This window comes from Mesorhizobium sp. LSHC412B00, from assembly GCF_000503035.1.
In the GTDB taxonomy this organism is placed as follows: Bacteria; Pseudomonadota; Alphaproteobacteria; order Rhizobiales; family Rhizobiaceae; genus Mesorhizobium.
Genome location: NZ_AYWB01000001.1, coordinates 57,672 through 288,357 on the forward strand (window position 1 = coordinate 57,672; position 230,686 = coordinate 288,357).

The following is a 230,686-nucleotide window of genomic DNA, read 5'->3' on the forward strand; positions in this document are numbered from 1 at the left end:
GCGAGGGCGGTCTGATCAAGAACCGCAAGCGCCGCGAAGGCAGCCGCGACGAAGCGCTCGGCAAGCTGTCGACCAGTCCCGAAAGGGGCGCGAGGCCGGAAAAGAGCTTTGGCGAACGCGGCCCGAGACCTGAGCGCAGCGAGTTTTCGGACAAGCCGCGCAGCGAGTTTCGCGAAAAGCCGCGCGGCGATTTTGGCGACAAGCCCCGTGGAGGCTTCGGCGACAAGCCGCGCGGCGCCTTTGGTGACAAACCGCGCGGCGGCAAGAAGCCCGAGCGCGAGCAGCGGCCGATCGATCCGCCGGGCCAGCGCAAGGCTAATGTCTGGATGGCGCCGGGCGCGCGTCCGATCGGCAAGGGCAGGGCGGAAGCCGATGCCGCCAAGGCGGCTGAGGCCAAGGCGCGCAAGGCGTCGTTCAAGCCGTCCTATGGCAAGCCGGGCGGAGCCAAGCCGTTCGGCAAGCCGGGTGGCGAGCGTCCGGATGGCGGTCGGGGCGGCGAGCGGCCACGCAACGGTCCCAAGGGCCCGAGGACCAGTTGATGCCGGGACTTAAATGAGATCCGGCCTTAAATGAGACCCGGGCATAAATGAGAATCGTCGGCGGCCAATTTCGCGGGCGTCCGCTGGCGACGCCGCGCGACCATGCCATCCGCCCGACGACCGACCGCGCCCGCGAGGCCGTCTTCAACGTGTTGGCGCACCGCTTTGCCGACAAGCTCGACGGCGCGCGTGTGCTCGACCTTTTCGCCGGCACCGGCGCTCTCGGCCTCGAAGCGCTGTCGCGCGGCGCTTCCTATGGCGTCTTTATCGAAGAATCGGCCGAAGGGCGCGGCCTGATCCGCACCAATGTCGAAGCTTTTGGCCTTACCGGCCGCACCAAGATCTTCCGCCGCGACGCGACCGCCCTGGGTGAGGCCGGTACGCTTGCGGCATTCGGCCTGGTCTTCGCCGATCCGCCCTATGGCAAGGGCCTTGGCGAGCGCGCCCTGCGCTCGGCCAGGGATGGCGGCTGGTTGCTGCCCGGCGCGCTCTGCGTGGTCGAGGAAGCCGCCTCGGCGCCCTTCGAGATTGGGCCGGAATTCTCGGTGGTTGATGAACGAAACTACGGCGAGACGGTGGTCCGGTTCATCGAGCTTGCGTAAGGGTGGGGCGATCGGCGCCTTCAAAATGACGCACAATTCACTTTGCCTCCGCGGCTAACCTTGCCTATCGTCGCGCGATAACAACCGGAGCCATCAATGACATTTCATACTGAATGGCTGCGGAGAGCCTTGCTCGCCACCGCGCTGACCATGGCCGGCCCGGCCCTGGCCGCGGATGATGGCAAGGTGGCCAACTTCCTGCTCGACAATGGCATGGAGGTGGTGGTCATTCCCGATCATCGCGCCCCCATCGTCACCCATATGGTGTGGTACAAGATCGGCAGCGCCGACGAGCCGCCAGGCAAGTCCGGCATAGCGCACTTCTTCGAACACCTGATGTTCAAGGCCACGACCAACCACGCCGCGGGCGAGTTCGACCGCGCCATATCGGCCATCGGCGGCTCCAACAACGCCTTCACCTCATATGACTACACTGCCTTCCACGAGACGGTGGCGCCCTCGGCACTTGGTGAGATGATGAGCTTCGAGGCCGATCGCATGCGCAACCTCATCTTGACCGACGAGGTCATCAAGACCGAGCGCGACGTGATCCTGGAAGAGCGCCGCTCGCGCATCGACAGCAATCCGCAGGCGGTGCTCGACGAAGAGGTCGACGCGACGCTCTGGCAGAACCAGCCCTACCGCATTCCGGTGATCGGCTGGATGCAGGAGATGGAGCAGTTGAACCGCACCGATGCGGTTGCCTTCTATGACAAATACTACCGCCCCAACAATGCGGTGCTGATCGTGGCCGGCGATGTCGAGCCGGAGGTCGTGAAGGCGCTGGCCGAAAAAACCTATGGCAAGGTCGCGCGCGGTCCCGACCTGCCCCCGCGCATCCGCCCGGTCGAGCCGGAGCAGAACACCAAGCGCACGGTAACGCTCACCGATGGGCGCGTTTCGGTGCCGAGCTTTTCGACGCAATGGGTGGTTCCGTCCTACCACACGGCAAAACCCGGCGAGGCCGAGGCGCTCGACCTGCTGGGAGAGATCCTTGGCGGCGGCAGCCGCAGCAGGCTCTACCAGCAACTCGTGGTCAAGCAAGGCATCGCATCGGCGACCGGCGCCTTCTTCCAGGGTACGATGCTCGACGCCACCAATTTCACCGTCTATGGCGCGCCGCGCGGCGACGCCAAGCTGAGCGACGTCGAGGCGGCCGTCGACGCCGAGATCGCCCGCATCGTCAAGGACGGCGTCACCGCCGATGAGCTGGAGAAGGCCAAGGCCCGCTATATCAGGGCCATGATCTTCGCCCGCGACAAGCAGGACGAGATGGCCAATCTCTACGGCGCCGAGCTCGCCACCGGCGGCAACGTCAGGGATATCGAGGAATGGCCGGACCGCATTCGCAAGGTCACCGCCGATGAGATCAAGGCGGTCGCCGCACGCTATCTGCTGCTCGATCGTACGACGACCGGCTATCTCTTGCCGCAGCAACAGGCGGGGAATTGATGATGACGAGATTGAGCGTTAGCGCTGCCCCTCACCTGCCTGCCGGCATCCTCTCCCCCTATAGTGACGGGGAGAGGGGCGCTGTCATCGTCGATTTCGCCAACCATCAGCGTCGTAAGAAGAGCGCCAGCGTCGCGGCGAGACCCCTTCTCCCCGTCACTATACGGGGAGAAGTGCCCGGCAGCGCGATGAGGGGCGGAGCTGACCTTGGCGATCAATGGCCTGATGCGATTGCTCATAGGCGCATCGCGGTTCTCCACGCCCTCGCCACACTGTTCCTCGGCATCTTCTTCCTCATCCTGCCGGCGCTTGCCGCGCACGCGATGGACATCCAACCGGTGACCTCGTCAAAGGGCGTCAATGCCTGGCTGGTCGAGGACCACTCCATTCCGATCATCGCCATCCGCTTCGTCTTCGATGGCGGCTCGACGCAGGATCCGGCGGGGCGGGAAGGGTTGGTCAATCTGATGACCGGCCTGTTCGACGAGGGCGCCGGCGACCTCGACAGCGAAGCCTTCCAGATCAAGCTTGACGATGCCGGCGCCGAAATGGGCTTCGAAGCGGCGCGCGACGGCACCTATGGCGCGATGCGGATGCTGGCCGAGCAGAAGGACGCGGCCTTCGACCTGCTCAGGCTGGCGGTCACCAGCCCGCGCTTCGACCAGGCGCCGATCGACCGCATCCGCGCCCAGATCCTGTCCGGCATCATCGCCAATGAGCGTGACCCCAACACCGTCGCGCAAACCAAATGGCTGCGCGCGATCTATGGCGAACATCCGTATTCCAGGCCCGACCAGGGCACCAAGGACAGCATCGCCACCATCACGGCGGCGGATCTGGCTGCCTTCCACAAGGCCAATTTCGCCCGCAGCGGCCTGCATGTTGCGGTGGTCGGCGACATAGATGCCGCGACGCTGAAACGGAAGCTCGATGAGGTCTTCGGCGACCTGCCGGAAAAGCAGGTGCTGCAACCGGTTGCCGATACCGAGCTGAAGCTCGGCCAGCAGCTCGAGGTCGACTACGACCTGCCGCAGACCTCGCTGCAGTTTGCCTATCCCGGTGTGAAGCGCGATGCGCCGGATTTCTTCCCTGCGGTGCTGATGAACCAGATTCTCGGCGGCGGCACCTTCACCTCGCGCCTCTATGACGAGGTGCGGGAAAAGCGCGGCCTGGCCTATTCCGTCGATTCCAACCTGGTCGATCACCAGCATTCCAACGCGCTGATCATCACCACCGCAACGCGTTCCGATCGCGCCGCCGAGACGCTCGGCATCGTCAAGGAGGTGGTCAAGAAGATGGCCGAGGAGGGGCCGACCGAGGCCGAACTGGACGCCACCAAGAAATACATGGTCGGCTCCTATGCTATCAGCAATCTGGATTCTTCCAGCGCCATTGCCGCGACCCTGGTGGAATTGCAACTCGACAATCTCGGCATCGATTACGTGCAGCGCCGCGCGGCGCTCATCAACGGCGTGACGCTCGATCAGGTCAAGGCAGCGGCGAAGAAGCTGCTGACGCCGGCGCCCGCGATCATGAGCATCGGGCCGAAGCTGGAGGGCAAATGACGAGCTCCACCTCGGGCCCCACCTTCGGTATCGCCTTTGGCGGCGGCGGCGCGCGCGGCCTCGCCCATATCCACATCGTCGAGGCGCTGGACGAGCTCGGCATCAAGCCGGTGGCCATTGCCGGCTCCTCGATCGGCGCCATCATGGGCGCCGGCATGGCCTCGGGCATGAGCGGCAGGGACATCGAGACCTATGCCCGCTCGATCCTCGGCCGCCGCGCCGAGGTGGCGGCGCGCATGTGGCGCTCGCGTCCCGGCACCATCGCCGAGGCGATGCAGGGCGGCATCCGCGTCAGCCAGTTCAACATAGAGCGCATCTTGAAGGCGTTCCTGCCGGAAGCCATCCCGGAAACCTTCGCCGAGCTGAAAATCCCGCTGAAGGTGACGGCGACGGACTATTTCGGTCACAAGCTGGCCGTCTTCGACGAGGGCGACCTGCATTCGGCGCTCGCCGCCTCGGCTGCCATTCCCGCCGTGTTCCGCCCGGTGACGCGCGACGACCGCGTGCTGATCGACGGCGGCATCTACAATCCGGTGCCGTTCGACCTGATCGAAGACGCCGCCGACATCATCATCGCGATCGACGTCGTCGGTGCGCCGAGCGAGGCCGAGCGCAAGCACCCGACCACGGTCGACCTGATGTACGGCGCCACGCAATTGATGATGCAGTCGATCATCGCCCACAAGCTGAACCAGCGCCCCCCCGACATACTGATCCGCCCGCCGGTGTCGAAATACCGCGTGCTCGATTTCATGAAGATCGACACGCTGCTTGCCGAGACGCAGGAGGTCAAGGACGAACTGAAGCGCGAGGTGGAAAGAGTGGTCGAGGCGCGTGCCAAGGGCAAGCGGGGGAAGAAAGTAGGGTGAGCTGCCGATCTCCCCCCTTGAGGGGGAGATGGCCGGCAGGCCAGAGGGGGTCGTCTCGCGTGAAGCTAGACCTCCTACTGTCGATAGGAGGTTGCGTCAGGACGGACCGACCGCCTCTGTCGCCTTCGGCGACATCTCCCCTCACGGGGAGATTACCCCACCAGCGTCTCACACCCTCCCAGCCGCATATTCCAGCGCCACCACGCCATTGCTGAACTGTACGGTCGAGATCGGCTCCAACGCCACCGGCATATCGGGCGGGAACAGCTTCTTGCCCTCCCCGACGGAGCCAGGGTAGCTCAGCAGCCTGACGCGATCGACCAGACCATGGCGCAGCAATTCCCGCGCGACGCTCAGGCTGCCATGCACATAGATGTTGCCGCCGCTGCCTTGCTTCAGCGCCCGAACCGCTTCCGGCAACACACCCTTCAGCAACTCGGCCGGTTTCCAGTCGAGTGCCTTCGGGCTCGTCGACGCGACATATTTCGGCAGCGCATTGAACCGGTCGGCGAAGTCTCCGGTTTCCTTGGGCCAAGAGCCGGCAAAAATCTCGTAGGTCGTGCGCCCCAGAAGCATGGCCCCGCTGTCGGCAAGCTCGTCCTCCTTGAACCTTTGCATCTCATCGTTCCAGGTCACGCTGGGCAGCTTCTCGACCTCGGCGATGCCATCGATGCTGATGAACTCGGTGATAATAAGGTTTCTCATGGCGCTCTCCTTCTTCTGTCAAAGGACGAACCGTGTGAGCCTTTTGCGACCGCTCTGCGAAAAAAAGCGCTTTGTTGAGCAGGCGTTGCTGTCGGGCGCTGGCCCATCGCGCTTAAAGGGGGGCGCTTCGGACACCATCGACAAACGCCAGAACGACCACACACGGAGCAACGCAGTAAACCAGTCTCGCTCTGCGGCCCGTCTTCGTCACAGCGTCGCTTGCGTCGAGATCGACGGTGATGTCCTCATAGCCCAGCACTTCGCGATCAAGCGGGTAGGCGGCCTTGTAGACAGCTTCCTTGGCGGCAAAAAGGATGCGACCGGCAAGACACGAGTCGGTTGCGTCGATCCGGTCAGCGGGGACTGCAACCAGCGCGAAGATGTCGTCGGGCAGGGGCAAAGCGGGCTCGATATCGATGCCGAGCGAGGCGACGTGGGAGAGCGGCGCGACGGCCGCCACGGCTATCTCGTCGTCGTGAGCCAGCGACCCCGTTACTCCATGAGGCCATACCGGTGCGCCGGAGGAGCCGCGGAGGATAGCGACGTCGTTCAAGCCCATATCCGCCAGCAACTCGTGCGCGATCCACCGCGCCGCGCCACTCGCCCGCCGCATCAGCGGCAGGCGTGACGGGATGGAGCGTGCTTCCTGCGGCAGCAAATGGTTCTCATCGCCTTCGCGGATCGTGCGGCATCCGATCCGAACGCCGGCCGGCGTCATGGCGGCCATCGCCGCCAGCAGATGCGCCGACAGGCTGGCACCGGCATCGGGCGGGCGCGTCATGGCTGTTCGCCCCGCAGAGCGAGGTCGGCGATCATTTCCCCGTCCTCGTCGGGCCCTTCTTCGACGAAACCGGCAGCGCGATAGAGGCGGCGTGCCGCTTCATTCCCAGGTTCGTAGCAGATCGAAACGTGGCTGATGTGGCCGAGCCGCATGATTTCATCCAGCACTTCGCGCAAAGCGGCCTTGCCGTAGCCTTGGCCCTGATGGACGCGACCGATCATGAAGCGGTAGATCCGCGCCTCGTCGTCGTCCTGCGGCGCCTCGTACATCAGGAAACCGACGACGCGATCCCCTGTCATGACGACGCGCGGCCGAGCGTCCCCGTCGGTTTCGGCTTCGTCCAGCGACTCCGCATTGCTGGCGACGAAATCCATCTGATCCGGGGCCAGCTCCAGGGCCGCGACCACAGCCCGGTTGGCCCCGGTCACCGAAACGAGGCGGATGTCTGCGCTCATCAAGCCGTTGCCTTGACGCCATCCTCTGGCACCGGCTCGACGAAGCGATGCAGCTTGGCCGGGTTGCCCCGCCAGATCGAGTTGGGCTCCAGCTCTTCGCCCTTCATCACGAAGGAGTCCGCGTCGACCGTCGAGCCTTTGCCCATCACCACGCCGTAGTGGACAAAGGCGGAAGGTCCGAGCGTGCAACCATCGCCGATGCGGATGAAATCGGACTTGAACGCGCCTTCTTCCAGCGAGTGGGCCTGAATGACGCAGCCCTCGTTGAGCGTGACGTCGTCGCCGATCTCGACCAGCGAGCGCTCGGTCAGGTTGCTGCCGCCATCATAGACCCGGCTGCCGACCTTGACGCCGAGCAGGCGCAGGATCATCGGCCGGAACGGCGTGCCGGCGAACAGGCGCACGATCGGCGAATCCGCCAGCTTCCAGTGGCGTTCGTGGCGCCAGAAGGCGACGTCGTAGATCGTCGTCATCTGCGGCTTTAACCGGCCAAAGCCAAGGCTTGCCCGCTCGACCAGAATGTAGAACGGAATGGTGATCGCCGAGGTCAAAAGCACGGCGGCGAACAGGGCGACCTCCGCCCATTCCGTATAGTAGTTTAGCGCCCGGTCCCAGATCGCCAGCGTGACGAACAGCATGACCCATTGCGTTGCCAGGAACAGAAGAATGGTCACCAGGTTGTGGCGGTTCTTGTGCGGGATGCGCCGGCGCCGGTCGGCCTCGTCGACGCCGGCGATAAGCTGCTTGTCGCGGTTCACCATGCGCGGGATTTCAAACGCAGGCGAACCGAGAAGGCCGACATTCTCGCGCACCGGCCCATCGATGGGGATCATCACCTTGGTGCCGAGCAGCACGTTGTCGCCGGTGCGGCCGTCCGGCGGATAATAGATGTTGTTGCCGAGATAGTTGCGTTCGCCGATGCGCGTCGGCTCGAGCCTGAAGGCCGAGGCGGATTTGTGCATGTTGATCATGAACAGCCCGTCCGAGACCATGGTCTCGGTGCCGATCTCGCACAGAAGCGGGTTTTCGTGCTGCTGGTTGGAGCCGAAATTGGAGCCGGTCTGCACCACTCTGTTGAGGTTCCAGCCGATGGCGCGCATGTAGTGCACGATTGCCGAGCTGTCGCCGGCCAGGAGCCCGAGCACGCGGGAATTGCTGGCGAATTCGGCGACGGTCTGCAGCCAGTAGCGGAAACCGTAAAGCGTGTAGGTGCGGCCCGGCTTCAAGATCAGGCTCGTCAGGCGCGGCACCAGCGTCGCTGCCAGGAAAGCCGCCGCGATATAGCCGAAAAGCGTGACCGTGGTGCCGATTGCGACAAGGCCGATCGTCTCCTGATAGTCGTCGCCGACATATTCCCAGTAGCTGTGGAACAGGAGCGGCAGCGGGGTGACAAGGCCAAACAGGCCGACCAACTGCAGCGCTTCATAGAGGAAGCGCCGGACCTGGTAAGGATTGACATTGCGCACCTTGCAATAGTCCGCCGTGGTCGGCACCGCCGGCGATCCATGCCAGTGCTCGCCGTCCGGGATGCTTTGCCCGCGATGCAGCGAGGACGAATGGCCGAGCTGGGCGCCGTTGCCGATCCTGGTGTCGATATCGAGCGTGGAGCCGACGCCGACGAAGGCATCGCGGCCGATGGTCAGCGGCCCGGTGTGGATATAACCGGAATGGGCCCTGAAGCCGAGGATCATCGATTCCTTGCGCAGGATGGTGTTGGCGCCGATGGAAATGAGATCCGTGCAGACGGGCACGGATTTGGATTCGATGACGGCGTTTTTCCCGAGTTTGGTGCCGAGCAGCTGCAGATAGAGGCTGTAGAGCGGGCTGCCGCGGAACAGCACCACGGGTGCGGTGCGGATCAACGTCTTGACCACCCAGAAGCGGAAGTAGCGCACGCCCCAGATGGGAAACGCTTCGGCCTTCCAGCGGCCGATGAGCACCCATTTGGCCAGGACGGCGAAGCCCGACATGCCGAAGAACACGGCGGCCGAGAGCGCCACGCACCGGATATAGAGCTGCAGCGGATCGTCGAGCGCGTCATACATCCAGTTGAGGCCGTCATTGATCGCCCAGAGCGCCACGTAGCTGTAGAGGCCGTAGAACGAAAGCTGCGCCGCGCCGCAGGTCCAGTAGGCGAAGTTCGAGGCTCGGCGGGTGAGGACCGGCTCGTTGGTTGCCGTCGTCATCTCCTCCGCTACGCCCAGATGCAGCGCCAGGCGCGCCACTGTAGGATAGAGATAGATGTCGCGCATCGACGTCGTCGCCCATTCCTTCCTGGTGCGCACGCGCGCGCAGAAATGCGCCATCAGCAAGGAGTTGGCGCCGAGGTCGTCGAAGAAGTGGTCCTCGACCGACACGGCGTCGAATTTCAGCGCCGTGGCCAGTGCCTCGGCCAGGAAGCGCTCGTCCTCATTGCCGGGCGGCACCATCGTGCGATCGGCCGAAAGCCGGACGCTCATCGGCTTCGGCAGCTGGCGCAGGTCTACCTTGTTGGAGACGGTCATCGGGATGGCAGGCAGTTCCTCCAGATAGGCGGGCACCATGTAGTCGGGCAGCCGCCGCTTCATCGTCTGGGCGAGATCCCCTCGGGAAATCGCCGCTACGCCGGTTTTAAGCGCGTAATAGGCGACGAGTTCGACGCGGCCGGGCTCGATCTCCCAGGTGGTGACGGCGGCCTGGGCGATCTCGGGCTGGCCGAGCAGCACCGCCTCGATCTCGCCGAGTTCGATGCGATATCCGCGAATCTTCACCTGCGTGTCGATGCGCCCGGCATACTCGATCTCGCCGCTATCGTTGATCCGGCCAAGATCGCCGGTGCGGTAGATGCGCTGCGACGGGTTGTTCGGCAGGCCGACGAAATCGGCGATGAATTTCTGGTCGGTCAGGTCCGGCCGGTTCAGATAACCGACGGCGAGCCCGATGCCGGCAATGCCGATTTCGCCCAGTTCGCCTGGCTCGGCAAGTTGCGGCAGCGAAGCGTCGAGAATGACGATCGAGTAGGTCGGCAACGGAACGCCGATGGTCACCGGACGGTCCGGCGTCAGCGCCCCCATCGTTGCGGTGACGGTCGCCTCGGTCGGCCCGTAGGTGTTGAGGATCTGCCGGCCCGGCTTCGACCAGCGCACCACCAGATTGTGCGGGCAGGCCTCGCCGCCCACCAGAAGCGTGCGCAGGCTGGGAACGTCCGATGTCATCGACGACAGCAAGGTCGGGCTGCAGGCCATGCAGGTGATGTCATGGAGGCGCAGGAAATCCGCCAGTTCCTCGCCCACCAGCGGCATCTGGCCAGGTGCCGGCACCACCGTCGCGCCGGCGACGAACGGCACCCAGATCTCTTCGGAGGAAAAGTCGAAGGCAATGGTCATGCCCTGATACACCCGGTCGCCCGGCCGGTAGCCGTAGGAGGCGGCCGCGACGTGTATGAAATTGACGAAGCTCTGGTGCGTGATGACCACGCCCTTGGGCTTGCCGGTGGTGCCCGAGGTATAGAGGATGTAGCAAATGTCGTCGGCCGCCTGCGGCTTCAGCGGCGCGGGCGACTGCGCGGAAATCTCGGCGGCGGCGCTGTCGATCAGCACATGCGGAACGGGCAGTTGACCGGCGCGCGACGCATAGGCGGCGATGGTGACGATCATGCTGACGGCGGCGTCTTCGATGATCAGCGCCATCCGCTCCTGCGGAAACGCGGTGGCCAGCGGCACGAAGGCAGCCCCCGCCTTCATCACCGCCAGCAACGCGACATAGGTTTCCGCCGATCGGTCGAGAATGAGCCCGACCCGGTGGCCCGGCCGCACGCCGTGCTTGATCAGCATGCGGGCGAACTGGTTGGCGCGGCTGTTCAGCTCCTGATAGGTCCACACGCGCCCTTCGGAGATCACCGCCGGCAGTGCGGCAAACGTTACGGCGAGCTGCTCGAACACCGTATCGAGCCGCTCACCCGGCTGCCGGGCAAAGTCGGCGCCCGTCAGGACCTGGCCGTTCCTTGTCGGGCCGCGAGCGATCCGTGCCAGCGCATCGATGCCTGGCAGGCCGCCGATCGGTGTTGCCGCGTCGCTGTCCAGTTCGGCGATATCGTAGTCCATGTCCATACTTTCTCGTCCTCGCCGGGCATCGCCCGGCTGTTCGTGCCGCCGCTGGAGGAGGCACTGCGCCGCCGCTGCGATTTTGTTGGTGGAGGGCTTCCAAAAAGGAAGTGCCCGGAATCCCGACGGGGAAGCTTATGCCACCCGATCTTTTCGCCGGTTTTTCCGAACTGTTGAATTTTGTTTCTGGAGTGTGTCTGGGCGGGAATTTGCCGGGCCTCGTCGACCCTTGCGGGGCAGGGGTTCAGCCTCAGTGGCGACCCGGAAAGAGACTATGAGCGAACCTCATGCGGACGGCGCCGGCGAGCTGTCTATAATGGAGCGCTACGGCGACCCAGCAGCAGAGCTATGCCCAACGCCGGAAGCGTCGCCGCCGCGACGGCGAAGAAGACGAATTGCAGCCCGGTCGACGCAGCGACCAGGCCGAGCGCCGGACTGCCGAAGCCGAGCGCCACGTCGAGGAAGACGGTGTAGAGTCCCATGGCCAGGCCGCGGCTGCGCGACGGAAGACGGCCTACGGCCTCGGCGCCGAGGCCGGGATAGACCAGCGAGTAGCCGAGGCCAGTCAGACCCGCTCCGATTGCGGCGACAACAGGCCCGGTCGCAAGCCAGATCAGCATCAGCCCTGCCGCCTCGACCACAACGAAGATCACGGCGACGCGTGCGCCTCCAAGCCTGTCGGGCAGGTGGCCGAAGCACAGCCTTGCCACAATCAGAGACGCAGCATAGGCCGTGAAAGGAAGCCATACCGGCTGCCAGCCCCGCTCGGCGAAGAGCAGGGCGCCGAAGCCCAGAATAGCACCATAGCCGAGGCTGCTGAAAGCAGCTCCGACGCCAGGAAGCCAGACCGCTTTCGCCACGCTCCTCCATGACTGCGGCACGCTGCCCGAGGCGGCGCTGGTGCCGCGCATCGGCAGGATGGCAAGCAGCGTCGCCAGCGGCAGGATGATCGTCGCGAGCGCGATCGCGGTTAAACCGCTCGCCGCATAAAGCGCAGATCCGACCGGCGCCCCCAGCGCGAGCGCCGCAAACATCGCCGTGCCCACCCAGGCTATGACTTTTCCGGAGTTCTGTCCGCCCGCAACGGAGAGGCCCCAGGCGACGCCGCCGGTGATGATGAAGCTCTCGGACGCGCCCAGCACCGCCCGTCCGGCGAACAGCGCCGATGCGGACGCTACCGGCCGGTCGAGCAATGCCAGCGAGCCGAGGTAAAATAGCCCGGCCAGGGCAGCGGCAATGAGGCCGACGACGACGGCCCGCTTGCCGCCGCGTCCATCGGCATAGTTGCCAGCGCCGATGCGCGACAGCATCGAGGCGACGAACTGGCTGCCCGTCACCAGTCCCACTGCGAAGGGGCCGAAGCCAAGCTGCTGGTGAAGATGCAGCGGCAGGACGGGTAGCGCCAGGCCGATCAGCAGGAAGCCGGCGAAGACGGCCGCCATGATCGGTACCAGCTCCGCCATGACGCCATTTCGGCCTGATATCCGCGCCATTTTGGTCAATCGGTAATCCAACTGTTCGGATCAGTAGCGTTCGTAGGTTACGCGCCAGCCTTCGGCCGGGTTGTCCGGCGTGAGGACCAGTTTATTGTCCGAGACCTCGAATTTGCGTTTCATGCTCTTGCCGACAAGGTTACGGACCAGGGAGGACTCGATGGTGATGACGAAGGTCTTGTCCTGGTCGTTGATGGCGACCGGCCCGTAATAGGCTTCGTAGCCATTCGCCGTGTAAGGCGTGTCCGGCGCCTTGGGGTCGGGGTTCTGCGCCTGCACCGAGAGGGTGCCGGCCTCGGTGAAGATGACCTGGCCGGAATAGGGCACGGGCTTCAGGTTTCCCTCGGCGCCGGCCTCCAGCGAAATCATGCGCCATGCGCCGATGATCGCGGATTCTTGCGAGAAAGCCGGCGTGGCGACCGAAAGCGCAAGCGCAAGGGCGGCAATCTTCAATCTCATCGTCATATGTTGTCCCTTTTCTGAGTTGTGGGTGCGCACAGGCCGTCCGCCCGATCTTTGCTCACACCGAAAGCATGACCTTGATGGCGCGACGCTCGTCCATGGCGCGGTAGCCTTCAGCGACCTCGGCCAGCGGCAGCTTGAGGTCGAAGACCTTGCCGGGCTTGATCCGACCTTGCAGCACACGGTCCATCAGGTCGGGCAGGAAACGGCGCACCGGCGCCGGGCCGCCCAGCATTCGTTTCTGGCCGAAGAATAGTTTTTGGCCGTCGAAGTTCACGCCATGCGGCACGCCGACATAGCCGATGGTGCCGCCGGGGCGGGAGCAGGCCAGCGCCTGGTCGAAGGATTCTCCCGTGCCGACGCATTCCAGCACGGAGTCCGCGCCGACGCCCTTGGTGAGTTCCTTGATGAGGGCCACGCCTTCCTCGCCGCGCTCAGCGACGATTTCGGTGGCGCCGAACTCACGGGCGAGCTTTTGGCGGCTGGCGTGCCGGCTCATGGCGATGATGCGCTCGGCGCCCATCTCCTTGGCCGCAAGCACGCCCATCAGGCCGACCGCACCATCGCCGACCACGACCACCGTCGATCCTTCGCGGACCTCGGCTGCGTCGGCCGCATACCAGCCGGTGCCGAGCACATCGGACACAGCCAGCAGGTCAGGGATGAGGTCGGCCGGCGGCACCTCGGCGGTGGCGACCAGTGTGCCATCGGCCAGCGGTACGCGGGCGTAAGGCGCCTGCGCGCCCGACATGAACTCGCGCTGCACACAAGACGACTGGAAGCCGAAGCGGCAATGCGGGCAGGTGTTGTCCGAGAGGCAGAACGACCCGACGACGAACTGGCCGGGGCGGACCGTGCGCACCTCTGCGCCGACCTCGACGACGATGCCGCAATATTCGTGGCCCATATGCATAGGCCCGGCGACCGGCTGCAGCCCGCGATAGGGCCACAAGTCCGAGCCGCAGATGCAGCTTGCCGACAGCTTGATGATGGCGTCCGTCGGCCGCATGATTTTCGGATCGGCGATTTCCTCGCAGCGTATGTCGCCCGGTTTGTGAAGAACGGTTGCAAGCATGTTGGTTCCTTTCGAGGGGAGAAGATCAGGCGCCGTAGTCGGCGTCGCTGACATGTTCCAGCCAGTCCACGACCTTGCCGTCCTTGACCTCCTGGAGGGCAATGTGAGTCATGGCGGTCCGAGGCGACGCGCCGTGCCAGTGCTTTTCGCCGGGAGCGAACCAGACGACATCGCCCGGACGGATTTCCTCGACCGGGCCATCCTCGCGCTGCACGCGGCCGAGGCCGGAGACGACGATCAGCGTCTGGCCGAGCGGATGCGTGTGCCAGGCGGTGCGGGCGCCGGGCTCGAAGGTCACCTGTGCGCCTTGAACCCGCTCGGCGTCGAAGGGATTGAAGAGCGGATCGATCCGCACCGTTCCGGTGAACCAGTCAGGCGGTCCCTTGCCGGAAGGCCTGGTGCCGGCGCGAACAATGTCCATGGTGATCTCCTTTGCGTCCTTAAATGCGTTCGATGCGAAGCGGGAATTTGCCGCGAATGTGCAGGGCCCGCTCGCCCTCGTCGAAGCGGCCAAGCCTGATCAGCCCGGGATGGCGGTAGTCGGCGTAGAACATGGCCAGGTTGCCCCAGGGCATGAAATAGCACAGGTCATAGGGCTGCTCGTCGGCGAACGGACCGCTTCCCTCCTGCGTCAGCTTGCGCGGCAGATAGGCGATCTTCTCGTTGTGGGCGTAGTCCTCGATCTCGAGGTCGAGCGGCAGCATGGAGAAGAAGTCGCGCGCCGAGGGATTGTCGTAGAGCGTGGCGGTCATGGTGCGGCCGTTGAAAACCATCCTGATCTTCATTTCGGTGGGCTCCTGGCTGACGGGAGATTGGCTTTCCTGGCCGGCGGCTGTGCGAGGCAGGGCCGCCGCCGCGAGCGCGGCGCCGAGCAATGTCCGGCGGCTGAGCGGCGCATGTTCGTTCGTCACGGCAAAGACCTCCGGGCCATATGCGCTGCGGCAAGGGCGGCGAGCGCCGACCCGCAGAGCAACACCGCGCCCAGAGTGAACGGTCCCCACCAGCCGACCGTATCGAACAGCGTGCCGCCGATCGCGGCGCCGCCGGTGATGGCGAACTGGATGACGGCTACCTGCAACCCGCCGCCGGCCTCCGCGTCGTTCGGCAACGTTCGGCTGAGCCACGTGCCCCAACCGACCGGCGCGGCCATGCCGAAGAAGCCCCAGGCAACGAGCAGCAGCGCTGTGGGACCCGGGAGTGCACCGAGGGCGATGAGCGCGGCGGCCAGCGCAGCCATGACCAGCGGGATGACGGTGAGGATGCTGAACAGACGCGTGCGCAAAAGCCGGCCGACGCACCATGTGCCGAGCACCCCGGCCAGCCCCATCGCCAGCAGGACCGCCGAGAGGGCGGCGATGTCGAGCCGGGTGACGTTCTCGAGGAAGGGCCGCAGATAGGTGAAGAGCGCGAACTGGCCCATGAACAGCATCATGATCGACGCCATGCCGGTGGCGACGGGAAGACGGCCGAGCAGCGCCAGCGGATTGCCGGCACGATTCCTGCGGCGCGGCGGCAGCGCCGGCAGGCTTGTCCACTGCCAGGCCAGCGCCAGGAGACCAAACGGCACCACGAGGAAGAAAGCGCCGCGCCAGCCGACATAGGCGCCAAGAAAACTGCCCAGCGGCGCGGCGATGGTGGCCGCAATGGCATTGCCGGCGTTCAGCATGGCGAGACCCTTCGGAACCATGTCTTGCGGCACGAGGCGCATGACGATCGCGGTCGACATCGACCAGAACCCGCCGATCGCGATGCCGAGCAGCGCCCGGCCGACCATGAGCAACGCGTAGTTCGGCGCGAAGGTGACAGCCAGACCGGACACGATGAGGAGGAGGGTGAAGCCGGTCACGACCAGTCGGCGGTCGATGTGGCGAGTGAGGCCGGCGACCAGCAGGCTGGTCACGACGGCGAAAGCGCCCGAAATCGAGATCGCCTGTCCCGCCCGGCCCTCGGTGATGCCGAGATCGGCCGCTAGCGGCGACAGCAGGCTGACCGGCATGAATTCCGACGCGATGAGCACGAAAACACACAGCGCCATCGACAACACCGCGCCCCATGCGGCGCGGTTTTCAACAAGCCTTGTGTCGTATGTGGTTTCCATGATTGGCATCCTGGCAAAGCGACCGGACGGATCAGCCGCCAATCCCCATCGCTGCCAGAAGATATTGCAGGGGAACCCATTTAAGTAGACTAAGCAATCCGCATGGACTTATCTGCTCATGATATGAATGTCCGATGGGAGGTGCCCTATGCAGCGCGATGGCATGAAGGATCTGCTCTGGTTCGTGGCGGTCGCCAGGGAGCGCAGTTTCACCAGGGCGGCGGCCAAGCTGGGAACCTCGCAGTCGACCCTGAGTTCGACAATCAAGGAGCTTGAAGCTCGCCTTGGCGTCCGCCTGCTGACGCGTACGACGCGGAGCGTCTCTCCGACCGAGGCCGGCGAGCGACTATTCCAATCTCTTGTTCCCCGCTTCGAGGAAATCGAATCCGACCTCGCAAGCCTGGTGGCCTTTCGCGACAAGCCCTCCGGAACGGTCCGCATCACCCTGTCCGACCATGCGCTCCAGACGACCGTCTGGCCGAAGCTCCAGCCCTTGCTCAACGACAATCCAGACGTGCGGGTCGAGCTCTACAGCGACAACGGCATGAAGAACATTGTGGAGGAGCGCTTCGATGCAGGCGTGCGGCTTGGCGAGAGCATCGACCGGGACATGATCGCAGTGCGCATCGGGCCGGATTGGAGGCTCGTGGCCGTGGCTTCGCCGGACTACTTTTCCCGCCATCCGGTTCCGACCGCGCCCCAGGACCTGGTCGATCACGACTGCATCAATATGCGGCAGGCGACGTTCGGTGGATTGTATGCCTGGGAATTCGCCAGGGATGGCCGCGACCTTCGTGTGCGGGTGGAAGGCCAACTCACCTTCAATTCGTCCATTCCCATGATCGAGGCTGCGACAAGCGGTTTTGGCATCGCCTATGTCCCGGAAAACCTCGTCAGCCACCACATCGCCGAGGGACGCCTCAGGCTCGTGCTTGACGACTGGAGCCCGCCATTTGCCGGCTATCACCTCTACTATCCAAGCAGGCGGCAGCTCTCCCCCGCGATGGCGGTGGTCATCGACGCGCTCCGCCATCGCATCTGACCCGAGACTGTTTGGATCATGAAGCTGAGCTCGGTAATGGCAGGTCCCTACCTGGGCATCGCCAGGCTGTTCATGCCGCCGCTGGAGCATGCACTGCGCCGCCGCTGCGATTTTGTTGGTGGAGGTCCAAAAAGGAAGAACCCGGAATCCCGACCGGAAAGCTTATGCCACCCGATCTTTTCACCGGTTTTTCCGAACTGTTGAATTTTGGTTCTGGAGTGTGTCTGGGTGCGCGTCTTAGCTTCCCGTTTGTTGAGGGAAAGGGAGCGAGCCTCATGCAGACGGCGCCGGTGAGGCCCCTTCGGCGCAGCCGATTCTATCGCTTGCGGCAGCGCCGGCCTTGGTGCTCATGGCGCTGCTGACCTGTAGTGTCAGCGGCGATGCGGCCATGATGGGATCAGCTCGGCGCTTGGCATAGTTAATCGCCAGCTGAAAAGCCGCCGTCCGCTAGGGTCGGCATGAAATGGCTGATATGGATACTACCCGAGATTAGATTTTGGGGGAGAATGTGTCAGTGCACACCGGAGTTCGACTGGCAGGTACTTTTGGTCCGGCAGACTGGAGTGCTCGCTCGCATCAGTTGCAGACGGCACCCCCACCGACCGGTCTATGGAAACAGACTGTTAAGGACTACCTAGTTCAGCGGATTGAGCCACGTTACTTGGCCCCGATAGCGGACCTGACGAAGCTCAATAGGCTGAGGGGCGAAGGGTTCTCTGTTGCCACAATCCAATGCGCTTTAATCGAGTTCCTTGCGGCACTAAGAGCCGGGGAGAATTACAAGTACAAAAATCCGGATATAAATAATTTCGAATACAAAAACAGTTCGAAGTTATTCACCGAGTTTCTTGCCAACCAAGCTCCGTTTTCAAATACCTTCACGGCAGCCGCCGCAGGTGACTTCTATCGTGATATCCGATGCGGCCTCCTGCACGAAGGCCAGAGCAAAAACGGTTGGCTTGTCAAAAAGGGAAGCCGGGCTGGCGTCGTCGTCGATTGGGGCAGCCCGTGCATTCTTTACTGGGAGAATTTGCAAGACGCTATCACTGCCTATCTTAAGCAATATTATCGGGATCTTGAAATCGACCAGAGCTTACAGTCGGCCTTCATTCGCAAGTATAACCACCTTTCCACAAACGCAATTTGACGCCACTCTCCCAATGTCTCACGCAAGTTAAACACTGAACAACGCGATCATATCGCTTGCGGGTTGTGCGGTTGCTCTTATCCTTGCGCCATGAACGAAAATTTTGTCGATCTCAGTCGTCAATTTCGGGTCGTCTCGCGTGAGGAGGCGAAGACGCCGGCGCTTCTATTCGATCCGCGTCTCAGTGGTCACTTGAGCTGGCCAGAACTTAAGAAGCGAAAGCGAGTCGTTCTTCTTGCTGAAGCCGGCAGTGGCAAAAGTTACGAGCTCAAAGCGCAGTGGCAATCAACGGTGAAGTCTGGCGAACCTGCCTGTTATGCCACGGTGCAGGATCTCGGCCGAAGCGGCCTCGAGGACGCTCTTGGCATCGATGATATTCGAAGGTTAGAAAGCTGGAAGGCAACAGATGGATCGGTTTGCTGGTTTTTCATCGACTCCATCGACGAAGCGAAAGATGAGGGTGTGCGGTTCGAGACTGCCCTGCGTAAGCTCTCCAGAGCTATTGCGGGATTAGAGGACCGCGCACGCGTGATCATTTCCGGCCGCTTTACGGACTGGGATTTCATCGCAGATCGGCATTCGATGGATGAGTGGCTTTCGATCCCGCGCATGCCGCCGCCACCCGAACCCAGTTATCAAGATGAAATTCGCGCGACTCTCCAACACAAAGCGCCGGAGAAGCCGCCCGAACAGGAAGACGACGTCTCGGTCGTCTTAATGACCGGGCTCGACGAGGCACGCATTCGGCTCTTTGCCAAAAGCGCCGGCATTAGCGACCTCGACGCCTTCATGACGGCGCTCGACGACGGCAACCTTTGGCATTTTGCGAGCCGTCCGCTCGATCTCGAATGGATGGTCGACTATTGGCACGATCATGGTCAGTTCGGGACACTTGCCGCGATGCTGGAGGCAAGCATCGATGCGCGGCTTGTGGACCCCAAGCCGGCGCGAAAACGACACGATGCGCTTAGCACGGCGACGGCGAAAAGGGCGCTCGAACGCATAGGGGCGGGTCTTCTTCTCTGCGGAAAGGATGCCTTACGTGTTCCTACGGAAAGCTTCAGCACAACTACTGCCGACCATACCCTGCCTCTCGATCGGCTTTTGCCGGATTGGCAATCCGACGCGATCATGCGGTTGTTGGGCAGACCCGTATTCGACCCTGCAACATTGGGGCGCGTGCGACTGCACAATGACAACGAAGGGACAGTTCGGAGCTATCTTACCGGGCGATGGCTTGCCGGCCGTCTTGCAGCAAACTGCCCTCCGCAGCAGATTGATGATCTGCTCTTCGCCGACCTCTACGGATATAAGCTCGCTCGTCCCGACATGCTCGCCACAGCAGCGTGGCTGTCAATCTGGAACCCCAGAGTAGCGGAGAAGCTCATTGCGAGAAACCCACTTGCCCTCCTGACACTCGGCGACCCTGGGGCGTTGCCAGCCGTCACGCGCATCAAGGCAATCGAAGGTGCTCTTCAAGATATTGAACATCTCGACCGGCGCAACGCGTGGTATGGGCAAGATTCGGTTCGCCGATTGGCGCACCCAGCGTTTGATCCTTTGATCCCTACCTGGTGGACGCAATATGGAGGTGTTCGCGACGCACGCCACCTTCTGCTCAGATTGATTTGGCTGGGCAAGCAAGCCGGCGGCTTGGATATTGCTCGCACGCAGGCTTTCGACACAGAGAGCGATACAACATCACAACTCTTGGCGGGTCGAGCGCTGCTTGCAGTGGGAACAACTACGGATGCCGTCACCTATGCCGACTACATCGTCGATCAGTCGGGGGCATTGGCGCGCACGGTAGTGCTTGGCGCTATTGATATTCTCTTTCCAAAGTGGCTTTCGGTCGAACGTTTCTTCCGTGTCATCGATGCGATCAGCGTCACTGACGAAGGGGGCACGCCGACGCTCTATCCGCTGGGGGAGAAGCTGGGCGAGGCGCTACTTGGCGAGACTGATCTGTCTGCATTCCTAGCGGCCGTTCTGCAACGCATGGGCCCGATTAACGATGAGCAAGAGGAATCTGCGTTTGTCGGCGCGTTCGCCTCGCCGGCTGTCGCAGTGGCAACGCGTCTGTTGCAGCTGCATCCTGATGGCGTACCGGATATCGTCGTCGATCTTGTCCTGCGACTACATCATGAACCACATCACGGGCGCGATCCGCAAGAACTAGAGTTGGGCCGGGGAATCTGCGGCACGCCCCGCCGGCGCCGTCAGTCATTTTGGCGGGCCGTACATATCCTTCGCGATCACCCCTGGGTCAGGCACAACGATATCGCGATCGGTCAGCTGAGCACGCTTGGGTGGCCAGGCCAATTGTCCCGAGACGACGTGAGTTGGTTGACTGAGGACGCAGCAGGAAGGGTAGATGATCGGGACCGGCGGTTGGCGTTCCAGGCCCTCTACACGATTTGGCGTGATCTGGGCAAAGATCCTTCGATAGCTGAAACTCTAAAGACAATAGGTGAACAGCATCCCAGCCTCGAAACACTCTTCGTCGCGTGGCAATCGCCACCACCCGAATCCCCCGAACACGTCGCTATGATGGAACGTTTCAGGGCAACGGATGAAAAGAACAGGATCGCGCGCGAAAAGCGTGAAGGAAGTTGGATAAAGTTTATCGACGAGTTGCGCGCGGATCCAACTATCCTGGATAGGCTTCATCCAACCACCGACACCACAGCTGACAGCCGCCTAGTCAACCTTTGGCAGTTCCTGTCCTCACGAGCCCGAGGCCGATCGCGTTACTCGATTGACGATCTCTCGGCGGTCGAGCCCATCTTGGGCTCCGACGTCACGGAAAAGTTTGCCACGGCATTAATCAATTTCGCCAATGCTTGGCGGCCGCTGCTGCCGAGCGAACGACCTGCTGATGAACGGCGGAAGACCTACAGTTTCGAAAGTATGGGCTTGGCAGGCATGGCGCTTGAAGCAGCCAGGTCACCAAATTGGGTGCTGTCAATTGATGACGATCATGCTGAAAAAGCTGCTCGCTATGCCATCTTGGAATTGAACGGATTCCCCGACTACCTAGTGCGACTCAGCGAGGTGAAACCAGCTATCGTACGTAAGGTGCTTGTCGCCGAGGTGAATTCACAACTTGCGACAGGCGATCATGCAGAACACGGGATTCTGGACCGCCTAGCCTATAGCGACGTCAAACTTGCCCGGTTGGTGGTGCCTGATCTTGAACAGGCGATGTCCAACGAGGCAACTTTTCCGTTGCATCTGCTGCCCAAGGTATCGGATGTCATCATCCGCGGCCTACCTGCCGACGCGGCTTCCCTCTCCGATCTAGTGCGCAGCCGGGCCATCGCCTCCCAAGATCCGAAGATAGTGGCGGACATGCTCTCGATTCTCGCGGCGATTGCTGCGGATCTGGCAATGGACGTACTACGTCAAAGATTTGATAATTTCGACGAACAAGCGCGCACGATGATGTGCTGTGTCTTGTTGCCTCGTCTGTACGGCGATCGTTACCACCATGATACGGAGGTTACCTACCATCTATCCTTCCTTAAACTCGAGGAGCTGGTTTTGCTCGCTTTTGAGGGTGTTCGTCCCGAGAACGACATCAGGAGACCAAGTGGCGAAGTTTTCACACCCGATTTACGCGACAACGCGCAGGATGCTCGAAATGCTGTCTTCAACCGTCTAGAGGCAACACCTGGCGAGGCCACGCATGTCGCGCTGATGCGCCTATCTCGCAAGAAGGACTTCGCGATTTCTCCGGATAGGCTGCACACGCTAGCGCGACGACACGCCGAAAATGACGCCATCCTAGCTGAATGGCGGCCTGAGGACGTGGTGATGTTCGAGACCGCCTTTGATCGCCCGCCTTCGACAACGGCGGACCTGCAGCTTCTCGCCCGCCGGCGCGCAGAGCGTATCGACCATGATCTTCGCCATGAAAGGTTCTCGCAAGCCGACACGGTCAGAGCGCTGCCGGACGAAAATGCTGTGCAACGGTGGTTTGCCGACCGGTTCGAAAACTTGCAGGGGAACTCCTATACCGTCGTGCGCGAAAGCCACGTCGCTGACGAAAAAGAACCGGACATCACACTGACGAGTCGCATCAATGGCGTCACGCTTCCGATCGAGATCAAGGTAATCGACGGCATGAGCGTTCCCGAGATGGAAGCTGCGCTCGAAACTCAGCTGTGCGGGCAATATCTGCGTCACAATGGGGCACGGTACGGAATCTTGCTCTTGGTGCATCAGAATCCAAAACCGAATGGATGGGTTATGGCAGGACAGGCCGGATTCGTACCGTCCTCTACAGTGTTGACCCATCTTGATGAAGCGGCGGCTGAGATACGGTCTCGATTGCCCGATGGGCCACAACCCATCGTCGTGTGTATCGATGTTTCGACTGTTTCGCAGGGACAGAAGAAAGTGAGAGTGAAACACGCAAAGCGGCTACCGGTGGACTAGTTGTAGCCCCAATCCCTTTCGCGCCCGGTCAGCCCAATCCCGCTTGCATTGCTCTTATTCCCATCCTAATCTCCGTCTGAGAAAACCTTTTCCCAAACCTCGCAGCATCCACCAAAGCACCCACATCGACACGCCGCAGCTCAGTAAGAGAAAACCTTTTCCCAACCCGAGGACCGACACCCGAAACATGGCCTCCGACACGTTGCCATCACCCGCCAAACAACCCGTCACCCTGCGTGAGGTGGCGGCGATGGCTGGCGTTAGTGTGGCCACGGCCTCGAAGGCGCTGAACGGGCAGGGGCGGATGACGGCCGAGACGCGGCAGCGCATTCGCGAGACGGCGCAGCGGCTCGGCTTTCGCCCCAACAGCCTGGCGCAGAGCCTGCTGCGGCGGCGCTCCTTTACCGTCGGGCTGTTGACCAACGATACCTATGGCCGCTTTTCGCTGCCGGTCATGTCGGGCATTTCCGATGCGCTGGTCGATGCCGGCGTCTCGGTGTTCATGTGCAATGTCGAGGACGATCCGCGGCTGGCGCAGCTGCATGTCGAGGCGATGCTGGACAAGCGCATCGACGGCATCATCGCCAGCGGCAAGCGCATCGACCGCCATCTGCCGGTCGACCTCGCCAATCTCGGCGTGCCCGTGATCTACGCCTTCAGCCAGCCCGATCCCGATGCCGTCGCCTTCGTCTCCGACGATGCCGGCGGAGCGCGGCTGGCGGTCGAGCATTTTTGCCGCCTCGGGCGGCGGCGCATCGCCCATGTCAGCGGTCCCGCCAGTTTTGCCGTGGTGAATGAGCGGGCGCAGGCTTTTCGCGATGTGCTGGCCGCACACGGCCTGCCGGTCACCGAGCCCTTGCTCGGCTCGTGGTCGGAAGCCTGGGGGCATGAAGCCGTCGGAAAGCTGTTCGACGGCCCAATGCTCTTCGACAAGAAGGGAGAGAAACCCGACGCCGTGTTCTGCGGCAACGACCAGATCGCGCGCGGCGTCATCGATGCGCTGCGCGAGCGCGGCTTGGGCGTGCCCGGCGATGTCGGCGTCATCGGCTTCGACAATTGGGAGATCGTGGCCGAGGCAACCCGCCCGCCGCTGACCTCGGTCGACATGAACCTGGCAGCGCTCGGCCGCGAGGCCGGCCTCACACTGCTTTCGCTCGTCGGCGGCCAACCGGCCGCGCCGGGCATTCGAAAACTGCCGTGCCGGCTGGTGGTGCGTCAGTCATGCGGCCGTCCATTGGGCGGCTGAGACCAATGCCTGTCGCCCAAAAGTGCGCAGCGGTTTGGGACAACGACATGCATCAAGCAAAGGCCGCGCTGGGAGCGCGGTTACAGGGAGGAGAACTGAACCATGAGGAGGAGAACCATGAAGACCATGATCGCCGGGCTCGCCTTTGCGAGCATTCTGGGCACGCTGGCAACAGCTTTTGCCGCCGACACCGCCAACATCTGGGTTCGCGCCGACGGCTCGAACTTCATGCCCCGCATCGTCGATGCCTTCAACAAGGGCCATGAGAACCAGGTCAAGCTGGACATCATTCCCAATGCCGAGATCATCCCGAAATATGGCGCCGCCGCCGCCGGCGGCACGGCGCCCGACGCGCTGTCGCTCGACCTGATCTACACGCCGTCCTTTGCCGCCGCCGGCCAGCTCGAAGACATTACCGACTGGGCGAAGTCGCTGCCCTATTTCGCCAGCCTGTCGCCGGCGCACGTCAAGACCGGCACCTACAAGGACCACATTTATGGGCTGCCGTTCTCGGCCGACGCCTCGGTGCTGATCTGGAACAAGAAATTGTTCAAGCAGGCGGGGCTCGATCCGGACAAGGGGCCGGCCAACTGGGCCGAGATCGAGGCCGATGCCGAAAAGGTCAACGCGCTCGGCGGCGACATCAAGGGCTTTTATTTCTCCGGCAATTGCGGCGGCTGCAACATCTTCACCTTCACGCCGCTGATCTGGGCCTCGGGCGGCGACATCCTCTCCGAGGACGGCTCGAAGGCGACGCTCGACAGCCCGCAGCTGCGCGGCGCCATCGACCTCTACCGCTCGATGGTCAAGAAGGACCTGGTGCCGGCCGGCGCGCAGACCGACACCGGCGCCAATTTCTTTGCCGCCTTCGCCACCGGCAATATCGGCATTTCGCCGTCCGGCGCCTTCGCCATCGGCGCGCTCAACACGCAATATCCGGATATCGACTATGGCGTCACCTTCCTGCCGGGCAAGGACAGCGGCTGGTCTTCGTTTGCCGGCGGCGACAATTTCGTCGTCACCAAGGGCACCAAGAAGCTCGCCGTGGTGAAGGAGTTTCTCGACTTCGCCTATTCGCTAGAAGGCCAGACCATCCTGGCCAAATACGGCAGCCTGCCGGTGCGCGGCGACATCGCCAAGGAGGCGCTGAAGGATCTCGATCCGCGCTACCAGATCGCCGCCGAAGCCATGGCCAAGGGCCGCACGCCCTATTCCGTGGTGTTCAACGACCTGATCAACTCGGCCAACGGTCCGTGGACGCAGATGATCAACGAGGTCGTCTTCGGCGACGACGTCGATGGCGCCATCGCCAATGCACAAGAGACCATGCAGTCGATCATCGACCAGGCGCAGAAATAAGGACTGGCCGGCGGCGAGGGCGGTGCAACGCCCCTGCCGTCGCGGGTCCTGATCCGGCCGCCCGGTCCGTCTCCCTGGACGGGCGGCCGGCGCTCCTTACCCTCCCCCTTGTGGGGAGGGTAAATGACCATCACCACCACCACCCCGCCACGCGCCAGAAAACTGGTCGGTGCCGGCCGCCGGCAGTGGATCGGCCTGCTCTATGTCGCGCCGGCCGTGGCGCTGGTCGTCGTCTTCTTCATCATTCCCCTCGGCATGACCGCCTGGATGTCGCTGCACAACTGGCCGCTGATGGGCGAGCATTTTTATATCGGCTTCGACAATTACCGGGCGATCCTGCGCGACAACCGTTTCTGGAACGCGCTGAGCTTCACCGCCTACTACACCGTGATCGTCACCATCGTGATCTTCGCCGTCGCCTTTCCGCTGGCGCTGTTCATCGAAAAGCCCAGGCGGCTGACCGGCTTTTACCGGACATCCTTCTTCATGCCGGCGGTCGTCGGTTTCGCCTCGGCCAGCCTGCTCTGGTCTTGGCTGCTCAATGTCGATTCCGGCCTGTTCAGCCCGGCCGCCTACGACCTCGGCCTGACCGGGAAAAAGTTCAACCTTCTGGCGACGTTCCAGCCGGCCTTCTGGTCGATCATCGCCATGGTCGTCTGGAAGGTGGCGGGCTTCACCATGATCATCCTGATGACCGGCCTGCAGTCGATCCCGACCGATCTGCAGGAAGCCGCGATGATCGACGGGGCAGGGCCGTTCGCACGCTTTCGCGCCATCACCCTGCCGCTGATGCGCCGCACGCTGGCGCTGGCGCTGATCCTGTCGATCGCCGGCTCGATCCTCGCCTTCGACCAGTTCTACATCATCCTGCGCGGCGGCCCGCGCAACCAGACGCTGACCGCCGTCTACTGGATTTTCAACCAGTCCTTCGTTTCGTTCAAGCTCGGCTATGGCGCGGCGCTGTCGATGATCCTGCTGGCCATACTGGTGGCGCTCAGCCTGGTTCAGCTGTGGCTGCTGCGCAAGCCGGAGGGCATCGACTGATGGCGCAGGCAAGAAGCCGCAGCAGCCGCCTCTGGCTCAGGATCGCCGAGCATTCGACCGGCATGATCGCCTCAGTGCTGTTCATCGCGCCGATCGTCTGGGCCGTGCTGTCGACCTTCAAGCCGGCGCAGGAGGCGCGCCAGCCGCCGCTGCCGCCATGGCCGACGACCGGCTTCTCGGTCGAGAACTACCGCACGCTCGACACCTTTGGCGACGGCCTCTGGCTGCCGGCGCAAAACAGCCTCTATGTCGCCTCGATGACGGTGATCCTGTCGGTGATCGTCAGCGTGCTCGCCGGCTACGGCTTTTCGCGCTTCCGCTTTCCCATGAAGGATGTGCTCTTCATCGTCATCCTGTCGACGATCATGATCCCGTTCCAGTCGATCCTGACGCCGATCTTCCTGGTGCTGACCAAGGTCGGCCTGCACAACACGCTGACCGGGCTGGTCCTGGTCTACACCACGCTGCAACTGCCGTTCTCGATCTTCATGATGCGCAACGCCTTCGACGCGGTGCCGCGCGAGATCGAGGAGGCCGCGCGCATGGACGGCGCCAACAACGTCACCATGCTGCTCAAGGTGATGCTGCCGCTGGTCTGGCCGGGCATCGTCACCATCGCGCTGTTTGCCTTCCTCGGCGCCTGGAACGAATTCCTGGCCGCCCTGGTGCTGATGACCGACCAGTCCAAATTCACGCTGCCGATCATGATGACCGCACTTCAGTCGGGCCGCTTCGGCGCCATCGACTGGGGCGCCGTGCAGGCGGGCGTCACAGTGATGATGGTGCCGTGCCTGGTGCTCTTCCTGTTGCTGCAGCGCTTCTACATCCGCGGCCTGATGGCCGGCGCGGTGAAATGACCCCCCGTGAAATGACCAATATCCAACGGAGTGACACGATGACCGTTCAACCATCCGCCAAGCCCGGCAAACTCGCCTTCCGCCCGCTGCCGGTGCCGCAGGTCGATGTCCGCGGCTTCTGGGGCGACCGTGTCGATGCCGTGGCGTCGCGCACCGCCGACATCCTCTACGAGCGCTGCGTCGAGGCGCGCATGCTGGAGCAGATCGACCCGGACCGGCCCTCGCCGGGCGTCGTCATTCCGTTCCATTCGCCGTCGCCCGACGAGGCTGCCAGCCCCGGCTTCACCGGCTCGACGGTGACGACGCAGATGTTCTGGGACTCCGATTGGGGCAAGACCATCGAGACCGCGGCCTATTCGCTCTACCGGCGCGAGAACGCGGCGCTCGAGAAGAAGATCGATGCCGTCATCGACCTCTACGGCAGACTGCAGCAGGAAGACGGTTATCTCTCCAGCTGGTACCAGCGTATCCAGCCAGGCAAGCGCTGGACCAATCTGCGCGATTGCCACGAGCTCTATTGCGCCGGCCATCTGATCGAAGGCGCGGTCGCCTACTACCAGGCCACCGGCAAGCGCAAGCTGCTGGATATCATGTGCCGCTACGTCGACCATATCGCCGACACCTTCGGTCCGGAGCCGGGCAAGAAGAAGGGCTATTGCGGCCATGAGGAGATCGAGCTGGCGCTGGTCAAGCTGGCGCGGGCGACCGGCGAGCAGAAATACATGGACCTGGCCAGGTATTTCATCGACCAGCGCGGGCAACAGCCGCATTATTTCGACGAGGAGGCGCGTGGGCGCGGCGCCGACCCGAAGGCCTATCATTTCAAGACCTATGAGTACAACCAGTCGCACAAGCCGGTGCGCGAGCAGGACAAGGTCGTCGGCCATGCGGTCAGGGCGATGTACCTCTATTCCGGCATGGCCGACATCGCCACCGAATATGGCGACGACACGCTCAGGGTAGCGCTCGACCGTCTGTGGAACGATCTCACCACCAAAAACCTCTATATCACCGGCGGACTCGGGCCATCGGCGCACAATGAGGGCTTTACCAGCGACTACGACCTGCCCAACGAAACCGCCTATGCCGAGACCTGTGCCTCGGTCGGCCTCGTGTTCTGGGCCAGTCGCATGCTCGGCATGGGTCCCAACGCCCGCTACGCCGACATGATGGAGCGGGCACTCTACAACGGCTCGATCTCCGGCCTGTCGCTCGACGGCTCGCTGTTCTTCTACGAGAACCCGTTGGAGAGCCGGGGCAGGCACAATCGCTGGAAATGGCATCGCTGCCCCTGTTGCCCGCCGAATATCGGCCGTATGGTCGCCTCCATCGGCAGCTATTTCTACAGCCTGTCGGACGACGCGCTGGCCGTTCATCTCTACGGCGACAGCACCGCGCGCTTCGACATATCGAACCGGGCGGTCAGTCTGATTCAGACCAGCAATTATCCTTGGGATGGCGCGGTCTCCATTCGGATCGAAGCCGACGCGCCGGTCGAGTTCACCTTGCACCTGCGCGTCCCCTCCTGGTGCGGCAAGGCGGCGCTCAAGATCAACGGCGCCGCGGTCGATCTGGACGGCATCACCAGCGACGGCTATGCCGCGATCCGGCGCGAGTGGCGCCAGGGCGACCGGGTCGAACTCGATCTCGAAATGTCGATCGCCCGTCTGTTCGCCAATCCGGAGGTGCGTCAGGACATCGGCCGCGTCGCACTTGCGCGCGGTCCGCTGATCTATTGCGTCGAGGAGACCGACAATGCCGGCCAGTTGCATCGGATCGCTCTGCCGCGAACGGCAAAAATCGAGGCGCATGCCGAGCCGAACCTGCTCGGCGGCATCGTCACGCTTTCGGCACTTGCCAGCAAGGAAGTCCAGGAAAACTGGGAAACCGGGCTCTATCGCACCGATCCGCCGGTGGTGAGCGAGACGAGAATCACCGCCGTTCCTTACTACGCCTGGGACAACCGCGAACCCGGTGAGATGCTGGTCTGGCTGCGGGACGGATGAGTTACAGGCTGACAAACGCCGTCAGCGGCAAATGATCCGACGCAACCCGCGACAGCGGCGTATCATGAGCTTCCACCGACGAGACCATGCCGTGCCGGTTGGCCATGATCCGGTCGAGCGCCAGTACCGGCAGGCCTGAGGGGAAAGTCGGCACCGCCGCCGGCGTGAAACCAAAGGTGGCGTGCAGCGTCTTGAGCGCCGAGCGGTTGCCCAGCCGCCATTCGTTGAGGTCGCCGAGCAGCAAGGTCGGCCTTTCATCCTGGTTGCTCATGATGTCGAGCACGACGCGGGCCTGCTCCGAACGCGAGCGTCGCAACAGGCCGAGATGCGCGGCGATGACGCGCAGAGTGCGCGTTTCGTCGAGGTCGATCTCGGCAACCAGCGCGCCGCGGGGCTCCAGTCCCGGAAGCTTGATCTGATGGACGTCGCGCACCGTGCCGCGCTTGAACAAAAGCACGTTGCCGCGCCAGCCATGGCCCTTGCCGCTTCCGGAAACCGGCACCGGTACCAGCCCGGTTTCGTGTTCGATCCGGGCAAGATCGAGCAGCCCGGCGCGGTCGCCGAAGCGGTTGTCGGCTTCCTGCAGCGCGATGACGTCGGGGCCGATCTCGCGGATGACGCGGGCGGTGCGTTCGGGGTCGAACCTGCGGTCGGTGCCGATGCATTTGTGGACGTTGTAGGAGGCGACCACCATCTGGGCGCCTTCAATGTGCTTGCGCGGCGTCGCGTTCGCCTTGCGCGCTTTCCTGCCGCGGATCGACAGGAGCACTGTTTCAGGAAGGCTGCGTCCGTTTATGTCCATAGGCCTGCTATTCGATGTCCTGATTCTTTGTTCTATGCATATCGTTCTTTCACAACCGGGACCACTTCGAGGCGGTATGCATTAGAGATAGGGCGATCCCAGCCATAACAACCGGTCAAAAACCCGGATGAGAAATGGCCGCGCTTTCAAGGTTGCGAGTGTGACGGGTTTGGCGGAAGCGATTGCCGCTCCGATGCGCCCTTCGATCTCGGCGGCAAAGCCGGTATCCAGCACCTCCAGGTCGATTTCGAAATTCAGCCGCAGCGACCGGGCGTCGAGGTTGGAAGAGCCGACATAGGCCCAGACGCCATCGACCGACAACAGCTTCGAATGGTCGAATGACCCTTCATGACGCCAGACGCGGCAATAGTGCTTCAGCACCTGGTCGTACTGCGCCGTCATGGCGCGGCCGACCAGGAAGAGATTGTTGACCGCAGGCACGACGATGTCGATCTCGACACCGCGCCGGGCCGCCGTGACCAGCGCGCTGACAAATTCCCGGTCCGGCAGGAAATAGGGCGACATGATGCGGATCGATTTGCGGGCGACGGAAAATGCCCCCATCAGCAATTTATGGTTGGTTTCGATGCTGGCGTCAGGCCCCGACGCCACCGCCCGCACCAGGATCGGTTGACCGGGAGGCGGCGAGGGCTTTTCCACGTGCCAGACCTCGTCCTTGAGGGCCTCGTTGCCGGCAAAACGCCAGTCTTCGGCGGCAACCGCGAACAGGTCGGCCACGACGGGCCCCGTGACCTGGAAATGCGTATCCGCCGAACTGGCGCTGCCGGCGAATTCGGCCGAGAATCCCTTGCGGATGTTCATGCCTCCCGTGAACGCCACCACACCGTCGACGATCAGGATTTTCCTGTGCGTCCTCAAATTCGCATAGGGAAGTCTCAGGCCCATGACGATGTTGCCGTTGAACAGATCGACGGTGACGCCGGCTTCCCGGAGTGTCCCAAGAATGCTGGGCACGGAATAGCGCACGCCCACCGCATCGATCAGCACGCGAACCGTCACACCGCGCCGGACCGCTCCGGCCAGCGATCCGACAAAACGTCGTCCGATCTCGTCATTGTCGAAGATGTAGGTCTCGAGCAGGATGCTGCGCCGTGCGCCGTCGATCGCCCCGCACATTGCCGCGTAGGCTTCGTCGCCGGTCCTCAGGATGGTGATTGCATTTCCCGAAAGCAGGCCGCGCCGCGCCACCCTGTCGCCTAGCGTCTTCAGGCCGGCAAAGCGCTGGCCGAATTCGGCTGAGATGAGTGTTTCGAGCGCAATGTCGTGGTCGTGTTTGGCTGTCTCGGCTTCACCGGCGACGGGCCGCATGGCGCTGATCGTGGCGCGGCGGATGCGGTTGATGCCGGCAATGGCATAGATGATCGCGCCAAGGAACGGCGACAAGATCATCACGCCGACCCAGCCGGTGGCGGCGCGCACGTCTTCCTTGGTCATGATTGCGTGGACGATGCCGATGGCGGCCATCAGCATCGGAATGATCACAAGGATCAGAGGCCAGTAGGTCACAAAGGTCTGCCACATCGGCAGGACTATCGAGCCAGCGGCCGCAGAAGGCAATGTGGGGGATTAGTACCGGGCAAGGGATTAACCAGGACGGAGGCGCTCGCGCCTCAGTCCTTCGCCCGCTCCACATAGGCCCCGTCAGCCGTCATCACCACCACGCGGGTACCCGGCGCGATGTGCGGCGGCACCAGCGTGCGCACGCCGTTGGAAAGCACGGCCGGCTTGTATGACGAGGACGCCGTCTGGCCTTTGGTCGTCGGCTCCGTCTCGACCACTTCGAAAGTAGCGCGCTGCGGCAGCACCAGGGCTATGGCGATGCCGTTGAACTGCGAAATCTGCACCGCCATGCCTTCGAGCAGGTAGGGCGCCATGTCGCCGACCACGCTTTCCGGCACCGCGACCTGGTCGTAGCTTTCCGGGTTCATGAAGTGATACCCCTCGGCGTCGGCGTAGAGGAAGGTGTGCTCGCGCTCCTCGACATAGGCGCGCTCGACCTGCTCGGTGGTGCGGTAGCGCTCCGAAACCTTCACCCCGTCGGAGATGCGGCGCATGTCGAGCTGGGTGACCGGCGTACCCTTGCCAGGGTGGATGTTTTCGGCAAAGAGGATCACGTAAAGCTTGCCGTCCTTGTCGACGACATTGCCTTTACGGAGCGAACTGGCGATGACCTTCACCACGGTTTTCAATCCTAGACTTCGTTGGCCTGAAACGATCGTTCGGCGCAAATCGGCTGCGAGAGCCGTCGCCGTAGCGCATCTTGGCCCGAACCGCCAGCCCTGTCAGCAATTCCGTTGCCCGGCAAACCCATGACTGGCGCTTCGCCCTGGTGGACGCCGGATGTTCACGCCGACCGCCGGCCGCGGCTGATGGCCCGCAACGCCATAGCTGCCGCAATGCGCGGCTGGTTTGGCGAGCGGGACTTCATCGAGGTCGAGACGGCGGCATTGCAGATTTCGCCCGGCAACGAGGCGCATCTCTCAGCCTTCGCCACCGAGGCGATCGGCGCCGACGGCGCGCGCCGGCCGCTTTATCTCCACACCTCGCCGGAGTTCGCCTGCAAGAAGCTGCTGGCCGCCGGTGAGCGGCGCATCTTCAGCCTGGGCGCCGTCTGGCGCAACCGCGAGCGCGGCCCCTTGCACCATCCCGAATTCACCATGCTGGAATGGTATCGGGTCGGCGAAACCTATGACAGCCTGATGGCCGATTGCGCCGAACTGCTGAAGCTGGCAGCCGAGCGGGCCGGCGCCAAAACCTTCCGCTTTCGCGGCCGCGAGGCCGATCCGTTCGCCGAGCCGGAACGCGTGAGCGTGGCGGAAGCTTTTGCGCGTTACGCCGGCATCGATCTTCTTGCCACCGTTTCTGCCGATGGCGTCACAGACCGCGCCGCACTCCATGATGCTCTGGTCAAGGCCGGCCTGCGCACGGCCGGCGATGACAACTGGGCCGATTTGTTCAGCCGGGTAATGGTCGAGAAGGTCGAACCGGTGCTGGGGCAGGGGCGGGCCACCATCTTGTACGGCTATCCGATCTCGGAAGCGGCGCTCGCCCGGCCGAGCGCGGAGGACCAGCGCGTGGCCGAGCGCTTCGAGCTCTATTGCTGCGGCGTCGAGCTCGCCAATGCTTTTGGCGAACTGACCGATCCGGCCGAGCAGCGCCGGCGCTTTGCCGCCGAGATGGACGAGAAGGAGCGCGTCTATGGCGAGCGCTATCCGCTGGATGAGGATTTTCTCGCCGCCCTCGCCATCATGCCGCAAGCCAGCGGCTCGGCGCTCGGCTTCGACCGGCTGGTGATGCTGGCAACGGGCGCGACGAGGATCGATGACGTGATCTGGACGCCGGCCGCCACTCCTTGACGGAAATCGGCCTCGGTTAAACTCACAAACCGGTCAAGCCGCGCGTCTCTGGCGGCCGCCGCCGCGGATAGCTTTCGCGCTCCGCTCGGGCGCTATGCCGCAGCGGGACAATTGTCCGTGCGCCATTGCACAAGCCGCATTGGGACAATAGATGGTGCAACAGCCGCTACCGCCCGGCGCGGCTTCAGCCAGGACCACGCGCATGACCGATACATCAGAGGCAGCGAAATTGACCGACCGCGTCGCGGCACTGGTCGAGGCTGCCAAGCGGGCCGGCGCCGACGCCGCCGACGCGGTTGCCGTGCGCGGCCGTTCGATCGGCGTGTCGGTGCGGCTGGGAAAGGTCGAGAACACCGAAGCGTCCGAGGGCGACGATGTCTCGCTGCGCGTCTTCGTCGGCAACCGGGTGGCGAGCGTCTCGGCGACGGCGGCATCGGACCCCAAGGCGCTGGCTGAGCGCGCCGTGGCCATGGCCAAAGTCTCGCCCGAGGACCCCTATCAGGGTCTCGCCGATCCGGCTTTGCTGGTTGGCAAGGTGCGCGACCTCGATCTGTTCGACGCCACCGAGGTTTCGGCCGATCAGTTGAAGGAAGCGGCCCTTGCCGCCGAGGAAGCGGCCCTTGCAGTCAAGGGTGTCACCAATTCGGCCGGCAGCGGCGCCAGCGCAGGCCTCGGCGGGCTGGTGCTTGCCACGTCGGACGGCTTCGTCGGCCACTATGTCGCGTCGCGCTTTTCGCGTTCGGCCAGCGTGATTGCGGGTGAGGGCACCGGCATGGAGCGCGACTACGAATACTCTTCGAACCAGCATTTTTCCGATCTGGACGCACCGGAATTGATCGGCCGCAAGGCCGGCGAGCGCGCCGTGCGCCGCCTCGGCGCCCGCAAGGCGGCAACCGGTCCGGTCAACGTGGTGTTCGATCCGCGCATCGCGCGCGGCATTGCCGGCCATCTCGCCGGCGCCATCAACGGCGCTTCGGTGGCGCGCAAGACCAGTTTTTTGCGCGAGATGATGGGCAAGCAGGTTGCGTCGGCTGCCATCACCGTCACCGACGAACCGCTGCGGCGTCGCGGCCAGGCCTCGCGCCCGTTCGACGGCGAAGGCGTCGAGGGCGAAAAGCTGTTGATGGTCGAGAACGGCGTGCTGAAGCACTGGTTCCTGTCGACGTCCGCCGCGCGGGAATTGGGGCTGACCACCAACGGACGCGGCGCGCGCAGCGGCTCGTCGGTATCGCCGTCTTCGACCAATCTCGCCATCGAGCCGGGCGACAGGACGCCGGAAGACCTAATCAGGTCGCTAAAATCCGGCTTTTATGTTACCGAAGTGTTCGGCCAAGGCGTCGATATGGTGACCGGCGAATACAGCCGTGGCGCATCCGGCTTCTGGATCGACAATGGCGAGCTTGCCTATCCGGTGGCCGAGGTGACCATCGCCTCCAATTTGAAGACGATGTTCCTCAACATGGTGCCGGCGAGCGACCTTGACCGCGATTTCGGCACCGCCGCACCGACGCTGCTGATCGAAGGAATGACCCTTGCCGGAGCGTGACCCGGTCATATCGGCCGGGGCCTCGGAAGACCTCGATCTGCTGCGCGACGCCGCCCGCGAGGCGGGCGCGATCGCCATGCGCTATTTCGGCAAGAACCCGCAAGTGTGGATGAAGGGCGGCACCTCGCCTGTCAGCGAAGCCGACCACGCGGCGGACGCCTATCTGCGCGATACCCTGCTGGCGGCCCGGCCGGACTATGGCTGGCTGTCGGAGGAAACGACTGACGATCCGGCGCGGCTTCTGGCGCGGCGCACCTTTGTCGTCGACCCCATAGACGGCACCCGCGGCTTCCTCGAAGGTCTGCGCTCGTGGTGCGTCAGCGTCGCGGTGGTCGAGAATGGCCGCACGCTCACCGGTGTGCTCGAATGTCCGGCCAAGGGCGAAACCTATTGGGCGCTGCCTGGCCATGGAGCTTTCCGCAACGGCAAGCCGATTGCCGTGCGCGGCCTGGGTAAGACGGTCGAGATCGGCGGGCTGAAGCAGTTGATCGACCTGATGCCGGCGCAATGGCAGGGCCGGGTGCGGCGGGCGGCGCACATTCCCTCTCTCGCCTACCGGCTGGCGATGGTCGCCAACGGCACGCTCGACGCAACCTTCGTCAAGCCCAACGCGCATGACTGGGATATCGCCGCCGCCGATCTCATCTTGCGCGAGGCTGGCGGCGCCGTGCTCGACGGCCATGGCCGCGCGCCGCTATATGCCGGGGAGATCATCCGTCACGGCGCGCTGGTCGCCGGCAGCGGGCAGTTGCTGACCGTGCTTGCCGGCGTCATTGCCGATACGGAAGCGTGATCGAAGGTTCCAAAGTCGGCAGCTTTGGGCTAGACCTGTCGCAAACTCACAATATGTGAAGGACCGAAATGGCCGCGGAAGACGGAAAGAAACAGCTTTTGCACCTGGTGTTCGGCGGCGAGCTGAAGAAGCTGGGAGGCACCGAGTTCCGCGATCTCGACGCGCTCGACATCGTTGGCGTTTATCCGGACTATCAAACCGCGCACACCGCGTGGAAGGCAAAGGCGCAAGCCAGCGTGGACAATGCCCATATGCGCTATTTCGTCGTCCATCTGCACCGGCTGCTCGACCCTGAAAGCAAGGCCGCCGGTTGACAGCGATGGAGTATGAAGCGGTGAAAGGGCAGCCCACCGGCGCCGCGGTCCGAAGAAGACGCGGCGGCAGTTCGAAGACATTCTGGCGCAAGATCCGCGAGCCGTTGGCGCAGTCGCGAATCGTCAAGAGCATGATCGTCAGCCTGCTCGCCCAGTTCGTCCGCCTGGTGCGCCTGACCAACCGCGTGGTCGAAGGCTCGGCTAAATTTTCAGGCGGCGACTACGCCGAATTCGAACCCGGCATCATCGCGCTCTGGCATGGCCAGCATCTGCTGACCCCAGCCTATTATCCCAAGGGACGGCCGCTGGTCGCCATGGTCTCGCGCAGCGCCGACGCCGAACTCAACGCGCTGATGATCGAAAAATTCGGCATCGAGGCGGTGCGCGGCTCCGGCGGGCGTGAAAGCACGAAGCATCTCGACAAGGGCGGCGCCAAGGCGCTCATCGCCCTGAAAAAGTCACTCGTGGCCGGCAAGAACGTCGCCATGATCGCCGACATTCCCCACGGCACGCCGCGCGACGCGGGGCTTGGTATCGTTCTGCTGGCACGCCTTTCCGGCCGGCCGATCATGCCTGCCGCCATCGCCACCAGCCGCCGCAAGGTGCTGGAAAGGAGCTGGGACAAGACCACCATCAACCTGCCGTTCGGCCGCTCCTCGATCGTCATCGGAACGCCGGTTTTCGTGCCGGCCAATGCCGACGAGGCCGAAATGGAGCGCAAGCGCCAGGAAGTCACGGCCGCGCTCAATGCCGCAACCGCCGAGGCCTATCGGCTCGTGGACGGCAGGCCATGAGCGTCGGCTGGGCGCGCGCCTTCCTGGCGGCCTACCGCCTTGCCGGTGCAGCCGCCTATCCGCTGATGGGTCCCTATGTCGCCTGGCGCACATCGCAGGGCAAGGAAGACCGCAGCCGCAGCCGTGAGCGCTACGGCGTTGCCGGGCGGCCGCGCCCCGAAGGGCCGGTGATCTGGATCCATGCGGCAAGCGTCGGCGAGACCCTTGCGGTCGTGCCGCTGGTGCAAAGCATCCTCGACTACGGTGTCAACATCGTGCTGACGACGGGAACAGTGACCTCGGCGCAGGTTGCCGACGAACGGCTGGGCGACCGCATCATCCACCAATATGTTCCGCTCGACCTGAAGCCGGCCGTCAGCCGCTTTCTCGATCACTGGCGGCCGGACCTGGCTATCATCGCCGAATCCGAGATATGGCCGATGACGATCCTCGAGCTCGGCGCCCGACACGTGCCGCAGGTGCTGGTCAACGGCCGGCTGTCCGACCGTTCGTTCAAATCCTGGAAGAAGCGCGCCAACATCGCCGAGGCGCTGTTCGAGAACCTCGCACACGTCGTTGCCCAGTCGGATGTCGACGGCGAACGGTTTCGCGCGCTTGGCGCCCGGCCGGTCACCGTGTCCGGCAACCTCAAGGTCGACACCTTGCCGCCGCCCGTCGACGAACGGGCGCTGGCGACGCTGAAGCGCCAGATCGCCGGCCGCCCGACCTGGGCGGCAATTTCGACCCATGACGGCGAGGAGGTGGTCGCGGCGGAAGTCCACGCCACGCTCTACAAGCGCCACCATGGCCTACTGACGATCATCGTCCCGCGCCATCCCGACCGCGCCGAAGCGCTGGCTGCACAGATTTCCGGCATGGGCCTGAAGCTGGCGCGGCGCAGCAAGGGCGACCGGATCACCGCCGACACCGATATCCTCCTTGGCGATACGATCGGCGAGATGGGGCTTTATCTCCGGCTGACGGAAATCGCCTTTGTCGGCCGCTCGCTGACCTCGGAAGGCGGCCAGAATCCGCTGGAGCCGGCCATGCTCGACACCGCTGTGCTGGCCGGCCGCAACGTCCAGAATTTTCGCGAGGCCTATCAGCGCCTGCTCGACAGTGGCGGCGCCAAGCTGGTGCGCGACCGCGACATGCTGGCCGGCGCCGTCAATTTCCTGCTGAGCAATGAAGTTGCGCGCCATGAGATGATGGCGGCCGGTGCCGCCACAGTCGACCAGATGCGCGGTGCGCTGGCGCACACGCTGAAGTCGCTCGAGCCTTATATTCAGCCATTGATCGTCAAGTCGCGCCTGAAGGGCGCCGACGGGCGATAGGTGGCGTCGGAAGCACCACCTTTCTGGTGGGAAGCGCCGGACTGGCGGGTCTTTGCGCTGTCGCCGCTATCAGCCGTCTATGGCATCGTCGCCGGCCGCCGCATGCATCGGGCGGTACGTGAAAAGATCGACGCGCCAGTGCTTTGCGTCGGCAACTTCACCGTCGGCGGCAGCGGCAAGACGCCGATCGCCATCGCGCTGGCCAAGCAGGCCCGGCGCATGCAGCTCAATCCCGGATTCCTGTCGCGCGGCCATGGCGGCTCGTTCGCGCAGCCGCATGTCGTCGATGCCAGTCACGACGCTGCAAAGCATGTCGGCGACGAGCCGCTGCTTTTGGCCGAGCACGCGCCGGTTGCGGTGAGCCCCAACCGCGCCGCCGGCGCCAAGCTGCTCCTGAAAGCCCATGGCTGCGATTTCCTGATCATGGATGACGGTTTTCAGAGCGCGCGCATCCATATCGACTATGCGCTGGTCGTCGTCGACGCCCGCTACGGCATCGGCAACGGCCGCGTCATTCCGGGTGGACCGCTGAGAGCCAACATCGTCGACCAACTGGTGTTCACCGATGGGCTGTTGAAGATGGGCGAGGGCGCTGCCGCCGACCAGGTCGTGCGCCAGGCGGCGCGCGCCGGCCGGCCAGTCTTCGAGGCGCATGCCGAGCCCGCGGCCAAGGAGCGGTTTGCCGGCCGGCGGTTCCTCGCCTTTGCCGGCATCGGCCATCCCGAAAAATTCTTCGACACGCTGCGCGGCACAGGCGCTGAGGTGGCGCTGAGCCGGTCGTTTCCGGACCATCACTTCTATGCCCCTGATGAACTCGCGGAACTGGCGGCAACCGCGCGCCGCGATGGACTAGGCCTCGTCACCACCGCCAAGGACGCCGCCCGGCTGCGCCATGGCGCTGCCCCGGCCGATTTCCTCGCTGAACTCGCCGTGCTGGAGATCGACGCCACGTTCGAACTCGACACTGTGCCGGAGCGCATCATCGACGAGACGCTGGATGCCTGGAGACAGCGCAAGCTGCGAGGGTAGGGCGTGCAGCGTCACGCGGAGATGCTGGCGGACAGCACCCCCCTCTGGCCTGCCGGCCATCTCCCCCGCAAGGAGGGAGATCAGCAGCTTTGCCAATGGCGCTCATTCTGCAACGCTGGTGATTTGGCGAAAGCAAAGATGATCATCCAATCTCCCCCGTTGCGGGGGAGATGTCCGGCAGGACAGAGGGGGGTGTGAAGGAACGCGACCAACGGCTCTGTGCGCGCCTTTAACCCCGGCTGCGCAGGTCCGGATGCATCTCGATCTCGCGGCGCAGCGAGGCGGCGGCGCTGACATAGGGCTCCTGCCTGGCGACGCTCCAATATTTGAGCTCGTCCAGCGGAATGCTCTCGCCGGTCACAGCGCAGCGCACGAATGCGCCGGGGCTGGTGACCTGGAAGTCGCCGTCGAGATAGCGGATCCGGGCTTCCTTGCCGCCAGGGCCTTCGAAGCGGTTCATCATGGGGTGGTGCCAGAGTTCATGCTGATTTCATCGCCATAAATTGCCGGCAAGGTCAAGCTTGACGCAATGCTGAGGCGCTATTGTCGGCTCCAAACCATTCTTATGGGACCGGCATGGACATTTCATCCGCCCGCCTGACTGCGCTGCTGCGCGAGGCCATGATATTGGCAGCGGTGCCGTCGGCGAAGGCCGATCCGGCGAAAGCAGCACTTATAAAGGCGCTGGTGCAGCCGCCGACGCCATCCGGTGCGCCTTTGCAGCCGGCAGCGGCGCCGGCGCTGCAGGCGCTGTTGTCCGCAGCCACCGCAAAGGGGCAGCAGGCGGGTTCAGCCGAGATCCTGCAGGCCTATCTGGCCCTTGCCGAACCGGGTGACGCGGCGCCCGACGATTTCGGGCCGACAACGGCTGCGACAGGCAAGGCGACGCCAGCCAACGACGATGCACAGCGCGGTCTGCCGGTGCCGCCGGCCAGGGCCGATGATGGCGCTGCCGCAAAGCCGGCAGGACTGCCCTGGTTTGCGCTTCTCGCACCGGGGGTTTCGCCGCCGCGCCGCGCCTCCGCCACCGACGCGGCGGCGAAGCGGGGGCAGGCGATGTCTGGGTCGAATGACACGGTCCAGCCCGAAGGCCGGCAGCAGATGCGTGTCGGCCTGATGGCGCTGGCTGCCGGGTTTCTGGCCGTTGCCATTGTCGGGCTCGCCTTGCTGGTGCTTGGCTGAGCACCGAACGATCGCCGCTATCGCTCGGCTTCGAGGAATGCTTCCATCTTGTCCATCGCCAGCCCCGCCTCGACAGCGATACGGCGTGAAAGTTCGGCGGCAGCCGTGCGTGGCCGCCCCAGCGGCCGGTCGAGCCAGTACGACACCGGGTTCAGCGCCCTGCGCTCGTCGACGGCGACGATGCGGCCTGCCTCCAACTGGTGTCCGGTCAGCGGTGGCCGCGCCAGCGCGATGCCGAGCCCGTAAGCTGCGGCGTCGAGCACGAGATTGTAGTCCTCGAAGCGGCGATCCTGCGGGCGCGGGCGGTAGTCCATCCCTTGCGCGGCAAACCAGGCACGCCAGCCGGAGGCGTCGGAATCGTTGATCAGTGGAAACCTCAGCAGCCGGGCCGGGTCGCCGCGGCCGATCTCGCGGGCAAGGCCGGGCGCGGCGACGGGAAAGACATGTTCCTCGAACAGCTTCACCGAGATGCGGCCCGGAATGCCGCCGCGGCCGCAGCGGACCGACAGGTCGATGCCTTCATCGGCAAGGTCGGCCTGGCGGATGTCGACGTCGAGGACGATGCGCAGCTTGGTGGGATTGTTCTCCAGCGCCGCCATGCGTGGCATCAGCCACAGCCCGCTGACGGAGGGTATCGAGGTCAGCCGCACCACGGCGGTGCCGCGCGGCTCGACCCAGCGGTCGGAATGGCTGGAGATCAGCGCAAAGGCTTCCGCCGTGCGCAGATGCAGGCGGTTGCCCTCGATGGTCAGCGAGACGCCGCGCGCGCCGCGGTCGAACACTTTCAAGCCCAGCCAGTCCTCCAGCTTGGCGATCTGCCGGCTGACGGCGCCGTGGGTGATGTTGAGCTTCTCGGCCGCGGCCGAAAAGCTCCCCGTTCGCGCCGCCGCATCGAAGGCGCGCAGGGTCTCGAGCGGCACCATTGTGTCTGAGCTGTGATCCATAGTCACAGGTGATCCTCGATTTGATCGTTTGTCAACGGCGCCGAAAAGGCGCTTTCTGCCTTTCAACTCTGGGAACCCGAGGACAGGCAGATGAGCGCAACGACCAGCACGTCGAATCCGACACAGCGGATGGACACCACGGCGGCCATCGCCGTGGCGTTGACGGTGGTCGGCTGGGCCTCGGCCTTTCCGGCGATCCGTGCCGGCCTCGCCGCTTTCGGGCCGCTGGAACTCGGTGCGCTGCGCTTTGCCATTGCCGCGGTGCCGGCGGCGATCTTTCTTGCCGTCAAGCGCCCGGCGCTGCCGAGGCTCGACGAAGTGTGGCGCCTGGTCTTTGGCGGCGCCATCTTCGTCGCGCTCTACACTGTCATGCTCAATTTCGGCGAACTGACCGTGTCGGCGGGTGCCGCCGGTTTCATCATCAATGTCAGTCCGGTCTTCACCGCCATCATGGCAATGGCATTGCTGGGCGAGCGCTTCTCAAGCTGGGCCTGGTTCGGCACGGCGATTTCTTTCGCCGGCATCGGCATCATCGCCGTGGCCGACGGCAATGGCTTGAGTTTCGACACCGGCGCGCTGCTGGTTCTTGGCTCCGCGCTGTGCTCGGCCGTCAACACGATCGTCCAGAAGCCGCTCTTTGCCCGCCATCACCCGCTGACCATTTCGGCCTCCAACATGATCCTTGGCGCGCTTTGCCTGGCACCCTTTCTGCCAAGCGGCTTTGCGCAGGCCGCGGCCGCCAACACGGCCGGTATCGGCGCCGTGATCTTTCTTGGCATCGTGCCCAGCCTGATCGCCTATGCCGCATGGGCAACCGCACTGTCGCGCCTCCCGGCAGCGCGCGCGTCGAACTTCCTCTATCTGGTCTCGCCCATGTCGGCCCTGATCGGCTTCTTCTGGCTGGGCGAAGTGCCGACGCTACTTGGTATCCTCGGCGGCGCACTGGCGCTGGGCGGCGTGATCGTGGTGAATTTAAAGCGTTAAAACAAATGATTTGAGCTGTTTTCGGACTCAAACCGAGAACCGCTTCCATCAGAATGCAGACACCCAGAGGAAGGACAGCTATGGTACGCTGCCTTCACTGGGGGACGGAATGGCAAGACTGTTCATATCGGCAATTTTTTTGCGTTTTGCTGCTGACCGGGAAAGCCGCCGCGGGCTGGTATCAGGTCGAAAACTACGAAGGCTCCATCGGACCTAACCCCGTCCACCTATCGCTGCAGAGATATGACAGTTTCGGCAGCGGGATTACGGTCGAGGGGAGCTATTTCCACGACGCGAAGCAAAGCCCGATAGCGGTGTACGGCAAGATCAGTGGCACCAGCGTCTTCCTTTGCGAGATTGCGGACGACAGGGAGTTCGACCGGGTGCTGGTCATGGGATCGAAAACGCCCGTTGGCACCACCGGATGTCCGTTTTCTCTCGACCTTGGCGAAAGCGGCGCAACAGGGACTTGGAGCAAGGGCTCGGACAAGTTCCCGATCACGCTGAAGAAGGTCGCAAACCTCGACGATACCGGTGAGGCGAAGGTTGACGGCACCGTCGAGATTCCCTTCTGGGCACAGACAGCAACCCACAGATTTGCCGGGGTCTACGAGAAAGCGGGCTTTCTCGTCTGCATGAATAAGCTGCGGGTCATCGATAAGAAGAAAAAGAAGGTCGTTCAGGCAATCGCTTTCGATGACGACGATTGCGATGCCGGCATGCTGATGACTCCCATCTACATGAATGTTCAAAAACAGGTTGGGAGAAGCTTCGAGATAATCTCCGTGAATTTTCGCGGCGGTAGCGCCGGTTACTCAAGGGATTACGTTTTCTCTCATAGGTTCAAGGATTATCGCCTGTTGGTGAATTGAGCGTGTGGCCTGACCTGGCTTGTGCTCACCGCCGCCCAAACAGCCGCTCTATGTCGGCGAGCTTGAGTTCGATATAGGTCGGGCGGCCGTGGTTGCAGGTGCCGGAGCCGGGAGTCGCCTCCATCTGTCGCAGCAGTGCGTTCATCTCCTCGGCCTTGAGCAGCCGGCCGGAGCGCACCGAGCCATGGCAGGCCATGGTGGCGGCGATCTTGTCCAGCCGCTCTTTCAGCGTCTCGACGGTATCGTTGTCGGCGATCTCATCGGCAAGGTCGCGCACCAATTGCTGGACATTGGTTTCGCCGAGCATGGACGGCGTCTCGCGCACCGCCACCGCACCGGGGCCGAAGCGCTCGATGCCGAGACCGAACCGGGCAAGTGTCTCCGAATGCATGGCCAGCCGCTCGGCGTCTTCTTCCGGCAGGTCGACGATCTCCGGCAAAAGCAGCATCTGCGAGGGCACCGCGCGCGAGTGCAGGGCATTCTTCAGCGCCTCGTAGACCAGCCGCTCATGCGCCGCGTGCTGGTCGACGATGACAAGCGAATCCCTGGTCTGGGCGACGATGTAGTTCTCGTGGACCTGCGCGCGGGCGGCGCCCAGCGCGGTGCCGAGCAGCGTCTCGGCCGGCTCGGCTAAGCCGGCACGCGCATCGGCGCTGGCGAGCGGACCGGCGTCGAATGCAGCCTGGTCGTTTTCGCGGAAGCCGGCGCCGTCAAATCCCATATCCAGCGGCCGCTGTGGCGAGCGGTCAAAGCCCGAAAAGCCCGAGGCCCGGTAGGCCGCGTCATAACTGCGATGACCGTTGGCAGGACCCGCATGGGCGTAGGAGGCGGCTCCCGGCCGGAACGCCGCCACCATCCCGGCGGCCCCGCTGGTGGCGGCGCGGATGCCGGCATTGGCCAGCGCCTCGCGAATGGCGCCGACGATCAGCCCGCGCACCAGGCCGGGGTCGCGAAAGCGCACATCGGCCTTGGCTGGGTGGACGTTGACGTCGACGGTCGCCGGATCGAGCGTCAGGAACAGCACGGTCACCGCGTGCCGGTCGCGCGGCAGCACATCGGCGAAAGCGCCGCGAATGGCGCCGGCAATCAGCTTGTCGCGCACTGGCCGGCCGTTGACATAGGCATATTGCTGCAGCGCGTTGGCGCGGGTGAAGGACGGGATCGAGACGTGGCCGGTCAGGTGCACGCCGTCCCGGCTGGCGTCGATAGCGATGGAATTGTCGGGAAACTCGGCGCCCATCACCTGAGCGACGCGGCGCAGGCTGCCCTCGGTACTGTCATCGGTCGCCGGCAATTCCAGCGTCGAGCGGTCCGAGCCGGCCAGCGTGAAGCGCACGGCGGGGAAGGCGATGGCGATGCGCTTGAGCACGTCGCTGGTGGCGGAGCTTTCGGCGCGCTCGCCCTTCATGAACTTGAGCCGGGCCGGCGTGGCGAAGAACAGGTCGCGCACCTCGACCGTGGTGCCGCGGTTGGCCGCCGCCGGTTTGACCGCCGAAACGCGGCCGCCTTCGATGGCGATCTCGGCTGCAGCGTCGCCTGCGGCCGTGCGCGAGCGAACCGACAGTCGCGACACCGAACCAATTGACGGCAATGCCTCGCCACGGAACCCGAGCGAGCGGATATCATGAATGTTGTCGGCAAGTTTCGAGGTGCAGTGGCGCGCAATGGCCAGCGCCAGTTCCTGTTCGGGGATACCGGAGCCGTCATCGGTGACGCGGATCAGGTTCAGCCCGCCGCCGGCAGTGACGACCTCGACGCGGGAGGCGCCGGCGTCGAGCGCGTTTTCGACCAGTTCCTTCACCACGCTCGCCGGACGCTCGATGACTTCGCCGGCGGCGATCTGGTTGATCATCGTTTCGGAAAGCTGGCGAATGGGCATGGGGGTATTATAGGCGGATTCGAAGGGTGTGCGGAAGGCTTCAATGAATGCCGAACATTGGAGACGCCAGCGGGACAGCACCCCCCTCTGGCCTGCCGGCCATCTCCCCCGCAAGGAGGGAGATCAGATGTCACGACGGCTTTCGCCAATCTCCAATGCTTGAAGGGTGACGCGACATATGAACTGCCAATCTCCCCCCTTGCGGGGGAGATGTCCGGCAGTACAGAGGGGGGTGTGAAGGAACTCTGCGATAGTGACTACGCTGCAACCGATTTCAAGCCTGCGTTGCCAGCCAGTCCCTGACTTTCCGCGCATTCTCGCTCAGCTCACGGTTCTTAGGCCAAACCACATAGAACGCCTTGCCGGTCTTCAGCACATGATCGGTCACCGGCACCAGCAGCCCCGACGCCAGGAGCCGTTCGGCCAGATGCCGCCAGCCAAGCGCGATGCCCTGGCCTTCCATGACGCCCTGGATCACGAGGCCGTAATCGTTGATGCGCAGGCCGCGCGCGGTGTTGTCGAGGCTGCCGCCCGCCGACTGGAACCATTCGTCCCAGCTAGCCGCCTCGCGGTAGGGCTCCTCGAGGTGGATCAGGCGATGCGTCGCCAGCTCCGCGACGCTCCTTGGCATGCCGAATTTCGCGAGATAGCTGGCGCCAACCACCGGAAAAATCTCCTCGTCGGCCAGCGGCAGCGAGTGATAATCGGCCCAGTCGCGCGGTTCGCCGCCGCGAACTGCGAGCGGGATGCCCTCGGCGATGATGTCGAGATCGCGGTCGGCGGTCTGGATGCGCAAGTCGATGCCCGGCAGTTCGTCGCGGAACTGCTGCAGCCGCGGCATCATCCAGAACGAGCCGAAGGCGGTCGACGCCGCCAGCGTGACATGACCGCCGGTCGCCTGCAGGCGCAGATCCTCCGCCGATTTGCGGATATGCGACAGGCCGAGCGAGACGTCAGCATGGAAGCGTTCGCCCGCTTCTGTCAGGACGACCTGGCGGTGGCGGCGCTGGAACAACTGCGCGCCAAGCTGTTCCTCCAACCCGCGCACCGCATAGGAGACGGCGGCCTGCGTCATGCCGAGCTCGCGCCCGGCGGCAGTGAAGCTCGACAGCCGGCCCGCCGCCTCGAAGACGATCAGGCTGCCGGCCGAGGGTAGGAGATGGCGCAGGCTTCGCATAAGTTGAGCTTATACAAGAGATCAGGATTTTCCAGCATCACATCCATATTTCCTCTCGCTAACTTGGTTGGACGGAATGAGGAGGCTCCATGAACGCACCGGCCGCTGAACTGACCGAGCAAACCCACCGCCGCGGCGGCGGGCGCCTCGGACGCAAGGCGCTGAGGAGCGCCCCCGTCGCCTCGTTCCCGACGCTGGTCCGCGAGATCCCCACCTACCAGATGGTCCCGGACGAGGCGGTGGAACTGATCCACCAGGAGTCACTCGCTATCCTCGAAGAGGTCGGTTGCGAGTTCCGCGACGACGAGGCGATCGCCATGTGGAAGGCGGCGGGCGCCGACGTGTCCGAGACACGCGTCCGCATCGACCGCGGCCTCCTGATGGAACTGGTCGCGAAGGTTCCATCCGAGTTCACTCTCAATGCGCGTAATCCCGAGCGCACCGTGCGCGTCGGCGGCAAGAACTCCATCTTCGCGCCGATGTATGGCGCGCCTTACGTGCGCGACCTCGACAACAACCGGCGTTATGGCACGCTTGAAGACCTCAACAATTTCCACAAGCTCGCCTACATGGCCCCGGCGCTGCATTCGTCGAGTTCGATCATCTGCGAGCCGATGGAGATCGCGGTGCCGAAACGGCATCTCCACATCATCCATTCGGCGCTGAAGCATTCCGACAAGCCGTTCATGGGCATCGTTACTTCCAAAGACCGCGCCGAAGACACGATGGCGATGGCGGGCATCGTCTTTGGCGAAGATTTCGTTCGCGACAACCCGGTGCTGGTGTCGATTACCAACTGCAACTCGCCGCTGGTGTGGGACGCCACCATGCTGGACGCGATGAAGGTCTATGCGCGCAGCAATCAGCCGCTGATCCTGGCTCCCTTTGCGCTGTGCGGCGCATCGACTTCGGCCTCGGCCGTCGGCGCGGTGGCGCAGGTCAATGCCGAAGCACTGGCCGGCGTCGCTTTCACCCAACTGCTGCGCCCGGGTTCGCCGCAAATCTACGGCCAGTTCATGGTGACGGTCGACATGAAGACCGGCGCGCCGATGGGCGGCACGCCGGAAGCCGCCCAGATGATGTATCTGATGGGCGCGCTGGCGCGGAAATACAAACTGCCCTGGCGAACCTCCGGCTTCCATGTCGGCTCCAAGCTCAACGACGCCCAGGCCGGCTATGAATCCAACATGCTGATGCATGCCGCCATCCTCGCCGGCGCCAATTATATCTGGCACTCCGCCGGCTGGTTGGAGGCCGGGCTGACATGCGGCTATTCGAAATTCGCCACCGACTGCGAGCAGCTTGTCGGCTGGTACAAATATGCCGGCGGCCTGCCGTTCGACGATTTCAAGGAGGCCATGGCGGCGATCCGCGAAGTCGGGCCGCAGGGCCATTTCCTCGGCACCCAGCACACGCTCGATCATTACGAGTCGGCATTCTTCATGCCCACCATCATGGATTTCAACTCCTACGAACAATGGAAGGCCGGAGGGGCGAAGGACCACGACACGCGCGGCCGCGAGAAAGCCCGCAACATGCTGGCCGACTATGAAGAGCCGAAACTCGATGAGGGCATTGCCGAGGGCCTCAGGGACTTTATCGCGCAGCGCGAAGAGAGGCTGCCCGACAGCGTTAGCTAAGAGAACGACGAATGAGTTGATAACGGGCGAAGACCCGATGGGAACCGCAAGGGAGAAAGACATGACACTTTTCAAAAGCAATGGCGATCGCGTGCCGACGGCCATCGAGGCGATGGCGCAAGAGACGCGTGCTGGCCGTATGGACCGGCGCGAGTTTCTTGCATTGGCAAGTGCGTTCGGCGCATCGACGGCGCTGGCCTACGGCATGATCGGCCTTGCCGCGCCGGGACAGGCTTTTGCCGAGGAGCCGAAGAAGGGCGGCACGCTGCACATATCGATGTCGGTCAAGGCACAAAAAGATCCGCGCACCTATGACTGGGTGGAACTGGCCAACATCTCGCGCTGCTGGCTGGAGCCGCTGGTCCGCTACACCAGGGAATTCACCTTCGAGCCAGTGCTGCTCGAAAGCTGGGACATCAATGACGACGCCACGGAATACACGTTGCATGTGCGCAAGGGCATCACCTGGAACAATGGCGATGCCTTCAACGCCGATGACGTGGTCTTCAATGTTACCCGCTGGTGCGAGAAGAAGGTCGCCGGCAACTCCATGGCCGCTCGCGTCGGCGGGCTGATCGACGAAAAGTCGGGCAAGGCCAGGGAAGGCGCGATCGCCAAGGTCGACGACAATACGGTCAAGCTGACGCTCAGCGCGCCCGACATTTCGCTGATCCCGAACCTCACCGATTATCCCGCGCTCGTCGTCCACCGCAATTTCGACGCCGAAGGCGCCGACCCGGTCAAGAAGCCGATCGGCACGGGCCCGTTCGAACTGGTCTCCTACGATGTTGGCCAGAAGGCGGTGGTCAAGCGTCGTGAAAACGGCAAGTGGTGGGGTGGTGAAGCGCCGCTCGACAGCGTCGAGTTCATCGACTACGGCACCGACTTCAACGCTTCGATCAACGCCTTCGAATCCGGCGAGATAGACCTCAATTTCGAGACGCCGGCCGACTTCATCGACATCCTGGATAAGATGGGGCTGGAGAAGTCCGAGGTTGCGACGGCAACCACGCTGGTTGCCCGCACGAACGTTACCCACAAGCCCTATGACGACCAGCGGGTGCGCAGCGCGCTGCAGATGGCGGTCGACAACAATGCGGTGCTGGAACTCGGCTATGCCGGGCGAGGGACGGTCGGTGAAAACCACCATGTCAGCCCTATCCATCCTGAATATTTCGCGCTGCCCAAGAAGACGCGCGACGCGGCCGGCGCCAAGAAGCTGATGGCGGACGCAGGGCAGGCCGATTTCGAGCACGAGCTGATCACCGTCGAGGACGATTGGCAGAAGAACACCGGCGACGCGATTGCGGGCCAGCTGCGCGACGCCGGCATCAAGGTGAAGCGCACGGTGCTGCCGGGCTCGACCTTCTGGAACGACTGGACGAAGTATCCCTATTCGATGACCATCTGGTACATGCGCCCGCTTGGCGTCCAGGTGCTGGCGCTTGGTTATCGCACCGGCGAAGCCTGGAATGAATCGGCCTATTCCAACCCGGACTTCGACGCCAAGCTGAAGCAGGCGCTGTCGCTGATCGACGTGGAGAAACGGCGTGAGGTGATGAAGGATGTCGAGCAGATCCTGCAGGATTCCGGCGTCATCATTCAACCCTTCTGGCAGAAGCTCTACAGCCACATGAACAAGAAGGTGAAGAACTACGGCGTCCACCAGACCTTCGAGATGGACCTGCAGAACGTCTGGCTGGATGGCTGAGACGGTGCAAGCCGGGGCTTCATGAGCCGCAAAAAAGCCGATATGCAGGATGTCTGGTATTGCCGCCTTGCCGCCAAACGTCCGGAGATCCTGCATGAAACCGATAGTGCTTGCCGCTGTCTTTTCGATTGCCTTGCCAGCGACAGTGCTGGCCGGGCCGGCTTCCAACGCCGTCAAGTTCTTTTATCTGCCCGAGGTGAAATTCGAGGGAGATGCAAAGTACCGCGACCGCTTCACCGAGCCGGTGACCAAGCTGTTCGATCTCAACGACCGGGCAACGAAGAACAAGCCCGACGAAGTCGCCTGCCTCGACTTCGATCCCGGCCTCGACGCGCAGGATTTCGACCAGAAGTCGATTGCCAAGACATTGAAGCTGGCCGAGACCGTCAATGGCGATACGGCCGAAGTCACCGCCACCTTCAGCCTTTTTGCGGAAGGCGATGATTCCAAACGCGAAATGCTGTGGTCGCTGAAGAAAATCGACGGCAAATGGAAGGTCGCCGACATCACCTCCAAGACCAGCAGCTGGACGCTGAGCGCGCTGGAATGCATGCCCGACAAAGCGCCGGAGTGATCCCGTGCTCCGCCGTCTTGTCTTGGCGCTGTCGCCCATGTGCGTGCTGTCGGTGGGTATGAGCGCAGCCGCAGCACAAGGCCTGTTGGGCCCGCCGCCAGCCAATGCGCCGGCCGTGACGGCACCGGCCGGCGCAGCACCGCCCGCAAATCCACCCGGGACAGCGGTGGAACCGGCGACACCGCCGGTTGGGTGGTCGCCGGCCGAGCCGGCCGCGCCCGTCCTGGCGGGCTCGCCGACGGCTGTGGTCAAGCCGTTCTACGAACATCTCGGACTGGAGCTCGATCCGACCCAGCGCAAGAACTTCGTCGACCCGGCCAAGACCGTACTCGACAAGAGCGACGCGTTGCGCAAATCCGGGCAGGGCGAATGCCTCGACCCCAACATGGCGCTCGACAATGCCGATTACGACAAGCTTGCAATCGACAAGAGCCTGAAGAGCATCGAGGCCGTCAATGGTGATCAGGCCAAGGTGGTGGTCGCCTTCGTCGTCGAAGGCAACCAGCACCGGCTGGAGTGGAAGCTGAAGAAGGTCGACGGCGACTGGAAGATATCCGATCTGCTTTCGGTGACCGGTGAATGGGCGCTCAGCCAGTATCAGTGCGAATAAGCCGCCGATTGTTTCCGGGTGGTCGGCAATGAAGCTTCGCGTTTTGCTCGCGATCGCGCTGGTCGGGTTGGGCGCTGCCGGCTGCGGCCTCGACTCGCACATCGGCACGATGCTGATCGCCCGCGCGCCTTGGCAAGCTTTGGCGGCTCCCGGCGATTTGCCCGTCGAGCGCGTCGTGCTCGACCAGCCCGGCGCTCCTGATCTGGTCGGCTGGGCGGCTGATCGAAAGGGCAGCTGCGGCGCGGTCGTACTGCTGCATGGGCGCGGCGCCAAGCCGCCTATGGCTGACGTCAGTTCAGCCACGGCCGCGATAGGGGGCAACGCCGGTGTCGGGCAACCAGGCGCCTTCGGGCGGAGCGCCGGTCTGCCAGAAGACATCGATCGGAATGCCGCCGCGCGGATACCAATAGCCGCCTATGCGCAACCACAGCGGCTTCGTTGCCGCCACAATGCGGCGGCCGATCATCACCGTGCAGTCTTCATGGAAAGCGCCATGGTTGCGAAACGAAGTCAAAAACAGTTTGAGCGACTTCGATTCCACAAGGGTGGCATCGGGTGCGTAGTCGATGACGAGATGAGCGAAATCCGGCTGTCCGGTTACCGGGCAGAGCGAGGTGAATTCCGGGCAGGTGAAGCGCACGATCGCCGGCGGCCCGTCGCCGCGCTGGAACGGCACGGTCTCCAGGACCGCGGTCTCCGGGCTCTGTGGCGTCCCGACGTGGGCGCCGAGCTGGGTGAGGGTTTTGGTATCGATCATCGTGGTTTTCCTGGGGATTTTCCGCGCTCATTAGCATCGGATCAAAAAGTGTGCAGCGATTTTCGGATAAATTCGATGCTTAAGACAAGAACTGGAGCAGCACGCGCTGCTCCGACACAAACTGGAACGGCAGGAAGATGATGACCAGCAACGACCCGCTTCTCCAGCCTTACCAGCTCAAACACCTGACGCTGAAGAACAGGGTGATGTCGACCAGCCACGAGCCGGCCTATTCAGAGGACGGCATGCCGAAACAGCGCTACCGGCTCTACCACGCCGAAAAGGCCAAGGGCGGCATGGCGCTGACCATGACGGCGGGCTCGGCCATCGTCTCGCGCGACAGCCCGGCCGCGTTCGGCAATCTGCATGTCTATGACGACCGCATCGTGCCGTGGCTGGCCGAACTGGCGGGCGCCTGCCACGAGTATGACTGCAAGGTGATGATCCAGATCACCCATCTTGGCCGCCGCACCGGCTGGAACAAGGCCGACTGGCTGCCGGTGCTGTCGGCCTCGCCGGTGCGTGAGCCGGCGCACCGCGCGTTCCCGAAAACCATCGAGGACTGGGATATCGAGCGCATCGTGGCCGACTATGCGTCCGCTGCGCAGCGCTGCCACGCGGCCGGCCTCGACGGCATCGAGTTCGAATCCTACGGCCATCTGATGGACGGGTTCTGGTCGCCGGCCACCAACCATCGCGACGACGAGTTCGGCGGTTCGCTCGACAACCGGCTGCGCTTCACCGACATGGTGCTGGATGCCGTGCGGGCGGTGGTCGGCGAAAAATTCGTCGTCGGCATCCGTATGGTCGCCGATGAGGATTTTGACAAAGGCCTGTCGAAGGAGGAGGGCGTTGAGATCGCCCGGCGATTGGCCGGTTCCGGCAAGGTCGATTTCCTCAACATCATTCGCGGCTCGATCGAGAGCGATGCGGCACTAACCAAGGTCATCCCGGTCGCCGGCATGCGCTCTTCGCCGCATCTCGATTTTGCCGGCGAGGTGAGGGCGGCGACGAAGTTCCCGACCTTCCATGCGGCGCGGATTTCCGATGTCGCCACGGCGCGCCACGCCATCGCCACCGGCAAGCTCGATATGGTCGGCATGACCCGCGCCCATATCGCCGACCCGCACATCATCAAGAAGGTCATGGAAGGCCGCGAGCACGAGATCCGGCCTTGCGTCGGCGCCACCTATTGCCTCGATCGTATCTATGAAGGCGGCGAGGCGCTGTGCGTCCACAATGCCGCGACCGGCCGCGAGGCCGAGATTCCGCATATCATCGTCATGACCGAAGGGCCCAGGCGGAAAGTCGTCGTCGTTGGCGCTGGCGCCGGCGGGCTGGAGGCAGCTCGCGTCATGGCCGAACGCGGCCACCATGTCACCGTGCTCGAAGCCTCCGGTCAGGCCGGCGGCCAGGTTCGGCTGGCAACGCAGAACCCGCGTCGCAAGGAACTGATCGGCATCATCGACTGGCGGCTGGCCGAACTCGACCGGCTCGGCGTCGGGATCCGCTACGATACATGGGCCGAGCAGGACGATGTGCTGGCGCTGTCGCCCGACGTGGTGGTGATCGCCACCGGCGGCCTGCCGCAGAACCCGCCGCTGACATCGGGCGACAATCTCGTCACGTCGAGCTGGGACATCATGGCCGGCAGCATCAAGCCGGCGGAGAACGTGCTACTCTTCGACGACAATGGTGGCCACCAGGGCATGGGCGCGGCGGAGCTGATCGCCAATGCAGGGTCAAAACTGGAGCTGGTTTCGCCGGAGCGCTTCTTCGCCCCCGAAATGGGCGGCATGAACCACGTGCCCTATATGCGCGCCTTCCAGGAGAAGGGCGTCACCATCACCATCAACACCAGGCTGCGCTCGGTACGGCGCGAGGGCAACCAGCTGGTCGCCGAACTCGCCTCCGACTTTGCCGATGGCTGGCGTGGCGAAAGGCGGGTCGACCAGGTGGTGGTCGAGCACGGCACGGCGCCGCTCGACGATCTCTATCTCCAGCTGAAACCGCTGTCGAAGAATGGTGGCGCGGTCGACTATGAGCGGCTGGTCGGCGGCGGCGATATTTTTCCTTCACGCAATCCTGAAGGCGGCTTCGTGCTGTTGCGCATCGGCGATGCGGTCGCCTCGCGCAACATCCATGCCGCCATCTATGACGGCATCAGGTTCGGCTTGCGGGTTTGAGCCTACAAGCCGGCCTACGGCTTGTTCCAAAGCTCGATCTCACCCTTCCGGCGGGCGCAACTCGATCGATCAAAGTGATGGGTGGCGCGCAGCCAAACCTCTGTGCGGAGAGCCACCTTGCACATCCGTCCGAACTGCGCGCCGCGTACGCTACCAGCCGAGAGCCAGGCGACGCACGATGCGGAATGGTCTTCAACCGGGAGGCGACGTGCGGCAGGGCTCAAATCATCCTGGCGGTCGCCATGCAAAGCACGGTGAGCACCAGCAGCCAGGCGGCGATGCGCTCGCCGCGGGCCATTTTGGTGCGCAGCGCCGCTTCCGTTGCGACGTCCGCGCCGGCAAGCTGCCGGCTGGTCTTGCGGACGACGACGTTGAGAACGCCGGCAGCGGCGAAGGCGGCCAGGATGCCTAGCGCCAGCACCATTTCCATCGAGCCGAAATAGGCGCCGTGGAAGAAATACCAGAGCAGGGCGCCGGTCACGAACACCATGCCGGCCGAGCCCATTTGCGGTCCGATAAAGCGCTCCGCCCTGATCTCGGGGTCGCGGGCAAGCGTGATGGTGGTGCCGGCCCAGAACACACCGGCCATGACGTGAAGGCCGATAACGACGATGTAGACATATTGCATGACCGCTTCCTCCTTGCCCGCCGCCCGTCCTCGGATCCCTGTCGAATGCAGGATGATACGAACTCGGTAGATCGACACGCATGATAGTTAGGTATCAAATGGTTCGATGTCAATGTATAATGCCGCGTTCCATCGCTCGGCGCCTTGTTCTACTGTCGGCGCATGACTCCCTTTGACCGTCCGCCAATCGGCATGAATCTCGCGCGCACCTCCAAGCTGGTGGCGCAGGCCTTTGACGCCGCTTTGGTCGAGGCCGGCGGCACGCTGCCGGTGTGGCTGACCTTGCTTTCGGTCAAGTCGAGCGAGCTTGCCAACCAGCGCGAACTTGCCGGCATGATCGGCATCCAGGGCGCCACGCTCACCCACCATCTCAACGCCATGGAGGCGCAAGGCTTGCTGACGCGCCGCCGCGATCCGGACAACCGCCGGGTTCATCTGGTCGAACTGACGCAGGCGGGCGAAACGATGTTCCTGAAGCTGCGGGCGGCGGCTCTCATCTTCGACAAGCGGCTGCGCGCGGGATTGCCGGACGACAGGCTGGCGGAGTTCGCCGAGGTGCTGGCGGCATTGCGGGCGAATGTCGCGCCGGCCAAATGACCGGCACCGGTGGGCAATAGTCTAGGCTAAATTGCCCTGAAGCACCTTCAGCTTGGCTTTCTTCGGGCTGCGCGCCAGCAGCCATTCGCGCGCTTTGTCCTGCGGCATCGGGAAGGCGATGGAATAGCCCTGCACCTGGTCGCAGCCGATCGCCATCAGCGAATCGAGCTCGGCTTCGGTTTCCGCGCCCTCGGCGACGATCGAAATGCCGAGACCGCGCGCCAGCTCGGTGATGGCGCGCACGATCTTGGTGTTGTCGCCATTCTCGTTGATGTTCTGGACGAAGCGGCGGTCGATCTTCAGCCGGTCGATCTCGTTGGGATTGACATGGCTGAGCGAGGCATAGCCGGTGCCGAAATCGTCGAGCTCAAGATGGACGCCGGCAGCGCGGATGTGGCGCAGCTTCGCCGCGATGCCCGTCTTCTCGTCGTCGAGAATGACGGATTCGACGATTTCCAGCGACAGTTTCTGCGGCGCCAGGCCCGCCTTTTCCAGCGTCGCGAACAGGAAGCGGTCGAAGTCGGGTTCGCGCAGCTCGGTGCCGGACACGTTGACGGCAAGCCGGCCGAAGGCAATGCCGGCGCGATCCCATTCGGCTGCTTGCTCGATCGCCTTGGTAAAGACGATGCGGCCGATCTCGGGCATGAAGCCGCATTTTTCGGCGACCGGAATGAACTCGCCCGGCGCAATCATGCCGCGCTCGGCATGCTTCCAGCGCACCAGCGCCTCGATGCCGCTGATGGCGCCGTTGCTCAGCGACACCTGCGGCTGGAAATAGACTTGGAAGGCGTTCTCCGAAATCGCGACCTTGATGTCGTGCTCGAGCTGCTTGCGGTAGTCTAGCTCGCGCCTGAGTTCCTCGGAGAAGAACGAGAAGCTGCCGCCGCCGAGCTTCTTGGCGGAATAGAGCGCGAGGTCGGCGTGGACGAGCAGATCCTCGGCATTGTCGGCGTCGATGGGATAGACGGCAATGCCGGCGCTGGCCCCTGGAAGGATGGTCGTGCCCTGGAAGGTAATCGGCTCGTTGATCTCCTCCAGGATGCGCCGGGCCAGCATGTTGATGTCCTCGGGGCCGCCGGCGCCATTGAGGATCATCACGAATTCGTCGCCGCCAAGGCGCGCGCAGAGATCCGACGCGCGGCAGGAATCGCGCATGCGCTGCGCGGTGACGACCAGAACATAGTCGCCGGCGGCGTGGCCGAGTGTGTCGTTGATCTGCTTGAACCGGTCGAGGTCGAGCTGGATCACCGCCAGCCTCTCACGCCGGCGATGCGCGCCCTTGATCAGCGTTTCGAAGTGATCGGTCAGGAAGGTGCGGTTGTGCAGGCCGGTCAGCCCGTCATGTACGGCGATGAAGGCCATCGAATTGCGGGCATCGACAAGCTCGTGCGTCTTGCGCAGGATCGCCTTCGACATCGGCCGGAAGATGAAAAGCGCCACCAGGACGATGACGCCGATGGTGGCGTAGAACAAGGTGCGATGGAGATCGAGGAGCTTTTCCGACCGCTCGTCTGCGAATGCGGCGATGCGTTGGCCGAGCGCGGCATAACCCGACAGCGTCGCATTGGCGACGGAAGCATCGAGATTGACGCGCTCGCCGCCGCCCTTGTAGGCGGCATTGCCGGAGAGCTGGGATTCGAAGGACGAGATCAGCCTTTCGCCATTGGCGACCAGCCCGACCGAGAAATAGTCGAGGTGGAACGGCTTGCCGTAGAGCACGCTCTCGATCGACCTTGGGTCGGACAATGCCGGCGACAGCGGGTCGGCTCCCGTCTGTTTGAGGAGCAGGTCGTAGTTCGTCTCGAACTCGGCGGTAGCCTGTTTCAGCGCGGCAACCAGGGCCGGCTGCTTGTCACGCGCGGCGGAGCCGGTTGCGCTGGTCAAAAAGACGATGCGCTGCGACAGCGCCTTCTGGGTGCTGACGATGTCGAGCAGAGTGTGGTTGTGCTGTTGCGCCGCCATCATCTGCTGCAGCAGGATGAAGGAAGCCATCACCATAGCCGCGATGATCAGCAGCGCCAGCCAATAGCCGCTCTTGATCAGCAGGATGAGTTTGCCCGAGACGGTTTGCGCCGGCTGCTGCGACATATTCTAGGTGACCCCTCGGTCGACGGATTTCTGCCACCGATTCGTGGCAAGAACACCATTGCCTTGAAAGGGTTAACAGGTTTGGAAGCCGGCGGAACTGTTGCTTCCGCAGTAAACGAAAGCTGCTGAGATGGTTATCATGTTCTTTCGCGGCACGGCCGTATTCGCGTGCCTGCTACTCCAGCATGCTGGCCATGCGATCGGGTCGCGCCAGGGTTGAGCCCGCCGTGCCACCGAAACGGTCGCTTTTGCGATGGATTTTTAGTGCGCGTAGCGCGACAGTCGCGCCAATCTCAACAGGACCCGATCATGAGCGCGGCATTCCTCTCCCATATCGACAATGCACTGCAAGGTCTGAAATCCGCCGGGCTCTACAAATCCGAGCGGGTGATCACCTCGACCCAGTCGGCTGAGATCGAGGTCGGTGGCGACAAGGTGCTGAATTTCTGCGCCAACAACTATCTCGGCCTCGCCGACAGCGCCGAATTGCGTAACGCAGCCAAAGGCGCGCTGGACCGCTATGGCTACGGCATGGCGTCGGTACGTTTCATCTGCGGCACGCAGGAAGAGCACAAGCAGCTTGAATCAACGATTTCATCTTTCCTCGGCATGGACGACACCATCCTCTACGGCTCCTGCTTCGACGCCAATGGCGGCCTGTTCGAGACACTGCTCGGCGAGGAGGATGCGATCATCTCCGATGCGCTGAACCACGCCTCGATCATCGACGGCGTGCGGCTGTCGAAGGCCAAGCGTTTCCGCTATGCCAACAACGACATGGCCGACCTCGAAGCGCGGCTGAAAGAGGCGAAAGACTGCCGCTTCCGCCTGATCGCCACCGACGGCGTGTTCTCCATGGACGGCATCATCGCCAATCTGAAAGGCGTCTGCGACCTCGCGGAAAAGTACGGCGCCATGGTGATGGTCGACGACAGCCATGCCGTCGGCTTCGTCGGCAAGAACGGCCGCGGCTCGGCCGAGCATTGCGGCGTCGAGGGCAGGGTGGATATCATCACCGGCACGCTCGGCAAGGCGCTGGGCGGCGCCTCGGGCGGCTACACCTCGGGCAAAAGTCAGGTGGTCGACTGGCTGCGCCAGCGCTCGCGGCCCTATCTCTTCTCCAACACGCTGATGCCGGCGATCGCCGGCGCCTCGATCAAGGTGTTCGAGCTGATCCGAAATGGCGACGCCCTGCGCCAGCGCCTCTATGCCAATGCGGCGCGCTTCCGGTCCGAGATGGGCAAGCTCGGCTTCACGTTGGCCGGCGCCGATCACCCGATCATCCCGGTGATGCTGGGCGATGCGAGCCTGGCGCAGGAAATGGCGGCGCGTATGCTGAAGCGCGGCATCTATGTTATCGGCTTTTCCTTCCCGGTGGTGCCGAAAGGCCAGGCGCGCATCCGCACCCAGATGTCGGCGGCGCATTCCACCGCCGACATCGACCGCGCCGTGGCGGCATTCGCGGCGGTCGGCAAGGAACTGGGCGTGATTGGCTGAGAGTTTTACCCTCCTCCTTTGTGGGGAGGGTCGACTTTCGACCGCTTGCGAAGCANCCCACCCGGCCCTTCGGGCCACCCTCCCCACAAGGGGGAGAGTAAGGAGTTGTAGCATGTCGAACATGATGAAGGCGCTGGTGAAGGCCAAGGCCGAGCCGGGTATCTGGATGGAAGAGGTGCCGGTGCCGGAGATCGGCCCCAACGATGTGCTGATCAAGGTCAAGAAGACCGCGATCTGCGGCACTGACGTGCATATCTACAATTGGGATCAGTGGGCACAAAAGACCGTGCCGGTGCCGATGGTGACCGGCCATGAATTCGTCGGCACCGTTGCCGATTTCGGCTCGGCGGTCACCGAATACAAGGTCGGCCAGCGCGTCTCCGGCGAAGGCCACATCGTTTGCGGCCATTGCCGTAACTGCCGCGCGGGCAGGGGCCATCTCTGCCGCAACACGCTCGGCGTCGGCGTCAACCGTCCCGGCGCCTTCGGCGAGTATCTGGCGATCCCGCAGCACAATGTCGTCTCTATCCCCGACGATGTGCCCGACGAGATCGCGGCGATCTTCGATCCGCTCGGCAATGCCGTCCACACCGCCCTGTCCTTCGATCTCGTCGGCGAAGACGTGCTGGTCACCGGAGCCGGACCGATCGGCATCATGGGCGCGCTCGTTGCCCAATGCGTGGGTGCGCGAAAAGTCGTCATCACCGACATCATCCCGGTGCGGCTGGCGCTGGCCAAAAAACTCGGCGTCCAGCATGTCGTCGATGCGTCCAAGGAAAAGCTGCGCGACGTCATGCCGGCGCTCGGCATGACCGAGGGTTTTGACGTCGGCCTCGAAATGTCGGGCGCCGCGCCCGCCTTCCGCGACATGATCGACACGATGAACAATGGCGGCAAGATCGCCATTCTCGGCATCGCGCCGACCGGCTTCGAAATCGATTGGAACAAGGTCATCTTCAAGATGCTTCATCTCAAGGGCATCTACGGCCGCGAGATGTTCGAGACCTGGTACAAGATGATTGCGCTGGTGCAGGGGCCGCTGGATGTATCGGGTCTGATCACGCACCGCATCGGGATTGATGATTTTCAGGTGGGGTTTGATGCGATGAGGAGCGGCAGTTCGGGTAAGGTGGTGATGGATTGGTGAGGCACGTGTGGGTGCAAGATGGCGGAAAATGAGCACGGTCGTATCATTGCCTCGCAGGCAAAGATCGTACTGAAGCCCGCTGGATTTCGACGCAAGGGCCAATCCCGAATCTGGATCGCCGATCGCGGCTTCTGGCTAAGTGTAGTCGAGTTCCAGCCCAGCTCATGGTCCAAAGGCACTTACCTTAATGTAGCAGTCCACTGGCTCTGGGGTTCGCTTCCGGAAACGATTACCTTCGATCGCTTTGAGCGCATTGGACAGTTCGTTCCGTTCGAGAGCCCGCCACAGTTTCTTCTCGCGGTTGATCAAATGGCCAAGAAGGTCGTCGAAATCGATCAGGTTCACCGATCGATGTTCCCTTCCGTCCAAACGACAGCGAAAATCCTCGTGAGTGAATTGCAGCCGGGCGCCTACGGGGAGTGGGCGGCCTTCCACGCCGGGGTGGCGGCTGGTTTGGCCGGTGATTTTGAAACGGCAAGGCGACTGTTTGAAAGCGCTCAAAGACACGCGGCTTCGCAAGCGCAGGCGCTTCTAGCCTACATTGATGATCCGGCGGCATTTCGAAGCCGTGTCAGAGGCTTCATTGAAGCCGAACGCGCCTATTACGGTCTAGGGGCGTTGCCTGCCGCATTCGCGATCTGATTTCAGCGACGGTCGAACTTATGGGAAGATCTCAACCCAAGGTGAGTTTTGCCTCCAGCGCCGCCACCCCATTCACAATCGCCGCCCGCTCTTCCGTACCAAGCCTCGCCAGCAACTGCCGTTCAAAGGCTTTCGCCAGCGGCACCATCTCGCGATAGGCGGCCAGTCCCGCCTTGGTCAGCGCCAAATGCTCCACACGCCGATCATTCTCGTCCGGCGTGCGCGTCAGCCAGCGCCGCCGCTCAAGCTCCGCCACCGCCCGCGAAACCTTGGTCTTGTGCATGGCCGACTGCTCGCCGAGCGCCGTCGCGGTCATCGTGCCGCGCTGTCCGAGCCCAGAGAGTGTGCGCCATTCCGGCCGCGTCAGACCGTGACGGTCGCGGTAGATTTTTGAAAATTCTCGGCTGACAGCGTCGGCCAGCCGGTAAAGCCGGTAGGGCAGGAAATTTTCGAGTTCGAGGGTTTCCATATGCGCACCGTGGATGCGGCATCAGCCGTTGATAGTTACATTTTCGATGGTTACAAATGAAACCAGTTTGGTCAACATCGCCGGCAGGCCGCGCTTCGCGGCGGTCGGGATCAGGGAGGATCGGATGGAATTTTCCTATATGCCGGGCTTCGGCAATGATTTTGAGACCGAAACGCTGCCCGGCTCGCTGCCGCAAGGGCGCAACTCCCCGCAGCGGCCGGCTTACGGACTTTATGCCGAGCAGCTCTCGGGCTCGCCCTTCACCGCCCCGCGCGGCACCAATGAGCGCTCCTGGCTCTACCGCATCCGGCCGAGCGTCAAACACACCGGCCGCTTCAAGGCGGCGAGCTATCCCCTGTGGAAGACCGCTCCCAATGTCGGCGACCACGAGCTGGCGCTCGGCCAGTACCGCTGGAACCCGGTGCCGATGCCGAAGGAGCCGACCGATTTCATTCAAGGGATGCGCACCATCACCACCGCCGGCGACGTGCTGGGCCAAAGCGGCATGGCGGCGCATGTCTATGTCGCCAACCGCTCGATGGTCGACGACCATTTCTTCAACGCCGACGGCGAGTTGCTGATTGTCCCCCAGGTCGGTGCCTTGCGCTTTGTCACCGAGATGGGCGTCATCGAGCTTCGGCCCGGCGAGATCGCCGTGCTGCCGCGCGGTCTGGTGTTCAAGGTCGAGCTCGCCGACAAGGAAGTGCGCGGCTATGTCTGCGAGAATTACGGCGCCAAGCTGACGCTGCCCGACCGCGGCCCGATTGGCGCCAACTGCCTGGCCAACCCACGCGACTTCAAGACGCCCAGCGCCTGGTTCGAGGAGAAGGAGACGCCGTGCCGGCTGACGGTGAAATGGTGCGGCAATTTCAACGTCACCGAGATCGGCCATTCGCCGCTCGACGTCGTCGCCTGGCACGGCAACTATGCGCCCTACAAATATGATCTGGCGACGTTTTCGCCGGTCGGCGCCATCCTGTTCGACCATCCCGATCCGTCGATCTTCACCGTGCTGACGGCGCCGAGCGGCGAGGAGGGCACCGCCAATATCGACTTCGTCATCTTCCCGCCGCGCTGGCTGGTGGCGGAAGACACGTTCCGGCCGCCCTGGTACCACCGCAACATCATGAGCGAGTTCATGGGCCTGATCCATGGCCAGTACGACGCCAAGGAAGAAGGCTTCGTGCCCGGCGGCATCAGCCTGCACAATCTGATGCTGGCCCACGGCCCCGACGCACCTGGCTTCGAAAAGGCCTCGCGCTCGGAGCTGAAACCGGTCAAGCTCGACAACACGATGGCCTTCATGTTCGAGACCCGATTCCCGCAAATGCTGACCCGCTACGGCGCCGAGCTTGAAACAAGGCAGGACAATTACATTGACTGCTGGACCGACCTGAAGAAGCGCTTCAACGGCACGCCGGAGGGCGACTGGTCTTGAGATCAGCTCGATGAGCGACCGGCTGGTGCTTCTCGGCTCGAAGGGCGGCCCTGCGCTGCGGCCGGGCGGGCCGTGGCCGAGTTCGTCGCTGCTGGAACTGGGCGGGCGGACCATCGTCGTCGATTGCGGGCTGGGTGTCACGCGTGGCCTGGTCGATGCCGGCGTCAGCCTGAAGGCGCTCGACCTAATCTTCGTCACCCATCTGCATTCCGATCATGTGCTGGAACTGGGGGCGCTGCTCCACACCGCCTGGACCGCCGGTCTGGCCAATCCGGTGACGTTGTTCGGACCGCCCGGCACCGGGCATTACTGGCGGCGCTTCTGCCAGGCGATGGAGTTCGACATCGAGATCCGAATCGTCGACGAAGGCAGGCCGGACATCCGCGAACTGGTTTCGATCGTTGAATTCGGCGAAGGCCAGGTTTTCGCACAACGCGGCCTGAAGGTCTCGGCACTGCGCGTCGACCATCCACCGGTAACCGACTGTTTCGCGCTGCGGTTCGAGCAAGGCGGTAAAAGCGTCGTCTTCTCATCCGACACCGCCTTCTTCCCGCCGCTCGCCGGCTTCGCCAAAAATGCCGACATCCTCGTCCATGAAGCCATGCTGGACGAGGGCATCGAGAGGCTGGTCGCCAGGACCGGCAACGGGGCGCGGCTGAAGGAGCATCTGCTCGCCAGCCACTCATTTGCCGAGGAAGCCGGCCGCATCGCCACCGATGCCGGGGTGAAGAGGCTGGTGCTCAACCACCTTATTCCGGCCGATGATCCCGAGATCGGCGGGGCCGACTGGGAGGTTGCTGTCAGGAAATCGTGGGTAGGTGACTTGACGATTGCCCGCGACGGCTTTGTTGTGGGGCTGGAGGCAAAGACGTGACGGATGAACAACACTGGGAGGATCTGCGGGCATCCGAGGCGCGGTCCTCGGAAAGCCTTCGATTGCTTCTCGACGATGTTCAGGATTTGCAGTCTTTCATCGGGTTCATCGACGGTCTGAGGCGAGATAGCGAGGATGCGGACCGCAAAGAAGCATTGAAACCGGCGGGACCCTATTCTTCAGGTTGGAATGGATGGGAAAACGGCTCGATCAGCGCCTTTCTCGAGCGGGCTGTCGCTTGGACTGAAGACAATCAGGGTGGCGATCCGGCATTCCTGGCTGATGAAAATCCTTGGAAGGCCGCTGCGAGAATTATCTACGCCGGCAAATATTACGAATAACCATTGGGAGGATGCATGAAGCTTGCCACATTGAAGGACGGGACGCGCGACGGAAAACTCGTCGTCGTCTCGCGCGACCTGACGCGCTTCACCGACGCCTCGTTCCTGGCGCGCACGCTGCAGGCCGCGCTCGACGACTGGCAACGGATTTCGCCGCATCTGGCGACCATCGCCGAATCGCTGGAGAACAATGCGGTGCCGTCGGCACGCTTCCATGAGCATGATGCCCATTCGCCGCTGCCACGCGCCTATCAATGGGCCGATGGTTCGGCCTACGTGAACCATGTCGAACTGGTGCGCAAAGCCCGCGGCGCCGAGATGCCGGCAAGCTTCTGGACCGATCCGCTGATCTATCAGGGTGGCTCGGATTCCTTTACCGCGCCGCGCGAGCCGATCCGCGCGGCGGACGAAGCCTTCGGCATCGACATGGAGGCGGAGGTCGCCGTCGTCGTCGACGATGTGCCGATGGGCGCCAGCCTCGACCAGGCGCGCGCTGCGATCCGGCTGGTCATGCTGGTCAATGATGTGACGCTGCGCGCGCTCACCGGACCCGAACTCGCCAAGGGGTTTGGCTTCTTCCAGTCGAAGCCGTCCTCGGCTTTTTCGCCGGTGGCGGTGACGCCGGACGAACTCGGCGACGCCTGGGATGGCGGCAAGGTCAACCTGCCTCTGCTCGCCGACGTCAACGGCAAGCCGTTCGGCCGTGCCAATGCCGGCGTCGACATGACCTTCGACTTCCCGGCGCTGATTGCCCATGCCGCAAAGACACGGCCGCTGGTTGCCGGCACCATCATCGGCTCCGGCACCGTCTCCAACAAGCTGGATGGCGGGCCGGGCAAACCGGTGGCGGCCGGCGGCGCCGGCTATTCCTGCATCGCTGAACTGCGCATGATCGAGACCATTGAGTCTGGCGAGCCCAAGACGCCGTTCCTGCGCTTTGGCGATACAGTGCGTATCGAGATGAAGAATAAAAGCGGAAACTCGATCTTCGGCGCCATCGAGCAGAAGGTCGAGAAGTCCCAGGCATAAGAGGGGGCAATGCAATGACGGGCGAGGCGTTCTACCTGCTGGCCGGCGTCTGGGCGTTGGCCATTCTGGTGGTCTTCATCCAGGCGATCCGGCTGAGCTACCGCATCGAGGCGCGCTCGCCCGATCTGACCAACCGCAGCGGCTACCCGCGCAAGGCGATGATGTTCCACACCATCACCAACACCAATGTGGCGCGGGACGAGGAGACGCAGGCGACGCGGCGGCGCATGAACCGGCTTTTGCTGATTGTTGTCGCCGGCTTCGCGGTGATGGCGGCAGGCTTGTATCTGATGCGATCGACGGGAGCGTGAATGGCAGATGGCCTATACCGCTTCTTATCTTTGGTTTCTTGGGCTTTGCAGCGTCGCAACCGGCTGGCTTTTGATTTCGCAATTCGGCTCTGCCGGCAGGTCGAGGATCGGTCTGAAAGGCTGCGTAATTTCAGCAGCGAGGCGCGCCTGCCGAGGCTTGTGTACGTCGCTTTGAACCGGGAAGTCGCAAGCGATGCAGGAACGCAAGAACTGCGCCGCGGTATGAACGTTCGTCTTCTGGGGATAGCTGCCATACTCGTCATTCTGAAGTTGGTGGACTTGGTCGGTTGGCCAAGCGCATAACATGGATATTCTCACCCACTTCAGCCGCATGGCCGGCAACAATCTCTGGTCGAACGACCGGCTCTATCGCGCCGTGCTGCAGCTAAAGCCCGGCGAATTCGAAGCCGAGCGCACAAGCTTCTTCCCGTCGATCAAGGCGACGCTCAACCACATCCTCGCGGTCGATCATCTCTATCTCGATTTTCTCGAAGAAGGCGGCGTCGGTGCGGCCGCTTATGACGACTGCGTGCCGTTCGATGTGCCGCAGGCGCTGTTTGCCGCCCAGGTCGCAGCAGATCGACGCCTAATCGCCTTTTGCGAGAAGCTGTCGGAGGCGGATCTCGACCGTCAGGTCATCACGGACCGGCGCGAGGACGGCATGATCCCCGAAAAGATCGGCGACATTCTCGCCCATGTCTTCCTGCACGACATCCATCATCGCGGCCAGGTGCACGCGATGCTCTCCGGCACGTCAGTCGCGCCGCCGCAACTGGACGAGTTTTTGCTCGATTATGATTTGAAGGTGAGGAAGGAAGAGGTCGAGCGGTTGGGCCTCTGACCTTTATCTGGTGTACTCGTTCCATTCAGGGCCGAGTTTGTCGAAATCGTCAGAAATCCAAATCTTGCCCTTCAGGGCACCTATGCGCGACAACAAGTCTTCTCGAACTGGTGGCACGAGCCGCGCCGCGATCTTGCCGTGACGAGTGATGACTATCTCCTCGCCGGCCTCCGCGCGGCCGACGAGTTCCGTTAGTTTGGCCTTTGCTTCGGTTATGGAGACGTTCACGGTTCACGCCGCCTTGCCATCGACCTTGATCACGCCGCGCTTGATCTGGTCCTGCTCGATCGACTCGAACAGCGCGCGGAAATTGCCTTCGCCAAAACCTTCGTCGCCCTTCCTCTGGATGAATTCGAAGAAGATCGGGCCGATCACGGTTTTGGAGAATATCTGCAGCAGGATCTTGGTCATGCCGCCGTCGACCACGCCTTCGCCGTCGATCAGGATGCCGTGCTTCTTCATCCGCTCGATCGGCTCGTCATGCCCGTTCACCCTGTTGTACGACATGTCGTAGTAGGTCTCCGGCGGACCGGGCATGAACTTCAGCCCGTTGTCGGCAAGCTTGTCGGTGGCGGCGTAGATGTCGTCGGTGCCGACAGCGATATGCTGGATGCCTTCGCCATTGTACTTCTTCAGATACTCGGCGATCTGGCTGGTGTCGTCCTTGGACTCGTTCAGCGGGATACGGATCTTGCCGCAGGGCGAGGTGATGGCGCGGCTGACGAGGCCGGTGATCTTGCCGTCGATGTCGAAGAAATGGATCTGCTTGAAGCCGAACAATTCGCGATAAAAGTCCCACCATTTGTCCATCTGGCCGCGATAGACATTGTGGGTGAGGTGGTCGAGGAAATAGAAGCCGACGCCTTGCGGCCGCGGGTCGCGTTCGCCCAGCCACTCGAACTCGGCATCATAGGCCGAGCCCTTCTTGCCATAGGCTTCGATGAAATAGAGCAGCGAGCCGCCAATGCCGACAATGGCCGGCACGTCGAGCGCCTTGTCGTTGCCGTCGTAGGGCGTGGCGCCTTTCGATACCGCATGCTCGAACGCATGCTTTGCATCGACCACGCGCCAAGCCATCGAGGCGGCGCAGGGGCCGTGCTTGTCGACGAATTTCATCGCATGCGAGCCGGGCTCGGCATTGACGACATAGTTGATGTCGCCCTGGCGCCAGACGGTGATGTCTTTCCTGCGGTGCTTGGCCACCGCGATATAGCCCATGCGGGTGAACAGTTCGGCGAGCTTCTGCGGCTCCGCGTGCGCGAACTCCACGAACTCGAAACCGTCGGTGCCGGCGGGGTTTTCCTTGCTGATCTTGGCGGGCGGGGCGTCGTGCGGGAAGGGACCCATGGCATTCCTCCAAACGGATGGTGGCCGCATCGGACCACGAGATGACGCATGATAGTGCGAAGCGACCGCACGGTGCTTGCATTCAAACGCTTGAAATGATCATCTGGTGCGTAATTCATGCATGATTGGAGGTGAATCGATGAATGACGCGCGCATCGATCAATTTGACCGCAAGATAATGGCTCTCTTGCAGGGCGACGCGCGGCTCACCAATAACGATCTCTCGGAGCGCGTGAACCTGTCGGCATCGCAATGCTCGCGCCGCCGCCAACGGCTGGAGGAAGACGGCTTCATCAAGGGCTATCGCGCCGTGCTCGACCGCGACAAGCTTGGATTCTCGCTGGTCAATGTCATCTCGGTGACGCTCGCCACCCACAACCGCGACAATGCCAGGCGCTTTGGCGAACTGCTGGCCCGGCTGCCGGAGGTGCAGGAGGCGCACGCGTTGACCGGCGAGATGGATTACATCCTGAAAGTGGTGACACCCGATCTCAAATCATTGTCGGAGTTCGTCAACGGCGTGCTGCTGCCACATGAATCGGTTCAGCATGTAAAGACAGCGATCGTGCTGGAGACGTTGAAGGAAACCGGCGCGCTGCCGATTTGAGTGGATATGATATCGGCACTTCGATACCGTTCATTTGCATTTGGAAAGTTCAGGCTGTGGGGAAGATGGTCAGTTTTCAGCTCGTCGCTATTGTTCTCTTTGGTGTTGGACTAGTGCTGTACACAATAGGTAGTTTTATCTATTTCGCGCGCCATCCCAAGGGCTTCGACGCAATGTTCCAAATTCCCTTTTACATCAATCCCTTCCGGTCACCTCCGGCATCTCCACTTGGAGGCTTCGTACGAGGCATATTCACAGATCCGAAATCCCGCTGGTGGTGCATTATCGGCGTTCCGATCGGTCTTGTGGGCTTTGTCTTGCTCGTTGCCAACACTGTCCCACTTGGTCAGATTGCCATGACCACCGCCGTTTTCGCTATCTTCTTTGGCGTGCGCGAACTGATGGCCAGAAGACGCCGCTGATTCCCCAGGTCAGCCCTTGGACTGCTGGATCAGCCCGTAGAGATTGGTGCAGCGCGCGCCGGAGCGGCAATAGGCAAACACCGGGCCTTCGAGCGCGTCGAGCGCTTCGGCCTGATCTTCGACATTCTCGGCCGTGATCTGGCCGCTGATCACCGGGATGTAACGGAAGGCCAGCCCCGCGGCTTCGACCGCCGCCTTGACGCTGTCGGCCGAAGGCTGGTCGGGCTGCTCGTCATCCGGCCGGTTGCAGATCACGCTCTTGAAACCGGCTTCCTTGATGGCGGCGGCATCTTCGGGCTGGATCTGGCCCGAGACCGAATAGTCCTCGCTGATTTCGCGATATTCCATGGCTCTCATCCTCCAATCTGGTTTGGCGCAAAGTCTTGCCACTCTCACACGAGATCGGCAATCCGCGCCGGAAAGAAATCCCTCGGCGCAGATAGACATTTGGGGCCCAAGATCCAACCCAGGCTCAAGAGGTTTCGCGCTGTTGGCCTTGCCCGAAGCGGGCAGCGACTCTAAACAGGCGCACCGACAAACGAAGGAACCATCCCATGAGCATTCGTCGCATCGATGTTGGCCCGCGCATGAGCCAGATCGTCATCCACGGCAACACCGTCTATCTCGCCGGCCAGGTCGGAACGCCCGGCGCCAGCGTTGGCGAACAGACCAGGTCGATCCTCGCATCTATCGACGAACTGCTGGCCAAGGCCGGCACCGACAAGACCAAGATCCTGCAGGCGATCATCTGGCTGGCCGATATGGGCACCTTCGCCGAGATGAACAAGGAATGGGACAAGTGGGTCCCGCAAGGCAACACGCCCGCCCGCGCCACGGGTGAGGCCAAGCTTGCAGGGCCGGAATATGTGGTCGAGATTATCGTGACGGCTGCGATTTAAAGTGCAGCCTTCTACCTCCCCCTTGTGGGGAGGTCGGACCGAAGGTCCGGGCGGGGGGCTGGCGCCGACCCCCACCCCGCTGCTTCGCAGCGACCCTCCCCACAAGGGGGAGGGTAAAGGAGCTACCCCTGCGAAGGCCTGAACCGCGCCACCAGCGTGTGGCTCTCCGCGGCATAAGTGAACCTCACCTGCGTCACCGGGTGCTCGGCGCTCCAGGTTCGGCGCTCGACCACCAGGCAGGGCGCGCCGGTTGCGATGTCGAGCGCTTCGGCAATATGTCTGTCGGCCGCGACCGCGCGGATACGGTGCTCTGCCTCGCTCCATGGCACGCGGCCGATCAGCCAAGGGCCGGGGGCGATGTCGAGAAACTCCTCCTCGGCGGCTTCCGCGACGGCGGCGAGATTGATCAGCCGCTGTTCGTGCGCGAATGGCCGCTTGCCGGCGAAATGCCGGCATTCAAGCGCCAGCACCTGTCCGGCTGCGTCCAGTTCCAGCAAGGCGCGATCCTCGGCGCTGCTGCGCCTTTTCTGCCGCGCCAAGCGCTCGTAACGATAAGCCAGGCCAAGCGACTCAACCTCGATCCTGATGTCGTGGATTTCCAGCACCGCGGCCTGCGACTGCGGCTGGCGGACAAAGCTGCCCGAACGGCGGCGGCGCTCTATCAGCCCGGCCTTGGCCAGTTGCGACAGCGCCTTGTTCACTGTCATGCGCGAGCAATTGTATTCGGCCGTCAACTCGTGCTCGAACGGGATGCGGTGACCCGGCGCCCAGGCGCCGGACATTATTTTCTCGCTGATGTCGGACAGGATGCGCTGGTGCAGCGAACCGCCGCCTTCCACCGCCGCTGTCTCTGATATGCTCATGCCGAAAGCGCCGTCATCACATGGCGAAAGCGCTCGGCGATCGTCTCACGCGCTGCATGCCGGCCGCCGCTGACTTGTTTTTTTCCGTGCACCCAGACGCAATCGACCTTGCCGCCATTGGCAAAGATCCAGGCGTCGAGGATCGCATCGCCACTTTTTCCGGCCAGCGAAGGATGGTTTTCGTCGAGGGAGACGAAATCAGCCGCGGCGCCGGCGGCGATCCGCGACGGGCCGGCGCCGAGTGCGGTGCTGCCGCCATCGAGGGCGGCGTCGAACAGAGCCCGCCCGGTCGAGCCGCCGGCCACCGCCAGCACATTGCGGGCGCGGTGTGCGAGGCGCTGCGAATATTCGAGCTGGCGCAATTCATCCGGCAGGCCGATCAGCACGTTGGAATCCGAGCCGACGCCGAAGCGGCCGCCATGTTCGATGAACAGAGGTGCTGAAAAGGTGCCGTCGCCGAGATTGGCCTCGGTGATCGGGCAAAGCCCGGCAATGGCGCCGCTTCTGGCCATGCCGGTTGTCTCAGCCTCGGTCATGTGGGTGGCGTGGATCAGGCACCAACGCTTGTCGATCCCGGCATTGGCGAGCAGCCATTCGACCGGTCGCGCACCCGACCACGCCAGGCAATCCTCGACCTCCTTCACCTGCTCGGCGACGTGGATGTGGATCGGTCCGTCCGGCGCAATGGCGGCAACAGCGCTGAGTTCCTCCGGCGTCGCGGCGCGCAGGCTGTGCGGGGCGACGCCGACGACAGCCTGATTCAACGCACGAACCGATTCGCGGCTTTTCTCAAGCAAGCGTTCGAACCGATTCACATCGTTGATGAATCGCCGCTGGCCTTCGTTGGGCGCAGCGCCGCCGAAGGAAGAATGGGCATAAAACACCGGCAGCAGCGTCAGGCCGATACCGGTCTCGCCAGCCGCAGCGGCAATGCGCTCGGCCATCTCGGCAAGGTTGGCGTAGGGTTTTCCGTCACGATCGTGATGGAGATAGTGGAACTCGCCAACGCGTGAGAACCCGGCCTCCAGCATTTCGACATAAAGCTGGGCGGCGACCGCCTCGACCTGATCCGGCGTCATCGACAGCGCGAAGCGGTACATCACCTCGCGCCAGCTCCAGAAGCTGTCGGCGGAGGGACCGCGCAGTTCGGCAAGCCCGGCCATGCCGCGCTGGAAGGCGTGGCTGTGCAGGTTCGGCATGCCGGGGACCAGAATGGCGTGGCGTTCGTCACCGCTCCGCGGCGACGTGCCGACTTCGACGGTTGCGATGCGACCGTCCGTGACGACGATCCGCACCTTGTCATGCCAGCCATCGGTCAGCAGCGCCTGTTCCGCAAAGATCGCCGTCACGTTTTTCTCCGAATTCCATAAACAATGCACTTGCAGCGCGTTTCAATATGTATATACATAATCGCCATCCAAGCAACGGAAAAAGATGATGGCGGCACAAGACAAAAGCCGGGCAGGGGGCCTTCAGCTTTGGCGTGATGCGCGCCTGGCAACCATGGCCGAAGGCGTTGCCGGACTTGGCATCGTCGAAAAGGGCGCGATCGTCGCCCGTGACGGCGTCATCGTCTATGCCGGTCCGGAAGCCGAGATGCCGTCAGCGTTGGCTCAGGGCAGCGAGACTACCGATTGCGAAGGCCGCTGGATTACGCCCGGCCTGATCGACTGCCACACCCATCTCATCCATGCCGGCAACCGTGCCAACGAGTTCGAGATGGGGCTGGCCGGCGCCAGCTATGAGGAAGTCGCCCGTGCCGGCGGCGGCATCGTCTCCTCGGTCAAATCCCTGCGTGCCGCGAGCGAAGACGAACTGGTTGCGCAGACTCTCCCGCGCCTTGATGCGCTGATGGCCGAGGGCGTCACCACGGTAGAGGTAAAGTCGGGTTACGGGCTCGATCTCGGAAATGAACGGAAGTCGCTTCGCGCCGCGCGGCAACTGGACAAGCAACGCCCGGTCACGGTCCGCACCACCTTCCTCGGCGCGCATGCGCTGCCGCCGGAAGCAAAAGGCGACAAGGACGCTTTTGTCGATCTCGTCGCCAACACCATCCTCCCCGCAATCGCCGCCGAGGGCCTGGCTGACGCCGTAGACGGCTTTTGCGAGGGCATTGCCTTTTCGCCGGAACAGATTGCCCGCGTCTTCGACAAGGCCAAGGCGCTTGGCCTGCCGGTCAAACTCCACGCCGACCAGCTGTCCAATTTGCATGGCGCCGAACTCGCCGCCCGTTATGGTGCGCTGTCGGCAGACCATCTCGAATACACCGATGAAGCAGGTGCCGCAGCCATGGCCAAGGCCGGCACCGTGGCGACGATCCTACCCGGCGCCTACTATTTCATCCGCGAAACCAGGAAGCCGCCGATCGGCCTGTTTCGCCAGCACGGCGTCAAGATGGCGGTCGCCACCGACAACAATCCCGGGACGTCGCCGCTGACCTCGCTGTTGCTGACCATGAACATGGCCGCGACGCTTTTCGGCCTGACCGTCGAGGAATGCCTGGCCGGCACCACTCGCGAGGCTGCCCGCGCGCTGGGATTGCTCGGCCAGACCGGCACGCTGGAGGCAGGAAAATCCGCCGACCTGGCGATCTGGGACATCGAGCGTCCGGCCGAACTCGTCTACCGCATGGGCTTCAACCCGCTCCATGCCCGCATCTGGAGAGGACAATGACCGAACTTAACCTGAAGCCCGGCAATGCGACGCTGGCCGACTGGCGCGCTATCTATCGCGGCGCCGTGCCGAAGCTCGACGCCTCCTGCCGGCCAAAAATCAAGGCCAGCGCCGAGGCAGTTGCCCGCATCGTCGCCAAGGGCGAGCCGGTCTATGGTATCAATACCGGCTTCGGCAAACTGGCCAGCGTCCGCATTCCGGCCGAGGATCTAGAGGCCTTGCAGCGCAACATCGTTTTGTCGCATGCCGCCGGCGTCGGCGAGCCGATGCCGGTCGCTGTGGTTCGGTTGATGATGGCGCTGAAGCTCGCCAGCCTGGCGCAGGGCGCGTCGGGCGTGCGGCCGCAAACGATCGAGTTGCTGGAAGCGATGCTGGCCAACGACGTCATCCCCGTCGTGCCGGCGCAAGGCTCGGTTGGCGCCTCCGGCGATCTCGCGCCGCTGTCGCACATGACGGCAGTGATGATCGGCGTTGGCGAATGCTTTACCCCGCATGGCCGCTTCCCGGCCAAGGTCGCTTTCGTCTCGCACGGCCTGGAGCCGGTGACGCTTGGCGCCAAGGAAGGCCTGGCGCTGCTCAACGGCACGCAGTTCTCCACCGCCTATGCGTTGGCCGCTCTCTTCGAGGCCGAAGTGCTTTACCAGTCGGCGCTGGTCGCCGGCGCGCTGTCGACCGACGCCGCCAAGGGTTCGGACGCGCCCTTCGATCCGCGCATCCATCTCCTCAGAAAACACCCGGGCCAGATCGAGACGGCGGAAGCGCTGCGCAACCTGATGGCAGGCAGCGCCATTCGTGAATCGCACCGCGTCGGCGACGAGCGCGTGCAGGATCCGTACTGCCTGCGCTGCCAGCCGCAGGTGATGGGCGCCGCGCTCAGTGTGCTGCGTCAGGCCGCCGACACGCTTGGCACCGAGGCCAATGGCGTCACTGACAATCCGCTGATTTTCGCCGAGGACGACACAGCGCTCTCCGGCGGCAATTTCCACGCCGAGCCGGTGGCTTTCGCTGCCGACATGATCGCGCTTGCCGTCTGCGAGATCGGCTCGCTGTCGGAGCGCCGCATCGCCATGCTGGTAGACCCCGCGCTGTCCGGCATGCCGGCCTTCCTGACGCCGAAGCCCGGCCTGAACTCCGGCTTCATGATCCCGCAGGTGACGGCGGCGGCACTCGTTTCCGAAAACAAGCAGAAGGCCTATCCGGCAAGTGTCGATTCCATCCCGACCTCGGCCAACCAGGAAGACCATGTATCGATGGCCGCACACGGCGCTCGCCGGCTGATCGGCATGGTCGAGAATGCGACAGCCGTCATCGGCATCGAACTCCTGGCCGCCGCGCAGGGCTGCGATTTCCATGCACCGCTGGCGTCGAGCGCGGCCCTTGAAGCCGTGCGCAAACTGGTCCGCGCAGAAGTGCCGCATCTCGACAACGACCGACATTTCCATCCCGATATGGAAAAGGCCATCGCCATGGTGCGCAGCGGCGCTGCCATCAAGGCTGCCGGCGCAGTGACACTGCCTTCGATCTCGGGAGTCTGACATGACCGACTGGCTGACAGTGACGGAAGGCACGGCACCCCTGTTGGTGTCCATCCCGCACACGGGTATCGATCTCGCCGGCATCGACAATCGGCTGGTCTCGCCCTGGCTCGGCCGCCGCGATTGCGACTGGTGGATCGACAATCTCTACGATTTTGCCGCCGGCCTTGGCGCGACTGTCGTGCACACGTCGATCTCGCGCACCGTCATCGACGTCAACCGCGATCCTTCCGGCGCCTCGCTCTATCCCGGGCAGACGACAACGACGCTATGCCCGACCGAGACCTTCGACGGCGATCCGCTGTATCTGCCCGGCGCGGAACCGACGCCGTCGGAGATGGACCAGCGCCGCATAGCGTATTTCGTGCCTTACCATGAAATGCTGGCGGCCCAGGCCGTCAGGCTGCGCGGCCTGCATGAGAAGGTCGTCATTTACGATTGCCACTCGATCCGGTCGGTGCTGCCGCGCCTGTTCTACGGCACGCTGCCGGTATTCAATCTCGGCACCAATGACGGCCAGACCGCGGATCCTACGCTGCAGGCGCTGGTTGGTCAGATCATGGCCGAGAGCGGTGAAAGCAATGTCATCAACGGTCGTTTCAAGGGCGGCTGGATCACCCGCTATTTCGGCAATCCGCAAGGCGGCTACCATGCGCTGCAGATGGAACTTGCCGATCGCGGCTATTTGCGCGAGCCCGAGGGCAAGGGCGAACCGGACAATTGGCCGGTGCCTTATGATGCCGAGTTCGCCGCGCCGATGCGCGCCACACTGACGAAAATCCTCCAATCCGCCATTGACTGGGCCGGGCGATGAGACGCCACCTTACTCCAAAGGGACAATGATGAACAATCCTCGCCACAACATCCGCGAAGTGCGCGCGCCCCGCGGCGACAAGCTCAACGCCAAATACTGGACGACCGAAGCGCCGCTGCGCATGCTGATGAACAACCTCGATCCCGATGTCGCCGAAAACCCCAATGAGCTCGTCGTCTATGGCGGCATCGGCCGGGCCGCGCGGACCTGGAACGATTTCGACAGCATCGTCGCCTCGTTGAAGACCCTCAATGAAGACGAGACGCTGCTGGTCCAGTCCGGCAAGCCGGTCGGCGTCTTCCGGACGCACACCGATGCGCCGCGCGTGCTGATCGCCAACTCCAACATCGTGCCGCATTGGGCGACCTGGGATAAATTCAACGAGCTCGATAAAAAAGGCCTGATGATGTACGGCCAGATGACGGCCGGCTCCTGGATCTATATCGGCACGCAAGGCATCGTGCAGGGCACCTACGAGACCTTCGTCGAGGCCGGCCGCCAGCACTACAATGGCAACCTTACGGGCAAATGGATCCTGACCGGCGGCCTCGGCGGCATGGGCGGCGCCCAGCCGCTTGCCGCCGTCATGGCCGGCGCCTGCTGCCTCGCCATCGAATGCAATCCGGACTCGATCGATTTCCGGCTGCGCACCCGCTATGTCGACGAGAAGGCCGAGACGCTCGACGAAGCGATGGAAATGATCGAGCGCTGGACCAAGGCCGGCGAGGCGAAGTCGGTCGGCCTGCTCGGCAATGCGGCCGACATCGTGCCGGAAATGTTTAAGCGGGGCATCCGCCCCGACATGGTCACCGACCAGACCTCGGCGCATGACCCGATTAACGGCTATCTGCCCAAGGGCTGGACGATGGCTGAGTGGCGCGAGAAGCGCGTCTCCGATCCCAAGGCTGTCGAGAAGGCCGCCCGCGCCTCAATGCGCGAGCATGTCGAGGCGATGGTCGCGTTCTGGAATGCCGGCGTGCCGACGCTCGACTATGGCAACAACATCCGCCAGGTCGCCAAGGACGAAGGCTTCGAGAACGCCTTTGCCTTCCCGGGTTTCGTGCCGGCCTATATAAGGCCGCTGTTCTGCCGTGGCATCGGCCCGTTCCGCTGGGCTGCTCTTTCGGGCGATCCCGAGGATATCTACAAGACGGACGCCAAGGTGCGCGAACTCACCCCCGGCAACACCCATCTGCACAACTGGCTGGACATGGCACGTGAGCGCATCGCCTTCCAGGGCCTGCCGGCGCGCATCTGCTGGGTCGGCCTCGGCGACCGCCACAGGCTGGGCCTCGCCTTCAACGAAATGGTGGCCAGGGGCGAACTGAAGGCGCCCGTCGTCATCGGCCGCGATCACCTCGATTCCGGCTCGGTCGCTTCGCCGAACCGCGAGACGGAAGCGATGAAGGACGGCTCCGACGCCGTCTCCGACTGGCCGCTGCTCAATGCGTTGCTCAACACCGCGTCGGGCGCAACATGGGTGTCGCTGCATCATGGCGGTGGCGTCGGCATGGGCTTCTCGCAGCATGCCGGTATGGTCATCGTCGCCGACGGCACGCCGGACGCAGCAAGGCGCTTGGAGCGCGTGTTGTGGAACGATCCGGCGACAGGCGTCATGCGCCACGCCGATGCCGGCTACGACATCGCCATCGAGTGCGCGAAGGAGCACCAGCTCAATCTGCCCGGTATTTTAGGCTGATTGGCTGAAACGATGCGTATCCTTCGTGCCGCCGACTACCGCGTCATGCCGTGGAAGAATGGCGGCGGCACGACCACCGAGATCGCCGTCTCGCCGGACGGCGCCGGCCTGGACGATTTCGACTGGCGCGTTTCGATGGCGCGAGTCGAGGGCAGCGGCCCGTTCTCGGGCTTTGCCGGCGTCGACCGCACGCTTGCCGTGCTGGAAGGCGAGGGCATCGTCCTCGACATTGCTGGCCGGCGGCCGGCCGAAGTGACGGCGGCTTCCGCCCCGCTGTCCTTCCCGGCCGATGTGCCGACCACGGCCGCGCTGATCTCCGGTCCGATCACCGACCTCAATGTCATGACCCGCCGCGCGCGGGCCACGCACTCGGTCCAGCGTCTGATGGTTTCGGCTCCGACCGATATTCGGCCGACCAGCGCTATGACCCTGATCCTGCCGTTCGACGGCGAGGTCGGCGTGACCGGCGCGACATCGTCGCGCCTTGGACCTCGCGACACACTGTTGCTCGGACCGCAGGCCGCGAAACTGCGGGTTGAACCGGTACGGCCGACGACCGTGTTCGTCATCCGGATAGCCAGGCTGGGCCAGCCGCACCGCCAGCACAACGATTAACGCCTGTTGCCAAACATGATCGCACGCCGGAGAAATCTGGCGTAAGCTGTTGTCTGGATCACGAAAAAGCCCGAATCCTTCCGTCGTTCCAAGGCGGACGGGAGGGCAGGGGTGCTCGTCCTTGAGTTGTCGAAAGCCCCACTTAAAATGTCGAAGGGATAACGCCTCTGGCGTGGTGCGAAGCAAAACTTTCGGCCATTGTAATCATGCAACCAATTGCATTTGAATCGGTTTTAGGGACATTGCCGTGGCGGTGGCGCCGCATCGCGTCCCCCATGCGGAATTTTCAATGAATATCCAGACAAATCCTGCCCATATCGAAAAGTCCAGCGCCGGCTTCCCGGTCATCACCGAAGAGCCGATACGCTCCAATTTCCTGCCCGAAGAGCGGCTGCGCGCGCTGGGCGAAAGCCTCGCCAAGGGCGACGTCAAGGACCTGTTCGGCCTGACGCCGTTCGATTTCCAGGCCCGCATCCGCGACAGCGCCAAGAAAATCCTCGAAGTCTACCGCTCGACCAATGCCGCCCAGGCCAAGGGCGAAACCATCACGCCTGCCGCGCAATGGCTGCTCGACAACAATTATCTCGTCGAGGAGACCATTTTTCAGGTCAAGCGCGACCTGCCGCGCCGTTTCTACCGGCAGTTGCCGACCCTGGAAGTGGCCGATCGCGCCGCGGTGCCGCGCGCGCTGGCCCTGGCCTGGAGCTATGTCGCCCATTCCGACAGTTCGGTTTCGGCGACCATGTTCAAATCCATCGTCGAGGGTTTTCAGTCGGTCGAGCCGCTCAAGATCGGCGAGCTCTGGGCGCTGCCGTCGCTGCTGCGCTTCGTTTTGATCGAGAATCTGCGCCGCATCGCCGTGCGCGTCGACCGCACCAGGCAGATGCGCCATATCGCCAACGAGGTCGCCGACCGCGTGCTGGCGACCGACGACAATGCAGACCGCCGGAAGATCCTGTCGGGCTACGGCGCGCATGCGCAGGACACCACCTTCGCCACCCAGTTGCTCTACCGCCTGCGCGACGGCTCGCAGAATGCCGGCAGGGCGCTGGAATGGCTGGAGGTCGAGCTCGAAAAAACCGGCTCCGACGCCGAGGAAATCATCATTTCCGAGCATCGCACGCTGTCCAGCGGCAATGTCACCACCGGCAACATCATCCGCGGCCTGCGCCTCATCAACGACGTCGACTGGACGGTGTGGTTCGAGGGCGTCAGCCGCATCGACACGCTCTTGCGCGAGCGCACCGATTTCGCCGCGCTCGATTTCTTTTCGCGCGACCAGTACCGCACGTCGATCGAGCAACTGGCGCGCCGCTCCGACCTGTCCGAATTCCGTGTCGCCGAAAAGGCCATCGAGCTGGCCAGCCATGTTCCCGGGGTCACCGATGCCTCCGGCGTGCCGGATGCATCAGCCGATCCGGCCATGCATACCGATGTCGGCTTCTTCCTGGTCGGCCCGCGCCGGCCGGATCTGGAAAAGGCTATCGGCTATCGGCCGCCCTTCCATGTGACCTTCAAGCGCGCCTTCACCGCCACGGGCTGGCTCGGCATCGTTGTGCCGGTCTTCCTGCTGACGGTGCTGCTGCTGGTTGTCTCCGGCAATGCGCTTGCCCATCTCGGCCTGTCGGTGGAATCCATCACGCTGATGCTGGCGCTGTTTGCGGTGCCTGCCAGCGAAGGCGCGCTCGCCTTCTTCAACACCGTTGTTTCACTGTTCCTGAAGCCGACGCGGCTCGTCGGCTATGACTACAAGCACGGCATTCCGGCGGCATCACGCACCTTGGTCGTGGTGCCGTCGCTGATCGGCTCGCGCGATGATGTCGAGGAAAACATCCGCAACATCGAGGTGCATCACCTCGCCAACACGGCCGAAGAAATCCATTTCGCGCTGCTGTCCGACTGGCCGGATTCCAAGACCGAGATCGACGCCGCCGACATCGAGATCCTGCAATATGCGCGCGACGAGATCGCCAGGCTCAATGCCCGTTATCCCTCGGAAGGCGCGCCGCGTTTCTATATCCTGCATCGCCGCCGGCTCTACAACCAGGCGCAGGGCGCCTGGATGGGCTGGGAGCGCAAGCGCGGCAAGCTGCATGAGCTGAACCTTCTCTTGCGCGGCGACAGCGACACCACCTTCCTGCCGCTCGACGTGCCGCTGCCGGAAAAGGTCGTCTATGTCATGACGCTCGACGCCGACACGCGCACCACGCGCGACGCCGTGTCGTCACTGGTCGGCAAGCTCGCCCATCCGCTCAACCGCCCGCATTTCGACGCGACAAAGCGCGTCGTCACCGCCGGCTACACCATTCTGCAGCCGCGCATCACAGCCTCGCTCACCAGCGGCGACGACGCTTCTTTCTTCCAGCGCGTCTTCTCGTCCAACAGCGGTCTCGATCCTTACGTCTTTGCCGTCTCGGATCTCTACCAGGACGTCTTCAGCGACGGCTCCTTCACCGGCAAGGGCCTTTATCACGTCGACGCTTTCGAGGCGGCGCTGCAGGGCCGCATCGAGGAAAACACCGTCCTCAGCCACGATCTGCTCGAAGGTGCGTTGGCGCGCGCAGCACTTGTCACCGATGTCGAACTGGTCGAGGACTATCCTACCCGCTACTCGGTCGACGCCTCGCGCCACCACCGCTGGGCGCGCGGCGACTGGCAGCTGCTGCGCTTCATCGTCTCGCCGCGGTCCGGCGTGCCGGCGCTGTCGCGCTGGAAGATGGTCGACAATCTGCGCCGCTCGCTGACCCCGATCTTCTGGGTGATGGCGGCGATCGCCGGCTGGACGCTGCTGCCCTTCACGCAGGCCGCGCAGTGGCAGGCGCTGCTGATCCTGTCGCTGTTCATGGCGCCGACCTTCGATGTCGTCAACGCCATCCTGCCCAAGAGCGGCGACCAGACGCCGCGCGGCCATTTCTCCGCGCTGGCGCACGACACCGTCTTCGGCACGGCGCTTGTGGCGCTGAAAGTGCTGTTGATGGCGCACAATGCCTGGATGATGGGCGACGCCATCGTTCGCACGCTGTACCGCCTGTTCGTCAGCCGCCAGAATCTGCTGGAATGGCGCACCGCGTCTCAGGCGCACAAGGGCGGCGACAACGATCTCGGCTCCTATTACAGCATGATGTATGGCGCCGTGATCATCGGCGTCGTCGGTCTCGCCATCCCCGTGCTGGCCGATTCCACCGGTGCCTTCGTCGCCTTCTTCTTCGCTCTGTTCTGGATCGGTTCGCCGGCGGTTGCCTGCTGGATCAGCCGCTCGGCCGAGACCGAGGACCGCCTGCGCATATCGCAGGCCGACATCCACGCGCTGCGCACCGTGGCGCGCCGCACCTGGCATTATTTCGAAACCTTCGTCACGGCCGAGCACCACAATCTGCCGCCCGACAATTTCCAGGAAAGCCCGGCGCCGGTTGTAGCGCCGCGGACGTCGCCGACCAATATCGGCGTCTACCTGCTGTCGGTGGTGTCGGCACGCGATTTCGGCTGGATTGCGCTCTCCGACGCCATCACTCGCATCGACGCCACGATGACGACCATCGAGAGCATGCCGCGCAACCGCGGCCACCTCTTCAACTGGTACGACACGACGATGCTCAAGCCGCTCTATCCGCTTTACATCTCGGCCGTCGACAGCGGCAATCTCGCCGGACATCTGGTCGCGGTGGCGGCGGCCTGTGCGGAGTGGGCGGAAGCCCCGTCCGTTCACCTGCAGGGCGATTTCGAAGGCGTCCTCGACACGGTGAGCATCCTCGACGAGAGCCTCGAGGAATTGCCTGACGACCGCCGGCAACTGCGGCCGTTGCGCCAGCGTCTGGCCGACCGCCTCGACGGCATGCGGCGCGCCGTCATGACCATCAAGGCGCAGCCGGAGATGGCCTCAATCCGCACGATTAACCTGGCCGTGCTTGCCGGCGAGATCCGCAAGCTCGCCACCGCCATCCACACCGAGGCCGGATCGCAGCGGAGCGACATTATCGCCGACTGGGCGGCACGGCTGGAAGCGACCTGCGAGGCGCATGTGCATGACTCGCACAGCGACGAAAACGCCGTCGAAGCCTTGCGCGCCAAGCTGCTGGCGCTGCGCGAACGCTGCCGCCGCTATGCCTTCGAGATGGATTTCTCTTTCCTGATGCGTCAGGAGCGCAAACTGCTGTCAATCGGCTACCGGGTCGAGGAGCATCAGCTCGATGAGAGCTGCTACGATCTGCTCGCCTCCGAGGCGCGGCTGACCAGCCTGTTCGCCATCGCCAAGGGTGACCTGCCCACGGAGCATTGGTTCCGGCTTGGAAGGCCGATCGTCGAGATCGGCTTCCAGGGTGCGCTGATGTCCTGGTCGGGCTCGATGTTCGAGTATCTGATGCCGCCTTTGGTGATGAAGGAGCCGCAGGGATCGATCCTCAACCAGACCAGCAAGCTGATCATCAAGCGCCAGATCCAGTACGCGCGTTCGAAGAACGTGCCCTGGGGTATTTCGGAAGCGGCCTACAATGCCCGCGACCGCGAACTGACCTACCAGTATACCAATTTCGGCGTGCCCGGACTTGGTCTCAAGCGCGGCCTTGGCCAGAACACGGTGATCGCGCCTTACGCCACGATCCTCGCGGCGCAGTTCACACCGCGCGAATCCGTCCAGAATCTGGCCAGGCTGCGCTCCATCGGCGCGCTCGGCCGGCATGGCTTTTACGACGCCGTCGACTTCACGCCGCAGCGCGTGCCGGAAGGCACCGACCATGCCGTTGTCCTGAACTACATGGCGCATCACTCTGGCATGTCGATCGCCGCCGTTGCCGACGCCATCTTCGAGGGCCGGCTGCGCGACCGCTTCCACAGCGATCCGGTGATCGAGTCTGCCGAACTCCTGCTGCAGGAGAGGGCGCCGCGCGACATCCCGACCGCCACGGTCAGGACCGAAGCCGACGAGCGTTCGAAGGACGAGACCGAGGTCGAGAGCCCGGACTCGCGCATTATCCTCGACCCGCTGAGGGCGTTGCGCGCCACCAGCGTCATGTCCAATGGCCGCTACTCCGTCATGGTCTCGGCCACCGGTTCCGGTTACAGCCGCTGGGGCGAACTCACCGTCACCCGTTGGCAGCCCGACCCGACCGAAGACCGGCTCGGCTCCTACATCTTCCTGCGCGACGCCGGCAGCGGCGACTGGTGGTCGGCCACCGCGGAGCCGAAGCAGGCGACCGGCGAGAGAGTGCAGACGCTGTTTTCCGACGACAAGGCGAGCTTCGTCAAAACAGTGGGCTCGCTGCGTTCGGAGGTCGAATGCATCGTCATCTCGGAAGGCAATGGCGAGGGACGGCGCGTCACGCTCTATAATGACGGCGCCACTGACCGGCATATCGAGGTGACCTCCTTTGCCGAGCTGGTGCTGGGCAACGAAGCGTCCGACAATGCCCATCCTGCGTTCTCGAAAATGTTTATCGAGACCGAGATCGCTGCCAATAACGGCGCCATCTTTGCCACCAGGCGCAAGCGCGACAAGAACGAGCCTGACGTCACCATGGTGCATTTCGTCACCGATCCGTCCGGGTCGGCGCGCGATGCCGAGGCCGAAACCGACCGCCGTGCCTTCATCGGCCGTGGCCGTACCATCGCGGAAGCGGCGGCCTTCGATCCCGGCGCCAAGCTTGGCGGTCACCACGGCTTCACCCTCGATCCGGTAGCGGCCCTGCGCCGCCAGGTGCGGGTGCCGGCCAACAAGAAGATATCGCTGACCTTCTGGACCGCCGTCGGCGCCAACCGCGCCGAACTGGACGAGGCCATCGCCAGGCTCGACCATCCCGAAAGTTTTGCCCGCCAGGCGATGCTTGCCTGGACGCGTTCGCAGGTGCAGACACGCCATCTTGGTCTGAGCCTGACCGACGCCGCCAATGTGCAGAAGCTGGCGCGTTTCCTGATCTATCCCGATCCGTTCCTGCGCCTGCCCGGCGAATCCATCGCTTCGGGGCTGGGCAAGCAGTCCAGCCTGTGGCCGACCAGCATTTCGGGCGATTTCCCGATCTTCCTGGTCCGCATTGGCGACGTGGCCGACCTCGAAATTGTCGCCCAGGCGCTGCGCTTCCAGGAGTATATGCGCGCCCGCGGCATGATGATCGACTTCGTGGTCGTCAACGAGCAGGCATCGTCCTATGTCCAGGACCTGCAGCGCGCGGTCGAGACGCTGTGCGAAAACAGCCGCCTGCGCGGCAAGGAACTCGGGCCGCGCCAGCACATCTTCGCCGTGCGCCGCGACCTGATGGACGAGGCGACGTACAAGACGCTGCTGGCGGTTGCCCGCGTGGTTCTGCACACGCGCAACGGCACCATCTTCGACCAGATCGAACGCGCCGAGGCGGCAGCCTTGCAAGCACGCGATGCCCTGCAGCCGGTGGCCCCCGCGTCGCTGCGCGAGCCGTCTCTGCCGGTGCCGGCGGCGCCTGCATACCATGCCGCGTCCGACAGCAGCGCCGACGGCAGCGGCCTCAGCCAATGGAACGGCTTTGGCGGTTTCGAGGGCGACGGCCGCCACTATGTCACCCGCCTTGCCGGGCGGCGCTCGACGCCGCAGCCCTGGATCAACGTCGTCTCGAACGCCTCGTTCGGATTCCATGTCTCGGCCGAAGGCGCTGCCTTCACCTGGAGCCGCAACAGCCGCGATTACCAGCTGACGCCATGGTCGAATGATCCGGTCACCAACCGGCCGGGCGAGGGCATCTACATCTACGATCAGGCCAGCGGCAAGGCATTCTCGCCGCTGGCTGCCGTGGTCCGCGATCCCTCGATGACCTATGAGACATGGCACGGCCAGGGCTTCTCCACCTTCCGGTCCAAACGCGGCCCGCTGTCGATGGATCTGACGCACGTCGTCGATCCCGTCGATCCAGTGAAGATCACGCGGCTGCGCATCCAGAACTCAGGCTCGGCGCCGGCGCGGCTGCGCGTCTATGCCTATGCCGAATGGGTCCTCGGCAGCCATCGCTCGAGCACGGCTGCGACCATCATCCCGTCCAGGGATCCAGCGACTGGCGCGCTTCTGGCGCAAAACCCCTACGGTCTCGATTTCGGCGACCGGGTGGCCTTCCTGGCCGCCACTGGTCCGGTGCATTCGGTGACAGCCGATCGCGGCGAGTTCATCGGCAGGCATGGCACCAGCGCCTTCCCGCACGCCGTCGTCAGCGGAGCCGGCCTGTCGGGCCGCGTCGAGGCCGGCGACGATCCGTGCGCAGCTGTCGCCAGCGATGTCGACATCCCCGCCGGCGGCGACGTCACGCTGGTCTGGCTGCTTGGCGACGCCGCCACATCAGCCGAGGCGAGCGCGTTGGTGCAGACCCATTCGGGCAAGGATTTCGACCAGCGGCTGGCCGACAATGAACGCGTCTGGCGCGGCTTCCTCGACACCATCCAGGTCGAGACGCCCGACAAGGCGCTCGACGCCATGGTCAATCACTGGCTGCCCTATCAGAGCCTGGCCTGCCGCATCCGCGCCCGCTCGGCCTTTTATCAGGCAAGCGGCGCCTTCGGCTTCCGCGACCAGCTGCAGGACACGCTGGCCCTGCTTGCGCATGATCCGAAACTGGCGCGCGACCAGATCCTCAATGCGGCGCGCCGGCAGTTCCCCGAAGGCGATGTCCAGCATTGGTGGTTGCCGCGCACCGACGCCGGCGTGCGCACCATGATCTCCGACGATGTGGTCTGGCTGGCGCATGCCACCAATCGCTACATCGAGGTGACCGGCGATACAGGGATCCTGAAGGAGCAGCTGCCTTTCATCGACGGGCAGGTGCTGGGCGAGGGCGAGCACGACGCCTTCTTCACGCCGGAAATCTCCAAGACGAACGCTTCGCTCTACGACCATTGCGCTCGCGCGCTCGACCTTGCGGTCAAGCGCAGCAGCCCGGCCGGGCTGCCGCTGATCCTCGGCGGCGACTGGAACGACGGCATGAACCGCGTCGGCGAAGCCGGCAAGGGGGAGAGTGTCTGGCTCGGCTGGTTCCTTTTGAAGACGCTGGGCGACTTTACCACCGTGGCCAAGGGGCAGGGCGACACCAAGCGGGCGCAGGCCTGGACAAGACACGCCGATGTGCTGAAGCGGGCGCTGGAAAGCACCGCCTGGGACGGCCAGTGGTATCGCCGCGGCAGCTACGACGACGGCACGCCGCTTGGCTCGCATAATTCGGACGAGTGCAAGATCGACTCCATCGCGCAGTCGTGGAGCGTGCTCTCCGGCGAGGGCGACCCCGCGCGCTCGACCACGGCGATGCAGCAGGCGACGAACCTGCTGGTCGACGACAAGCTCAAGATCGTCAAACTGTTTACCCCGGCCTTCCAGAACACGAGAAAGGACCCTGGTTACATCAAGAGTTATCCGCCGGGCGTGCGCGAGAACGGCGGCCAGTACACCCATGCGGCGACCTGGTTTGTCATCGCGCTCGCTGAAATGGGCCGCACCGACGATGCCTATCGCTGCTTCTCGATGCTGAACCCGGTCAACCATGCGCTCGACGATGCATCGGCCGAGCATTACCGCGTCGAGCCGTACGTCGTCGCCGCCGACATCTATTCCGGTGAGGGCAAGGGCGGTCGCGGCGGCTGGACCTGGTATACGGGCTCAGCGGGATGGCTCTACCGTGCTGCGGTCGAAGGAATTCTGGGCATTGAGCGGCGGGGCAAGCAGATCACGTTCCGGCCGAAACTGCCCAGCCATTGGGACGGCTATTCTGCCACGCTGAAGATGCTGGGGTCGGAGATCAAGGTTCGCGTCATCCGCGACAAAAAGGCCAAATCCATCTCGCTCGAAGTCAATGGAACCAAGACAAAGTCTTCCGGTTTTCAGCCGAAAGCCGGCGACAAGACCGAGGTGGTCGTCAAGATACCCGCGTAAAATCAAAGGCTTCAGGTTATTGACGCGCGCCTTTCGAGGCGCGCGTTTTCTACTTCGGCATGCTCCTGGCGCAGAACGGCGTGCCTTCCCAATAACGGCGGTCCAAGCGTGCAGTGACTAAAAATGTGGCAGCGCCAGCTGCTGCCATGATTTTGCCGCAAGACTGACATTTCACCTTTTATCTCAAACCGTTAGGTGATCACGGCAGATTTCGCAACGTCGTCATCTTTTGTTCGCAGAATGGGAACGGAAGAGGTAGACGGGCATTGTTTTGCGACCCGTTAACCGGTACGTGTCAAGAAATGGTGCGGTGCACAATAATGTTTTGGGCGGAGTAGCTGAAGTGTCACTTCTGCAAATCTACTGGAGAGCGCTGGGTTATCTCGCAGCCGACAGGAAGCGCGTTGCGTTTATCTGCGGTGCGAATGTCGCGCTCGCCATTATCGCCATCCTCGAGCCGATCATGTTCGGCCGGGTGATCGACGCCATCTCCGATAAGGGTTCGGTGTTTTCGACGCTCGCGCTGTGGGCCGGTCTCGGCGCCTTTAACATCGTCGCCTTCGTGCTGGTGGCGCGCGGCGCCGACCGTTTTGCCCACAAGCGTCGCAGCGAGGTGCTGTGCCAGTCGTTCGAGCGCGTGATCACCATGCCGCTCGCCTGGCACCACCAGCGCGGCACCTCCAACGCGCTGCACACGCTGCTGCGCGCCGTCGAGACGCTGTTCAGCCTGTGGCTTGAATTCATGCGCCAGCATCTGTCGACGGCGGTTGCGCTGGCTCTGCTGATTCCGACCGCTATAAGCATGGATCTTCGCATGTCGCTGGTGCTGATGGCGCTGGGCGTTCTCTATGTCGGCATCGGCCGGCTTGTGATGAAGCGCACCAAGGCGGGCCAGGCCGCGGTCGAGCGCCACTACCATCAGGTGTTCGCGCATGTGACCGACTCGGTCAGCAATGTCGCCGTGCTGCAGAGCTACAACCGTCTCGGCCACGAGGCCGATACGCTGCGCCGCTATGTCAAGAACCTGCTCGACGCGCAGAACCCGGTGCTCGACTGGTGGGCGATGGCCAATGCGCTGCACCGCCTGTCGTCGACCATTTCGATGATGGTTGTGCTTTTGATCGGGGCCTATCTGGTCACCCATGGCCAGCTCAAGATCGGCGACGTCATCGCCTTCACCGGCTTTGCCACGCTGCTGATTGCCCGCCTCGACCAGATGTCGGCTTTCGCCAACCAGATTTCCGAAGCCCGCGCCAAGCTCGAGGACTTCTATCACCTCGAGGATTCGGCCGCCGACTCCGCCGAGCCGGACGGCTTGCGCGACCTCACCAACGTCACCGGCCATGTCCGCTTCGAGAATGTCGGCTTCGAGTTTGCCAATTCGCGGCAGGGCGTCGACGACGTCTCCTTCGAGGTCCAGGCCGGGCAGACGGTTGCCATCGTCGGCCCGACCGGCGCCGGCAAGACGACGCTGATCAACCTCTTGCAGCGCGTCTTCTCGCCGTCTCATGGCCGTATCCTGATCGACGGCATCGACACCCGCACGGTGACCCGCAAGTCGCTGCGTCATTCGATCGCCACCGTCTTCCAGGATGCCGGCCTGCTCAACCGCTCGATCGAGGACAACATCCGCGTCGGTCGTGCCGAGGCGACTTATGACGAGGTTCACGCCGCCGCCAATGCGGCTGCCGCGCAGGATTTCATCCTTGCCAAGAGCGCCGGCTACGACACCGTCGTTGGCGAGCGCGGCGGCCAGCTTTCGGGCGGCGAGCGTCAGCGCATCGCCATTGCTCGCGCCGTGCTCAAGGACGCACCGATCCTGGTGCTCGACGAGGCGACCAGCGCGCTCGATGTCGAGACCGAGGACCGCGTCAAGGAAGCCATCGACGAACTGAGGCGCAACCGCACCACCTTCATCATCGCCCACCGCCTGACCACCGTCCGCGACGCCGACCTGGTCGTGTTCATGGACAAGGGCAAGGTGGTCGAGATGGGCGGCTTCGCCGAACTGTCGCTGCGCAATGGCCGTTTCGCCAGCCTGTTGCGCGCCGGCGGCCTGCTCAACGACGAGGAAGTCCGCCGTCTCAGCCGCACGGTGAATATCGAAGCGGCGTAGGCTTTTTTACCTCCCCCTTGTGGGGAGGTCGGACCCGTAGGGTCGGGTGGAGGTAGTGCCCCACCACCCCCACCCCGCTGCTTTGCAGCGACCTCCCCACAAGGGAGAGGGTAAGCACTGCGACAACCGCTCGATTGCCCCGAACGCGCCGCCGGTCTATCTAGACCTATGAGCGACACCTCCTCACGCCTCGCCGGCTGGACCGACCTCGCCAACCCGACGCGCTTTGTCGGGCTGGCCGACAGGCTGGTGCCGTGGCTGGCGTCGATCGCCGCGATCCTGCTCGCCATCGGTCTCTATATGAGCTTTGCCGCGCCTGAGGATTTCCAGCAGGGCATCACGGTGCGCATCATGTATATCCACGTGCCTTTCGCCTGGCTCGCCATGATGTGCTATACGGTGATGGCGGTCGCCGCGCTCGGCACGCTGGTCTGGCGCCATCCGCTGGCCGACGTCGCGCTAAAATCTGCAGCCCCGATCGGCGCCACCTTCACCGCGCTTGCTCTGGTGACCGGCTCAATCTGGGGCAAGCCGATGTGGGGCACCTGGTGGGTGTGGGACGCGCGCCTGACGTCGGTCTTCGTCCTGTTCCTGATGTATCTCGGCATCATCGCGCTGACGCGTGCGCTCGATGACGCCAGCCGTGCCGCCTGGGCCGCCGCCATCATCACGCTGGTCGGCTTCATCAACATCCCGATCATCAAATTCTCGGTCGACTGGTGGAACACGCTGCACCAGCCGGCCTCGGTGTTCCGGCTCGGCGGGCCGACGATCGATCCCAGCCTGCTATGGCCGCTGCTGGTGATGGCGCTCGGCTTCACCGTGCTGTTCTTCGCGCTGCATTTGACGGCGATGCGCACCGAGATCCGCCGCCGGCGGGTCATTGCCATGCGGCGCATCGCGGCGCGGCAGGCAGAGCAACGCGACTAGGCGGTTCTCTTTTCCGGCACTCGAATGACAACCGAAACAGCAGCCTTTGCCTGTCTCCGTCTAAATTAGAGTATGCTGCTATGTTGCTGCATAGCAACGAGGATTGCTGAAAGAGTGCCCTGACTGCGTCTGCTTATTGACAGCTCCAACCGCAGGCGAGCAAGTAACTGGAAGGCTACGAGGAATCGACGATGAAACTGCTTCTACTGGCTGGTGTGTCGACAACGGCATTGGTGCTTGGCTGGAGTTCGGCGTACGCCGCCGACGCGATCGTCGACGTTCCGAGGGCAGAGGATCTCTGGTACGTCACGCTCTTCGGCGGCGCCAGTTTCCCGAACCATGTGAAAACGGACTACAATGGTACTGGCTATTCAGTCGATCTTGATACCGGGTTCGTAATCGGCGGCGCTGTCGGTCGGCGCATCAACGATGTGTTTCGTGTCGAAGGCGAACTGTCCTACGCGCGCTACAAGGCAAGCGAATACAGCTACACGGGCGTCGGCAACTATCCGGCTTCCGGCAATCTGTCGGCCACCTATCTTCTCGCCAACGTCTGGGCCGATGTTGCGCATTTTGGTGATGCCAAACTCTATGTCGGCGGCGGTCTCGGCGCGGCGTATGTTACCGCCGATACTCACTTTGATGGCCACGCCTATGGATACGGGCCTGGCGGCTGGGGTTTCGCCGGCCAGGTGGGCGCCGGTGTTACCTACGCGGTAACGCAGAATGTCGACCTCGATTTCGGTTACCGCTTTAAGGCCGTGACAAGCGTGGATCTAGACGACAATGATGGCGGCGGCACATACGAGAACGCCAAATTGTACTCCCACAATCTCCAGCTTGGCGTTACCCTGAAGTTCTGATTGGTTCGTCGCAGGCCGCGACCGGGATTTGACGGATGCCGCTCTTGCCACGCCGGCAACCCCTGGGCCTGCCGGCAATGATCCCAGCCTCGCTGCCGACCGCCGGTGAGCCGGCGGAAAAGACATTGCAGCGCGGCATCGACCTGCAACGGCGCAAGCGTTTTCGCGAGGCCGAGTTCTGCTACCAGACGGTGCTTCGCACGCAGCCCAAAAATGCCATGGCGCTGAACCTGATGGGCACGCTCGCCATCGAGGCCGAGCATCATGACGCCGCCATTGCCTATATGGAAAGGGCGGTCAAGCTCGAACCGGACAACGCCATCTTCCGCAACAATCTCGGCAATGCCTACAATGTCACCGGCAACGTCGACAAGGCGCGCAGACATCTGAGAAAGGCGATCGAGCTCGACGGAGGGCTCATCGAAGCGCTGTGCAATCTCGGCCGCTCCTACCGCAGCCAGCTCGAGGGCGACATTGCCGAAGGGTTCTATCGCCAGGCGCTGGCTATCGACGGCCAGTCGGTGATGGCACTTGCCGGTATGGGCGATTTGCTCACCGACATTGGCCGGCCGGCCGAGGCGGTCGAATGCTTCAGCAAGGCCCTTGCCATCGACCCGGGCCATGTCGAGGCGCTGGCTGGAATGGCGCTTGCGCGACGGGCGGTCAAGGACGATCCGACGTTGCCTTTGGTGCTGAAACGCCTGGAATTGCCGACAACCACCGATCGCGAGCGGGTAGTGCTGCACCACGCCGCCGGCAAGATGCTCAATGATCAGCGCGATTATGGCCCGGCCATCCGCCATTTCGCGAGGGCCAAGGCGATTTCCGGCAATGACTTCGACATCGACCGGCACACCCAGCTTTACGACAGCTTCATCAACACCTTCGACGCCGGCTTCTTCGAGGCGCGAGCCAATTTGGGAAATCCATCCAGACGCCCGGTCTTCATCGTCGGCATGCCACGGTCGGGAACGACGCTGACCGAGCAGATATGCGCCAGCCATCGCGATATCCATGGCGCCGGCGAGTTGTCGACCATTCGTTCACTTGCCGGCGAACTTGGGTTCGACAAGCTCGACCCAGCCATTTTCACCGAGGCCATGGCGGCGCTCACTGCGGCCAAGGCCAAGGAGCTTGGATCGAAATATCTCGACGCTCTCAAAAAGCGCAACAACACGGCGCGGCTTGTCGTCGACAAGATGCCGCATAATTTCGAGCTGCTGGCCTTCATCAGCCTGATCTTGCCAAATGCCCGCATCATCCATTGCCGGCGTGACCCGATGGACAATTGCGCGTCCTGTTTCATGCATAATTTTTCCGAGGCGCACGGCTACAACGCCGATCTGACCAAGCTTGGGCAGTATTACCGGCAGTATGAGCGCCTGATGCGCCATTGGGCCAAGGTCATCCCGCTGGATATCCACGACATGCCCTACGAAGAAACGGTCGCCGATTTCGAGAATCGCGCCCGCGGATTGATCGGATTCCTCGGCATCGAGTGGGACGATGCCTGCTTGCGTTTCAACGAAACCGAGCGCACCGTGCGGACGCCGAGCCGCTGGCAGGTGCGCCAGCCGATCTATTCATCCTCGGTCGAGCGCTGGAAGCTGTATGGCGACGCGCTGGATCCGCTGAAGGCGGCGCTGGGTCCGGTTTATCAGTCCTGATTTCAGTTGGCCCGAACAACCTCGCGCTCGACGCGCGCTGGCGTAGATTAGACCTGAGTTGCATCGTGCTTTGGGGCCAAATGAAAGCCGAATGCTTTCATGACCGCCAGTGTGGTTTCCAGCGTAGGATTACCGTTTTCGCTGAGCGAGGTATAAAGATGCTCGCGAGCCAAGCCGGTCTTTCTGGCAATGTTGCTCATCCCCTTGGCGCGGGCAACGACACCGAGGGCGGACGCGACGAATTTGGCGTCTCCGGTTTCCATTGCCTCTGCCAGAAACGCCTCGATTGCCGTATCGGAATCGAGCATTTCGGCGGGATCGAAATCATAGATTTTTTCAACCATTGTCGTCACTCCATTCTACGGCCAGGCGCTTTGCTGTCCGTATGTCGGTTTCTTGTGAACTTTTATCCCCGCCGCACAGGAGCAGGATGACCGTTTCACCGCGCTTGTGAAATAAACGCGATAGCCGGGCCCATAGTGAATGCGCAATTCACTGATGCCTTCACCCACTGGGGCCACGTCGCCGGGATTTCCTACAATCAAACGTTGCAGCCGAACGGCAATTGCCGCCTTGGCTCTTCCGTCTTTCAGCTTTTGGTGCCACCTCCGAAAGGTGGCTGTCTGCTTCAGGATTGTCATGGGGACTAGTAAGTTATAAATTACAATTCGTCAATGCCGAAATAGGGCGAGCCTCCAAAACGAAAGCCTCACCCCATCCGTCCACGCGCTTCCACCTTCAGCGTTTCCAGCACCTTGTCGCCCTCGATCAGATGCACCTGGTCGAACAGGTTGGTCACCACGCAGCAATGATCCGGAACCAAGCGCACGCGCTCGCCAATGCGAAGCTTCGCGCCATTTTCAAGCGTGACCGTGCCATGTTCCTCGCTCAAGCTGGTGACGCGGGCTCCGGGCATGCCGAGCAGCTCGCCAAAATCGGCGAGCCCCAGCGTGTCGCTGGACAGCGCCTTGCTGCCGCTGTCGAGGATGGCCCGGGCCGGCGTCGGATGGCTGACCACTGTGGCGAGCACCGTCAGCGCACAATCGTCGAGCGTGCCGACGCCTTTGGCGACCTGGTAGCGGTCGAGGTAGATGTAGGTGCCGGGGCGGTATTCGGTCACCACGCTGTCCTCGCCGGAGCGCCACATATCAGGCGTGCCGCCGCTTGAAATGCGATCACAGGCGAGACCCGAGGCCGCGAGCGTTTGCTTGGCGCCGGCCAGCCAGGATTCAGCCTCGGCGGCGCGGCCGGCCGCGGGGTAGGTCATCAGCCCGCCGAAGGTGAGCCCCTTGGCTTGGTCGATCAACTTCGCCAGTGCCAGCGCCTCGGCGGCGCTCTGCACGCCGCAACGGCCCATGCCGGTGTCGCATTCGACCAGGAGGGGCAGGGGGTGCCCGGTATCGGTGAAGGTGGCGGCGAGCCCATCCAGCGTTTCGAGGCTGTCCACCGTCACTGACAGTGTCACACGGCCATGCAGCGCCTTGAGGCGCTCCAGCTTGGCGCGGCCAAGGATGTTGTAGGGCAGGAAAATATCGGTCAGCCCGGCATCGGCCATCACCTCGGCTTCGCCGATCTTCTGGCAGGTGATGCCGACCGCGCCGGCCGCCACCTGCTTCTTCGCCCAATAAGGCAGCTTGTGCGTCTTGATGTGCGGCCTGAGTTTCAGCCCGTGGCGGTCGGCATGCGCCTGCGCTCGTGTGATGTTGGCTTCGGCGCGGGCTGCGTCGATGAGGATCGCCGGCGTGTCGAGGTCGTCTATGCCTTGCATGAAATATCACCTTGGGAAATCTGGCTGACTTATGGCCCCGATCCGCACGGATGTCATGGGGCCAGCACGCAGTTTGCGTCGACACCGCAGCGCTGTTCGGCTATGCGCTTCAGATAACTCCAGGGAACGCGACGCGAAGGGATCACGATCATGAAACGCTCCACCGTCAACGACATCATCCGCGATGCAGACGCCTTCATCCGCTCGTTCGGCTACATCATGCCGCCCTTCGCCTACTGGAGCCCGGAAGAGATGAAGGCGCGCAAGGCCGACTCCGCCGCCATTTTCACCTCGCGGCTCGGTTGGGACATCACCGATTACGGCCAGGAAAAATTCGACGAACTCGGCCTGTTCCTGTTCACCGTTCGCAACGGCGTCTATGCCGACATGAAGAAGGGCATGGGCATGCTTTATGCCGAGAAGATCATGATCTCGCGCAAGGATCAGCTGTCGCCGATGCACCGCCACAACATCAAGGCCGAGGACATCATCAACCGCGGCGGCGGCAAGCTCGTGCTGGAACTGTTCATGCACGATCGCGACGGCGGCATCGATCCGAAGGCCGAAGTGACGGTGCCGGTCGACGGCACCATCCACAGGTTGCCGGCAGGCGGGCTCCTGAAGCTCGACCCGGGCCAGAGCGTGACGCTGCTGCCCGGCGTCTGGCACGCCTTCTGGGCCGAGGGCAAGGATGTGCTGATCGGTGAGGTCTCGACCGTCAATGACGATCTCACCGACAACGTCTTCCGCGAGCCGATCGGCCGCTTCTCCAACATCGACGAGGATGTCGCGCCGGTGCACCTGCTGGTGTCCGACTATGAGAAGTGGGTGGGGTAGGCGAGGGCCTAATCGCCCCAATTCAGCTGCTGAAAGAACGTCCAGATGCTGATCGTGCTGTCATCCCGATCGCTCGTGCTGTGCAGCGTCAGGACAATATCCACCGTGGGCGGCGCCTTGCTCAAGACTGTGATCAGGCGCGCGCTGCCGTCAGGCACGATACCTATGCCTGACGTCATTTCCCAATTTCCATCGGCTTGCTGAAGTCGGGAAGAAGAATCTCCGAATTGCTTCCTCATCGATGCATCGTTTAGAAACGGTTCGTCGGTGAGTTCTGCAAATTCCTTCCAGGATCCGGAGACTGCCGCCTGAATGGCGCGTTCTATTCTGGCTTTTTCCGCTTCGCTAACTTGAGCCGGCATCCCGAACTCCGATCTACAGCTGATACTTATCTGCCTTGCGGGTGCCGAGCAAAAGCTTCCGCTCAAGCTGTGCCCGCAGCTCGCCGTAATAGGCGGTGAGGAAGGCCCTGGAATCGACCGGCTCGATCGTCATGCCGATCTTGCGTCCGATCGTTTCGGCCACGGCTTTCAGCGCGAAATAGTCGTCGCGGCGCAGCACTTCCTCCAGCTTGTGCAGTTCGGCGATGCCATAGGCATCGAGCTGCGCCTGGGTGAAGCGGAATGCGCGGGTGGTGGTGTCCTGGCGTTGCGACAGGTCTTCGACCAGCGCCAGTTTCGGCGCCTCGACAACCCACGTTCCGGCCAAAAGGTCGCCGATGCGCATGCGGTCGCGGTTGAACAGCGGGAAGAGCGCAAACAGCAGCGTCCACACCAGTCCGAAGATCGTCGTCAGCGTGTCGGCGAGCCCCATCTCGCTGCGGCCGAGGATGATCGACAGCGGCAGGAAGATCTCGATCTCGCGCATCAGGTTGCGGGCAATGACCTGATCGACTGACAGGCCGGCGCCGCTGCGCGACGCCACCCGGATGCCGAGCATCCGTTTGCCGGGCGTGGCGGCGCGGCGGCCGGCTTCGAAGACGATGAAATAGGCGTTGCGCAGGAAGAAGATCAGGATGATCCAGACGATGAACAGCGGCTGCGCGCCTTCGCCTTTGAGGCCGGCCAGCCCGAACAGTGCAACGATCGAGATCACGATCGCCGTGACGATGATGATGACAAAGTCGAGCAGGAAGGCGGCGGCGCGGGTGCCGGCATCGGCGAGCTTGATCCGGAGATCGACCCCTTCCGGCGTGATCAGCGGCCGTATCGTCGAGACGGCAGCGCGCCTAGCGGTCGCCATGCCGCACCACCCTGAACACATAGAAATAGCAAAGCCACAGCGTCAGCATGACGCCGCCAATGGCATAGCGTGTCACGTCGCTGGTGATCACCTGCCTGCCGATGCCTTCGAGCAGGCCGGCAAACAAAAGCATGATCGTCACCCCGACCATGGTGGTGGCGGCCACGCGCCCGGCATCGGCAGCAGCCGTCATCCGCGTCAGTTCGCCGGGGAAGGCGATGCGCGTGCCGATGCGCATGCCGGCGGCGCCCGCCAAGGCGATCGCGAACATCTCGGTGGTGCCATGGATGGACAGCCATCCGCCCAGCTCCAGCCCAAGCCCCTTGGCGACGTAGATCTGGAACATCGCGCCAAGCAGGCAGCCATTCATCAGGATCAAGAGCACGCTCGGCACCGCGAAGGCAAAGCCCAGCGCGAAGGCCAGGATCGCCACCTGGACATTGTGCGTGAACAGATAGGCGGCGAAGCCCGACAGGAAATTGCTGTCGGCGCCGTCATAAAGCACCTGTCGCAGGACTTCGACTGAGGCGTCCGGGTTGCGCCCGCCGGCCAGGCTCGGCGGAATGATGGCGTCGAACCAGCCCTTGTCTTTGGCCACCAGCCAGTAGCCGGCGCCGGCGCCGACAAAGGTCAGGACGACCGACAGCAAGGTCTCGCGCCACAAATCGCGAATGGCATGCGGCCAGTCATGCAGGAAGAAGTCGCCGATGCGCTGCCGCAAGCCGCGACGTGCGCCATAGAGGTAGAAGTAGCCGCGCAGGCAAAGCGCTTCGAGATAGCTGACCAGCGCATTGTCGAGCGACGTCGCCCGCGCCACCGAAAGCGAGGACAGCGCCGAGCGGTAGAGCAGCGGCAGCGACAGCAGTTCGTCTTCCGATAGCGTGCGTGGCGCACGTTTCTCGACCCGGGCAAGCAGCGCCTCGAACGCCTTCCAGTCGGCCTCGCGCTCCGAACGGAAGCTCGCCAGCGACTGGCGCACCGCATCCTTGCCGACCAGCGCGTTCACAACAGATCCTCTCGCTTGAGCTCGAGATAGCGCTCGACCAGCGCCGGCCCGAGCCTCTGATGGTCGGCTTCGATGACATGCGCGCCGAGCAGCCTGAGCCTGCCGATGACGACCTGCCTTTCGCGCAGCAGCCCGCCGGCGACGACGGAGCGCGCCACATCCTCCGGTGCGTCCGGCGGCATGTCGGCCAGTGTCTCCAGTTCGACATCCCTCATCATCATGAACAGCACCAGATGCCGTTCGGTGAGCCGGCCGACGGTGCGCAGCATCAGTTCGGCGCTGATCGGATCGACGAAGTCGGTGAAGATGATCACCAGCGAGCGCCGGTCGAGCCGCGCCGCCAGCGTCGTCAGCGCCAGGGTGAAATTGGTCTCTTCGGTGGAATAGTCGATCTCCGCCGCCCGCTTCTGGATCATGGCGAAGCTGGCGGAGCCGCGCACGGCGCCGCTGGAAACGCGCGGCCGCGCGTCGAAGCCGAACAGGGAGACCATGTCGCCGCCCTTCAGCGCAATGAACGCTGACAGCAAGGCTGCGGTGACGGCGCGGTCGACCTTCGGCACGCCGTCGACGGGCTCGCACATCAGCCGGCCGCTATCGATGGCCAGCACGATGTTGTTGTTCTCCTCGATACGGAATTCGCGCGCCAGAAGCCTGCCGTGGCGGGCGCTGCGCTTCCAGTCGATCATGCGCCGGCCCATGCCGGGCTGGTAGTCCTTGAGCGCCTCGAATTCGCGGCCCTGGCCGGCGCGGCGCTGCGCATGGCCGTCGGGCAGCGCCTGACGCTGCAGAAGCGTGATCGCCTCGTCGCGGGCGCTGCTGACATCGGGCAGCACCGCGACTTGGCTCGCCATCGGCAGCACCACCTGGTTCCAGACCAGCCCGAACGGCCCGCGCCAGCGCACCCACAGGCGATCGAACCTGGCGATGCCGCGCCGCAGCGCCTGAAATTTGAGATCGAGCGATGCGCTGTCGGCCTCGGCGGTCAACGCGCCGCCGGTGCCGCCCAGCGGTTCCAGCCGCTCGTCATGGCCAAGACGCGCCTGCACGGCGCGCGGCCGTCCGCTGAGCCCGGCGATGACATGGACGGTGAACTGGCCGCCGACGCTGACCTGCGGCGGGGCATGGATGCTGGCATCCAGCGAAGCCCGTCCGGGTCCGGCGGCGGCGTCCACGGCCAGGAAAGCAAGCAGCACGCAGATCCACAACAGGCCGAGATACCACAGCGACGGCAACGCGAGCGCGATCAGGAAGGCCGGTATTGCACCTGCCGCACCTGCCCAGACTGCCCGGCCGCTCGGATATATCAACGTGGCGCTTCCGTCTGGTCGACCAAGTCGGTGACGATCTGCTCGACCAGGCGGCCGTCGATCTGCGCCGCCGGCGACAGGATCACGCGATGGCGCAGCGCCGGCACCGCAAGCGCCTTGACGTCGTCGGGGATGACATAGGCGCGCCCGTCGAGCGCTGCCCGGGCGCGTGCGGCTCTCGCCAGCATGGCGCCCGCACGCGGGCTGGCACCGACTTCCAGATCGGGGCTGGCGCGCGTGGCCCGCACCAGCCTTGCGATATAGTCCACGACGTCGTCGACAAGCGTGACCTCGCCGACGGTCGCCAACGCCTTTTCCAGCGTCTTGCGGTCGGCCTGGGCGGTGATGCCGTATTGCTTGATATCGTGCGAGGCGGTGCCGCCGCCATGGTGGATGATGATCGCCTTTTCCTCTTGCGCGCCGGGGTAGCTCACCCGGTGCTTGAACAGGAAACGGTCGAGCTGGGCTTCGGGCAGAGGATAGACGCCCTGATGTTCGATAGGGTTCTGCGTCGCCACCACCATGAAGTTCGGGCCGAGCGCATGAGTGGTGCCGTCGAAGGTGACGGCATGCTCCTGCATCGCCTCCAAAAGGGCAGCCTGGGTCTTGGGCGGCGTGCGGTTGATCTCGTCGGCGAGCAAAAGGTCGCAGAAGATCGGGCCGCGCGTCAGCGTGAATTGCCCGGTCTGGAAATTGTAGATGTTGGAACCGACGATATCGCCGGGCATCAGGTCGGGTGTGAACTGGATGCGGCCATAGGCGACGCCCAGCGCCTGGGCAAAGCAGCGCGCCGTCATCGTCTTGGCCGTGCCCGGCGGTCCCTCGAGCAATATATGCCCGCCGGCGAACAATGCCGTCAGCATCAGATCGACCGTATCGTGTTGCCCGGTGATGGCCTTGGCCACCTCTTCCCTGATCTGTGTCGCCAGGGCCTTCACATCATCGACGTTCACCGAGCCTCCTTGCCGTCCAGTCGTGCAGCTTTTCGGCTGCATCATGCATTTGTGTCAGGGTCTTTGCCGCGTTCGCAGCTTGCAGGCGGGTCGTGAACCCGCCGGCTTCGTCCTTATCGCGGGAATCGAGCCAGCGGTCGAGCGCTTCGCTCTGCAAACCGTGCGGCGCGCCGAGCAGCGCGCCGGCGCGTACGCGTGCCAGTGCTCCATAGCGGTCGCCTAGTTCTTCGAGCCGGCCGGCGCGGCGCAACAGCATCGCCGTGGTGTCGACCAGCGCGCGTTTGCCGAAGGCGATGGCGCGCTGATCGGCCCGTGGCGGCCCGAACCGGCCAAGGCCATGCAGGAAGGCAAGTGCCGCCGCCGCCAGGATGGTCAGCGTCAGCGCCAGGAAGGGCGGCTCGACCAGAAGCTTGGCGAGATCGTATTTTCGCCCGACGCCATGCAGCGTCAGGTCGAACATGACAGCACCCTCTTCGGGCTGCAGGAGCTCGATCAGCTTGAGCGCCGCCGCCGCCTTGTCGGGATCTTTCAAGCCGGCGTTATTGATGAGATCGGGGTCCGTCAGAATGTAGAACCGCTCGTCTTCGACCTCGGTCAGCACGGCCTTGCCGTTGCCGGCGGCAATCAGCGGGTGTTCGTCGGCCACCCATTGCAGCTGGTCGGGAACGCTGACCATTTGCCCTGAGACGTCGAGTTGCTTGACCGTGGTCTCACCTTCGCCGAGCTTGGCCTTGGCGATCCGGGCGAGCCAGTCGTTGACCACGACGTCCGGCAGCCGCTGGATCTTCATCTCCCACCCCTCGTGCTCGAACAGCGGCAAGGTCGCCCATTTGGGCAGCACGAACAGCGTATCCAGGCCCTTGCGAAGCTTGACGATGTTGGCAAGCGCATCCGGGTCGCTGTCGGGCGAAATCGTGACGATTAGGAGGTTCGTGTCGATCTGAAGATCGCTGTCGGACCGCGCCATGTCGGGCGCTTCGCCGGTCAGCTCCAGCCATTCCGCCAAGCCGGCATAGCCGATGCCGCTCTTCGAGAGCGGCGTTGCGCCACCGACGCTCGGCTGGCGAAAATCGGGGGCATAGGTGGACAAAAGGAAGAAGCCCGCCGCCGCGAGCAGGCTGGCGAAAATGCCCCAGAACACCGTCCTGCGGCTGAACGGTTCCTGCTGGGCGATGTCGGCTGTCGTGTCACTCAAGTCCAGGCATCCCTGAAGACGAATCGCTCATAGGCGCTGCGCGCCTCCTGCCAGCCCTCTGGCCCGACCGGCCGGCGCGCGAACAGAGCGGCCTCGACGATGCGCGCGATCTGGGTAAAGGCGCCACGCGCCCGCGTTGGCAGCGACGCCGCTCCCGCGATATCGCGCGCGGTCAGCGACGGGCGCAGGAAGTCGGGCAGGCGGCCGGCAATGTCGGCAACGCTGCGGCGAAGCAGGAGATGCACCGCCTCGTCATACTCGCCCCGGGCGGCCAGCGCATCGGCTTCCGAGAGCAGGACCTGCGCGGCGCCAACGTCGGGGTGCCATGTCGCTTCCGCCTCGGTCACGCTCTTTTTGCGCCACCAAGGCAGGCGCCAGGCGACGCCTTTCACCTCAAGGAAAATCAGCATGAGGATGATGGCGGCACCTGTGATCACCGCGCCCCAGAACAGGTAGATCATGTACGGGCCGAGCGATTTCAGGAACTCGCCCAGCGGTCTCAGCCACTCGGGTGTCTCGGGTGGTCTGTAGGCCGGCAGGTCGAACTGGATCGAATCGTCCGACAGCAACTGCTTGTGCAGTTTGGCCAGCCATTCGGCTTGCGCAGCGTCCGGCTGTGCAGCAGTCACCTTCTCGCCCCCCTGCAACCTGCGGTTCGCGAGCCGACACTGGCAATACGCCAAGGCAATTGCAAGCGGCGGCAACCGCAAGTATCAATATCGGTGATTTATACTTTCTGATTTCGGGTATCCATTAGTCGGGGGGAATGTAACATGACGTCAATCGCGAGCGAGCGGCCGGAACGGTTCAGCATCGGCAGGGCTTTCAGCAATACGTTTTCGGTAATCGGACGAAGCTTCGTCCCACTTGCCGCCATCGTCGGCCTTTTTTCGACGCTGCCTGCGCTGCTGTACAACATCTGGAGCTTTAGACAGATTGCAAAGATAGCAGTACCTGGGGCGAGCTTCGAGCAATCGGCGATGGCGGGCTATGGTGCCGTTTCGATGATTGCCGGCCTGGTGCTCCTGATCTTGGCCTTTCTGGCGCAGGCGGCGCTGGTGCGAGCGACAATCGAAGATTTGAACGGCAAGCGCCCGTCGATTGGCGATTGCATTCAAATAGCCCTGCGCAGCTTCCTCCCCACGCTCGGAATTGGTCTTGTGATCATCGTGGCAATATTTCTGGTGGCGATGATATTAACGATCATCACCATGGCCATCCCCATCGTCGGCGGCGTGATTGCACTTCTGTCGCTTATCCCCATAGCCATGTGGTTGATCAGCATATCGGTGGCCGTGCCCGTCGCGGTTCAGGAAAGGCCTGGCGTCTTCGCCTCGATTTCGCGAAGCAGGGCGCTGACGAAGGGAAGCCGCTGGCGGATATTCGCGCTGTTTCTCGTCCTCGGCATTGTTGCGATAGGGCTACAAGCGGTTTTCACCTTGCTGTTTCAGGCTGCAATTGTGAGCGGCGGTATCAGCACGACCGGACTCATTGCCGCCGCCATCGGAAGCAGCCTGCTGTCGACAATCGTTTCGGCGGTAATTTCGGTGGCGATCGCCGTCACCTACATCGAGCTGCGCCAGGTCAAGGAAGGCACCAGCGTCGACGAGCTGGCGGAGATTTTCTCCTGACGGCCATGCAGCGGTCGAGCCGCACGGATTCAGTGGCAGTAGCTATGCTCCGATTGCACGCTCGTTCGGCACAGGCATGACGAGGTGATCGTCACATCCGCCTTGGTCAGCGCTCCGGCAAGCTTCGCCTGCAGCCCCGGCATCTCCACGCTCTCGCCGCGCCGTTTCAGGCATTCCACCAGCCCGTGCAGCGCCCAGACATTGTCGGGGTGCTGGGCGCAGCGTTGCACCCTGCCGCTCAAGCCGAGATCGTCGCGATAGACCTGCTCGGCCTCTTCAGTGTGGCCCTGATCGAGCAGCAGAGCCGCCAGCGCATGGCGCGGGGGGTGCATCCAGGCCCATGGCTCGGTGTAGGACAGATTGTCGTCGAGCTCGACCGCGTGGCGCAGATGAGCGTAGGCCTCATCGTGCCGGCCCTGATGATAGGCGAGCTCGCCGTCGAGCAGGGCAGCGCCGACGGCCAGCGAGGCCCGCGTCGGATTGCTGAGGAAGCGCCGCTCGGGTGGGATGGCTTCGATATGCCGGCGAAAATTTTCGCGCTCGCGCTCGGCGGCCGAAAACTGCTTGAGCGTAGCGTGCGCGACGCCCTTGGCGTAGTGCTGCATGGCGGCGGTCAGCACGTAGAGTTCCGGCTCCGCCACCATTGGCTCGTCGATGATCTCCTGCCAGCGGCCGAAGCGCACCTGCACGTGCGCGCGCATGGCGTGATAGCCCTCCACCGTCTGGGTGAGCTTCGGCCGGTCCTGGATGGCGACCACGTCGCGCGTGACCAGGCTGCGCACCTTGTCGGCCGCCCACAGCGCCGGCTGGTACTGGCCAAGGAACATGCAGGTGAACATCATCAGATGCAGGTCGTGGCAGCAGCCGAGCAAATAGTAGGTCGTCTCACCGGCATAGGCGAGATAGAGGTCGTTGGCCCGCACCGCCTTTTCGCTGGCAAGCTTCGCCTTCTCGTAGTCGCCGCACAGCACATGGATATGCCCGGGCATGTGGTTCATGTGGCCAGCATCGGGGCACATGGTACCGAGCAGGTCGGCCGAGCGTATGCCGCGTTCCGGCTGCGTCGACATTTCCAGCAGATGGATGTGCAGGTGCAGAATCGCCGGATGCGGCGCAGTACCTGCTTCGTCCGACAGCCGGATCGAGCGCTCGCAGACCCCCAGCGCTTCCAGCACATCCGAATTCGGCGCCGGCTTGCCGGTCTTCAAATCCCACAGCCGCCGCACCGTGCGCATCATCAGCGCCTCGACGGTAAGCGCCATCACGTCATGGTCGTCGGGAAAGTCGCGATAAACCTGCCGCATCGCGGCAGCGTAGGCGTTATCCCACTGTTCGAATTCCGCGGGCACGCCATGCGGCTGCTGGAAGCGGGCGGCCAGCGCATCGATCAGCCGCTGCTCGACGGGGCTGGCGCTCGCAGAAACAGCCCGCGCGAGCTGGACATGATCGAAGCAGCGTTTGGCGGCGCGGTTCGCTTCGTCCTTGCCATGTTCCTTCCAGGTGAGGTTGTAAAAAGGCCCGGCGGCATAGGCGATGCCCCAATGCACGAAGGCGCAATCAGGGTCGGTCTCCAGCGCCTTCTCGAAGCATTTTATGCCTTCCTCATGGTTGAAGCCGTAGCACCAGTTCAGCCCGATATCGAACCAGCGCTGCGTCTCGGCCGAAGCGGTGGAGATGGGGCGGCGATAGGTGCCGAGGTCGAAATGGTCCATGTGTTCTCCAGAACATGGCGGGTTTGGCTTTTCTATCCGATGGTCATACATCTAAGGGCAATACGGCCTTGATAGCCACTGGCGGCATAACGTCGGAGAAGATCCTCGCGGACAGAATCGCTATAGCCCTTGCTGTATAAAGGTGGATGGTGCTGTATTCGCGAGAGTCAGCTGGGGAGTGGATAAGTGATTTTGCACAACGACATAACCGCAAGCTTCCGAGAAGCCCAGTCGAAGCTAGTGGTTCAGACAGCAGACCTCCCTCTCGGTACACTAGCTGACATGGTGGAAAGCCAAGCCATTGATCTTCAGCCCGGTTTTCAGCGAAGGGAACGTTGGTCGATCGAAAAGCAGTCTGCCCTGATTGAGTCCTTTTTGCTCAATGTTCCAGTTCCGCCCGTATATCTTGCCGAAGAATTGGACGGAACGTACACAGCAATTGACGGAAAACAGCGACTCAGAGCGATAGCAGACTACATTTCTGGGAGATTTAGTCTAAGAAATCTTGAAAGATTAGTTGAAGCTGACGGAGTGCGGTTTGAGGGCTTGCCAACAGAAATAACTAACTCCTTGCGCCTGCGCCCGTATCTAAGAGTTGTGACACTTCTAAAGCAAACGGACCCATTGTTGAAATACGAGGTGTTCCTGAGGTTGAATCGAGGAGGGGAGGCTTTGAACGCTCAGGAAATAAGGAATGTCGCGTTTCGAGGCGAGTTAAATGACCGCATCTATGCCTTATCTGGCGATTATTTCTTACGAAAGCAGCTGAAGATAGATAATCAAAAGTCCGCAGCATATCGGGAAATGGACGATGCTGAATACGTTCTCCGTTTCCTAACTCTCCAAGATCGATTCGATCAGTTTAGCGGGAGTCTTGTAAAAGAGATGGATGATTTTATGCGTAGAAATCAACGAGCGGACACGGGAGAAATCAACGATCTTGCTCACAAGTTTCAGGATGCTATCGAACGATGCAATGCAATCTGGGGCGACAATGCCTTCAGGCGGCCGGAGGGAGCTGGATGGAGAGATCAGACGTTGGCCGGAATGTATGATGCGCAAATGATCGCCGCGTCTCAAATAACTGGCAACACCGCTAACAATGCTATCGCTCATACTGGCAGGGTTATTTCGGAAACGCGAAAGCTTTTTCAAGAGCCAGAATTTGACAAGGCGGTCAGGACTGGGACGAATACCCCACAGAGGATAAGGTATCGTGTGGGAAAGATGAGGGAGCTTCTGGAAGAAATCTAAGATGAGCGTCTTTCGGGGGGAATTTTTTGATGCTCTTGGAGTTATGCTGAAGGTCAGTGATGATGCCCTGCTGCTTGACCGATTACCCATCACCGATCCTCACAACGTTAGCGCAAGAATCCTTCGACATGGGCTTGCCGTTTCAGCGTTTGCTCTTCTTGAGAAATACCTAAAGTCAATATTCGAGGAATTGGTAAAGGAGGTGGCAAGATCAGCGTTAGCGTATCAGTCGCTTCCTGAAAAAATGAAAAAGTTTTTCACGGTAGACTCGGTTTCTGGTTTAAGCAATAAGGCCTACTTCATTAAGGAAAGCTTGGCGAAATTAAGTTTCGTAGAGACTAATTTGTCTTTAGTTGCGTCTTTTGGTGCAGTGCCTCCAGTCTATACGTCGTTTGGATTTAGCCCGAGTGGACCAAATGTTGGACACGAGGACATCAAGCAAGGGTTTGCGTCATTCAGCGTTAACAACGCTTGGGGAAAATTAGATGCGATAGCTCGTCAAATAGGAGCGGCAAGTCTCAGTCTTGAAAACGACTATAAGGCATTAGCCCAAGCGCGTCACTCCAGCGCCCATGACCCAGCTGGGAATATACCGACTGGCACTCTCCAATCGAGTATCCGTAGCGGCATCGTCATTGGAATAGCGGCTGATATATTGGCCTGCGATGTCGGCAAGATAATTAGAGGGACTTCGAACACTCAGTCGCTGGATGCGAAGGTGAATTCCGTTACCCATCGCGTGAGGTTTATCGATGAACTGGCAAATGGCGCCTGGGTAGAGCGACCCACGATCGCTAGCAGGGCTATTAAGAAATATCCGGATAGACCGTCTGCGAAAGCAGGTGTCCTAGCTCGAAAGTCGTTGGGTATGGTGGTCGTTCGCGGGATATCTACATCTCCACTTGAGCTATTTAGTTAGGCGAGTTCCAGAGTCGGAATATGGTCAAAGTACCAAATGAGTGACGTGGGGTGGTGCTGCGCAATCGCCTCGTATTCAAAATATACATGACGACAGCGCAGCACATCGTGGATCACCCCTCCAGCCACACCTTCTCAAAATGCTGTTCCAGCGACTGGTGCTGTTCGCAGCCTTGCACGCCTTTGCGATAGGTGCGGTAGACCGAGCGCCAGTAGGGCTGGATGATGATGCCGGCATCGCGCAGATTCTGCTCGATCCTGGCCATGATCTCCTTGCGCTGGGCGGCGTCCGGCGTTGCCAGCGCCTTGTCGAGAAGTTCGTCGAACTCTTTGTTTGCATAAGCACTTTCGTTCCAGGCAGCGCCCGATTTGTAGGCGAGCGCCAGCACCTGGACGCCGAGCGGGCGGCCCAGCCATTCGGTTGTGGAGAAGGGGTATTTGCTCCAGTCGTTCCAGAAGGTCGCGGCCGGCAGCACGGTGCGCTTCATCTTCAGGCCGGCCTCGCGCATCTGCGCGGCGATCGCATCGCCGGTGCTCTTTTGCCATTCGACGTCGACCGAGATCAACTCGAATTCGTGGTCCGTCTTGCCGGCCTCGCCGAGTAATTTCTTGGCCTGTTCCGTGTCGCGCTTGGCCGGGCCGATATCGGCAAATTCCGGGTGCATCGGGCCGACATGGTGATTGTCGGCAGGCTTGCCGCGGCCGCCGAGGCCGAGCGCCAGCACGGCCGAATTGTCGACCGCAAGCTGGGCGGCGCGGCGCACCTTGACGTCGTCATAGGGCGCGTTGCCGACATTGAAGCGGGCGACGATGGTCGAGCCGGTGGCGATCTCGGAATTTTGCAAGCCCATCTGCTCGGTCTGTGAGACAGCGTCGGAGGCGGTCTCGTGGTCGGTGTCGATCTCTCCGGATTCGAAGGCCGACAGCATGGCGTTGGGATCGGAGCCGTAATCGACCCATTTGATCCCGTCGAGGTAGAAGTCGCCTTTCCACCAGGGCTTGTCCTTGCGCTTGACCTCCGCACTGGTCTCGGCATTCCAGCTGACCAGTTCGCAGGGGCCGGTGGTGATCGCCAGCGCCTTCATCGGATCGTCGCCGCCCTCATAGGAGCGGTGCATGATCAAAGCCGGATAGTCGGCCATACCGGCGATCAGGGAAATGTCGGGCTTCGGCAGATTGAGTTTGACGGTGAAGTCGTCGACCTTCTCGATGCCGCCGTCGACCGGTTTCTTGGTGTCGGCATTGATCAGCGCACCCATGCGCGCGGCGACCGAGTTGCCGGCGACGGAAGCATCGCACCAGCGGGTGAGATTGTGGATGACGTCGTCGGCGTTGAAGGTGTCGCCATTCGACCAGGCGATGCCCTTGCGCACATGCAGCGTCAGCGTCTTGGCGTCGTCGCTGGTTTCCCAGCTTTCGAGCAGCCACGGCTCGAAGGTGAAGTCGCGGTTCCAGCGCACCAGATATTCGTTGCAATGGCGCGCTACATTGGACATTTCGACGCCGTCGAAAGTACGTGGATCCTTGAAGCCCTTGACGTTCATGGCGACGCGCAAGGTGCCGCCGCGTTTCGGCTCTTCGGCCCGGGCAGGCGAAGGGGAAAGGCCGCCCAGCGCCAGCGCGCCGGCGGCACTGACGCCAAAGCCGGCCATGATGGCGAGATATTCGCGGCGGTTGACACCGCCCTTTGTGAAATCTTGGGCGACGGGTTTGGCCTGCGGGTGCAAATTGCGGTCGGTCAGCATGAATTTCATCGTCGTTCCCTTTTTTGTTGGGCGCCCCGACGGTCCGCTTCCGCTGGGGGCGGATGCGATCGCCGAGGCGCCGTTGCCTGAGCAGGTGATGATAAAGCGGGCCGACACCGGGAAATGTTCGCTTTTCCGCAATTCTTGTGCACTGCTCCGCAGTGGTAGATGGCCAATCTCCCCCCTTGTTGTGGGGGAGATGTCCGGCAGGACAGAGGGGGGCGCTGTCCCGCCATCCCGTCTGCCGACTGGAGTATCATCGCAGATAATCGTTGCGTTGATTTAGGATATTGAAGGGCCGCGATCCTTCGCGCCCCCCTCTGGCCTGCCGGCTTTCGTCGTTCGGAAAGCCAAGCAATTGGCTTTCCATCCGCTACGCGGACCACTCCTCAACCCCCATGAGGGGGAGATCAGCGCTTCGCCGCCTCAATATGGCCAGTCGTTCTTGCCGAGCACGGCGACGGCGGCGATGGCTGCAAGCGTGCACACGAACGCCTCGCCGGCGCGCTGAACACTTTTGCGGGCGCGCAGAAAACTGTGCACCAGCCGCGGCTCCTCATACCACCAAGCGCGGCCGCCGGCGGCAACGATGCGGTCGCGATAGGTCTCGCCGTCCGATGACAGCGGATCGCACTGGGCAGTGATGATGACAGTCGGCGGCAGGCCGGAGAAGTCATTGTCTTTCAGCGGAGAAAAAGTCGGGTCGTCGGGCGACTGTGCCGGGACAGCGCGAATGGTGCGGTAGAACGCGATGTCGCGCAGCGTCAGCAACGGTGCCTCGGCATGTTCGACATACGAGCCGGCACTCTCGTCGCCGCCGAGGCCGGGATAGATCAGCACCTGGCCGGCCGCCCGGCGCAGGTGGCGGCGCGAGGCGTGCGCGACCGCGGCGGCAAGGTTGCCGCCGGCGCTTTCGCCGACGAGCACGATCGGCAGGTCCGTTGTCACCGCCGCCCATTCGAACACGGTCAGCGCGTCGTCGAAGGCGGCCGGGTGGGGATGTTCCGGCGCCAACCGGTAGTCGGCCGAGACAACGTCGAAACCGGTGCCGGCGCAGATCTCGGCGCAGATGTCGTCATGGCTGTCGAGCCCGCCAAGCACAAAGCCGCCGCCATGATAGTAGACGATGACGGCGCGCACGGGCTTGCCCGCCATCCGATAGTAGCGGATCGGGATGGCGTGCCCTGCATCTGCGGCGATGATGCCGCCGCTGGCCGAAACCCCTTTGGGACAACCCTGATGGAAGGCGCGGCACATCGCATCATAGACCGACCTTTGCTCGGCGATCGGAAGTTCGGCGATTTCTGGCGGGAACCAGTCATTGACCAGGTCGATATACTCCCACAGCGCCGGATCGAGCAGGGTGGCGTATTTCCCCCGCCTGGCGATCTTGAGCTTGTGGACCGTGCCCATCTCTCAGAGCTCGCCGTAGAGCCGTTCGGCGTTTTCAAAGGTGAAGCGCAGCGGCACCGAGCCCTCGACCCGCCATGCATCGACGGTGTCGCCCGCCATCAGCCGGCACGCGTCTATCGTGTTGGTGACGGCGCCGCCATAGAGCCGGTTGGCAAGGTTGAGGATGGCGGTCTGGTGCATGGCGGCACTGCCGCTGCCGCAGGCATCCTTGACCAGAAGCACGCGAAAGCCGGATGCGACCGCGTCCTTCACGGTGGCGTCGATACAGGCCTCGGTCCAGACGCCGGCGACGATCAGCCATTCGATGCCGCGCGCCTTGAATTCGGTTGCGGCAGGCCCGGCGCCGAAGGCGCTGGCCTGCGTCTTGACCAGCATCGTCTCGCCGGCCGCGGGCGCCACTTCCGGGCAGATTTCCGTCAGAGGATCGCTCTTGTCGGAAAAGGCGGACTTGCCGTCGGCGTCGAGCGGATGGAAGGGATGCGCCTTGGCGGCATCGACGATATAGGCCCAGTGGTAGAGCGGCACGAAGTTGCGCCGCGCCGCCGCCTGCAGGCGTTGGACGTTGGCCAGCACCTCGCCATAGCCTTCGACCAGATAGCGCTTGTCCTGCCGATGCTCTTCCTGGAGGTCGATGAACGCCGCGGCGACCGTGCCACGTTTGATCGAGATGGGGCTTTTCATGTGGACGGGCCTGGGTTCGCGACCAACGCCATTCCGTTCAGCGAAGTCGCGCAAACAGTGGTGATTGGCCGGTGCCTCCCCACCTTCGTCATCCACGGGCGAAGCAGGAGCGAAGCTCCGTCGCGGAGACCCGAGGATCCATGCCGTGACGCTGGTCGGAGAGTGCGGCGGAGCAGAACTTGCACCGTTGCGGCGCGGAGGAGTCCCGGCATGGATCCTAGGGTCTGCGCCGCGTCGCTGCGCTCCTTGCTTCGCCCTAGGATGACGACGGGATTGGCGTTCGCGATGGTTGCCAAGGGATGCGAAGCGACCATCAAACCTGCTTCTCCAGAAACTCATCCTCGTAGGGAAAGCGCGACAGAAGCTCGGTGCCGGTGTCGGTGATCAGGATCTCGTCCTCCAGCTTGACGCCCTCGCGGCCGCCTTTCTCGCCGATATAGCTTTCCACGCTCACCACCATGCCGGGCACGACAACACCGTCGCGGCCGTAGGTTTCATAGTCCATGGCGTGCGCTATGAACGGCGTCTCGCCATGCATGCCGACGCCGTGCATCACCGAGGTATAGCGCTGGTCGACGAAACGGTCCGGGATTTTCCACGCCTTTTCGGCGATTTCGCGAAACGCCATGCCCGGCCTGACGATCGAAATGTTGTGCTGAACCTGGTCGTGCGCCATGCGGTAAAGCGATTTCTGATAGTCGGTCGGCTTGCCCGGCCCGCAGCGGAAGGTGCGCGAAAAATCGGAATAATAGCCATAGCAGCCGATCGTATCGGTATCGAGCGCCAGAAGCTCGCCCGGCCGGATCTTGCGGCCGCTGGCCTCGTTGAACCACGGATTGGTGCGCTGGCCCGAGGTGAGGAGCCTCGTCTCGATGAACTCGCCGCCCTGGCGGATCACCTCGCCATACATGATGGCGAACAGCTCGTTTTCGGAGACGCCGGGTTTTATCGCCTCGCGCACGGCATAAACAGCGGCTTCCGCGCCGGCCATCGACACCTGCAGGCATTTGACCTCCTCAGGCGTCTTGACCGCGCGCACCGCCAAAATCTCGCCCTGGCAATCCTTGACCTCGCAGCCGCGCTTTTCCAGCGCCAGCGCCTGCAAATGGCTGCAGCGGTCCAACCCGAGCTTCATCGAGCCGCCGCCATGTTTCTTCAAAAGCTCGGCGATCTCGTCGGCGAAGGGGCCGGCGGTTTCGTCGTCGCGGCCCGACACCGAAGACCATACCAGCTTGGACGGGCGCGCCTCGTCGATCGTGTCGAGCACCATCGAGACATGGTAGCTCTGCGGGTATTCGAACAGCACGATCGGCCCGTCGGTCGGGATGAAGAAATACCGCGTCGAGTTGCGCAGGAAATAGCCGAACATGTTGCGCGAGCCGGTGGCATAGCGCTGGTTGTAGGGGTCGAACAAAACGACGCCGCCATAGCCCGCCTCGCGCATCCAGCCGCGCAGTTTCGCCAGCCGCCCTTTGCGCAAGGCGTCGGCATCGATGAAGGACGGCTCGGTATCCGACAGCCACATGCCGCCGGCGGAGTCGGCCGCGACCGGGTGGCGCATGCGGTCCTTGAAATCCACATCCTCGGTGCTGTCCGGGTCGAAAACGACGATGCTCATGGGTGCGCCTCCTGAAGGGCTAGACCATAGCCATGCGCCGAAAAATGTCTGTGCGAGAATCCGCAGATGTCGTGCGAAATGCCGCAAGAAGGGCATGGATACAAAGGGCAATGTTGCGATCCTTCGCGCCCCCCTCTGTCCTGCCGGACATCTCCCCCACAAGGAGGGAGATTAGCAGCTTTCGCGTCCCGCTCGCCCTGCAACGTTGGTGATTGGCGAAAGCCGAGGCGACATCTGATCTCCCCCCGTGTGGGGGAGATGTCCGGCAGGACAGAGGGGGGCGCTGTCCCGCCAGCATCTCACCGCGTTAGCGCGCAGCGCCCTCTAATGCCGCCGCATCGCCTTCGGCGCGTGCCCATGCTCCTCGCGAAACGCTCGGGCAAAACTTGACATGGACGCGAAGCCGCAGGCCAGCGCCACGTCTCGCACCATCAGCGTCGAATGGGCCAACAGGTCGGCGGCGCGCCGTAGCCTGAGGCGCCGGTAATAGCCGTTGGGCGAAATGCTGAGCTCGGTTCGGAAATTGCGCTCCAGCTTGTCGGAGGAGACACCGAGCCTTGCCGCCAGCTCCGTCATGCCAAGCCGNGCCAAGCCGCTCTTCCACCGCATCCTCCATGATGGCGATGGCCGACAGCACCAGTTCGTTCTGGACGCCGGTGCGCAGCCTGAGCGGCATCAGCTTGCGGTCGACGCTCGAACGCAAGGGGCTGTGCACGAACCATTCGGCAACGCCCGCCGCGAGCTCGCCGCCATAATCGTTGGTGATGATCTCCAGCATCATGTCGAGGCTGCCGACGCCACCGGCCGAGGTGAAGCGTTTGCGGTCGATGACATAGAGATCGCGCCGAAGCTCGATATCCGGGAAGGCCTCCGTGAAGGCCGCCTGGCTGGTCCAGTGCAAGGTGCAAGCATGGCCGTCGAGCAAGCCGGCCCTGGCGAGGAAGAAGGCGGCGTCGGCCACCGCGCCGATATGGGCGCCGGCGCGCAGGCTCCTGCGGATCCAGGCAACCGCATCGTCCGCGACAAGCAAGTCCGCATTGCCGCCGGAGCAGACGACGATGCGGTCGACCTTCGGTGCGCTGGAGGCTGAGAATCCCGGTTGTATGACAACCCCGTTGGACGCCTCGACCGTTCCCTGGTCGGCGCCGACGATCACCCAGCGGTAACAATCGCGCTTGGCCAGCACGTTGGCGGCGCGCAATGGCTCGATCACCGAACTGAACGCCATCATCGGAAAGCCGGGAAAGACCAGAACGGCGAAGGTGAGGGGACCTTCGCTCGCTGCGGGTTGCGCCCGGTCGTGTGTTTGGCTGGCACGGTCGGTATTCACAATTGTGTATTTCCCGGGAGCGTCATTGGTGGCAGACAGGAAATGTAACGGGCTTTTTGGCCCGCCGGCAATGGAGACGACGCCATGTTTGCGGCCCAGACCATCGACAGCACCGACAAGCCGGCCTTCTACCGCGAACTGGCCACCCAGTTGAAGGCGCTGCTGGAAGGCGAGAGCGACTCCGTCGCCAACGCCGCCAACACATCGGCGCTGATCTTCCAGATGGTGCCCGATCTCAACTGGGCCGGCTTCTATTTCCTGGCGTCGGACGAGGAGCTGGTGCTTGGACCGTTCCAGGGCAAGCCGGCCTGCGTGCGCATCGCCGTCGGCAAGGGCGTGTGCGGCACCGCCATCGATCTCGAAATGTCGATGCTGGTCAAGGATGTGCATGAATTTGCCGGCCACATCGCCTGCGACGCCGACTCGCGCTCGGAACTCGTCGTGCTGCTGAGGGACAATGACGGCGTCTTCGGCCTGATCGACCTCGACAGCCCGACGCCCGGCCGCTTCGACAAGGACGACCAGGCCGGCATCGAGGCGCTTGCCGCGATCTATGTCGCGGCGAGTTCGTTCGAGGATTAAGCGAACTTCACCAGCATCAGGCTGAAGCAGCCGATGAACAGGAAGGCGCAGGAGGCGAGCGCCAGCGGGCGAAGGCCGCGCGAGCGCAGCTGCGAAATGTTGGCCTGCAGACCCATGGCGGCGAGCCCCATGGTCAGCATGATGGTCGTGGCGAACGCCATGGCCGACTTCACTTCGGCCGGCACGGCAACCAGGCTGTTCAGCGCCACGACGGCGATGAAAGCGGCGACGAACCACGGCATCGGCGGCCGCGCACCGGATTGGTCGCTTGGGCGATCGTCATTGCTCTTGCGGCGCGCTATCAGGCCGAGCGCGATGACCATCGGCGCCAGCAGGGCGACGCGGGTCAGCTTGGCGACGGTGGCGATCTCGCCGGACTGGGCGCCGTTCTGGAAGCCGGCGCCGATGACCTGTGCCACCTCGTGGATCGAGGCGCCGGCCCACAGGCCGAATGCGTGCTGGTCGAGGCCGAGCACCGGCGCCAGCACCGGAAAGCCGAGCATGGCGACGGTGCCGAACAGCGTGATCGAGGCGACGGCATAAGTGACGTCCTCGTCGCGCGCATCGGTGACGATGTTGGTGGCAACGATCGCCGAAGCGCCGCAGATCGAGGTGCCGGCGGCAATCAGCTGCGCCAGCTTGGCGTCGACGCCGATCAGCCGGCCAAGCGTAATGGTGAAGACGAAGGTCGCTCCAAGGGTCAGCGCCACGATGCCGACGCCGCCGGCGCCGATGGAGACGACCTGGCCGAGCGTCAGCTGAAAGCCGAGCAGCACGATGGCAAAGCGCAGCAGGCGCTTCTGCGAGAATGCAATGCCGGCCTTGGCGTGGGCGGGCGTGCCGAGCACGTTGGAATAGATCATGCCGGCGACGACGGCGAGGATCATCGGGCTGAACAGCGCGAAGCCGGAGACATTATGGGCCGAGAAGGCCACCCCCGTGATCATCGCCACCAGCACGATCCCGGGGATGACGCCATTCCACACGGAACCGAGCCGCTTCCGGCCCACGGCCAGGTCGGCGGAAATCATGCTGATCGGAATATCGTTCGCTAGCTGGGCGGCGGAAGACAATGCAATTCTCCACGCAAGTACCTCAGGAGAATGTCATTCCAGAATCGATCTTTCCAACGAATTGTTTTTGTTGAAATGATCGATTTTTGTGAACGTTTAGGGCGGCCGAGGTCAGAATGAGAAAGAGCGGCCGGGCGAAACCTGGAGCCGCCCTAGATCATGATGAATTCCCATCACGATCTAACCCCACTTTTTGGGATCATGCCCTAGTATTTCATCCCAATTCGCGCGGCGATCGTATGGTCCTGGCTGTCGCCGTTGCTGCCGACCGCGGTGCTGTAGTTCAGCCCGAAGGCAATACCGCCGATTTGCGCATCGACGCCGAGCCCGATTGACAAATAGTCGTTGGAAAAGGCATCTGCGTCCAGCGCGTAGGGCGTGGTGCCGATATCGGCATAGCCGAGGCTGACGCGGCTGGAGCCGGCAAAGTCGTGCGTATACTCAAAGCGCGCGCGCGGTGTGAGCAGACCCCAGCTGGTAGGAATGTTGTTCTCGATGCGCAGGCCAAGGGTGCCCGACAGCGTGTCGACGGTCTGCTTGCCGAAGGTCAGATTATAGATGTCGCCACCCGTCTCGGTGAAGCCGTCAAGCGTGGAGTGGGACCCCGACAGACGTCCATAGGGTGATATCAGAGAGTCCGGCCGGCGAAATTCGTAGCCCGCCGTCAGCGACCCGAAGACCTGGCTTCCGTCGCGCGTTCCAGACGCGAAATCGCCGGTATCGGTCACATAGCGCTCACTGTCGAAATTGAGGGCGCCATAGCCGGCAAGGCCATCGACAAAAAAACCTGGCGCCGGGCGGTAGCTGCTATAGGCGGCGACCGAGATGGCATGAGCGCGGCTTTCGGTGCCGTTGCTCCCGACGTCGGTGACGTCATGGCCATAGCCAAACCCGAGACCGGCGGTGAAGGTCGGGGAAAAGCGGTAGTCGGCACCGACGCTCACGCCGACCAGCGTATGGTCGAGCTTGATGGCTCCATCGTCATCGGTGCCGAAATTGACGTAGCCGCCGCTCCAGAAGGCCAGTTCGCCAAATGGGTTCTCGGCCGGCAGTGACGACGTCTGGGTGTCCACGTCCGTGCCAGTTGAAGACTGTCCGGTCTTGATCGGCGACGCGCCGGTCGAGGTCCTGTCCTGCTTTGCGTTGGCGTTGGGCTGAATGCGCTCCGGATTGGGCGCTCCGTAAGTGGACTGCGACGATGCTGTGTCGATTGCGGCGAGCGCCGGATCGTTCGCCGCATTCTGCTGCTGAGCGTATGCGTCGGGATTGTCCGACGATTGCTGGACGGCAACGCTGAGGCCTATCGAATTGTGGCGCTGGTCGCCCTCATTGTGGAGCTGTTCCAGCCTCTGTCCAAATCCCTGGATCTGAATGTCGGCGAAGTGCTTTGCCGCCTCCACCTGTGCCCGAATCAGGCCGATCACTTCCGGATCGCGGGAGGGGTCGGGCCGTGCCGTGACGTTGATGGTCACGGTTGCCGGAGGTGACGTTCCGTCGGCATTCGAGAGCGTGTAGGTCAGGCTGGTTGTGCCGGCAAAGGTGGCTGCCGCGGCAAACTGCAGGATATAAGCGTCGCCATCGGGCACAATGGAAGCCGTGCCCGCTTCGCTCGGCGGCGGCGAGGCAATCGTGGCGCTGGTAAACGGCCCATTCGTAGCCCCTTGCGTCAGGTCGAGGGACCCGGTCGTTCCGGCCATCACGTCCAGCGTGTGGTCCTGTGCCGACGGCAAGTGGATCTCGACGACCACAGTGTAGTCACGTTGGCCGGTAAAGCCGTTGCTGTCCGTGGCCCGCACCGTAAAATCGTAATTGGCCGCGACAGTGGGTGTGCCAGCCAGTGTACCCCCAGGCGAGAGTGCGAGGCCGGGAGGCGCCGAGCCGGAAACCACGGTGAAGGTGTAGGGTGCGGCGCCGCCATTGGGGCTGCTTGCGGTGATGGTCTGGCTGTACGGCGTGCCAATATGTGCATTCGGCAATGTTGCCGGCGAAAACTCCACCGTCACCGTGGTGCAGGACAGGACAAGATTGGTCACCTCGGCTCCCGCCACCGTGCCCGAGGCCGTCGTGACCGTGCATGTCTGGTCGGCCGGCTTGGCAGTAACCTCAACGCTCCAGTTGGAGCCGGTCAGCAGGCCATCCGCAAAGGCAAAGGTGGTATCGCCGACATTCACGTTCCTGGTTTGCGTCCCTGCCGGCGAGCTTGATGTCAATTTCAAACTCACCGTCCCGGTCTGACCGCTCGCCGTGCCGCTGATCACATAGAGCGGCTCATCAAAACAGATCAATGCGGACCCATCGCCTGAATTGACGCCTTCCGCCACCGCAGCCGATTGCAGCGAGCCGGCATCCGATGATCCGCCGCCGCCGCCGCCGCCGGCGCCGTTCCAGTTCTGCTGGCACGAGGTCGTGCCGACGCCTGCGCCGCCACCACCGCCGCCGACAGTAGCCCCGCCACCGCCGCCACCAGCATATCCGGCGCCCAGGAAAGACCCTGAGAAATTTCGTGCAGTTCCGCCTTGGCCATTTGTCTGACCGGCCGTGCCAGGAAAACTATCGCACCCAGCGCCGATCGCGCCACCGGCACCTACAGTGCCACCTTCACCGCCAAAGGGGCCAAGGCCGCCCGAAACATCGGTTCCTGCCGAGCCGGATCCCCCGCTCTTGCCACCGNCCGCCGCCACCGCCGCCAGCAATTGCCAGGCGGGTTCCGCCCAGCCGCAGGTCGGTCGCCCCGCCACCATTGCCGCCGTCGGGAGTACCGCTCGCGCCACCGGGATTGACCGCGAGCGAGCCACGGCCGCCAACGCCGACAGAAAGGATGTCACCCGGCGCGACAGTCAAGGAACCGCTCACCTGGCCGCCGAGCCCGCCGGCGCCGCCTGGGCTCAATGGGCTGCCCCCGATGGTGCCGGCGCCGCTCTTGCCAACCCCGCCTTGCGCTCCCTTGAGGTATACTGTGGCGGAATGGGTGTTGCCAGGAACCGAGATGGACTGGTCGCCGCCAGTAAAGCTAAAAGCATGAGCTGTCTGTGTGGGACTACAAGACTGCCCGAGCGCTGACGTCGTGCCCGCGAGCGCGTAGACGACCGTCATCGCGCCTAACAAACGTGAGATTGTACGCTTTGCCAGCCCTCGATGCATGGCGCCCCCCCCCTCAGCCCGTCCAGTGCTTCTCCGCTTATATTATGATGCCAAGATTAGATCAAATAGAAATTCGAACCAATGGTAGGTTGAATGTCCAACAATATTAGCTGTTGCTGTTTTTTTTGTACGCGTACGAGAGCCCTACTCGACGGCGCAGCAGTTTAGGCGAGCAACCACCGCGCAAGGTGAAGACTGGCGTTGCCTGGCAGTACACTTATGGCCTTGCCGGCGCCGCCCGCTCTAGCCGCGCGGGTCAACTCGGAGGCTGGGCCAACGCCAAAATCTTGACAGCGCCGCGCTTCCTGCTCCAGCGTGGCGTCATGTTCGTTTTCTCGTTCGCCATCGCCAAGCGACGCCGTTCCTGCACCACGCAGTGCGGCAAGCTGTTTGCGCGACGAAAAGGACCGGCCCAATAAAATTCCGGTTCGTTCGTTCCAGCCCCGCCCGCGATGTCTGCCGGCGGGGTTTTCATGTCTGGAGCCTTTGCCATGTCCAATTCTTCCATCCTGTTTCGGCCGGCCCAACCGGCGGACGCTGCTGCCATCCGGGACATTGTGCGTGCCGCCTATGCCAAATGGGTGCCTCTGATCGGCCGCGAGCCGCTGCCGATGCGCGCCGACTATGACAAGGCGGTCGCCGAACATCCGTTCGATCTCGCCATCGAAAATGGCCGCATCGTCGGCATGATCGAGACCATGCCGGCCGACGATCATCTCTGGATCGAGAATGTCTGCGTCGCGCCACAGGCGCAGGGCAGGGGAATCGGCCGGCTGTTGCTTGAACGGGCGGAGCAGAAGGCGCTGGAGGCCAGCTGCTTCGAGCTGCGCCTGCTGACCAATGGCGCCTTCATGGCCAATGTGTTGTTGTACAAACGGCATGGCTATACGATCGACCGGGAGGAGCCGTTCATGGGCGGCATGACGGTCTATATGAGCAAGAAACTGGGTGACGGCCGATAATAGGGAGGATCGGATGGCAGTCAGGGTCCGGTTGAAGCCGCTCTCGGGGCGGTATGCGGTTTCGCGCCTCGAAGCAAAAGAGAGCATTCCCGGCTGGGCCGAAGGACCGGGCTTCGTCAGCATTACCAGGACCGACGACGAGCTTTCGGTTGTCTGCCTGCAGGATCGGGTGCCGGACGGGGTGAAGCATGACAGGGACTGGGTCGCCCTGAAACTCCAAGGTCCCTTTGCCTTCGACGAAACCGGCATCGTCCTGTCGGTGATAAAGCCATTGTCGGAAAGCGAACTCGGCATTTTTCTGGTATCCACCTTCGATGGTGACCATCTGCTCGTCAAAGCCAAGGATGAAGCCGCGGCAAGGGGGCTTCTGGTCGCGGCGGGGCACACGCTTCTGTAGCCGTCCGCTCAATCGCCCGCCCTTGCGTTTGACATCGCTCTTGCCCCATCGTTATCCCTGAACCGATACGACGATCTGGCGATCGCCCCCCATCAATTCAGAAATCCCCCGAGGAGAAGCCCGTGTCACACAATCTGCAGTTCTATATCGACGGCGTGTGGGTCGATCCTGTCGTGCCCAGCACACTCGACGTCATCGACCCGTCAAACGAAGATGCTTTCGCGCAGATTTCGCTCGGCTCAAAGGCCGATGTCGACAAGGCGGTTGCGGCCGCCAAGCGCGCCTTCGAGACATTCGGCTTTACTTCGGTCGAGGAGCGCCTGGATATCCTCAACCGCATAATCGAGATCTACAAGAAGCGCAGCGCCGATCTGGCGCTGGCCGTATCGCGCGAGATGGGCGCGCCGCGCCAGATGGCACTCGACAGCCAGGTCGGCATTGGCCTGGCACATCTGCAGAAGATGGCCGAGGTGCTGAAGTCGTTCGAATTCCGCCACGTCAAGGGCTCGTCGCTGATCGTCAAGGAGCCGATCGGCGTCGTCGGCCTGATCACGCCGTGGAACTGGCCGCTGAACCAGATCACCTGCAAGGTCGGTCCTGCGCTCGCCGCCGGCTGCACCATGGTGCTGAAGCCCTCGGAAATCGCGCCGCTCGACGCCATCATCTTTGCCGAAATCATCGACGAGGCCGGCGTTCCCAAGGGCGTCTTCAACCTCGTCAATGGCGACGGCCCGGGCGTCGGCCAGGCGCTGTCCAGCCATCCCGATGTCGACATGATGTCGTTCACCGGTTCGACCCGCGCCGGCATCCTGGTCGCCAAGGCGGCCGCCGACACGGTCAAGCGCGTGCATCAGGAGCTTGGCGGCAAGTCGGCCAACATCCTGTTTCCCGATGTCGATCTCGAAAAGGCCGTCAGCAAGGGCGTCGCCGGCTGCTTCAGCAACTCGGGCCAGTCCTGCAATGCGCCGACTCGTATGTTCGTGCCGCGCGACCGCCATGACGAGGCGACCGGCTACGCCAAGACGGCGGCCGAAAAATTGACCGTCGGCCCGGCCGATGCGGCCGGCACCAAGCTCGGCCCGGTGGTCAGCCAGATCCAGTTCGACAAGATCCAGGACCTGATCCAGGCCGGCATAGATGAAGGCGCCACGCTGGTCGCGGGTGGACCGGGCCGCCCGGCAGAACTCAACCGCGGCTACTATGTCCGCCCGACCGTGTTCGCCGACGTGACGCCGGACATGCGTATCGCCAGGGAAGAAATCTTCGGGCCGGTGCTGGCGATCATGCCGTATGACACCGTGGAAGAGGCGATCGGCACCGCCAATGACACCGTCTATGGCCTCGCTTCCTACATCCAGGCCAAGGACATCCAGAAAGCCCGCGAAGTCGCCGCCCGCATGCGCACCGGCAATGTCTACATCAACTATCCCCAGTGGGACGCCGGCCTGCCCTTCGGCGGCTACAAGCAATCCGGCAACGGCCGCGAATACGCCGAATACGGGCTGGAGGATTTCCTCGAAATCAAGGGCATCGCGGGGTATGAGGCAGCGGAGTAGGGCCGACGTTTCAAATGCTCATTCTGTTGGTTTTTTAGGAAAAAAGACCTATCTAGCTACCTGCGTCGCAATCTGGTTGCACGACAACGATAAACCGTATGTGCTATTATGCAGGCGATTGAATCGCTTAGAAGTGGATATTGCAGTGAGCGGGGCACCCACGATACCTAAAAGTCGGTTCTCTGACGCTTTGGCGGATTGCGTTCAGAAATTGGAGGACAAACCGCTTGTGCAAGGATTGCATAATGTGGTCTTGCCAACGATTGGTATGATCGTACCAAATTGGTTTTTGGTCGTCCCAAAAGTGCATTCCTTTAATTTCGGCCAGCAGGGCATGGGCACTCGCGAAGAGCTCTCAAGTATCGCGTCAAGCATATTTGAGGCAGTCTCAAAGCCTGGCGATGAGATGCTGGCCTTCGAGCACGGGGCGCTGCGAGCTGGGTCAAACATCGGATGCGGTGTGGACCACGCCCACCTGCATATAATTGTGTCGAGCCGCAACTTTCTCGCATGTGTCTGGGACGGCATGAGCGAGGAGTTGGACGCTTGCGATGGCGCTGCGCCAATTGGTGAAATGTATAATGGTGTCTTATCCGAAAAACCTTATTACCTGGCATGGATGTCAGGGAAAACGCTACTAGAGCAGCCTGCCAAAAACGAAGTTTCGCAAAGGTTTCGTCGAGTCATAGCTAGTGCTGCCGGAACCCCCGATAGTTGGAATTATCGGGAGCATCCCTTCTACGACAACGTCCTTAAGACGATATCCAATTTTCACCAGGGGAAGCGGCAAGCCGCTTGAGCGAAGAAACCGACATTCCCGTAGAAAACCCGGTTCCGGTGCCGCCTCCAGTGGCTCCGGACAATCGGCAGTTGTGGGAGTGGAGAACGAAGTACGAAGATGCCGCGCCACAGATAAGGCGAGAGGCGTCTATTTTGGGTTTTTATCTGCTCTTTTTTGGCATCTCTGCGATAGTGGCTTTTTCCTACGCTGGTGATTTTACGATCAATAAAGGCGATCCTCCACAGGTCCTATTTCATTTAGAGCGCCGAGATGTGCTGTGTTGGATAGTTGGATCGGTCGGCGGCACCGTATTTGCTATCAAATGGCTAGTTCATTCTGTGGCGAATGGTATCTGGCATCAAGACAGGTTTCTGTGGCGTGTTTTTGTTCCGTTGACAGGCGGTATTTACGCACATGTAGTCCTAGCATTGATGCAAACTGGTTTTATGGGTGGAAAGTCAGTTGAGTTGGAACCGAATCTAGCAAGGTCATTAGTGGTCGCGTTCCTTGCAGGGTATTTTGCCGACGGCGTGAGCGGTCTCCTCACCAATGTAGCGAACGCAATTTTTGGTAAAGTAGACAAAAAGTGAGGCAGGTATTTTCGCCCGGGCCGTTGCCTAGGTTGGCGACCGAAGGGGCCGAACTCGCAAGAGACTTTGGAACAAAAGGTGGATATCTAGCCACGCTACCACCAATGTGGACGCCCGAGTATCTCTTGCTCTCAACGGCTTGGGTAGACTCTCTAGCCGACGGCCCCGTGTCGTTGGATTTGCCTGAGGGATTGAAAAATCGGCCGCTGATTGTGCGTTCTAGTATAGTGGGCGAAACGATCTGGGACCGCGGAACCTTTCTATCGATTCCCTTTGATGATCCCCCCGATCAAAGTGCAGTCAGGGAGGCCATCTCAAAAATACGAGGTCATGCAACAGCGATTCGACCTGGTGCGAAGGTAGCTATAATTTTGCAGCGATTCTTGCCAAATTGTATCAAGGGCACTTTGGGGAATCTGAATCGTCTATCCAGAACGAGAGAGCATTGGACAAGATTTACTGAAGTCGATGGTTACAATTTAGCGCCCGACCGCTTTAATTCTCAGCGTGACGCGCCCGCCCAACACCAGACTGAATTAATTCCGTCTGCGCAAAAGCCGATCGACCGCGTTTTCGCATCTACCTGTCGGTGGTTAATTGATCACTTTAGTCCGGTTCTGCGCCGTGACCGGATGCTCTTGGAGTGGGCCGAGGCGGATGGGCGGCTTTACCTCCTTCAATGCGACCTGGACGATGACAACCTTGAAGGAGTCGATCCAAATGACTTGCCGATTTACTCGAAATTGATTGTATCGGACACGCCACCGGCGATCCTTAGCGAGGCCAATGACGATAACATACCAATATGGGACAAACTTAAAATACTAGAAGAATTGTCTATCGACTACGCTCCTCTCCCCCAGAAGCTATACGTGCTTTCCTATAGAGATGCCTCAAAGATTCTTACTGAAAGGAGTCAGCGAGAAAGCCTGATCGCTGAATTGCAGAAATTTTTCGAGGAAATGGCTGTCATCCGTGTCAGCCGCCGATCTGGCGCAGATAAAACGACCAACCTGCCGTGTACGAGCAGCTGTCTCGACCCTATTTCGGCTGCAGCCTGGATGCACCAGCAATTAGAGGCGCATACTTCTCAAGGAGGGGAGCTAGAGGATCTCGCCTTCATTTTGCACAAATACATTGGCGCTCGTGCTGGGGCGTGGGCCTTATATGACCCGGATTCTCCTTACATACAGGTTCACGCCAATTGGGGCTTGCCGGACTCTCTTCAGTTCTATCCCTACGACGCGTGGGATGTGCATACGATCACCGAAGAGGTTACAGCATACCCCAGCTACAAATCGCATTTTCTCTGGCCGAATGAGAAGGGAGAGTGGACCTTTAAACAAATACGAAATGGAATAGGCCGTCATCAGTGCCTGCGGGCGAATGAAGTTTTGGAAATCGCCCGCAAGACAAACATCATAGGCACGAAGCTCGGAAAGCGAGTCGCCATCATGTGGTTTGCCGGCGTCGAGCTAGCATCGGGTGGCGTATTATGCTTGCCGTGGTATCGTACATACGAATATTCCAACCCAGACTTAGATTCGGCAATAGGGCAAGATCATGTTGTCGTGCCCGTTCGCGCGCCCGGTGATTTGGAGAACGTAAAAGCAATCGTGCCGATCTTGCCGTCAGGCAAGAAGGTGGCGATGGATATTCAACCTAGTGAACATCTCGTTCGGGATCACAAATTTCTGGGCGAAATTATATCGCTTGCCCAAACGGTGGGCTCGTCTGTGATCTATTCGGGCTCGCCTCTGTCGCACCCGTATTTCCAGCTTCAAGGGAAGGTTCCTGTATATCTTAGGTTGCACAGGAAGTCGTTCCGCACTCGCGGTCGAATTAAGTATCAGAAGCTCGTGCGTGATCGCATACCTGAGCGGATAAGATCGAAGCGGGAGCGGGTCGTATTCGCGAATTTGAAACCCGATGAAATCCTGCAGTTATTGATTGGAAAGCTGATCGAAGAATCTCAGGAACTGCTGGCGGCTGAAGGACAGGATGCAACTGCTGAGGAGTTGGCGGATGTTTACGAGGTTCTTCGCGGCATTATGCATCAAGCAGGCGTTGATGAGAAAAAGGTTCTCGAAATTGCGGATGCAAAGCGCGAGAAAGTGGGCGGTTTCGACCATGGCGTTTTCTTGCTTGAAACGAGCCTACCCAAGCCGGGTGAGCCGACGATTGAGAACCGTGATGTGAACTTCGGCACGCTCGTTGGTGAAGAGTATGCCGGGGATCGTGTGCGCGTACCATTTTCGCTCCTCGGTAATTTGAGTAAATCAGGTGAGCGTCTATTTAGGATTCCTGGGTCGGACAAAGGGGTTCGTCTGTCCGCTGGTCGCGATGGATTCGAGCTCTCACTAGAGCAACTAGAGCATCAATTGGATATCAGTTTTCTGGACGACGATATGGGCCTAGATGACTAGCTGGCCGGCAAAGCCAGACCTTGACTCTCTGAGGGCTTTTATTGATTTGGTCGGACCTTACCCGCGGCCTATCTCGATGATTCCAACTATCGCCCGCGTAAACTTGACCATGCTGTTTGCCGTCAGCGCTGCATTGTCGGGACTCTGGCCGATATGTTCGGCGGCTCCGCAACATGACCGGCGGATGTTGTCGTAGTGCGGGTCTCTTTCATCATCCGGCAACGTCGCCAGATTGAGGTCGCGGCAACGGTCGCGAATACGGACTGGAGGATTTCCTCGAGATCGAGGGTATCGCAGGCTACGAGGCGGCGGAGTAGGGGCTCGGGATCGGCAACCAGCCGGTCCCGGTGCCGGCCACAGGCAAGACACGCCGCTTGCCAGCTTCATTCTTCGCGGAAGGCTTTCTGTATTTGATCCGACAGCGGCTTCACCAGATAGGAAAGCATCGTCCGGTCGCCCGTCGGGAAGAACACTTCGGCCGGCATGCCCGGCGCCAGCGCCAGCCCGCGCAGCTTGGCGACCTCCGTTTTCGGCAGCGTCACCCGCGCCACATAGAAGGCTGCTCCGGTGCGCTCTTCGATGGTGAGATCGGCCGAGATCCGCGACAGCGTCCCGGTCAGCTCCGGCGTGGTTTGCCGATTGAACGCCGACAGGCGCAAAATCGCATTCTGGCCCATCGTCACCTGGTCGATATCCTGCGGTGCGATATGCGCTTCAACGGTCAGGTCGTCCGTCACCGGTACGATCTGCATCACCTGTTCGCCGGAGGTGATGACCCCGCCGATCGTATGCACCGCCAACTGCAGCACCACGCCATCCTGCGGGCTGCGCAGATCGATGCGCTTCAACTGGTCCTCGGCCGCTACCTTGCGTTCGACGAACTCGGAGATCTTTCCCTGGGTATCGCGTAAATCGGTCGCGACCTCGCTGCGAAGGTCCTGGTCGATCTGGATGATCTGCAGTTCGATCTCGGACGCCTTGCCTTTCACCTGGGCAATTCCCGCGGTCAACTGGCCATGCTCGCCTTCGAGCCGCACCGCGTCCCGTTCCAGCGACGTCATGCGGTCGATTCCTATCAGCTTGCGATGCCAGAGCGACCGCACACCTTCCAGCTCGATCTGGATCAGCTCGATCTCGCGGCGTTTCGCCTGCAGCTGCTCGGTCAGGCCGGCACTCTCCTGCTTCAACTGCGCGATCCGTTCGCGCAATTGCGATCGCTGGCCAGACCGCGCCTGGTGCCGGAAATCGAACAGCGATTGTTCTCCGGCCATCGATGCGGCGACACCGGCTTCGTCGCGCCGCGATGTCAAAACGTCCGGAAAGCTGATCGTGTCCTTGCCGTCACGCTCCGCCTCCAGGCGCGCCAACCGTGCATAAAACTCATCCAGACCTTTTGAGACGATCGCCAGATTGGCGCGTGTTGTCGTTTCATCCAGCCGCACCAGAATATCGCCCGCCTTGACCCGGTCGCCTTCACGCACCCTGATCTCGCCGACCACGCCGCCCGTCGGATGCTGAACCTTCTTTACATTGGAATCGACCACCAGCCGGCCAGCTGCGATCACCGCACCCGACATCTTGGTCACTGCCGCCATGCCGCCAACACCTCCGACAAGCAGCAGACAGGTAGCAACGCCAGCCACGAGATAGCGGCGGACCTGCCGATGATGCAAAGCGGATCTGTCCTCGCTCATGCCGGAACGCCTCTCTCCGTGGCGGCAACGACCTTGAGCGGCGCGGCGGATCGAAAGACCTTGTTCAGCACCTCGTCCTTCGGACCGAAGGCCTGCACATGGCCATTGGCCATCAGCAGCACCGTATCGACATTGGCCAGCACACTGGATCGGTGCGCGACGACGATAACGATGCCGCCGCGGTCCCTGATGCCCTGGATCGCTGCGGACAAGGCCACTTCACCCTCCGAGTCGAGATTGGAATTCGGCTCGTCCAGGATGACCAGGAACGGATCGCCATAAAGAGAGCGCGCCAGCGCGACACGCTGGCGTTGCCCCGCCGAGAGCGAGGCGCCGGCTTCGCCGACCTTTGTGTCGTAACCGTCGGCCAGATGCACGACGAGATCATGCACGCCGGCGGCCTTGGCTGCCGCAAGCACCATGTCGGACGACGCATCCGGGTCGAAGCGGGCGATGTTCTGCGCGATCGTTCCGTCGAACAACTGCACATCCTGCGGCAGATAGCCGATATGTTTGCCCAACTCGTCGGCCGGCCACTGGTCAAGCGTCGCGCCGTCCAGCCGCACGGCGCCGCGCGCCGGCAGCCAGACACCTGCAAGCGTACGCACCAGCGATGATTTGCCGGAAGCACTCGGGCCGATGACCCCCAGGCCTGCTCCCCTGGCCAGTGAAAAACTTGCATCCCACACCACCGGCGTGCGTTCGCCCGGCGGCGCGACACTGACATTCTCGACCGCCAGCGCGCTGACAGGCGCGGGCAGGGTCACGCCGGTTGCGCCTTCCGGCAGCGCGGACAGAAGCTGCTTCAGGCGTGCCCAGCTTTGCCGCGCCGAAATGAAACCCTTCCAATGCGCTATCGCCAGTTCGATCGGAGCCAGCGCCCTGCCCATCATGATCGAGCTTGCGATCATGATGCCGCCGGTCGCCTCTTGCTTGATGACCAGATAAGCGCCGATCGCCAGCATTGCCGATTGCAGCATCAATCGCAGGATCTTGGAAATCGTGCCAAGCGTTCCCGCGACATCGCTGGCCGCCGCATGGGCGTTCAGGTACTCGGCATTGACGGCAGACCACCGCTCGGCGATACGCCCGCCAAAACCCATGGCCTGCATGGCTTCGGCATTGCGCCTTGTCGCCTCGGCCAAGGTGCTGCGGACGGCCGCGTGCTGTCCGGCGATCCTTGTCGGGCCGCGGGTCCGGAATTCGGCCAGAAGCGTCAGTGCAAACAGGACAACGGCGCCGGCAAGCGCGGTAACGCCGATCCAGAAATGAAAAATGAAACAGATGCCGATATAGAGCGGCATCCATGGCAGGTCGAACAAAGCGGTCGGTCCGGCACTGCCGATAAAGGAGCGGACCTGATCGAGATCCCGTAGGGGTTGCAGCCCGTCGCCGGAAGGCTTGGCGCGCAGCGGCAGGCGCATCAACGCCGAATAGACCGACGGGCTCAGCTTTGCGTCCAGCCCCTGTCCCAGCCGCACCATGAGGCGAGAGCGGATCAGCTCCAGCACTCCCTGAAACACGAACAATGTTCCCGCAAGCACCGCCAGGCCGACCAGCGTCGGCACGCTGCGACCCGGAACGACGCGGTCATAGACTTGCAACATGAAGAACGAGCCGGTCAGGGTCAGCACGTTGACGACCCCGCTCATCAGGACGATGCCCGAAAACGCACGTCGAAAGGACGCCAGGATTCCGACCAGCGTAAGCGGCGTCGATGGCATCAGCTGCATGCAGGCTCGCAATCAGGATATGGCATCTCGTCCTTCAATAGATAACTGCCTTGAGTGTGACATGGACGGGCAGGCCGGCCTGGAACTGCGCGCTGCCCCGCGCCACCAGCCAGCCGTCCGCACGCTCCAGGCGCGCGACGACCTGCAGCGTTGGTGAAGCGGTCGAGCTTGCGGGCAGGGGCAAGGAAAATTCTATCGTCTTTGAGCCGCCCGCGCTCTTGAGGCTGGTTTTGGCGGCGCGGCGTCGCCCACTGTCCTGAATGGCGGGATCCTCAAGATAGATCTCGAGATGACCTTCCGGGATAGCCTTGCCGCCCACAAAGGTGACGGCGCCGCGAATATCTGTTGCGCGAATATCTGGCGCGCGAATATCTGGCGATTGCGCTGCCGCTGCCCCGGTGGCCGCGGCGACTGCCGCAACTCCGGCGGCCATTAACACCGTGCGGCGGTCGGTCATCGCGTCCTCTCCCTTTTCATTGCGCTGGGGTATGCGGGAGGGGAGCCTGACGGCACCCTCCCGGCAACGCGTTAGATGACAATGAAGTCTGCAGCCGAAAGATCCAGATTTGTGTTCAGGTGTGCAAACTGAACGGCCGCTCCCTGTCCGGAACCATCGGCGTCGTAAGACAATATTCCACTGTCGGTGTCGTAGATGATGCGGTCGTCGGCATCATGAGCAGCGCCGGCTGCGCTCTTGTAGAATGAGCCCAAAGCGAGGGCGCCGTCGCCGCCAACGCTGGCAAAGATGAGGTTGTCCAGCAGGATCGTATCGTCGGCGACCTTGAAGTCCTTGATCCAGTCGATATTGCCGTTCCCGAGTTCTGTCGAGAAGCGGAAATAGTCGTCGCCGGCGCCGCCGGTCAGCGTATCGGCAGCCAGCCCGCCATCCAAAAGGTCGCTGCCGCCGCCGCCGTTGAGCGTATCGGCGCCCGCAACGCCCGGCTGAGCTGGTGCCGGCGGGAATTCGACCGACACGTTCAGCTTGTAAGTCGAGCCCTCCGGCACGGATTCGACCCAGCCATCGCCAGGAGCCGAGTCCGACCATTCGCCCTCCACAATATAGTAGGTTCCGGTTTCCTGAACGATGAAGCTGGTGCTCGAATCGCGGCCGTTGTTGGAGCCGGGGTCGTTGCCGCCATCGTCGTTCTGGGCGACGATATTGCCATCGCTGTCCAGCACCCTGACGATGCTGTCATGGACATTGGGGTCGGCAATGCCATCGATGTCGATGGTGATGATCGTGCCGGCCGCCAGGTTGATGCTGTAATATCCGCCCAAGCCGTTTCCGGTGGCATTGACGGTGGTGTGAAGGGTGGTCGTCGAATCGAAGATGTCGGGGTCGGCGGTCAGCGAGAAGTTGTTCGAGATGTCGAAGGCAGTCGAGACCGAATTGTTGGTCGCCTCCGGTCCGAGCGTGGCGTAGCCGGTGCCCATGCCCGGGCGTGGCGGAGCATCGCCCTGATAGGCGAAATCGCCGAGCAGGGTGTCATCGCCGCCGCCGCCGTCGATCTTGTCGGCGCCGCCCTGGCCGGTCAGCACATTGGCCGCGCCATCGCCGGTCAGGTGATCGTTGAAGCCCGAGCCAGCCAGATTTTCGATCGAGATATAGGTGTCGCCGCCGGATTTGCCGCCACCCAGCTTGAGGTTTTGCCCGCTGGCCGCGTCGGCGTAGTCCGCCGTGTCGCTGCCGGCGCCGCCATTCAATATATCGGCGCCGCCGCCGCCGGTCAGCGTGTCGTTGCCGGCGCCGCCGGAAAGTTTGTTGGCCTGGGCGTTGCCGATGAGATGGTCGTCGAAGAACGACCCGACGGCGTTTTCGAAGCCGACCAGGATGTCGTGCCGGATAACGGTGCCGCGCCCGACGATCTGCACCGGGCCATCGCCGTCGCCGCCATTGGCCGTGCCATTGGCGAGGTCGATCGTCACGCCGGCGGAGCTGCCTTCGTAGACGACCGTATCAATGCCGGCGCCGCCATCCAGATAGTCCTGGCCGGCGCCGCCGATGATCGTGTCGTTGCCGGCTTCACCGTACAGGATGTCGCCGTCATTGCCGCCATCCAGTATGTCGTTGCCGCCGCCGCCGTTGAAATAGTCGCCGCCGCCCCGGCCCCAGAAATGATTTGCCGCCGACGTACCGATGAAACGGTCGATGCGGTCATCGGAGCCGATCAGGTTCTCGATGCTGTAGAAGGTGTCGCCCGTGGCGGTTCCGCCGCTGGCCACGTTCGTCTCGAGGTTGACGAGCAGTTGGAAGGGGCTCTCCTTGCTGAAGTCGACCGTGTCGACGCCGGCGCCGCCCCTGAATATATCGACGCCATCCTGGCCGCTCAGCGTATCGTCGCCGTCGCCGCCGTCGAGGATGTCGTTGCCCTGGCCGCCGAGGATCGTGTCGTTGCCGCGGCCGCCATAGAGCGTGTCATTGCCGTCGTCGCTCTCGGTCTGGTCTGGAAGGTCGGCGACATCGATGGTGTTGTTGATGTCGCGGCTGGCGAGCGAGTCGCGGCCGCCGATGATGAGATCATCGCCGCCCTGGCCGAAGATCGTGTCGTCGCCGGCGCCGCCGTCGAGCGTATTGTTGCCATTGTCGCCGAAGATGACGCTGGTCATCGTGTTGTCGCCGATGGTCGGTGCGGTTTCGGTGCCGCCGTCTCCAGGCTGGAGTGTCGACTCGTCGGCGTAGATGATGTGTTCGACGTTGGCGATTTTCCGGATATTCAAGTTCCGGTTCAGCAGAACGACCGTGTCATTCCCGCCATTCGCTTCCTCGCGCACGATGTCGTCGAGGGAATCGACGAAGTAGGTGTCGTCGCCGCCATTGCCGGCCATGCGGTCGCCGCCGCCGCGGCCATCCAGCACGTTGGCTCCGTCATTGCCGATCAGGACGTCGTCATAGCTGCTGCCGATGCCGTTCTCGATGTAATAATCGGTGCCATCGGCGTTGTGCCCGGCAAAGATCGACACATTGTTGCTGTGGCCGTTGACGCTGGAGAACTGCCCGGCGCGCAGATCGAGGATCGTGCCGGCCGTCGAGCCGGAGAAGTCGATCGTGTCGGTTCCGCCGGTGTCATGGATGACAAAACCGATATCGTGCTGCATGCCCGAGGAGGTCAGCCGGTAGCCGTCCACTGCACTGCCGAAGCCGTAGACGTTGTCGCCCGTGTTGAGATCGATATGCTGATAGGTGCGCACACCGTTTTCGTCGACGGTGGAGAAAAAGCGGCGGATGACAGCCTCGATGTCGGCCATCATCGGCGTTGACGCCGACCAGCGGCTGGTTTCACCGACATCGATCCCGTCGAAATAGGACATGACGCTGTATTGCTGACGGTCGTAGGTCCAGGTCGCGTTGTTCAGATAATTGATCTGTACGCCGCCGGGGCCGCTGTAATTGTAGAGCCCGGGGTGGTTCAGCCCGAACTCATGACCGAATTCATGGATGAAGGAATCGAAGACATAGCCGCCAATATCCGTCTTGTTGACCTCGGTGTCGTGGAAACGCTGGCCGATGCTGACATAGCGGTCGTTGGAATAGGCGCTGCCGTCGTCCTCTTCGCCCAGTTCGGGGCTGACAACCTGCATCCAGTCCGTTGCGCTGTTGTATGGTGCATTGTCGACGATTTGGAACTTCAAAGGGGTGACACTGGCCCACATCTGCAAGGCGCCGATCGCGGCAGCCTTGTATTCGGGATGGTCATTGAGTTCGGAGACATTGATCCTCAGCGTTCCCGCCGCGATCGCCGGCGTTATCGACCGGTCCAGCGCTCCAAGGTAGGTGAGGAAGGCCCCGTAATCTTCGCTTTTGCCGTACGGGTTGTCCGGCGTCTGGTCGTTGACCCACCATTGATCGCTGGTTTGGCTTGGGTTCGGCATCCTTGGGACTCCTTGGTCTCGCAGCCATGGCAATTACGGCTGTACGGTTTAGCAGTTGCCAACCACCGACAAGCATCGTTTGCGCTTGCCGGTCGAGCCCCGTCCCAGTGCCAACAATGCTATTGGAATCTTCGCTTGTCTAGCCTCTGTTCGCGCTCAGTACATATGAAGGTTCTTGGGCGCGCTTGTACCGGCGGGTTTTGAGATACTCGTTTGGTGTTAATTGAGCTATCGCTAATCTATGGTCGTACCTCGCCCGCCATGCGCACCACAATGTCTGCATCAACCATCCCGGCTGGCGCAGGCTGCCGGTCGGGCGGCGCAAAGCAATCCGGCAACGGCCGAATACGCCGGATACAGGCTCGAGGATTTCCTCTCGATCAGGGGCATCGCAGGCTACGAAAGCGGCGGAGTAAGCTTCCGTCTTTCGCTCAAACGCCGGTATGCGCGCTGTTGCCTTTCGCGGGCGGGGCAGGCGGCGGGACCACCGCCTTCGTGCTCTCGCCGGGGGCGTCGACCGGGACGAGGGTTATCGCGCCGGTTGGGAAAATGATCGAGCGTTGCGCAAGGGCACGAGGGCGGAACGCGCAGGCGTGCTTCAGAAACCCGCCCGGCGGGCGAAATGTTCATAGGTCACGCGCCAGGGGTCGCTCTCCGCGCGTCTCTCCTCGCCGATCCAGTGAAAGCTGTCGGCGGTGATCTCGGTGAACCGCCACCGCGCCTGCAGGCCGCGCGAGTCGGCGCCCATCTGGACGATGTCCTTGCCTTCGGCCCGCCCGATCTGGCGCGAGTAATCCTGGTTGAGCGGATCGCTCCAGATAATGTGCCAGCCACCGATCCCGGGATCGAAGACGCGCAAGGTCGTGCCATACATGGTGGACGGGGCAGGGCGCCTGGGCCTGATCCAGATGTCCTGAATGGCGCGGCCTTCGAGCACCCAACCAAAGTGACACTCGCCATCCCATTTCTGAATTGTGCCGTCGTTGCGGTGGTGGAGCGTCTCCATGTCCCAACTGCCGATCAACCATCCATACAGGTCCATGTCTTTCGCCCGGTCGGCTGGCGGACCTTTGGATGCGAGAGCGGTAAGAAACGTCGCCATGATTGTCTCCAGGCAAGCCGCGCCGAAACGCTGGGCGTTCCAACCCTTGCACCGTTGCGGGTTCCTGGTCTTGGGAAAAATTGCGGTAATGCTGCTGTGAAGGCAGCCGGCCTTCCGCGTTCGCGCCATACCAAATCTATGCGTGAATGCTAATGTAGCGTCGGCGGGTACCCCAATGCCCGCCTGGCCGGCGCCTCCTCAGGCCATCTCTTGAATGAGCGGCGCCGGCCGCTGATTTGGGCGGCGACCAAATTCCCGCCGGAGGAATATGAGGCGGGTAGGCGATTATTGCTGGGCAGTTTTGGCAGGCATTCCGATATCGGTCTGTATCCCCAGAACGTCCGCTGCCCAATCGCGCAGTTCCGGAGAGGCATCGCCGGATTCATGATCGACACGGCCAAAGCGGCCATGTCCGCGGGCGGCTTGTTGTTTGAAGCCACATAGGTGAAATAGCCGGCCATGATGGCGCATCCCACCGAAATGACCGGTGGGACGATTTGGAGTGCCGCCAAAGCTATTGTGCGCCAGCGGCCTGATCGGCTGGGTGCCGGAAGCTCATCCTCATCCACAAGGTTAGTCCATTCCACACTGCTCACCAGCCGGGAGAACGTTCTCCGTGAGGATTGTCTACATTAGTTAAAATGCGGATAGATCCGCGTTGGGATGCCGAGGAACCTCGTCAAAGCGCACCGAGGGCAATGCCCACTGCGCTAGGCGAAATAGATCAACAGGGCGAGGAGTCCAAAGACAACGATAAGGCCAACTGGCCAATACCGTACGATCTGATCAGGATATTTCTCGCTCAGGCTAAGCAACCGGTCCTCGTAAGGGAGACGACTAAAGCCTGCCGGGCCGTTCTGTTGCTTGATGTCCCGGAGGATGCGGCGCGATTCCCTGATATCTCTGTCCTCTCGTTCGGCCATTGCATAAGTCCTCCCTGCCGGGACCGATCTTAGCTTGTTTACGTGAAGTGCCCAACAGCGTCGAACGGATCGCACGCCAGCGGCGCATGACATCATTGGAACCCAATCAATTCTCGGGCGGCGCCTCATCTTGCCAGCCGGCCAGCTCCGGCAGGTCGTCCAGCCAGCTTTTCTCCGTCATCAAGATTTCGCCGGCCTGTGGTGCCGCCTCAGTGGCGTTTTGAATAAGCCAGTCCATCCACTTTCGATAAGCGGCTGGGGCCAGTTCGGGCGGCAGCACCTTGGCTTTGGCCAGCATGCGTTTACGGAAGCTGAGCTGCCTGCGCAGTTTGGTCGTCGTGAATTTTATCGCCTTGCCCTGGTATTCCACCGTCCAGCGCCCATCGCCGTGGCTGGTCAGCCTGTCGATGGCAAAACCGGCATCGACCGGCCTGTCCCGCCAGGGAAGCTCGATGGCGTTCCGCCTCAGATCGAGAGCCCATCGCCGGTAGTCGGCCCCGGTACGCTGCGGCGGCAGCACGCCAGCCTGTTCGAGGATTTTCCTGCGAAAGGTCGGCTGCTTCTTGATCTGGCCGGTCGTCAGTTCGATGCGGTGCCTACGCAATTCGACATGCCAGCGGATCCTGCCATTGCCGACATATTTGACCAGCCTGTCGATGACGAACTCGTCGTCGGACAACTCCACGCATCCTTGGCGGATGCTTTCGAGGATGTACTGGCTGTCAGTGGGCATGACGTGCCTTGGCTGGGGAACCTGGATTCGAACCAGGACTAACGGAGTCAGAGTCCGTGGGTCTACCGTTAACCTATTCCCCAGCAGGCGCTGTCGCGCTGGTGGGCCGCCGAAGCAGCCGCGCGTGCCTTGTAGCCGCCGCCGGAAAATAGTCAAGCCTAAGCTGCGTTTCAATCACAGCGTTTCATAGGGGCAATTACGCCCGGGTGGCGCGCCGCACCCAATGATCCTCAGCTCTCTGTCCGGCTGTATTGCGAATGCTCGAAGAACAGCACCACGCCGAGCGCGATCAGCAGCGGGATGATCAGGTAGAACAGCCGGAACACCAGAAGTGCCGCCAGCACGCCGACCGGGTCCATATCAGACAGTCCGGCGAGGAACACGACCTCGAACACGCCGAGCCCGCCCGGCGCGTGCGAGATCTGCGCAACCGAGAACGACACCAGGAACACGCCGAGGATGACGAAATAGCCGGGATTGCCGGCAACGGGCAGGGCAAAGAAGATGATCGCCGCCGCCGCCAGAAGCTCGATCGGGCCGATCAGCAATTGCCGCGCCACGATCGGCAGCGCCGGGTAGTGCAACTGGAAGCCGGCGATTTTCAGCGGCTTCAGATGCAGCCAGCTGCCGAAGATGTAGGTGCCGACCAGGATCAGCAAAGCGATGCCGGCGGCGATCGCCAGGCCGTGGTGCGGGGCGCCGGAAAAGCGGTCGATGATTGCAGGCTCGAAAACCAGCACCAGGCCGCCGACCAGAATGCTGGAGAGCACGAAGGTGATCCAGCAGATCGCCACCAGAATGCCGACATCCTGGCCGGTCAGCCCCCTGGTGCCGTAGGCGCGGTAGCGGATCACGGCGCCCGAAAACACCGAGCCGCCGATATTGTGCGACAGCGCGTAGGTGGTGAAGGAGCAGAAGGTGACGAACAGCCACGACACTCGTCTGCCGATATGCAAGAGCGCGATGTGGTCGTAGCCTGCGAGCGAGGCATAGGCGACCACCGAGCTCAGTGCCGCAAGCATCCAACCGCGCGTCGGGATGGCGGATATGCCGTCCCAGACATCGTCGATCGAGATGCCGCGCAGTTCATGCCACAGCAACAACAGCGACCCGATGACCGCCGCGACACCGATGACCGGCCACAGATAGCGCTTCCAATTCGTGGCCCCCCAATTCATGCAGTTGTCGTCATGTGTTGCTGCCCATCGCCCAGGCGGGCGTTAAAACGTCCGCGATTCACAATTCCCCCTCATTTCAGAAATGCCTCATTGAAGCCGGCTATTCAACCGGCAAGGGTGAGCAGCCGGTTCGCCAACGGCGAATTCGCCGTGCCAGTGGCAAGATGAAAGGCTAGCGAACGCCGGGACGCTGCAAAGCAGCGGGGATCTGGCAGGACGCAGCCGGCAAAAATTGAGCCCTTGCTCTTGGTGATCCGGTCCGGCGCTGCTACTCTGGCGGCAACTTAAAAGATTGAAGCGCCTGCTGCGTCCGGTTTTCCGGTTCGCGCGGCGCCGGAAGGAACTGAAGTGGAAGACCACGACACCGGCGCTGGCGCGCCGGAAGTGGGCGTGTCCAGGGCTTCGCCGCCGTCAGGCGGGCCAAGCCCATCCGCCGGGCGGCCCCGCCAGGCGGGGCCCCAGTCCGGCAACGGACAGGCCGGCGACGCCCAGCATCAGCGCGGCAAGGCGAGAAAGCGGCGCAAGCGCCGGCGTGGGCGCAAGGTTTTTGCGCGCGACGACAGCCCTCTCGCAACGGCCGCAGCGGTCGGTGCGCCGGCCGCCGTCGGCCCGGCCGCTCCAGCGCCGGTGCCTTTGCCCTCGGCCCCACAACCCCGACCGGAACAGCCCATGCATCGGCCGCCGATGCAGGAACTGCCGGTGTTTGCCGCGCTCGATCTCGGCACCAACAATTGCCGGCTGCTGGTCGCGGTGCCGCAACGCCATGGCCAGTTCCGCGTCATCGACGCCTTCTCGCGCATCGTCAGGCTGGGCGAGGGGCTGACCGCCAATGGGCACCTTAGCCAGGCGGCGATGGACCGCGCCGTCGAGGCGCTGAAAATCTGCGGCGACAAATTGCGCAACCGCAAGATCAGGAAAGCCCGGCTGATCGCCACCGAGGCTTGCCGCACCGCCGATAATGGCGTCGAATTCCTGCAGCGCGTCGAACGAGAGGCGGGGTTGAAGTTGGAAATCATCGATCGCCAAACCGAGGCGCGGCTTGCTGTATCCGGCTGCGGCTCGCTGGTCGAGCGCGACACGCAAGGCGTGGTGCTGTTCGACATTGGCGGTGGCTCGTCCGAAATCGCGCTGATCGACCTCACCGGCCAGCGCTCGCCGCGGCTGGCCAACCACATCGTGTCGTGGACCTCGCTGCCGGTCGGCGTCGTCTCTCTGGCCGAACGCTTTGGCGGCCGCACGGTGACGCGCGAGATCTTTGCCGCCATGGTCGACGACGTCGCGGTGCGGCTGAAAGCCTTCGACGGCCGCGACCGGCTGAGCCATGTGCTGGCCAGTCCGAAATTCCATCTGCTGGGCACATCCGGCACGGTGACGACGCTGGCCGGCGTCCATCTCGATCTCGAACGCTACGACCGCCGCCGCGTCGATGGGCTGTGGATGGACCGCGACAGCGTCGACCGCATGGTCGAAAAACTGGTCGGCTGGGATTTCCAGCAGCGCTGCGCTAACCCTTGCATCGGCGCCGACCGTGCCGACCTGGTGCTGGCCGGCTGTGCTATCCTGGAAGCCATCCGTGCGGTGTGGCCGTCGGAGCGGCTGCGCGTCGCCGACCGGGGCTTACGCGAAGGCATTTTGAGCGAGCTGATGGCCGATGACGGCGTCTGGCGCAACAGTGGGCGGGGCCGAGCATGATCCGCATTGCTTTGGTGAACGGTCGACCCCCACTCCGTCGAGCTTCGCTCGACACCTCTCCCCCGATCGACGGGGTAGAGGAAGGGCGCGAACTTATGCAGACCAGCGCCTTTCCTCTCCCTCCGGAGGGGGGAGAGGTGGCGCCGCGAAGCGGCGACGGAGTGGGGGAAGCCCTTCGCGAAACGCGAAGCCGCCGAAAAACGGCGGCAACTCGGCGAGTGCAAAAACTCAAACAAGAAAAAAAGTCATGACCAAGAAGCCGGAAAAGCCGGGCTCCGCCAGCATTCGTGTCCTCAAAACGCGGATCAAGAAGAAGTCGGGCCTGAAAGAATCGTCGCGCCGCTGGCTGCAACGCCACATCAACGATCCCTACGTTCAGCGCTCCAAGGCCGATGGCTATCGCTCGCGCGCGGCTTACAAGCTGATCGAGATCGACGACAAGCATCATCTGCTGAAACCCGGCATGAAGGTCATCGACCTCGGTGCGGCCCCCGGCGGCTGGTGCCAGGTGGCGGCCGCGAGGACCAAGTCGACGGCAGAAAATCCGCATGTCATCGGCATCGACTATCTCGAAATGCCCGCCGTGCCCGGCGCGCCGGTGCTGCTGATGGACTTCCTTAACCCCGAGGCGCCGCAAAAGCTCGCCGAAGCGCTGGGCGGCGACCCCGATGTCGTGCTGTCCGACATGGCGGCGCCGACCACCGGCCACAAGCGAACCGACCACATCCGCACCATGCATCTGTGCGAAGTGGCCGCCGATTTCGCGCTGTCGGTGCTGAAGCCGGGCGGGCACTTTCTGGCCAAGACGTTTCAGGGCGGCGCGGAGAACGAGCTGCTGTCGATGCTCAAGAAGAACTTCCGCTCAGTGCATCACGTCAAGCCGCCGGCGTCGCGCGATGAGTCGGTGGAGTTGTATCTGCTGGCGAAGGATTTTAAGGGCAGAGACGGCACGGCGTGAAAGACGCTTCGTAGCGTTCCGTCCCTCTGTCCTGCCGGACATCTCCCCCGCAAGGCGGGAGATTGGCAGTTGCGACCGCCCCCGCCTCGCCGTTCCTTCAAAGTTGCAAGATTGGCGAAAGCCGCGTGATATCCGATCTCCCCCCTTGCGGGGGAGATGGCCGGCAGGCCAGAGGGGGGGTGTGAAGGATCGCCGACGTCGACGATTTTCGTCGCGCCGCCCCTTACTTCCCAGCCGTGCTCACCGGCTCCAGCGTCTTCGGCGTCGTCAGCCGGCCATGTCCCGACACGGCATTGCCGGCATCCGGCGCCAGCCGCATGAATGACACGGACGCTGCCGCCGACACCGCCGCCACGATGAAGAAGGCGATGTGGAAATCGCCGAGCGCCAGCGGTCCGCCATGGATCGAGGTCGAGACTTCCAGGATGCCGCCGGCCAGCGCCACGCCGAGCGCGATCGACAGTTGCTGGAACACCGCCGTGATCGGCGTTGCCTTGCTGGTGTCTTCAGCCGTCACCTCGGCATAGGAGAGCGCGTTGACGCCGGTGAAGAACATCGAGCGGATGAAGCCGCCGACCAGCAATATCGCCAGCATCAGCGCGTAAGGCGTCTCCGGCGTGAACAGGCCGTATATGGCGATCGATGCCGCGGCGATCAGCGAGCCCCAGATCAGCACCCGGCGGAACCCCGCAAGCCGGAAGATCAGCGCGGTAACGAATTTCATGCCGATGGCGCCGATAGCCGAGACGAAGGTGATCATGCCCGACTGGAACGGCGTCAGCCCGAAGCCGATCTGGAACATGAGGGGCAACAGGAACGGCACCGCCCCGATGCCGATGCGAAACAGCGAGCCGCCGAGCACCGAGGAGCGGAACACCGGGTTGCGGAACAGTTCCAGCGCCAGCAGCGGGTTCTTGGCGCGCCGCGCATGCAGGAGATAGAGCACGCCGGAAATCAGCCCGACCGCCACGGTGATGAGGCCGGTCGCCGGCGGCAGATAGGGCAGGCTGACCACCGACAGGCCGAAGATGACGCCGGAGGCCGCCAGCCCGCTCAGTACGAAACCGACGAAATCGAGCGGCGGCGTCTCCATCGAGTCGGTTTGCGGCAGGAAGCGCGTCGCCAGCCAGATGCCGATCAGGCCGATCGGCACGTTGATCAGAAAGATCCAATGCCAGGTGAAATAGGTGGTGATGAAGCCGCCGATCGGTGGTCCCACAAGCGGGCCGACCAGCGCCGGCACAGTCAGCCACGACATGGCCGCGACCAGCTCGCTCTTCGGCGTCGCGCGCACCAGGACCAGCCGGCCGACCGGCGTCATCATGGCGCCGCCTATGCCTTGCAGGAAGCGCGAGACGACAAAGGCCGGCAGTGAATTGGAGATGGCGCAGCAGACCGAGCCGACGATGAAGACGCCGATCGCGGCGCGAAAAATGGTCTTGGCGCCGAACCGGTCGGCCATCCAGCCGCTGATCGGAATGAAGATCGCCAGCGCCACCAGATAGGCGGTCAGCGCCAGCTTGAGCGCGATCGGGCTGGTGTGGATGTCGACGGCAATCGCCGGCAGCGATGTCGCGATGACGGTCGAATCCATGTTTTCCATGAACAAGGCGACCGCCAGAATGAGCGGAATGATGCGGTTCAACGAACGCGTCCGAACTGGTCTAAATGTGCCTGCCGGCCAATCCAAACAATGAAAAGGCGGGCAAGCCGATACAAACGGGCGGTTATCACGCCTCAGGCGCGATGTCGCATTAATTTGCTGTCACTTTTGTGCGACCGTGGGCGGACAAGAGGCGTCGCTGCGTTTCGCCACATTGAATGAACTTGCGAAAATTGACCGGGTTCACTATGCTGTAGTGAATATAACTACTATATGGACAATGCCATGGAAGAAGCCGTTTCCGCAGCCGACGCCAACCGCAAATTCTCGCTCCTCCTGCGCGGTGTCCGCGAAGGACAGAGCTATGTCGTGACCAGCCATGGGCGCCCCGTGGCGCGGATCGTGCCTGCAGGGCAGCCCGACCCTGCGGCGTCTCGTTCGCGCACAGCGCTGCTGTCGCGCCTCGAACGCCAGCCTGTTGTAGAAGCCGGGCGCTGGAGCCGCGACGAGCTTTACGAGGACGAGCGGTGAAGGTCGCGCTCGATACCAACATCCTTGTTTATGCCGAGGGGATCAACGGAGCCGAGAAGCGCGACATCGTTTTCGGCCTGCTGCACGACATTGCGCAAGAGGCAGCCGTCATTCCAGTCCAAGTGCTCGGCGAATTGTTCACCGTTCTCACACGCAAGGCCGGACGATCACGTGCACAAGCGCGCGACGCCCTGTTGAGCTGGCGCGACGCGTTTCCGGTTGTCGGCACGACGCCGGAGGTGATGACGGTCGCGGCTGATCTTGCGACCGATCACCATTTCGGCATCTGGGATGCGACCATCCTGTCTGTTGCCTCGCAAACCGGTTGCCGGCTGCTGCTGTCGGAAGATCTGCAGGACGGCTTCACCTGGGGCGGCGTAACGGTCGTCAATCCTTTCGCGTCACCGCGCCATGTCTTGCTCGATGCCCTGTTGGGCAAGTCCGCCGAATAGGCCACGACCGGCTTTTCAACCACGCCGCGACGTGTTACCAGCCAGCGCCAATCCTGAAAGGGAAGAAACGAGTCGGCGCTGTCCATTTCGGTCCAGCGCTTTTTTGTATTCTCCCGGCGCTTTTCGTATCCGAGGACTGGCCATGGCAAAAATCATCGAAACGTCCACCGGCGCGCTGGCGCTGACCTTTGACGACGTGCTGTTGCAGCCCGGTCATTCCGAGGTCATGCCCGGTGAGACCGACATCCGCACCCGCATCGCCACCGACATCGACCTCAACGTGCCGATCCTGTCGGCCGCCATGGACACCGTCACCGAGGCGAGGCTTGCCATCGCCATGGCGCAGGCCGGCGGCATCGGCGTCATCCACCGCAATTTCTCGCCGGCCGAACAGGCCGAGCAGGTGCGTCAGGTCAAGAAGTTCGAATCGGGCATGGTCATCAATCCGGTCACCATCGGCCCCGACGCCACCCTGGCCGACGCGCTGGCGCTGATGCGCACCTATTCCATCTCGGGCATTCCGGTGGTCGAGAATGGCGGCACCGGCGGCCAGAAGATCGGCCGCCTCGTCGGCATCCTGACCAACCGCGACGTGCGCTTCGCCTCCGATCCGGGGCAGAAAGTCTACGAATTGATGACCCGTGAGAACCTGATCACGGTCAAGGAGAATGTCGACCAGGACGAGGCCAAGCGGCTGCTGCATCAGCACCGCATCGAAAAGCTCGTCGTCGTGGACAAGTCCGGCAATTGCGTCGGCCTGATCACCGTCAAGGACATCGAGAAGTCGCAGCTCAACCCGCACGCCACCAAGGATGCGCAGGGGCGCCTGCGGGCGGCGGCAGCCACCAGCGTCGGCGATGACGGCTTCGAGCGCGCCGAGCGGTTGATCGATGCCGGTGTCGACCTCCTGGTCATCGACACCGCGCATGGCCATTCGCAGCGCGTGCTCGATGCGGTGACGCGGGCCAAGAAGCTTTCCAATTCCGTCCGCATCCTGGCCGGCAACGTGGCCACCGCCGAAGGCACGCAGGCGCTGATCGACGCCGGGGCCGATGCCGTCAAGGTCGGCATCGGCCCGGGCTCGATCTGCACCACGCGCATCGTCGCCGGCGTCGGCGTGCCGCAGCTTTCGGCGATCATGTCGGCGGTCGAGACGGCGCATAGATCAGGCGTGTCGGTCGTCGCCGACGGCGGCATCAAATATTCGGGTGACCTGGCCAAGGCGCTTGCCGCCGGCGCCAGTGCGGCCATGATCGGTTCGCTGCTGGCCGGCACCGATGAAAGCCCGGGCGAGGTCTATCTGCATCAGGGCCGCTCCTTCAAGGCCTATCGCGGCATGGGCTCTGTCGGCGCCATGGCGCGCGGCTCGGCCGATCGCTACTTCCAGGCCGAGGTTCGCGACACGCTGAAACTGGTCCCGGAAGGCATTGAAGGGCAGGTGCCCTACAAGGGACCTGTGTCTGGCGTGCTGCACCAGCTTGCGGGCGGGCTAAAAGCCGCTATGGGTTATGTCGGTGGCCGCGACCTTGCCGATTTTCGCGAACGCGCCACCTTTGTGCGCATATCCAACGCCGGACTTCGTGAAAGCCACGCCCATGACGTCACGATTACCCGCGAAAGCCCGAACTATCCTGGCGGAGCCTGACCGGCAGCCAGAGCGGTACATGCTCTGGCGCCACCAGGCGACGATCGTGCTGCGGCTGGCGCGCCATGCCGGCGCGCTGTGCTTTGCCGCCGCGGCGGTTTTCATCATCATGACGCTGCTGGAATTCTTCTATTTCCGCCGGCTGAGCGGTGGCCTGCCGTCGCTCGACGTGCGCCTTGGCGGGTTCACGCCCGACGAGGGCATGGCCTGGCTGACGGCACTCGGCCGGCGCGGCAGCGAGATCATCCTGGTCTGGCACTATTTGACTTTCGACCTTCTCTTCCCGGCGCTGCTGTCGCTGACCATGGTCAGCTTGATCCTGGCAACCGGGCGGCGGCTGAAGAGTTTTCGTGCCATGCCGGTGCAGCTTCAGGCACTGTTCGCGCTGGTCATCGTGCTGCCCTACACGTGCGCCGACTACGCCCAGAACATTGCGGTGGCGCGGCTTCTGTCCGATGCGCTTTCGGCCAACCCGGATTCTCTGTCTTTCGCCTCGTCGCTGATCGTCACCAAATTCGCGCTGCTGGCGATCCCCGTCATCGTCATCGCGTTTTTGATCCTTGCCGCCCAGCGGCTTCCACAGGCATGAACGACAGAGCAGGGGCAACGCCATGAGCCAGACCGCGATTTTCTGGCCGATGCTGGCGCAGGTGTTCCTCGTCTATATCGTCTATGTCGTGATGGGCCGGCGCCGCTACGGCGCGGTCAAATCGGGCGAGGCCAAGGTCGGTCAATACAAGGTGCGCACGACCGAGCCCGGGTCGAGCGTCACGGTTGCCAACAATCTCATCAACCAGTTTGAACTGCCGGTGCTGTTCTATGTGCTGTGCCTGGCGCTGCACGCGACCAATGGCGTCAATTATCTGACCCTGGCCTTGATGTGGATTTTCGTGATTTCCCGCTATGGCCACGCCTGGGTCCACCTCACCAGCAACAATCTGCGGTTTCGCAGCCGCGCCTTCTACGTCGGCGCGATCATTCTCTTGCTGGCATGGATCTGGTTCGCGCTACACCTGCTCGGAGCGGTGTAGGGCAGTTGTTTACCCTCCCCCTTGTGGGGAGGGTCGCTCCGCGCAGCGGAGCGGGATGGGGGTCTACAAATCGAACACCGCGATCTTGCGCTTGTCGAACTTGATGCCGATTTCGCCGCGCACCAGCTTCAGTGCGGCTTCGCCGAACACTGTACGCCGCCATCCCTGCAGCGCCGGCACGTCTGCGGCTTCGCCTTCGGCGGCAATGCGGTCGATGTCGTCGCTGGACGCAAGCACTTTCGAGGCGACGCCTTCCTTCTCGGCGACGATCCTCAACAGCACTTTCAACAGCTCGGAGGCGGCATTGGAGCCTTCGGGCGGCTGAAAGCTCTTGGGCAGCTTCGGCATCTCTTCGCGGGGCAAAGCGAGCGCCGTGTTGACCGCGCCGAGCAATGCGGTAGCCGTCGACGAACGCTCCCAGCCTTTCGGCGTCGTGCGCAGCTTGCCCAACGCTGCCGCATCGCGCGGCGCCTGCTGGGCGACCTCGTATATGGCGTCGTCCTTGAGCACCCGGCCGCGCGGCACGTCACGCTCGCGCGCCTCGCGTTCGCGCCATGCCGCCACCGTCTGCACGATCGCCAGCTCCTGCGGCTTGCGCAGCCGCATCTTCAGCCGCTTCCAAGCGTCTTCGGGGTGCGGATCGTAGGTCTCGCGCGAAGTCAGCACCTCCATTTCCTCGTTTAGCCAATGGGCGCGGTTTTCCCGCTCCAGTTCGGCGCTGAGATGCTTGTAGACGTCGATCAGATGGGTGACGTCGGCCAGCGCATAGTCGAGTTGCTTGTCCGACAGCGGCCGGTGGCGCCAGTCGGTGAAACGCGAGGATTTGTCGAGCCGTGCGCCGGTGATGCGCTGCACCAGCTGATCGTAGGAGACGCTGTCGCCGAAGCCGCAGACCATGGCCGCGACCTGGGTGTCGAACACCGGATGGGGCACCAGATCGCCGAGATGGACGATGATTTCAATGTCCTGGCGCGCGGCATGGAAAACCTTGACCACCGCCTCATTGGCCATCAGCCGGAAGAACGGGGCGAGGTTGATGTCGGGCGCCAGCGGGTCGATCAGCGCGGTGACGCCGGGCGCCGCCATCTGGATCAGGCACAGAATCGGCCAGAATGTCGTTTCGCGGATGAATTCGGTGTCGACGGTGACGAAATCCGACTTTTCAAAAGCGGCGAGAACGGACTCGAGCTCATTTTGGGTGGTGATGACGTGCATCAAATCGCTTTTTATTAACGGGTAAGGTTCTCTTTCAATTTCAGCCATGGGCGCTTTCGTCAAGCCGCCCTCCGGTCAAGTATCCGCCGATCCGTCGGAATCGCCATTCCTGCGCGCCAGCCGCGCGAAGACGGNGAAGACGGTTGATGTGCGCAGCAGCGCCGTGAAGCGGCTGCGCTTGCCCGCCGGCACGCTGCCGCGCACCTGCATGCGGTAGAGAATGACGGCGATGAGGGTGGCGTAGACGACTGCGCTGAAGACAAACAGGGCGCCCGGTCCGAAATATTGCATGGCCGTCGAGGCCGCGAAGGGGCCACCGATGGCGCCGAAGGAATAGAACAGCATCAAGGCGGCATTGATCAGCACGAACTCGCCCTTGTCGGCGCGGTCGTTGGAATGCGCCGCCGACAGCGAATAGAGCGGCATGGCGAAGCTGCCGAAGATGAAGACGATGATCAAATTGAGGGTCGGATCGGCGCCGGCGACGAAGACCAGCGCCAGCGCCGCGAACATGGCGCCGCATGTCGTGGCCAGAAGCACCGCGCGCCGATCCCAGCGGTCGGAGAGGTAGCCCAGCGGATACTGGATGAGGGCGCCGCCGAAGATGCCGACGCTGACGAAGGTGACGACATCGGCCACCGACATGCCGATCTGCTCGGCATAGACCGGCGACAGCGTGCGGAACGCGCTGTTGGTGACGCCGACGCAGATGCAGCCGAAGCAGCCGAGCGGCGAAATCCGCCAGACGCGGGCGAGATCGAGCTTGACGTCTTCCGGCGGCGTCGGGTTGGAGCGGTCGCCGAGCGACACCGGAACCAGCGACAGCGTGATCATCATCGACATGATGGCGAAGATGGCAAAGCCGCCGGGGCCGAAGATCGGGATCAGGAACTGCGCGCCGGTCACCGAGCCGATATCGACCATGCGGTAGATGGCCAGCACGCGCGCACGATCCTTGTTTTCGACGCCGGAGTTCAGCCAGGCTTCCATGACGGTGAACAGGCCGGCAAAGCAGAAACCGCCGGCAAAGCGCACCGCGCACCACATCACCGGATCGATGATCAGCACCAGGAGCAGAGTACTGGCCGCGGCGATGGCGGCGAGCGCTGAAAACGTCCGGACATGGCCGACTGCCTTGAGGATGCGGGTGACTGCGAGGCAACCAAGCAGGAAGCCGGCGAAATAGAACGTGCCCATCAGGCCGATGTCGGAGGCCGAAAACCCTTCCTGCGCGCCGCGCAACGCGATCAGCGTGCCCTGCAGCCCGTTGCCGCCAAGCAGGATGCCGGCGGCGATGAGGAGCGGGATCAGCGGGCGGATGGAGGACATACGGAACCGTTGCTTAGGTGGCTCCACAGTTCTGAACCATCGGTGTGGCCAATGCCAGTGGCTTGTCCCGCCGCCAACAGGTGTGTGGCTTCAAGTGCGGCCGTTCAAGCTCCGTCGGCCCTCGCCAAAGCTTCGCTCGCCGGCGCAGGCTTGCCCCGGGACGCCCTTCGGCCAAGCGAGCCGGCAGTCAGCAGGCTGAGGATGATGAAGGGGATGCCGATACCGAAGGCCGAGCGAATGCCCCAATGGTCGGAGACGAAGCCGAGCAATGGCGGGCCGAGCAGGAAGGCGACGAAGGAGATCTGCGACAGCGCCGCGACATTGATTGCCGCGGAGCGGTCCGTGCGTTGGGCCGCCGCCGAGATCGCCAGCGGAAAGATCGCGCTGCTGCCGATGCCAAGTAGCGCAAAGCCCAGCATCGATACGAGCGGGGCAGGCGAGAAGAAGACGAGCAGCACGCCGACCGCCATCGTCGCCAGCAGCACCCGCGCCACGACGCTCGGCGAGTGGCGGTCGACAAAGGAGTCGGCAAAGAAGCGCGTGCTCGCTTGCGAGAATGCAAACAGCGCCACGGTGAAGCCGGCGACGAAAGGGCCCGCATCGAATACGGTGCGCATGTAGATTGCCGACCAGTCGATGCTGGCGCCTTCCATCAGCATCGCCGACAGTGTCACCGCGACGAGGACGAGGATCGGCAGCGTCGGCCGCGCCAGCGTTGGCGCCGTCTCATCATTGCCGGCGAAGCGGCTCGGCGCCGGTTCGTAACCGCCGAGAAACAGCGCGATTCCTGTCGCCACCATCGGTACGACAATCGCCAGGTGCAGTTGCGGCGAAATGCCGAGATGCGCAAGCGCGGCGCCGAACAGGCCGGCGCCGAAAAAGCCGATGCTCCAGAACGAATGCGCCCGGTTCATGATCCGGCGCTTGAGCAGGAATTCGGTTCTGTCGGCCTCGACATTGAGAATGATCTCGACGCTGCCGATCATCAGGCCGACCGGAAACAGCATCAGGAACAGCGCAAGCGGCCCAGGCGCATGCACGGCAATGGCAAAGACAACCGACAAGAGCGGCACCAGCCCGAGCAGCGCGCGGCGGAAGCCGACGCGCTCTAGGATCGGCGCCGCCAGCGTCAGCGCGGTCAAGGTGCCGATTGGCGTCCCGATCAGGCTTAGCCCGAGCGTGCCGTCCCCGATGCCCATGGCGTGCTTGATGTCGGGCAGCCGCGGGAAGATTTGGCCCATGGCGAACGAATAGATCGCAAAGCCGGCGTAGACCCGGTGTTGCGGAGCGAGGCGGAGGCCAAAGGTCATGACGATGCTTTCGGGGAAGAGAGTCGACGGTTGTCACTGATTGATATGCTTACATCTTGCACAAACATGCAAATCGTGCAAGAACGTGCATGAAAAAACAGGATCATGCAATGCTGACCGATGAGCGGCATCAAATCATTCGCGATCGCCTCGCCGTCGAGGGAAGGGTGCTGGCCGGCGAGCTGGCAAGCCGCTTCGGCGTTTCGGAGGACACGGTTCGCCGCGACCTCAGGGAACTCGCCAAGGCCGGGCAATGCCGCCGCGTCTATGGCGGTGCGGTCGCGCCCGCACCCTTCGCATCGACACCAGTCGGCCTGCGCGCCGGCCATGCGGTCGAAGAAAAGACGCGGCTGGCCCGCGCGACCGTGGCATTGCTTTCGGGCGGACAGACCCTGTTCATCGACAGCGGCTCGACCAATGCCGCGATCGCCGGGGCCATTTCGCGCGACCTCGAACTGACCGTCGCCACCAATTCCCTCGAAATCGCCTCTGTCCTGTCAGACCACGCTTTGGTCGAACTGATTGTGCTGGGCGGCCGGTTCGACCGCCACCTCGGCGCCTGCGTCGGCGCCGACACGCTTGCCGCCGTCGCGCAACTTGGCGCGGATCTGTTTGTTCTCGGCTCCTGCGGCCTCGATGCGTCGCGCGGCGTCACGGCCTTCGATTCGGCTGAGGCCGAGGTAAAGCGGGCCATGGCCAAGAACAGCGCAGGCATCGTCATCGCTGTAACCAACGACAAGCTGGCCACAGCCGCACCCTACCGGGTCGCCAGGCCAGAGGCGATCCGCCATCTCGTGGTCGAAAAGACCGCGCCGGCCGCGATCCTCGCCGACTTCGAGCGTCAGGGCGCCGAAATCCACTTCGCTTGAACAATGGGCCTGCGCCGGATCACCCGACTTGCCTTGACAAATCAGGCCTCCCATGCGCTTTTCGCGCAAATTTTGGACCGGGCTTTGACGCTCGGCCCACAACCCAGCACCCCGGACTTTTGACATGACAATGCATCGTTACCGCAGCCACACCTGTGCCCAGTTGAGAAAGAGCGATGTCGGCTCTTCGGTTCGCCTGTCGGGCTGGGTGCATCGCGTGCGCGACCATGGCGGCCTGCTGTTCATCGATCTGCGCGACCATTACGGCCTGACCCAGATCGTCGCCGATCCGGATTCGCCCGCCTTCAAGGTGGCCGAGACGCTGCGTGGCGAATGGGTGATCCGCGTCGACGGCGAGGTCAAGGCGCGCCTGCCGGACACCACCAACGCCAACCTGCCGACCGGCGAGATCGAGATCTTTGCCCACGAGATCGAGGTGCTGTCGGCAGCCAAGGAATTGCCGCTGCCGGTGTTCGGCGAGCCCGACTATCCCGAAGACATCCGCCTGAAGTACCGTTTTCTCGACCTGCGCCGCGAGACGCTGCACAGGAACATCGTGGCGCGCACGAAAATCATCGCCGAGATGCGCAAGCGCATGACCGATGTCGGCTTCACCGAATTCTCGACGCCGATCCTGACGGCCTCGTCGCCGGAAGGCGCGCGCGACTTCCTGGTGCCGTCGCGGATCCATCCCGGCACCTTCTACGCGCTGCCGCAGGCGCCGCAGCAGTACAAGCAGCTGATCATGGTTTCGGGCTTCGACCGCTATTTCCAGATCGCGCCCTGCTTCCGCGACGAGGACCCGCGCGCCGACCGTCTGCCCGGCGAATTCTACCAGCTCGACCTCGAAATGAGCTTCGTCGAGCAGGACGACGTGCTGTCGACCATGGAACCGGTGATGCGCGGCGTCTTCGAGACCTTCGCCAACGGCAAGCCGGTGACGCAGACATTCCAGCGCATTCCTTACGATGTCGCGATGCGCAAATATGGCTCCGACAAGCCGGACCTGCGCAACCCGATCGAGATGCAGGCCGTCTCCGACCATTTTCGCGATTCCGGCTTCAAGGTCTTCGCCAACATCCTGGCCAACGATCCGAAGGCCGAAGTGTGGGGCATTCCGGCCAAGACCGGCGGCAGCCGCGCCTTCTGCGACCGCATGAACTCGTGGGCGCAGGGCGAGGGCCAGCCGGGACTGGGTTACATCTTCTGGCGCAAGGAATGCGACAAGCTTGAAGGCGCCGGTCCGCTGGCCAAGAACATCGGCGAGGAGCGCACCGAGGCGATCCGCCAGCAGCTCGGCCTTGCCGATGGCGACGCCGCCTTCTTCGTCGCCGGCGATCCGAAGAAGTTCGTTACCTTCGCCGGTGCCGCGCGTACGCGTGCCGGCGAAGAACTGAACCTTGTCGACCGCGAGCGCTTCGAATTGTGCTGGATCGTCGACTTCCCGTTCTTCGAATGGAGCGAGGAGGAGAAGAAGATCGACTTCGCCCACAACCCGTTCTCGATGCCGCAAGGCGGTATCGACGCGCTCAACGGCGACGACCTGCTCGGCATCAAGGCCTTCCAGTACGACATGGTCTGCAACGGCTTCGAGATCGCCTCTGGCGGTATCCGCAACCATTTGCCCGAGACCATGGTCAAGGCGTTTGAGACGGTCGGGCTGGACCGCGCCACGGTCGAGGAGCGCTTCGGCGGCCTCTATCGCGCCTTCCAGTATGGCGCGCCGCCGCATGGCGGCATGGCGGCCGGTGTCGACCGCGTGGTCATGCTGCTGGTCGGGGCCAAGAACCTGCGCGAGATCACCATGTTCCCGATGAACCAGCAGGCCTACGATTTGTTGATGAACGCGCCTTCGGAAGCCTCGCCGCAGCAGTTGCGTGATCTGTCGCTGCGTGTCGCGGCAGTGAAGAAGGACTGACGGCAGCGTTGCAGCTGCCCTTTCTCCCCGTCTCTATACGGGGAGAAGGTGCCGGTGTCCGAACCGGATAGATAGGTAACAGAATGGACCGATAGCATGGGTGACAGTTTTCTTGTCCGCCGGAGGACCGNTGTCCGAACCGGATAGATAGGTAACAGAATGGACCGATAGCATGGGTGACAGTTTTCTTGTCCGCCGGAGGACCGGCTATGGTTTGGCGAGAGACTGGCATCATGGACGAGCGGCTACGGTTTGTTGTGGAGTGTCTTTCTGGGGATGAGACGATGGTTGCGCTTTGTGCGGCCTACGGGATCTCACGCAAGAACGGGTACAAATGGCTAGGACGCTATCGGACGTTTGGGCCTGAGGGTTTGCACGACCTGCCGCGAGCCCCGCTCAATCATGGCCGGGCGACAGCTCAGGATCTGGTTGAGCGGATTGTGGCGGCCAAGGAGCTGCATCCGCTTTGGGGTCCAAAGAAGATCGTGGCACGGCTCAGGCGCACGGCTCCCGAGTTCATGTGGCCTTCAGCCTCGACGGTCGGCGCGATCCTTGCGCGGCATGGGCTTGTCCGCNCGCACGGCTCCCGAGTTCATGTGGCCTTCAGCCTCGACGGTCGGCGCGATCCTTGCGCGGCATGGGCTTGTCCGCGCCCGCAAGCGACCCCGCCTGCGGGCCTGCGGCAATGGACCCTGGCCACAGCCGCAAGAACCGAACGCGGTGTGGACTGGCGATCACAAGGGCTGGTTCCGGACCCGCGACGGCTGGCGTTGCGAACCCTTGACGGTGATGGATGCGTCGAGCCGCTATCTTCTGGCGCTCGAAGCGACGGGGTCGACGGCCGATAGCGAAGCCTGGCCGGTGTTTGAGCGGCTGTTTGAAGAGCATGGCCTGCCGGATCGCTTCAGAAGCGACAATGGCCCGCCCTTCGCATCGGCCGGCGTCNCGGCTGTTTGAAGAGCATGGCCTGCCGGATCGCTTCAGAAGCGACAATGGCCCGCCCTTCGCATCGGCCGGCGTCACCGGGCTGACGCCGCTTGTCGTGCGCTTCATCAAGCTCGGCATCACCTTGGAGCGGATCGCACCCGGCAGGCCACAGCAGAACGGACGTCACGAGCGCTTTCACCTGACCATGCTGCCGATGGCCGAGGCACCGGAAGCCGACCGAACGGCACAGGGCCAGGCCTTCGAGACCTTCCGCCACAGCTACAATGAGGAACGTCCCCATGAGGCGCTGGGCATGGATACGCCCGCCCAGCACTACCGGTCCTCACAGCGCGCCATGCCCAGGACACCACCCGAGCCCGTCTATCCGGCCGAGGCCTCGGTCCGCCGCGTGCGCCACAATGGCGAGATCCGATGGAATGGCGGCTTCATATATGTCTCGCAAGCGNCCGGCCGAGGCCTCGGTCCGCCGCGTGCGCCACAATGGCGAGATCCGATGGAATGGCGGCTTCATATATGTCTCGCAAGCGCTGGCGGGCGAACCGGTCGCTGCGTTGGAGACCGAAGACGGACAATGGACACTCTCATTCCATGCCCACCCGCTCGGCATCATCGACACACGGCACATGAAGCTTATCCGCCGCAGCGCCGCGCCAACCAATCCGCTTGGCGCTGCGGCGGACGCATAGGGGGAGAGAAGTGTCACCTATGTATCCGGTTCAAAGTGTTACCCATCTATCGGCTGGACAATGCAAGTTCTGTCAAGCCGCCACAGCCCGCCGTGCCAACCCACCCCGGATATACCGCGCGAACTCCTGCGCTGCCGGCGCCGTGCCGTACTTCGGCAAATGCAGATTGATGGAAAAATTCGGCAGCGGCGGCAGCCCGGCATCGAAAGGCAGGATGTCGAGGTCGGCGGGAACGGTGGAGGCCAGCCAGGCGGTGACGGCAAGGTCGGAGCGCACCGTCGCGGTCGTGGCGTCGATGTTGCCGTTCTCGAACACGGTGCGCCATTCCAGCCCGTGCTCGTTCAGCGCCGACAGCACCACCGGGCGGAAGGCGCAGGTGTCGGCGACGATCGACACCGGCAGCGGCCGCTTGGCGCGGGCGACGCCGCCCTTGGCCCCCACCCAGACCAGCCGGTCAATGGCCAGGCACTCACCGGCGGACGGGCCGACCGGTTCCTCGATGACGGCAAGGTCGATGGTGCCGGCCGCAAGAGCCGCGGCAAGGTCCGGCGAAGCCGCACAGAGCAGCGAAATCTCAACCTGCGGATAGGTCTCGGCATAGGCCTTCAGCACCGGCGCCAGCAAGGTGCCGACAAGGTCATAGGGAACACCGAGCCGCACCTGGCCGGCGGCCTCGGTGCCCGCCATCTCGGCCCAGATCTCGTCATTGAGGCCAAGCAACCGTTTGCCCTTGCCGAACAGCCGCTCGCCGGGCCGCGTCAGCCGCAAGCCACGCCGGTCGCGCTCGAACAGGCTACAGCCCAGCGCCTCCTCCAGCCTTTTGATCTGCTGGCTGACGGCGCCTTGCGTCAGATGCAGCGCGTTCGCCGCCGCCGTCATGCTGGCCTTGTCGGCGACAGTGACGAAGGTGCGGATCAGCGCTGTGTCGAGGTTGCGGATCATGGTTGGCATTATATCTGCTAATGCCAACCATCGCAAACATTGCATTTACTGAAGTATACAGAAGTCTACCGTAGGGCCTTCGATGGAGGACGCCTCATGTTGCAGCCCATCTTCCCGCTCATCCTGTTTGCCTTCGTGGCCACCGTCACGCCCGGCATCGCCACCACCCTGTCGACTGCTTCAGGTGCGCAGTTCGGTTTTCGCCGTTCCGTTCCCCTATTGGTCGGCAGCGCCGCCGGCCTCGCCACCGTGACCGGTGTTGCCGCCGCCGGGCTCGCCGGTCTGCTGCTGGCCATGCCGTCGCTGCAACTGGCGATGAAAATCATCGGCTCGCTCTATCTCCTCTGGCTGGCAATCAAGATCGGCCGCGCCGGGCCGCCTGATCTCGATGTGGCGATGGCAAAACCCAACAGCTTCTTGGGCGGCGCCGGCATTCAATGGATGAACCCGAAGGGCTGGGCGATGGGACTGGGTGCGGCGGCCTCGTTCGCAGCCCTTGCCGACGGTCCGGGACAACTCGCGCTGCTGCTCGGCTCGACCTTCGGCTTCACCGCAGCCATCTCGCTGTCGATCTGGTGCGTGGCGGGCATGGTGCTGGCACGGCTGCTCAAGACCGAATGGCAATGGCGCGCGCTCAACATCGTGCTGGCGCTGGTGCTGGCTGCGTCGATCATTCCGATGTGGCGGGGAGCGTAAACGCAGAGGTCGGCGCCAGTACCGCACCCGGACCTGCGGTCCGACCTCCCCACAAGGGGCCCACAAGGGGGAGGTAGGGAGCGCGCACTTTACCCTCCCCCTTGTGGGTCCCTTGTGGGGAGGGTCGCGAACGAAGTGAGCGGCGTGGGGGTCCTGGTTCGCGAAGCGAACCAGCTACTCTCAGGCCGCGTAGCGGGCAGCCGGCTTGTCGGCGTGCAGGCTGCCGTAGAAGACTTGCCTTGCGCCGAGGAACGTGTCCAGCTTGGCTGTGTCGGCAAGTGCCGGCACGGTGACGGCTTCGTCCCTGGATAGGCCCACAAGCGCGGCATCGACCATATCATCGGCGGACATGATGATCTCCTTCGGCAGATTGTCGATATCGCCACCGGCGAGCTCCCAGAAATCGGTGCGGGTCGCGCCCGGCAGCACCGCCTGCACCTTCACATTGGTGCCGGCGACTTCGCGGTGCAGGGCCTCGGTGAAGTTGACGACATAGGCCTTGGTGCCGCTGTAGATGCCGCCGAACGAGGTATCATAGGCGAGCACGGAGGCGATGTTGACGATGGCGCCGCGGTTGCGCGCAAGAAGCCCCGGCAGAACGGCGCGGGTCAGGCGGGTCAAGGCGATGACGTTGACCTTGATCATGCGCTCGGCCTCGTCGGCGTCGGCAGTTGCCACCACGGCCTGGCCACCAATGCCGGCATTGTTGACCAGCAGCGTGACGCTGTCGTCGGCTGCGATCGCCTGCTCGACGCGGCGCACATCATTGTCGTCGGCAAGATCGGCTGATATCACGCTGACCTTGCGCTTGTAAGCATATCGCAGCTTTTCAGCCAGTTCCTCCAGCCGGTCGGCGCGCCGCGCTACCAGCACCAGATCGTAGCCTTGCCCGGCCAGCCGGTCGGCATAGACCGCGCCGATGCCGGCCGATGCGCCGGTGACGACTGCGGTACCCTTGTTGTCCTGTCCACTCATTGTCCTGTTCCTTTTTTCTGCCCGGCGAGACAGGTCGATGAACCCTCGTCCCGCCCTGATCTCCAATTAGTAGCATATACCACTTTCCGGGAAGTAGGCATATACCACCATCTTGTCAACGGAGGCGGCAGAAACTATTTCTGCGACAGGCCGGCAGCGGTTTTGCCGGCAAGGAGTCGTGATGAGCAAGACCGTGCTGCCGGGATTCAGCCTTTGCAACAACGCCACGCTGCGGCGCGCCGCGCGCAAGCTCGGCCGCTTCTATGACGATGTAATCTCGCCTTCGGGTCTGAAGGGCACGCAGTACGGCCTGCTCTACCAGATCCATGTCAGCAACGAGCCGGCGATGGGCACGATAGCCGAAGCGATGGTCATGGATCTCTCGGCGCTCGGCCACACGCTGAAGCCGCTGATCCGCGACGGCTATGTCGACACCTTCGCCGACAAGGACGATCGCCGCGTCAAGCGGGTGCGGCTGACGCCGCAAGGCCAGACCAAGCTCGAGGAGACGACGCAATTGTGGAGCACTGCCCAGCAGCGCTTCGAGGCGCTGTTCGGCCCGCAACGAGCGGCAGATCTGCGCGCTATGCTGGATGAAGTCGCGGCGCTGGACTACGACGTGCCGGCGGCCGCCCCTTCAAGCTGAAAGAACGGCCGCCGGTCCTTTGCAAAGATCTATTCCGCCGGCATGGCGACCGGCCGGGCCGCCCAGCGGCCGGCCAGCACCACGCCAAGCCCGATCAGCGGGAAGATGGCGGCGACTAGGCCGAGGTCGGCCGGCACGCCGTAGCGAAGCACGGCGCCGCCGGCCACAGCGCCCAGCGCCACGCCGAGATAGAGGGCCGAAGCGTTGAGCGACAGCACGATCGGGGCGGCGTCGGGCGCCAGCTTGATGATGCGGCTGGCCTGCGCCGGCGGAAATGCCCAGCCGACCATGCCCCACGGCACCATCATGGCCATCAATGCCGGCCCGGCGAGATGCTGCGGCAGGAAGGTCGGGATGACCGAGAGCATCACCAGCATGACGGCGCTCAGCGCCAGCGACCAGCCGACGGTGCGCGTCGCACCAAAACGGTCGGCCGCCTGGCCGCCGGCTATGTTGCCGATGACGGCGCCGACACCGAAGGCGAGCAGCATGCCGGGCAGCGCAACCGGGCTGAGGCCGCCGCTCTGGATGGCCAGCGGCGCGATATAGGAAAACACCGAGAAGGCGCCGATCAGGGCAAGAGCGGTGGTCAGCAGGATCGGCATGACGCCGGGGCGCAGCGCCGCAGCCAGCCGCCGCCTGAGCGGCAGCTTGGTGCCGACAATTCCGCGCGGCAGCCGGTACCACAGAATGGCGCCGACCAGCGCGCCGAGCCCGGCAATGGCAAAGAAGGTCCCGCGCCAGCCGGCTATCGTGGCAACCAGCGCGCCGAGCGGTGCACCCAGCGCAACCGCCACCGTGGTTCCGCCGACGACGACTGCAATGGCCCGCGCCCGGTGGTGGTCATCGACCAGCGCCACCGCCGTGCCTTGAGCGGTCGCGGCAAACAGGCCTGACGACAGCGCCATGATGATGCGGGCAATGAGCAGCAGCTCGAAGGACGAGCTCAGCGCCGCCACCACATTGCCGATGACGAAGAACGCCAGCGTCCACAAGATGACGCGGCGCCGGTCCCATTCGCCGGTCAGCGTTGCCAGGATCGGCGTGCCGATGGCGTAAGCCAGCGCGAAGGCGGTGATCAGCGTGCCGGCGAGCGGAATGGAAATGCGGGCGTCGGTGGCGATATCAGGCAGCAGGCTGGAGATGACGAAGCCTTCGGTCGAGATCGTGAACGATCCGAGCGCAAGCCAGAAGAGGCGCTTGTCCATAGGGCGTGTCCTTAGTTCAAAACTTATTGAACAATTGGACATAACAGGACATGATGTCAATGAAGCCAGGTGAAAATAGCTGAAGCCTGCTGACAGCCCTGTGTCAGGACAGCCATTGGGCCAATCGCGAAACGGACTGTGCATGCCCGCGAAAGATCGACGCGTTGAAATCGCCACCGACTGTGCTTAGTTTCGGGCCATGACTTTGCCGCACCCCAATACAGACCAGATCAGCCTGCCGGTCGTGCTCGGCGTGCTTGGCGACCCGACCCGGCTCGCCATCGTGCGCTATCTCGCCAGCAAGGAAGGCGTGCCGCTGAACTGCAGCCGGTTCCTCGACCTCGGCTCCAAGACCAATCTCAGCTATCACCTGGCCAAACTGCGCGAGGCCGGCGTCACCCGCGCCGAAGTGGCCGGCACCAACCGGATGATCACGCTGCGCCGCGCCGACCTCGACGCCCGCTTCCCCGGCCTGCTCGACAGCGTGATTGCGGCGGCCGGAGATGACCCGGCTCTGCCCATCGTCGGCGGCCACGACATCGAAATGCCGGCGTAGCTGGTGCCGAAGTCAGGCTGCTCCTAGCGCTGCCAAAAACCGATATGCGGGGCGAGGAGTTCCTCGTCCATCTCGGGGAAAGGGCCGTGGACCTCGACCGGCTTCTGCCCGGAGCCGAGGACTGTGCGCGACGAGAGGTTCATCGTCGGGTTCTCTGCGTGATTGCCGGTCAGCGCGAGAAGCTTGGTTTCCTCGAAGCCGTAGACCAGCCGGCCGATATTGGCCCAGTAGAGCGTTCCCGTGCACATCGCACAGGGCTCGCCGGTTGTGACCAGCGTGCAGGACCAGAGGAATTCCTGCGGATAGGCGTCCGCGGCACGCCGGGAGAGCTCGGTTTCGGCGTGGCGCACGGTGTTGATGTTGCCTTGCCGCATCAGGATGCGATCGTCGGGGCCGACGAGCACGCAGCCGAAAGGATGGTGCCCGTGCGCGGCAGTCTCGCGCGCGACATCATTGGCGGCGCGAAGGTGGGCAACCATCTGGTCGCGGGTCATCGCCTGTCTTCCCCCGGATGAACTTCGGAACGGCATGGACGCTAGCAGATGGAGTGCTTCCGCGATAGGCGGGGCTCCCGGCTGTCTCGAACGATCTCAAGGGCTTGATAATGAAGGCAGGGGCTTGATAACGAAGACGGGCCGCAAGCCTCAACGGGCTGCACCAAGGAGCCCGCCGCATGCGCATTGCCGTTCTCGCCGACATCCATGGCAATGTGCTGGCGCTGGATGCCGTGCTCGCCGATCTAGCGCGGCGCGGCGGCGCCGATCTCACCGTCAACCTTGGCGACTGTGTCTCCGGCCCGCTCTGGCCGCGCGAGACGTTCGAGCGGCTCGAAGCGCTCGACCTGCCGACGGTGCGCGGCAACCATGACCGCCGGGTCGCGGTCGATCCGGCCGACGATATGATGTGGGCTTCAGACCGCTATGCGCAGGAACGGCTGACATCAGCGCAGCGCGAAGCCCTGCTCGCCCTGCCCTTCACGCTGGAGATTGTTCCCGGCGTGGTCGCTTTCCATGCGCGGCCCGACCATGACGAGAAATACCTGCTCGACGCGATCGTCGATGGCCAACTGGTGCGCGCGCCGCTTGCCGCTATTCAGCGGCGGTTGCAGGCGCTGGACCCGGCCTGCCGCATCGTGCTGTGCGGCCACAGCCACCGCGCGGAACTGGTCCGTATCCCCGGCGGCCCCTTGCTCTTCAATCCCGGCAGCGTCGGCGCCCCCGCCTATGAAGATGACACGCCCCCGGCGCATGTTTCGGAGCAAGGCAGCCCGCATGCGCGCTACGGCATCCTCACCTTGGATGGCGATGGTCCAGACCGTTTCGAGACCGTCGCCGTCGACTACGACCACGAAGCGGCGGCGAGACAGGCCGCACAGGCGGGCCGACCGGAATGGGCGCATGCGCTGAGGACCGGCTTCATGCCCAAACCCTCTTGGCAAGGCTCCGCTTGACCGCACGGCTGCGCCCTGCTTCCGCCTCGCGGCACCAAACATCGGACGCATTTTCAGACTTACATGGCCGCGTATCGTCCCTTATAAAACCGCCTTGGCATACGGCAGGACTGCTGCCGCAAGGGTAATCGGCGCACGGCCAAATGATGAGGCGCACAATCCGAACCATTTTGCATCGACTGACTGGCGCTCCGCTCCTGCGGGCAGCCCGGTTGTTGGCGGGTCCGTTGGTGGTGGGCCCGTTGTTGGTGAGCTTGCCGGCCAATGCCGAGGACGCGCCTGCCGACATCGTTTCCATAGTGACCGAGCTCGGCCCAGGCGATCTCCTCAACATCCGCGCCACGCCGTCGCCGGTCGGCAGAACCCAGGCGCGCCTGCCGATCGGCTCGAGCGTCAGGAATTTCGGCTGCAACGAAGTGGACGGCCACCGCTGGTGCAAGGTCGAGGAGATCGACAATCCACTGGTCAAAGGCTGGGCGCCCGCGCGCTATCTTATCCCCGACAATCCGACCGTGGTCGAAGTAGACGCCGCGCCGCCCCAGGTGACCGCCAGCGCTGAAGCCGGCGGCCCGACGCTCGCGCCCGACATGTCGACGCAGCCGGCCGACGTGGCCGCAGCGCCCCGGACGACTGCACCCGCCGCCTCTGCCGCTCCGGCTGCACCCACTCAGGCTCCACCCACCCCGGCTGCACCCGCGCCGGCTCCACTCGACCTGACGGAGCGCCTTGGCGGCACGAATCCAGGCGCGCCGAAGTCCGCCGCCGAGATCGGCAGGACCGCCATGCAGGATGCTTACGGCCTTGCCTTCGCAGCGAATGAAAGTCCGCCGACGGATGAAATCCCTGCCACAGAGGCTCCGGCAACGGAGGCCACAGGGACGCCGGAACTCGCCGCCGCCGCGTCTGCGGGAGCAGCGCCGGATACAGCGTCCGCGCCGGGGGTACCATCCCCGACGCCACGGCCAGACCAGGCCAAAGCTGCGACCGCTACGCAAACCGTTGCACGGCTGGAACCCCCGCCCGCCCCCGGCGCCACCGCCGACATCCCCTGCGCGCGCTATGTCGGCCAGCCGATGACCCGCTGCGCCGTCAACATCGTCCACAAGGGCACTGACAAGGCCGATATCACCGTGACCTGGCCCGACGGCGGCACGCGCGTCATCTCCTTCTCTGCCGGGATGCCGGCCAACTCGGATTCGCCCAGCGAGTTCCGCTTCACAAGGGAAGGCGCCCTCAACATGATCCGCGTCGGGGTATCAGAGCGGTTTGAGATTACGGATCAGCTCGCGCTGGGGGATTAGGTGTCAGGCAGTAGGGAATGGGCAATAGGCGCCTTAACCTCGCTCTGCCTAATCCCCACTGCCTGATCCCTACTGCCTAGCCTCATTTTCGGGGTTACATCTCCCAAAACTCTTCCCTATAAGGCCCTCCTAGCCTGATACCAGAATCGCAAGCACAACCGGCCGGGTCTTCCCGTCCCGGTTTTTCGTGCAAGCCGCTCGCCGAACGGAACTCACAACGATGCCAAGACGCACCGACATCAAGTCGATCCTGATCATCGGGGCCGGCCCCATCGTCATCGGCCAGGCCTGCGAGTTCGACTATTCCGGCACACAGGCCTGCAAGGCGCTGAAGGAAGAGGGCTTTCGCGTCATCCTGGTCAATTCCAACCCGGCCACCATCATGACCGACCCGGAACTGGCCGACGCCACCTATATCGAGCCGATCACGCCTGAAGTCGTCGCCAAGATCATCGCCAAGGAGCGGCCCGACGCGCTGCTGCCGACCATGGGCGGCCAGACCGCGCTCAACACCGCTCTGTCGCTGCGCCGCATGGGCGTGCTCGAGCGCTACAATGTCGAGATGATCGGCGCCGACGCCACGGCGATCGACAAGGCTGAGGACCGGGCGCTGTTTCGCGAGGCGATGAAGAAGATCGGCCTCGAAACGCCGAAGTCGATGCTGGCCAATGCCACCGATGTCAAGAATGCCGACCGCAAGACGCACGAGGCCGAGCGCGCCGCCGTCAAGGCCGAGGCGCCCGCCGACCTCGACGCCGCGCTCGACGCGCTGGAAACCCGCTGGAATCTCGGCGAAGGCGACCGCAAGCAGCGCTACATCAGCCATGGCATGGCGATCGCCGCGCAGGCGCTCGACCATGTCGGCCTGCCCGCCATCATCCGCCCGTCCTTCACCATGGGCGGCACCGGCGGCGGCATCGCCTACAACCGCGCCGAATTCTACGACATCGTCCAGTCCGGCCTCGACGCCTCGCCGACCACCGAAGTCCTGATCGAGGAAAGCGTGCTCGGCTGGAAGGAGTATGAGATGGAGGTCGTCCGCGACAAGGCGGACAATTGCATCATCGTCTGCTCGATCGAGAACATCGACCCGATGGGCGTACACACCGGTGACTCGATCACCGTCGCCCCTGCCCTGACGCTGACCGACAAGGAATACCAGATGATGCGCAACGCCTCGCTCGCGGTGCTGCGCGAGATCGGCGTCGAGACCGGCGGCTCCAACGTGCAGTTCGCCGTCAACCCGGCCGATGGCCGCCTCGTCGTCATCGAGATGAACCCGCGCGTCTCGCGCAGCTCCGCTTTGGCTTCGAAGGCGACCGGCTTCCCCATCGCCAAGATCGCGGCCAAGCTCGCTGTCGGCTACACGCTGGACGAGCTGGAGAACGACATCACCGGCGGCGCCACGCCCGCCTCCTTCGAGCCAAGCATCGATTACGTCGTCACAAAAATCCCGCGCTTTGCCTTCGAGAAATTCCCCGGCGCCGAGCCGGTGCTGACCACCGCCATGAAGTCTGTCGGCGAAGTCATGGCCATCGGCCGCACCTTCCAGGAATCGCTGCAGAAGGCTTTGCGTGGCCTGGAGACCGGCCTGACCGGCCTCGACGAGATCGAGATCCCCGGCCTCGGCCACGGCGCCGTAGCTGCCAACCACGCCGACGACCGCAACGCCATTCGCGCCGCGCTCGGCACGCCGACGCCCGACCGGCTGCGCATGGTGGCGCAGGCGATCCGCATGGGCACCTCGCTCGAAGACGTGCACGCCATGTGCAAGATCGACCCGTGGTTCCTCGAACAGATCGCCGGCATCGTTTCCATGGAAGCCCGCATCCGCGAGCACGGCATTCCGCAAGACGCCGTCAATCTGCGCATGCTGAAGGCGATGGGCTTCTCCGATGCCCGCCTCGCGTCGCTGACGAAGACCGACGCCGAAGTGATTGCGAAGATTCGCGAAAAGCTCGACGTTCATCCGGTCTATAAGCGCATCGACACGTGCGCCGCCGAGTTCGCCTCGCCCACCGCCTACATGTACTCGACCTATGAAGTGCCGTTCGCCGGCGCGCTGGCCAATGAAGCGCAAGTGTCATCGCGGAAAAAAGTCGTCATCCTCGGCGGCGGTCCGAACCGCATCGGCCAGGGCATCGAGTTCGACTATTGCTGCTGCCATGCCGCCTTCGCGCTGCGCGACGCCGGCTATGAAGCGATCATGATCAACTGCAACCCAGAGACGGTGTCGACCGACTACGACACTTCCGATAGGCTCTACTTCGAACCGCTGACGGCGGAAGACGTGCTGGAGATCCTGCGCGCCGAACAGGCGTCGGGCGAACTGGTCGGCGTCATCGTCCAGTTCGGCGGCCAGACGCCGCTGAAGCTGGCCGATGCGCTGGAGAAGGCCGGCATCCCGATCCTCGGCACCTCCCCCGACATGATCGATCTCGCCGAGGACCGCGACCGCTTCCAGAAGCTGCTGCACAAGCTGAACCTCAGCCAGCCGAAGAACGGCATCGCCTATTCGGTCGAGCAGGCGCGCCTGGTCGCCGGCGAACTCGGTTTCCCCTTGGTGGTGCGCCCGTCCTATGTGCTCGGTGGCCGCGCCATGCAGATCATCCATGACGAGGGCATGCTGCAGAGTTACCTGCTCGACACCGTGCCCGGCCTTGTGCCGGAGGACATCAAGCAGAAATACCCCAACGACAAGACCGGCCAGATCAACACGCTCTTGGGCAAGAACCCGCTGCTGTTCGACACCTATCTCTCCGGCGCCATCGAGGTCGATGTCGACTGCCTCTGCGACGGCACGTCGACCTTCGTCTCAGGCATTCTCGAACACATCGAAGAGGCCGGCATCCACTCCGGCGACAGCGCTTGTTCGCTGCCGGTGCATTCGCTGCCTTCCGATCTGGTCGACGAGCTGGAGCGACAGACGGCGGCGCTTGCCCGCGCGCTCAATGTCGGCGGGTTGATGAACGTGCAGTATGCGATCAAGGACGGCACGGTCTATGTGCTGGAGGTCAATCCGCGGGCATCGCGCACCGTGCCCTTCGTCGCCAAGACCATCGGGCGTCCGATTGCGAAAATCGCCGCACGCATCATGGCCGGCGAGAAGCTGGAAGACGCCTTCGCCCATTACGGCGCGATGCCCGACCCGAGAAACCCCGGCCACATTGCGGTCAAGGAAGCCGTCTTCCCCTTCGCCCGTTTCCCCGGCGTCGACATATTGCTCGGCCCGGAAATGCGCTCGACCGGCGAGGTCATGGGCCTCGACCGCGACTTTGCGCTCGCCTTCGCCAAGAGCCAGTTAGGGGCCGGCGTCGACCTGCCGCGCTCCGGCACGCTGTTCGTCTCCGTGCGCGACGAGGACAAGGCCGGCATCCTGCCGGCGGTCAAGCGTCTGGCCGGCCAGGGCTTCAAGGTGCTGGCGACATCCGGCACCGCCCGCTTCCTCGCCGAAAACGGCGTCGACGCCCAGAAGATCAACAAGGTGCTGGAGGGCCGCCCCCACATCGAAGACGCCATCCGCAACCGCCAGGTCCAGATCGTGTTCAACACCACGGATGGCCAGAAGGCGGTGTCGGACTCGAAGTCACTGCGGCGGGCAACGCTGATGCAGAAGGTGCCGTACTATACGACGCTGTCGGGGGCGGCGGCTGTGGCTGAGGCGATTGCGGCGCTGAAGGCGGGGAGCCTGGAGGTGAGGCCACTGCAGGAGTATTTTGCGTAGGCGATATGCCTATCTCTCACTGTGAGGAGACAAAAGGTGGCCGAAGGACGGCACAGGTCCAGCAAACATCGCGCCTCTGTGGAAACCTTGCGCCCAGCCCACGCGTCCATCGGCGCCTGGCAACACCTGATTCTCCAGATCAACCTACAATTTCAACCTGCTTAGAAAACTCCAAAAATGTAGGCTGGTGAATTTGCTTAAGTGATTCAATAACACCTACAAAATTTGGGACCGATTTCTGTACAGCGACCCCAGTTGGCTTGATGAGGGCGGCGGAAGGCAAAGGCTGACGATGCGCCGATCCAGCTTCCCTCACAAGGGAGGAGGAAAACTCACCCCACTGCCACACACTCGATCTCGATGTCGAACTCCATCGGCCATGACGCCACCGGCACGAAACTCCGCGCCGGCGGGTTGACGCTGAAATACCTAGCATAGACCCGGTTGATGGCGTTGTAGAAGCCGGAATTGACGGCGTAGATGCGCACCATCACCACGTTGTCGAGCGAGGTTCCCGCCGCTTCCAGACAGTGTTTCAGCGCCTTCAGCGACGCCTCGGTCTGGGTTTCGATGTCGCCGCGCACCATCTCGCCGGTCACCATGTCCACCGGCGGCGTCGCCGAGATGAACACGAAGCCATTGGCCCTTACTGCCGTCGAGCAAGGCAGCCCGAGCGCCCGCACCTTGGCCGACATGACGGGCACTTCGATGACTTCTTTTTTCACTGTGATCTTCCCCTTGTTTGCCAAGCTGGCGCCAAGGCCCCCTCACCCAGCCTCCGCTTCGCTCGGCTGACCTCTCCCCGAGGGGAGAGGAGCCGGTCAGCGCCAGCGCTTCCCTCTTCTCCCCAGCGGGGAGAAGGTGGCCGCGAAGCGGTCGGATGAGGGGGCCTGCGCCACCTTTAATCGTGAGGAGCTTATCCCCCCGCCCAGCGAACGCCAGCGCCGAACCATGGTCCAGCCCTCACCCCTGCCCCGGATAGGGCATGCCGTCCTTGTGCAGGAACCTGCCATCCGAACTCGGGCTCATCATGTCGATGTCGGAGCAAGTGATGAGATCATCCGGATTGCGCGAGCCGACTTCGAGATAGCGCGCCGTTGTGGACGAGCGGTTGATCATGTGGTGGCCGTTGCCGCTGTTCTTGGCAAAGGTCGCGCAGTCGCCGGCCTTGAGCAGGGTCTCGCCGCCATCCTCGACCAGCACCAGTTCCCCTTCCAGCACATAAACAAGCTCGTCCTCATGGCTGTGCCAGTGGCGCTGGCTGGACCAGCCGCCTGATGGCAATGTCATCAGGTTGACGCCGAAATCGGTGAGGCCGCCGGCATCGCCGAGGCGGTGGCGTGTGCGCTCGGCGCAAGGGGCGTCGAAGGGTGCGGGGTAGCCGGAGCCCTTGCGGACAGGCACGGTGGACAGGTCGAGCTTGGGCATGGGAGCTCCATTGAATTGGTGGCGGCAGTGTATGTCACTGCCGGCGCAGCCACAGAGCCACTTTGCCGCAATGCCTTGCCAACGGCAGGCATCGGCCGTCGCACTCTACGGCGCCCCCTCTGTCCTGCCGGACATCTCCCCACAAGGAGGGAGATTGGCTGTCGCCTCAGCCTTCGCCAATTTTCACCGTCGCAAGAAAAGCACGGCGCCGACGCTGCTGATCTCCCCACTCGTGGGGGAGATTTCTGGCAGGACAGAGGGGGCGCCGTAGAATGCTATTGCTGGCCAGTCACCAGCCCTCAACCCTGATGCGCCGCCGCGAGTTCCTTCACGTGCTTCTCGTGCATCTGCAGCGTCGGCAGCGTCTTCTTGGCGAATTCCTTCATCGCCGGGTCGTCGCCCGAGTTGGCATAGCTGCTGAAAAGGGCAACTGCCTCCTTGTGCGCGTCCGTCTGCATCTGGATGTACTTGGCGTCAAAATCCTTGCCGCTTGCGCTCTTCAACTCGTCGAGCATTGCCTGCTCCTTCGGCTGCAGGGCCGGTCCCGCGGCTTTGGTCGAACCGGTGGTCTGGCCCTGGCTCAGCGCCGCCTTGAACTCCTTGCCGGCTTTGGTGTGGTCCTTGACCATCTGCTTGGCGAATTTCCTGACGTCAGCCGCCTTGGATTTCTCCTCGGCGAGCTTGCTCGACTGGATTTCGAATTCGTTGGAGCTAGGCACCGTCTTGACGAAGGTTGGGGTATCGACCTTGCTGGCGGCCATGGCAGGCGCGACCGCAGTCGAGTTGGCCGCAAAGGCGGCAGGGGCACCGGCGAACAAGGCGACGGCGGCAATGGTGAGAAGCGTTTTCATCTGAGGTCTCCGATTTGAAAATTTCCCTCGGCTAATCAAACGCGGCATTGGCGGCAGGGTTGCGTCCGGAGAACTATTCGTCAGCGACCATCTGCCGAAGAGCCGTCCCGAGCCCCTGGCGGACAAACCTCAGGACAGCACGCCTCGCCATATTGCAGCTGTTCGTTCCAGTTCGGCCGACCCTCAGGCGTGAAATCCATAAGGTTCCACAGGATCTCGCAGATGCCGATGGCGCGCTGATCCTAATGGACGGCGCTGCATTGGGAGCCGGTTGCACTTCCCTGTATTGCGTCTGCAGGTTAGATTTCCGGAGCTGGGGAGACACATGCAAGAGGATGAAGAGATCGATCTGCGCTGCCCGCAAGTGGTGGCCGACAATGCCGCCAAGGGGTTGAGGCTGCGAAGAGAATTCGGCCGGGGCGGCACCGAGATCGGCGTGGCGCGGGCGACGGAACTCAAGAACCGCCAAAAGCTGGCGCCATCCACTATCCGCCGCATGGTCAGCTACTTCGCCCGCCACGAGGTCGACAAGCGCGGCAAGAATTACGGCAATGAAGACAATCCATCGGCCGGCCATATCGCCTGGCTGCTGTGGGGCGGCGACGAGGGCCGCGCCTGGGCGCTTGAGCTCAAAAAGAAGATCGGCAATGCGCCCGATATCTGAGGGCTGCCGTAAAACGACTGGCGGGCCCCAAACCCCCGCCTGGGACCCGCCAAGGAGTGGCTGAACACATGCCGGTGCAGCCCCTCCACATCTGCCAGTCGTCGATCCGCCATCGGTCGAAAGGCATGGATGGTGAGGTAGCATCCGGTTGCGGCGGCCTATGTGAAGCAGTTCACAATCCGAAGGATTTCAACAGCGCTCGAGCAATTCCAGGAAAAGTGGGAACCGGTTTTCCTGGGAAAAGCGCGTAGCGTTTTCCCCAGGGAATTGCGGCAAGAAAAAAGCCCTTACCCTTCCCAGGCGACAGGCACCATTCCCAGCCGCTCGTAGAGCCTGAGCGCGGCGGCGTTCTCGACCGTGTTGGTCTTGAGGTCGACATGGGCCGCGCCTCGATCGCGAAAGGCGTTGAAAGCCTGCCACATCAGCGCTTCGCCAATGCCTTTGCCGCGCGCTTCGGGATGGACCGCGAGGTCCTTGACGAAGGCCCTGGTCCAGCACAGCGCTGCCGCCGCCAGCCGTCCCTTGGCGTCGATGACCAGGAAACACAGCGCCGGGTCGAATTCGGCATCGCTGGATATGCGCGGCCACCATTCGTCGAACGGGCCGTCGGTGCCGTCGTCGAACACCTCGGTCAAAAGCGCATGCAAGGGCTGCGCGTCACCATGTTCGAAGCAGCGCATGGTAAAGCCGGCCGGCCAGTGCGGTGCAACGAGCGTCTCGTCGAGGATTTTGCGCAGCCGGATGTCGTTTGGAGCCGGCGGGCGCGGTTCAGGCATCGCGCTCAGGCGTCGGGCTGCAGCCGGCGGCGCTTGCGGTCGACACCGAGGCCGGTGGCCTCGAGCAGGCCTTTGCGCTTGGCGTCGAAATAATAGCCGGTCTGGTAGAGCCAATCGGCCTTCTTGGCGTTGCCACCCGCCACCAGCCAGGCGCCACGCAGATATTTGACCGCGTATTTCAGATTGGTTTCGGCGTCGAACAAGCCCTTGGCCGGCCCGTCATAGCCCATGCCGCGCGCCGTCGCGTGCTTGATCTGCATCAGCCCCCAATGGCCGTTATTGTAAGCCTTGGGATTGTAGGTGCTTTCGCGGTTGACGACGTGGCGCACCAGATCGACCGGCACCTCGTAGAGAGCAGCGTATTTCTGGATCAGCCGGTCGACGTCGCCGCGCATGCCGGTCGCATGCTCTTCTTCCGGGAGACCGAGGGGCGCGGCGGGGAACTGGCCCAGGAAAGCAGGGTTCTGCGGCACGACATAGGCTACCTGCTGCACGCCGGGCATGGCGTTCTGGCCGCCCTTGGCGGTCGCCGGCATGACAAGGCTGGCGGTCGTATATTGCGCCGCGACCGGCTGTCCGGCCTTGGCGGGCGCAGGCGCCTGCCAAGCATTGGCGGCCATCACCGCAGGCACGGCCGGGGCCGTGGGCGTCGCGCCGGCAAAGGCCGCGGTCGCGGCAACCGGCTGCGCAGCGGCATCGAGCGCTGGCGTGCCCGGCGTCGCTTCGGCCGACTGAACGGGTGTTATGCCCGAGGATTGCGGCAGCACCGAAACCGTATCGGGCAGCGGCACGGTAAAGCCGGCATCGCTGCCGGCAGCGGTCGCGGTTTCGGTCAGCGCAGGCGTGGCCTTCATCTGCGAGGTCGATTGGCAGCCGCTGAGGGCAGCTGCGCCGACGATCACAGAGATCGCGAAAAGGTTGAATTTTGCTGGCAAGCCGCGCGGGTCCGATTTGTCGGTTGTTAAGAAGTCCTTACACCAGCGATTCCTGGCGGGCAATCGGGACCATCTGGTGGTTTTCGGGTGGCGAGAGCCGGGCTCAGATGCCATATTGTTCTGCATATGTACCGGTCGGTATCCCGGTTTTCGCCGCTTTGCGGAAAGGAGCGCATCATGGAAACGGCATCTTCGATCACAGCCGGCCACGCAGTGTTAGAAACAGTGATCGGCTTCATGGGCATCGCCTGGAGCGAAAAGGGCCTGATCCGGCTCTGCCTGCCCGAAAGGAGCCGCGAAGCAGTGGAGCGCCGGCTGATGCGGCATGCCGGTGTTGCCGCCAATACGACTGCGAACATTGGGCAGCCGCAATGGGTGGTCGAGCTGATCGCCTCGATCAAGGCGTATGCGTCAGGCGAGGACGTCGATTTCTCCGGCGTGCCGGTCGATCTCGACGGCGTCGACGACTTCCGTCTCGCCATCTACGACGCGGCGCGGAAACTGCATTACGGCGAAACCACCACCTATGGCGAACTGGCCAAGCGCGCCGGCCAAGCCGGCCTGCCGCGCGAAACCGGGGCAGCGCTGGGCGCCAACCCGGTGCCGCTGGTCATCCCCTGCCATCGGATACTAGCCGCGGGCGGCAAGATCGGCGGCTTCTCGGCGCCCGGCGGCTCGGCCACCAAGGAAAAGATGCTGGCCATGGAAGGCGTGCGCGTCGGCCCGCCGCCGGCGGCGCAGGTCTCGTTCGGGTTCTGAAAATCAGAGCCCGAACGCCCTAATGACGGCGCAGGAAGCGGCGGTGAAAATGGTCGTTCTCGATCCGCTTGCAGAGATAGACCGGGCAGGACTCGGTATCGGCGCTCGGTACATAGGCGCGCTTCCTGACCTCGCCGATATTGCAGAATTGCTGGCTCTGCACATAGCGGTCGAAGAGCGGCAGCCCCGGCACGCGCCTGGACTGATAGCGCAGGATGACCGCGCCCTGGCGGGCGATCGTGCCTTGCACCCTGTCGCAGCTCATACGAGTGGGGTCGTAGCGCGAGATCGCCTGCGCCTCGGCGGCCGCCAGCGTCAGGCAGGCGGCAAGCAGAATGGTTTTCACAACGGTTTTCATGACAGTCTCCCAAAACCGGACAAACGCCGTCGGGCGTCCCGATCTTCCCGATTGCTCGACGCTTTCATGCGATTGGGGCGGCCTTTGGGCGGCGCCACCGCAACGCCATTTTTCGAGCCATCTTGTTTTTGGTGCGAAACCCGCCTATATCAGCTCCATTGATATTTCGGCCGATCGATCCGGGCCTCGCGATCTTCGCGTTTGCTGACGTCTATCTCCAAAATCTCGATACAAACCGGCTGAACCTCGGTTCGGTCAAACCAAAGCAAATGCGAGGACTATTCATATGGCAACTGGTACGGTCAAGTGGTTCAATGCCACCAAGGGCTTCGGCTTCATTCAGCCTGATTCGGGCGGTGCGGACGTTTTCGTTCACATCTCCGCTGTCGAGCGCGCTGGACTGTCGACCCTGGTCGAAGGCCAGAAAATCAACTTCGAGATCGAGCAGGACCGCCGCACAGGCAAGTCGTCCGCTGGTTCTCTGAGCAAGGCAGCCTGATTTTGCGATAGCGCGCGCCGGACGAGAGTTCGGGGCGCGCGGCAAGTCACGGATGTACTGACGGTCGCGCGAGAAGCGCGCTGGAGCGGAAAGACCCGACAAGCTGGATCAGCAGATAGCTGCCGGCCCGGACTTAAAGCTCCGATCAGGCTACCGAAAATGGGAAGGCGGGATTTATCCCGCCTTTTTGTTTGTCTGGAATTGGACGATGGCCATGCTAGTTTCGCCCCATGACCAAGCTCGAACAGATTGAAAGATCCATCGCAGCCCTGAACACCAAAGAACTAAAGGCCTTTACCAAATGGTTCGCAGCGTATCGGGCAGAGGTGTGGGAGATGCAGATCGAGGCGGACGCCAAGGCTGGCCGGCTGGATAAGTTTGCCGAGCAGGCTTTGGCTGAACTTCACGCGGGCCGAGTTCGCCCTCTTTGAATGCGCGCTACGGCCGAAGGCCGCAAGCCCAACCGGGCATCGCGCCCGTTGGCGTCCCGTCCGGAACGAGCCGCGAAGCGGCGGCAAGCGCGAGTACAAATCAGCGCCGCAGATGCAGCGGCACCACCTTGTTGTCGGCGCCAAGCAGCGCCTCGATCGACAGCGGCTCCCGGTTGAAGATCGTGCCGGCCAGCGCCGGGCGGCCGAGATGGAACCCCTGTAGCAGGTCGACGCCGCCATCCAGCGCGACGCGCAGATGCACGGATTGCTCGATGCCTTCGACCAGCACCTTGGCGCCGCGATCGTGCAGCGACGAGACGAGCGGCCGGAAGAAGCGCTCGGCGGCAGCGTGGCGGCAGAATTCGGCGAACCAGCCGCCGTCGATCTTCACAATATCCGGTTGAAGCAGGCTCATCCGCTCCGCGGTCGAGTGGCCGGTGCCGAAATCGTCGATGGCGATGCGGATGCCGTGGCGCCGCATCTCGCGCACCAGCGGGGCCAGCACATTATCGTCGGCCGCCTGTTCGGTGATCTCGCAGACCAGCATGGCGGCATGCAGGTCGAGATCGCCGAGATGCCGCGTCATCAGCCGGATCTCGGCCAGCGCCCGCCCGAGATGATCGTTGATCATCGGGTTGTAATTGAAGAACAGGTCGAGCCCGTCGACGCCGATGTTGCGGAAGTTTTTCAGATGCAGCATCCGGCACATCGTCTCGACAAACAGGCGGTCGCCCGGCGCAACACTGTCGAAGAACATGGCCGGTGCAACCGGCATGGAAGCGCGCTGCGGTTCGATCAGCGCCTCGACGGCAACCGCGGCCAACGCGCCACCGCGTGGCGCAAAGATCGGCTGGTAGGCGCTCTTCAGCCGGAACGCGCCATAGACGCCGTATTCGATGCCGACCTCGTCGGCAAAGATCGCTTCGCCGATATCGCGACGCCTCTCGCGCTGCCCGGTCATGGCCCGGTCCTGCGCCCGAACACCCTGCCCGGCCGCGCCGGAGGCGCTGCAGTCGGGCCGGCAGGCGTCTTGCCAGGCTCGGCCGCCGCGACAGACGGCTGCCCATCCTTGCCGAAAGCGCGAAAGCTGGTCGGCGCCAGTTCCGGCTTTGCCAGCACGAAGCCCTGCACCATCGATGCGCCGGATTTCTCGGCCAATTCAAGCTGCCAGCCTTCCTCGATGCCTTCGAACACCGTCCGGATGCCCTGTAGTTCGAAGTTCGTCACCATGGCAGTCAGCAGGGCAAAGCCGGCGCCCGATTCCATGAGCTGCGTGATCCAGTGCGCATCGAATTTGACGATGTCGGGCTTGAGCTCCTTGATGCGGTTGATGTCGGATTCATCGGCGCCGTAATCGTCGACGGCGATGCGAAAGCCATTGGCCCGCAGCGCCTCGACAAAGCTGTAGAGCGTTTCCTGCGACGCCGACTTCTGCTCGGTCACCTCGCACACGATGCGGCGCGGATCGATCCCGGCTTCGTGCAGCACCAGCCGCATGTCGCGCAACGCGTTGTCGGCGATGGAGCGCTCGGTAAACACCGACGGATCGAAATTGACGAAGATCGAAGCCTCTTGCGGCAGGCAGGCGCCGGCGTTGAGCAAATGCAGCGTGCGCGTCAGCGCCTCGATGTGCAGGCGGTCGCCGGCCGGACAGGTGCGGAAGAAGTTCATCGGCGATTGCGGCTCGCCGACACGAAACGGCCGGATCAGCCCCTCGAATGCTGCGATCGAGAGCTTGCCCTCCTTGAAGGCGAAGATCGGCTGAAAGGCGCTCTGCAGCGTGTACGGACCCCAGACACCTGAAGCGGTGCCGTCATCGTGACGGATGATGTGGGCAAGCCCGGTACTGCGCGACAAGGGTTCCTCGCTCCGCGAGACAGGCGAAATGGCTGGCGATCCTGCCGTCAAAGGTTTTAGCGGCCGTTGATGAATTTAGTCTTGCCGGGGGATAGGCGTCGATTGCAGAGCCCGCAACGCAGAGTGAAACCGTCATGCACGCGCTCCAAAAAGCCGATCTCCACGGGTCCTTGACCCTGGCTCATCCGACAATGCTTGCACTTGCCGGGTCGATGCGACATGAGAGGCGCCGCAGCTGTTTGCGGTTGCGCCGACCCCTCTGGAGATATCTGGCCATGGCCTTTCTTGCCGACGCCCTTGCCCGCGTAAAGCCTTCCGCCACCATCGCGGTGACGCAGAAAGCCCGCGAGCTGAAAAATGCCGGCCGCGACATTATCGGCCTCGGCGCCGGCGAACCGGATTTCGACACGCCCGACAACATCAAGAATGCGGCGATCGAGGCGATCCGCCGCGGCGAGACCAAATACCCGCCGGTTTCGGGCATCGCGCCGCTGCGCGAGGCGATCGCGAAAAAATTCAAACGCGAGAACAATCTCGACTACAAGCCCGAGCAGACCATTGTCGGCACCGGCGGCAAGCAGATCCTGTTCAACGCCTTCATGGCGACGCTGAACCCAGGCGACGAGGTCATCATCCCCCGCCCCTATTGGGTCAGCTATCCCGAAATGGTGGCGATCTGCGGCGGCACCTCGGTGTTCGCCGATACTTCGATCGACAATGGTTTCAAGCTCACTCCCGCCGTGCTGGAAAAGGCGATCACGCCGAAGACCAAATGGCTGTTGATGAACTCGCCGTCGAACCCGTCCGGCGCCGCATACACGGAAGCCGAGCTGCGCGCGCTGGCCGACGTGCTCTTGAAGCATCCGCATGTCTGGACACTGACCGACGACATGTACGAGCACCTGACCTATGGCGACTTCGTCTTCAGGACGATCGCCGAGGTCGAGCCGAAACTCTACGAGCGCACGCTGACCATGAACGGCGTCTCGAAAGCCTACGCCATGACCGGCTGGCGCATCGGCTACGCCGCGGGTCCCGTCCAGCTGATCAAGGCGATGGACATGATCCAGGGCCAGCAGACCTCGGGCGCCTGCACCATCGCGCAATGGGCCTCGGTCGAGGCGCTCAACGGCCCGCAGGATTTCGTCGCCAGGAACAAGGCGATCTTTCAGGGCCGTCGCGACCTCGTCGTGTCGATGCTCAACCAGGCGCGCGGCATAACCTGCCCGTCGCCGGAAGGCGCCTTCTATGTCTACCCGTCCTGCGCCCAGCTGATTGGCAAGAAGACCAAGGCCGGCAAGATAATCGACACCGACGAGACTTTCTGCTCCGAATTGCTCGAAGGCGAGGGTGTCGCGGTGGTGTTCGGCTCGGCCTTCGGCCTCGGCCCCAACTTCCGTATCTCCTACGCCACGTCGGAGAGCCTGCTGGAGGAAGCCTGCACGCGCATCCAGCGATTCACTGCATCGCTGACCTGAACTGGCGGCACCGAGACATGAAACCCGGCTTCGAGCCGGGTTTTTGTCAGGAGCAGACCTCAGCCGCCATACTGCTCGCTGGTGACCGCTTCCATCCAATCTGCGTGGACGCCGTCCAGCGCTTCCTGCATGGCGACGTGGGTCATTGTCGTCTTTGGACCCGCGCCGTGCCAGTGCTTCTCGCCCGGCTCGAACGAGATCACGTCGCCCGCCTTGATCTGCTGGATCGGCCCGCCCCATGTCTGCGCAAGGCCGGCGCCCGACGTGACATAGAGCGTTTGGCCGAGCGGATGCGTGTGCCAGTGGGTACGCGCGCCAGGCTCGAAGCTGACCAGCGTGGCCCGCAGCCGCGCCGGCGCTTCCTTCTCGATGATGGGCGTCTGCAGCACGCGGCCAGTGAAATACTTCTCCGGTGCGATGATGGTCGGCACGCTGCCGCAGGCAATGATCTTCATCTCTGGTGACCCCTAAGTTTGGCAGAACCTACCCTGCCCCGGTGCCGGCTACCACCCCAGCCGGGGCCAGAACAGGCCGGCACGTACGCGATAGTCCGCGTAGGCTCCGGCCAGCGGCGTGCGCGAAAATTTCTTCTCTTCGTCCAGCGCCGCAAACACATAGAGGATAGCGATTCCGGCGACCGGCACCACCGCCCAGATCGACCAGGTCGCGATCCCCCACCCGATCCAGAAGACGATGTAGGACGTATAGAAGGGGTGGCGGACATGGCCGTAGGGGCCGTCGGTCAGCAGGCTGTGCGGATCGTCGGGTGCGAAGGCGAAGCGCAATCGCGCCTTGCGCGACGTGACAATCGCCCACCAGAACAGGGCAGAGCTCGCCAGTTCGACGGCAAGTCCGGTGAGCTTTGCCGAACCCGGCTGCGATTGGATCCAAAGGATGGCGAGAAAGAACAGCGCCGTGGCGATGACCGCCGCCGAAATCACCATGGCGCCTGGAGACATCGCCTGCGATTGGAAATGCGCCCGCATCGACCAGACATATTGGCCAAGCGTCGCGATGCTGCAGATCGAGACAAGAAGATCGAGGACTGGTTCCATTGTCGGGATTCCGCGGGTTGCGATGGAGCCGGCGGTCACGCCGATGGTGGATTTCTAGAAATCGATTCTTAACCACATGTTTAAAGAACATATAGAGCCAGCGATGCGATGTTGGCGGTCAGGCAAATCTCAAGGTCTAATCCAGCATGAGCATCACTCACCGCACCATCCGCACGCCGCAGGCCGACTTGCGCCTCAGCCAGTCGTCTGGGTCCGGCATGCCCATCGTCATGATCCATGGCTCGGGCAGTTCGCGCGCCGTGTTTGCCCGTCAGTTCGACAGCCCGCTTGCCGATGCCCATCGGCTGATCGCCTTCGACCTTCCCGGCCATGGCGAGTCCTCCGATGCCCGCGACCCCGCGACCGCCTATACGATTACCGGCCTTGCCCAGACCTCAGCCCGGCTTCTCGACGCTTTGGGCATCAGCCAAGCGATCATCTTCGGCTGGTCGCTCGGCGGCCATGTGGCGGTCGAACTTGCCAGCTTCCACCATGCGGTGAACGGCCTGGTGCTGACCGGAGCGCCGCCGGTGTCGAGGGGGCCGTTCGGTATGCTGCGCGGCTTTCACGCAAACTGGGACATGCTGCTGGCCTCCAAGAAGGTCTACTCCGAACGCGACATCGAGCGCTTCGAGGCGCTTTGCTTCGGCGATACCGCAAGTCCGTCTTTCCGCGAAGCCATAAGGCGCACCGACGGCAGGCTTCGCGCCGGCGTGGCGCGCAGCATGTTTGCCGGCAAGGGCGCCGACCAGAAACAGGTGGTCGAGCACGCCCCGTTCCCGGTTGCGGTGATCAATGGCGAGCATGATCCGCTGGTGCGGCTGAGTTACTTCGAGACGGTGGCCTACAGCTCGCTGTGGGAACAATGCCATGTCATATCAGGCGCCGGCCATGCACCGTTCTGGGAACGCCCAGACCTGTTTAACCCGCTGTTGTCGCGCTACGCCGAGACGGTGGTAAAGCAAAGCGCAGCCAGGCCGGCGCGCCGCACCCAGGCCCGCTGAAATCTACCGACGGTTCTGACCCCGGCTCTCGCTCCGTCCGTCTGGCGGCGGCGCGATTTCTATTTTCCTTGCCCTGCCGGCTAACCCGTGGGACGATGGGTTGGGCAGGTGGCTAAATGAAAACAACCCCGCCCGCGACGGTCGAACAGGCCGGCCGCCGCTCACGACAGGGTGCGATCGGCGCAAAACCGTTTCCACTTTTGCTGATCGCACTCCAAGGGCAACGCCTGAGTGGAGGTCAGCCATGGGTACTCGCGCCGGAGGACGACGCACGGGACCGAAATGCATTGCCATAGTCGGTCCCTTTGCAAGCGGTAAGACGACACTTCTCGAAGCCATCCTCGCCCGTACGGGCGCCATCCCCCGCCAAAATCCCGTTTCATCGGGAAGCACCGTTTCCGATCATTCGCCCGAGGCGCGGGCGCACGCCATGAGCGTCGAGGCGACCTTTGCCACCACCGAATTCATGGGCGAGCAGATCACCTTCGTCGACTGTCCCGGATCGATCGAATTCTCCTTCGAGGCCGAGCCGGTGCTGGGAGCCTGCGATCTCGCGGTGGTCGTCGCCGAGGCCGACGAGAAGAAGATCCCAGCCTTGCAGCTCATCATGCGCAAGCTCGACGATCTCGGCGTGCCGCGCATCCTGTTCCTCAACAAGGTCGACAAGGCAATCGCCGGCGTACGCGATACGCTGAAGATGCTGCAGCCGACGAGCGCGGCGCCGCTGTTGCTGCGCCAGATTCCGCTGCGCAAGGACAATGTGGTGATCGGTTCGATCGACCTGGCGCTGGAGCGCGCCTACATCTACCGCGAATATGCCGAAAGCCAGGTTGCCGAAATTCCAACTGACGACAAGGCGCGCGAACTGGAGGCTCGCTTCTCCATGCTGGAGACGCTTGCCGACCATGACGACCAGTTGATGGAGCAGTTGCTGGAGGAGATCGAGCCGCCGAAAGACGCGGTTTTCGACGATCTGTCCGCCGACCTGCGCGCCGGCGCCATAACGCCGGTGCTGATCGGCACCGCCGAAAAAGGCAACGGCGTGCTGCGCCTTTTGAAGGCGATCCGCCATGACGCACCGGATGTCGAGGCAACGCGCAAACGGCTCGGCGTCCCCGACGGCAATCACACCGTGGTCCAGGTGATGAAGACCATCCACACCGCGCATGGCGGCAAGCTGTCCGTGTCGCGCGTACTCTCCGGCCAGATCGCCGATGCAGCCGAACTCTATTTGTCGAATGGCGAGACGGCGAAGGTCTCCGGCANCTCCGGCATCTACAAGATGCTCGGCAAGGACCAATCCAAGCTCACCGCTGCCAAGGCCGGCGACACGGTGGCGTTGGGCAAGCTGGACGAGGTCAAGACCGGCCAGACGTTGAGCTCCACGAAGGGCGGTATCAAGCCGCTGGTCACGCTGACGCCGCCGCAGCCGGTCTTTGCCTTTGCCCTGCGGCCGAAGGAGCGCAAGGACGAGGTCAAAATGTCGGCGGCCATCCAGCGCCTGGCCGAGGAAGATCCCTCGCTCACCTTGCGCCACAACCAGGACTCGGCCGAGACCGTGCTGTCCGGCCATGGTGAGATGCATCTGCGGGTCGTGCGCGAGCGGCTGGAAGGCAAGAATCAGATTCCGGTCGAAGGCCATGCGCCTGCCGTCCCCTATCGCGAGACGATCCGAAAGACGGTGCAGCAGCGCGGCCGCCACAAGAAGCAGTCCGGCGGCCATGGCCAGTTCGGCGATGTGGTGATCGAGATCAAGCCGCTGCCGCGCGGCTCCGGCTTTCAGTTCTCGGACACCATCACCGGCGGCGTCGTGCCCAAGACCTACATCCAGTCGGTCGAAACCGGCGTGCGCGATTATCTGAAATCCGGCCCGCTCGGCTTCCCTGTCGTCGATGTCGCCGTCAACCTCTCCGACGGCTCCTACCACGCCGTCGATTCCTCCGACATGGCTTTCCAGATGGCGGCCAAGCTGGCCATGAAGGAAGGCATGGCGGCCTGCTCGCCGGTGCTGCTCGAGCCGGTCATGAAGGTCGAGATCGTCACGCCGTCCGAAGCCACTTCGAAGATCATCGCGCTGATCCCGCAACGGCGCGGGCAGATCCTTGGCTACGACGCGCGGCCTGACTGGCCGGGATGGGATGTCGTGGAGGCGACCATGCCGCAGGCCGAGATCGGCGACCTGATCATCGAACTGCGCTCGGCGACCTCCGGCGTCGCCAGCTATCGTTGCGCCTTCGATCACATGGCCGAGCTGACCGGACGGTTGGCCGACGAAGCGATGAACGCCAACGGCAAGGCTGCCTGACAGGCCAAAGGATGATCCGCACAAAAAACGGCGCCCGGATGACCCGGACGCCGCTCTTATTGCGGACCGTCTTCTTGGGAGGAAAACGGCAGGTCCGCCGCACGTATCCGCCGCGCCATACGGCACTGGCAGACGAATAGGTTCGGACGCGGTAGCCGCCTGAGCCCGGATCTTCCGAGTGATGCCCCCATCTCCCGGTCGAACCACACCGCGTCCTATGATCTGCTTAAACGATGAATCGCGCCTGCGGCATGTTACCTGAGGTTACATGTCACTGTTACGCGGCGATTTTGCTCGATTTTTCGCTGGCTACGGCAGGCCCGAAAACAAAAAAGCCGGATCAATGAAGATCCGGCTGAGTTTGATTGGAAGTGCCTGTTAAGGCTAACCTCCAGAGGGGAACACTCGAGGGCGCTAATGGGAGGAGAACGCGCCCAGGAGATGATCTATATATGTGCTGTTCATGCCCAAGAAACAAGCATCTATTTTGCAACACACGCATGCAAAAAGGTACAGGCTGTGGTCTAACCCATGTCTAGGGGCCATAGGACCACGAAAAGTTGCCAAATGAATGGCGCGTGAATGGCGCGACCGTGCTGTTGCCTTCGCAGAACCGCAAGTCGGGCTGATTCTCGCGCTCGCGGGCAAAAAGCCGAATGACTTTGAATCGGGCAGCAGTCGTTTATTTTTGCGGCAGCGGGATGGGAAGGGTCGGCCGGAAGAAGGGAGACCTGACATGCGGATACCCCAGGCGATGGCCGGCAGCGCGGTCTTCTTCATCGCCGCACCTTGTGTCGTCGCCGGGCTGGTGCCCTGGCTGCTGACGGACCGCTACCGTCTGACGCTGTCGACGGTGCCCGGCTTCGTGCCGGCTGGCTCCATCCTAATCTTCGCGGCCATCGCCCTGCTCGTCCATTCCTTTGCCCGCTTCGCGCTCGAAGGCCTGGGCACGCCGGCGCCCGCCTTGGCGGGGGTGACCAGCACCTCCCAAGGGCATGTTTAAAATGACCAGCTGCGCGCTTTGGCGATGATGAAGTCGCGGAAGACGTGCAGCTTGGCCTGGTTCTTCATTGCATCGGGATAGGCGAAATAGGTGTCGAAGGACGGCACCTCGGTCTCCGGCAAAAGCTGCACCAGATCCGATTCCTTGGAGATCACGTAGTCGGGCAGCATGGCGATGCCGGCGCCGCCCTGCACGGCGCGCTTGATCGACAAGATGTCGTTGATCTGCAGCGTCGGCACCCTTTGCCCACCGTCGAAATCGCCGATCGTTTCCAGCCAGTTCAGCTCCGACAGATGCGACGGCACCGGCACACCGAAAGTGACGATGCGATGGTTCTTCAGATCGGCGACCGAGGTCGGCTTGCCGTGCTTGCCGACATAGGACGGCGAGGCATAGAGGTGGAAATGCACGGTGAACAGGCGGCGCTGGATAAGGTCGGGCTGCTGCGGCTGGCGCAGCCGTATCGCGCAGTCGGCCTGGCGCATGGTGAGGTCGAGTTCCTCATTGGCCAGGATCAGCTGCAGGCTGATTTCCGGATAGAGCTCGATGAATTCCTGCACCCGCTCGGTCAGCCAGCCGGCGCCGAGCCCGACGGTGGTCGTTACCCTCAGCACGCCGGAGGGCCGGTCCTTGGCCTCGGTCAGCTTCGACTTGATGGTCTCCAGCTTCATCAGCACGTCATGCGCCGTGCGGAACAGCATTTCGCCCTGCTCGGTCAGCACCAGGCCGCGGGCATGGCGATTGAACAGCGGCACCCCGACATCATGCTCGAGCGCGCTGACCTGGCGTGAAATCGCCGATTGCGACAGGTGCAAAGTCTCGGCGGCATGGGTAAACGACCCAGCCTCCGCCGCTGCGTGAAACACGCGAAGCTTGTCCCAGTCCAACGCCATTGAATTCCCCTCGTTCTGTTCTTGGCGTCTGAATGAAAAATCAGGCTTTTGAACGGCTTGCGACGCCGTCTTGATAGATTTTATTCCGCCGCTTCGCGGTGCACCTCGATGCCGGCCAGGTATTTTTCCGCCTCGAGCGCGGCCATGCAGCCGAGCCCGGCGGCGGTCACCGCCTGACGGTAGATGTCGTCGGTCACGTCGCCGGCGGCGAACACGCCGGGAAGGTCCGTGCGGGTCGAATTCGGCGCCGTCCACAGATAGCCGTTCGGCTTCTGCTTCAGCTTGCCGACAAACAATTCCACCGCCGGCGCATGGCCGATCGCCACGAACACGCCGTCCACCTGGAGATGGGTGACCTCGCCGGTCACCGCATTTCTGAGCTTCAGCCCTTCGACCGAAGGCGGCAGCGGCGTCTTGCCGGGCCGGCCGGTGATCTCGTCGACGATCGTGTCCCAGATGACTCGGACATTGTCCTTTTTCAACAGCCGCTCACGCAGGATGCGCTCGGCGCGGAAATCGTTGCGCCGGTGGATGACGGTCACGCTCTTCGCCAGATTGGAGAGATAGAGCGCCTCCTCCACCGCCGAATTGCCGCCGCCGATGACAGCGACATCCTTGCCGCGATAGAAAAAACCATCGCAGGTGGCGCAGGCCGACACGCCGAAGCCCATGAAGGTTTGTTCGGTGGGGATGCCCAGCCACTTCGCCTGCGCACCGGTGGCGATGATCAGCGCATCGGCCGTGTAGGTGGTGCCGGAATCGCCCGTGGCGCGGAACGGCCGCACATTGAGGTCGACCTCGGTGATGATGTCGTTGACGATGTCGGTGCCGACATGCTCGGCCTGCTTCAGCATCTGCTCCATCAGCCACGGGCCCTGGATCGGATCGGCGAAGCCCGGATAGTTTTCGACATCGGTGGTGATCATCAGCTGGCCGCCCTGCTGCAGGCCGGCGACGAGCATCGGCTTCAGCATGGCGCGCGCGGCGTAGACCGCCGCCGTATAGCCGGCCGGGCCGGAACCGATGATAAGGACAGGCGCGTGCTTGGTGGTCATGTAAAGCCTCTGCGGGGCGGACAATCGAGTGTGCCTTGGAAAAAGACGTGAAACGGTGCTGGTAATGTAAGGGTTGCCAACCACACCAGCAAGACGATCAGGCCGTCGTCCCCGGAAAGCTTCGGCCCACAGGCTTATTCGCGCAATGGCCGCTTCCGTTACGGTCGCAAAATCGCCCGACCAAGGGCTGGCATCGCCACAAAAGTCGTTTAATGACGAGATCGCGAAAGATTCTTGCGCTAAGCAGAGACCGCCATGCCCCTGAAAGCCGGCAGGGACGATGTCGGCAAAGNCTAAGCAGAGACCGCCATGCCCCTGAAAGCCGACCTCGACGCCATCGACTGGAAGATTCTGCGCGAGCTTCAGGCCGACGGGCGCATGACCAATGTCGAACTGTCGAGCCGCGTCGGCATTTCCGCGCCGCCCTGCCTGCGCCGTGTCCGGCGGCTGGAGGAAACCGGCATCATCAAAGGCTATCGCGCTTTGCTCAACGCGCCGGCGCTCGGCATGGATGTCGTCGCCTTCTGCCTGATCGGCCTGCATCACCAGGCCGACGCGGAACTCAAAACCTTCGCCGAGCGCACTCGCGGCTGGCCGATCGTGCGCGACGCCTGGATGGTCTCGGGCGAATCCGACTTCCTGCTGCATTGCGTGGCGAGTGATCTCGGCACCTTCCAGACCTTCGTCATCGAAGAACTGGCTTCGGCGCCGAATGTCGACACGGTGCGCACCGCGCTGACCATCCGCCGCGTCAAGGACGAAGGGCTGGTGGCGTTCAGCGCCTGATAAGCGAGATTAACTTCGAAAAAGCATGTGCGACGCCGACCAAGACATACCCCAACAGACACACTGCTACCTCTCCGACAACTGGCAAAAGAATGAAGCCGTCCCCAGGGCCGGGGCTCTCACCAGGGGACATCTCCGGCAAAGCTAAAAAGGCTAGCAAAATAGGTGAGCAAGCAAGCCAGACGAATGTGATGACATGCGGCAAGCATTTGAGACGGAAAATGTTTTTTGACGCGAGAACGCCGCGCCGATCACAATCATGTTGACGACGAATATGAGCCAGAAAGCGAATTCTGGCGCCGAAATCGTAGGGTATTCCGGGTCAGATTGCGTGAACATGAGCGGCCAAGGTTGAATATGCCATCCGGTTTCAGCTACGGAATCGGGAGTACTTTGACCCACCCTGCCAAGGGCAGGATCTGCTACCTGCGCTCCACCGTGAGAACAACAGGCAATCCCCAGGGCACATCTAGCGGTGCTTGAAGCAGTGAGACGTCGCCATCCGCGACCTGGGCTTCCCACTTGGCATAGTGTTTCAACCGGTAGTTCCCGGAGCGGACGCTGAGGCAGGCAACAGGCCCGCCATCGAGGTTTAGCGCCGTCTTGAGATCGAGGTCGGTCTGCAACAGGAAGTTTGCTAGCCGGTCCAGCGAGAAGAAAGCGTCCTTGGTCGAACCGACGATGATCCAGCCCTGACGATCTTCCGCGATAAAGGTGCGGTTGGCCAACCAGTTGCTCTTGGCGCGTACATTGTTGCGGCCGTCCTCACCGACAAGCAATGGATAGGAAACCATAGCGTTTTCGGCATTCTCCGTGACTGCGCGCCAGTCACGTGAATTGAGATCGACCACATGCGTGCCGGAGGCATTCACGAACCAGGCGCCGGCCTTCGCATCGTATTCATCCGGCCCGAGCCTCGCACCCATGCTGACAAAGGGCGTGTCGGCTTCGCCCTTCAGTCCGAAATAACTGCCATTGACGATCAGAACGGTGCCGCCTGTGCCTTGTGGATTGAGTGCCGCTTCCCACTGGTCGATGTCCTTGGCACCACTGTGCTCGTTACGGGCAACGAAACGGAATTTGGCTGGATCGAAACGGTTGAGATAGAGCCGGTCAATTTCACGGTCGCCCGCCATGACGGGGATTTCTCTGACCTGGAATCCAGGCTCGGTTTCATTCCATGAGCTGGCTCCACCGGTCACATCAGGAATTTCCGATTTCAACGCAAGCTGCATGGCAGGCGAGAGACGCGCATCGTCGGGTGCAACGGCGATCCAGTAGCTTCCGCCGCGGCGAAGAAGTGCATTGAGCCCATACACGCCGTGTTTTTGCCAGACATACCCCACGGCTGAAAGCACAGCCAATATCAACAAGACAACGGCAACAGAGATTGCTTTCTTCAATGAATTCCCCTCGTTCTTCGATGGAATGACATCTGCAAATTTCTTGCTTGAATGATGTCTGATCTCTGCAGTTTTTCCGCAAAAGAGCGTGGTGCTTTCCTGGGGAATAGCGTCAAAGCAAAGAAATGGATCGGCTCGCCGTTTCTGCGAAACGGTGAAACGCTCAAGCTAACCCATTGAGATTGCGTCGCAACAGATCCGGAAAGCTAAATCAGTCTCGATCCGAGCGACTCGACAGCTCTCAAAAGCCGTTCCAGATCATCGGGGTTGCGCAGCGGCAGAACCTCGAAGCCCGGCTCATTACTTCCCTCGCCATCCACCAGCCAGCCGCGCGGCAGGCCGGCACGTTGTCCGGCCTGCATATCCGCGGCCTTGTCGCCGACTATCAGCGAGCGCTTGAGATCGAGGCCGAGACGCTGCCGGGCCTGTAGCAGCATGCCCGGATTGGGCTTGCGCATTGGATGGTCGGCGACCGCCAGTGGCCCGCTGCCCGCCTCGTGGTAGGCGCAGGCCAGAACCATGTCGACGAAGGCATCGCCGGCGGCAAGCAGCTTGAGAACCCGGCCGTTGACCGCGGCAAATTCCTTCCAGCCGAAATAGCCGCGCGCGATGCCGGACTGGTTGGTGACGATGACCACCGGGATGTTGCCCCGGTTGGCCGCCGCGATGACCGGCACGATGCCGTCGCGCAGCGCCATTTTGGCTGGATCGTCGGGATAGCCGGTGTCGACATTGATGGTGCCGTCGCGGTCGAGGAACAGCGCCGGCGCGCTGGCTGGAAACACCCGCGAACCCACCCGCTCAACCCACAGGCCGGGCTCAGCCAGCGGGTATGGACCGTAGGCCCCGGTGTCAGCCATTCGACAGACGGTCTTCCACCACCTCGCAGAGATAGTGGTAGAGGCAGAGATGTCCCTGCTGGATGATCGGCGTCAAGGTCGAGGGCACGTTGAGCAGGATGTCGGTGAGCGGCTTGAGTTTGCCACCGCTGTCGCCGGTGAGGCTGACCACCGTCATGCCCATCATCCGAGCCTGTTCGGCGGCAGCCAGAATGCTCGGCGAATTGCCGCTGGTCGAGATGGCAAGCAGCACGCCGCCGGGCGCGCCATGCGCCTCGACCTGGCGCGAAAACACGGTGTCGAAGCCATAGTCATTGCCCCAGGCGGTCAGCATGCCCGCGTTGGCCGGCAGCGCAATCACATTGTAGGCCTTGCGCTCCTTAAGGAAGCGGCCGACCAGTTCGGTGGCAATGTGGATGGCGTCGCTGGCCGAGCCGCCATTGCCGCAGACCAGCAGCGCCTTGCCCGAGGAAAGCGCGGCGACGACCGCACTCACAGCACGTTCCATCTCGGCGGTCAGGTCACGCTCGACTGTCGCGGTGATCGCGGCCGCCGAGCGGACCAGATAGTCATTCAGTCCGGACATGAAATCCCTCAGTTAGTACCGCCGCCGGCGCGCAATTTGCCGATCGTGCCGGTGGTGCTCTTGCCGGCGACAAGGTCGACCAGGACGACGCGCCCGCCCGCCTTCTGCACCACATCGGCGCCGACAACGGTTTCGACCGTGTAGTCGGCGCCCTTGACCAGAATGTCGGGCAGAAGCGCCTCGATCAGCGCCAGCGGCGTATCCTCTTCGAACACCACGACCGCATCGACCGAGGCCAGGGCGGCGAGCACGCAGGCACGATCATGCTGATCGTTGACCGGGCGCCCTGCGCCTTTCAGCCGACGCACCGAGGCATCGCTGTTGAGGCCGAGCACCAGCCGGTCGCACTGGCTGCGCGCCGCGTGGAGAAGACTGACATGGCCGGCATGCAATATATCGAAGCAGCCATTGGTGAAGCCGACGCTCAGGCCCTCGTCCTTCCACGCCGCCACCATGCGCGCGGCCGATGCGGCATCGAGGATGGCGTCCTTGTGGGCGGTGGGGCCGTGCGAGCGGAACAGCGCGCCGGTGAGTTCCTCCACGGTCAGCCGCGCGGTGCCGCGTTTGCCCACCACCACACCGCCGGCGGCATTGGCGATGGAGGCGGCCATGACGCGATCGGCGCCCGCGGCCAGAGCCAGCGCGAAGCTCGCGATGACCGTATCGCCGGCGCCCGAAACGTCGAACACTTCGCGCGCCTGGGTGGCGATGTGGCGCGCCTCATCCGCGCCGACGACGCTCATGCCCTTTTCGCTGCGGGTGGCGACGACGAAGTCGAAGCCATGTGCCGAAATCAGCTGGCGTGCCGCCGCGACGATCTCGTCGTCGGCGAAAACCGGGCGACCGACAGCTTCGCCAAGCTCCTTGCGGTTGGGCGTGATGGCGGTCGCGCCGGCATAGCGCGCATAGTCGCGGCCCTTGGGATCGACCAGCACCGGTTTTCCCGCCTCGCGGCAGATGGCGATCAGGTCGGCGGCGACGCCGTCGAGCAAGATGCCCTTGCCATAGTCGGACAGAATGACGATGTCGGCGCGCGTGAGTGCGGCGCGAAAATGCCGGACCAGGTCCGCCCGTTCCTTGTCGTCGAGCGGCTTGATCTCTTCCTCATCGAAGCGCAGCACCTGCTGATTGAGCGCGCTGAAGCGGCTCTTCGACGACGTCATGCGACCGCGCTCCTGCGCCATATCAGCCGTATCGGCGCCGAGTTCGCGCAGCATGCGCACCAGATTGTCGCCGGCCACATCGGTGCCGATCACCGATATGGGAATAGCGCTGGCACCCAGCGAGACGATGTTGGCGACAACGTTGCCTGCGCCGCCCATCGTCGAGGTCTCGCCGCGCCCGTGCAGCACCGGGATCGGCGCTTCCGGCGAGATGCGCTCGATGACGCCGTTGACGAAACGGTCGAGGATGAAGTCGCCGACCACCAGCACGGCAACGTCGCCAAAGCGGGCAATGGCGCGGTGCAAAGGTTCGGGCGAAGGCGGATTGTGCTTGATCATGTCACTGGCAATGCGAGGGAAAGGCCGACCTCAATCACGCTGAAAATTGTCAATTTACGGGCCGGATCGTTCATGGCGAAGCCGATATACCGCAAATCCGCGCAGCGCAACGTCAGGGCGGCCGTCAGCTCTTCTGCAACGCGACGTGGACGCCCAGTCCGACCAGCACCGCCCCGCCCGCCCTCTGCATGATGCGCTGCGCACGGCTGGAGCGCTTCAGCCGGGCGATCACCATGCCTGCCAGCAACACGCAGACAATATCTGCCGAAGAGAACATTAAATTGACGATGGTGCCCAGCACGACGAATTGCAGCCACACCGGGAAACCCGCCGAGGCATCGATGAACTGTGGCAGGAACGCCATGAAGAAGATCGCCGTCTTCGGATTGAGCACTTCGACGGTGATGCTCTCGAAAAATGCCCGGCGCGCCGATTTGCGCTCGATCGCCGGCAGCGCCGTGTCACCGTCCCCGCGCTTGCGGAACAAGGACACGCCAAGCCAGATCAGATAGAGCGCGCCGATGAGCTTGACCGCCATGTAGAGCGGCGGCACCGCATGGAAGAGCACCGACAGCCCGGCGGCAGCCGCAAAGACATGGAAATAACCGCCAAGATGGATGCCAAGTGCCGCCGTCAGCCCCGACCAGCGCCCGCGCGCCATGGTCTGCGCGGCGGCATAGAGCATCGCCGGTCCTGGAATATAGGCAAAGATCGCCGTGGTGGCGAAAAACGCAATGAGCAGTTCGGTCGACGGCATTTTTTGTCCCCTAGCTTGCGGGCCTCGAATAAAGCGGGCCGCTTCGCGGTCTCACTGTGGCGTCGTGGTGCTTCATCGACAGTACGCTTGGCCTCCCTTATAAGGACCGGAATCGCAAGCAACCAGAGGCCTTCATGATCATCGTCACGGGCGGGGCCGGCATGATCGGCTCCAACATCGTCGCCGCACTCAATGCCGAAGGCCATGATGACATCCTCGTCGTCGACGACCTCACCGACGGCCACAAGATCGCCAACCTGGCCGATTTGCAGATAGCCGACTATCTCGACAAGGACGAATTCTTGGCCACCTTGGAAGCCGGCGACCTAGGCCGCGTCGAGGCCGTCTTCCACCAGGGCGCCTGCTCGACCACCACGGAATGGAACGGCAAGTTCATGATGGACGTGAACTACGCCTTCTCAAAGCGCTTGCTGCATGGCTGTCTTTCGCTGCGCATACCGTTCCTCTATGCCTCCTCGGCTTCCGTCTACGGCGGCGGTTCGGAGTTTCGCGAGGATCCCGCACTTGAGCGGCCGCTCAACGTCTACGCCTATTCGAAGAAACTATTCGACGACTATGTCAGGCGCACCGTGTTCGACACCGATCATTCGCAGGTCGCGGGCCTGCGCTACTTCAACGTCTATGGCCCGCGCGAGGCGCACAAGGGCGCCATGGCCTCGGTCGCCTTCCATCTGTTCAATCAGGTCGGGCGCGGCGAAAACCCAAAGCTGTTCGGCGCCCATGACGGCTTCGGCCCCGGCGAACAAAGCCGCGACTTCATTCACGTCGGCGATGTCGCCGACGTCAATCTGTGGCTGTGGAAGCGCGGCTCGAGCGGCATCTTCAACTGCGGCACCGGCCGCGCCCAGCCGTTCCGCGCCATTGCCGAGACCGTGATCGATACGCTGGGCCAGGGCGAGATCGAGTTCATCGAATTCCCCGATCACCTCAAGGGCAGCTACCAGAGTTTTACCCAGGCTGATATGTCCCGCTTGCGCGCAGCCGGCTATAATGGGCAATTCCGCAGCGTGGAAACCGGCGTCAGAGACTATGTCGAATGGCTGAAAGCCCAACGATCCTCGTGATCGGCCCACGCTGGGTGGGCGATATGGTCATGGCGCAGTGCCTGTTTTCAGCGCTGAAGGACGTCCATCCCAACGCCGCCATCGACGTGCTGGCCCCGGCCTGGGCCGCCCCGCTGGTCAAGCGCATGCCCGAGATTCGCCAGCAGATCGATTTCCCGCTGCAACCGGGCGCGCTCGAATTCACCATTCGCCGCCGCTTCGGCCGCCTGCTGCGCGGCCGCTACGACATGGCCTACGTCCTGCCGGGCAGCTGGAAATCGGCGCTGATCCCGTTCTTTGCCCGCATCCCCCGCCGCTTCGGCAATCTCCGGGAAATGCGCTACGGCCTGCTGACCGACATCGTGCCGCTGCCCGATGCCGTCAAACGGCGCACCGCGCAGGCCTATTTTGGCCTCGCCCAAGGCGGACATTTCCGGCCGCCGCGGCTCACCGTCGACGCCGGCAATCAGAAAGATCTGCTCGCTCGCTTCGCAGTGCAGCCGGGAAAATTCGTCGCCATGATGCCCGGCGCCGAATTCGGTCCGGCCAAACGCTGGCCTAGCGAAAGCTATGCCGGCCTCGCCGGAGAGATGATGGCGAAAGGATTCAAGGTCGCGTTGTTCGGCTCGAAGAACGATCGCGACGTCACCGCCGAGATCGCAGCACTCGCGCCCGGTGTCGTCGATCTGGCAGGAAAGACACGGCTGGAGGACGCCATCGACCTGATCGCCGCGGCCAGGCTGGCGGTGTCCAACGACAGCGGGCTGATGCATGTCGCGGCCGCCGTCGGCACGCCGGTCGTTGCCGTCTACGGTTCGACCTCGCCGGAAAACACGCCGCCGTTGGCTGAACAGCGCGAACTGATCTGGTTGCATCTGTCCTGTTCGCCCTGCCACCGGAAGGTCTGTCCGCTCGGCCACCTCAACTGCCTGAAGACGCTGGACGTTGCCCGAGTGGCAGCGGCGGCGGACAGGTTGCTGGAACTCCCGGCCGCCGCATGAAGGTGTTGATCGTCAAGACCTCCTCGATGGGCGACGTCATCCACACCTTCCCCGCCGTCGAAGATGCACGCCGCAAGCGCCCCGATATCGCCTTCGACTGGTGCGTCGAAGAGGCCTTTGCCGGCATCGTCGCGCTGCATCCGGCGATAGCAAAGATCCATACCGTCGCCATCCGGCGCTGGCGCAAGCATCTGTTCAACGCCGGCACATGGCGGGAGGCGACAAGCTTGCGCCGCGCTCTGCAAGCAGGCGAGTACGACCTCGTCATCGATGCGCAGGGGCTGCTGAAATCGGCCCTGGTTGCGAAACAGGCAGCGGCACCAATCGCAGGCTTCGACCGCGCAAGCGCGCGGGAGCCCTCGGCAACGTTGTTTTACCAGCGCAAATACGCCGTGCCGCGCAACCTGCACGCCATCGAACGCACGCGCCGGCTGTTCGGGCTGGCGCTCGGCTACGAGCCCGATCTTTCGGCGCTCGCATCCGGGATTGTGCCGCCTCCCGGCGGCCTGGCCGGCATTGACGGCAAGACGGCCTTCCTGCTGCACGGCACCAGCCGCGAGGACAAGAAATGGCCCGCCGAAGACTGGATCGAAACGGCTCGCCTGCTGGTTGGTAGCGGAATGACGCCGGTCACCACCTGGTCGAACGAGCGTGAGAAGGCGGTGGCCAAGGCGATCTCGAAAGCCGTGCCGTCAACGATCGTGGTGCCGAGATCGCCGCTGGCAGACATTGCCGCGATCCTTGGCCGCTCGACGCTGGTTATCGGCGCCGACACCGGTCTGACCCACCTCGCCAGCGCCTTCGGCCTGCCGACGGTCGCGGTGTTCCTGGCGACCGAGCCGGGTTTGACCGGCCCGCGCGGGCAATATGCCTCAACGTTGCTGGCCGCAGCGGGGGAGCGCCTCATGCCGGCACAGGTGGTGCCGGAAGCAGAAAAGCTATTAGCCCTTAAGCTCCAAGCTTCGGCATAGGACCTTCCAGCAATTCTGAGGTGCTAGATAAATTGCACCTGGACGATCTCATAACCCCTGGCGCCGCCGGGGGCGTTGACCTCGATGGCGTCGCCGACTTCCTTGCCGATCAGCGCGCGCGCGATCGGCGAGGAGATCGAAATACGGCCCGATTTCACATCCGCTTCCTGGTCGCCGACAATCTGGTAGGTCTTCTTTTCCTCGGTGTCCTCGTCGACCAGCACCACCGTGGCGCCGAACTTGACCTTGTCGCCGCTAAGCTTGGTGACGTCGATCACCTCGGCCCGAGCAATATAGTCTTCCAGTTCGTTGACACGGCCCTCATTGAGGCTCTGCGCCTCTTTGGCGGCATGATATTCGGCATTTTCGGACAGGTCGCCATGCGAGCGCGCTTCGGAGATCGCCTCGATGATACGCGGCCGCTCTTGCTGCTGGCGCCAGCGCAGTTCTTCCTTCAATGACGCGAACCCCTCGCCTGTCATCGGGACCTTGTTCATGATGCCTGACCTTTCCTGCCGCCACCCCCGCATTTCGGGGAAAGCCTTGTCGATGGGTATAAAAAGAAAACGGGTCCGGCAGCCTCGGGCTAACGGAACCGTTTCACCGCAATTTTCCCCAATATAGCGATCCTCGCGCGTTTTTCACGCTGAAAAAGCAGGCTTTTTGAAAAATCATGAGCCGACTTGCGCAATTGCCGTCACGGCATGTGCAGCGTGTTGCAGTTGCGACAACAAAAACCGGCTGCGATTGCTCGCAGCCGGCCCAGAGAAGCCGTTGGGGTGGGGTCAGCTTCTCATGAAATGGTAGATCTGTTCGGCCAGCATGCCGTATTCGCGCGAATCTTTGCCCGTCCGCTTCTCGATCTCGGCCAGCTGCGCCTGGGCGCCGGCCAGATCGCCGATCTGCAGATGGGCCTCGCCGAGATATTCGCGCACCAGCGTGTAATCCGGGTTGATGCGGAGCGCTTCCTCGTAATAGCCGAGGCCGACGGTGACACGGCCGGAATGGCGATGCGAATAGCCGAGATAGTTGAGGATGCGTGGATCCTGCTTGTTGGCGGCAAGGCTGAGCACGGCGATCGCCTCATCATAACGCCCGGCCATGGCCAGGTCGTGACCAGCATCGTAGATGTTGTCGTCGTCCAGCATGCCGTACTTCGGCGCGACGCATTTCTGCTTTTTCTTGTCCCAGACCTGCCCCTTCTTGCACTGGGTGGTGGTCTCGGTACCACCGCCACCGCCGCCGGCCGCAAACACCGGAACCGCAAAGAACTGCAGCGCGACAAGCGCCGCAGCCGCCTGGATCAACACTCTTTTATGCATCGAAGCCTCCTTGAGGGGATAATGACAAGCTTGAGGGAAAATGACGATAATGAAAAGCTAACGCCGGGATGCAGACTTTTCATCCCGGAAACCCGCAGCCGCCGAAACTATTTGTGCGCCATGCCTAACTTGAATTCGGTCAAAGGCGGGAGCCAAGGATCAGAACATGACGTGACGCGCGCTGCAAATCCGCTATCATTCGGGAAATGATCAGCGGGGGTGCCGAGTGCAACAGCGCCGTGAGCGGGAATGGGAGCTATCGATCGGCCCGGACACCGTGCGCCTGTTCATTCTCAAGGCAAAGGGATTGAGTGCTGCCGTCAACGAAGACTATGCCGACGGTGCCGAGCATGAGGTCGAGCTCGATGGTGAATCACATGCCAATCACCACCATGACGGTCTGGCGGAGGAAAGCGCGGAAGACCTCACCGAGGAAGAGCTGCGCGAGCTGATCAACGACCTCAACGTTGACGAAGCGGCCGAGTTGATCGCGCTGGCCTGGGTCGGCCGCGGCGACTATGACGCTGCGGAATGGTCCGATGCGGTTGCCGCCGCGCGCGACCGCGCCAACAAGCGCACGGCGAAATACCTGCTCGGCATGCCGCTTTTGGCCGACTGGCTGGAAGAAGGGCTGGAAGCGATTGGCGCGTAACGCCGTCGTTACCGTTCGTGATGGGCCGCAGGCAACCTCCGGGCGTTCGCGCCGTTGAGGACGATGGGGTCTGTTGTACTTTCCCGAATATGCAGGGTTGCACTGGTCATGGTCGTCACGGCTCTGCTGCTGACGCCCCTGCTGACGCAAGCCGACGCCAAACAGCGCAAGAAGCATTACACGCCGCTGTCACAGCGGTTGGAGCAGTTGTTTTCACCGCGGGTCGACTCGCATCCTAAGCGGCGCAGCAAACACCGCCAGAAGCCCAGGCCACAGCGGCACATCACGCCAAAGCAGGTGGAACAAAAGACCCCGGATAAAGAGCCCTCGCCCGCCGATGTTCCGGTGCAGCCCTCGCGCGTTGTCCCGCTGCCCGAGGCGCGTCCTTCAGAGGCGCCGAAGACCGGCGCGGCACCGATCGAAAAGCAAAAGGCCGAAGGTCCGAACCCCCTTGGCGCGCCCAACCGGTCCAATGACGATCGATTCAACGAAGAAAAGTCCCGTTTTAAAAAGCAGGCGCGGCCCGGACCGTCAGCCCCGAAGCCGTCGACCGATAGGCAAAGCGAGCCCGAGCCGCCGGCCGCGGTGCCGATTCCGACACAAAAGCCAGACACTCCGGAACCTGAAGCTCAGCCGCCGGCCGTTGCTCCGCAGCCACCTGAAAAACCCGATGCCGGCGACAAGAAGATGCTGCCTGATCCGCGCTCGGCCGATTTGCCCGATGAAAAAATGCCGGCGGCGGAAGTCGCCTGTCGCGAGCGGCTGACGGCCCTTGGTGTCGAATTCGAGGAGCATAAGGCGGAAAGCAATCCCGACATCGGCTGCTCGATCCCCTATCCCCTGCTGCTGAAGTCGCTCGGAAAATCCATCGCCATCGGCCCCGCGACCGAACTCAACTGCCCGATGGCCGAGGCGGCAGCCCGCTTTGCCGCCGAAATCATACAGCCGGCGGCGAAAGCCGAGTTCGGAGCCGACCTGAAATCGATCAACCAGGCATCGGCCTTTGTCTGCCGGCCGCGCAACGGCACGCGCCATCTGTCGGAACATGCCTTCGGCAACGCGCTCGATATTGCCAGCTTCACGTTGTCGGATGGCAGAAAGGTCGAAGTCGGTCCAACGCCGCCCGAGAAGGACGGCAAATTCCTCAATGCGGTGCGCAAGGCCGCCTGCGGACCGTTCAAGACCGTGCTTGGACCGGGCGCGGACCCGGACCATTCCCTGCATTTCCATCTCGATCTCGAACCGCGCCGGAATGGTGGCACTTTCTGCCAGTGATGGCCCTTCAGTGATCGTCACCGGTGATGGTCTGGCTGCCGCATTTCGGCCGCAGGCATGAACGGGAACGCTGAGTTTTCCTTTACCCTTGATCGTTAAAATCCCACCGATCAAGGACAGGATTCCGCCCATGGCCGCAATATTTCGCGCCGCGAAGGCAAAAAGCGCAGCGATACTGGCCGCCGGTCTTGCGCTGGCCGCCGTTTCGGCTTGCAACACTGGCAGCGTGCTGTCGCTGCAGCCGGCCGTCGATGTCGGCTCGCAGACCGCGGCCGTGCCGCAATATGAAGGCATGCAGAAGCTCGTCCCGTCCAATCCCTATATGACTGCCGCCTATCCGCACATGGACGAGCCGATGTCGGAGTCGGAGCCGCAGCAGATGCCGGCCAGCGAAACCGATTGCCGTGGCGAGCTGAAGCGGCTTCGCGTCGTCTACACCGATGTCCAGCCGATCCATGAGGGACAGTGCGGCATAGACTGGCCGGTCAAGGTCTCCGCCATCGGCGGCATCCAGATGAAGCCCGCCGCGACATTGACCTGCGACATGGCCGCAAGTTTCGCCGCCTGGACCAGCAACGAACTGGTTCCTTCCGCCCGCTGGCGCTATTTCTCGGGCGTCAAGACCATCCACCAGGGCTCGAGCTATTCCTGCCGCAACATCGCCGGCGAAGGTGTCCTGTCCGAGCACGGCAAGGGCAACGCCCTCGACGTCATGAGCATCGAGCTCAACAACGGCGACGACATCGATGTGCGCAAGCCCGGCCTGTTTGCCTTCCGCACCCGCGGCTTCCTCAACAATGTGCGCGCCGACGGCTGCCAGTATTTCACCACCGTGCTCGGTCCCGGCTACAATTACGATCACCGCAACCATTTCCATTTCGACATCAAGAACCGCAAAAGCGGCTACCGCGCCTGCCGCTAAGGCGTTCACCGTTCAGAAATCAGTCGGGATTGGCGTTCCCGGTGGAAGCGATGATTTGCTCGGCCACCAGATCCTGAATGCGCCAAAGGTTCCTGTCGCGGATACCGCTCTCTTCCAACTTGCTGACGGTTCGGAACAGGTATTGAGCCGACGAGCCCCAATGCCCGGCAGCCCGCGCCAGCGTGTCGGCAACCTGCTCCAATGGCAGCCGGCCCGCATAGGCCCTGCCGTCTGGCGCGGCGACGAAAGCCAAGGCCCGCAACGTCCCATCCTTGGTCTTGACCTTGATCCAGCATGGCACGTTAGTCGGCGGGTTGGCATCGATCTCGCGGCGCAGCAACTGGCCAAGTTGCCCGAAATGGTCTTCCGCGGGCAGCCGATAGACGATGCCGTTGCAGCTGCCGCCTCGATCGAGCGCCAGCATCAGCGCCGGCAAATCACGGGTTCCGCGCCAACGGGTCAGCGTCAGGCAGAACGAGCGGTGCCATCCTGGCGCCGTGGCCGGGCGCTGCTCGACATGGGCAAATTCGGGGTTCCAGATCAGCGACCCGTAGGCAAAGACCCATAGCGCTTCAGGCCGATGCTCCGACAGAAGTTGCTCGACAAGACTATCGAACTCCGCGTCTGTATGCTCGGTTGTTCCGGGCTCGGGACCCGGATCCGGTTCGACACGCTCGACCCTTGCGACAAGGTCCGCGGTCAATGCCATCGAGCTGCGACCCACCGGCTTCTTATCCATTCCTGCTCACCCCCGCAAAAACGATGGCCGACGATAGAACGGCTGCTCGCCGCTGGCCATTGATTTCCAGGGTCCGTCAGGCACAGATACCGAACGGATCGAGCCGCTTTCATGAGCCGACGAAGCCTGCAACGACGCGCATTGACCTGGCTCGCCGCTCTTCTGGCGGTCTGGCTGGCCCTCGCCTATGTCGCTGCGCCGGAATTCTGGACGGTTCGCGACCGCGGCTTTCGCACGCAGACTTTCGAGATGGTGACACACACGCCGCAAGGCATTCCGGGCGACCCGATCAATATCGGCCTTGTCGGTACCGAAAAAGAGATGATCCATGCCTTCGCCATGGCCGGATGGGATACGGCCGATGGCGTGACGCTAAAGACCGCGATCGAAATCGGTGAGAGCGTGCTGTTCGATCATCCCTATCCTGACGCCCCGGTCAGCCGGCTGCTGTTCGAAGGCCGCGCCCAGGATCTCGCCTTCGAAAAGCCGGTCGGCGGCAGCGCCGACCGGCGCCATCATGTCCGCTTCTGGCGCAGCGATGCGACCGGCGACGACGGCCGAACGCTCTGGATGGGCTCGGCCAGCTTCGACCGCGGCGTTGGTCTCAGCCACGATACCGGCGCCATCACCCACCATATCGCCCCTGACATCGACGCCGAGCGCGATCTCGTGATCCACGACCTGTCGGCGGCCGGCATGGTGATCTCGGTGAGCGACATCCCGGGCATCGGCGCCACCAGGACCGGACGCAACGGCGGCGGCGATCCCTATTTCACCGACGGCAAGGCTGTTGTCGGGGTGCTCAGGCAATTCCCCTGAACCACCGTCATTTCCCAAAAATCATCGCGGACTATTTTCCTGCGGCCCGCCGCAATGCTATTGAGCCCTGATGCTATACGTCGAAATCGCCACCGTGGTCGTCCTCATCTGTGTGAACGGCCTTCTGTCGATGTCCGAGCTCGCCATCGTGTCGTCGCGCCCGGCGCGGCTCAAGGCGATGATCGACCGCGGCGTCAATGGCGCCGGGCGTGCGCTGACGCTCGGCTCCAATCCCGGCAAATTCCTGTCGTCGGTGCAGATCGGCATCACTCTGGTCGGCGTGCTGTCGGGCGCCTTCTCCGGCGCCACGCTGGGCGACAGGCTTTCGGTGTACCTGGCCACGACCGGCATGCGCGAAAACATCGCCGACCCGCTCGGCGTCGGCATTGTCGTTGCGATCATCACCTATTTCTCGCTGATCGTCGGCGAACTGGTGCCCAAGCAGATCGCGCTGCGCGATCCCGAGCGTGTTGCGGCCCGCGCAGCGCCTGCGATGACCATCCTCGCCACCGTCTCGGCGCCGCTGGTGTTCCTGCTCGACATTTCCGGCCGCGCCATATTGTGGTTGCTCGGCCAGCGCGGCGAGAGCGAGGAAAAAGTCACCGACGAAGAGATCAAGATGCTGGTCGCCGAGGCCGAGCACCACGGCACCATCGAATCTGACGAGCGGCGCATGATCGCCGGCGTCATGCGGCTCGGCGATCGCGCCGTGCGCGCCGTGATGACGCCGCGCACCGAGGTCGACTGGATCAATTTGCAGTCCGATGAGGGTGCCATCCGCAAGCTCTTGATGGAGACCCAGCATTCGCGCCTGCCGGCCGGCGACGGCGGCGTCGACGTCATGGTTGGCGTTGTTCAGACGCGCGACGTGCTGGCCGCCCTGCTCGCCGGCCGCGCACTCGATCCGCGCAAGCATGTGCGCGCCGCCCCCATCGTCTACGACCAGGCCGACGCGCTGGATGTGCTGCAGAAGCTGAAGGAATCCGACGTGCCGATGGCGCTGGTGCATGACGAATACGGCCATTTCGAAGGGATCGTCACACCTGCCGACATCCTCGAGGCCATCACCGGCGTCTTCCGGGCCGATACCGACGCCGGCGACGAGGAAAACGCCGTCAAGCGCGAGGACGGCTCATGGCTGCTCGCGGGATACATGCAAGCCGACGAGATGGCTGACGTTCTCGGTATCGACCTGCCGGAAAACCGCGACTACGAGACCGTCGCCGGTTATGTGCTGTCGCACATGCACCATCTGCCGGCGACCGGCGAATGCGTCGACGCGCAAGGCTGGCGTTTCGAGGTCGTCGACCTCGATGGCCGCCGCATCGACAAGCTGATCGCCACCCGGCTGCCCAGCGGCCATCGCGAAGTGGTGCGTTGACGCTCTGCCGTCAAAGCGAATAGCGCCCTCAGACCGCGGCTTCGATCGGTTCGGCAAGCTTCGGATTGGAGCGCGAGGCGATCAGGCAACTGGCCACGATCAGGGCCGCTCCAGCCAGCGTGGTCCAGGTCGCCGCCTCGTCGAAGAACAGCCAGCCAAACACGATCGCCCAGATGAAGGCAGAATACTCCGTCGGGATTAGATATTGCGCTTCGGCCCGCGCGTAGGACCAGCTCATCAGGAACTGGCCGGAGAGCGACAGCGCCGTCACTCCGGCCAGTGGAAGCCAGAGATTGCCCGGCAGGGCAACCGCGAGCCAGGGAGCGGCGGGGAGAAGGACGGCGACAACGCACAGGTTCTGGAACAGCATGATCTCGACTGGTTTGGCCACCAGCGCCTGCCGCCGCGAGAGGATCAGATTGTAGGCGTAGAACACCGTCGATGCGAGCACCGCCACCGTGCCAAGCAGGGCATCCCCGGTATAGTTCCCTTGCCCGAACTGTCCGGCCATGATGATGACGACGCCGGCGATGCCCGCCAGCGACGCCCAGATCGCCTGGCGCTGTATGCGTTCGCCCAAAAGCAGCGCCGCCAGCAGGAGAGCGAACAGCGGCGCGACGAAACTAAGCCCGATCCCATCCGCTAGCGGCAATCTGGCAAGGCCCCAGAAGAACGACAGCAGAACGATGCCCACGACCACGGCGCGCAGCGCGTGTAGCCGCAGCACGGAAGGCGTGGGAAGGGAACGCGGCCCCGCCGCCCAGGCCGTGCCCGCGACCACGCTCGCAAGCATGCTTCGCCACAGCACCGTGTTGTAGACACCGACGGCGATGACCAGGATTTTCATCGCCGCATCCATGGCGGACAGAAGGAAGATCGCAAGTGCACAGACCAGCACCGGGGTCATGGGGGAAACGACGCCTGACAGGCTGGGTGACTTCACGGGGCATGCTCATGTGATGGATCGCAGCCGGATATATCAGGGGAGGACGGCCAGGCCAGATGGCAGGGCCGTGCATATGGCGGTCCAACCGATCTTCGCAGCCCCTCGATTTGAATTCGGTGCGTCGGCAGCGCCTTTCGCTATCGGCCCCAGCCTGCCCTCACCCATGATTGATCCGCTGGAAGAATGGCAAAAGCAGCCAAAGCCTCTATATCGATTGTCATGGATGCATCGAACGAACACGCGCTAAACGACGAGCTTCTCCAAGATATCCAGCGCCTGTCCTTCGAGTATTTTCTCAACGAGGCCAACCCTGCCAACGGCCTGGTCGCCGACCGCAACACGCAGGCGTCGCCTGCCAGCATAGCCGCCGTCGGGCTCGCTTTGTCGTCCTATCCCGTCGGTGTCGAGCGCGGTTTCATGACGCGCGATGCCGCAATCGAGCGGACGCTCGCCACGCTTCGCTTCTTCTGGAACGCCCCGCACGGGCCGGAGCCCGATGCCACCGGCTACAGGGGTTTCTACTATCATTTCCTCGACATGAAGACCGGCCGCCGCGTCTGGAATTGCGAACTGTCCACGATCGATACCGCCCTTTTGCTTGCCGGTGTTCTGGCCGCCGGCGCTTATTTCGACGAGGACGATGAGCTCGAACTGGAAATCCGCCAGCTTGCCGATGCGCTCTACCGCCGTGCCGACTGGCGCTGGGCGCAGAACGGCGGCGCCACCGTCACCCATGGCTGGCGGCCTGGAAAAGGCTTTCTCCGCTACCGCTGGGAAGGATTTGACGAGGCGCTGATCCTGTACGTCCTGGGTCTCGGTTCGCCGACCCACTCGCTAACTCCCGAGAGCTACGCGGCCTGGCTGTCCACTTACAAATGGAAGACCATCTACGGCCGCGAGATGGTCTATGCCGGCCCGCTTTTCATCCACCAGTTCTCGCATATCTGGATCGATTTTCGCGACATCCGCGATGCCTTCATGCGCGATCACGACCGGGACTATTTCGAAAACAGCCGCCAGGCGACGTATCTGCAGCGCGATTACGCAATCCGCAATCCGAGGGGGTTCGCGGGCTATGGCGAGAATTGCTGGGGCGTCACCGCCAGCGACGGCCCAGGTCCGATCGCGCGGCGAGCCGATGGACGCCGCTTCTTCGGTTATCTCGCCCGCGGCGCACCGTTTGGCCCCGATGACGGCACGCTGTCGCCATGGGCGGCAATCGCCTCCTTGCCTTTTGCGCCGGAAATCGTGCTGCCGGCGCTGCGCCATTTCCACGAGATGGACCTGCGCGACGGCAACCCTTACGGCTTCACCGCGAGCTTCAACCCGACGATCGCTGCCGACGACGGCCGCGCCTGCGGTTGGGTATCGCCGGACCATGTCGGCATCAACCAGGGGCCGATCGCCCTGATGATCGAGAACTACCGGTCCGACTTCCTGTGGCGATTGATGCGCCGCGTGCCGGCCATCACCACAGGACTGCGCCGGGCCGGGTTTTCCGGCGGTTGGCTGTGACAGGCGGCGATCCTTCGCGCGGGATCGTCAAGGCATCAGCGCGACCTTGCCGGTCCGACTCCACCATCCGGCCAAGGGAGCCGAGAGCGCCTCTTCACGTGAATGAAAAAGGGCGGCGCAAACGCCGCCCTTTGGAAAAATCATCGATCCTTGGGAGGATAAGGCTCAGGCCGCCTGGGCTTCGCCGGCAATCGCGTCGGCCTGACGCGCTGCCTTGAGCACGCGGGCCCACCAGGCAACGTCGTTGACCAGCGCCGTGGCAGCCTGGTTCAGATGCTCGATCTCCTCGAGCTTCTTCTCGCCCTGGCGCACCGCCAGGAAATCGCTCCAGGCAATGTGAACGGCGGATTTGACCGGCGCCATCTGCAATTCGACCGCGGCAAGACGCAAATGTTCGACAGCGCGCGAGCCGCCGACGCTGCCATAGCCGACGAAACCGGCCGGCTTCTTGTTCCATTCATTGGCGGCGTAATCGATGGCGTTCTTCAGCACGGCCGTCGGGCCATGATTGTATTCGGCGGCGGTGAAGATGAAGCCGTCGAATTCGGCGACCTTCTTCTGCCAGCGCTGGGCAACTTCGTTCTGCGACGGCGCCCAGGCGGACGAGGCGACCTCGTCGAAGAAGGGCAGCGGCCAGTCGCGCAGGTCGACGGTCTCGACGTCGATGTCGGCATGGGATTTCGCGATCTTGGCGATCCACTGGGCGGGCACATCGGCGAAACGCGCGGCGCGTGTCGAACCGACGACGATGGCGATTTTGGGCTTGGACATGGGGCTCTCCATATATGCAAAAGCTGGTATCGTTTGGATACCGGCGCTATATGAGATACTGACAAATGGCAGCGCAAGGAGGCACCGTTATGTTACTGAGGCACCCGCACAACACCGAAGACTGCCGCGCCGTCTCGGAAATCCTGCAGCGCGTCGGCGACAAATGGACCGTTCTGGTCGTCGGCAAGCTGGGCGGCGGACCGCTGCGTTTCAATGAGTTGCGCGCCGCTGTCGGCGGCATTTCGCAGAAGATGCTGACCACCACCTTGCGCGGTCTTGAGCGCGACGGCTTCGTCACCCGAACCGTGTTCCCGACCATCCCGCCACGCGTCGACTATGAGCTGACGGAGCTCGGCCATGAGCTGCTGGTGCCGGTCGGCGCGCTCGGCGAATGGGCGCGGAAGAACACCTCGCGGGTCCAGGCGGCGCGTGAAAGATTCGATGGCGTGCACGCCTGAAAACCGTTGCCCAGCAATAGTTTACGGATTTTGCCGTCGACGACGCGTACCCGGGTTTAACTGGATCCGCCCTTGCATCGTTGGTCACGCCATCGCGACATAGCTGCAGCGTTTCGTTCGCCGGCGCATCATCATTTTGAGGCTGACGAGGTCTTCCGCTGACGGGCCCTCAGGCCTTTGACGCAGGGTTGCTGCAACACACTGCGCCGCACGTCTCTACCCTTGCAGACCGCTGGGCAGTCCGCTCGTTGCCAACGGTCCGGTCGTGCGTGCAGGCAACGCCTGGAAGCTCTTTCCTGATCTCGGTATAAGCGGTCGTGCCAAGCAGGCAGATCACCGCGACGAGGGCCGCCACGAGCCAGCCGTTCAGCATGTGTTGACGCATTGTCTTCCCTCCGCCGCCCGCAGAATCGGATGTGAAGGCAACCATTGGATGTCGCGCAGCGCATCGCCCGCGCGGGGGATGTTACATAAGCGCAAGCTTGGCAGAATCGACGATGTCAACTTTCGGTTGGAATCGGCTTCGGCTTGCCGTCGCTATCCAGCGCCACCATGACGAAATCGGCGTGGGTGACCTTCTCCATCAGGTCGGAGAGGTAGCGTTGCGCCCAGGCCTCGACCTTGAGCGCCATGGAGGTGCGGCCGACGCGCTCGACATGGGTGTAGATGCACAGCGTGTCGCCGATCTTCATCGCCTTGGCGAAGGACATTTCCTTGACAGCCGCCGTCACCACGCGACCCTTGGCCCGCTCGGCCGCACGGATGCCGCAGGCAAGATCCATCTGCGCCATCACCCAACCGCCAAAGATGTCGCCGGCCGCATTTGCATCGGCCGGCATGGCGAGCGTACGCAAGGTCAGATCGCCGATCGGCCGTCCGTCCGCGTAATGCACCATCTGCCGGATCCCCTGAAACGATTGCCCTCGATCCCCTAGCGTCATGGACCCAAGAGGTCAACGCGACGGGCGAGGGTCCCGGCGCAATGTCGGTTCCATGGCAGCTTTTCCGGCCAGGCGTCTCACGGTCGCATTTTTCACAACGCATGCCGGAAGGCACCGCGACTTCGGAAGCCTGCCGCGGATAGGCTGCAGCCAGTTTTGCGGAGCCGCCAACACCAATCATGCAGACCTATGACTTCATCATCGTCGGCTCCGGCTCAGCCGGCTCGGTTCTCGCCGACAGGCTGTCGGCTTCCGGCCGTTACTCCGTGCTGGTGCTGGAAGCCGGCGGCAGCGACCGCCGCTTCTATGTCCAGATGCCGCTTGGCTACGGCAAGACTTTCTTCGACCCCGCGGTCAACTGGAACTACAAGCCCGAGCCGGACCCCGGCCTTGCCGGCAATGTCGACCATTGGCCGCGCGGCAAGCTGCTTGGCGGCTCAAGCTCGATCAACGCCATGGTCTGGATCCGAGGCGCGCGCGAGGATTTTGATGACTGGCGCGATGCCGGCAATCCCGGTTGGGGTTATGACGATCTGTTGCCGGGCTTCAAGGCGCTTGAGGACAATGAGGCCGGCGCCGATAGATGGCGCGGCACCGGCGGGCCGCTGCATATCACCGACACGACGAACGCCGTCCATCCGCTGACCAGGCGCTACCTCGCCGCCGGCCAGCAAGCCGGGCTGCCGCTCAACCCCGACTTCAACGGTGCCGCCCAGGAAGGCGTCGGCACCTACCAGATCTCCACCAAAAACGGCCGCCGCATGTCGGCCGTGCGCGCCTTCCTGCGCCCCGCGATGAAGCGCAAAAACGTCCGCGTCGAGACGAATGCGCTGGCGAGCAGGATCCTGTTCGAGGGCAAGCGAGCCGTCGGCATCGAATATCTGCAGAACGGCGAGACCAAGACGGCGCGGGCCGGCCGCGAAGTCATCCTGTCCGCCGGCTCGATCAACTCGCCGCAGCTCTTGCAACTGTCCGGCGTCGGCCCCTCGTCACTGCTCAAGGGGCTTGGCATCCCGGTCGTCCACGCCAACGAAAATGTCGGCGCGCATCTGCAGGACCATGTCGGCATCAACTATACCTTCAAGGGAAACGTGCCGACGCTCAACCAAATCCTGCGGCCCTGGTGGGGCAAGCTGCTGGTCGGCATGCAGTACATCCTCACCCGCTCCGGCCCGCTGTCGCTGTCGATGAACCATGGCGGCGGCTTCTTCCGAACCGACCCGGCGTTTTCGCGCCCCAACATGCAGCTTTATTTCCAGGCTTTCTCGACCGTCATTCCGAAGAGCGGCGAGCGGCCGATCCTGACGCCGGATCCGTGGCCGGGCTTTTCCATCGGCCTCTCCAACTGCCGCCCGTCCAGCCGCGGCGAGATCATGATCCGCTCCAGCAATCCGCTGGACTATCCCAGGATCGTAGCCAACGCCTATTCCACCAACGCCGATGTCGACGAGATGCTGGCGGCGGTGAAATTCGTGCGCAAGATAGCCTCGATGCCCGCCATGGCCGAGATCATCACTGAGGAGGTTTTGCCGGGCCCATCGATCCAATCGGATGCCGACCTGATCCAGGATTTCAGGAAGCGCTCAGGCACCGTCTATCACCCGGTCTCGACCTGCCGCATGGGGCCGGACGCCGGGGCCGCCGTCGTCGACCCGCGCCTGAAAGTGCACGGGCTCGAAGGTCTGCGTGTCATCGACGCCTCGATCTTTCCCGCCAACATCACCGGCAACACCAACGCCGCCTCGGTCATGACCGGATGGAAGGGCGCCGAACTGGTTCTGGAGGACCAAAAATGAAGATCACCGACGTCAAGACCTGGGTAGTCGGCAACCCGCCGCCCGGCATCGGCGGCAAGTATTTCATCTTCGTCAAGCTGACCACCGATGGCGGCGTGGTCGGTTACGGCGAGGCCTACAACGCCACCTTCTCGGCTCACATAACGGCCAAGCTGGTCGAGGACATGGCCGAGCGTTACCTGATCGGCCACGATCCGCATGACATCGAGACCTTCTTCCGCCGCGCCTATTCCTCAGGATTTACCCAGCGCCCCGACGTTACCGGCATGGGCTGTTTCTCGGCGCTGGAAATGGCCTGCTGGGACATTGTCGGCAAGGAAGCCAACAAGCCGGTCTACAAATTGCTCGGCGGCCAGGTGCATGAGACGCTGCGCTCCTACACCTATCTCTATCCGCACACCGGCAGCGTCCATTCGGAAGACGCGCCGGACGGCAGGAACGTCTACAATGACCCCGAATTGGCGGCCGCCTGCGCGCTCGAATATGTCGAGCAGGGGTTCAACGCCATCAAGCTCGACCCGGCCGGACCTTATACCGCCTTCGACGGCCACCAGCCGCGCCTGATCGACATCGATGTCTCCACCCGCATGGTCAAGGCGATCCGCGAAGCGGTCGGCACCCGCGCCGATATTCTGTTCGGCACGCATGGCCAGTTCACCGCGTCGGGTGCGCTGCGCATGGCACGAGCCATCGAGCCCTACGATCCCTTGTGGTTCGAAGAGCCGGTCCCGCCGGACATGCCCGAAGTGATGGCGCATGTCGCCCGCGGCACCTCGATCCCGATCGCCACCGGCGAGCGGTTGACCACGAAGTTCGAATTCGCTCGCGTGATCGAGAACCGCGCCGCCACCATCCTGCAACCGGACCTTGGCCGCTCAGGCGGCATTCTCGAAACCAAGAAGATCGCCGCCATGGCCGAGGCCTACCACATCCAGATCGCGCCGCACTGCTATTGTGGGCCGATCGTTGGCGCCGCCAACATCCAGCTGGCGGTGACGCTGCCCAATTTCCTCATCCTGGAATCGCTGAAGCAGTGGGACGGCTTCCACGCGACACTGCTCAAGAAGAAGATCGAATGGCAGGACGGCAATGTCATTCCATCGAAGGAGCCGGGCCTCGGCGTCGAGCTGGACGAAGCGGTCTGCGACGCGCATCCCTACACCGGCAAGGACCTGCATTTGCAGATGATGCAAACGCCGCTGATGCCGTGAGCGAACGCTACGCCTTCATCGGCCTTGGCCATCTCGGCGGCAACCTTGCCGCCAGCCTGTTGCGCAACGGTTTTGTCGTCATCGTCTTCGACCGCGACCCCGCCGCCGTCGAGCGCCTCGTGGCGCTCGGCGCCACGGCCGCGACCAGCCCGGCCGAAGCGGCGGCACAGGCCGGCAATGCCATTACTTGCCTGCCCTCGCCCAAGGTCAGCGAAGCGGTGCTGGCGAATGCCGGCGGCCTGCTCGAGGGTCTGCCCAGGGGCGGCTCCTGGATCGAGATGTCGACCAACGGCCGCGACGAGATCCTGCGCCTAGCCGCCCTCGCCGCGGCCAAAGGCATCGAGACGCTGGAGTGCCCGGTCACCGGCGGCGTGCATCTGGCCGCGGTCGGAAAGATCACCGCGCTTGTCGGCGGCGATGCTGCGCTTTACGAGCGCCATCGTCCGGCCATCGAAGCGATGTGCGCAAAGTCGTTCCTGATGGGTCCGGTCGGCTCGGCGGCGGTGATCAAGGTGATCACCAACATGCTGGCCTTCATCCATCTCGTCGCCGCCGGCGAGGCGCTGATGTTGGCCAAGCAAGGCGGCCTCGACCTCGCGCAATCCTACCACGCCATCGTCGCCTCCTCCGGCAACAGCTTCGTCCATGAGACCGAAAGCCAGCTCATCCTCAACGGCTCCTACGACATTGGCTTCACCATGGACCTGGCACTGAAGGACCTCGGCTTTGCGCTTGCGATGGGCAGGGAGTTCAGACTGCCACTCCAACTGGCGCCGCTTGTGAGTGAGATTTTCCTGATGGGCAAACAGGAATATGGCGGCGGCGCCTGGTCGACCCAGATCGTCAAACTGCTCGAGGATGCCGTCGACATGGATCTGCGCGCGCCCGGTTTCCCAGCCAAGCTGGAAAGCTAAGCCGGGTAAATATGTCCTGCGATTTCATGCCCTTGGCCGGTTCGCCGGAATCGCCGCTCAAACCACCTGAATCAATCCCTCAACGCCTTGATTCAATATCTCAGCGTCAGCGCTCCGGGCAGGATCTCAAACGTCGCGGGTATACGCCCCGGCGACTCGCCGTCTATGTCGACCAGCGCGCCGTTCTTCTCGACATCGCCGATCGGTTCGACCACCACTTTCCGGCCGCGCAGGATGGTGATGGCGGGATGGTTACGATGCCGTCCGCCATAGAGCAGGCGGATGTCCCAGATCAGCTTGAGCTTGCCGGCCGCGCGCAGGATGACGATGTCGAACTGGCCGTCGGCGAGTTCGGCGTCCGGGGCGATCATCATGCCGCCGCCGAAGAACTTTCCGTTGGCGACCGCCACCAGCGCCATGCGCGCCTCGACCGGGGTGCCATCGTCGACGGTGATCCGGACATCCTGGAAGCGGTAGCGGATGAACTCGACCACGGTGCGCCAGAAAAACAGCGCCTTGGCCGACATCCTGCCCTTGCGCTTGTCGGCATTGACCGCACGGTCCGTGGCGCCGGACAGGCCGAGGCTGGCGATATTGATGAAGTGCCGGCTGGCCAGCGCGCCATGGTCGTCGATGTAGCAGATGCGCCCGGCATCGACCTTGCGCGCCTTGGCTTCGGCGATCCGCTTCAGCACCGCATCCACCTCTTTCGGCAGCCCGAGCCCGCGCGCGAAATCGATGCCGGTGCCGCAAGGCAGCAAGGCAAGTTCGGTTGTCCGGCCGCTCTCATCGAATGCCTGCAGCAATCCGTCGGCCACCTCGCTGGCGGTGCCGTCGCCGCCGGCCGCGATCACCAGCTCGAAGCCGCTTGCCGCGAGATCGAGCGCCAGCCTTTCGGCGTCGCCCTCGGCCTGCGTCTCGCGCAGCTCGAATTCGCCGAAATGCTTTTTCAGCGATGCGGCGACCTCCGGCCAATGCCGTTTCAGCCGGCCGCCGCCGGCAATCGGATTGAGCACCACCCCGACTTTCAATGCGCACCCTCCCCGCACCGAGCCGATAGGCTCGATGCTTTGCCGGCATTGAAGCCCGCGCCAGCCGGCGGAGCAAGGGGCACAGCCGATCAGGCGCCAAAAAGCGGGCGGGCTGTCTAATGCAACTGGAGTCGAAATTCCGAGCTTTGTGGCAAACGATCCCCGATAATCCCGTTATCCACAGGCTCACGCCCATTCCCCAAAACCCTTACCCGGCGTAAGTTTAACCGATCTCAGGCGGCTACCGATCGCCACGCCGAAAGGCAAAGCGAAAAGGCGGATTTCCTGAGGCCCGTACGGCCCGAAGCGAGAGCAGGCTTGCTTGTTCGAGGGACGGATGCCGAGACCTACGGGGCCGCGGAAAGCGTGCGAACGCCAACGGCGGACCGATGCTGCCATAAAGGACGGCGAAAACCTTCGATGGCGCGCTGGGCGAAGCTCGCAAGGGTGGAGCACGGCGTGGTCTGGAACGGGCACTGCCCTCGGGCGGTGACTGGCAGGACCGTCAAAATCAAGGCCGGCATGGCGCGACGACTTTACGGAAGTTGCTGCCGCGACCGTGTCCTGATCTGACAGGGAGGCGCTGGGAGAAATCCCGGCGCCGACTGTCTTTTGGGCTAAGGGTCCAGTCGGCGAAGCGACGCGTGAAGAAGCCGATACTTTGCTGGAGCGCGATTTCGGCGCTGACGGCACCATCTTCATCACCAGGCGCGATCAGCAATTCACCGACATGATCCCGCGCCTGATCGACAGAGGCGTGTCCTTCGTCGAGATCGGTGGCAATGACGCGATCATGCTCACCGTGCTTTCGGCGGCAGACTTCGCTCCGCCCGAAGGCGCCCGGGCGCTGTTCAGCCAACCGTTTCCGATCGATCCGGCCACCCGTCGCACCGGGCTGATCGTCGCCGTGCGCAAGCTGCACATCGTGCTGCCGGCGCTGTTCGAAGCAGGCGCGAGGCTTGAGCGCGTCTACAACTGAAGCCGCGCCCTGCACGCGGCCTGCCCGGCGGGCCGAGCTACTTCTTCGGGCCGATGCCCGGGACCAAATTGAGGCCAGCGTTTATATATTCCGGCCGTATGGCGCCGCTGATGAGCGTGAAGGTGGCGAGCATGATGCTGGCCAGCGCACCGTCATGCCATGGCCTGAGGGCCAGCGCGTTGACGGCATAGGCCCAGAATGGGAAGGCGAGCATCGACATGACGATGTTGGCTCCCGGAGCCTCCGCATTGTCGGCTGAATCGCTGACCGATTTCAGATACACCGGCGTCATCGCCAGCGCGACGATCAACATGATCCATGAAATGGTCCAGACGCTGATACCGGCCATTTCAATCTTATAGATGGCTGCCTGCACCTTACCCGGAATGTCCCCCGGATTGCCTTTGGTCTCTTCCGCCACCGCATCGGTCAACGCCTTGGCAACCGGCTGCTCAGTGGCATTGACCAGGATGGAGTTGACGAAGATGAAAAATGCCACGACTTCGGCAGGCACGTACTTCGCAACCCGGTCGAGATAGCCGTCGCCGCCTTTCGATCCTTGATCTTCTTTCTTGTCATCGTCGACGCCGAGCGGAGCATCGCCTGGAACGCCCTCGAGCGTTGAATCCCTTTTCGGCACAGGCTCAGCGGACCGGACAATTCTTCCCATGACAACCCCCTCCTATATTGTCGTATCGCCCCGTGAGTATCGCAGTAGAAAACCGGGCCAAGAAACAGTTGTCGCGGCCATAGCCGACAAGATTTATTCAGGCTTCTTCCTGCAAATGCATCACGCTCCCGCCCTATCTGCTACCGGGTGTCTCGAAATCCACCTATAGTGAGCCGTACCCGAAAAACGCATCCCCCGGCTCATCGCGTGATCGCGGCCAAAATCCCGCCTTGTTCGCGCGCGATGGAAGGACTGGCTGCCGGGGGGCAATCCGAAGGACAAGACCGTGATCAAGACCGCCCTTGTCGCCATGACCATTGTCGGCTGCGACTGCGACGCCAAGCTTTGCGAATATATCGGCGAGACGCCGGCGAAGTGGGCGACCATCGCCGACTGCGAAGCGGCGATGAAAAGCCAGATGCTGCACCAGAAGAACTTCGACTATCCGCTGGTCTCTGGCATCTGCCGCAGCAAGGGGTCGGCGTCTTCTTCGCAACTGGCGGCGGCCGCATCCCGCCCGGAACTGAAGCCCGCCAGCCGGAATGTCCAAACCCCGTTGCCGCCGGAACTGAGCCATCGGCCGAGCGTTCCCGTCGGCTCCCCGACGACGGCCATGGAGGCAGCAGCGGTACGGCCCGTCGCCTACGAGCAAGTGGTCGATGGCGGAACAGGCGTGCTCTACCGCACCAGGAACGGCTACGCCGTTGTCAAGACAGATCTCGGCCGCGTCGCGTCGGCAACGGTCGGCATTGCCAAGCGGTCCGCGAACTGGCTGGCAGGGCTGGTGCCGAGCGGGTTGTGAGCGGCCTGCCGTTCGGACCATACCACGCTGTCGCACTGCCGTTGAAAACTCCAGATAGATGCATGATGGTGTCAGCATCGACACGCAGGAGCGCCATTTCATGAAGCATGCAGTTCGAACCGTGTTGTCCCTGGTGCTGGCCTTGGCGCCGATTCCGGCCGGTGCGCAGGATTCCGGCCAGGGCGGCGACAAGGTTGTAGGCGTCGCCAGGGACGATCCGGACATGGCGGCGGCCATTGCGCAGGCGCGCGCCAGCCTCGATGAATTCCTGTCCTTGTCGGATGCGCCGCCAGCCGGGACAACCAGCTACAAATTGAAAGTCGAGGTCAGGGACGGAGACGCCTCGGAGCATTTCTGGATCATCCCCTTCCACAAGACCGCGACCGGCTTTGCAGGAACATTGGCCAATGAGCCGCAAGCGGTGCACAATGTCGTGGCCGGCCAGGAACTCGAATTCAACCGGGACGATATTTCCGACTGGGGCTACACCAAAAACGGTCGCCAGGTCGGCAGCTTCACCGTCTGCGTGATGTTCAAGACGATGGCGCAAGAAGACGTCGAATATTATCGCCAGAACTACGGCTTCGCCTGCTGACGCGCGGCAGCCTGGCTAATGCATGCGCCCAAACAGGACCGCCGTTTTGGGGCAACGATATGCATGAAAACAAGACCTGAAGCGCGTCGCATGAATTCGTTTCGACGCGCGGCGCTTTAGGCCTCGCCATCCGTCGCGCCGATCTTGCGCACCAGCGCCGCCGTCGCCAAGATCGCGCCCATATCGGCGATCATCGGCGCGATGTGCTTGGTGTAATCGAGCGGCACGGAAATGGCGGGCAGTTCGAAGAAATTCTTCGGCTGCGGCAAGAGCAGGAAGCCATCGCTGCCATTAAGTGCCACCCGCGCCGGATCATCGCGCCATGTCTCGTGCAGCCATTTCAGCGCCTGCGCCAACCGGCCGCTCACCAGCGGCTGCGCGGCGGCGACATTGTCGGTGCGAAATTCGTAGTCGCCGTCGAGCAGCGGATCGCCGCTGGACAGTTCCTGCATCTTGCCGGCGAAGATGCCGCGGAAGAAACCGACCACCGCGTTGCTGCGGCGCGTCGCGACCAATATGCCGGGGAACGGCGCAATGGTCTCGAAGGCGACGACGACGCCCTTGAAGACCGTCGACGAGCCTTTGCCCGAAGCTTGGCGCAACTCCGCCTCGTAGAGCTCGAACGGAAAATCCTCGTAGCGGCCTGACACGATGTCGTCGAAGCTCTGCCGGTTGAAGGCGCCGACCACGGCGCGCGGCAGCCGGTCGAAGGAATTCGGCGTCACGCTGTGCTGATAGCGCACATCCCTGATGAAGCCGAAGATGATCGGCAGCAGCGTGTCACGGAACGATTGCTGCAGCCGCGTCGCCGGCCTGATCGCCAGGAAGTACAGCAGCAGCGCCGCGAAGAAACCGCCGACATAGAGGAACACATGCGGCGTCGAGAACCATTGCTCGTTCAAGTCGGCGACCTTGTTGAACAGCCAGGCCACCAGCACGACAAAAACCAGCAGCAGCCCCAGAAACACCGGCACCCGCCAGCGCACCTGGCGGTAGGCCGAAGCCCGTCCAGCCTCATAGATCTCGATATTCTTCCTGATGCCGGCGACCACCGCTTCATCAGGCATGAACTCAGCTGCTTCCATCGCCCCCTCGCAAAGTCCTATTATACCTATGATAACGGGAAAGTTGTCAGTCGCCAAAGATCGCCTTCAGCCTGGCCTGGACCTTGCCCTTCACCCGGCCAGTCAGCGCCTCGACCGGAACCAGCCGCTCATGCCCGCCTGCGCGCAGCCGCATGAAGGGATGCATCCGGTACCCGGCGATCGCACCGCGCATGCCGAGATCTGCGCTGACATCGACGACGAAAATGCCGGCGATGCGGCCGGGCCAGGGCTGCCGCGCCAGCGCCGTGCCGAGGAAGTCGCCAAGCCCGTAAGCCACGAGCGTCTTGCCGACCCATTGCACCGGCTGCACGACATGGGCGTGGTGCCCGGCAATCAGCCCCACGCCGTGACCGGCCAGCAACCTCGCCAGCGTTTGCGTTTGCGGCTGCGGAAAATGCCGGAACTCCCAGTCCCAGTGCGGCACCGCACAGGTGAGATCGATGTTCTTGTCGGCCGCGCCTCTCGGCCATGCCGCCGGATCGCCTTGCATCGAGACAAGCTCGGTGAATGGCCCGGCGTCACCATTGCGCCACAGTGTGAAGGCGGCAAAGCCGATCGTCAGCGGCCCGGCCTTGACCTGCTCGACCGGCCCTTTTTTCGCGGTGCCGATGGTGCGGATGCCAAGCCGCTTCAGCGCCGCAGCCGTCTCGTCGAAACCGGCGACGCCCTGGTCGAGCACATGGTTGTTGGCCAGCGACAGCACGAGCTTTTCACGCGCGATGCCTACGGCGGCAAGCGCCGCGGCAAGAAACCGCTCGCTCATCGCATGGTGAGTGCCAAGCCGCGTGCCAAACGCCACGCTCGGCCGCTCGACGACCGGACTTTCGCAATTGCCGATCACCAGATCGGCTGAGCCCAAGAGCTTTGCGATTTCCGGATCGCACTCCGGCGCACTACGGTTGGCCACCGCCGAAATATCGCCGACAAAGGCCAGCCGCACCTTCCGCCCCGGCGGCGGATCGATGATCGTCGTCGCCGCCCTCGGTGCGAAATCCCTGACATCGCCGCCGAGAGATGGTTTCAGGAAGCGCGGCAGCCATGACAGTTTGTAGGAAAGCGGATAATTCGCCACGCGACGCCCAATCGTTTGCCCAATCGGTTAGCTTGTGTAGACGGTCTGCCCGGGAAGTGTCGACCGTCAGTCCTTGAAACACTGCCGCCGGCAGACACGGCGCCAAATGCGTGTAATGTCTGCGCATCGCATAGTGGAGGGATGAGATGACACGTTTTGCAGGCCTGCTGGCGTCCGCCCTCCTCCTGTTGGTGCCTTTATCTTCGGCCCGCGCCGCCGCGCCCGAAGCGGCAACCGCTTTGTTCGAGGCCAAAACGGTGACCGAGCGCAACGCCGCGCTTACCACGCTCGAGGCTGCAGCCCAGGGCGATCCGGCGTCAGCCTATGCCGCCGGCGCCGGCGAATTCTTCACCGCGCTGGAAATCCTCGCCGGCGGTCTGCACCGCCACGGGTTCGAAAGCCCGCAATCCTTCATGCTGCCGCTGATGCGGCTGCCGATTCCGGACAATCCCAATCCCGAACCGCTGACCTATGAGCAGTTCCGCGCCATCCTGGTCGCCTTCCGCGACCGGCTGGAGACATCCGCGGCCACTCTGGGCTCGGTACCCGCCGATGCCGATATCGGCATGGTCGTCGACCTCACCCATGCCGGCATCGATCTCAACGAAGACGGCGCCATCGCGCCGGATGAAAGCATGGCCGCCATCATGGCCTCGCTGTCGCGCGGCGGTATCTCGTCGGACGGCGCCGCTTCCTCGCTCACATTCCGCTTCGACCGCGCCGACGGTTTCTGGCTGCAGGGCTATGCCGAATTCCTGATGGCGCAGGCCGATTTCTGGCTGGCGCATGATTTCAGGACCATGTTCGACGGCTCGTTCCACATGCTGTTTCCGCGCGCCAAACTGCCGCTGCAGGACATTCTCGTGCCTCCCGCCGGCGACATGCGCAGCAGCATCTTCTCATCGGAATGGCGCATCGCGGATTTCATCTCCATGGTTCACCTCGTGAACTGGCCGGTGGTCGAGCCCGAGCGCCGTCAAGCGGCGCGCCGCCATCTGCTCGAAATGATCCGGCTGTCGCGCGAGGACTGGAAGGCGATCCGCGCCGAGAACGACAATGACCGCGAATGGCTGCCGGGACCGCAGCAGAAGGGCGAGAACCCGCTCACCGGGCTCGAAGTCGGCGAGGAGCAGGTCGAGGCCTGGCTCGCCACTCTGACCATGGCCGAAGACCTTTTGGAAGGCCGCAAGCTGCTGCCGCATTTCCGCATCACGGCCAGCACCGGCCAGGGCATCAACATGAAGCGTTTCTTCGAAGAACCGAAGCCTTTCGACCTCGTGCTGTCGATTACCGGCCCGGCCATCGCGCCCTACCTCGAGAGCGGTGAGATCTTGACCAGCGGCGAGTTCGACCAGATCCAGCGCCAGTTCGGTGGCGGTGGGTTTTTGACCTTCGCGCTGTGGTTCAATTGAGCAGGCGGCCCGGCTCGCGTAACACAGCTCCTGACACCCTTGTGTCAGGAGCTTCGACCCGCTTAGCGCCCTTCGCCACTGCACTCTTTCCATTTTGGCGGACTCTGCCCATATTTGGGGCATGGCCAAACTCCCTGACAAAAAGACACCGTCTTCGGCGGGTGACAACGGCGCTTCGCCGCCGAAGCGGCGCAGCCCGCTGACCGATTTCCTCGATGCCTCGGAGCCTCTGCACAGAGGCGGCTTCGCCGAGGCGCCGCAGGCCGACTTCACCGGCGCGCCGCTGAGCGGCTCGATTGCCGACTGGGCCGAGCAGATCGAGCAGGAGGCCGAGAAGGAAGGCCGTCTCACCGGTAAGGGCGATGGTAGATCGCCAAAGTCCGCGAAAAAGATCCCGGAGCGGTCCGCTGCGCCCGGCCGCAGTTCGCGCGGCACCTCGATGGGCGGCGCGGCCACGGCCCGCGAACGCACCGCCGCCGGCCTCAACCCGGTCGCCGGTCTCGACATCTCGCTGGAAGACGCCGAGACCATGGCCTCGGGCAGCGTCACCGCAACGGTCGCGGCGCTGTCGGCGCTGATCGAATCCGGCAACCCCTTGCACAAGGACGGCGTGCTGTGGACGCCGCACCGCCCTGCCCGCCCGGAAAAATCCGAAGGCGGCATCGCCATCAAGATGGTGTCGGATTTCGAGCCGGCCGGCGACCAGCCGACCGCCATCAAGGATCTTGTCGAGGGCGTCGACAACAATGACCGCACTCAGGTGCTGCTCGGCGTCACCGGCTCCGGCAAAACCTTCACCATGGCCAAGGTGATCGAGCAGACGCAGCGCCCTGCTTTGATCCTGGCGCCCAACAAAACGCTGGCCGCGCAGCTCTATTCGGAGTTCAAGAAATTCTTCCCCGACAATGCGGTCGAGTATTTCGTCTCCTACTACGACTACTACCAGCCGGAAGCCTACGTTCCGCGCACCGACACCTTCATCGAGAAGGAATCCTCGATCAACGAGCAGATCGACCGGATGCGGCATTCGGCCACGCGTTCGCTGCTCGAGCGCGACGACGTCATCATCGTCGCCTCGGTGTCCTGCATCTACGGTATCGGCTCGGTCGAGACCTACACGGCGATGACCTTCCAGATGCAGATCGGCGACCGGCTCGACCAGCGGGCTCTGCTCGCGGATCTGGTCGCCCAGCAGTACAAGCGCCAGGACATCAATTTCGTGCGCGGCTCCTTCCGCGTGCGCGGCGACACGATCGAAATCTTCCCGGCTCACCTTGAAGACCGCGCCTGGCGCATCTCGATGTTCGGCGACGAGATCGAGGCAATCACCGAATTCGATCCGCTCACCGGCCAGAAGACCGGCGAGCTGAAGAGCGTCAAGATCTACGCCAACTCGCACTACGTGACGCCGCGTCCAACGCTCAACCAGGCGATCAAGTCGATCAAGGAGGAGCTCAAGTACCGGCTGGTCGAGCTCGAGCGCGCCGGCCGCCTGCTGGAGGCACAGCGGCTCGAACAGCGCTGCCGCTTCGATCTTGAGATGCTGGAAGCCACCGGCTCCTGCGCCGGCATCGAGAACTATTCGCGCTATCTCACGGGACGCCAGCCGGGCGATCCGCCGCCAACTTTGTTCGAATATATCCCCGACAATGCGCTGGTCTTCATCGACGAAAGCCACGTCACCGTGCCGCAGATCGGCGGCATGTATCGTGGCGACTTTCGGCGCAAGGCGACACTGGCGGAGTATGGTTTTCGCCTGCCCTCCTGCATGGACAATCGCCCGTTGCGCTTCGAGGAATGGGACGCCATGCGTCCGCTCTCCGTCGCGGTTTCTGCGACACCCGGCGCCTGGGAGATGGAACAGGCCGGCGGCGTGTTCGCCGAGCAGGTCATCCGCCCGACCGGCCTGATCGATCCGCCGGTCGAAGTCCGCCCGGCGAAAAGCCAGGTCGACGATGTCGTCGGCGAAATCCGCGACACCACGGCCGCCGGCTACCGCACGCTGGTCACCGTTTTGACCAAGCGCATGGCCGAAGACCTGACCGAATATTTGCATGAGCAAGGCGTGCGCGTTCGCTACATGCACTCCGACATCGACACGCTGGAGCGCATCGAGATTCTGCGCGATCTCCGCCTCGGCGCTTTCGACGTGCTGGTCGGTATCAACCTGCTGCGCGAAGGCCTCGACATTCCCGAATGCGGTTTCGTCGCCATCCTCGACGCCGACAAGGAGGGCTTCCTGCGCTCCGAGACGTCGCTGATCCAGACCATCGGTCGCGCCGCCCGCAACGTCGACGGCAAGGTCATCCTCTATGCCGACCAGGTCACCGGCTCGATGGAGCGGGCGATGGCCGAGACCAACCGCCGCCGCGAAAAGCAGATGGAATGGAACGCGGCCAACGGCATCACCCCGGAATCGGTGAAGTCGCGCATCTCCGACATTCTGGATTCGGTCTACGAGAAGGACCACGTCCGCGCCGATATCTCGCAGTTCACCGACGGCGCCGGCGCGATGATGGGCAACAATCTGAAGGCCCATCTCGACGCCATGGAAAAGCAGATGCGCGACGCCGCCGCCAATCTCGACTTCGAGAAGGCCGCCCGCATCCGCGACGAGATCAAGCGGCTGCGCGAAATGGAACTGTCGATCTCGGAAGACCCGCTGGCCAAATATGCCGACATGGAAAGCCCGGTCTCGGGCCGCGAGAAGGGCAAGCACAACAAGGGCGTGGCCAAGCACCGTACGGCTGAGGAACAGGAGCGTTTCCGCAAGTTCGACGACGCACGTGCCGCCGAAGAGGCGGCCAGGGCTGCCCGGTCCAACCTCTTCCGCAAACCGGCGCTCGACGAAATGGGTGCCGAGGGCGCCGTGCCGGTGAAGAAACCGCTATTTGCCAAGCCGTCGATCGACGATATGGGGCCTGGTACCGACATGCCGACACCGTCAGGCGCGGTGTCGCGCTCGCTGTTCAAGAAACAGTCGGCGCAGGAAGCGCACGGCTCCGACTTCGGCATTCCGGGCGGCGCCACCAAGCCACTGTTCAAGAAGAATTCGCTCGACGAGATGACCGTGCGGCGCACGGAAAAGCCGGTCGAAGGAAAAGTGCCGGCCAAGCCCCAGCCAATCTCCCCCCGAGTGGGGGAGATGCCCGGCAGGGCAGAGGGGGGCGCGAAGGAACGCGACGCCAAGCCAATCATTCGCCAGCGCGCCGGCATCGGCTCCTACGAAGACCCCGCCGACGCCCGCCGCGAAAAGCGTCGGCCGGGAAAGACGGGACGGCCGGGGAAGTAGCACCTCTTTCCTTCTCCCCTTGTGGGAGAAGGGAGAGCGCTCCACCGCCGCCGCATCCGTCGCCCACTTGCCTCCACCCCCGCCTTTGGTGTAATCGCTCCACACACTCAAAGTTTTGTCTTGAAAGGAGGGCTGCGTGTCTATCGATCACCATCGTCAGCGTGGCCCGATTTCTGCCCTGCGAGTTCGCTTGCAGGGTTGACCAGGGACATTACGGGTTTTTCCCGTTTCGATTTTTTGGTCTGCCCTTCGTGGTGCGCAAAGCTGAGCCTGATGGCCGGCAAGCACACCGTCAAAGTGCATCCGGAGTTGTCTCCGGCGAGACCAGAGAAATCACAATGGCCCTGATCAGCCTCAAATCCCTCGGTGTCACCATGAGTGCGCCGCTGTTTTCCAACCTCGATCTCACCATCGGCACCGGCGAGCGGCTCGGCATCGTTGCCGCCAATGGCCGCGGCAAGTCGACCTTGCTCAAATGCCTGACCGGCGCGCTGGAGCCGACCTCGGGCGACATTTCTCGCACGCGCGGCCTGCGTGTCGGCCATGTCGGGCAGTCGGTTCCGCCTGCCCTTCTTAGCCGCACCTTCCATCAGGTGGTGGCCGATGCCTTGCCGGCCGAGCAGGCCGACAGCGAGATGTGGCGCGTCGATGTGGTGCTGGATTCGCTCGACGTGCCCGAGCCGATGCGCGAACGGCCGATGCAGGCGCTGAGCGGCGGATGGCAGCGGCTGGCGCTGATCGCCCGCGTCTGGGTCACCGATCCGGATGTGCTTTTGCTCGATGAGCCGACCAATCATCTCGACCTCGCCAAGATCAGCCAGCTGGAAAGCTGGCTGATCGCGCTGCCCCGCGAGGTGTCGGTGGTCATCGCCAGTCACGACCGCGCCTTTCTCGACGCCGTCACCAACCGCACGCTGTTCTTGCGCCCGGAGGACTCGCCGGTGTTTGCACTGCCCTATTCCAAGGCCAGGCAAGCGCTCGACGACCTGGACGCTTCGACGGCGCGCCGGTTCGAGCGCGACATGAAGGTGGCGCAGCAACTGCGCAAGCAGGCCGCCAAGCTCAACAACATCGGCATCAATTCCGGCAGCGACCTTTTGACGGTGAAAACCAAGCAACTCAGGGAACGGGCGGAGAAGCTGGAAGACGCCGCGGTATCGGCGCATCGCGAGAAATCGGCGGGTGCGATCAGGTTGGCCAACCGTGGCACCCACGCCAAGGTGCTGATCACGCTCGATGACGCGGCGGTGGAAACGCCCGACGGCACGCTGCTGTTCAAAACCGGCAAGCGACATATCTGCCAGGGCGATTGCATCGTGCTGCTCGGTCGCAACGGCGTCGGCAAGTCGCGTTTCGTCAATCTGATCCGCAACGCCATCGCCGAGCCGGACACGGTGCCGAACGTCAAAGTGACGCCGTCGACGGTGCTCGGTTACAGCGACCAGGCGTTGGCCGGCATCAGCGGCGACGACACGCCGCTGGCCATGGTCTCGCGCCGCTACGATGTCGGCGAGCAACGCGCCCGCTCGCTGCTTGCCGGCGCCGGCGTTGTCATTGAGATGCAGGAGAAGAAGATCGGCGTGCTGTCCGGCGGCCAGAAGGCGCGGCTGATGATGCTGGCGCTGAGACTCGCCAACCCCAACTTCTACCTGCTCGACGAGCCGACTAACCATCTCGACATCGACGGCCAGGAAGCGCTGGAGGAGGAACTGCTCAAGCACCAGGCGAGCTGTGTGCTCGCCTCGCATGACCGCTCCTTCATCCGCGCCGTCGGCAACCGCTTCTGGCTGGTCGACAAGCGGAAGCTGACCGAAGTCGAAGACCCCGAGGATTTCTTCCGCTCGGTGGCTGAAACGGCGGGCTGAGGAACTACCACCATGGGCCGCACCGTGTTGCGGTCCATGCTTTCGCATCTCCCGTAAATATTTTCAGCGTTCTGTCGGATCGGCTGAACCTGCTGCGTCCTTGGGATGCCGACACGATGATGCCGGCTTCATCTGAGGAGAACGCATCATGTCCATTCTGTCATCCATAGGCCGCGTCGCCGCCCGGTACGCACAGAACCGCACCCGCTATCGCAGCGAGCGCGAGCTTCTGGCCCTGCCGATCGAACTGCGCAAGGATATCGGCTGGCCGGAAATCCTCATCGACGCGCAAAACGGCCCGCGGATCTGCAGGGCGCCCTGACCATGCGGTCGGGAAAGATCGATGCAGGCCGCCGCGGGGCGACCGTTGCTCAGTCATGCGTATCGCCAGACAGCGGCGTCGCCTGCATCGCTCGACGCTTTTCGAACGCCTCGAACCAGCGCGTCAGCCGCGCCCGCGCGCGAAAGGACGGCAGCTGGCGGAACGCCATCCAGGACAGCGTGGTGGCAAGCGCTATATGGCCGACATGGAGCGATGTTTCGTCGTCTAGCGCGCTTTCGATCCAGTCATAGCTGGCCTCAATTTTTTCCCGGTAGCCTTCGGCAAGCGCTGCATAGCGCAACTGTTCGGGCCGCCTTTCCGTCTCCCAGCGCAGGCCTATGCCCGTCTGCGCCAGGCCTTGGGCGACCGCCTGCAGCCGCAACGCCTGCCAGCGCGCTTCGCCGTCCTGCGGCAGCAATTTGCGGCCATCATGCAGCGTATCGAGATAGGCGCAGATGACATCGGAATCGAAGAGCGGCGACGCATCCGGCCGCAGCAGCACCGGCACCTTGCCGAGCGGGTTTTCGGCGTAGACACGGGCATTGCGCAAGGTCGGGCTGGTCTCGTGATGAATGACCTCGAGCCGGTCGGCAAGCCCGACCTCATGGGCGAAGACGAGCGCCTTGCGCGCAAAGGGCGAATGGGTCTGGTAATAGAGGATCATTGTCGTCTCAGCGGGTTGGAGAAGCAGTCCCCTTTTCTAGCCTGCTCATACCGAGGATTGCGCTCTGATTGGGCGCCGCCGACGCAAGTTCATTTCACCCCAAAAATCGCATCGGCCCAGAAAATCGCATCAGACATGTAGGATCGCCGCCGCCTCGTTCGTCCTAGGCTTCGCAAGGCCAACCAAGCGCCCAGACCAAACCCAAAGAGGAACAAGACATGACCGACCAGACCCCCATTCAGCCGGCCGCGAAAGTTCTCGGTGGATTGACCCCCTATCTGCAACTGGACGGCGCCTTCAAGGCCGCCGAGTTCTACAAGAAGGCCTTCGGCGCCGAGCAGGTGTTCTTCTATCCGCCCGATGACCAGGGCCGCACCATGCACATCCATCTCCACATCAACGGCTCGACGCTGATGATTTCCGATTTCTACCCCGAAAACGGCATGCCTGCCGTCAAGCCGCAGGGCTATACCATGCAGCTCCATCTCGGCGCCGACGAGATCGATGACTGGTGGAAGCGCGCGGTCGATGCCGGCTGCGAAGTCGCAGTGCCGCTGCAGCTGATGTTCTGGGGCGACCAGTGGGGCAACATGCGCGATCCCTTCGGGGTCGAATGGGCGATGAACGCGCCGGCGAAGAAAGACTGACCACTGCTGACAAAGCTCCTCACCGGCTGACGCCGGTAAGGAGCTTTGTGAGATACTCCAAGGAGAACCTGATGTCCTATGTCGATGGTTTCGTGCTCGCCGTGCCGAAGGCAAATATCGATGACTACAAGAAGCTGGCCAACCTCGCAGGCCCGATATGGAAGGAACACGGAGCGCTCGCCTATGTCGAATGTATCGCCGACGACGTGCCCTATGGTGAGTTGACCTCGTTTCCGCGTGCCGTTCAGGCAAAAGACGACGAGATCGTCGTCTTTGCTTGGGCCGTCTATTCGTCCAGGCAAAGCCGCGACGCGGTAATGGCCAAGGTGATGGCCGATCCCCGTTTGACACCCGATTTGGGGCCCATGCCCTTCGATATGAAGCGCATGATCTTCGGCGGCTTCCAGCCCTTCATCGAGCTTTAGCCGCTGCTCAGTCCAGCTTGTCCAGCAGCGGCTTCAACCTGTCGCCATAGCGCTTCCAGAGATCGACCGAGCCCTGATACATCGGCTGGCGCACCTGCGCGGCCGAGGCCGTGCGCACCGGGCGGTCGGTCTCGTGGAACGACAGCGCCTTGTCGTCCCAGGACAGGCCGAGATGCCCGATCAGCGCCCGCGTCTGTCCCTCCTGGTCGGCCACGAAATCCTCGTAACGCACGTCATGGACGACGCCCGGCAGAACATCGTGCCAATGCGCCATGATGTCGGTGTAGATGTTGTGGAAATCGGCGAGCTCGCCCAGATCATAGCCGTAGCGGTGGTTGTCGCCGCGGAAATGCACCTTGTAGATCGAAAGGCAGGTCGCCGCCGCATCGCGCGCGCAATGGATGATCTTGGCTTTCGGCAGCATCATATGGATGAAGCCGATGAGCAGGAAGTTGCCGGGCATCTTGTCGGTGACATGCCTGAAGTTGGGATAGCGCTCATGCAGCATGTCGAGATAGGCTTGGCCCGCCTCCGCAAACTCCGCGTCGGATACATCGACCAGTCCCCAGGGGAAACCTCCCGGCATGGTCAGCGGAAATTGCTTGCCGACCGCGGTTTTCAACATGCTGAGCTCGCCCGCGCCATAGACTTGTGGATGGCTGGCGATGATCTGTTCGACCAGCGTGGTGCCGGAGCGCGGCATGCCGACGACGAAAATCGGCGTGTCGTCGGAGATTGCACTTGGCTTGTGCTTTTCGAAAAAGCCGGCGTTGAACACCGTCTTCATCGCCTCGAATTCGGCCCGCGTCCTGACCGGATCATAATCGATGCCCTTGCGGCGGATCGCATTGCCTTCAGCGAAATAGTCGAAGGCCCTGTTATAGTCCTTCAAATCGTCATTGGCCTTGCCGAGACCGAAGGACAGCTGCATGCGTGCCAGGCTGTCGGCCGGCGCCTTGGCATGCTGGGCCTCCATGCCGGCGAGTTCGGCGTCGCGCTCCTTCTGGCGCTTGACCTGCGTCAGCATCAGCCAGGCCTTTGCCATGCCTGGCGTGATCGCCAACGCCTGCCGAAACAGGTCTGCCGCTTCATCGAGCTTGCCTTTTTCCATCAGCCCGACGCCGAGCCCATGCAACAGGTCGGCATCCTTGGGCCGGATCGTCAGCGCCTCGCGAAAGGTCGCCAGCGCCTCATCCAGACGACCGGCTTCCTGCAACGTTTCGGCAAGCCCGATGCGGGCGCGGACATGGAAGGGATTGCGCCCGATTGTGCCGCGATAGATGTCCTCCGCAGCCTCGAACTGGCCGAGCTGTTTCAACGCCGAACCCAGATTGTCGCGTGCCGCGAGCTGGTCGGGCTTGAGATCGACCGCGCCGCGGAAGAAATCGGCGGACGCGGCAACGCGGCCGAGATCGCGCATCACCGTGCCGAGATTGTTGAGGAAATCGGGATTCTTCGGCTGCAGACGCACAGACTGCTCGATCAGCTCCAGCCCTTCGGGGCTGCGCCCGGTCTGGTGCAGCAACAGGCCCAGGAAATGCGCCGCTGCCGGGTGATTGGCCTTGCGCGCCAGCACCTGCCGGTACAGCGTCTCGGCCTCCTGCCGGCGCCCGGCCTGATGCAGCTGCAGCGCCTGCTGCACATATTGGTCGAGGCCCAGCGGCGCCTGTCCGCCAGCTCCAGCACCCGCCGCTCTTCTCTGATCTCTGTTGATGGGAAACCTGCCGTGTTTTGTCCGCTTGCCGCGATCTAGGCCATCGGCGCTGCAGGTTCAAGGGAAGAGTGGGCTCGCCAAGGGCGCGGACCTCTTCGAAACTCTAGAGGAATTACAGCAAAATGTAGCGTTCAAATCAGCCGGTGGCTCTCGGCGAGCCGGCGCTCCCGCCGTTGCGTGCCGTCGGTGTCGGCAATCTTGCGCCGTGCCGCTTCGTCGCTTCTTATCGTCAGGCGCACTGATATTGCCTTGGGGAAGAGGACGACTGGCTCGATTGTTGCGGTCGGACGATCCGGCGTTTTCATGAATCTCATATATTTTTGCCTTTCGTAAAAAATAATCTTAGGGGCACCGGAATAATTATTCCGATGCTCTCTAAATAAGAAATTGGCTGATATTGTTCCACGATAGCAGATTTATTAGGGTTTATACGAGAAATTTTTTATACCGGTCGAGCCGTGGCGGAAATCAGCTTGAATAACCAACAATTTCGGATTATTGATCTGAGATCGTTTTTTGGGCCAAGCTTGGCATATAGCGGCGTCGGAGATACTCGACCCGCCAAACTCATTCCAATCGCCGATGGTTGAGTTCCCTGTTGATGCCGGAAAGCATCGACGAACCAGAGCCAAGCCAATGCCGGATCGCACCACCCGTTCCATCGCCCATTTCGCGGCACCCTTCGTGCTTGGCGGGCTGGAAGGGCAACTGCCGGCCGGCGACTATGACATCGATCACGACGAAGAGCTGATCGAGGGCATGTCGCGGCTTGCCTGGCGTCGCGTCGCCACCTTCATCCATTTGCCGGCAAGGGCGGTGAAGAACCCGGCCACCAGCCAGCTTGTCGCCATCGACTACCTCGAACTCGAAACAGCGCTGAGGCGCGACCAGGAGAACGCAGCATGATCCGCTTCCAGCAGAATGCGCGTCCGCGCACCGACACGCCCTCGCACCTCTTCGCCGTCGGCCAGACCGTGCGCATGAAGAGCCGCAGCGGGCTCGCCCAGAAGACCGCCGAGCTGTTTCAGATCAAGAGCAGATTGCCGGTCAAGGATGGCTCGCCGCAATATCGCATCCGCAGCGAGCAGGAGACCTATGAGCGGGTCACCACGGAAGACAACCTCGAAGTGGCGGACGCCCCGGCTGTCCCCGACAGCCCGGCCGTCTGACACCGCACCCACCCAGCACGTACGAAGGAGCAGACGGATGGCCAAGGGTCAGCAGCGCAGCAATCGCGAAACTCGCAAGCCCAAGAAAGACAAGGTGGTGGCCAAGGCCGCCTCCCCGTTCGGTTCCTCGGTCAAGCAGGCAGAGAGCAGCCTGAAGCCGAAGTCGAAGGGCTGACCAGGCAGGGCGCGCCTGGCGCACCTGCCGGCAATGGACTGACGATCTCGGACTGACGATCCCGCGCAAAACTCTGCAACGGAGGCTTGCTTGACGTTCTTCGTCGAGCCGCTCGCGCGACGTCGACGAAGCCACGCTCGACAAGGTATCGCTGGACGCGCCGAACCTGCGCGCCGCCCTGCAGGGCGCCACCGCGCTGTCCACAGCCTCGCCATGCCGCAGATCCCCGACCGTCTGCGCATTTGCGACGAGGACGGCGCAGAGCTTTATGCCGCCCGGCCGACGGGGCGTATTCGGCGTAGGCAACCACTCCGATCCGCGACCTTGCCTTCTCCCTTGGGGGTGAGAAGCGGTCCGCGCAGCAGACGAAAAGCCAATTGTTGGCTTTTCGAGTTTCGAACGCCCTGAGCCTGCGAAGGACCAAGGGTGGTCCGGTCCACCCGCCCGGTCCCCGCTGCTTCGCAGGGTCCCGGCATTCGCCGCCTTTTTTATCGTGCCAGTGGGACGGTGAATTCGCCTCCGGCGGACTCACCCGACAGGGGAGAAGGAAAAATCAGCAGGGGCCGTCCTCGACGACGCGGTAGTCGGCGGCACGGGCCTCGCAGGCGTTGGGAAAGGTGCGCAGCTCGCCATGGCGGCGGGCGCAGACCGGGGCGTATTCGCGCGTGCAGAATGTCGGCTCTTCGCCGCCACCACCGCCACCACCGCCGCCGTCGCGGCAAGGGCCGTCGCGAACGATGCGGTAGCCTTCCCGTTCGGCAAGGCAGGCATTGGCGAAGGTCTGGCGGTCACCGCCGCGCCGCGCGCAGACCGGCTCGTATTGCCTGGTGCAGAATTCCGGTTCCGGCCGTGGCGGGCGCGGACGTGGTCCCGGCCCGTCATCGACGACGACGGTGCAGGCCGCAAGAAGCCCCGACAGGAAGAGAATGGTAAAACCCTGGCGCGAGAAGATCGTCGCAAGAAATCTCATGAATATGCCTCCCTCGAGCCGGCGCAAAACGCGCCTGTCGATCCTCGCCATTCCCTTGCCAAATGCAACCCCCGTTTGCGGCGCGGGAGCCATGCGATGCCCGGCCCGCGCATTGGTTTGGCCCTGGACCAGACCGCTGGACCATGCGTGGCCGGGCTCTGGCTGATGAACTCTTAAGAACCCAGGTTTATCGAAGCGCCTGCGTTGGGATGCGTCGATGGACGCGGCCCGCGGCGCTATCTTGCAACGATCACGTTTCCGTGCGATAAATTTTGTGTTCGGGCATTTGCGACCCGGAGAGCGGAACGTTTTGGACGACCTTTCCCCGATACTGTGAATCTCTGACGGCCCCGTTTTCGGCGGGGGGTTTTACCATGCGCAAATGCAGGACTGCCGAAGCAACCACCGGGACTTGCCCACGATGCCAGGCGGCGGGCAAACCACAAGACTGACACGGGTGAAGGAGTTTCCCCAATGGCCCAGACCGGCACCGTTAAATTCTTCAACGCGACCAAAGGCTTCGGCTTCATCACGCCCGACGGCGGCGCCAAGGATGTGTTCGTCCACATTTCCGCGATCGAGGCCTCGGGCCTGCGTACCCTCGTCGACGGCCAGAAGGTCACCTTCGACGTTGAACCCGACCGCATGGGCAAGGGTCCGAAGGCGGTCAACCTCCGCGCGGCCTGAACCGGCGGTGCCCGCGCGCCCGTCAGGGCGCTCGAAAAAGCACCTCAAGCGTGTTTGACCGGCTTTGTCAGCCGTCCAGAGTTTCGAAGGCGCGACGTTTCCCGTTGCGCCTTTTTCATGTCCGCCGTCGCCGCAGGCAAAGGACGCTCGACCGGTCAATGCCGTGGCTGATCGCCGGAGCAATCGTCTGGCGCGAATTGCCTTCGGTGCCACGATCTATTTGAGCAGCCTTCAGCGTTGCCGCCGTCGCCAAAACTTTCTCTTGCCGATAGCGCTAAAATAAAGGACAAATTTCCCTTCGGGCATTTGCCGGCCCGAAACTGGACTTTGTGGGATCAAAGGGAGCTTCCCATGCCGCAGACCGGCACTGTCAAATTCTTCAATCATGCCAAAGGCTTCGGCTTCATTACGCCCGACGACGGGCAGAAGGATGTCTTCGTTCATATTTCGGCCGTGCAGGCTTCGGGTCTTTCCGGTCTGGAGGATGGACAGAAAGTGACATTCGACACCGAGCCGGACAAGCGCGGCAAGGGTCCGAAGGCCGTCAACCTGTCGGTCGGCTAAGCCGGCTCAAGACAGTCCGGACGGAGATTGACGAGGCGGAGCGCCTTGCGTACGCGCTTGGTTTTGCCGCAAGAACTGGATCGTATCAGCCAATTCCGTTCAGCCCCCGTTCAGCCACGGTCTTCTATTAATCGTCCCCTAGGCTGGACCGCATCCCCGAAAACTATCCGGGCCGGCACGAAGGAGACCAAAATGAATCGCATTTTCAAGACCGCCATCCTGGGCGCCGCTCTCGCCGCGACCACCCTCGCCACCTTGCCTGCCGCCAATGCCAAGGACTGGAACCGCTGGCATCATGGCCATGGTCGTCATCATAATGGCGACGCGCTTGCGGCCGGTGTCGTCGGCCTTGCGGCCGGCGCTCTGATCGCCGGTGCGCTGAGCAACCCGCAGCCGCGCTACAGCAGCTATGACGACGATTACGACTACCGCGAAGTGCGGCCGGCGCCGGTGCGCCGTTACTATGCCGAACCGCGGGTCGTCTATGCCGACCGCTATGCCGAGCCGTGGACCCGCGACTGGTACGAATACTGCTCGGACCGCTACCGGAGCTTCAATGCCCGCAGCGGCACGTTCACCGGCAATGACGGTGAGCAGCATTTCTGCGTCGCGAATTGAGGCTTCCCTGCCCCAAAAAAAAGCGCTGACCGCAAGGCCAGCGCTTTTTTGGCAGAAAGACATCGCTAAGTCAGGAAGGGATTGGTCCGCCTTTCCTCGCCAAAGCGGCCACCCGGGCCGTGGCCGCAGATGAAGCCGATCTCGTCACCGAGCGGCAAAAGCTTGTTCTTAATCGAGGCGATCAGCGCCGCATGGTCGCCGCCCGGCAGGTCGGTGCGCCCGACCGAGCCGCGAAACAGCACGTCGCCGACATGAGCGAACTTCGCCGCGCGATTGTAGTATACGACATGGCCGGGCGCATGGCCGGGGCAGTGCAGCACCTCGAACATATGTGAGCCGAACGAAACCGTCTCGCCCTCTGCGAGAAACCGGTCGGGCACGCAGTTGCGCGCCCCGGCAATGCCGTAGCGCTGGCCCTGGTTCTCGAGATTGTCGAGCAATAGCTTGTCGGCTTCGTGCGGGCCGATGATCTCGATGCCGAGTGCTTCCTTCAGCTCCATGGCGCCGCCGGCGTGATCGATGTGGCCATGGGTGATCCAGATCGCAGCGGCGGTGATGGCATTGTCCTTCAGCACCGCCAGCACCTTGTCGATGTCGCCGCCCGGATCGACGACGACGCCATGCTTGTCATCCATGTCGAACAGGATGGTGCAGTTCTGCTGGAAAGGCGTGACCGGCACGATGCCGGCATTGAGCTGACCCATGATTGTCCTTTCGCTGTTCCAGCGTGATGTAGAGGCGTGGGCGAAGGCCGTCCACTGCTGAAAGGCAAACAGTCCGTCCCAAAACAGAAATGGGCGGCCCAACGGCCGCCCATTTGACGAAGCCTCGGTCTCGGGCAATTCCAGGAAAACTGTAAAGCGGTTTTCCGTCCGGAATTGCGTAAAACAACAAACTAGATCATTCGCCGTGAAACGGTGAATGATCTAGAGGCTTACTTCTTCATCGCGCCCATGACCGCACCGATGATGCCGGTCAGGATGGCGCCGCCGCCGGCGCCGCCGAGCAGGTTTTTGAGGTTCAGCGTATCACCCAATCCGCCCGCTGCCGTGGCAGCCGCTGCCGGGTCGGCCGTGCCGCCGAGCAGGCTGCCGAGGATCGCCGCGCCGCCGACGCCGCCAACGGCGCCACCGATGATTTTGGTCAGCTGGCCCATCGCCGCATTCTTCAGCGCAACGCCGACCGCCTGACCACCGACAACACCTGCAATTACCTGTACAACGAGCGCAATGAGCGTATTCGTATCCATGTACCTAGTCCCTCCATAGCTGCCAGCCTCCCGGGCCGACACCATCATGAGACGCTGAATTGTACGAAAGTCAAATGCACAGATGCTGAAATAAAGGGGCCGGCCTCAAAACCGCCCCTGCTTGCGAAAAAAGCTGTGACTTTCGTTATTCTGCGGCTATCGCATGCTTAGGTTGCACCGCAGCAGAATAGTCGTTCATCAAAGTCTTGGCGATCTCGCCGACCTCGAATCGGTACGGACCGATCTCGGAGACCGGCGTCACTTCCGCTGCCGTTCCGGTGAGGAAGCACTGTTCGAAGCCTGCGAGTTCCTCAGGCATGATGGCGCGCTCGACGACTTCAAGGCCGCGGTCTTTCGAGAGGCCGATGACGGTGCGGCGGGTGATGCCGTCGAGGAAGCAATCGGGCTTCGGCGTGTGGATCTTGCCATCCTTGACGAAGAAGATGTTGGCGCCCGTTGCTTCGGCGACCTGGCCGCGCCAGTCGAGCATCATGGCATCGGCATAGCCCTTGGCCTCGGCGGCATGCTTGGACATGGTGCAGATCATGTAGAGGCCGGCGGCCTTCGACTTCGACGGCGCGGTGCGCGGATCGGGCCGGCGCCATTCCGCCAGATCGAGACGGATGCCCTTCAGCTTCTGCGCCGGGTCGAAATAGCTCGGCCATTGCCAGATGGCGATGGCGCAGTTGATGCGGCTGTTCTGCGCCGACACCCCCATCTGTTCGCTGCCGCGCCAGGCGATCGGCCTGACATAGGCGTCCTGGAAACCCTGCTTCTTCAGAAGCGTGGTCGAGGCGTCATTGAGCTCGGCCACGGAATAGGGAATATTGAAGCCGAGCAGGCGCGCCGATTCATGCAGACGCTCGGTGTGCTCATTGAGCTTGAAGATGGCGCCGCCATAGGCGCGCTCGCCCTCGAAGACGGCGCTGGCATAGTGCAGGCCGTGGGTCAGCACGTGGATCTTGGCGTCGGCCCATTTGACGAACTCGCCGTTGATCCAGATGAAGCCGTCCAGTTGGTCGAAGGGAACGGATGCCATGGAAACCTCCCGCGGGCGGCGACCCGCATATCATTAGTGTTGTTTTTTGTTGCGCGACAGCCGCGTCGGGCGGCCCTTGAAGCGTAAGCGGAGAATCGAACTCTGGCAAACTCAGGAAGTTCCGGAAAAACCGCACTCCCTTGCCTTTTCGTTCGCATTCACCCGAAAAGCTTGTCAAAAATTACCATTGCGGGGAAATTACGTCAATAGTACTGACATAATTTCCCTCTATGGACGGAGAAATGATGACGGATCGAAGCCCAGCTGCCGGAAAACCGATCAAGACGCCGATCACCGACGAGGACGGCATCGACTTCGCCATCATCGAACTGTTCTTCTTTGCGTATCGCGATTTCACTTCCGATCCGGACCAAATCCTGGCCGATTACGGCTTTGGCCGCGCCCATCACCGGGTGCTGCATTTCGTCAACCGCCGGCCGGGACTGACGGTCGCCGAACTGCTCGACGTGCTCAAGATCACCAAGCAGAGCCTGGCGCGGGTGCTCAAGCAGTTGATCGACACCGACCATATCGTGCAATTGCAGGGTCCGCGCGACCGCCGCCAGCGGGAGCTCTATCCGACAGCCAAGGGGCGCGCCCTGGCGCTGGCCCTGGCGCGGCCACAGTCACGCCGCATCCGTGCTGCATTGGAAGATTCCGGAGCCAGCGAGCGTCCCTTGATCGAACGATTCCTGGAAGCCATGGTCAATCCGGAACTAAGGGCGCAGATCGACATTGTGCCTGCAAACATGTCAGGGAAAAGCCATGGAGACCATTGAGAGGGTGGACCAGCCGACGGCGCCGGACGATGACGCGCCGCATCTGCTTGTGGTCGACGACGACACCCGCATTCGCAATTTGCTCAAGCAGTATCTGACCGAAAACGGTTTTCGCGTCACAGTCGCCGGAAATGCCGGCGAGGCCAGGCGAAAGCTTGCAGGACTCGACTTCGACCTCCTTGTCCTCGACGTCATGATGCCCGGAGAGACCGGCGTCGACCTCACCAAGGCGCTGCGGGCGGAGAAGAACGTACCGATCCTGATGCTCACCGCGCTATCGGAAACCGACAGCCGCATCACTGGGCTCGAGGCCGGCGCCGACGACTATCTGCCCAAGCCCTTCGACCCGCGCGAACTGATCCTGCGCATCAATAACATTCTGCGCCGCGGCGGCCCGGCGACGACGCCCAAGGTCGAGCAGCTGGTCTTCGGCCCCTACACCTTCCAGATTGCCAGGCGCGAGCTGAAGCGGGGCGGCGAGGCGCTGAAGCTGACCGACCGCGAGCAGGAGATCTTGGCGATCTTTGCCGCGCGGGCCGGCGAAACGATCCCGCGTCACGAGCTTGTCGGCGACGATTCGGAAGTCGGCGAGCGCACCATCGACGTCCAGATCAACCGCCTGCGCCGCAAGATCGAGCGCGATCCGTCCAATCCGGTCTGGCTGCAGACGGTGCGCGGTATTGGGTATCGGCTCAGCGTGGAATAGAATGCCGCTGACGGCCGCCCTTTGGCCATAGATAAGTGGCCATCGACCAGCGGCCATTGACCCAGCGGAAGGATAAATGGCGACCACGCAACTGGAACGGCCGGAACAAGGCGGCTTTGGCGCGCGCGTATCACGCGCGCTGAAAGCAATGCCGCGTGCCTGGAAGCGGTTCTGGCGGCTGGTTGCGTTCTATATGCCCAAGCGGCTTTATGCCCGCTCGCTGATCATCGTCATCGCGCCGATGATCCTTCTGCAGTCGGTCGTCGCCTTCGACTTCATGGAACGCCACTGGGCAACCGTGACGCAGCGCCTGTCGCAGGCAACCGTGCGCGACATCGCCGCGATCATCGACATGATCGAGACCTATCCGCATGATGGCGACTACGCCAACATCATCCGCATCGCCCAGGACCGCATGCAGTTGAAGGTCGACCTCTTGCCGCCCGACCCGTTGCCGGCGCCTGGACCCAAGCCCTTCTTCTCGATCCTTGACGACGTCCTTTCCACCGAGATCACCCGCCAGATCAACCGCCCGTTCTGGATCGACACGGTCGGCAATTCCAACATCGTCGAGGTCCGCATCCAGCTCGAGGGCAAGGTGCTGCGCGTCTTCGTGCGCCGCAGCCAGGCCTATGCCTCCAACACCCACATCTTCCTGATCTGGATGGTCGGGACGTCGCTGGTGCTGCTGACGATCGCCATCCCCTTCCTTCGCAACCAGATCCGGCCAATCCTGTCTCTGGCCGAGGCCGCCGAAAGCTTCGGCAAGGGCCGGCCGATGCCGCGCGATTTCCGCCCACGCGGCGCCGAGGAGGTCCGCCGGGCCGGCTTTGCCTTCATCCAGATGCGCGAGCGCATCGAACGCCAGCTGGAACAGCGCACCGCCATGCTGACCGGCGTCAGCCACGATCTCAGAACCATCCTCACCCGCTTCAAGCTGCAGCTGGCGCTGGCCGGCGGCAAGCCCGAGACCAAGGCCGCGCTCAACCAGGACATCGACGACATGCAGTCGATGTTGGAAGGCTATATCGCCTTTGCCCGCGGCGAAGCGTCGGAAGATGCCGGCCATTTCGATCTCGAGGCCTATTTCCAAAAGCTCGGCGAGGAGGCGTCGCTGCACAAGCGCAAGCTATCGACCGTGCTTGCCGGTGATCCGGATGTGCATGTGCGCCCGCACGCTTTCGCCCGGCTGTTGTCCAATGTCGCCGGCAATGCCTTGCGCTATGCCAAGACGGTGGAGATCAGCGCCGATCACGGCCGCGGCTCACTCGTCGTCACCATCGACGATGACGGTCCGGGCATCCCGCCGGAAAAGCGCGAGGACGTGTTCAAACCGTTCGTGCGGCTCGACGAGGCGCGCAACCTCGACGCCAGCGGCACCGGCCTTGGTCTCTCTATCGCCCGCGATATTGCCCGCAGCCATGGCGGCGACATCATGCTGGAAGACAGCCCGCTCGGCGGCCTGCGGGCGGTGATCAAAGTGCCCGCCTGACCAAAGCATGATCTGGAAGTCGGGCTCGGCCAAAAACCACCTTCATCCGCGCGTCATGAA

213 protein-coding genes, 1 tRNA gene and 5 pseudogenes (1 of these 219 running past the window's edge) are annotated in these 230,686 nt (G+C 63.0%); 122 read left to right on the plus strand and 97 right to left on the minus strand.

Going from position 1 to position 230,686, the window contains the following annotated elements; translation table 11 throughout:
* The 5 genes from X757_RS164155 to X757_RS164135 form a co-directional block, all read left to right on the plus strand.
* On the plus strand, positions 1-539 hold the 3' portion of the coding sequence (locus tag X757_RS164155; RefSeq protein WP_023724816.1) for a pseudouridine synthase. 1,630 nt of this gene lie to the left of the window's left edge; the window shows 539 of its 2,169 coding nt (coding positions 1,631-2,169); its start codon lies off the left edge, out of view; it ends in the stop codon at positions 537-539.
* A gap of 47 nt (positions 540-586) precedes the next feature.
* Positions 587-1,141 carry a 16S rRNA (guanine(966)-N(2))-methyltransferase RsmD gene (gene rsmD, locus X757_RS164150; protein WP_023671544.1) on the plus strand — a complete coding sequence of 185 codons (555 nt, stop codon included), beginning with the start codon at positions 587-589 and terminating at the stop codon, positions 1,139-1,141.
* Between the two features lie 96 nt (positions 1,142-1,237).
* On the plus strand, positions 1,238-2,593 hold the full coding sequence (locus X757_RS164145) for a pitrilysin family protein (protein ID WP_023715212.1): 1,356 nt from the start codon (positions 1,238-1,240) through the stop codon (positions 2,591-2,593).
* A gap of 188 nt (positions 2,594-2,781) precedes the next feature.
* Positions 2,782-4,158 (plus strand): pitrilysin family protein, encoded by a 1,377-nt coding sequence (locus tag X757_RS164140; protein WP_023724817.1) that lies wholly within the window; start codon positions 2,782-2,784, stop codon positions 4,156-4,158.
* Positions 4,155-5,027 (plus strand): patatin-like phospholipase family protein, encoded by an 873-nt coding sequence (locus X757_RS164135; RefSeq protein ID WP_023724818.1) that lies wholly within the window; start codon positions 4,155-4,157, stop codon positions 5,025-5,027. Before X757_RS164140 ends, X757_RS164135 begins: the two co-directional genes overlap by 4 nt.
* A 168-nt stretch (positions 5,028-5,195) precedes the next feature.
* Here X757_RS164135 and X757_RS164130 read toward each other — a convergent pair whose 3' ends face one another.
* The 10 genes from X757_RS164130 to X757_RS164085 all read right to left on the minus strand — a co-directional run bounded on the left by X757_RS164130 (position 5,196) and on the right by X757_RS164085 (position 16,178).
* Positions 5,196-5,732, minus strand: a complete 537-nt coding sequence (locus tag X757_RS164130; RefSeq protein ID WP_023697685.1) for a dihydrofolate reductase family protein — start codon at positions 5,730-5,732, stop codon at positions 5,196-5,198.
* Between the two features lie 112 nt (positions 5,733-5,844).
* Entirely contained in the window at positions 5,845-6,513 is a 669-nt protein-coding gene (locus tag X757_RS164125) for a 4'-phosphopantetheinyl transferase (protein ID WP_023724819.1), read from the minus strand.
* Positions 6,510-6,968 (minus strand): GNAT family N-acetyltransferase, encoded by a 459-nt coding sequence (locus X757_RS164120; RefSeq protein WP_023724820.1) that lies wholly within the window; start codon positions 6,966-6,968, stop codon positions 6,510-6,512. The genes X757_RS164125 and X757_RS164120 overlap by 4 nt, the downstream gene beginning before the upstream one ends.
* Positions 6,968-11,056 carry a Pls/PosA family non-ribosomal peptide synthetase gene (locus X757_RS164115; RefSeq protein WP_023724821.1) on the minus strand — a complete coding sequence of 1,363 codons (4,089 nt, stop codon included), beginning with the start codon at positions 11,054-11,056 and terminating at the stop codon, positions 6,968-6,970. Before X757_RS164115 ends, X757_RS164120 begins: the two co-directional genes overlap by 1 nt.
* Positions 11,057-11,361: 305 nt before the next feature.
* Positions 11,362-12,543, minus strand: coding sequence for an arabinose transporter (locus X757_RS164110; protein ID WP_031250954.1), 1,182 nt, complete (start codon positions 12,541-12,543; stop codon positions 11,362-11,364).
* A gap of 30 nt (positions 12,544-12,573) precedes the next feature.
* On the minus strand, positions 12,574-13,008 hold the full coding sequence (locus tag X757_RS164105; protein ID WP_023724823.1) for a lipocalin-like domain-containing protein: 435 nt from the start codon (positions 13,006-13,008) through the stop codon (positions 12,574-12,576).
* A 55-nt stretch (positions 13,009-13,063) separates the two neighbouring features.
* A complete protein-coding gene (locus X757_RS164100; RefSeq protein ID WP_023724824.1) occupies positions 13,064-14,080 on the minus strand; it encodes a zinc-dependent alcohol dehydrogenase family protein in 1,017 nt (338 codons plus the stop codon).
* 25 nt (positions 14,081-14,105) lie between these two features.
* A complete protein-coding gene (locus X757_RS164095; RefSeq protein WP_023724825.1) occupies positions 14,106-14,501 on the minus strand; it encodes a cupin domain-containing protein in 396 nt (131 codons plus the stop codon).
* Positions 14,502-14,520: 19 nt separating this feature from the next.
* Positions 14,521-14,991, minus strand: a complete 471-nt coding sequence (locus X757_RS164090) for a cyclophilin-like fold protein (protein ID WP_023724826.1) — start codon at positions 14,989-14,991, stop codon at positions 14,521-14,523.
* On the minus strand, positions 14,988-16,178 hold the full coding sequence (locus X757_RS164085) for an MFS transporter (protein WP_031250955.1): 1,191 nt from the start codon (positions 16,176-16,178) through the stop codon (positions 14,988-14,990). Before X757_RS164085 ends, X757_RS164090 begins: the two co-directional genes overlap by 4 nt.
* A gap of 148 nt (positions 16,179-16,326) precedes the next feature.
* Here X757_RS164085 and X757_RS164080 point away from each other — a divergent pair, with 148 nt between their 5' ends.
* The 8 genes from X757_RS164080 to X757_RS164045 all read left to right on the plus strand — a co-directional run bounded on the left by X757_RS164080 (position 16,327) and on the right by X757_RS164045 (position 29,319).
* Positions 16,327-17,220: a LysR family transcriptional regulator gene (locus tag X757_RS164080; RefSeq protein WP_023724828.1), complete on the plus strand. Its 894-nt coding sequence runs from the start codon at positions 16,327-16,329 to the stop codon at positions 17,218-17,220.
* Between the two features lie 514 nt (positions 17,221-17,734).
* Positions 17,735-18,367, plus strand: coding sequence for a hypothetical protein (locus X757_RS164075; RefSeq protein ID WP_156933368.1), 633 nt, complete (start codon positions 17,735-17,737; stop codon positions 18,365-18,367).
* Between the two features lie 90 nt (positions 18,368-18,457).
* On the plus strand, positions 18,458-22,807 hold the full coding sequence (locus tag X757_RS164070) for a hypothetical protein (RefSeq protein WP_023724830.1): 4,350 nt from the start codon (positions 18,458-18,460) through the stop codon (positions 22,805-22,807).
* 187 nt (positions 22,808-22,994) lie between these two features.
* Positions 22,995-24,053 carry a LacI family DNA-binding transcriptional regulator gene (locus X757_RS164065; protein WP_023724831.1) on the plus strand — a complete coding sequence of 353 codons (1,059 nt, stop codon included), beginning with the start codon at positions 22,995-22,997 and terminating at the stop codon, positions 24,051-24,053.
* Positions 24,054-24,170: 117 nt separating this feature from the next.
* Positions 24,171-25,412, plus strand: a complete 1,242-nt coding sequence (locus X757_RS164060) for a sugar ABC transporter substrate-binding protein (protein WP_023724832.1) — start codon at positions 24,171-24,173, stop codon at positions 25,410-25,412.
* 123 nt (positions 25,413-25,535) lie between these two features.
* Entirely contained in the window at positions 25,536-26,456 is a 921-nt protein-coding gene (locus X757_RS164055; protein ID WP_023697670.1) for a carbohydrate ABC transporter permease, read from the plus strand.
* A complete protein-coding gene (locus X757_RS164050) occupies positions 26,456-27,313 on the plus strand; it encodes a carbohydrate ABC transporter permease (protein ID WP_023712775.1) in 858 nt (285 codons plus the stop codon). The genes X757_RS164055 and X757_RS164050 overlap by 1 nt, the downstream gene beginning before the upstream one ends.
* Positions 27,314-27,351: 38 nt before the next feature.
* Entirely contained in the window at positions 27,352-29,319 is a 1,968-nt protein-coding gene (locus X757_RS164045; RefSeq protein ID WP_023724833.1) for a glycoside hydrolase family 127 protein, read from the plus strand.
* Position 29,320: 1 nt separating this feature from the next.
* Here the strand turns inward: X757_RS164045 and X757_RS164040 are convergent, their stop codons facing one another.
* The 3 genes from X757_RS164040 to efp form a co-directional block, all read right to left on the minus strand.
* A complete protein-coding gene (locus X757_RS164040; protein ID WP_023671569.1) occupies positions 29,321-30,121 on the minus strand; it encodes an endonuclease/exonuclease/phosphatase family protein in 801 nt (266 codons plus the stop codon).
* 81 nt (positions 30,122-30,202) lie between these two features.
* A complete protein-coding gene (locus tag X757_RS164035) occupies positions 30,203-31,663 on the minus strand; it encodes a phospholipase D-like domain-containing protein (RefSeq protein ID WP_023671570.1) in 1,461 nt (486 codons plus the stop codon).
* Positions 31,664-31,752: 89 nt separating this feature from the next.
* Entirely contained in the window at positions 31,753-32,322 is a 570-nt protein-coding gene (gene efp, locus X757_RS164030; protein WP_023682947.1) for an elongation factor P, read from the minus strand.
* A 129-nt stretch (positions 32,323-32,451) separates the two neighbouring features.
* Between efp and epmA the strand changes: the two genes are divergently transcribed.
* The 7 genes from epmA (at position 32,452) to lpxK (ending at position 39,287) form a co-directional block, all read left to right on the plus strand.
* Positions 32,452-33,498: an EF-P lysine aminoacylase EpmA gene (epmA, locus tag X757_RS164025; protein WP_023724834.1), complete on the plus strand. Its 1,047-nt coding sequence runs from the start codon at positions 32,452-32,454 to the stop codon at positions 33,496-33,498.
* 202 nt (positions 33,499-33,700) lie between these two features.
* Entirely contained in the window at positions 33,701-35,044 is a 1,344-nt protein-coding gene (locus tag X757_RS164020) for a TldD/PmbA family protein (protein ID WP_023724835.1), read from the plus strand.
* Entirely contained in the window at positions 35,031-35,837 is an 807-nt protein-coding gene (locus X757_RS164015; protein ID WP_023712781.1) for a 3'(2'),5'-bisphosphate nucleotidase CysQ, read from the plus strand. The genes X757_RS164020 and X757_RS164015 overlap by 14 nt, the downstream gene beginning before the upstream one ends.
* Before the next feature lie 68 nt (positions 35,838-35,905).
* Complete coding sequence (locus tag X757_RS164010; protein WP_023682943.1) at positions 35,906-36,151, plus strand: DUF4170 domain-containing protein; 246 nt, start codon at positions 35,906-35,908, stop codon at positions 36,149-36,151.
* Positions 36,152-36,156: 5 nt separating this feature from the next.
* Positions 36,157-36,945, plus strand: coding sequence for a lysophospholipid acyltransferase family protein (locus X757_RS164005; RefSeq protein ID WP_023724836.1), 789 nt, complete (start codon positions 36,157-36,159; stop codon positions 36,943-36,945).
* Positions 36,942-38,258 carry a lipid IV(A) 3-deoxy-D-manno-octulosonic acid transferase gene (gene waaA / locus X757_RS164000; RefSeq protein WP_023671577.1) on the plus strand — a complete coding sequence of 439 codons (1,317 nt, stop codon included), beginning with the start codon at positions 36,942-36,944 and terminating at the stop codon, positions 38,256-38,258. Before X757_RS164005 ends, waaA begins: the two co-directional genes overlap by 4 nt.
* Entirely contained in the window at positions 38,259-39,287 is a 1,029-nt protein-coding gene (gene lpxK / locus X757_RS163995; RefSeq protein WP_023724837.1) for a tetraacyldisaccharide 4'-kinase, read from the plus strand.
* 229 nt (positions 39,288-39,516) lie between these two features.
* Here the strand turns inward: lpxK and X757_RS163990 are convergent, their stop codons facing one another.
* Positions 39,517-39,750: a DUF2093 domain-containing protein gene (locus tag X757_RS163990; RefSeq protein ID WP_023694434.1), complete on the minus strand. Its 234-nt coding sequence runs from the start codon at positions 39,748-39,750 to the stop codon at positions 39,517-39,519.
* 113 nt (positions 39,751-39,863) lie between these two features.
* Here X757_RS163990 and X757_RS163985 point away from each other — a divergent pair, with 113 nt between their 5' ends.
* Positions 39,864-40,469 carry a hypothetical protein gene (locus tag X757_RS163985; RefSeq protein WP_023724838.1) on the plus strand — a complete coding sequence of 202 codons (606 nt, stop codon included), beginning with the start codon at positions 39,864-39,866 and terminating at the stop codon, positions 40,467-40,469.
* A gap of 17 nt (positions 40,470-40,486) precedes the next feature.
* Here the strand turns inward: X757_RS163985 and X757_RS163980 are convergent, their stop codons facing one another.
* Positions 40,487-41,413 (minus strand): LysR substrate-binding domain-containing protein, encoded by a 927-nt coding sequence (locus X757_RS163980; RefSeq protein WP_023724839.1) that lies wholly within the window; start codon positions 41,411-41,413, stop codon positions 40,487-40,489.
* A 90-nt stretch (positions 41,414-41,503) separates the two neighbouring features.
* Between X757_RS163980 and X757_RS163975 the strand changes: the two genes are divergently transcribed.
* Complete coding sequence (locus X757_RS163975; protein ID WP_023724840.1) at positions 41,504-42,397, plus strand: DMT family transporter; 894 nt, start codon at positions 41,504-41,506, stop codon at positions 42,395-42,397.
* An 80-nt stretch (positions 42,398-42,477) separates the two neighbouring features.
* Positions 42,478-43,269, plus strand: coding sequence for a hypothetical protein (locus X757_RS0133000; protein WP_198024373.1), 792 nt, complete (start codon positions 42,478-42,480; stop codon positions 43,267-43,269).
* Positions 43,270-43,294: 25 nt separating this feature from the next.
* Here X757_RS0133000 and mutL read toward each other — a convergent pair whose 3' ends face one another.
* Both mutL and X757_RS163965 read right to left on the minus strand, forming a co-directional pair.
* Complete coding sequence (gene mutL, locus X757_RS163970; protein WP_023724842.1) at positions 43,295-45,148, minus strand: DNA mismatch repair endonuclease MutL; 1,854 nt, start codon at positions 45,146-45,148, stop codon at positions 43,295-43,297.
* A 274-nt stretch (positions 45,149-45,422) separates the two neighbouring features.
* Positions 45,423-46,325, minus strand: coding sequence for a LysR substrate-binding domain-containing protein (locus tag X757_RS163965; RefSeq protein WP_023724843.1), 903 nt, complete (start codon positions 46,323-46,325; stop codon positions 45,423-45,425).
* Between the two features lie 89 nt (positions 46,326-46,414).
* Between X757_RS163965 and X757_RS163960 the strand changes: the two genes are divergently transcribed.
* The 4 genes from X757_RS163960 to X757_RS163945 all read left to right on the plus strand — a co-directional run bounded on the left by X757_RS163960 (position 46,415) and on the right by X757_RS163945 (position 50,860).
* Positions 46,415-47,965, plus strand: coding sequence for a trimethylamine methyltransferase family protein (locus X757_RS163960; protein WP_023724844.1), 1,551 nt, complete (start codon positions 46,415-46,417; stop codon positions 47,963-47,965).
* Positions 47,966-48,026: 61 nt separating this feature from the next.
* Positions 48,027-49,676 carry an ABC transporter substrate-binding protein gene (locus X757_RS163955; RefSeq protein WP_023715228.1) on the plus strand — a complete coding sequence of 550 codons (1,650 nt, stop codon included), beginning with the start codon at positions 48,027-48,029 and terminating at the stop codon, positions 49,674-49,676.
* A gap of 94 nt (positions 49,677-49,770) precedes the next feature.
* On the plus strand, positions 49,771-50,250 hold the full coding sequence (locus X757_RS163950; RefSeq protein ID WP_023724845.1) for a DUF3828 domain-containing protein: 480 nt from the start codon (positions 49,771-49,773) through the stop codon (positions 50,248-50,250).
* Between the two features lie 4 nt (positions 50,251-50,254).
* A complete protein-coding gene (locus X757_RS163945; RefSeq protein WP_023724846.1) occupies positions 50,255-50,860 on the plus strand; it encodes a hypothetical protein in 606 nt (201 codons plus the stop codon).
* On the opposite strand, the gene X757_RS1000000167655 is transcribed toward X757_RS163945, so the two are convergent.
* Positions 50,838-51,119: a hypothetical protein gene (locus tag X757_RS1000000167655; RefSeq protein WP_023734223.1), complete on the minus strand. Its 282-nt coding sequence runs from the start codon at positions 51,117-51,119 to the stop codon at positions 50,838-50,840. The genes X757_RS163945 and X757_RS1000000167655 overlap by 23 nt on opposite strands.
* A gap of 36 nt (positions 51,120-51,155) precedes the next feature.
* Positions 51,156-51,617 (minus strand): preQ(1) synthase, encoded by a 462-nt coding sequence (gene queF / locus X757_RS163940; RefSeq protein WP_023715229.1) that lies wholly within the window; start codon positions 51,615-51,617, stop codon positions 51,156-51,158.
* A 140-nt stretch (positions 51,618-51,757) separates the two neighbouring features.
* Here queF and X757_RS163935 point away from each other — a divergent pair, with 140 nt between their 5' ends.
* Entirely contained in the window at positions 51,758-53,803 is a 2,046-nt protein-coding gene (locus X757_RS163935; RefSeq protein ID WP_023724847.1) for an FAD-dependent oxidoreductase, read from the plus strand.
* Positions 53,804-54,023: 220 nt separating this feature from the next.
* Here X757_RS163935 and X757_RS163930 read toward each other — a convergent pair whose 3' ends face one another.
* Positions 54,024-54,431, minus strand: coding sequence for a hypothetical protein (locus X757_RS163930; protein WP_023715231.1), 408 nt, complete (start codon positions 54,429-54,431; stop codon positions 54,024-54,026).
* 162 nt (positions 54,432-54,593) lie between these two features.
* Here X757_RS163930 and X757_RS163925 point away from each other — a divergent pair, with 162 nt between their 5' ends.
* Positions 54,594-55,028: a MarR family winged helix-turn-helix transcriptional regulator gene (locus X757_RS163925; RefSeq protein ID WP_023682928.1), complete on the plus strand. Its 435-nt coding sequence runs from the start codon at positions 54,594-54,596 to the stop codon at positions 55,026-55,028.
* 21 nt (positions 55,029-55,049) lie between these two features.
* Here X757_RS163925 and X757_RS163920 read toward each other — a convergent pair whose 3' ends face one another.
* On the minus strand, positions 55,050-57,116 hold the full coding sequence (locus X757_RS163920; RefSeq protein WP_023724848.1) for a bifunctional diguanylate cyclase/phosphodiesterase: 2,067 nt from the start codon (positions 57,114-57,116) through the stop codon (positions 55,050-55,052).
* 309 nt (positions 57,117-57,425) lie between these two features.
* Here X757_RS163920 and X757_RS163915 point away from each other — a divergent pair, with 309 nt between their 5' ends.
* The 3 genes from X757_RS163915 to X757_RS163905 all read left to right on the plus strand — a co-directional run bounded on the left by X757_RS163915 (position 57,426) and on the right by X757_RS163905 (position 60,402).
* Positions 57,426-58,613: a glycine C-acetyltransferase gene (locus X757_RS163915; RefSeq protein WP_023724849.1), complete on the plus strand. Its 1,188-nt coding sequence runs from the start codon at positions 57,426-57,428 to the stop codon at positions 58,611-58,613.
* 112 nt (positions 58,614-58,725) lie between these two features.
* Positions 58,726-59,760, plus strand: coding sequence for an L-threonine 3-dehydrogenase (tdh, locus tag X757_RS163910; protein WP_023724850.1), 1,035 nt, complete (start codon positions 58,726-58,728; stop codon positions 59,758-59,760).
* A gap of 18 nt (positions 59,761-59,778) precedes the next feature.
* The gene (locus X757_RS163905) at positions 59,779-60,402 is read left to right on the plus strand and encodes a DUF4304 domain-containing protein (protein ID WP_023724851.1); all 624 of its coding nucleotides are present in this window, start codon (positions 59,779-59,781) and stop codon (positions 60,400-60,402) included.
* Between the two features lie 31 nt (positions 60,403-60,433).
* On the opposite strand, the gene X757_RS163900 is transcribed toward X757_RS163905, so the two are convergent.
* Positions 60,434-60,871 carry a MarR family winged helix-turn-helix transcriptional regulator gene (locus X757_RS163900; protein ID WP_023724852.1) on the minus strand — a complete coding sequence of 146 codons (438 nt, stop codon included), beginning with the start codon at positions 60,869-60,871 and terminating at the stop codon, positions 60,434-60,436.
* Positions 60,872-60,995: 124 nt separating this feature from the next.
* Between X757_RS163900 and hmgA the strand changes: the two genes are divergently transcribed.
* Genes hmgA through X757_RS163865 form a run of 7 tightly spaced genes read left to right on the plus strand, consistent with a single transcriptional unit; the run spans position 60,996 to position 65,705 of the window.
* The gene (gene hmgA, locus X757_RS163895; RefSeq protein WP_023724853.1) at positions 60,996-62,309 is read left to right on the plus strand and encodes a homogentisate 1,2-dioxygenase; all 1,314 of its coding nucleotides are present in this window, start codon (positions 60,996-60,998) and stop codon (positions 62,307-62,309) included.
* Positions 62,310-62,319: 10 nt separating this feature from the next.
* Positions 62,320-63,183 carry an MBL fold metallo-hydrolase gene (locus X757_RS163890; RefSeq protein WP_023724854.1) on the plus strand — a complete coding sequence of 288 codons (864 nt, stop codon included), beginning with the start codon at positions 62,320-62,322 and terminating at the stop codon, positions 63,181-63,183.
* Complete coding sequence (locus X757_RS163885) at positions 63,180-63,524, plus strand: hypothetical protein (RefSeq protein ID WP_023713593.1); 345 nt, start codon at positions 63,180-63,182, stop codon at positions 63,522-63,524. Before X757_RS163890 ends, X757_RS163885 begins: the two co-directional genes overlap by 4 nt.
* 15 nt (positions 63,525-63,539) lie before the next feature.
* Positions 63,540-64,553: a fumarylacetoacetate hydrolase family protein gene (locus X757_RS163880; RefSeq protein WP_023724855.1), complete on the plus strand. Its 1,014-nt coding sequence runs from the start codon at positions 63,540-63,542 to the stop codon at positions 64,551-64,553.
* A gap of 14 nt (positions 64,554-64,567) precedes the next feature.
* Complete coding sequence (locus tag X757_RS163875) at positions 64,568-64,864, plus strand: hypothetical protein (protein ID WP_023724856.1); 297 nt, start codon at positions 64,568-64,570, stop codon at positions 64,862-64,864.
* A complete protein-coding gene (locus X757_RS163870) occupies positions 64,865-65,167 on the plus strand; it encodes a hypothetical protein (RefSeq protein ID WP_023724857.1) in 303 nt (100 codons plus the stop codon).
* A 1-nt stretch (position 65,168) separates the two neighbouring features.
* Positions 65,169-65,705, plus strand: a complete 537-nt coding sequence (locus X757_RS163865) for a DinB family protein (protein ID WP_023724858.1) — start codon at positions 65,169-65,171, stop codon at positions 65,703-65,705.
* A 3-nt stretch (positions 65,706-65,708) separates the two neighbouring features.
* Here the strand turns inward: X757_RS163865 and X757_RS163860 are convergent, their stop codons facing one another.
* Both X757_RS163860 and hppD read right to left on the minus strand, forming a co-directional pair.
* Positions 65,709-65,933, minus strand: a complete 225-nt coding sequence (locus tag X757_RS163860) for a type II toxin-antitoxin system Phd/YefM family antitoxin (protein WP_023724859.1) — start codon at positions 65,931-65,933, stop codon at positions 65,709-65,711.
* Between the two features lie 3 nt (positions 65,934-65,936).
* The gene (hppD, locus tag X757_RS163855; protein ID WP_023724860.1) at positions 65,937-67,052 is read right to left on the minus strand and encodes a 4-hydroxyphenylpyruvate dioxygenase; all 1,116 of its coding nucleotides are present in this window, start codon (positions 67,050-67,052) and stop codon (positions 65,937-65,939) included.
* Positions 67,053-67,191: 139 nt separating this feature from the next.
* Between hppD and X757_RS163850 the strand changes: the two genes are divergently transcribed.
* Together X757_RS163850 and X757_RS163845 are read left to right on the plus strand one after the other, a co-directional pair.
* Positions 67,192-67,659, plus strand: coding sequence for an Lrp/AsnC family transcriptional regulator (locus tag X757_RS163850; RefSeq protein WP_023694411.1), 468 nt, complete (start codon positions 67,192-67,194; stop codon positions 67,657-67,659).
* A gap of 65 nt (positions 67,660-67,724) precedes the next feature.
* Positions 67,725-68,081, plus strand: a complete 357-nt coding sequence (locus X757_RS163845) for a hypothetical protein (protein WP_031250958.1) — start codon at positions 67,725-67,727, stop codon at positions 68,079-68,081.
* 9 nt (positions 68,082-68,090) lie between these two features.
* Here X757_RS163845 and X757_RS163840 read toward each other — a convergent pair whose 3' ends face one another.
* On the minus strand, positions 68,091-68,429 hold the full coding sequence (locus X757_RS163840; protein WP_023672907.1) for a TIGR01244 family sulfur transferase: 339 nt from the start codon (positions 68,427-68,429) through the stop codon (positions 68,091-68,093).
* 206 nt (positions 68,430-68,635) lie between these two features.
* Here X757_RS163840 and X757_RS163835 point away from each other — a divergent pair, with 206 nt between their 5' ends.
* A complete protein-coding gene (locus X757_RS163835) occupies positions 68,636-68,980 on the plus strand; it encodes a RidA family protein (RefSeq protein WP_023682919.1) in 345 nt (114 codons plus the stop codon).
* A 122-nt stretch (positions 68,981-69,102) separates the two neighbouring features.
* Here the strand turns inward: X757_RS163835 and hutC are convergent, their stop codons facing one another.
* Together hutC and X757_RS163825 are read right to left on the minus strand one after the other, a co-directional pair.
* Positions 69,103-69,843, minus strand: a complete 741-nt coding sequence (gene hutC / locus X757_RS163830) for a histidine utilization repressor (RefSeq protein WP_023724862.1) — start codon at positions 69,841-69,843, stop codon at positions 69,103-69,105.
* Positions 69,840-71,192, minus strand: coding sequence for a formimidoylglutamate deiminase (locus tag X757_RS163825; protein ID WP_023724863.1), 1,353 nt, complete (start codon positions 71,190-71,192; stop codon positions 69,840-69,842). The genes hutC and X757_RS163825 overlap by 4 nt, the downstream gene beginning before the upstream one ends.
* Positions 71,193-71,280: 88 nt before the next feature.
* Here X757_RS163825 and hutI point away from each other — a divergent pair, with 88 nt between their 5' ends.
* The 10 genes from hutI to X757_RS163775 all read left to right on the plus strand — a co-directional run bounded on the left by hutI (position 71,281) and on the right by X757_RS163775 (position 91,624).
* The gene (gene hutI / locus X757_RS163820; RefSeq protein ID WP_023724864.1) at positions 71,281-72,516 is read left to right on the plus strand and encodes an imidazolonepropionase; all 1,236 of its coding nucleotides are present in this window, start codon (positions 71,281-71,283) and stop codon (positions 72,514-72,516) included.
* Positions 72,513-74,051 (plus strand): histidine ammonia-lyase, encoded by a 1,539-nt coding sequence (gene hutH / locus X757_RS163815; protein WP_023724865.1) that lies wholly within the window; start codon positions 72,513-72,515, stop codon positions 74,049-74,051. The genes hutI and hutH overlap by 4 nt, the downstream gene beginning before the upstream one ends.
* A 1-nt stretch (position 74,052) precedes the next feature.
* Positions 74,053-74,865 carry an N-formylglutamate deformylase gene (hutG, locus tag X757_RS163810; RefSeq protein WP_023724866.1) on the plus strand — a complete coding sequence of 271 codons (813 nt, stop codon included), beginning with the start codon at positions 74,053-74,055 and terminating at the stop codon, positions 74,863-74,865.
* A gap of 25 nt (positions 74,866-74,890) precedes the next feature.
* Positions 74,891-76,564 (plus strand): urocanate hydratase, encoded by a 1,674-nt coding sequence (gene hutU, locus X757_RS163805; protein WP_023702298.1) that lies wholly within the window; start codon positions 74,891-74,893, stop codon positions 76,562-76,564.
* Positions 76,565-76,576: 12 nt separating this feature from the next.
* Positions 76,577-77,179, plus strand: coding sequence for a HutD family protein (locus X757_RS163800; protein ID WP_023724868.1), 603 nt, complete (start codon positions 76,577-76,579; stop codon positions 77,177-77,179).
* Positions 77,180-77,468: 289 nt separating this feature from the next.
* Positions 77,469-86,048, plus strand: coding sequence for a GH36-type glycosyl hydrolase domain-containing protein (locus X757_RS163795; RefSeq protein WP_023724869.1), 8,580 nt, complete (start codon positions 77,469-77,471; stop codon positions 86,046-86,048).
* A gap of 343 nt (positions 86,049-86,391) precedes the next feature.
* The gene (locus X757_RS163790) at positions 86,392-88,164 is read left to right on the plus strand and encodes a glucan ABC transporter ATP-binding protein/ permease (RefSeq protein WP_023672897.1); all 1,773 of its coding nucleotides are present in this window, start codon (positions 86,392-86,394) and stop codon (positions 88,162-88,164) included.
* Positions 88,165-88,332: 168 nt separating this feature from the next.
* Positions 88,333-89,094, plus strand: coding sequence for a heme ABC transporter permease (locus X757_RS163785; protein ID WP_023724870.1), 762 nt, complete (start codon positions 88,333-88,335; stop codon positions 89,092-89,094).
* 191 nt (positions 89,095-89,285) lie between these two features.
* Positions 89,286-89,957, plus strand: a complete 672-nt coding sequence (locus X757_RS163780) for an outer membrane protein (protein WP_023715244.1) — start codon at positions 89,286-89,288, stop codon at positions 89,955-89,957.
* A 35-nt stretch (positions 89,958-89,992) separates the two neighbouring features.
* Positions 89,993-91,624, plus strand: a complete 1,632-nt coding sequence (locus X757_RS163775) for a sulfotransferase (protein ID WP_031193773.1) — start codon at positions 89,993-89,995, stop codon at positions 91,622-91,624.
* Positions 91,625-91,671: 47 nt separating this feature from the next.
* On the opposite strand, the gene X757_RS163770 is transcribed toward X757_RS163775, so the two are convergent.
* The 3 genes and pseudogenes from X757_RS163770 to X757_RS163765 form a co-directional block, all read right to left on the minus strand.
* The gene (locus X757_RS163770) at positions 91,672-91,968 is read right to left on the minus strand and encodes an addiction module antidote protein (protein ID WP_023672893.1); all 297 of its coding nucleotides are present in this window, start codon (positions 91,966-91,968) and stop codon (positions 91,672-91,674) included.
* A pseudogene (locus X757_RS1000000166060) lies at positions 91,961-92,265 on the minus strand (type II toxin-antitoxin system RelE/ParE family toxin). Before X757_RS1000000166060 ends, X757_RS163770 begins: the two are co-directional and overlap by 8 nt.
* 68 nt (positions 92,266-92,333) lie before the next feature.
* A complete protein-coding gene (locus X757_RS163765; protein WP_023724872.1) occupies positions 92,334-93,392 on the minus strand; it encodes a D-TA family PLP-dependent enzyme in 1,059 nt (352 codons plus the stop codon).
* A 150-nt stretch (positions 93,393-93,542) separates the two neighbouring features.
* On the opposite strand from X757_RS163765, the gene X757_RS163760 reads away from it, so the two are divergent.
* Positions 93,543-94,229 (plus strand): D-lyxose/D-mannose family sugar isomerase, encoded by a 687-nt coding sequence (locus X757_RS163760; protein ID WP_023694398.1) that lies wholly within the window; start codon positions 93,543-93,545, stop codon positions 94,227-94,229.
* A gap of 8 nt (positions 94,230-94,237) precedes the next feature.
* Here X757_RS163760 and X757_RS163755 read toward each other — a convergent pair whose 3' ends face one another.
* Genes X757_RS163755 through X757_RS163725 form a run of 7 tightly spaced genes read right to left on the minus strand, consistent with a single transcriptional unit; the run spans position 94,238 to position 100,561 of the window.
* Positions 94,238-94,591: a hypothetical protein gene (locus X757_RS163755; RefSeq protein ID WP_023724873.1), complete on the minus strand. Its 354-nt coding sequence runs from the start codon at positions 94,589-94,591 to the stop codon at positions 94,238-94,240.
* A 13-nt stretch (positions 94,592-94,604) separates the two neighbouring features.
* Positions 94,605-95,471, minus strand: coding sequence for an RDD family protein (locus X757_RS163750; protein WP_023694396.1), 867 nt, complete (start codon positions 95,469-95,471; stop codon positions 94,605-94,607).
* Positions 95,458-96,477 (minus strand): stage II sporulation protein M, encoded by a 1,020-nt coding sequence (locus X757_RS163745; RefSeq protein WP_023694395.1) that lies wholly within the window; start codon positions 96,475-96,477, stop codon positions 95,458-95,460. Before X757_RS163745 ends, X757_RS163750 begins: the two co-directional genes overlap by 14 nt.
* On the minus strand, positions 96,474-97,784 hold the full coding sequence (locus tag X757_RS163740) for a DUF58 domain-containing protein (protein ID WP_023724874.1): 1,311 nt from the start codon (positions 97,782-97,784) through the stop codon (positions 96,474-96,476). Before X757_RS163740 ends, X757_RS163745 begins: the two co-directional genes overlap by 4 nt.
* Positions 97,781-98,737: a MoxR family ATPase gene (locus X757_RS163735; protein WP_023724875.1), complete on the minus strand. Its 957-nt coding sequence runs from the start codon at positions 98,735-98,737 to the stop codon at positions 97,781-97,783. Before X757_RS163735 ends, X757_RS163740 begins: the two co-directional genes overlap by 4 nt.
* On the minus strand, positions 98,724-99,932 hold the full coding sequence (locus X757_RS163730) for a hypothetical protein (protein WP_023724876.1): 1,209 nt from the start codon (positions 99,930-99,932) through the stop codon (positions 98,724-98,726). Before X757_RS163730 ends, X757_RS163735 begins: the two co-directional genes overlap by 14 nt.
* On the minus strand, positions 99,929-100,561 hold the full coding sequence (locus X757_RS163725; protein ID WP_023724877.1) for a DUF4129 domain-containing protein: 633 nt from the start codon (positions 100,559-100,561) through the stop codon (positions 99,929-99,931). The genes X757_RS163730 and X757_RS163725 overlap by 4 nt, the downstream gene beginning before the upstream one ends.
* A 144-nt stretch (positions 100,562-100,705) precedes the next feature.
* On the opposite strand from X757_RS163725, the gene X757_RS163720 reads away from it, so the two are divergent.
* Positions 100,706-101,563 (plus strand): hypothetical protein, encoded by an 858-nt coding sequence (locus tag X757_RS163720; RefSeq protein ID WP_023702285.1) that lies wholly within the window; start codon positions 100,706-100,708, stop codon positions 101,561-101,563.
* Positions 101,564-101,592: 29 nt separating this feature from the next.
* Here X757_RS163720 and X757_RS163715 read toward each other — a convergent pair whose 3' ends face one another.
* Entirely contained in the window at positions 101,593-103,275 is a 1,683-nt protein-coding gene (locus tag X757_RS163715; RefSeq protein ID WP_023724878.1) for a tetratricopeptide repeat protein, read from the minus strand.
* 186 nt (positions 103,276-103,461) lie between these two features.
* On the opposite strand from X757_RS163715, the gene X757_RS163710 reads away from it, so the two are divergent.
* On the plus strand, positions 103,462-104,529 hold the full coding sequence (locus X757_RS163710; protein ID WP_198024374.1) for a DUF262 domain-containing protein: 1,068 nt from the start codon (positions 103,462-103,464) through the stop codon (positions 104,527-104,529).
* A 1-nt stretch (position 104,530) separates the two neighbouring features.
* Entirely contained in the window at positions 104,531-105,448 is a 918-nt protein-coding gene (locus X757_RS163705; RefSeq protein WP_023724880.1) for a HEPN domain-containing protein, read from the plus strand.
* Between the two features lie 112 nt (positions 105,449-105,560).
* Here the strand turns inward: X757_RS163705 and X757_RS163700 are convergent, their stop codons facing one another.
* The 5 genes and pseudogenes from X757_RS163700 to X757_RS01000000164390 all read right to left on the minus strand — a co-directional run bounded on the left by X757_RS163700 (position 105,561) and on the right by X757_RS01000000164390 (position 112,135).
* On the minus strand, positions 105,561-107,201 hold the full coding sequence (locus tag X757_RS163700) for an ABC transporter substrate-binding protein (RefSeq protein WP_023724881.1): 1,641 nt from the start codon (positions 107,199-107,201) through the stop codon (positions 105,561-105,563).
* A gap of 417 nt (positions 107,202-107,618) precedes the next feature.
* Entirely contained in the window at positions 107,619-108,605 is a 987-nt protein-coding gene (locus X757_RS163695; RefSeq protein ID WP_031250960.1) for an alpha/beta hydrolase, read from the minus strand.
* Positions 108,606-108,608: 3 nt separating this feature from the next.
* Positions 108,609-109,286 (minus strand): isochorismatase family protein, encoded by a 678-nt coding sequence (locus X757_RS163690; RefSeq protein WP_023724883.1) that lies wholly within the window; start codon positions 109,284-109,286, stop codon positions 108,609-108,611.
* 313 nt (positions 109,287-109,599) lie between these two features.
* Positions 109,600-110,904 carry a Xaa-Pro peptidase family protein gene (locus X757_RS163685; protein WP_023724885.1) on the minus strand — a complete coding sequence of 435 codons (1,305 nt, stop codon included), beginning with the start codon at positions 110,902-110,904 and terminating at the stop codon, positions 109,600-109,602.
* 324 nt (positions 110,905-111,228) lie between these two features.
* A pseudogene (locus tag X757_RS01000000164390) lies at positions 111,229-112,135 on the minus strand (GlxA family transcriptional regulator).
* Between the two features lie 183 nt (positions 112,136-112,318).
* Between X757_RS01000000164390 and X757_RS163680 the strand changes: the two are divergent.
* A complete protein-coding gene (locus tag X757_RS163680) occupies positions 112,319-112,816 on the plus strand; it encodes a GAF domain-containing protein (RefSeq protein WP_023689662.1) in 498 nt (165 codons plus the stop codon).
* Here the strand turns inward: X757_RS163680 and X757_RS163675 are convergent.
* Entirely contained in the window at positions 112,813-113,847 is a 1,035-nt protein-coding gene (locus X757_RS163675) for a YeiH family protein (RefSeq protein WP_373432823.1), read from the minus strand. The genes X757_RS163680 and X757_RS163675 overlap by 4 nt on opposite strands.
* Positions 113,848-114,095: 248 nt before the next feature.
* Positions 114,096-116,684, minus strand: a complete 2,589-nt coding sequence (locus X757_RS163670; protein ID WP_156933369.1) for an autotransporter domain-containing protein — start codon at positions 116,682-116,684, stop codon at positions 114,096-114,098.
* An 837-nt stretch (positions 116,685-117,521) separates the two neighbouring features.
* On the opposite strand from X757_RS163670, the gene X757_RS163665 reads away from it, so the two are divergent.
* From X757_RS163665 to X757_RS1000000165575, 6 genes are all read left to right on the plus strand, one after another.
* Positions 117,522-117,992, plus strand: coding sequence for a GNAT family N-acetyltransferase (locus tag X757_RS163665; protein WP_023724889.1), 471 nt, complete (start codon positions 117,522-117,524; stop codon positions 117,990-117,992).
* Between the two features lie 13 nt (positions 117,993-118,005).
* Positions 118,006-118,389 carry an ACT domain-containing protein gene (locus tag X757_RS163660; RefSeq protein ID WP_023724890.1) on the plus strand — a complete coding sequence of 128 codons (384 nt, stop codon included), beginning with the start codon at positions 118,006-118,008 and terminating at the stop codon, positions 118,387-118,389.
* Between the two features lie 122 nt (positions 118,390-118,511).
* Positions 118,512-119,945, plus strand: coding sequence for an aldehyde dehydrogenase family protein (locus X757_RS163655; protein ID WP_023724891.1), 1,434 nt, complete (start codon positions 118,512-118,514; stop codon positions 119,943-119,945).
* A gap of 145 nt (positions 119,946-120,090) precedes the next feature.
* Positions 120,091-120,744, plus strand: a complete 654-nt coding sequence (locus X757_RS0133015) for a hypothetical protein (protein ID WP_156933237.1) — start codon at positions 120,091-120,093, stop codon at positions 120,742-120,744.
* Entirely contained in the window at positions 120,741-121,316 is a 576-nt protein-coding gene (locus X757_RS163650) for a hypothetical protein (RefSeq protein ID WP_023724893.1), read from the plus strand. The genes X757_RS0133015 and X757_RS163650 overlap by 4 nt, the downstream gene beginning before the upstream one ends.
* Complete coding sequence (locus tag X757_RS1000000165575) at positions 121,313-123,742, plus strand: nucleoside triphosphate pyrophosphohydrolase (protein WP_198024375.1); 2,430 nt, start codon at positions 121,313-121,315, stop codon at positions 123,740-123,742. Before X757_RS163650 ends, X757_RS1000000165575 begins: the two co-directional genes overlap by 4 nt.
* Before the next feature lie 383 nt (positions 123,743-124,125).
* Here the strand turns inward: X757_RS1000000165575 and X757_RS163645 are convergent, their stop codons facing one another.
* From X757_RS163645 to X757_RS163625, 5 genes are all read right to left on the minus strand, one after another.
* Positions 124,126-125,436, minus strand: coding sequence for an HlyD family type I secretion periplasmic adaptor subunit (locus X757_RS163645; RefSeq protein WP_023724895.1), 1,311 nt, complete (start codon positions 125,434-125,436; stop codon positions 124,126-124,128).
* Positions 125,433-127,169: a type I secretion system permease/ATPase gene (locus X757_RS163640; protein ID WP_023724896.1), complete on the minus strand. Its 1,737-nt coding sequence runs from the start codon at positions 127,167-127,169 to the stop codon at positions 125,433-125,435. The genes X757_RS163645 and X757_RS163640 overlap by 4 nt, the downstream gene beginning before the upstream one ends.
* 34 nt (positions 127,170-127,203) lie before the next feature.
* Positions 127,204-127,626, minus strand: coding sequence for a hypothetical protein (locus X757_RS163635; protein WP_023724897.1), 423 nt, complete (start codon positions 127,624-127,626; stop codon positions 127,204-127,206).
* 71 nt (positions 127,627-127,697) lie between these two features.
* Entirely contained in the window at positions 127,698-131,039 is a 3,342-nt protein-coding gene (locus X757_RS163630) for a M10 family metallopeptidase C-terminal domain-containing protein (protein ID WP_023724898.1), read from the minus strand.
* Between the two features lie 598 nt (positions 131,040-131,637).
* Positions 131,638-132,141 carry a hypothetical protein gene (locus X757_RS163625; RefSeq protein WP_023724899.1) on the minus strand — a complete coding sequence of 168 codons (504 nt, stop codon included), beginning with the start codon at positions 132,139-132,141 and terminating at the stop codon, positions 131,638-131,640.
* 210 nt (positions 132,142-132,351) lie between these two features.
* Between X757_RS163625 and X757_RS0133025 the strand changes: the two genes are divergently transcribed.
* Positions 132,352-132,585: a hypothetical protein gene (locus X757_RS0133025; RefSeq protein WP_031250961.1), complete on the plus strand. Its 234-nt coding sequence runs from the start codon at positions 132,352-132,354 to the stop codon at positions 132,583-132,585.
* 266 nt (positions 132,586-132,851) lie between these two features.
* Here X757_RS0133025 and X757_RS0133030 read toward each other — a convergent pair whose 3' ends face one another.
* The 4 genes from X757_RS0133030 to X757_RS163615 form a co-directional block, all read right to left on the minus strand.
* Complete coding sequence (locus tag X757_RS0133030) at positions 132,852-133,064, minus strand: hypothetical protein (RefSeq protein WP_031199619.1); 213 nt, start codon at positions 133,062-133,064, stop codon at positions 132,852-132,854.
* Positions 133,065-133,170: 106 nt separating this feature from the next.
* A complete protein-coding gene (locus X757_RS0133035) occupies positions 133,171-133,797 on the minus strand; it encodes a hypothetical protein (protein WP_031250962.1) in 627 nt (208 codons plus the stop codon).
* A gap of 9 nt (positions 133,798-133,806) precedes the next feature.
* Positions 133,807-133,880 (minus strand) — tRNA-Gln (locus X757_RS163620).
* A 147-nt stretch (positions 133,881-134,027) separates the two neighbouring features.
* Positions 134,028-134,975, minus strand: coding sequence for a lysylphosphatidylglycerol synthase domain-containing protein (locus tag X757_RS163615; RefSeq protein WP_023724901.1), 948 nt, complete (start codon positions 134,973-134,975; stop codon positions 134,028-134,030).
* Between the two features lie 348 nt (positions 134,976-135,323).
* On the opposite strand from X757_RS163615, the gene X757_RS163610 reads away from it, so the two are divergent.
* Both X757_RS163610 and X757_RS163605 read left to right on the plus strand, forming a co-directional pair.
* On the plus strand, positions 135,324-136,667 hold the full coding sequence (locus tag X757_RS163610; RefSeq protein ID WP_023724902.1) for a Ppx/GppA phosphatase family protein: 1,344 nt from the start codon (positions 135,324-135,326) through the stop codon (positions 136,665-136,667).
* A gap of 247 nt (positions 136,668-136,914) precedes the next feature.
* Complete coding sequence (locus tag X757_RS163605; protein ID WP_023700576.1) at positions 136,915-137,625, plus strand: RlmE family RNA methyltransferase; 711 nt, start codon at positions 136,915-136,917, stop codon at positions 137,623-137,625.
* A 223-nt stretch (positions 137,626-137,848) separates the two neighbouring features.
* Here the strand turns inward: X757_RS163605 and X757_RS163600 are convergent, their stop codons facing one another.
* Positions 137,849-139,270, minus strand: a complete 1,422-nt coding sequence (locus X757_RS163600) for an MFS transporter (RefSeq protein WP_023689532.1) — start codon at positions 139,268-139,270, stop codon at positions 137,849-137,851.
* Between the two features lie 243 nt (positions 139,271-139,513).
* On the opposite strand from X757_RS163600, the gene X757_RS163595 reads away from it, so the two are divergent.
* From X757_RS163595 to X757_RS163575, 5 genes are all read left to right on the plus strand, one after another.
* Positions 139,514-139,759: a type II toxin-antitoxin system Phd/YefM family antitoxin gene (locus tag X757_RS163595; protein WP_023673036.1), complete on the plus strand. Its 246-nt coding sequence runs from the start codon at positions 139,514-139,516 to the stop codon at positions 139,757-139,759.
* A complete protein-coding gene (locus X757_RS163590; protein WP_023673035.1) occupies positions 139,756-140,211 on the plus strand; it encodes a PIN domain-containing protein in 456 nt (151 codons plus the stop codon). The genes X757_RS163595 and X757_RS163590 overlap by 4 nt, the downstream gene beginning before the upstream one ends.
* Before the next feature lie 142 nt (positions 140,212-140,353).
* Entirely contained in the window at positions 140,354-141,856 is a 1,503-nt protein-coding gene (guaB, locus tag X757_RS163585) for an IMP dehydrogenase (protein ID WP_023673034.1), read from the plus strand.
* Positions 141,857-141,875: 19 nt separating this feature from the next.
* Complete coding sequence (locus X757_RS163580) at positions 141,876-142,445, plus strand: hypothetical protein (RefSeq protein ID WP_050593897.1); 570 nt, start codon at positions 141,876-141,878, stop codon at positions 142,443-142,445.
* Positions 142,446-142,467: 22 nt separating this feature from the next.
* Entirely contained in the window at positions 142,468-142,887 is a 420-nt protein-coding gene (locus tag X757_RS163575) for an MAPEG family protein (protein ID WP_023682427.1), read from the plus strand.
* Between the two features lie 63 nt (positions 142,888-142,950).
* Here X757_RS163575 and rnd read toward each other — a convergent pair whose 3' ends face one another.
* The 3 genes from rnd to X757_RS163560 form a co-directional block, all read right to left on the minus strand.
* Positions 142,951-144,102 carry a ribonuclease D gene (rnd, locus tag X757_RS163570; protein WP_023708785.1) on the minus strand — a complete coding sequence of 384 codons (1,152 nt, stop codon included), beginning with the start codon at positions 144,100-144,102 and terminating at the stop codon, positions 142,951-142,953.
* 75 nt (positions 144,103-144,177) lie between these two features.
* Complete coding sequence (locus X757_RS163565) at positions 144,178-145,431, minus strand: MFS transporter (protein ID WP_023724904.1); 1,254 nt, start codon at positions 145,429-145,431, stop codon at positions 144,178-144,180.
* Positions 145,432-145,535: 104 nt separating this feature from the next.
* Positions 145,536-146,741, minus strand: coding sequence for an MFS transporter (locus X757_RS163560; RefSeq protein ID WP_023715383.1), 1,206 nt, complete (start codon positions 146,739-146,741; stop codon positions 145,536-145,538).
* Between the two features lie 110 nt (positions 146,742-146,851).
* On the opposite strand from X757_RS163560, the gene X757_RS163555 reads away from it, so the two are divergent.
* The 5 genes and pseudogenes from X757_RS163555 to X757_RS1000000169630 form a co-directional block, all read left to right on the plus strand.
* Complete coding sequence (locus X757_RS163555; RefSeq protein WP_023724905.1) at positions 146,852-147,610, plus strand: DeoR/GlpR family DNA-binding transcription regulator; 759 nt, start codon at positions 146,852-146,854, stop codon at positions 147,608-147,610.
* A gap of 130 nt (positions 147,611-147,740) precedes the next feature.
* On the plus strand, positions 147,741-149,528 hold the full coding sequence (aspS, locus tag X757_RS163550; protein ID WP_023724906.1) for an aspartate--tRNA ligase: 1,788 nt from the start codon (positions 147,741-147,743) through the stop codon (positions 149,526-149,528).
* Between the two features lie 233 nt (positions 149,529-149,761).
* Positions 149,762-150,070: pseudogene (locus X757_RS1000000169620) on the plus strand (helix-turn-helix domain-containing protein); the annotation flags it as partial.
* Positions 150,071-150,248: 178 nt separating this feature from the next.
* Positions 150,249-150,485: a hypothetical protein gene (locus X757_RS1000000169625; RefSeq protein ID WP_373432819.1), complete on the plus strand. Its 237-nt coding sequence runs from the start codon at positions 150,249-150,251 to the stop codon at positions 150,483-150,485.
* A pseudogene (locus X757_RS1000000169630) lies at positions 150,445-150,720 on the plus strand (IS481 family transposase); the annotation flags it as partial. The gene X757_RS1000000169625 and the pseudogene X757_RS1000000169630, both read left to right, overlap by 41 nt.
* Positions 150,721-151,234: 514 nt before the next feature.
* Here X757_RS1000000169630 and X757_RS163545 read toward each other — a convergent pair.
* On the minus strand, positions 151,235-152,113 hold the full coding sequence (locus tag X757_RS163545) for a LysR family transcriptional regulator (protein ID WP_373432820.1): 879 nt from the start codon (positions 152,111-152,113) through the stop codon (positions 151,235-151,237).
* Between the two features lie 87 nt (positions 152,114-152,200).
* Here X757_RS163545 and X757_RS163540 point away from each other — a divergent pair, with 87 nt between their 5' ends.
* Positions 152,201-152,800 (plus strand): LysE family translocator, encoded by a 600-nt coding sequence (locus X757_RS163540; protein WP_023724909.1) that lies wholly within the window; start codon positions 152,201-152,203, stop codon positions 152,798-152,800.
* Between the two features lie 180 nt (positions 152,801-152,980).
* On the opposite strand, the gene X757_RS163535 is transcribed toward X757_RS163540, so the two are convergent.
* The gene (locus X757_RS163535) at positions 152,981-153,775 is read right to left on the minus strand and encodes an SDR family oxidoreductase (RefSeq protein WP_023724910.1); all 795 of its coding nucleotides are present in this window, start codon (positions 153,773-153,775) and stop codon (positions 152,981-152,983) included.
* A 181-nt stretch (positions 153,776-153,956) separates the two neighbouring features.
* On the opposite strand from X757_RS163535, the gene X757_RS163530 reads away from it, so the two are divergent.
* Positions 153,957-154,421: a MarR family winged helix-turn-helix transcriptional regulator gene (locus X757_RS163530; protein ID WP_023683783.1), complete on the plus strand. Its 465-nt coding sequence runs from the start codon at positions 153,957-153,959 to the stop codon at positions 154,419-154,421.
* Between the two features lie 29 nt (positions 154,422-154,450).
* Here X757_RS163530 and X757_RS163525 read toward each other — a convergent pair whose 3' ends face one another.
* Complete coding sequence (locus X757_RS163525; RefSeq protein ID WP_023724911.1) at positions 154,451-155,629, minus strand: MFS transporter; 1,179 nt, start codon at positions 155,627-155,629, stop codon at positions 154,451-154,453.
* A gap of 199 nt (positions 155,630-155,828) precedes the next feature.
* On the opposite strand from X757_RS163525, the gene X757_RS163520 reads away from it, so the two are divergent.
* On the plus strand, positions 155,829-156,185 hold the full coding sequence (locus X757_RS163520) for a helix-turn-helix transcriptional regulator (RefSeq protein ID WP_023683780.1): 357 nt from the start codon (positions 155,829-155,831) through the stop codon (positions 156,183-156,185).
* A 23-nt stretch (positions 156,186-156,208) separates the two neighbouring features.
* Here the strand turns inward: X757_RS163520 and X757_RS163515 are convergent, their stop codons facing one another.
* Positions 156,209-156,679, minus strand: coding sequence for a nucleoside deaminase (locus X757_RS163515; protein WP_023724912.1), 471 nt, complete (start codon positions 156,677-156,679; stop codon positions 156,209-156,211).
* 179 nt (positions 156,680-156,858) lie between these two features.
* Between X757_RS163515 and X757_RS163510 the strand changes: the two genes are divergently transcribed.
* The 3 genes from X757_RS163510 to carB all read left to right on the plus strand — a co-directional run bounded on the left by X757_RS163510 (position 156,859) and on the right by carB (position 162,660).
* Positions 156,859-157,635 (plus strand): metallophosphoesterase, encoded by a 777-nt coding sequence (locus X757_RS163510; protein WP_023724913.1) that lies wholly within the window; start codon positions 156,859-156,861, stop codon positions 157,633-157,635.
* 248 nt (positions 157,636-157,883) lie between these two features.
* On the plus strand, positions 157,884-158,936 hold the full coding sequence (locus tag X757_RS163505; RefSeq protein ID WP_245275012.1) for an SH3 domain-containing protein: 1,053 nt from the start codon (positions 157,884-157,886) through the stop codon (positions 158,934-158,936).
* Between the two features lie 220 nt (positions 158,937-159,156).
* The gene (gene carB / locus X757_RS163500) at positions 159,157-162,660 is read left to right on the plus strand and encodes a carbamoyl-phosphate synthase large subunit (RefSeq protein ID WP_023724915.1); all 3,504 of its coding nucleotides are present in this window, start codon (positions 159,157-159,159) and stop codon (positions 162,658-162,660) included.
* A 332-nt stretch (positions 162,661-162,992) separates the two neighbouring features.
* On the opposite strand, the gene X757_RS163495 is transcribed toward carB, so the two are convergent.
* From X757_RS163495 to X757_RS163485, 3 genes are all read right to left on the minus strand, one after another.
* Positions 162,993-163,385 (minus strand): Rid family hydrolase, encoded by a 393-nt coding sequence (locus X757_RS163495; protein ID WP_023672419.1) that lies wholly within the window; start codon positions 163,383-163,385, stop codon positions 162,993-162,995.
* 238 nt (positions 163,386-163,623) lie between these two features.
* Positions 163,624-164,088 (minus strand): cupin domain-containing protein, encoded by a 465-nt coding sequence (locus X757_RS163490; RefSeq protein ID WP_023724916.1) that lies wholly within the window; start codon positions 164,086-164,088, stop codon positions 163,624-163,626.
* A gap of 299 nt (positions 164,089-164,387) precedes the next feature.
* Positions 164,388-164,939 (minus strand): DUF4142 domain-containing protein, encoded by a 552-nt coding sequence (locus X757_RS163485; protein WP_023672417.1) that lies wholly within the window; start codon positions 164,937-164,939, stop codon positions 164,388-164,390.
* Positions 164,940-165,264: 325 nt separating this feature from the next.
* Between X757_RS163485 and X757_RS163480 the strand changes: the two genes are divergently transcribed.
* Complete coding sequence (locus tag X757_RS163480) at positions 165,265-165,603, plus strand: hypothetical protein (protein ID WP_023724917.1); 339 nt, start codon at positions 165,265-165,267, stop codon at positions 165,601-165,603.
* A gap of 287 nt (positions 165,604-165,890) precedes the next feature.
* On the opposite strand, the gene X757_RS163475 is transcribed toward X757_RS163480, so the two are convergent.
* Together X757_RS163475 and X757_RS163470 are read right to left on the minus strand one after the other, a co-directional pair.
* Positions 165,891-166,379 (minus strand): GNAT family N-acetyltransferase, encoded by a 489-nt coding sequence (locus tag X757_RS163475; RefSeq protein WP_023724918.1) that lies wholly within the window; start codon positions 166,377-166,379, stop codon positions 165,891-165,893.
* 5 nt (positions 166,380-166,384) lie between these two features.
* On the minus strand, positions 166,385-167,314 hold the full coding sequence (locus X757_RS163470) for a lytic transglycosylase domain-containing protein (protein WP_023724919.1): 930 nt from the start codon (positions 167,312-167,314) through the stop codon (positions 166,385-166,387).
* A 177-nt stretch (positions 167,315-167,491) separates the two neighbouring features.
* Here X757_RS163470 and X757_RS163465 point away from each other — a divergent pair, with 177 nt between their 5' ends.
* Positions 167,492-168,073, plus strand: coding sequence for a methylated-DNA--[protein]-cysteine S-methyltransferase (locus tag X757_RS163465; protein WP_023671959.1), 582 nt, complete (start codon positions 167,492-167,494; stop codon positions 168,071-168,073).
* A 19-nt stretch (positions 168,074-168,092) separates the two neighbouring features.
* Here the strand turns inward: X757_RS163465 and X757_RS163460 are convergent, their stop codons facing one another.
* A complete protein-coding gene (locus X757_RS163460) occupies positions 168,093-168,419 on the minus strand; it encodes a hypothetical protein (protein WP_023724920.1) in 327 nt (108 codons plus the stop codon).
* A 298-nt stretch (positions 168,420-168,717) separates the two neighbouring features.
* On the opposite strand from X757_RS163460, the gene X757_RS163455 reads away from it, so the two are divergent.
* The gene (locus X757_RS163455; RefSeq protein WP_015316174.1) at positions 168,718-168,930 is read left to right on the plus strand and encodes a cold-shock protein; all 213 of its coding nucleotides are present in this window, start codon (positions 168,718-168,720) and stop codon (positions 168,928-168,930) included.
* A gap of 230 nt (positions 168,931-169,160) precedes the next feature.
* On the plus strand, positions 169,161-169,361 hold the full coding sequence (locus X757_RS163450) for a hypothetical protein (protein ID WP_023689727.1): 201 nt from the start codon (positions 169,161-169,163) through the stop codon (positions 169,359-169,361).
* 100 nt (positions 169,362-169,461) lie between these two features.
* Here the strand turns inward: X757_RS163450 and X757_RS163445 are convergent, their stop codons facing one another.
* Together X757_RS163445 and X757_RS163440 are read right to left on the minus strand one after the other, a co-directional pair.
* Positions 169,462-170,322 carry an EAL domain-containing protein gene (locus X757_RS163445; RefSeq protein WP_023689726.1) on the minus strand — a complete coding sequence of 287 codons (861 nt, stop codon included), beginning with the start codon at positions 170,320-170,322 and terminating at the stop codon, positions 169,462-169,464.
* Entirely contained in the window at positions 170,319-171,218 is a 900-nt protein-coding gene (locus X757_RS163440) for an EAL domain-containing protein (RefSeq protein WP_023705862.1), read from the minus strand. Before X757_RS163440 ends, X757_RS163445 begins: the two co-directional genes overlap by 4 nt.
* A gap of 275 nt (positions 171,219-171,493) precedes the next feature.
* On the opposite strand from X757_RS163440, the gene X757_RS163435 reads away from it, so the two are divergent.
* Entirely contained in the window at positions 171,494-172,696 is a 1,203-nt protein-coding gene (locus X757_RS163435; RefSeq protein WP_023701622.1) for a pyridoxal phosphate-dependent aminotransferase, read from the plus strand.
* A gap of 59 nt (positions 172,697-172,755) precedes the next feature.
* Here X757_RS163435 and X757_RS163430 read toward each other — a convergent pair whose 3' ends face one another.
* Both X757_RS163430 and X757_RS163425 read right to left on the minus strand, forming a co-directional pair.
* Complete coding sequence (locus X757_RS163430) at positions 172,756-173,151, minus strand: cupin domain-containing protein (RefSeq protein WP_023711180.1); 396 nt, start codon at positions 173,149-173,151, stop codon at positions 172,756-172,758.
* Between the two features lie 48 nt (positions 173,152-173,199).
* Positions 173,200-173,751 carry an isoprenylcysteine carboxylmethyltransferase family protein gene (locus X757_RS163425; RefSeq protein WP_023724921.1) on the minus strand — a complete coding sequence of 184 codons (552 nt, stop codon included), beginning with the start codon at positions 173,749-173,751 and terminating at the stop codon, positions 173,200-173,202.
* A gap of 146 nt (positions 173,752-173,897) precedes the next feature.
* Here X757_RS163425 and X757_RS163420 point away from each other — a divergent pair, with 146 nt between their 5' ends.
* From X757_RS163420 to X757_RS163410, 3 genes are all read left to right on the plus strand, one after another.
* Positions 173,898-174,755 carry an alpha/beta fold hydrolase gene (locus X757_RS163420; protein ID WP_023701619.1) on the plus strand — a complete coding sequence of 286 codons (858 nt, stop codon included), beginning with the start codon at positions 173,898-173,900 and terminating at the stop codon, positions 174,753-174,755.
* A gap of 244 nt (positions 174,756-174,999) precedes the next feature.
* The gene (locus X757_RS163415) at positions 175,000-177,060 is read left to right on the plus strand and encodes an elongation factor G (protein WP_023724922.1); all 2,061 of its coding nucleotides are present in this window, start codon (positions 175,000-175,002) and stop codon (positions 177,058-177,060) included.
* A gap of 736 nt (positions 177,061-177,796) precedes the next feature.
* On the plus strand, positions 177,797-178,063 hold the full coding sequence (locus X757_RS163410; RefSeq protein ID WP_023724923.1) for a hypothetical protein: 267 nt from the start codon (positions 177,797-177,799) through the stop codon (positions 178,061-178,063).
* Here X757_RS163410 and X757_RS163405 read toward each other — a convergent pair.
* Both X757_RS163405 and trxB read right to left on the minus strand, forming a co-directional pair.
* Positions 178,060-178,956 (minus strand): LysR family transcriptional regulator, encoded by an 897-nt coding sequence (locus X757_RS163405; RefSeq protein WP_023671970.1) that lies wholly within the window; start codon positions 178,954-178,956, stop codon positions 178,060-178,062. The genes X757_RS163410 and X757_RS163405 overlap by 4 nt on opposite strands.
* 80 nt (positions 178,957-179,036) lie before the next feature.
* Positions 179,037-180,011 carry a thioredoxin-disulfide reductase gene (gene trxB / locus X757_RS163400; RefSeq protein WP_023724924.1) on the minus strand — a complete coding sequence of 325 codons (975 nt, stop codon included), beginning with the start codon at positions 180,009-180,011 and terminating at the stop codon, positions 179,037-179,039.
* Between the two features lie 309 nt (positions 180,012-180,320).
* Between trxB and X757_RS163395 the strand changes: the two genes are divergently transcribed.
* Entirely contained in the window at positions 180,321-180,797 is a 477-nt protein-coding gene (locus tag X757_RS163395; RefSeq protein ID WP_023671972.1) for an Lrp/AsnC family transcriptional regulator, read from the plus strand.
* Between the two features lie 422 nt (positions 180,798-181,219).
* Here X757_RS163395 and X757_RS163390 read toward each other — a convergent pair whose 3' ends face one another.
* From X757_RS163390 to X757_RS163370, 5 genes are all read right to left on the minus strand, one after another.
* Positions 181,220-182,200, minus strand: a complete 981-nt coding sequence (locus tag X757_RS163390) for a phosphodiester glycosidase family protein (protein ID WP_245275013.1) — start codon at positions 182,198-182,200, stop codon at positions 181,220-181,222.
* Between the two features lie 206 nt (positions 182,201-182,406).
* Positions 182,407-183,060 carry an HAD-IIIA family hydrolase gene (locus tag X757_RS163385; protein ID WP_023724926.1) on the minus strand — a complete coding sequence of 218 codons (654 nt, stop codon included), beginning with the start codon at positions 183,058-183,060 and terminating at the stop codon, positions 182,407-182,409.
* On the minus strand, positions 183,053-183,625 hold the full coding sequence (locus X757_RS163380; RefSeq protein ID WP_023724927.1) for an SIS domain-containing protein: 573 nt from the start codon (positions 183,623-183,625) through the stop codon (positions 183,053-183,055). Before X757_RS163380 ends, X757_RS163385 begins: the two co-directional genes overlap by 8 nt.
* A gap of 8 nt (positions 183,626-183,633) precedes the next feature.
* Positions 183,634-185,127, minus strand: a complete 1,494-nt coding sequence (gene rfaE1, locus X757_RS163375; RefSeq protein ID WP_023671976.1) for a D-glycero-beta-D-manno-heptose-7-phosphate kinase — start codon at positions 185,125-185,127, stop codon at positions 183,634-183,636.
* A gap of 124 nt (positions 185,128-185,251) precedes the next feature.
* A complete protein-coding gene (locus X757_RS163370) occupies positions 185,252-185,884 on the minus strand; it encodes a LysE family translocator (protein WP_023671977.1) in 633 nt (210 codons plus the stop codon).
* A 134-nt stretch (positions 185,885-186,018) separates the two neighbouring features.
* Here X757_RS163370 and rfaD point away from each other — a divergent pair, with 134 nt between their 5' ends.
* The 3 genes from rfaD to waaC are packed head-to-tail and all read left to right on the plus strand — an operon-like array spanning position 186,019 to position 188,920.
* Entirely contained in the window at positions 186,019-186,969 is a 951-nt protein-coding gene (gene rfaD / locus X757_RS163365) for an ADP-glyceromanno-heptose 6-epimerase (protein WP_023683756.1), read from the plus strand.
* Positions 186,942-187,949 carry a lipopolysaccharide heptosyltransferase II gene (gene waaF, locus X757_RS163360; protein WP_023695762.1) on the plus strand — a complete coding sequence of 336 codons (1,008 nt, stop codon included), beginning with the start codon at positions 186,942-186,944 and terminating at the stop codon, positions 187,947-187,949. Before rfaD ends, waaF begins: the two co-directional genes overlap by 28 nt.
* Entirely contained in the window at positions 187,946-188,920 is a 975-nt protein-coding gene (waaC, locus tag X757_RS163355; RefSeq protein WP_023683754.1) for a lipopolysaccharide heptosyltransferase I, read from the plus strand. Before waaF ends, waaC begins: the two co-directional genes overlap by 4 nt.
* Before the next feature lie 23 nt (positions 188,921-188,943).
* Here waaC and greA read toward each other — a convergent pair whose 3' ends face one another.
* Positions 188,944-189,417, minus strand: a complete 474-nt coding sequence (gene greA / locus X757_RS163350) for a transcription elongation factor GreA (RefSeq protein ID WP_023683753.1) — start codon at positions 189,415-189,417, stop codon at positions 188,944-188,946.
* Between the two features lie 288 nt (positions 189,418-189,705).
* Positions 189,706-190,242 carry a M48 family metallopeptidase gene (locus tag X757_RS163345; RefSeq protein ID WP_023683752.1) on the minus strand — a complete coding sequence of 179 codons (537 nt, stop codon included), beginning with the start codon at positions 190,240-190,242 and terminating at the stop codon, positions 189,706-189,708.
* A gap of 226 nt (positions 190,243-190,468) precedes the next feature.
* On the opposite strand from X757_RS163345, the gene X757_RS163340 reads away from it, so the two are divergent.
* From X757_RS163340 to X757_RS163330, 3 genes are all read left to right on the plus strand, one after another.
* On the plus strand, positions 190,469-190,894 hold the full coding sequence (locus X757_RS163340; RefSeq protein WP_023683751.1) for a DUF3775 domain-containing protein: 426 nt from the start codon (positions 190,469-190,471) through the stop codon (positions 190,892-190,894).
* 198 nt (positions 190,895-191,092) lie between these two features.
* Complete coding sequence (locus X757_RS163335) at positions 191,093-192,169, plus strand: extensin family protein (protein WP_023724928.1); 1,077 nt, start codon at positions 191,093-191,095, stop codon at positions 192,167-192,169.
* A gap of 130 nt (positions 192,170-192,299) precedes the next feature.
* Entirely contained in the window at positions 192,300-193,091 is a 792-nt protein-coding gene (locus tag X757_RS163330; RefSeq protein WP_023695766.1) for an extensin family protein, read from the plus strand.
* Positions 193,092-193,110: 19 nt separating this feature from the next.
* Here the strand turns inward: X757_RS163330 and X757_RS163325 are convergent, their stop codons facing one another.
* Positions 193,111-193,830 carry a gamma-glutamylcyclotransferase gene (locus X757_RS163325; RefSeq protein ID WP_023724929.1) on the minus strand — a complete coding sequence of 240 codons (720 nt, stop codon included), beginning with the start codon at positions 193,828-193,830 and terminating at the stop codon, positions 193,111-193,113.
* Between the two features lie 111 nt (positions 193,831-193,941).
* Here X757_RS163325 and X757_RS163320 point away from each other — a divergent pair, with 111 nt between their 5' ends.
* Together X757_RS163320 and X757_RS163315 are read left to right on the plus strand one after the other, a co-directional pair.
* A complete protein-coding gene (locus X757_RS163320) occupies positions 193,942-194,649 on the plus strand; it encodes an LssY C-terminal domain-containing protein (RefSeq protein WP_023724930.1) in 708 nt (235 codons plus the stop codon).
* 70 nt (positions 194,650-194,719) lie between these two features.
* Positions 194,720-196,030, plus strand: a complete 1,311-nt coding sequence (locus X757_RS163315; protein WP_023724931.1) for a hemolysin family protein — start codon at positions 194,720-194,722, stop codon at positions 196,028-196,030.
* Positions 196,031-196,058: 28 nt separating this feature from the next.
* Here the strand turns inward: X757_RS163315 and X757_RS163310 are convergent, their stop codons facing one another.
* Positions 196,059-196,937, minus strand: coding sequence for a DMT family transporter (locus X757_RS163310; RefSeq protein ID WP_050587720.1), 879 nt, complete (start codon positions 196,935-196,937; stop codon positions 196,059-196,061).
* Between the two features lie 258 nt (positions 196,938-197,195).
* On the opposite strand from X757_RS163310, the gene X757_RS163305 reads away from it, so the two are divergent.
* Positions 197,196-198,491 (plus strand): glucoamylase family protein, encoded by a 1,296-nt coding sequence (locus X757_RS163305; protein WP_023724933.1) that lies wholly within the window; start codon positions 197,196-197,198, stop codon positions 198,489-198,491.
* A 165-nt stretch (positions 198,492-198,656) separates the two neighbouring features.
* On the opposite strand, the gene X757_RS163300 is transcribed toward X757_RS163305, so the two are convergent.
* A complete protein-coding gene (locus X757_RS163300; RefSeq protein WP_023671992.1) occupies positions 198,657-199,262 on the minus strand; it encodes an NADPH-dependent FMN reductase in 606 nt (201 codons plus the stop codon).
* An 89-nt stretch (positions 199,263-199,351) separates the two neighbouring features.
* Between X757_RS163300 and X757_RS163295 the strand changes: the two genes are divergently transcribed.
* Positions 199,352-199,720, plus strand: coding sequence for a helix-turn-helix domain-containing protein (locus X757_RS163295; RefSeq protein ID WP_023683744.1), 369 nt, complete (start codon positions 199,352-199,354; stop codon positions 199,718-199,720).
* A 500-nt stretch (positions 199,721-200,220) separates the two neighbouring features.
* Here the strand turns inward: X757_RS163295 and X757_RS163285 are convergent, their stop codons facing one another.
* Entirely contained in the window at positions 200,221-200,616 is a 396-nt protein-coding gene (locus X757_RS163285; protein ID WP_023724934.1) for an acyl-CoA thioesterase, read from the minus strand.
* Positions 200,617-200,840: 224 nt separating this feature from the next.
* Here X757_RS163285 and X757_RS163280 point away from each other — a divergent pair, with 224 nt between their 5' ends.
* From X757_RS163280 to X757_RS163270, 3 genes are read left to right on the plus strand one after another with little or no spacing between them, the layout of a single operon-like run.
* Positions 200,841-202,457, plus strand: a complete 1,617-nt coding sequence (locus X757_RS163280) for a GMC family oxidoreductase (protein WP_023724935.1) — start codon at positions 200,841-200,843, stop codon at positions 202,455-202,457.
* Entirely contained in the window at positions 202,454-203,668 is a 1,215-nt protein-coding gene (locus tag X757_RS163275) for a mandelate racemase/muconate lactonizing enzyme family protein (protein ID WP_023724936.1), read from the plus strand. Before X757_RS163280 ends, X757_RS163275 begins: the two co-directional genes overlap by 4 nt.
* Positions 203,665-204,582 (plus strand): NAD(P)-dependent oxidoreductase, encoded by a 918-nt coding sequence (locus X757_RS163270; protein ID WP_023683741.1) that lies wholly within the window; start codon positions 203,665-203,667, stop codon positions 204,580-204,582. Before X757_RS163275 ends, X757_RS163270 begins: the two co-directional genes overlap by 4 nt.
* A 92-nt stretch (positions 204,583-204,674) precedes the next feature.
* Here X757_RS163270 and X757_RS163265 read toward each other — a convergent pair whose 3' ends face one another.
* Positions 204,675-205,613 carry a diacylglycerol kinase family protein gene (locus X757_RS163265; RefSeq protein WP_023683740.1) on the minus strand — a complete coding sequence of 313 codons (939 nt, stop codon included), beginning with the start codon at positions 205,611-205,613 and terminating at the stop codon, positions 204,675-204,677.
* 661 nt (positions 205,614-206,274) lie between these two features.
* On the opposite strand from X757_RS163265, the gene X757_RS163260 reads away from it, so the two are divergent.
* Positions 206,275-206,592: a hypothetical protein gene (locus X757_RS163260; protein ID WP_023724937.1), complete on the plus strand. Its 318-nt coding sequence runs from the start codon at positions 206,275-206,277 to the stop codon at positions 206,590-206,592.
* Positions 206,593-206,629: 37 nt separating this feature from the next.
* Here X757_RS163260 and X757_RS163255 read toward each other — a convergent pair whose 3' ends face one another.
* Positions 206,630-207,262: a hypothetical protein gene (locus tag X757_RS163255; protein WP_156933370.1), complete on the minus strand. Its 633-nt coding sequence runs from the start codon at positions 207,260-207,262 to the stop codon at positions 206,630-206,632.
* Between the two features lie 286 nt (positions 207,263-207,548).
* Between X757_RS163255 and X757_RS163250 the strand changes: the two genes are divergently transcribed.
* A complete protein-coding gene (locus X757_RS163250) occupies positions 207,549-208,064 on the plus strand; it encodes a hypothetical protein (protein ID WP_023672002.1) in 516 nt (171 codons plus the stop codon).
* A 100-nt stretch (positions 208,065-208,164) separates the two neighbouring features.
* Positions 208,165-208,659, plus strand: a complete 495-nt coding sequence (locus X757_RS163245) for a YegJ family protein (RefSeq protein ID WP_023724939.1) — start codon at positions 208,165-208,167, stop codon at positions 208,657-208,659.
* A 116-nt stretch (positions 208,660-208,775) separates the two neighbouring features.
* Here X757_RS163245 and X757_RS163240 read toward each other — a convergent pair whose 3' ends face one another.
* Positions 208,776-209,744 (minus strand): DUF3137 domain-containing protein, encoded by a 969-nt coding sequence (locus X757_RS163240; RefSeq protein WP_023724940.1) that lies wholly within the window; start codon positions 209,742-209,744, stop codon positions 208,776-208,778.
* A gap of 46 nt (positions 209,745-209,790) precedes the next feature.
* Positions 209,791-210,837, minus strand: coding sequence for a CapA family protein (locus X757_RS163235; RefSeq protein WP_023724941.1), 1,047 nt, complete (start codon positions 210,835-210,837; stop codon positions 209,791-209,793).
* A 146-nt stretch (positions 210,838-210,983) separates the two neighbouring features.
* On the opposite strand from X757_RS163235, the gene X757_RS163230 reads away from it, so the two are divergent.
* The 4 genes from X757_RS163230 to X757_RS1000000168410 all read left to right on the plus strand — a co-directional run bounded on the left by X757_RS163230 (position 210,984) and on the right by X757_RS1000000168410 (position 217,728).
* Positions 210,984-212,249, plus strand: coding sequence for a hypothetical protein (locus X757_RS163230; protein ID WP_023724942.1), 1,266 nt, complete (start codon positions 210,984-210,986; stop codon positions 212,247-212,249).
* Positions 212,250-212,370: 121 nt separating this feature from the next.
* Positions 212,371-215,541: an excinuclease ABC subunit UvrB gene (gene uvrB, locus X757_RS163225; RefSeq protein WP_023724943.1), complete on the plus strand. Its 3,171-nt coding sequence runs from the start codon at positions 212,371-212,373 to the stop codon at positions 215,539-215,541.
* Positions 215,542-215,879: 338 nt separating this feature from the next.
* Positions 215,880-217,406, plus strand: a complete 1,527-nt coding sequence (locus tag X757_RS163220) for an ABC-F family ATP-binding cassette domain-containing protein (protein ID WP_023724944.1) — start codon at positions 215,880-215,882, stop codon at positions 217,404-217,406.
* 148 nt (positions 217,407-217,554) lie between these two features.
* Positions 217,555-217,728, plus strand: a complete 174-nt coding sequence (locus tag X757_RS1000000168410; protein ID WP_023724945.1) for a hypothetical protein — start codon at positions 217,555-217,557, stop codon at positions 217,726-217,728.
* A 49-nt stretch (positions 217,729-217,777) separates the two neighbouring features.
* Here X757_RS1000000168410 and X757_RS163215 read toward each other — a convergent pair whose 3' ends face one another.
* A complete protein-coding gene (locus X757_RS163215) occupies positions 217,778-218,392 on the minus strand; it encodes a glutathione S-transferase family protein (protein ID WP_023724946.1) in 615 nt (204 codons plus the stop codon).
* 218 nt (positions 218,393-218,610) lie between these two features.
* On the opposite strand from X757_RS163215, the pseudogene X757_RS163210 reads away from it, so the two are divergent.
* A pseudogene (locus X757_RS163210) lies at positions 218,611-218,952 on the plus strand (VOC family protein); the annotation flags it as partial.
* On the opposite strand, the gene X757_RS1000000169635 reads toward X757_RS163210, so the two are convergent.
* Positions 218,859-219,224 (minus strand): hypothetical protein, encoded by a 366-nt coding sequence (locus X757_RS1000000169635; protein WP_352460608.1) that lies wholly within the window; start codon positions 219,222-219,224, stop codon positions 218,859-218,861. The pseudogene X757_RS163210 and the gene X757_RS1000000169635 sit on opposite strands and share 94 nt — an antisense overlap.
* On the opposite strand from X757_RS1000000169635, the gene X757_RS163205 reads away from it, so the two are divergent.
* On the plus strand, positions 219,111-219,464 hold the full coding sequence (locus tag X757_RS163205; RefSeq protein WP_023683729.1) for a DUF1428 domain-containing protein: 354 nt from the start codon (positions 219,111-219,113) through the stop codon (positions 219,462-219,464). The two genes, X757_RS1000000169635 and X757_RS163205, sit on opposite strands and share 114 nt — an antisense overlap.
* Before the next feature lie 7 nt (positions 219,465-219,471).
* Here X757_RS163205 and X757_RS163200 read toward each other — a convergent pair whose 3' ends face one another.
* Together X757_RS163200 and X757_RS163195 are read right to left on the minus strand one after the other, a co-directional pair.
* A complete protein-coding gene (locus X757_RS163200) occupies positions 219,472-221,106 on the minus strand; it encodes a sulfotransferase (protein WP_023724948.1) in 1,635 nt (544 codons plus the stop codon).
* 203 nt (positions 221,107-221,309) lie between these two features.
* Positions 221,310-221,492, minus strand: coding sequence for a hypothetical protein (locus tag X757_RS163195; protein ID WP_023724949.1), 183 nt, complete (start codon positions 221,490-221,492; stop codon positions 221,310-221,312).
* Between the two features lie 322 nt (positions 221,493-221,814).
* Here X757_RS163195 and X757_RS163190 point away from each other — a divergent pair, with 322 nt between their 5' ends.
* Genes X757_RS163190 through X757_RS1000000168415 form a run of 3 tightly spaced genes read left to right on the plus strand, consistent with a single transcriptional unit; the run spans position 221,815 to position 222,522 of the window.
* Positions 221,815-222,084, plus strand: a complete 270-nt coding sequence (locus X757_RS163190) for a hypothetical protein (RefSeq protein ID WP_023672014.1) — start codon at positions 221,815-221,817, stop codon at positions 222,082-222,084.
* Positions 222,081-222,347, plus strand: a complete 267-nt coding sequence (locus X757_RS163185; protein ID WP_023683726.1) for a hypothetical protein — start codon at positions 222,081-222,083, stop codon at positions 222,345-222,347. The genes X757_RS163190 and X757_RS163185 overlap by 4 nt, the downstream gene beginning before the upstream one ends.
* Before the next feature lie 37 nt (positions 222,348-222,384).
* Complete coding sequence (locus X757_RS1000000168415; RefSeq protein ID WP_023683725.1) at positions 222,385-222,522, plus strand: hypothetical protein; 138 nt, start codon at positions 222,385-222,387, stop codon at positions 222,520-222,522.
* 553 nt (positions 222,523-223,075) lie between these two features.
* Here X757_RS1000000168415 and X757_RS163180 read toward each other — a convergent pair.
* Positions 223,076-223,492: a Kazal-type serine protease inhibitor domain-containing protein gene (locus X757_RS163180; RefSeq protein ID WP_023711155.1), complete on the minus strand. Its 417-nt coding sequence runs from the start codon at positions 223,490-223,492 to the stop codon at positions 223,076-223,078.
* 474 nt (positions 223,493-223,966) lie between these two features.
* On the opposite strand from X757_RS163180, the gene X757_RS163175 reads away from it, so the two are divergent.
* The 3 genes from X757_RS163175 to X757_RS163165 all read left to right on the plus strand — a co-directional run bounded on the left by X757_RS163175 (position 223,967) and on the right by X757_RS163165 (position 225,361).
* A complete protein-coding gene (locus X757_RS163175) occupies positions 223,967-224,179 on the plus strand; it encodes a cold-shock protein (protein ID WP_006202520.1) in 213 nt (70 codons plus the stop codon).
* 351 nt (positions 224,180-224,530) lie between these two features.
* A complete protein-coding gene (locus tag X757_RS163170) occupies positions 224,531-224,743 on the plus strand; it encodes a cold-shock protein (RefSeq protein ID WP_023672019.1) in 213 nt (70 codons plus the stop codon).
* Positions 224,744-224,935: 192 nt separating this feature from the next.
* The gene (locus X757_RS163165) at positions 224,936-225,361 is read left to right on the plus strand and encodes a BA14K family protein (RefSeq protein ID WP_023672020.1); all 426 of its coding nucleotides are present in this window, start codon (positions 224,936-224,938) and stop codon (positions 225,359-225,361) included.
* Between the two features lie 65 nt (positions 225,362-225,426).
* Here the strand turns inward: X757_RS163165 and X757_RS163160 are convergent, their stop codons facing one another.
* From X757_RS163160 to X757_RS163150, 3 genes are all read right to left on the minus strand, one after another.
* A complete protein-coding gene (locus tag X757_RS163160; RefSeq protein WP_023695789.1) occupies positions 225,427-226,065 on the minus strand; it encodes an MBL fold metallo-hydrolase in 639 nt (212 codons plus the stop codon).
* A gap of 230 nt (positions 226,066-226,295) precedes the next feature.
* Complete coding sequence (locus X757_RS163155) at positions 226,296-226,610, minus strand: hypothetical protein (protein WP_023686110.1); 315 nt, start codon at positions 226,608-226,610, stop codon at positions 226,296-226,298.
* 145 nt (positions 226,611-226,755) lie between these two features.
* Entirely contained in the window at positions 226,756-227,649 is an 894-nt protein-coding gene (locus tag X757_RS163150; protein ID WP_023724950.1) for a branched-chain amino acid aminotransferase, read from the minus strand.
* 245 nt (positions 227,650-227,894) lie between these two features.
* On the opposite strand from X757_RS163150, the gene X757_RS163145 reads away from it, so the two are divergent.
* From X757_RS163145 to X757_RS163135, 3 genes are all read left to right on the plus strand, one after another.
* The gene (locus tag X757_RS163145) at positions 227,895-228,428 is read left to right on the plus strand and encodes a MarR family winged helix-turn-helix transcriptional regulator (RefSeq protein WP_023683723.1); all 534 of its coding nucleotides are present in this window, start codon (positions 227,895-227,897) and stop codon (positions 228,426-228,428) included.
* A complete protein-coding gene (locus tag X757_RS163140; protein WP_023672025.1) occupies positions 228,415-229,134 on the plus strand; it encodes a response regulator in 720 nt (239 codons plus the stop codon). The genes X757_RS163145 and X757_RS163140 overlap by 14 nt, the downstream gene beginning before the upstream one ends.
* A gap of 76 nt (positions 229,135-229,210) precedes the next feature.
* Positions 229,211-230,626: an ATP-binding protein gene (locus X757_RS163135; protein ID WP_023672026.1), complete on the plus strand. Its 1,416-nt coding sequence runs from the start codon at positions 229,211-229,213 to the stop codon at positions 230,624-230,626.
* Positions 230,627-230,686 lie beyond the last annotated feature (60 nt).

Bases quoted from the DNA above. Each gene is read 5' to 3' on its own strand.
- rsmD (WP_023671544.1), top strand. From the start codon at position 587: ATGAGAATCGTCGGCGGCCAATTTCGCGGGCGTCCGCTGGCGACGCCG.
- X757_RS164145 (WP_023715212.1), top strand. From the start codon at position 1,238: ATGACATTTCATACTGAATGGCTGCGGAGAGCCTTGCTCGCCACCGCG.
- X757_RS164140 (WP_023724817.1), top strand. From the start codon at position 2,782: ATGAGGGGCGGAGCTGACCTTGGCGATCAATGGCCTGATGCGATTGCT.
- X757_RS164135 (WP_023724818.1), top strand. From the start codon at position 4,155: ATGACGAGCTCCACCTCGGGCCCCACCTTCGGTATCGCCTTTGGCGGC.
- X757_RS164130 (WP_023697685.1), bottom strand. From the start codon at position 5,732: ATGAGAAACCTTATTATCACCGAGTTCATCAGCATCGATGGCATCGCC.
- X757_RS164125 (WP_023724819.1), bottom strand. From the start codon at position 6,513: ATGACGCGCCCGCCCGATGCCGGTGCCAGCCTGTCGGCGCATCTGCTG.
- X757_RS164120 (WP_023724820.1), bottom strand. From the start codon at position 6,968: ATGAGCGCAGACATCCGCCTCGTTTCGGTGACCGGGGCCAACCGGGCT.
- X757_RS164115 (WP_023724821.1), bottom strand. From the start codon at position 11,056: ATGGACATGGACTACGATATCGCCGAACTGGACAGCGACGCGGCAACA.
- X757_RS164110 (WP_031250954.1), bottom strand. From the start codon at position 12,543: ATGGCGCGGATATCAGGCCGAAATGGCGTCATGGCGGAGCTGGTACCG.
- X757_RS164105 (WP_023724823.1), bottom strand. From the start codon at position 13,008: ATGACGATGAGATTGAAGATTGCCGCCCTTGCGCTTGCGCTTTCGGTC.
- X757_RS164100 (WP_023724824.1), bottom strand. From the start codon at position 14,080: ATGCTTGCAACCGTTCTTCACAAACCGGGCGACATACGCTGCGAGGAA.
- X757_RS164095 (WP_023724825.1), bottom strand. From the start codon at position 14,501: ATGGACATTGTTCGCGCCGGCACCAGGCCTTCCGGCAAGGGACCGCCT.
- X757_RS164085 (WP_031250955.1), bottom strand. From the start codon at position 16,178: ATGGAAACCACATACGACACAAGGCTTGTTGAAAACCGCGCCGCATGG.
- X757_RS164080 (WP_023724828.1), top strand. From the start codon at position 16,327: ATGCAGCGCGATGGCATGAAGGATCTGCTCTGGTTCGTGGCGGTCGCC.
- X757_RS164070 (WP_023724830.1), top strand. From the start codon at position 18,458: ATGAACGAAAATTTTGTCGATCTCAGTCGTCAATTTCGGGTCGTCTCG.
- X757_RS164065 (WP_023724831.1), top strand. From the start codon at position 22,995: ATGGCCTCCGACACGTTGCCATCACCCGCCAAACAACCCGTCACCCTG.
- X757_RS164060 (WP_023724832.1), top strand. From the start codon at position 24,171: ATGAAGACCATGATCGCCGGGCTCGCCTTTGCGAGCATTCTGGGCACG.
- X757_RS164055 (WP_023697670.1), top strand. From the start codon at position 25,536: ATGACCATCACCACCACCACCCCGCCACGCGCCAGAAAACTGGTCGGT.
- X757_RS164050 (WP_023712775.1), top strand. From the start codon at position 26,456: ATGGCGCAGGCAAGAAGCCGCAGCAGCCGCCTCTGGCTCAGGATCGCC.
- X757_RS164045 (WP_023724833.1), top strand. From the start codon at position 27,352: ATGACCGTTCAACCATCCGCCAAGCCCGGCAAACTCGCCTTCCGCCCG.
- X757_RS164040 (WP_023671569.1), bottom strand. From the start codon at position 30,121: ATGGACATAAACGGACGCAGCCTTCCTGAAACAGTGCTCCTGTCGATC.
- X757_RS164035 (WP_023671570.1), bottom strand. From the start codon at position 31,663: ATGTGGCAGACCTTTGTGACCTACTGGCCTCTGATCCTTGTGATCATT.
- epmA (WP_023724834.1), top strand. From the start codon at position 32,452: ATGACTGGCGCTTCGCCCTGGTGGACGCCGGATGTTCACGCCGACCGC.
- X757_RS164020 (WP_023724835.1), top strand. From the start codon at position 33,701: ATGACCGATACATCAGAGGCAGCGAAATTGACCGACCGCGTCGCGGCA.
- X757_RS164010 (WP_023682943.1), top strand. From the start codon at position 35,906: ATGGCCGCGGAAGACGGAAAGAAACAGCTTTTGCACCTGGTGTTCGGC.
- X757_RS164005 (WP_023724836.1), top strand. From the start codon at position 36,157: ATGGAGTATGAAGCGGTGAAAGGGCAGCCCACCGGCGCCGCGGTCCGA.
- waaA (WP_023671577.1), top strand. From the start codon at position 36,942: ATGAGCGTCGGCTGGGCGCGCGCCTTCCTGGCGGCCTACCGCCTTGCC.
- X757_RS163990 (WP_023694434.1), bottom strand. From the start codon at position 39,750: ATGATGAACCGCTTCGAAGGCCCTGGCGGCAAGGAAGCCCGGATCCGC.
- X757_RS163985 (WP_023724838.1), top strand. From the start codon at position 39,864: ATGGACATTTCATCCGCCCGCCTGACTGCGCTGCTGCGCGAGGCCATG.
- X757_RS163980 (WP_023724839.1), bottom strand. From the start codon at position 41,413: ATGGATCACAGCTCAGACACAATGGTGCCGCTCGAGACCCTGCGCGCC.
- X757_RS163975 (WP_023724840.1), top strand. From the start codon at position 41,504: ATGAGCGCAACGACCAGCACGTCGAATCCGACACAGCGGATGGACACC.
- X757_RS0133000 (WP_198024373.1), top strand. From the start codon at position 42,478: ATGGTACGCTGCCTTCACTGGGGGACGGAATGGCAAGACTGTTCATAT.
- mutL (WP_023724842.1), bottom strand. From the start codon at position 45,148: ATGCCCATTCGCCAGCTTTCCGAAACGATGATCAACCAGATCGCCGCC.
- X757_RS163965 (WP_023724843.1), bottom strand. From the start codon at position 46,325: ATGCGAAGCCTGCGCCATCTCCTACCCTCGGCCGGCAGCCTGATCGTC.
- X757_RS163960 (WP_023724844.1), top strand. From the start codon at position 46,415: ATGAACGCACCGGCCGCTGAACTGACCGAGCAAACCCACCGCCGCGGC.
- X757_RS163955 (WP_023715228.1), top strand. From the start codon at position 48,027: ATGACACTTTTCAAAAGCAATGGCGATCGCGTGCCGACGGCCATCGAG.
- X757_RS163950 (WP_023724845.1), top strand. From the start codon at position 49,771: ATGAAACCGATAGTGCTTGCCGCTGTCTTTTCGATTGCCTTGCCAGCG.
- X757_RS1000000167655 (WP_023734223.1), bottom strand. From the start codon at position 51,119: ATGCAGCAGTACGACCGCGCCGCAGCTGCCCTTTCGATCAGCCGCCCA.
- queF (WP_023715229.1), bottom strand. From the start codon at position 51,617: ATGATCGATACCAAAACCCTCACCCAGCTCGGCGCCCACGTCGGGACG.
- X757_RS163935 (WP_023724847.1), top strand. From the start codon at position 51,758: ATGACCAGCAACGACCCGCTTCTCCAGCCTTACCAGCTCAAACACCTG.
- X757_RS163930 (WP_023715231.1), bottom strand. From the start codon at position 54,431: ATGCAATATGTCTACATCGTCGTTATCGGCCTTCACGTCATGGCCGGT.
- X757_RS163925 (WP_023682928.1), top strand. From the start codon at position 54,594: ATGACTCCCTTTGACCGTCCGCCAATCGGCATGAATCTCGCGCGCACC.
- X757_RS163920 (WP_023724848.1), bottom strand. From the start codon at position 57,116: ATGTCGCAGCAGCCGGCGCAAACCGTCTCGGGCAAACTCATCCTGCTG.
- X757_RS163915 (WP_023724849.1), top strand. From the start codon at position 57,426: ATGAGCGCGGCATTCCTCTCCCATATCGACAATGCACTGCAAGGTCTG.
- tdh (WP_023724850.1), top strand. From the start codon at position 58,726: ATGTCGAACATGATGAAGGCGCTGGTGAAGGCCAAGGCCGAGCCGGGT.
- X757_RS163905 (WP_023724851.1), top strand. From the start codon at position 59,779: ATGGCGGAAAATGAGCACGGTCGTATCATTGCCTCGCAGGCAAAGATC.
- X757_RS163900 (WP_023724852.1), bottom strand. From the start codon at position 60,871: ATGGAAACCCTCGAACTCGAAAATTTCCTGCCCTACCGGCTTTACCGG.
- hmgA (WP_023724853.1), top strand. From the start codon at position 60,996: ATGGAATTTTCCTATATGCCGGGCTTCGGCAATGATTTTGAGACCGAA.
- X757_RS163890 (WP_023724854.1), top strand. From the start codon at position 62,320: ATGAGCGACCGGCTGGTGCTTCTCGGCTCGAAGGGCGGCCCTGCGCTG.
- X757_RS163880 (WP_023724855.1), top strand. From the start codon at position 63,540: ATGAAGCTTGCCACATTGAAGGACGGGACGCGCGACGGAAAACTCGTC.
- X757_RS163875 (WP_023724856.1), top strand. From the start codon at position 64,568: ATGACGGGCGAGGCGTTCTACCTGCTGGCCGGCGTCTGGGCGTTGGCC.
- X757_RS163870 (WP_023724857.1), top strand. From the start codon at position 64,865: ATGGCAGATGGCCTATACCGCTTCTTATCTTTGGTTTCTTGGGCTTTG.
- X757_RS163865 (WP_023724858.1), top strand. From the start codon at position 65,169: ATGGATATTCTCACCCACTTCAGCCGCATGGCCGGCAACAATCTCTGG.
- hppD (WP_023724860.1), bottom strand. From the start codon at position 67,052: ATGGGTCCCTTCCCGCACGACGCCCCGCCCGCCAAGATCAGCAAGGAA.
- X757_RS163850 (WP_023694411.1), top strand. From the start codon at position 67,192: ATGAATGACGCGCGCATCGATCAATTTGACCGCAAGATAATGGCTCTC.
- X757_RS163845 (WP_031250958.1), top strand. From the start codon at position 67,725: ATGGTCAGTTTTCAGCTCGTCGCTATTGTTCTCTTTGGTGTTGGACTA.
- X757_RS163840 (WP_023672907.1), bottom strand. From the start codon at position 68,429: ATGGAATATCGCGAAATCAGCGAGGACTATTCGGTCTCGGGCCAGATC.
- X757_RS163835 (WP_023682919.1), top strand. From the start codon at position 68,636: ATGAGCATTCGTCGCATCGATGTTGGCCCGCGCATGAGCCAGATCGTC.
- hutC (WP_023724862.1), bottom strand. From the start codon at position 69,843: ATGAGCATATCAGAGACAGCGGCGGTGGAAGGCGGCGGTTCGCTGCAC.
- hutI (WP_023724864.1), top strand. From the start codon at position 71,281: ATGGCGGCACAAGACAAAAGCCGGGCAGGGGGCCTTCAGCTTTGGCGT.
- hutH (WP_023724865.1), top strand. From the start codon at position 72,513: ATGACCGAACTTAACCTGAAGCCCGGCAATGCGACGCTGGCCGACTGG.
- hutG (WP_023724866.1), top strand. From the start codon at position 74,053: ATGACCGACTGGCTGACAGTGACGGAAGGCACGGCACCCCTGTTGGTG.
- hutU (WP_023702298.1), top strand. From the start codon at position 74,891: ATGATGAACAATCCTCGCCACAACATCCGCGAAGTGCGCGCGCCCCGC.
- X757_RS163800 (WP_023724868.1), top strand. From the start codon at position 76,577: ATGCGTATCCTTCGTGCCGCCGACTACCGCGTCATGCCGTGGAAGAAT.
- X757_RS163795 (WP_023724869.1), top strand. From the start codon at position 77,469: ATGAATATCCAGACAAATCCTGCCCATATCGAAAAGTCCAGCGCCGGC.
- X757_RS163785 (WP_023724870.1), top strand. From the start codon at position 88,333: ATGAGCGACACCTCCTCACGCCTCGCCGGCTGGACCGACCTCGCCAAC.
- X757_RS163780 (WP_023715244.1), top strand. From the start codon at position 89,286: ATGAAACTGCTTCTACTGGCTGGTGTGTCGACAACGGCATTGGTGCTT.
- X757_RS163775 (WP_031193773.1), top strand. From the start codon at position 89,993: ATGCCGCTCTTGCCACGCCGGCAACCCCTGGGCCTGCCGGCAATGATC.
- X757_RS163770 (WP_023672893.1), bottom strand. From the start codon at position 91,968: ATGGTTGAAAAAATCTATGATTTCGATCCCGCCGAAATGCTCGATTCC.
- X757_RS163765 (WP_023724872.1), bottom strand. From the start codon at position 93,392: ATGCAAGGCATAGACGACCTCGACACGCCGGCGATCCTCATCGACGCA.
- X757_RS163760 (WP_023694398.1), top strand. From the start codon at position 93,543: ATGAAACGCTCCACCGTCAACGACATCATCCGCGATGCAGACGCCTTC.
- X757_RS163755 (WP_023724873.1), bottom strand. From the start codon at position 94,591: ATGCCGGCTCAAGTTAGCGAAGCGGAAAAAGCCAGAATAGAACGCGCC.
- X757_RS163750 (WP_023694396.1), bottom strand. From the start codon at position 95,471: ATGGCGACCGCTAGGCGCGCTGCCGTCTCGACGATACGGCCGCTGATC.
- X757_RS163720 (WP_023702285.1), top strand. From the start codon at position 100,706: ATGACGTCAATCGCGAGCGAGCGGCCGGAACGGTTCAGCATCGGCAGG.
- X757_RS163715 (WP_023724878.1), bottom strand. From the start codon at position 103,275: ATGGACCATTTCGACCTCGGCACCTATCGCCGCCCCATCTCCACCGCT.
- X757_RS163705 (WP_023724880.1), top strand. From the start codon at position 104,531: ATGAGCGTCTTTCGGGGGGAATTTTTTGATGCTCTTGGAGTTATGCTG.
- X757_RS163700 (WP_023724881.1), bottom strand. From the start codon at position 107,201: ATGAAATTCATGCTGACCGACCGCAATTTGCACCCGCAGGCCAAACCC.
- X757_RS163695 (WP_031250960.1), bottom strand. From the start codon at position 108,605: ATGGGCACGGTCCACAAGCTCAAGATCGCCAGGCGGGGGAAATACGCC.
- X757_RS163690 (WP_023724883.1), bottom strand. From the start codon at position 109,286: ATGAAAAGCCCCATCTCGATCAAACGTGGCACGGTCGCCGCGGCGTTC.
- X757_RS163685 (WP_023724885.1), bottom strand. From the start codon at position 110,904: ATGAGCATCGTCGTTTTCGACCCGGACAGCACCGAGGATGTGGATTTC.
- X757_RS163680 (WP_023689662.1), top strand. From the start codon at position 112,319: ATGTTTGCGGCCCAGACCATCGACAGCACCGACAAGCCGGCCTTCTAC.
- X757_RS163675 (WP_373432823.1), bottom strand. From the start codon at position 113,847: ATGATTTCCGCCGACCTGGCCGTGGGCCGGAAGCGGCTCGGTTCCGTG.
- X757_RS163665 (WP_023724889.1), top strand. From the start codon at position 117,522: ATGTCCAATTCTTCCATCCTGTTTCGGCCGGCCCAACCGGCGGACGCT.
- X757_RS163660 (WP_023724890.1), top strand. From the start codon at position 118,006: ATGGCAGTCAGGGTCCGGTTGAAGCCGCTCTCGGGGCGGTATGCGGTT.
- X757_RS163645 (WP_023724895.1), bottom strand. From the start codon at position 125,436: ATGAGCGAGGACAGATCCGCTTTGCATCATCGGCAGGTCCGCCGCTAT.
- X757_RS163640 (WP_023724896.1), bottom strand. From the start codon at position 127,169: ATGCAGCTGATGCCATCGACGCCGCTTACGCTGGTCGGAATCCTGGCG.
- X757_RS163635 (WP_023724897.1), bottom strand. From the start codon at position 127,626: ATGACCGACCGCCGCACGGTGTTAATGGCCGCCGGAGTTGCGGCAGTC.
- X757_RS163630 (WP_023724898.1), bottom strand. From the start codon at position 131,039: ATGCCGAACCCAAGCCAAACCAGCGATCAATGGTGGGTCAACGACCAG.
- X757_RS163625 (WP_023724899.1), bottom strand. From the start codon at position 132,141: ATGGCGACGTTTCTTACCGCTCTCGCATCCAAAGGTCCGCCAGCCGAC.
- X757_RS0133030 (WP_031199619.1), bottom strand. From the start codon at position 133,064: ATGGCCGAACGAGAGGACAGAGATATCAGGGAATCGCGCCGCATCCTC.
- X757_RS0133035 (WP_031250962.1), bottom strand. From the start codon at position 133,797: ATGCCCACTGACAGCCAGTACATCCTCGAAAGCATCCGCCAAGGATGC.
- X757_RS163615 (WP_023724901.1), bottom strand. From the start codon at position 134,975: ATGAATTGGGGGGCCACGAATTGGAAGCGCTATCTGTGGCCGGTCATC.
- X757_RS163605 (WP_023700576.1), top strand. From the start codon at position 136,915: ATGACCAAGAAGCCGGAAAAGCCGGGCTCCGCCAGCATTCGTGTCCTC.
- X757_RS163595 (WP_023673036.1), top strand. From the start codon at position 139,514: ATGGAAGAAGCCGTTTCCGCAGCCGACGCCAACCGCAAATTCTCGCTC.
- guaB (WP_023673034.1), top strand. From the start codon at position 140,354: ATGGCAAAAATCATCGAAACGTCCACCGGCGCGCTGGCGCTGACCTTT.
- X757_RS163580 (WP_050593897.1), top strand. From the start codon at position 141,876: ATGCTCTGGCGCCACCAGGCGACGATCGTGCTGCGGCTGGCGCGCCAT.
- X757_RS163575 (WP_023682427.1), top strand. From the start codon at position 142,468: ATGAGCCAGACCGCGATTTTCTGGCCGATGCTGGCGCAGGTGTTCCTC.
- rnd (WP_023708785.1), bottom strand. From the start codon at position 144,102: ATGCACGTCATCACCACCCAAAATGAGCTCGAGTCCGTTCTCGCCGCT.
- X757_RS163560 (WP_023715383.1), bottom strand. From the start codon at position 146,741: ATGACCTTTGGCCTCCGCCTCGCTCCGCAACACCGGGTCTACGCCGGC.
- X757_RS163555 (WP_023724905.1), top strand. From the start codon at position 146,852: ATGCTGACCGATGAGCGGCATCAAATCATTCGCGATCGCCTCGCCGTC.
- aspS (WP_023724906.1), top strand. From the start codon at position 147,741: ATGCATCGTTACCGCAGCCACACCTGTGCCCAGTTGAGAAAGAGCGAT.
- X757_RS163545 (WP_373432820.1), bottom strand. From the start codon at position 152,113: ATGCCAACCATGATCCGCAACCTCGACACAGCGCTGATCCGCACCTTC.
- X757_RS163540 (WP_023724909.1), top strand. From the start codon at position 152,201: ATGTTGCAGCCCATCTTCCCGCTCATCCTGTTTGCCTTCGTGGCCACC.
- X757_RS163535 (WP_023724910.1), bottom strand. From the start codon at position 153,775: ATGAGTGGACAGGACAACAAGGGTACCGCAGTCGTCACCGGCGCATCG.
- X757_RS163530 (WP_023683783.1), top strand. From the start codon at position 153,957: ATGAGCAAGACCGTGCTGCCGGGATTCAGCCTTTGCAACAACGCCACG.
- X757_RS163525 (WP_023724911.1), bottom strand. From the start codon at position 155,629: ATGGACAAGCGCCTCTTCTGGCTTGCGCTCGGATCGTTCACGATCTCG.
- X757_RS163520 (WP_023683780.1), top strand. From the start codon at position 155,829: ATGACTTTGCCGCACCCCAATACAGACCAGATCAGCCTGCCGGTCGTG.
- X757_RS163515 (WP_023724912.1), bottom strand. From the start codon at position 156,679: ATGACCCGCGACCAGATGGTTGCCCACCTTCGCGCCGCCAATGATGTC.
- X757_RS163510 (WP_023724913.1), top strand. From the start codon at position 156,859: ATGCGCATTGCCGTTCTCGCCGACATCCATGGCAATGTGCTGGCGCTG.
- carB (WP_023724915.1), top strand. From the start codon at position 159,157: ATGCCAAGACGCACCGACATCAAGTCGATCCTGATCATCGGGGCCGGC.
- X757_RS163490 (WP_023724916.1), bottom strand. From the start codon at position 164,088: ATGCCCAAGCTCGACCTGTCCACCGTGCCTGTCCGCAAGGGCTCCGGC.
- X757_RS163485 (WP_023672417.1), bottom strand. From the start codon at position 164,939: ATGAAAACGCTTCTCACCATTGCCGCCGTCGCCTTGTTCGCCGGTGCC.
- X757_RS163480 (WP_023724917.1), top strand. From the start codon at position 165,265: ATGCAAGAGGATGAAGAGATCGATCTGCGCTGCCCGCAAGTGGTGGCC.
- X757_RS163475 (WP_023724918.1), bottom strand. From the start codon at position 166,379: ATGCCTGAACCGCGCCCGCCGGCTCCAAACGACATCCGGCTGCGCAAA.
- X757_RS163465 (WP_023671959.1), top strand. From the start codon at position 167,492: ATGGAAACGGCATCTTCGATCACAGCCGGCCACGCAGTGTTAGAAACA.
- X757_RS163455 (WP_015316174.1), top strand. From the start codon at position 168,718: ATGGCAACTGGTACGGTCAAGTGGTTCAATGCCACCAAGGGCTTCGGC.
- X757_RS163450 (WP_023689727.1), top strand. From the start codon at position 169,161: ATGACCAAGCTCGAACAGATTGAAAGATCCATCGCAGCCCTGAACACC.
- X757_RS163445 (WP_023689726.1), bottom strand. From the start codon at position 170,322: ATGACCGGGCAGCGCGAGAGGCGTCGCGATATCGGCGAAGCGATCTTT.
- X757_RS163435 (WP_023701622.1), top strand. From the start codon at position 171,494: ATGGCCTTTCTTGCCGACGCCCTTGCCCGCGTAAAGCCTTCCGCCACC.
- X757_RS163430 (WP_023711180.1), bottom strand. From the start codon at position 173,151: ATGAAGATCATTGCCTGCGGCAGCGTGCCGACCATCATCGCACCGGAG.
- X757_RS163425 (WP_023724921.1), bottom strand. From the start codon at position 173,751: ATGGAACCAGTCCTCGATCTTCTTGTCTCGATCTGCAGCATCGCGACG.
- X757_RS163420 (WP_023701619.1), top strand. From the start codon at position 173,898: ATGAGCATCACTCACCGCACCATCCGCACGCCGCAGGCCGACTTGCGC.
- X757_RS163410 (WP_023724923.1), top strand. From the start codon at position 177,797: ATGCGGATACCCCAGGCGATGGCCGGCAGCGCGGTCTTCTTCATCGCC.
- X757_RS163405 (WP_023671970.1), bottom strand. From the start codon at position 178,956: ATGGCGTTGGACTGGGACAAGCTTCGCGTGTTTCACGCAGCGGCGGAG.
- trxB (WP_023724924.1), bottom strand. From the start codon at position 180,011: ATGACCACCAAGCACGCGCCTGTCCTTATCATCGGTTCCGGCCCGGCC.
- X757_RS163395 (WP_023671972.1), top strand. From the start codon at position 180,321: ATGCCCCTGAAAGCCGACCTCGACGCCATCGACTGGAAGATTCTGCGC.
- X757_RS163385 (WP_023724926.1), bottom strand. From the start codon at position 183,060: ATGGCTGACACCGGGGCCTACGGTCCATACCCGCTGGCTGAGCCCGGC.
- X757_RS163380 (WP_023724927.1), bottom strand. From the start codon at position 183,625: ATGTCCGGACTGAATGACTATCTGGTCCGCTCGGCGGCCGCGATCACC.
- rfaE1 (WP_023671976.1), bottom strand. From the start codon at position 185,127: ATGATCAAGCACAATCCGCCTTCGCCCGAACCTTTGCACCGCGCCATT.
- X757_RS163370 (WP_023671977.1), bottom strand. From the start codon at position 185,884: ATGCCGTCGACCGAACTGCTCATTGCGTTTTTCGCCACCACGGCGATC.
- rfaD (WP_023683756.1), top strand. From the start codon at position 186,019: ATGATCATCGTCACGGGCGGGGCCGGCATGATCGGCTCCAACATCGTC.
- waaF (WP_023695762.1), top strand. From the start codon at position 186,942: ATGGCTGAAAGCCCAACGATCCTCGTGATCGGCCCACGCTGGGTGGGC.
- waaC (WP_023683754.1), top strand. From the start codon at position 187,946: ATGAAGGTGTTGATCGTCAAGACCTCCTCGATGGGCGACGTCATCCAC.
- greA (WP_023683753.1), bottom strand. From the start codon at position 189,417: ATGAACAAGGTCCCGATGACAGGCGAGGGGTTCGCGTCATTGAAGGAA.
- X757_RS163345 (WP_023683752.1), bottom strand. From the start codon at position 190,242: ATGCATAAAAGAGTGTTGATCCAGGCGGCTGCGGCGCTTGTCGCGCTG.
- X757_RS163330 (WP_023695766.1), top strand. From the start codon at position 192,300: ATGGCCGCAATATTTCGCGCCGCGAAGGCAAAAAGCGCAGCGATACTG.
- X757_RS163325 (WP_023724929.1), bottom strand. From the start codon at position 193,830: ATGGATAAGAAGCCGGTGGGTCGCAGCTCGATGGCATTGACCGCGGAC.
- X757_RS163320 (WP_023724930.1), top strand. From the start codon at position 193,942: ATGAGCCGACGAAGCCTGCAACGACGCGCATTGACCTGGCTCGCCGCT.
- X757_RS163315 (WP_023724931.1), top strand. From the start codon at position 194,720: ATGCTATACGTCGAAATCGCCACCGTGGTCGTCCTCATCTGTGTGAAC.
- X757_RS163310 (WP_050587720.1), bottom strand. From the start codon at position 196,937: ATGACCCCGGTGCTGGTCTGTGCACTTGCGATCTTCCTTCTGTCCGCC.
- X757_RS163305 (WP_023724933.1), top strand. From the start codon at position 197,196: ATGGATGCATCGAACGAACACGCGCTAAACGACGAGCTTCTCCAAGAT.
- X757_RS163300 (WP_023671992.1), bottom strand. From the start codon at position 199,262: ATGTCCAAGCCCAAAATCGCCATCGTCGTCGGTTCGACACGCGCCGCG.
- X757_RS163295 (WP_023683744.1), top strand. From the start codon at position 199,352: ATGTTACTGAGGCACCCGCACAACACCGAAGACTGCCGCGCCGTCTCG.
- X757_RS163285 (WP_023724934.1), bottom strand. From the start codon at position 200,616: ATGGTGCATTACGCGGACGGACGGCCGATCGGCGATCTGACCTTGCGT.
- X757_RS163280 (WP_023724935.1), top strand. From the start codon at position 200,841: ATGCAGACCTATGACTTCATCATCGTCGGCTCCGGCTCAGCCGGCTCG.
- X757_RS163275 (WP_023724936.1), top strand. From the start codon at position 202,454: ATGAAGATCACCGACGTCAAGACCTGGGTAGTCGGCAACCCGCCGCCC.
- X757_RS163255 (WP_156933370.1), bottom strand. From the start codon at position 207,262: ATGGGAAGAATTGTCCGGTCCGCTGAGCCTGTGCCGAAAAGGGATTCA.
- X757_RS163245 (WP_023724939.1), top strand. From the start codon at position 208,165: ATGAAGCATGCAGTTCGAACCGTGTTGTCCCTGGTGCTGGCCTTGGCG.
- X757_RS163240 (WP_023724940.1), bottom strand. From the start codon at position 209,744: ATGGAAGCAGCTGAGTTCATGCCTGATGAAGCGGTGGTCGCCGGCATC.
- X757_RS163230 (WP_023724942.1), top strand. From the start codon at position 210,984: ATGACACGTTTTGCAGGCCTGCTGGCGTCCGCCCTCCTCCTGTTGGTG.
- uvrB (WP_023724943.1), top strand. From the start codon at position 212,371: ATGGCCAAACTCCCTGACAAAAAGACACCGTCTTCGGCGGGTGACAAC.
- X757_RS163220 (WP_023724944.1), top strand. From the start codon at position 215,880: ATGGCCCTGATCAGCCTCAAATCCCTCGGTGTCACCATGAGTGCGCCG.
- X757_RS1000000168410 (WP_023724945.1), top strand. From the start codon at position 217,555: ATGTCCATTCTGTCATCCATAGGCCGCGTCGCCGCCCGGTACGCACAG.
- X757_RS163215 (WP_023724946.1), bottom strand. From the start codon at position 218,392: ATGATCCTCTATTACCAGACCCATTCGCCCTTTGCGCGCAAGGCGCTC.
- X757_RS163205 (WP_023683729.1), top strand. From the start codon at position 219,111: ATGTCCTATGTCGATGGTTTCGTGCTCGCCGTGCCGAAGGCAAATATC.
- X757_RS163195 (WP_023724949.1), bottom strand. From the start codon at position 221,492: ATGAGATTCATGAAAACGCCGGATCGTCCGACCGCAACAATCGAGCCA.
- X757_RS163190 (WP_023672014.1), top strand. From the start codon at position 221,815: ATGCCGGATCGCACCACCCGTTCCATCGCCCATTTCGCGGCACCCTTC.
- X757_RS163185 (WP_023683726.1), top strand. From the start codon at position 222,081: ATGATCCGCTTCCAGCAGAATGCGCGTCCGCGCACCGACACGCCCTCG.
- X757_RS1000000168415 (WP_023683725.1), top strand. From the start codon at position 222,385: ATGGCCAAGGGTCAGCAGCGCAGCAATCGCGAAACTCGCAAGCCCAAG.
- X757_RS163180 (WP_023711155.1), bottom strand. From the start codon at position 223,492: ATGAGATTTCTTGCGACGATCTTCTCGCGCCAGGGTTTTACCATTCTC.
- X757_RS163175 (WP_006202520.1), top strand. From the start codon at position 223,967: ATGGCCCAGACCGGCACCGTTAAATTCTTCAACGCGACCAAAGGCTTC.
- X757_RS163170 (WP_023672019.1), top strand. From the start codon at position 224,531: ATGCCGCAGACCGGCACTGTCAAATTCTTCAATCATGCCAAAGGCTTC.
- X757_RS163165 (WP_023672020.1), top strand. From the start codon at position 224,936: ATGAATCGCATTTTCAAGACCGCCATCCTGGGCGCCGCTCTCGCCGCG.
- X757_RS163160 (WP_023695789.1), bottom strand. From the start codon at position 226,065: ATGGGTCAGCTCAATGCCGGCATCGTGCCGGTCACGCCTTTCCAGCAG.
- X757_RS163155 (WP_023686110.1), bottom strand. From the start codon at position 226,610: ATGGATACGAATACGCTCATTGCGCTCGTTGTACAGGTAATTGCAGGT.
- X757_RS163150 (WP_023724950.1), bottom strand. From the start codon at position 227,649: ATGGCATCCGTTCCCTTCGACCAACTGGACGGCTTCATCTGGATCAAC.
- X757_RS163145 (WP_023683723.1), top strand. From the start codon at position 227,895: ATGACGGATCGAAGCCCAGCTGCCGGAAAACCGATCAAGACGCCGATC.
- X757_RS163140 (WP_023672025.1), top strand. From the start codon at position 228,415: ATGGAGACCATTGAGAGGGTGGACCAGCCGACGGCGCCGGACGATGAC.
- X757_RS163135 (WP_023672026.1), top strand. From the start codon at position 229,211: ATGGCGACCACGCAACTGGAACGGCCGGAACAAGGCGGCTTTGGCGCG.